The organism is Streptomyces sp. NPDC025273 (assembly GCF_040638585.1).
GTDB classification, from domain to species: Bacteria; Actinomycetota; Actinomycetes; order Streptomycetales; family Streptomycetaceae; genus Streptomyces; species Streptomyces cinereorectus.
The window spans coordinates 227,020-457,705 of record NZ_JBEZYP010000002.1 but is presented as its reverse complement, the minus strand read 5'-3'; the positions used below and the strand labels follow the sequence as shown (position 1 = coordinate 457,705).

Annotated in this window: 195 protein-coding genes, 1 tRNA gene, 5 pseudogenes and 1 riboswitch (1 of these 202 cut by a window edge); of the genes and pseudogenes, 68 read left to right on the top strand and 133 right to left on the bottom strand. The window is 71.4% G+C overall.

The features are described from left to right. Positions 1 to 171: 171 nt before the first annotated feature. The 6 genes from AB0F38_RS07010 to AB0F38_RS06985 all read right to left on the bottom strand — a co-directional run bounded on the left by AB0F38_RS07010 (position 172) and on the right by AB0F38_RS06985 (position 8,143). A complete protein-coding gene (locus AB0F38_RS07010) occupies positions 172 to 2,964 on the bottom strand; it encodes a hypothetical protein (protein WP_361887806.1) in 2,793 nt (930 codons plus the stop codon). Next, complete coding sequence (locus tag AB0F38_RS07005) at positions 2,961 to 4,073, bottom strand: AAA family ATPase (protein ID WP_361887803.1); 1,113 nt, start codon at positions 4,071 to 4,073, stop codon at positions 2,961 to 2,963. Before AB0F38_RS07005 ends, AB0F38_RS07010 begins: the two co-directional genes overlap by 4 nt. Positions 4,074 to 4,085: 12 nt before the next feature. Then, complete coding sequence (locus AB0F38_RS07000) at positions 4,086 to 5,549, bottom strand: VWA domain-containing protein (RefSeq protein WP_361887800.1); 1,464 nt, start codon at positions 5,547 to 5,549, stop codon at positions 4,086 to 4,088. Next, positions 5,546 to 6,967, bottom strand: a complete 1,422-nt coding sequence (locus tag AB0F38_RS06995) for a hypothetical protein (protein WP_361887798.1) — start codon at positions 6,965 to 6,967, stop codon at positions 5,546 to 5,548. Before AB0F38_RS06995 ends, AB0F38_RS07000 begins: the two co-directional genes overlap by 4 nt. Then, positions 6,937 to 7,440 carry a hypothetical protein gene (locus AB0F38_RS06990; RefSeq protein WP_361887795.1) on the bottom strand — a complete coding sequence of 168 codons (504 nt, stop codon included), beginning with the start codon at positions 7,438 to 7,440 and terminating at the stop codon, positions 6,937 to 6,939. The genes AB0F38_RS06995 and AB0F38_RS06990 overlap by 31 nt, the downstream gene beginning before the upstream one ends. A 103-nt stretch (positions 7,441 to 7,543) precedes the next feature. Then, the gene (locus tag AB0F38_RS06985) at positions 7,544 to 8,143 is read right to left on the bottom strand and encodes a TetR/AcrR family transcriptional regulator (RefSeq protein ID WP_361887792.1); all 600 of its coding nucleotides are present in this window, start codon (positions 8,141 to 8,143) and stop codon (positions 7,544 to 7,546) included. A gap of 144 nt (positions 8,144 to 8,287) precedes the next feature. Here AB0F38_RS06985 and AB0F38_RS06980 point away from each other — a divergent pair, with 144 nt between their 5' ends. Further along, complete coding sequence (locus tag AB0F38_RS06980) at positions 8,288 to 10,579, top strand: glycoside hydrolase family 3 N-terminal domain-containing protein (RefSeq protein ID WP_361887789.1); 2,292 nt, start codon at positions 8,288 to 8,290, stop codon at positions 10,577 to 10,579. Between the two features lie 149 nt (positions 10,580 to 10,728). Here AB0F38_RS06980 and pruA read toward each other — a convergent pair whose 3' ends face one another. Both pruA and AB0F38_RS06970 read right to left on the bottom strand, forming a co-directional pair. Continuing rightward, positions 10,729 to 12,360 (bottom strand): L-glutamate gamma-semialdehyde dehydrogenase, encoded by a 1,632-nt coding sequence (pruA, locus tag AB0F38_RS06975; RefSeq protein WP_361887786.1) that lies wholly within the window; start codon positions 12,358 to 12,360, stop codon positions 10,729 to 10,731. 69 nt (positions 12,361 to 12,429) lie between these two features. Next, positions 12,430 to 13,356, bottom strand: a complete 927-nt coding sequence (locus tag AB0F38_RS06970; RefSeq protein WP_361887783.1) for a proline dehydrogenase family protein — start codon at positions 13,354 to 13,356, stop codon at positions 12,430 to 12,432. 188 nt (positions 13,357 to 13,544) lie between these two features. Here AB0F38_RS06970 and AB0F38_RS06965 point away from each other — a divergent pair, with 188 nt between their 5' ends. Further along, a complete protein-coding gene (locus AB0F38_RS06965) occupies positions 13,545 to 14,690 on the top strand; it encodes a helix-turn-helix domain-containing protein (RefSeq protein WP_361887780.1) in 1,146 nt (381 codons plus the stop codon). Positions 14,691 to 14,815: 125 nt separating this feature from the next. On the opposite strand, the gene serA is transcribed toward AB0F38_RS06965, so the two are convergent. The 6 genes from serA to AB0F38_RS06935 form a co-directional block, all read right to left on the bottom strand. After that, a complete protein-coding gene (gene serA / locus AB0F38_RS06960; protein WP_361887777.1) occupies positions 14,816 to 16,408 on the bottom strand; it encodes a phosphoglycerate dehydrogenase in 1,593 nt (530 codons plus the stop codon). A 283-nt stretch (positions 16,409 to 16,691) separates the two neighbouring features. After that, positions 16,692 to 17,693, bottom strand: coding sequence for a ketol-acid reductoisomerase (gene ilvC, locus AB0F38_RS06955; protein WP_361887774.1), 1,002 nt, complete (start codon positions 17,691 to 17,693; stop codon positions 16,692 to 16,694). 131 nt (positions 17,694 to 17,824) lie between these two features. Beyond that, positions 17,825 to 18,352 (bottom strand): acetolactate synthase small subunit, encoded by a 528-nt coding sequence (gene ilvN / locus AB0F38_RS06950; protein ID WP_104789338.1) that lies wholly within the window; start codon positions 18,350 to 18,352, stop codon positions 17,825 to 17,827. A 21-nt stretch (positions 18,353 to 18,373) separates the two neighbouring features. Next, positions 18,374 to 20,230: an acetolactate synthase large subunit gene (locus AB0F38_RS06945; protein WP_361887771.1), complete on the bottom strand. Its 1,857-nt coding sequence runs from the start codon at positions 20,228 to 20,230 to the stop codon at positions 18,374 to 18,376. A 216-nt stretch (positions 20,231 to 20,446) separates the two neighbouring features. Continuing rightward, positions 20,447 to 23,269: an EAL domain-containing protein gene (locus AB0F38_RS06940; RefSeq protein ID WP_361887768.1), complete on the bottom strand. Its 2,823-nt coding sequence runs from the start codon at positions 23,267 to 23,269 to the stop codon at positions 20,447 to 20,449. Between the two features lie 251 nt (positions 23,270 to 23,520). Next, positions 23,521 to 24,483 (bottom strand): 2-hydroxyacid dehydrogenase, encoded by a 963-nt coding sequence (locus AB0F38_RS06935; protein ID WP_361887765.1) that lies wholly within the window; start codon positions 24,481 to 24,483, stop codon positions 23,521 to 23,523. Positions 24,484 to 24,614: 131 nt separating this feature from the next. On the opposite strand from AB0F38_RS06935, the gene AB0F38_RS06930 reads away from it, so the two are divergent. From AB0F38_RS06930 to AB0F38_RS06920, 3 genes are all read left to right on the top strand, one after another. After that, entirely contained in the window at positions 24,615 to 25,571 is a 957-nt protein-coding gene (locus AB0F38_RS06930; RefSeq protein ID WP_361887956.1) for an aldo/keto reductase, read from the top strand. A 120-nt stretch (positions 25,572 to 25,691) separates the two neighbouring features. Beyond that, the gene (locus tag AB0F38_RS06925) at positions 25,692 to 26,852 is read left to right on the top strand and encodes a PQQ-dependent sugar dehydrogenase (protein ID WP_361887953.1); all 1,161 of its coding nucleotides are present in this window, start codon (positions 25,692 to 25,694) and stop codon (positions 26,850 to 26,852) included. Between the two features lie 35 nt (positions 26,853 to 26,887). Beyond that, positions 26,888 to 27,184, top strand: a complete 297-nt coding sequence (locus tag AB0F38_RS06920) for a DUF6191 domain-containing protein (protein WP_361887763.1) — start codon at positions 26,888 to 26,890, stop codon at positions 27,182 to 27,184. Positions 27,185 to 27,397: 213 nt separating this feature from the next. Here AB0F38_RS06920 and AB0F38_RS06915 read toward each other — a convergent pair whose 3' ends face one another. The 13 genes from AB0F38_RS06915 to AB0F38_RS06855 all read right to left on the bottom strand — a co-directional run bounded on the left by AB0F38_RS06915 (position 27,398) and on the right by AB0F38_RS06855 (position 44,361). Further along, positions 27,398 to 28,006: a hypothetical protein gene (locus AB0F38_RS06915; protein WP_361887760.1), complete on the bottom strand. Its 609-nt coding sequence runs from the start codon at positions 28,004 to 28,006 to the stop codon at positions 27,398 to 27,400. A gap of 26 nt (positions 28,007 to 28,032) precedes the next feature. Beyond that, a complete protein-coding gene (locus tag AB0F38_RS06910) occupies positions 28,033 to 28,602 on the bottom strand; it encodes a GNAT family protein (RefSeq protein ID WP_361887757.1) in 570 nt (189 codons plus the stop codon). Between the two features lie 17 nt (positions 28,603 to 28,619). Beyond that, positions 28,620 to 30,839 (bottom strand): MMPL family transporter, encoded by a 2,220-nt coding sequence (locus AB0F38_RS06905; RefSeq protein ID WP_361887754.1) that lies wholly within the window; start codon positions 30,837 to 30,839, stop codon positions 28,620 to 28,622. A gap of 204 nt (positions 30,840 to 31,043) precedes the next feature. After that, a complete protein-coding gene (locus tag AB0F38_RS06900; protein WP_361887751.1) occupies positions 31,044 to 33,149 on the bottom strand; it encodes a phosphocholine-specific phospholipase C in 2,106 nt (701 codons plus the stop codon). Positions 33,150 to 33,611: 462 nt separating this feature from the next. Further along, the gene (gene gatB, locus AB0F38_RS06895; RefSeq protein ID WP_361887748.1) at positions 33,612 to 35,120 is read right to left on the bottom strand and encodes an Asp-tRNA(Asn)/Glu-tRNA(Gln) amidotransferase subunit GatB; all 1,509 of its coding nucleotides are present in this window, start codon (positions 35,118 to 35,120) and stop codon (positions 33,612 to 33,614) included. A gap of 16 nt (positions 35,121 to 35,136) precedes the next feature. Continuing rightward, complete coding sequence (locus AB0F38_RS06890) at positions 35,137 to 35,379, bottom strand: hypothetical protein (protein ID WP_361887745.1); 243 nt, start codon at positions 35,377 to 35,379, stop codon at positions 35,137 to 35,139. Continuing rightward, the gene (gatA, locus tag AB0F38_RS06885; protein ID WP_361887742.1) at positions 35,376 to 36,878 is read right to left on the bottom strand and encodes an Asp-tRNA(Asn)/Glu-tRNA(Gln) amidotransferase subunit GatA; all 1,503 of its coding nucleotides are present in this window, start codon (positions 36,876 to 36,878) and stop codon (positions 35,376 to 35,378) included. Before gatA ends, AB0F38_RS06890 begins: the two co-directional genes overlap by 4 nt. A gap of 5 nt (positions 36,879 to 36,883) precedes the next feature. Beyond that, positions 36,884 to 37,180 carry an Asp-tRNA(Asn)/Glu-tRNA(Gln) amidotransferase subunit GatC gene (gene gatC, locus AB0F38_RS06880; protein WP_014048481.1) on the bottom strand — a complete coding sequence of 99 codons (297 nt, stop codon included), beginning with the start codon at positions 37,178 to 37,180 and terminating at the stop codon, positions 36,884 to 36,886. Between the two features lie 202 nt (positions 37,181 to 37,382). Beyond that, entirely contained in the window at positions 37,383 to 39,527 is a 2,145-nt protein-coding gene (locus AB0F38_RS06875) for a bifunctional diguanylate cyclase/phosphodiesterase (protein ID WP_361887738.1), read from the bottom strand. A 308-nt stretch (positions 39,528 to 39,835) separates the two neighbouring features. Beyond that, positions 39,836 to 42,031 carry an NAD-dependent DNA ligase LigA gene (gene ligA, locus AB0F38_RS06870; RefSeq protein ID WP_361887735.1) on the bottom strand — a complete coding sequence of 732 codons (2,196 nt, stop codon included), beginning with the start codon at positions 42,029 to 42,031 and terminating at the stop codon, positions 39,836 to 39,838. 24 nt (positions 42,032 to 42,055) lie between these two features. Then, complete coding sequence (locus AB0F38_RS06865; RefSeq protein WP_361887732.1) at positions 42,056 to 43,081, bottom strand: methionine synthase; 1,026 nt, start codon at positions 43,079 to 43,081, stop codon at positions 42,056 to 42,058. Between the two features lie 35 nt (positions 43,082 to 43,116). After that, entirely contained in the window at positions 43,117 to 43,806 is a 690-nt protein-coding gene (locus AB0F38_RS06860) for an SDR family oxidoreductase (protein ID WP_361887729.1), read from the bottom strand. Between the two features lie 15 nt (positions 43,807 to 43,821). After that, a complete protein-coding gene (locus AB0F38_RS06855; protein ID WP_361887726.1) occupies positions 43,822 to 44,361 on the bottom strand; it encodes a TIGR00730 family Rossman fold protein in 540 nt (179 codons plus the stop codon). Between the two features lie 75 nt (positions 44,362 to 44,436). Between AB0F38_RS06855 and AB0F38_RS06850 the strand changes: the two genes are divergently transcribed. Beyond that, complete coding sequence (locus AB0F38_RS06850) at positions 44,437 to 44,772, top strand: DUF427 domain-containing protein (RefSeq protein WP_361887723.1); 336 nt, start codon at positions 44,437 to 44,439, stop codon at positions 44,770 to 44,772. Between the two features lie 405 nt (positions 44,773 to 45,177). Here AB0F38_RS06850 and mnmA read toward each other — a convergent pair whose 3' ends face one another. After that, entirely contained in the window at positions 45,178 to 46,311 is a 1,134-nt protein-coding gene (mnmA, locus tag AB0F38_RS06845; protein ID WP_361887720.1) for a tRNA 2-thiouridine(34) synthase MnmA, read from the bottom strand. A gap of 61 nt (positions 46,312 to 46,372) precedes the next feature. Between mnmA and AB0F38_RS06840 the strand changes: the two genes are divergently transcribed. Continuing rightward, positions 46,373 to 47,062: an N-acetylmuramoyl-L-alanine amidase gene (locus AB0F38_RS06840; protein ID WP_361887717.1), complete on the top strand. Its 690-nt coding sequence runs from the start codon at positions 46,373 to 46,375 to the stop codon at positions 47,060 to 47,062. Here AB0F38_RS06840 and AB0F38_RS06835 read toward each other — a convergent pair. Then, entirely contained in the window at positions 47,055 to 48,224 is a 1,170-nt protein-coding gene (locus AB0F38_RS06835; RefSeq protein WP_361887950.1) for a cysteine desulfurase family protein, read from the bottom strand. The two genes, AB0F38_RS06840 and AB0F38_RS06835, sit on opposite strands and share 8 nt — an antisense overlap. A 367-nt stretch (positions 48,225 to 48,591) precedes the next feature. Here AB0F38_RS06835 and AB0F38_RS06830 point away from each other — a divergent pair. Next, a pseudogene (locus AB0F38_RS06830) lies at positions 48,592 to 48,920 on the top strand (hypothetical protein). A gap of 158 nt (positions 48,921 to 49,078) precedes the next feature. On the opposite strand, the gene AB0F38_RS06825 reads toward AB0F38_RS06830, so the two are convergent. From AB0F38_RS06825 to AB0F38_RS06780, 10 genes are all read right to left on the bottom strand, one after another. After that, on the bottom strand, positions 49,079 to 49,945 hold the full coding sequence (locus AB0F38_RS06825; RefSeq protein WP_361887715.1) for a thioesterase family protein: 867 nt from the start codon (positions 49,943 to 49,945) through the stop codon (positions 49,079 to 49,081). Positions 49,946 to 49,996: 51 nt separating this feature from the next. Then, on the bottom strand, positions 49,997 to 50,668 hold the full coding sequence (locus AB0F38_RS06820; RefSeq protein ID WP_361887712.1) for a trimeric intracellular cation channel family protein: 672 nt from the start codon (positions 50,666 to 50,668) through the stop codon (positions 49,997 to 49,999). Between the two features lie 46 nt (positions 50,669 to 50,714). After that, the gene (locus AB0F38_RS06815; protein WP_361887710.1) at positions 50,715 to 52,028 is read right to left on the bottom strand and encodes an oligopeptide/dipeptide ABC transporter ATP-binding protein; all 1,314 of its coding nucleotides are present in this window, start codon (positions 52,026 to 52,028) and stop codon (positions 50,715 to 50,717) included. After that, a complete protein-coding gene (locus AB0F38_RS06810; RefSeq protein WP_361887707.1) occupies positions 52,025 to 53,017 on the bottom strand; it encodes an ABC transporter ATP-binding protein in 993 nt (330 codons plus the stop codon). The genes AB0F38_RS06815 and AB0F38_RS06810 overlap by 4 nt, the downstream gene beginning before the upstream one ends. Before the next feature lie 6 nt (positions 53,018 to 53,023). Beyond that, positions 53,024 to 53,986 carry an ABC transporter permease gene (locus AB0F38_RS06805; protein WP_361887704.1) on the bottom strand — a complete coding sequence of 321 codons (963 nt, stop codon included), beginning with the start codon at positions 53,984 to 53,986 and terminating at the stop codon, positions 53,024 to 53,026. Position 53,987: 1 nt separating this feature from the next. Continuing rightward, positions 53,988 to 54,992, bottom strand: coding sequence for an ABC transporter permease (locus AB0F38_RS06800; RefSeq protein ID WP_361887702.1), 1,005 nt, complete (start codon positions 54,990 to 54,992; stop codon positions 53,988 to 53,990). An 85-nt stretch (positions 54,993 to 55,077) separates the two neighbouring features. Continuing rightward, positions 55,078 to 56,745 (bottom strand): ABC transporter substrate-binding protein, encoded by a 1,668-nt coding sequence (locus tag AB0F38_RS06795; protein WP_361887699.1) that lies wholly within the window; start codon positions 56,743 to 56,745, stop codon positions 55,078 to 55,080. 185 nt (positions 56,746 to 56,930) lie between these two features. Continuing rightward, a complete protein-coding gene (locus AB0F38_RS06790; RefSeq protein ID WP_361887696.1) occupies positions 56,931 to 57,722 on the bottom strand; it encodes an enhanced serine sensitivity protein SseB C-terminal domain-containing protein in 792 nt (263 codons plus the stop codon). 143 nt (positions 57,723 to 57,865) lie between these two features. Continuing rightward, on the bottom strand, positions 57,866 to 58,633 hold the full coding sequence (locus tag AB0F38_RS06785) for an enhanced serine sensitivity protein SseB (RefSeq protein ID WP_361887694.1): 768 nt from the start codon (positions 58,631 to 58,633) through the stop codon (positions 57,866 to 57,868). 141 nt (positions 58,634 to 58,774) lie between these two features. Further along, positions 58,775 to 59,449 carry an AAA family ATPase gene (locus AB0F38_RS06780; RefSeq protein WP_361887691.1) on the bottom strand — a complete coding sequence of 225 codons (675 nt, stop codon included), beginning with the start codon at positions 59,447 to 59,449 and terminating at the stop codon, positions 58,775 to 58,777. Between the two features lie 210 nt (positions 59,450 to 59,659). Continuing rightward, a riboswitch (glycine riboswitch) is annotated at positions 59,660 to 59,757 on the top strand. Between the two features lie 176 nt (positions 59,758 to 59,933). On the opposite strand from AB0F38_RS06780, the gene gcvT reads away from it, so the two are divergent. The 7 genes and pseudogenes from gcvT (at position 59,934) to AB0F38_RS06745 (ending at position 65,742) form a co-directional block, all read left to right on the top strand. After that, positions 59,934 to 61,055, top strand: a complete 1,122-nt coding sequence (gene gcvT / locus AB0F38_RS06775; RefSeq protein ID WP_361887688.1) for a glycine cleavage system aminomethyltransferase GcvT — start codon at positions 59,934 to 59,936, stop codon at positions 61,053 to 61,055. Positions 61,056 to 61,145: 90 nt separating this feature from the next. Further along, positions 61,146 to 61,523, top strand: coding sequence for a glycine cleavage system protein GcvH (gcvH, locus tag AB0F38_RS06770; protein ID WP_361887685.1), 378 nt, complete (start codon positions 61,146 to 61,148; stop codon positions 61,521 to 61,523). Between the two features lie 18 nt (positions 61,524 to 61,541). After that, on the top strand, positions 61,542 to 62,801 hold the full coding sequence (gene glyA / locus AB0F38_RS06765) for a serine hydroxymethyltransferase (RefSeq protein WP_361887682.1): 1,260 nt from the start codon (positions 61,542 to 61,544) through the stop codon (positions 62,799 to 62,801). Positions 62,802 to 62,955: 154 nt separating this feature from the next. Beyond that, the gene (locus AB0F38_RS06760; RefSeq protein ID WP_361887677.1) at positions 62,956 to 64,341 is read left to right on the top strand and encodes an L-serine ammonia-lyase; all 1,386 of its coding nucleotides are present in this window, start codon (positions 62,956 to 62,958) and stop codon (positions 64,339 to 64,341) included. Between the two features lie 243 nt (positions 64,342 to 64,584). Further along, positions 64,585 to 64,857, top strand: a complete 273-nt coding sequence (locus tag AB0F38_RS06755; RefSeq protein WP_361887674.1) for a hypothetical protein — start codon at positions 64,585 to 64,587, stop codon at positions 64,855 to 64,857. After that, positions 64,854 to 65,246: a PIN domain-containing protein gene (locus AB0F38_RS06750; RefSeq protein ID WP_361887671.1), complete on the top strand. Its 393-nt coding sequence runs from the start codon at positions 64,854 to 64,856 to the stop codon at positions 65,244 to 65,246. The genes AB0F38_RS06755 and AB0F38_RS06750 overlap by 4 nt, the downstream gene beginning before the upstream one ends. A gap of 84 nt (positions 65,247 to 65,330) precedes the next feature. Further along, positions 65,331 to 65,742, top strand: a pseudogene (locus AB0F38_RS06745) (GntR family transcriptional regulator). Positions 65,743 to 65,948: 206 nt separating this feature from the next. On the opposite strand, the gene AB0F38_RS06740 reads toward AB0F38_RS06745, so the two are convergent. From AB0F38_RS06740 to AB0F38_RS06710, 7 genes and pseudogenes are all read right to left on the bottom strand, one after another. After that, a complete protein-coding gene (locus tag AB0F38_RS06740; RefSeq protein ID WP_361887948.1) occupies positions 65,949 to 66,164 on the bottom strand; it encodes an EF-hand domain-containing protein in 216 nt (71 codons plus the stop codon). A gap of 84 nt (positions 66,165 to 66,248) precedes the next feature. After that, positions 66,249 to 66,436 (bottom strand): annotated as a pseudogene (locus AB0F38_RS06735) (hypothetical protein); the annotation flags it as partial. A 146-nt stretch (positions 66,437 to 66,582) separates the two neighbouring features. After that, entirely contained in the window at positions 66,583 to 67,374 is a 792-nt protein-coding gene (locus tag AB0F38_RS06730) for a polysaccharide deacetylase family protein (protein WP_361887668.1), read from the bottom strand. A 428-nt stretch (positions 67,375 to 67,802) separates the two neighbouring features. Next, on the bottom strand, positions 67,803 to 68,318 hold the full coding sequence (locus AB0F38_RS06725; RefSeq protein WP_361887665.1) for an ATP-binding protein: 516 nt from the start codon (positions 68,316 to 68,318) through the stop codon (positions 67,803 to 67,805). 248 nt (positions 68,319 to 68,566) lie between these two features. Next, the gene (locus AB0F38_RS06720) at positions 68,567 to 69,334 is read right to left on the bottom strand and encodes an enoyl-CoA hydratase-related protein (RefSeq protein WP_361887663.1); all 768 of its coding nucleotides are present in this window, start codon (positions 69,332 to 69,334) and stop codon (positions 68,567 to 68,569) included. Positions 69,335 to 69,432: 98 nt separating this feature from the next. Continuing rightward, positions 69,433 to 70,686, bottom strand: a complete 1,254-nt coding sequence (locus tag AB0F38_RS06715) for an Ig-like domain-containing protein (RefSeq protein ID WP_361887661.1) — start codon at positions 70,684 to 70,686, stop codon at positions 69,433 to 69,435. 242 nt (positions 70,687 to 70,928) lie between these two features. Beyond that, on the bottom strand, positions 70,929 to 72,149 hold the full coding sequence (locus AB0F38_RS06710) for an Ig-like domain-containing protein (RefSeq protein ID WP_361887658.1): 1,221 nt from the start codon (positions 72,147 to 72,149) through the stop codon (positions 70,929 to 70,931). A gap of 263 nt (positions 72,150 to 72,412) precedes the next feature. Between AB0F38_RS06710 and glgX the strand changes: the two genes are divergently transcribed. Beyond that, entirely contained in the window at positions 72,413 to 74,533 is a 2,121-nt protein-coding gene (gene glgX / locus AB0F38_RS06705; protein WP_361887945.1) for a glycogen debranching protein GlgX, read from the top strand. A gap of 10 nt (positions 74,534 to 74,543) precedes the next feature. On the opposite strand, the gene AB0F38_RS06700 is transcribed toward glgX, so the two are convergent. The 4 genes from AB0F38_RS06700 to AB0F38_RS06685 are packed head-to-tail and all read right to left on the bottom strand — an operon-like array spanning position 74,544 to position 78,195. Further along, a complete protein-coding gene (locus AB0F38_RS06700) occupies positions 74,544 to 75,203 on the bottom strand; it encodes a response regulator transcription factor (RefSeq protein ID WP_361887655.1) in 660 nt (219 codons plus the stop codon). A 21-nt stretch (positions 75,204 to 75,224) separates the two neighbouring features. Beyond that, positions 75,225 to 76,472, bottom strand: coding sequence for a sensor histidine kinase (locus AB0F38_RS06695; protein ID WP_361887652.1), 1,248 nt, complete (start codon positions 76,470 to 76,472; stop codon positions 75,225 to 75,227). 53 nt (positions 76,473 to 76,525) lie between these two features. Then, positions 76,526 to 77,290 (bottom strand): ABC transporter permease, encoded by a 765-nt coding sequence (locus AB0F38_RS06690; RefSeq protein ID WP_361887649.1) that lies wholly within the window; start codon positions 77,288 to 77,290, stop codon positions 76,526 to 76,528. Then, the gene (locus AB0F38_RS06685; RefSeq protein ID WP_361887646.1) at positions 77,287 to 78,195 is read right to left on the bottom strand and encodes an ABC transporter ATP-binding protein; all 909 of its coding nucleotides are present in this window, start codon (positions 78,193 to 78,195) and stop codon (positions 77,287 to 77,289) included. The genes AB0F38_RS06690 and AB0F38_RS06685 overlap by 4 nt, the downstream gene beginning before the upstream one ends. 153 nt (positions 78,196 to 78,348) lie before the next feature. Here AB0F38_RS06685 and AB0F38_RS06680 point away from each other — a divergent pair, with 153 nt between their 5' ends. From AB0F38_RS06680 to AB0F38_RS06670, 3 genes are all read left to right on the top strand, one after another. Beyond that, entirely contained in the window at positions 78,349 to 80,151 is a 1,803-nt protein-coding gene (locus AB0F38_RS06680) for an ABC transporter ATP-binding protein (RefSeq protein ID WP_361887643.1), read from the top strand. Beyond that, positions 80,148 to 82,016 carry an ABC transporter ATP-binding protein gene (locus tag AB0F38_RS06675; protein ID WP_361887640.1) on the top strand — a complete coding sequence of 623 codons (1,869 nt, stop codon included), beginning with the start codon at positions 80,148 to 80,150 and terminating at the stop codon, positions 82,014 to 82,016. The genes AB0F38_RS06680 and AB0F38_RS06675 overlap by 4 nt, the downstream gene beginning before the upstream one ends. 384 nt (positions 82,017 to 82,400) lie before the next feature. Then, complete coding sequence (locus tag AB0F38_RS06670; protein WP_361887638.1) at positions 82,401 to 84,437, top strand: M4 family metallopeptidase; 2,037 nt, start codon at positions 82,401 to 82,403, stop codon at positions 84,435 to 84,437. 148 nt (positions 84,438 to 84,585) lie between these two features. Here AB0F38_RS06670 and AB0F38_RS06665 read toward each other — a convergent pair whose 3' ends face one another. Then, positions 84,586 to 86,376 (bottom strand): SpoIIE family protein phosphatase, encoded by a 1,791-nt coding sequence (locus tag AB0F38_RS06665; RefSeq protein ID WP_361887635.1) that lies wholly within the window; start codon positions 86,374 to 86,376, stop codon positions 84,586 to 84,588. Positions 86,377 to 86,612: 236 nt separating this feature from the next. Then, complete coding sequence (gene glgP / locus AB0F38_RS06660; protein ID WP_361887632.1) at positions 86,613 to 89,270, bottom strand: alpha-glucan family phosphorylase; 2,658 nt, start codon at positions 89,268 to 89,270, stop codon at positions 86,613 to 86,615. Between the two features lie 705 nt (positions 89,271 to 89,975). Here glgP and AB0F38_RS06655 point away from each other — a divergent pair. From AB0F38_RS06655 to glgB, 4 genes are all read left to right on the top strand, one after another. After that, positions 89,976 to 92,078: an alpha-1,4-glucan--maltose-1-phosphate maltosyltransferase gene (locus AB0F38_RS06655; protein WP_361887630.1), complete on the top strand. Its 2,103-nt coding sequence runs from the start codon at positions 89,976 to 89,978 to the stop codon at positions 92,076 to 92,078. Beyond that, positions 92,075 to 93,793 (top strand): maltose alpha-D-glucosyltransferase, encoded by a 1,719-nt coding sequence (gene treS, locus AB0F38_RS06650; protein WP_361887627.1) that lies wholly within the window; start codon positions 92,075 to 92,077, stop codon positions 93,791 to 93,793. Before AB0F38_RS06655 ends, treS begins: the two co-directional genes overlap by 4 nt. A gap of 295 nt (positions 93,794 to 94,088) precedes the next feature. Then, a complete protein-coding gene (locus tag AB0F38_RS06645) occupies positions 94,089 to 95,525 on the top strand; it encodes a maltokinase (RefSeq protein WP_361887624.1) in 1,437 nt (478 codons plus the stop codon). Positions 95,526 to 95,569: 44 nt separating this feature from the next. Then, positions 95,570 to 97,939: a 1,4-alpha-glucan branching enzyme gene (gene glgB, locus AB0F38_RS06640; protein ID WP_361887621.1), complete on the top strand. Its 2,370-nt coding sequence runs from the start codon at positions 95,570 to 95,572 to the stop codon at positions 97,937 to 97,939. 89 nt (positions 97,940 to 98,028) lie between these two features. Here glgB and AB0F38_RS06635 read toward each other — a convergent pair whose 3' ends face one another. The 4 genes from AB0F38_RS06635 to AB0F38_RS06620 form a co-directional block, all read right to left on the bottom strand. Then, on the bottom strand, positions 98,029 to 98,490 hold the full coding sequence (locus AB0F38_RS06635) for a hypothetical protein (protein ID WP_361887618.1): 462 nt from the start codon (positions 98,488 to 98,490) through the stop codon (positions 98,029 to 98,031). A gap of 283 nt (positions 98,491 to 98,773) precedes the next feature. After that, positions 98,774 to 99,115, bottom strand: a complete 342-nt coding sequence (gene trxA / locus AB0F38_RS06630; protein WP_361887615.1) for a thioredoxin — start codon at positions 99,113 to 99,115, stop codon at positions 98,774 to 98,776. A 3-nt stretch (positions 99,116 to 99,118) separates the two neighbouring features. Further along, a complete protein-coding gene (locus AB0F38_RS06625) occupies positions 99,119 to 99,523 on the bottom strand; it encodes a MerR family transcriptional regulator (RefSeq protein ID WP_361887612.1) in 405 nt (134 codons plus the stop codon). Between the two features lie 185 nt (positions 99,524 to 99,708). Next, a complete protein-coding gene (locus AB0F38_RS06620; protein ID WP_361887609.1) occupies positions 99,709 to 101,076 on the bottom strand; it encodes a cation:dicarboxylase symporter family transporter in 1,368 nt (455 codons plus the stop codon). A 155-nt stretch (positions 101,077 to 101,231) separates the two neighbouring features. On the opposite strand from AB0F38_RS06620, the gene AB0F38_RS06615 reads away from it, so the two are divergent. The 3 genes from AB0F38_RS06615 to AB0F38_RS06605 all read left to right on the top strand — a co-directional run bounded on the left by AB0F38_RS06615 (position 101,232) and on the right by AB0F38_RS06605 (position 104,376). Further along, positions 101,232 to 102,884, top strand: a complete 1,653-nt coding sequence (locus AB0F38_RS06615; protein WP_361887606.1) for a sensor histidine kinase — start codon at positions 101,232 to 101,234, stop codon at positions 102,882 to 102,884. A gap of 32 nt (positions 102,885 to 102,916) precedes the next feature. Further along, positions 102,917 to 103,594 carry a response regulator gene (locus AB0F38_RS06610; RefSeq protein ID WP_361887942.1) on the top strand — a complete coding sequence of 226 codons (678 nt, stop codon included), beginning with the start codon at positions 102,917 to 102,919 and terminating at the stop codon, positions 103,592 to 103,594. Positions 103,595 to 103,755: 161 nt separating this feature from the next. After that, positions 103,756 to 104,376, top strand: a complete 621-nt coding sequence (locus tag AB0F38_RS06605; protein ID WP_361887939.1) for a helix-turn-helix transcriptional regulator — start codon at positions 103,756 to 103,758, stop codon at positions 104,374 to 104,376. A gap of 124 nt (positions 104,377 to 104,500) precedes the next feature. Here the strand turns inward: AB0F38_RS06605 and AB0F38_RS06600 are convergent, their stop codons facing one another. Continuing rightward, positions 104,501 to 105,526 (bottom strand): ATP-dependent 6-phosphofructokinase, encoded by a 1,026-nt coding sequence (locus AB0F38_RS06600; protein ID WP_361887603.1) that lies wholly within the window; start codon positions 105,524 to 105,526, stop codon positions 104,501 to 104,503. Between the two features lie 219 nt (positions 105,527 to 105,745). Between AB0F38_RS06600 and pta the strand changes: the two genes are divergently transcribed. From pta to pyk, 3 genes are all read left to right on the top strand, one after another. Next, the gene (gene pta / locus AB0F38_RS06595; RefSeq protein ID WP_361887599.1) at positions 105,746 to 107,827 is read left to right on the top strand and encodes a phosphate acetyltransferase; all 2,082 of its coding nucleotides are present in this window, start codon (positions 105,746 to 105,748) and stop codon (positions 107,825 to 107,827) included. After that, on the top strand, positions 107,824 to 109,053 hold the full coding sequence (locus AB0F38_RS06590; RefSeq protein WP_361887596.1) for an acetate kinase: 1,230 nt from the start codon (positions 107,824 to 107,826) through the stop codon (positions 109,051 to 109,053). Before pta ends, AB0F38_RS06590 begins: the two co-directional genes overlap by 4 nt. A gap of 74 nt (positions 109,054 to 109,127) precedes the next feature. Then, a complete protein-coding gene (gene pyk, locus AB0F38_RS06585; protein WP_361887593.1) occupies positions 109,128 to 110,555 on the top strand; it encodes a pyruvate kinase in 1,428 nt (475 codons plus the stop codon). A gap of 96 nt (positions 110,556 to 110,651) precedes the next feature. On the opposite strand, the gene AB0F38_RS06580 is transcribed toward pyk, so the two are convergent. The 4 genes from AB0F38_RS06580 to AB0F38_RS06565 form a co-directional block, all read right to left on the bottom strand. Further along, positions 110,652 to 111,923: a hypothetical protein gene (locus AB0F38_RS06580; protein ID WP_361887590.1), complete on the bottom strand. Its 1,272-nt coding sequence runs from the start codon at positions 111,921 to 111,923 to the stop codon at positions 110,652 to 110,654. Then, on the bottom strand, positions 111,913 to 112,476 hold the full coding sequence (locus tag AB0F38_RS06575) for a DUF6114 domain-containing protein (protein WP_361887587.1): 564 nt from the start codon (positions 112,474 to 112,476) through the stop codon (positions 111,913 to 111,915). Before AB0F38_RS06575 ends, AB0F38_RS06580 begins: the two co-directional genes overlap by 11 nt. 94 nt (positions 112,477 to 112,570) lie before the next feature. After that, complete coding sequence (locus AB0F38_RS06570; RefSeq protein ID WP_361887584.1) at positions 112,571 to 113,224, bottom strand: DUF6230 family protein; 654 nt, start codon at positions 113,222 to 113,224, stop codon at positions 112,571 to 112,573. 598 nt (positions 113,225 to 113,822) lie between these two features. Beyond that, a complete protein-coding gene (locus AB0F38_RS06565; protein WP_361887581.1) occupies positions 113,823 to 114,794 on the bottom strand; it encodes a tetratricopeptide repeat protein in 972 nt (323 codons plus the stop codon). A 315-nt stretch (positions 114,795 to 115,109) separates the two neighbouring features. On the opposite strand from AB0F38_RS06565, the gene AB0F38_RS06560 reads away from it, so the two are divergent. Further along, on the top strand, positions 115,110 to 115,778 hold the full coding sequence (locus AB0F38_RS06560) for a TetR/AcrR family transcriptional regulator (protein ID WP_361887578.1): 669 nt from the start codon (positions 115,110 to 115,112) through the stop codon (positions 115,776 to 115,778). Here the strand turns inward: AB0F38_RS06560 and AB0F38_RS06555 are convergent. The 7 genes from AB0F38_RS06555 to AB0F38_RS06525 all read right to left on the bottom strand — a co-directional run bounded on the left by AB0F38_RS06555 (position 115,754) and on the right by AB0F38_RS06525 (position 123,097). After that, on the bottom strand, positions 115,754 to 117,454 hold the full coding sequence (locus AB0F38_RS06555) for a methylmalonyl-CoA mutase family protein (RefSeq protein ID WP_361887575.1): 1,701 nt from the start codon (positions 117,452 to 117,454) through the stop codon (positions 115,754 to 115,756). The two genes, AB0F38_RS06560 and AB0F38_RS06555, sit on opposite strands and share 25 nt — an antisense overlap. Positions 117,455 to 117,584: 130 nt before the next feature. Next, the gene (locus AB0F38_RS06550; protein WP_361887572.1) at positions 117,585 to 117,917 is read right to left on the bottom strand and encodes a DUF3817 domain-containing protein; all 333 of its coding nucleotides are present in this window, start codon (positions 117,915 to 117,917) and stop codon (positions 117,585 to 117,587) included. A 55-nt stretch (positions 117,918 to 117,972) separates the two neighbouring features. Next, complete coding sequence (locus tag AB0F38_RS06545) at positions 117,973 to 118,482, bottom strand: MarR family transcriptional regulator (RefSeq protein WP_361887569.1); 510 nt, start codon at positions 118,480 to 118,482, stop codon at positions 117,973 to 117,975. 77 nt (positions 118,483 to 118,559) lie between these two features. Then, positions 118,560 to 120,515: a galactose oxidase early set domain-containing protein gene (locus tag AB0F38_RS06540; protein ID WP_361887937.1), complete on the bottom strand. Its 1,956-nt coding sequence runs from the start codon at positions 120,513 to 120,515 to the stop codon at positions 118,560 to 118,562. 9 nt (positions 120,516 to 120,524) lie between these two features. Beyond that, positions 120,525 to 122,327 carry a cellulose synthase catalytic subunit gene (locus AB0F38_RS06535; RefSeq protein ID WP_361887566.1) on the bottom strand — a complete coding sequence of 601 codons (1,803 nt, stop codon included), beginning with the start codon at positions 122,325 to 122,327 and terminating at the stop codon, positions 120,525 to 120,527. A 129-nt stretch (positions 122,328 to 122,456) separates the two neighbouring features. Further along, positions 122,457 to 122,750, bottom strand: a complete 294-nt coding sequence (locus tag AB0F38_RS06530; RefSeq protein ID WP_361887563.1) for an MTH1187 family thiamine-binding protein — start codon at positions 122,748 to 122,750, stop codon at positions 122,457 to 122,459. Then, entirely contained in the window at positions 122,747 to 123,097 is a 351-nt protein-coding gene (locus AB0F38_RS06525) for a DUF3817 domain-containing protein (RefSeq protein WP_056794421.1), read from the bottom strand. Before AB0F38_RS06525 ends, AB0F38_RS06530 begins: the two co-directional genes overlap by 4 nt. A 222-nt stretch (positions 123,098 to 123,319) precedes the next feature. Between AB0F38_RS06525 and AB0F38_RS06520 the strand changes: the two genes are divergently transcribed. From AB0F38_RS06520 to AB0F38_RS06505, 4 genes are all read left to right on the top strand, one after another. Beyond that, positions 123,320 to 123,952: an AIM24 family protein gene (locus AB0F38_RS06520; protein WP_361887934.1), complete on the top strand. Its 633-nt coding sequence runs from the start codon at positions 123,320 to 123,322 to the stop codon at positions 123,950 to 123,952. Further along, positions 123,952 to 124,602 (top strand): AIM24 family protein, encoded by a 651-nt coding sequence (locus tag AB0F38_RS06515; RefSeq protein WP_361887559.1) that lies wholly within the window; start codon positions 123,952 to 123,954, stop codon positions 124,600 to 124,602. The genes AB0F38_RS06520 and AB0F38_RS06515 overlap by 1 nt, the downstream gene beginning before the upstream one ends. Beyond that, positions 124,599 to 125,372 (top strand): AIM24 family protein, encoded by a 774-nt coding sequence (locus AB0F38_RS06510; RefSeq protein WP_361887556.1) that lies wholly within the window; start codon positions 124,599 to 124,601, stop codon positions 125,370 to 125,372. The genes AB0F38_RS06515 and AB0F38_RS06510 overlap by 4 nt, the downstream gene beginning before the upstream one ends. A 93-nt stretch (positions 125,373 to 125,465) precedes the next feature. After that, a complete protein-coding gene (locus AB0F38_RS06505; protein WP_361887553.1) occupies positions 125,466 to 125,942 on the top strand; it encodes a MarR family transcriptional regulator in 477 nt (158 codons plus the stop codon). 44 nt (positions 125,943 to 125,986) lie between these two features. Here AB0F38_RS06505 and AB0F38_RS06500 read toward each other — a convergent pair whose 3' ends face one another. Both AB0F38_RS06500 and AB0F38_RS06495 read right to left on the bottom strand, forming a co-directional pair. Continuing rightward, on the bottom strand, positions 125,987 to 127,435 hold the full coding sequence (locus tag AB0F38_RS06500; protein ID WP_361887550.1) for a HAMP domain-containing sensor histidine kinase: 1,449 nt from the start codon (positions 127,433 to 127,435) through the stop codon (positions 125,987 to 125,989). Further along, entirely contained in the window at positions 127,432 to 128,094 is a 663-nt protein-coding gene (locus AB0F38_RS06495; RefSeq protein WP_361887547.1) for a response regulator transcription factor, read from the bottom strand. The genes AB0F38_RS06500 and AB0F38_RS06495 overlap by 4 nt, the downstream gene beginning before the upstream one ends. A gap of 115 nt (positions 128,095 to 128,209) precedes the next feature. Here AB0F38_RS06495 and AB0F38_RS06490 point away from each other — a divergent pair, with 115 nt between their 5' ends. Then, positions 128,210 to 128,866: a PepSY domain-containing protein gene (locus tag AB0F38_RS06490; RefSeq protein WP_361887544.1), complete on the top strand. Its 657-nt coding sequence runs from the start codon at positions 128,210 to 128,212 to the stop codon at positions 128,864 to 128,866. Positions 128,867 to 128,903: 37 nt separating this feature from the next. Here AB0F38_RS06490 and AB0F38_RS06485 read toward each other — a convergent pair whose 3' ends face one another. The 4 genes from AB0F38_RS06485 to AB0F38_RS06470 form a co-directional block, all read right to left on the bottom strand. Next, entirely contained in the window at positions 128,904 to 131,120 is a 2,217-nt protein-coding gene (locus AB0F38_RS06485; RefSeq protein WP_361887541.1) for a protein kinase, read from the bottom strand. Continuing rightward, complete coding sequence (locus AB0F38_RS06480; RefSeq protein WP_361887538.1) at positions 131,117 to 133,558, bottom strand: serine/threonine-protein kinase; 2,442 nt, start codon at positions 133,556 to 133,558, stop codon at positions 131,117 to 131,119. Before AB0F38_RS06480 ends, AB0F38_RS06485 begins: the two co-directional genes overlap by 4 nt. Positions 133,559 to 133,740: 182 nt before the next feature. After that, positions 133,741 to 134,673, bottom strand: coding sequence for a methylmalonyl Co-A mutase-associated GTPase MeaB (meaB, locus tag AB0F38_RS06475; protein WP_361887931.1), 933 nt, complete (start codon positions 134,671 to 134,673; stop codon positions 133,741 to 133,743). 74 nt (positions 134,674 to 134,747) lie between these two features. Beyond that, positions 134,748 to 135,950: an acetyl-CoA C-acetyltransferase gene (locus AB0F38_RS06470; RefSeq protein ID WP_361887535.1), complete on the bottom strand. Its 1,203-nt coding sequence runs from the start codon at positions 135,948 to 135,950 to the stop codon at positions 134,748 to 134,750. A 134-nt stretch (positions 135,951 to 136,084) separates the two neighbouring features. Between AB0F38_RS06470 and mce the strand changes: the two genes are divergently transcribed. From mce to AB0F38_RS06435, 7 genes are all read left to right on the top strand, one after another. Next, positions 136,085 to 136,513 (top strand): methylmalonyl-CoA epimerase, encoded by a 429-nt coding sequence (gene mce, locus AB0F38_RS06465; protein ID WP_361887532.1) that lies wholly within the window; start codon positions 136,085 to 136,087, stop codon positions 136,511 to 136,513. A 165-nt stretch (positions 136,514 to 136,678) separates the two neighbouring features. Further along, positions 136,679 to 140,470 (top strand): polarized growth protein Scy, encoded by a 3,792-nt coding sequence (scy, locus tag AB0F38_RS06460; protein ID WP_361887529.1) that lies wholly within the window; start codon positions 136,679 to 136,681, stop codon positions 140,468 to 140,470. 185 nt (positions 140,471 to 140,655) lie between these two features. Continuing rightward, positions 140,656 to 141,594 (top strand): cellulose-binding protein, encoded by a 939-nt coding sequence (locus tag AB0F38_RS06455; protein ID WP_361887527.1) that lies wholly within the window; start codon positions 140,656 to 140,658, stop codon positions 141,592 to 141,594. 86 nt (positions 141,595 to 141,680) lie between these two features. Further along, positions 141,681 to 142,688: an ATP-binding cassette domain-containing protein gene (locus tag AB0F38_RS06450; RefSeq protein ID WP_361887524.1), complete on the top strand. Its 1,008-nt coding sequence runs from the start codon at positions 141,681 to 141,683 to the stop codon at positions 142,686 to 142,688. 5 nt (positions 142,689 to 142,693) lie between these two features. Continuing rightward, positions 142,694 to 143,473, top strand: coding sequence for an ABC transporter permease subunit (locus tag AB0F38_RS06445; RefSeq protein WP_361887521.1), 780 nt, complete (start codon positions 142,694 to 142,696; stop codon positions 143,471 to 143,473). A 149-nt stretch (positions 143,474 to 143,622) separates the two neighbouring features. Beyond that, positions 143,623 to 144,795 (top strand): ABC transporter ATP-binding protein, encoded by a 1,173-nt coding sequence (locus AB0F38_RS06440; RefSeq protein WP_361887519.1) that lies wholly within the window; start codon positions 143,623 to 143,625, stop codon positions 144,793 to 144,795. After that, positions 144,792 to 145,673, top strand: coding sequence for an ABC transporter permease subunit (locus AB0F38_RS06435; RefSeq protein ID WP_361887516.1), 882 nt, complete (start codon positions 144,792 to 144,794; stop codon positions 145,671 to 145,673). The genes AB0F38_RS06440 and AB0F38_RS06435 overlap by 4 nt, the downstream gene beginning before the upstream one ends. Position 145,674: 1 nt before the next feature. On the opposite strand, the gene AB0F38_RS06430 is transcribed toward AB0F38_RS06435, so the two are convergent. Next, positions 145,675 to 146,001 carry an ATP/GTP-binding protein gene (locus AB0F38_RS06430; RefSeq protein ID WP_361887513.1) on the bottom strand — a complete coding sequence of 109 codons (327 nt, stop codon included), beginning with the start codon at positions 145,999 to 146,001 and terminating at the stop codon, positions 145,675 to 145,677. 206 nt (positions 146,002 to 146,207) lie between these two features. On the opposite strand from AB0F38_RS06430, the gene AB0F38_RS06425 reads away from it, so the two are divergent. Further along, complete coding sequence (locus AB0F38_RS06425) at positions 146,208 to 147,239, top strand: LLM class flavin-dependent oxidoreductase (protein WP_361887510.1); 1,032 nt, start codon at positions 146,208 to 146,210, stop codon at positions 147,237 to 147,239. A 94-nt stretch (positions 147,240 to 147,333) separates the two neighbouring features. Here AB0F38_RS06425 and AB0F38_RS06420 read toward each other — a convergent pair whose 3' ends face one another. Further along, positions 147,334 to 147,726, bottom strand: coding sequence for an SCO5389 family protein (locus AB0F38_RS06420; protein WP_073791902.1), 393 nt, complete (start codon positions 147,724 to 147,726; stop codon positions 147,334 to 147,336). Positions 147,727 to 147,986: 260 nt separating this feature from the next. Here AB0F38_RS06420 and nucS point away from each other — a divergent pair, with 260 nt between their 5' ends. Further along, on the top strand, positions 147,987 to 148,658 hold the full coding sequence (gene nucS, locus AB0F38_RS06415) for an endonuclease NucS (RefSeq protein ID WP_361887506.1): 672 nt from the start codon (positions 147,987 to 147,989) through the stop codon (positions 148,656 to 148,658). Positions 148,659 to 148,755: 97 nt separating this feature from the next. On the opposite strand, the gene AB0F38_RS06410 is transcribed toward nucS, so the two are convergent. The 3 genes from AB0F38_RS06410 to AB0F38_RS06400 all read right to left on the bottom strand — a co-directional run bounded on the left by AB0F38_RS06410 (position 148,756) and on the right by AB0F38_RS06400 (position 152,876). Next, on the bottom strand, positions 148,756 to 151,245 hold the full coding sequence (locus AB0F38_RS06410; protein ID WP_361887504.1) for an ATP-binding protein: 2,490 nt from the start codon (positions 151,243 to 151,245) through the stop codon (positions 148,756 to 148,758). A gap of 216 nt (positions 151,246 to 151,461) precedes the next feature. Beyond that, a complete protein-coding gene (locus tag AB0F38_RS06405) occupies positions 151,462 to 151,785 on the bottom strand; it encodes an STAS domain-containing protein (protein WP_145803121.1) in 324 nt (107 codons plus the stop codon). 242 nt (positions 151,786 to 152,027) lie between these two features. Next, a complete protein-coding gene (locus AB0F38_RS06400) occupies positions 152,028 to 152,876 on the bottom strand; it encodes a 3-hydroxyacyl-CoA dehydrogenase family protein (protein ID WP_361887501.1) in 849 nt (282 codons plus the stop codon). A gap of 341 nt (positions 152,877 to 153,217) precedes the next feature. Here AB0F38_RS06400 and AB0F38_RS06395 point away from each other — a divergent pair, with 341 nt between their 5' ends. Continuing rightward, entirely contained in the window at positions 153,218 to 153,790 is a 573-nt protein-coding gene (locus AB0F38_RS06395; RefSeq protein ID WP_361887499.1) for a cob(I)yrinic acid a,c-diamide adenosyltransferase, read from the top strand. Position 153,791: 1 nt separating this feature from the next. Here the strand turns inward: AB0F38_RS06395 and AB0F38_RS06390 are convergent, their stop codons facing one another. Beyond that, positions 153,792 to 154,349: a hypothetical protein gene (locus tag AB0F38_RS06390; protein ID WP_361887497.1), complete on the bottom strand. Its 558-nt coding sequence runs from the start codon at positions 154,347 to 154,349 to the stop codon at positions 153,792 to 153,794. A gap of 151 nt (positions 154,350 to 154,500) precedes the next feature. Here AB0F38_RS06390 and AB0F38_RS06385 point away from each other — a divergent pair, with 151 nt between their 5' ends. The 3 genes from AB0F38_RS06385 (at position 154,501) to AB0F38_RS06375 (ending at position 158,385) form a co-directional block, all read left to right on the top strand. After that, positions 154,501 to 155,694, top strand: coding sequence for a histidine kinase (locus AB0F38_RS06385; protein WP_361887495.1), 1,194 nt, complete (start codon positions 154,501 to 154,503; stop codon positions 155,692 to 155,694). Next, complete coding sequence (locus tag AB0F38_RS06380) at positions 155,691 to 156,341, top strand: response regulator transcription factor (protein WP_361887493.1); 651 nt, start codon at positions 155,691 to 155,693, stop codon at positions 156,339 to 156,341. The genes AB0F38_RS06385 and AB0F38_RS06380 overlap by 4 nt, the downstream gene beginning before the upstream one ends. 163 nt (positions 156,342 to 156,504) lie before the next feature. Continuing rightward, positions 156,505 to 158,385 carry a glycoside hydrolase family 18 chitinase gene (locus AB0F38_RS06375; RefSeq protein ID WP_361887490.1) on the top strand — a complete coding sequence of 627 codons (1,881 nt, stop codon included), beginning with the start codon at positions 156,505 to 156,507 and terminating at the stop codon, positions 158,383 to 158,385. Between the two features lie 86 nt (positions 158,386 to 158,471). Here the strand turns inward: AB0F38_RS06375 and AB0F38_RS06370 are convergent, their stop codons facing one another. The 25 genes from AB0F38_RS06370 to AB0F38_RS06250 all read right to left on the bottom strand — a co-directional run bounded on the left by AB0F38_RS06370 (position 158,472) and on the right by AB0F38_RS06250 (position 184,991). Then, the gene (locus tag AB0F38_RS06370) at positions 158,472 to 158,918 is read right to left on the bottom strand and encodes a DUF2550 domain-containing protein (protein WP_056794362.1); all 447 of its coding nucleotides are present in this window, start codon (positions 158,916 to 158,918) and stop codon (positions 158,472 to 158,474) included. Positions 158,919 to 159,056: 138 nt separating this feature from the next. After that, a complete protein-coding gene (locus AB0F38_RS06365) occupies positions 159,057 to 159,431 on the bottom strand; it encodes a F0F1 ATP synthase subunit epsilon (RefSeq protein WP_361887487.1) in 375 nt (124 codons plus the stop codon). 108 nt (positions 159,432 to 159,539) lie between these two features. Continuing rightward, a complete protein-coding gene (gene atpD / locus AB0F38_RS06360) occupies positions 159,540 to 160,982 on the bottom strand; it encodes a F0F1 ATP synthase subunit beta (RefSeq protein ID WP_361887485.1) in 1,443 nt (480 codons plus the stop codon). Further along, positions 160,982 to 161,899, bottom strand: coding sequence for a F0F1 ATP synthase subunit gamma (locus tag AB0F38_RS06355; RefSeq protein ID WP_361887482.1), 918 nt, complete (start codon positions 161,897 to 161,899; stop codon positions 160,982 to 160,984). Before AB0F38_RS06355 ends, atpD begins: the two co-directional genes overlap by 1 nt. Before the next feature lie 3 nt (positions 161,900 to 161,902). Next, entirely contained in the window at positions 161,903 to 163,474 is a 1,572-nt protein-coding gene (atpA, locus tag AB0F38_RS06350) for a F0F1 ATP synthase subunit alpha (RefSeq protein WP_361887480.1), read from the bottom strand. A gap of 143 nt (positions 163,475 to 163,617) precedes the next feature. Beyond that, positions 163,618 to 164,433: a F0F1 ATP synthase subunit delta gene (locus AB0F38_RS06345; RefSeq protein WP_361887477.1), complete on the bottom strand. Its 816-nt coding sequence runs from the start codon at positions 164,431 to 164,433 to the stop codon at positions 163,618 to 163,620. Then, positions 164,430 to 164,975, bottom strand: a complete 546-nt coding sequence (locus AB0F38_RS06340) for a F0F1 ATP synthase subunit B (RefSeq protein WP_361887475.1) — start codon at positions 164,973 to 164,975, stop codon at positions 164,430 to 164,432. Before AB0F38_RS06340 ends, AB0F38_RS06345 begins: the two co-directional genes overlap by 4 nt. Before the next feature lie 42 nt (positions 164,976 to 165,017). Then, a complete protein-coding gene (gene atpE, locus AB0F38_RS06335; RefSeq protein ID WP_030768902.1) occupies positions 165,018 to 165,248 on the bottom strand; it encodes an ATP synthase F0 subunit C in 231 nt (76 codons plus the stop codon). 75 nt (positions 165,249 to 165,323) lie between these two features. Further along, positions 165,324 to 166,145, bottom strand: coding sequence for a F0F1 ATP synthase subunit A (atpB, locus tag AB0F38_RS06330; RefSeq protein WP_361887471.1), 822 nt, complete (start codon positions 166,143 to 166,145; stop codon positions 165,324 to 165,326). Between the two features lie 226 nt (positions 166,146 to 166,371). Further along, positions 166,372 to 166,809 (bottom strand): hypothetical protein, encoded by a 438-nt coding sequence (locus AB0F38_RS06325; protein WP_361887468.1) that lies wholly within the window; start codon positions 166,807 to 166,809, stop codon positions 166,372 to 166,374. Between the two features lie 263 nt (positions 166,810 to 167,072). After that, complete coding sequence (locus AB0F38_RS06320) at positions 167,073 to 168,452, bottom strand: MraY family glycosyltransferase (protein WP_361887465.1); 1,380 nt, start codon at positions 168,450 to 168,452, stop codon at positions 167,073 to 167,075. Positions 168,453 to 168,536: 84 nt separating this feature from the next. Continuing rightward, a complete protein-coding gene (glyA, locus tag AB0F38_RS06315; protein ID WP_361887463.1) occupies positions 168,537 to 169,811 on the bottom strand; it encodes a serine hydroxymethyltransferase in 1,275 nt (424 codons plus the stop codon). Positions 169,812 to 169,947: 136 nt separating this feature from the next. Then, positions 169,948 to 170,589, bottom strand: coding sequence for a protein-tyrosine-phosphatase (locus AB0F38_RS06310; protein WP_361887460.1), 642 nt, complete (start codon positions 170,587 to 170,589; stop codon positions 169,948 to 169,950). Next, positions 170,586 to 171,233 carry an L-threonylcarbamoyladenylate synthase gene (locus tag AB0F38_RS06305; protein WP_361887457.1) on the bottom strand — a complete coding sequence of 216 codons (648 nt, stop codon included), beginning with the start codon at positions 171,231 to 171,233 and terminating at the stop codon, positions 170,586 to 170,588. The genes AB0F38_RS06310 and AB0F38_RS06305 overlap by 4 nt, the downstream gene beginning before the upstream one ends. Before the next feature lie 67 nt (positions 171,234 to 171,300). Further along, complete coding sequence (gene prmC / locus AB0F38_RS06300; protein WP_361887454.1) at positions 171,301 to 172,146, bottom strand: peptide chain release factor N(5)-glutamine methyltransferase; 846 nt, start codon at positions 172,144 to 172,146, stop codon at positions 171,301 to 171,303. A gap of 45 nt (positions 172,147 to 172,191) precedes the next feature. Next, positions 172,192 to 173,268, bottom strand: coding sequence for a peptide chain release factor 1 (prfA, locus tag AB0F38_RS06295; RefSeq protein WP_205022357.1), 1,077 nt, complete (start codon positions 173,266 to 173,268; stop codon positions 172,192 to 172,194). A 153-nt stretch (positions 173,269 to 173,421) separates the two neighbouring features. After that, entirely contained in the window at positions 173,422 to 173,646 is a 225-nt protein-coding gene (gene rpmE, locus AB0F38_RS06290; protein WP_056794327.1) for a 50S ribosomal protein L31, read from the bottom strand. Positions 173,647 to 173,971: 325 nt separating this feature from the next. Next, positions 173,972 to 175,645 carry a trypsin-like serine protease gene (locus AB0F38_RS06285; protein WP_361887451.1) on the bottom strand — a complete coding sequence of 558 codons (1,674 nt, stop codon included), beginning with the start codon at positions 175,643 to 175,645 and terminating at the stop codon, positions 173,972 to 173,974. Between the two features lie 204 nt (positions 175,646 to 175,849). After that, positions 175,850 to 177,910, bottom strand: coding sequence for a transcription termination factor Rho (gene rho, locus AB0F38_RS06280; protein WP_361887448.1), 2,061 nt, complete (start codon positions 177,908 to 177,910; stop codon positions 175,850 to 175,852). A gap of 386 nt (positions 177,911 to 178,296) precedes the next feature. Next, positions 178,297 to 179,214, bottom strand: coding sequence for a homoserine kinase (gene thrB / locus AB0F38_RS06275; RefSeq protein WP_361887445.1), 918 nt, complete (start codon positions 179,212 to 179,214; stop codon positions 178,297 to 178,299). Positions 179,215 to 179,513: 299 nt separating this feature from the next. Further along, complete coding sequence (thrC, locus tag AB0F38_RS06270) at positions 179,514 to 180,584, bottom strand: threonine synthase (protein ID WP_361887442.1); 1,071 nt, start codon at positions 180,582 to 180,584, stop codon at positions 179,514 to 179,516. 6 nt (positions 180,585 to 180,590) lie between these two features. Beyond that, positions 180,591 to 181,901, bottom strand: coding sequence for a homoserine dehydrogenase (locus AB0F38_RS06265; protein ID WP_361887438.1), 1,311 nt, complete (start codon positions 181,899 to 181,901; stop codon positions 180,591 to 180,593). A gap of 94 nt (positions 181,902 to 181,995) precedes the next feature. After that, positions 181,996 to 183,387: a diaminopimelate decarboxylase gene (lysA, locus tag AB0F38_RS06260; protein WP_361887435.1), complete on the bottom strand. Its 1,392-nt coding sequence runs from the start codon at positions 183,385 to 183,387 to the stop codon at positions 181,996 to 181,998. Between the two features lie 19 nt (positions 183,388 to 183,406). Beyond that, positions 183,407 to 184,468 carry an ArgS-related anticodon-binding protein NrtL gene (gene nrtL, locus AB0F38_RS06255; RefSeq protein ID WP_361887432.1) on the bottom strand — a complete coding sequence of 354 codons (1,062 nt, stop codon included), beginning with the start codon at positions 184,466 to 184,468 and terminating at the stop codon, positions 183,407 to 183,409. Between the two features lie 88 nt (positions 184,469 to 184,556). Continuing rightward, entirely contained in the window at positions 184,557 to 184,991 is a 435-nt protein-coding gene (locus AB0F38_RS06250) for a response regulator (RefSeq protein ID WP_361887429.1), read from the bottom strand. A gap of 230 nt (positions 184,992 to 185,221) precedes the next feature. Here AB0F38_RS06250 and AB0F38_RS06245 point away from each other — a divergent pair. The 3 genes from AB0F38_RS06245 (at position 185,222) to AB0F38_RS06235 (ending at position 187,873) form a co-directional block, all read left to right on the top strand. Further along, positions 185,222 to 185,293 (top strand) — tRNA-Arg (locus tag AB0F38_RS06245). A 301-nt stretch (positions 185,294 to 185,594) separates the two neighbouring features. Beyond that, complete coding sequence (locus AB0F38_RS06240; RefSeq protein WP_361887426.1) at positions 185,595 to 186,200, top strand: TetR family transcriptional regulator; 606 nt, start codon at positions 185,595 to 185,597, stop codon at positions 186,198 to 186,200. Between the two features lie 62 nt (positions 186,201 to 186,262). After that, positions 186,263 to 187,873, top strand: a complete 1,611-nt coding sequence (locus AB0F38_RS06235) for an MDR family MFS transporter (protein ID WP_361887423.1) — start codon at positions 186,263 to 186,265, stop codon at positions 187,871 to 187,873. A 246-nt stretch (positions 187,874 to 188,119) separates the two neighbouring features. Here AB0F38_RS06235 and AB0F38_RS06230 read toward each other — a convergent pair whose 3' ends face one another. Both AB0F38_RS06230 and AB0F38_RS06225 read right to left on the bottom strand, forming a co-directional pair. Further along, positions 188,120 to 188,494, bottom strand: a complete 375-nt coding sequence (locus AB0F38_RS06230) for a type II toxin-antitoxin system VapC family toxin (RefSeq protein WP_361887420.1) — start codon at positions 188,492 to 188,494, stop codon at positions 188,120 to 188,122. Positions 188,495 to 188,744: 250 nt separating this feature from the next. After that, complete coding sequence (locus AB0F38_RS06225) at positions 188,745 to 189,416, bottom strand: ATP-binding protein (RefSeq protein WP_361887417.1); 672 nt, start codon at positions 189,414 to 189,416, stop codon at positions 188,745 to 188,747. Positions 189,417 to 189,605: 189 nt separating this feature from the next. On the opposite strand from AB0F38_RS06225, the gene AB0F38_RS06220 reads away from it, so the two are divergent. The 4 genes from AB0F38_RS06220 (at position 189,606) to AB0F38_RS06205 (ending at position 191,388) form a co-directional block, all read left to right on the top strand. Beyond that, a complete protein-coding gene (locus AB0F38_RS06220; RefSeq protein ID WP_361887415.1) occupies positions 189,606 to 190,478 on the top strand; it encodes a helix-turn-helix transcriptional regulator in 873 nt (290 codons plus the stop codon). Beyond that, complete coding sequence (locus AB0F38_RS06215) at positions 190,475 to 190,678, top strand: DUF397 domain-containing protein (protein WP_361887412.1); 204 nt, start codon at positions 190,475 to 190,477, stop codon at positions 190,676 to 190,678. The genes AB0F38_RS06220 and AB0F38_RS06215 overlap by 4 nt, the downstream gene beginning before the upstream one ends. 151 nt (positions 190,679 to 190,829) lie before the next feature. After that, positions 190,830 to 191,165, top strand: a complete 336-nt coding sequence (locus AB0F38_RS06210) for a hypothetical protein (protein WP_361887409.1) — start codon at positions 190,830 to 190,832, stop codon at positions 191,163 to 191,165. 64 nt (positions 191,166 to 191,229) lie between these two features. Further along, entirely contained in the window at positions 191,230 to 191,388 is a 159-nt protein-coding gene (locus AB0F38_RS06205; protein WP_361887406.1) for a hypothetical protein, read from the top strand. Positions 191,389 to 191,484: 96 nt separating this feature from the next. On the opposite strand, the gene AB0F38_RS06200 is transcribed toward AB0F38_RS06205, so the two are convergent. The 3 genes and pseudogenes from AB0F38_RS06200 to AB0F38_RS06190 form a co-directional block, all read right to left on the bottom strand. Next, positions 191,485 to 191,802 (bottom strand): helix-turn-helix transcriptional regulator, encoded by a 318-nt coding sequence (locus AB0F38_RS06200; protein ID WP_361887403.1) that lies wholly within the window; start codon positions 191,800 to 191,802, stop codon positions 191,485 to 191,487. Next, positions 191,799 to 192,116 carry a type II toxin-antitoxin system RelE/ParE family toxin gene (locus tag AB0F38_RS06195; RefSeq protein ID WP_361887928.1) on the bottom strand — a complete coding sequence of 106 codons (318 nt, stop codon included), beginning with the start codon at positions 192,114 to 192,116 and terminating at the stop codon, positions 191,799 to 191,801. The genes AB0F38_RS06200 and AB0F38_RS06195 overlap by 4 nt, the downstream gene beginning before the upstream one ends. A 267-nt stretch (positions 192,117 to 192,383) precedes the next feature. Next, a pseudogene (locus AB0F38_RS06190) lies at positions 192,384 to 192,509 on the bottom strand (HNH endonuclease); the annotation flags it as partial. Between the two features lie 157 nt (positions 192,510 to 192,666). Here AB0F38_RS06190 and AB0F38_RS06185 point away from each other — a divergent pair. Then, on the top strand, positions 192,667 to 193,290 hold the full coding sequence (locus AB0F38_RS06185; RefSeq protein ID WP_361887400.1) for a hypothetical protein: 624 nt from the start codon (positions 192,667 to 192,669) through the stop codon (positions 193,288 to 193,290). A 46-nt stretch (positions 193,291 to 193,336) separates the two neighbouring features. Here AB0F38_RS06185 and AB0F38_RS06180 read toward each other — a convergent pair whose 3' ends face one another. Next, a complete protein-coding gene (locus AB0F38_RS06180) occupies positions 193,337 to 193,999 on the bottom strand; it encodes an SUMF1/EgtB/PvdO family nonheme iron enzyme (protein WP_361887926.1) in 663 nt (220 codons plus the stop codon). 300 nt (positions 194,000 to 194,299) lie between these two features. On the opposite strand from AB0F38_RS06180, the gene AB0F38_RS06175 reads away from it, so the two are divergent. Further along, the gene (locus AB0F38_RS06175; RefSeq protein ID WP_361887397.1) at positions 194,300 to 195,259 is read left to right on the top strand and encodes a chlorophyllase; all 960 of its coding nucleotides are present in this window, start codon (positions 194,300 to 194,302) and stop codon (positions 195,257 to 195,259) included. A gap of 76 nt (positions 195,260 to 195,335) precedes the next feature. On the opposite strand, the gene AB0F38_RS06170 is transcribed toward AB0F38_RS06175, so the two are convergent. The 7 genes from AB0F38_RS06170 to AB0F38_RS06140 form a co-directional block, all read right to left on the bottom strand. Then, on the bottom strand, positions 195,336 to 195,566 hold the full coding sequence (locus AB0F38_RS06170) for a DUF6059 family protein (RefSeq protein WP_361887394.1): 231 nt from the start codon (positions 195,564 to 195,566) through the stop codon (positions 195,336 to 195,338). After that, positions 195,563 to 197,338 (bottom strand): acyltransferase domain-containing protein, encoded by a 1,776-nt coding sequence (locus AB0F38_RS06165; RefSeq protein ID WP_361887391.1) that lies wholly within the window; start codon positions 197,336 to 197,338, stop codon positions 195,563 to 195,565. The genes AB0F38_RS06170 and AB0F38_RS06165 overlap by 4 nt, the downstream gene beginning before the upstream one ends. 118 nt (positions 197,339 to 197,456) lie before the next feature. Then, a complete protein-coding gene (locus AB0F38_RS06160; protein ID WP_361887388.1) occupies positions 197,457 to 197,726 on the bottom strand; it encodes an acyl carrier protein in 270 nt (89 codons plus the stop codon). Between the two features lie 100 nt (positions 197,727 to 197,826). After that, positions 197,827 to 199,038: a ketosynthase chain-length factor gene (locus tag AB0F38_RS06155; protein ID WP_361887385.1), complete on the bottom strand. Its 1,212-nt coding sequence runs from the start codon at positions 199,036 to 199,038 to the stop codon at positions 197,827 to 197,829. Further along, positions 199,035 to 200,300: a beta-ketoacyl-[acyl-carrier-protein] synthase family protein gene (locus AB0F38_RS06150; RefSeq protein WP_361887383.1), complete on the bottom strand. Its 1,266-nt coding sequence runs from the start codon at positions 200,298 to 200,300 to the stop codon at positions 199,035 to 199,037. Before AB0F38_RS06150 ends, AB0F38_RS06155 begins: the two co-directional genes overlap by 4 nt. A 267-nt stretch (positions 200,301 to 200,567) precedes the next feature. After that, on the bottom strand, positions 200,568 to 202,157 hold the full coding sequence (locus AB0F38_RS06145; protein ID WP_361887380.1) for an acyl-CoA carboxylase subunit beta: 1,590 nt from the start codon (positions 202,155 to 202,157) through the stop codon (positions 200,568 to 200,570). 99 nt (positions 202,158 to 202,256) lie between these two features. Then, positions 202,257 to 203,051 (bottom strand): AfsR/SARP family transcriptional regulator, encoded by a 795-nt coding sequence (locus AB0F38_RS06140; RefSeq protein ID WP_361887378.1) that lies wholly within the window; start codon positions 203,049 to 203,051, stop codon positions 202,257 to 202,259. Positions 203,052 to 203,300: 249 nt separating this feature from the next. On the opposite strand from AB0F38_RS06140, the gene AB0F38_RS06135 reads away from it, so the two are divergent. From AB0F38_RS06135 to AB0F38_RS06120, 4 genes are all read left to right on the top strand, one after another. Further along, positions 203,301 to 203,657, top strand: coding sequence for a hypothetical protein (locus tag AB0F38_RS06135; RefSeq protein ID WP_361887375.1), 357 nt, complete (start codon positions 203,301 to 203,303; stop codon positions 203,655 to 203,657). Continuing rightward, positions 203,654 to 205,924, top strand: a complete 2,271-nt coding sequence (locus AB0F38_RS06130) for a TOMM precursor leader peptide-binding protein (RefSeq protein ID WP_361887373.1) — start codon at positions 203,654 to 203,656, stop codon at positions 205,922 to 205,924. The genes AB0F38_RS06135 and AB0F38_RS06130 overlap by 4 nt, the downstream gene beginning before the upstream one ends. Positions 205,925 to 206,086: 162 nt before the next feature. Further along, entirely contained in the window at positions 206,087 to 207,322 is a 1,236-nt protein-coding gene (locus AB0F38_RS06125; RefSeq protein ID WP_361887370.1) for a histidine kinase, read from the top strand. Between the two features lie 41 nt (positions 207,323 to 207,363). After that, positions 207,364 to 207,978 (top strand): response regulator transcription factor, encoded by a 615-nt coding sequence (locus tag AB0F38_RS06120; RefSeq protein ID WP_057573620.1) that lies wholly within the window; start codon positions 207,364 to 207,366, stop codon positions 207,976 to 207,978. Between the two features lie 114 nt (positions 207,979 to 208,092). Here the strand turns inward: AB0F38_RS06120 and AB0F38_RS06115 are convergent. The 10 genes and pseudogenes from AB0F38_RS06115 to AB0F38_RS06070 form a co-directional block, all read right to left on the bottom strand. Continuing rightward, a pseudogene (locus tag AB0F38_RS06115) lies at positions 208,093 to 208,425 on the bottom strand (4'-phosphopantetheinyl transferase superfamily protein); the annotation flags it as partial. 370 nt (positions 208,426 to 208,795) lie between these two features. Beyond that, positions 208,796 to 210,076: an acyltransferase domain-containing protein gene (locus tag AB0F38_RS06110; RefSeq protein WP_361887367.1), complete on the bottom strand. Its 1,281-nt coding sequence runs from the start codon at positions 210,074 to 210,076 to the stop codon at positions 208,796 to 208,798. Positions 210,077 to 210,087: 11 nt separating this feature from the next. Next, positions 210,088 to 211,812, bottom strand: a complete 1,725-nt coding sequence (locus AB0F38_RS06105) for an acyl-CoA dehydrogenase family protein (protein WP_361887364.1) — start codon at positions 211,810 to 211,812, stop codon at positions 210,088 to 210,090. Beyond that, complete coding sequence (locus AB0F38_RS06100; protein ID WP_361887361.1) at positions 211,809 to 213,560, bottom strand: fatty acyl-AMP ligase; 1,752 nt, start codon at positions 213,558 to 213,560, stop codon at positions 211,809 to 211,811. Before AB0F38_RS06100 ends, AB0F38_RS06105 begins: the two co-directional genes overlap by 4 nt. Before the next feature lie 43 nt (positions 213,561 to 213,603). Continuing rightward, positions 213,604 to 213,795 carry an acyl-CoA carboxylase subunit epsilon gene (locus AB0F38_RS06095; RefSeq protein WP_056794263.1) on the bottom strand — a complete coding sequence of 64 codons (192 nt, stop codon included), beginning with the start codon at positions 213,793 to 213,795 and terminating at the stop codon, positions 213,604 to 213,606. Between the two features lie 115 nt (positions 213,796 to 213,910). Continuing rightward, positions 213,911 to 214,540 carry an antibiotic biosynthesis monooxygenase gene (locus tag AB0F38_RS06090; RefSeq protein WP_361887357.1) on the bottom strand — a complete coding sequence of 210 codons (630 nt, stop codon included), beginning with the start codon at positions 214,538 to 214,540 and terminating at the stop codon, positions 213,911 to 213,913. Next, positions 214,527 to 215,513 carry an aromatase/cyclase gene (locus AB0F38_RS06085; RefSeq protein WP_361887354.1) on the bottom strand — a complete coding sequence of 329 codons (987 nt, stop codon included), beginning with the start codon at positions 215,511 to 215,513 and terminating at the stop codon, positions 214,527 to 214,529. The genes AB0F38_RS06090 and AB0F38_RS06085 overlap by 14 nt, the downstream gene beginning before the upstream one ends. A gap of 89 nt (positions 215,514 to 215,602) precedes the next feature. Next, positions 215,603 to 216,637, bottom strand: a complete 1,035-nt coding sequence (locus AB0F38_RS06080) for a ketoacyl-ACP synthase III family protein (RefSeq protein WP_361887923.1) — start codon at positions 216,635 to 216,637, stop codon at positions 215,603 to 215,605. Between the two features lie 24 nt (positions 216,638 to 216,661). After that, positions 216,662 to 218,281 carry a citramalate synthase gene (gene cimA / locus AB0F38_RS06075; protein WP_361887352.1) on the bottom strand — a complete coding sequence of 540 codons (1,620 nt, stop codon included), beginning with the start codon at positions 218,279 to 218,281 and terminating at the stop codon, positions 216,662 to 216,664. Next, on the bottom strand, positions 218,274 to 219,470 hold the full coding sequence (locus tag AB0F38_RS06070; RefSeq protein ID WP_361887350.1) for a CaiB/BaiF CoA-transferase family protein: 1,197 nt from the start codon (positions 219,468 to 219,470) through the stop codon (positions 218,274 to 218,276). The genes cimA and AB0F38_RS06070 overlap by 8 nt, the downstream gene beginning before the upstream one ends. Before the next feature lie 205 nt (positions 219,471 to 219,675). Here AB0F38_RS06070 and AB0F38_RS06065 point away from each other — a divergent pair, with 205 nt between their 5' ends. The 3 genes from AB0F38_RS06065 (at position 219,676) to AB0F38_RS06055 (ending at position 222,665) form a co-directional block, all read left to right on the top strand. Next, entirely contained in the window at positions 219,676 to 220,905 is a 1,230-nt protein-coding gene (locus AB0F38_RS06065) for a cytochrome P450 (protein WP_361887348.1), read from the top strand. 156 nt (positions 220,906 to 221,061) lie between these two features. Beyond that, complete coding sequence (locus AB0F38_RS06060; RefSeq protein ID WP_361887346.1) at positions 221,062 to 221,385, top strand: 2Fe-2S iron-sulfur cluster-binding protein; 324 nt, start codon at positions 221,062 to 221,064, stop codon at positions 221,383 to 221,385. Further along, a complete protein-coding gene (locus AB0F38_RS06055) occupies positions 221,385 to 222,665 on the top strand; it encodes an FAD-dependent oxidoreductase (RefSeq protein ID WP_361887344.1) in 1,281 nt (426 codons plus the stop codon). Before AB0F38_RS06060 ends, AB0F38_RS06055 begins: the two co-directional genes overlap by 1 nt. 46 nt (positions 222,666 to 222,711) lie before the next feature. On the opposite strand, the gene AB0F38_RS06050 is transcribed toward AB0F38_RS06055, so the two are convergent. Beyond that, complete coding sequence (locus AB0F38_RS06050) at positions 222,712 to 222,996, bottom strand: hypothetical protein (protein ID WP_361887342.1); 285 nt, start codon at positions 222,994 to 222,996, stop codon at positions 222,712 to 222,714. Positions 222,997 to 223,218: 222 nt separating this feature from the next. Beyond that, complete coding sequence (locus tag AB0F38_RS06045; protein ID WP_361887339.1) at positions 223,219 to 223,710, bottom strand: SRPBCC family protein; 492 nt, start codon at positions 223,708 to 223,710, stop codon at positions 223,219 to 223,221. A 210-nt stretch (positions 223,711 to 223,920) separates the two neighbouring features. Between AB0F38_RS06045 and AB0F38_RS06040 the strand changes: the two genes are divergently transcribed. Genes AB0F38_RS06040 through AB0F38_RS06030 form a run of 3 tightly spaced genes read left to right on the top strand, consistent with a single transcriptional unit; the run spans position 223,921 to position 225,851 of the window. Then, a complete protein-coding gene (locus AB0F38_RS06040; RefSeq protein WP_361887336.1) occupies positions 223,921 to 224,706 on the top strand; it encodes an SDR family NAD(P)-dependent oxidoreductase in 786 nt (261 codons plus the stop codon). After that, positions 224,706 to 225,662, top strand: a complete 957-nt coding sequence (locus AB0F38_RS06035; protein ID WP_361887333.1) for an MBL fold metallo-hydrolase — start codon at positions 224,706 to 224,708, stop codon at positions 225,660 to 225,662. Before AB0F38_RS06040 ends, AB0F38_RS06035 begins: the two co-directional genes overlap by 1 nt. 36 nt (positions 225,663 to 225,698) lie before the next feature. After that, complete coding sequence (locus tag AB0F38_RS06030) at positions 225,699 to 225,851, top strand: hypothetical protein (RefSeq protein WP_361887330.1); 153 nt, start codon at positions 225,699 to 225,701, stop codon at positions 225,849 to 225,851. 68 nt (positions 225,852 to 225,919) lie between these two features. Here the strand turns inward: AB0F38_RS06030 and AB0F38_RS06025 are convergent, their stop codons facing one another. From AB0F38_RS06025 to AB0F38_RS06015, 3 genes are all read right to left on the bottom strand, one after another. After that, on the bottom strand, positions 225,920 to 226,378 hold the full coding sequence (locus tag AB0F38_RS06025; RefSeq protein WP_361887327.1) for a nuclear transport factor 2 family protein: 459 nt from the start codon (positions 226,376 to 226,378) through the stop codon (positions 225,920 to 225,922). A 114-nt stretch (positions 226,379 to 226,492) separates the two neighbouring features. Then, on the bottom strand, positions 226,493 to 227,452 hold the full coding sequence (locus tag AB0F38_RS06020) for a D-2-hydroxyacid dehydrogenase family protein (protein WP_361887325.1): 960 nt from the start codon (positions 227,450 to 227,452) through the stop codon (positions 226,493 to 226,495). 52 nt (positions 227,453 to 227,504) lie between these two features. Continuing rightward, positions 227,505 to 228,767 (bottom strand): NERD domain-containing protein, encoded by a 1,263-nt coding sequence (locus AB0F38_RS06015; RefSeq protein WP_361887322.1) that lies wholly within the window; start codon positions 228,765 to 228,767, stop codon positions 227,505 to 227,507. Positions 228,768 to 229,160: 393 nt separating this feature from the next. On the opposite strand from AB0F38_RS06015, the gene AB0F38_RS06010 reads away from it, so the two are divergent. Continuing rightward, positions 229,161 to 230,686: the 5' portion of a hypothetical protein gene (locus AB0F38_RS06010; protein ID WP_361887319.1), read on the top strand. It continues 133 nt past the right edge of the window; the window shows 1,526 of its 1,659 coding nt (coding positions 1-1,526); the start codon lies at positions 229,161 to 229,163; the stop codon falls past the right edge of the window.

Here is a 230,686-nt window from a genome sequence, read left to right as displayed (position 1 = left end):
GTCTCTACAGATACTCGGACTTCCTACTATCTGAGACGGCGACGCGAGCGCCCCGTGCTACGGAGCCGTGATGCTGACGCGCCCCGGTCCCGGAAAAAGGGGTACGGCGGACGCGTCCGCGCCCCCGGGGGAACGGTCCCCGGGGGGCGCGGACGCGGTGCGGCGGCGGTGTCAGGCGCCGGCCAGGAGCGCCTCCAGCGCCACCGCGGTATCCGGGTGGCGGCCTACGAGGGCCGCGCCCGACGGGCCGGGGGCTGCCGTCTGCCAGGCCCCGTCGCAGCCCAGCAGGTCCGCGACGGCGTCGCACGCGGCGGGATGGACGGCGAGCAGCGCGCAGCCGCCCTCCGCGGCCGGTGCCGCCGCGGCCGGCTCCGGCCGCGCCTGCCACGGCGGCACCCAGCCGTCCAGCGCGTCGAGCCGGCCGGGGAAGATCCGCCCGGCCTCGCGGATCAGCAGCGGAGCCAGCTCGGCGCCGTCCGCCCGCAGGGTGGTGATCAGGGTCGGCAGCCACGGCAGGAGCACCGGGTCCGGCAGCCGGGCGAACGCGTTCGACACGGCCTCCACGACGAGGTCGGTGAGCCCCGGCACCGGCTCCAGGGCGTGCACGAATCCGCTGAGGTAGCGCGGATACGCAGAGACCACCAAGGGGTTGCCGAGCAGCTCGTCGCACCTCGCCCGCAGGTCGGCGCGGCTCAGGTGTCCCAGGTGGACCTGAGCCGCCCACAGCAGCGCCGTCTTCGAGGGGTCCTTCGGGTGCGACTGTACGAGGGCCAGCTCCAGCTGGGTCCGGTCGCAGCCGAGCGACAGCGCCAGGCCCTCCATGCCGAACAGGAAGCCCAGCATCGCCGCCACCTGCCGGACGGTGGCGTCCTCGTCGGTGAACGCCGTGGGCAGCAGGGTGCAGTAGTGCGCGTACCCGGCCTTGGTGAAGGACTCGATCCACGGCGGCAGGACCGGCTCGCCGGTGCGGTAGTAGGCGAGCAGCCGCCGCACCCGGCGCAGCACCTCCGGTGCGCCGTCGACCGTGCGTTCGGCCGACAGCACCTCCAGGGCGCGGTTGCCCAGCTCGTCGGCGAGCCGGCGGCTGCGCAGGTACAGCGTCGCGTCCTCGACGGCTTCCAGGACGGTCGCCGCGGTCGCCCGCGGGCCGTACGCGGTGCGGCGCAGGCGCTGCTCCAGGACCTGCTCGATGCTGACGCCCTCGTAGCCGAGCTCGATGAGCGCACGCTGGTGGGTGCCCAGCGCGAGGTCCCACGACTCCTGGATGGGCCGCTCCCCCAGCTTCCGCTCGCCCATGACCGTGCGCGCCGCGCCCCCCGGCATCAGGTGGCGCAGCATCCACAGCACGTCGGAACACCGCTCCAGCTCCGGCCGGGAGGCGATGTCCAGCAGCGCCCGCTGCACCCCGCGCTGCTGGAGCTTGAGGTTCAGCGGGGCGAGCCGGTCGTGGACGTCGCGGGCCAGGGGCGGCAGCGCGTCGTAGCCGACCTGGCCGACCCGGTCGCCGCCCATCATGATCTCCACGAGGCGGCGCACGTCGCGCCGGCCGGGCACGGTGTCCTTCTCGATGCAGGTGACGGCCGCGTCCTGGAAGTCGTACGGCGTGGGCCTGGCCCGGTCGCGCATCCCGGCCAGCAGGATCGACGTCTCGAACACCGCGATGGCGTCGGCGGTGGAGGCGAGGTAGCCGTTACGGCGGGCGGCGCGCACGATCTCCACGGACCAGCCGAGCAGTTCGGCCTCGTCCAGCCGGTCCAGGACGGGCGGCCGCCGCAGGAAGCCGGTGAGCTTGTCCGAGGGCGGGAGGTCCGGCACGGGAGCCGCCGCGGCCGCGGTCTTCGTGGGCCTCGGCTTCTTCGCACCGGCCTGTCCCGCGAGGACGAACGGCTTCACGCGGGTGCGCCGGAGGTTCTTCGCCCAGAGGGTCGCGGCGATCGACACCGAACCGGAGGCGAGGCCGAACTGTGCCTCGATCGCCGCGTGGCTGGACGGGATCAGGCCGTGCAGCCACGTGGTGGCGCTGCGCGGGGTGATCTCGAAGGTGTCGCTGCCCCCGACGCCGAACTCCTCGACACGGCTGGCCGCGTGGAAGGCACCGCAGACGTAGAGACAGTCCTCGGGACCGGTGCCGGTCGCGGCCAGGTGGGCGCGCATCCTGGTCCACATGTAGCGCTCGCGGTCCTCGTCCACGCGCACCCGGTGGGAGTCGCCGGGGGCGAGGCGCCGGAAGAGGCTGCCGATCAGGAGCATGACCTGTCGGTAGGTGTCGTGGTCGCTGTCGCCGAGCGGCAGCTCCACGTACTGGTGCCACCATTCCGACCAGTGCCGGACCTTGCCGTGGCGCAGCAGGTGCTCCTCCAGCTCGGCGAAGCGCGGGCGCAGGTCGCCGATCTCCACGCCGACCGCGTCACCGTGGAGCGCGGCTTCCTCCTCGGGGGGCGGTGCGTCCGGGTCGGCGGCCGGTGGGTCACCGTGCCCCCCGCGCGCGTCCCACTGGAAGACGTGGTCCGAGGAGCGGTCGACGAGGACCAGCTCCACGCCCGGGGTGTCCAGGGCGTAGGCGATCGCCTGGTACTCGGCGGAGGCCTCGGTGATCGGTGCGACCACGGACAGCGGGGACCACTCGGCCGGGAAGCCGTCGACCTCGGAGGCGAACGACTGGACCGCCACCGGGAGCCGGCAGTTGCGCAGCTCGGTGAGCAGCGGGGCCATGTCCTCGCACAGCTCCAGGTAGACGACCTTCGGCTGCTTCTCCCGCAGCCGGCGCGCCATCGCGATCGCCGAGGCGGGCGAGTGGTGGCAGACGGGGAAGATCTCCAGCGGCTCGCGCACCGCGCGGTCGACGTCGTCGACGAGGCCGAGGAGGATGCCCTCCAGGGCGTCGGGCCCGTCGGCGAAGGTCGCGGCGGCCTCCTGGAGCTGCCCGCGCAGCTCTGTGAAGGTCCCCTCGGGTGCGCCGCTCATGACAGGGTGGCGATCGCGTCCCGGCCGCCCTCCAGGAACTCGGGCCAGGAGCCGCCCTCCTCCTTGCTGCGCGGCTCGACGACACCGTGCAGGTACTTGTTGAGGATGGCCAGGTCCTCGGGCTCGCGCCGGGCCAGCGACCCCACGAGCGAGGAGGCCAGCGTGCGGGCGGTCAGGGCGCGCTCCCCGAAGAAGTCGCTGTGCAGGATGGCGTCCTCCAGTACGCCGATCTGCTCGGCGGTGGACAGGGCGGACTCCAGCTTCTCGTCGTCACTGCCGGCCGAGGCCGCCGTGGCACGCAGGTCCGCGAAGCTCTGGAGCAGCACGTCGAGGAGGGTCGGCGGTACGTCCAGCTCGATCCGGTGGCGGCGCAGCAGCTCCTCGGTGCGGAAACGGACGATGTCCGTCTCGCTCCTCCTGTTCGTCACCACCGGGATGCGGACGAAGTTGAAGCGGCGTTTGAGCGCCGAGGACAGGTCGTTGACACCCCGGTCACGGCTGTTGGCGGTGGCGATGACCGAGAAGCCGGGCTTGGCGAAGACGATGCCGTCGCTGTCCAGTTCGGGGACCGAGATGTACTTCTCGGACAGGATCGAGATCAGCGCGTCCTGGACGTCACTGGTGGATCGGGTGAGCTCCTCGAACCGGCCGATCGCGCCCGTCTCCATCGCGGTCATGATCGGCGAGGGGATCATCGACTCCCGGGACTGCCCCTTGGCGATGACCATGGACACGTTCCACGAGTACTTGATGTGGTCCTCGGTGGTGCCGGCCGTGCCCTGTACCACCAGCGTGGAGTTGCGGCTGATCGCGGCGGACAGCAGCTCGGCCAGCCAGCTCTTCCCGGTGCCGGGGTCGCCGATGAGCAGCAGGCCGCGGTCGGAGGCCAGCGTGACGATGGAACGCTCGACGAAGCTGCGGTCGCCGTACCACTTCTGCGCTATCTCCCGGTCGAGGCCGTCCGAGCGCTCGGAGCCCAGGATGAACAGGCGGACCATCTTCGGGGAGAGGCGCCACGAGAAGGGCTTGGGGTTGTCGTCGACGGACTCCAGCCAGTCCAGCTCCTCGGCGTACTTGATCTCGGCGGGGGCGCGCAACAGGTCGGACATGTGAGGGCCTTTCTAGGCGAGGAACGTCTTGAGTTCGTGGACGAGCTTGCGGATGTGGCCGGAGAGCACCGGCGTGCCGAGATCCTTGAAACGCTCCCGGAACCACGGGTTGACGACACCGCGGCCGGAGCTGGTCACCGAGCCGACCGGGATGAACTTGGCGCCCGAGCGGTGGATGGCCGCCATGCTTTCGAACAGCGGCTCGGTCCGCCATTCGTAGAAGTCGGAGATCCACACGACGACGGTGCTGCGGGGCTCGGCGATCTTCGGCTGGGCCAGGGCCATGGCGACCGTGCCGTCGGTGCCGCCGCCGAGGTTGGTGCGCAACAGGGTCTCGAAGGGGTCGTGCACCCACGGGGTGAGGTCGAGCGCCTGGGTGTCGTACGCGATCAGGTGGACGTCCACCTTGGGGAGCCCGGCGAAGATCGAGGCCAGGATGGTGCAGTTGACCATCGAGTCGACCATCGAGCCCGACTGGTCCACGACGACGATCAGCCGCTGGGGTGTCGTCCTGCGGGCGGTGTGCCGGTAGTAGAGGCGGTCGACGTAGAGCCGCTCCTCCTCCGGGCTCCAGTTGGTGAGGTTCTTCCAGATCGTGCGGTCGATGTCGAGGTTGCGGAACACCCGCTTGGGCGGGACGGAGCGGTCCAGGGCTCCCACCGTGGACTTCTCCACCTGGGTGCGCAGCACTTCGGCGATCTCGTCGACGAAGCGGCGGATCAGCGCCTTGGCGTTGGCGAGGGCCACGCCGGAGAGGTTGTTCTTGTCGCGCAGCAGCTGTTCGATCAGCGACATGCTCGGGGTGAGCTGCGCGGCCAGGTCGGGGTCGGCCAGCACCTCCCGCAGGTGCATGCGCTTGACGAGGTCGGCCTCCAGCGCGCCCAGTTCGGGACCGATCGCCGGGATCAGCCGGCTGAGGCCGGGGGTCGTGCCGCGGCCTCCGGTGCCGGTCGGGCTGACCCCGGGGCCCGTGGCGCCCGGGCCGGTCCGGCCGCCGCGGAGCTGTCCGGGGGTGCAGCCGAGCGCGCGCTCCAGCCAGCCCGCGTCGGACTGCCAGCGCGCCAGCTGTCCGGCGGTGACCGTGCCGGAGCCGGAGGCGAAGACGTTGAGCAGCACCTTCGACGCCAGGGCCGCGCGCCGTACTTCGGCGGCCCGGTCACGGGAACCGCCCGCGGGGCCGGGACCGGAGGCGGGCACCATCAGACCGTCGAACTCGGTGGCCAGTTCAGGGTGGCGCTGCACGATGGAGTCGACGGAGGCCTGCGGGTCCAGCAGGGCGGAAGGCAGGCCGATGTCCTCGACGACGGCCAGGCTCGCGGATTCCAGGGTGGCCTGTTCCTCCGGGTCGAAGAGGCGGGCGAGGAGGCGCCAGTACAGGACCTGCCGGCGGTTGTCGTGAGTGCCGGGTCCGGGTCCCGGCGGTGCCGCGTTCCCGGGCGGGGGCACGGGCTGTGATCCGGTCGTGTGGTCCGTCATTTCCGCAGCAGCCTCCCGGCCCGCTCCCGTAGCACGGCCACGGCGTCGGTGGCGGCCTTCTCGGCCCTGACGCCCGCCTTGTCGGCCGTGCCTCCGGCCCATCCCCCGGCGTGGAGGGCGACCGCCTTCTTCCGTACGGTCCGCTCCACGGCCAGGGGCTGGAGGCGATACGTCCCGTCGTCCCAGCGGAGCAGTGCGATACACGCGCCCGAGGCCGCGACGGCCTCGGGGGTGAGCGGTCCCGCGGCCGGAATGCGGTCGGTGTCGACGGGGAGCGGATGACCGGCGACGGTGAACGTCAGCGCGCCGTTCTCGTCCGTCCCGGCGTCGTAGCCCTCCAGGAACACGGGGACGGCGATGCGCGCCGGGTGCCGGTCGAGGGGCACGGTCGCGGCGTCGGTGGCGGTGGGCAGGGCGACGCGGGCGGTGGCGAACGCGTCGGCGGGCTCGCCGCGGCGGGCGTGCCCGTCGCTCCAGACCAGGTCCCCGTCGGCGGTGACCGGCATGTCGGTGAGGTCCATCGAGCACCCGTCACCGGCGGCCGCCAGGAGCGACATGTGCGGGCGGAGCAGCTGCCAGAGCCCGGCTCCCACGACCGTGTCGGGCTTCGGCACGGACACGCCCGCTCGCACCAGGCGGGGCGCGGTCCCGTCCGCGGGCTCGAAGACCGCGTGGACCTGGGCCTGTACGGCGGTCGCGTGCTCCTGCAGGTCGGTGCCGAGGGGCAGGAGCCGGCCGGTGGCCGTACCCGACAGGGGTACGCCGGCCGCGCCGGGCAGGGTGAGCAGCATCCCGCGCGACCAGAGGTCCGCCCAGCGGCGCACCGGTACGCGTTCCAGCGAGGCGCCGGGGCAGGAGGCTGCCAGCTCCACGGCGAATCCGTCGAGGAGTGTCGCCAGGCGGCGCAGGGACGGGTCGGGGAGCAGGGCGGAGATGATCTGCGCCGAGCCGGAGACCACGTCGTGGTCGATGCCCTGCCATCCGGAGCGTGCCAGATCGGACAGCCAGGAGCGGGCGGCGAGGAGCAGGTTGGCCTCCGGCTGCCCGCCGGGCGGCGGGACGCTGTCCTCTCCGCGTGGCCGGCCGGTCGCCTCCCCGACACGGGTCGTCAGGGCGTCGTGGACGGAGCCGAGCAGTGCGGTCCGGGCGGCGGCGAGGGCGACGAAGTGGTCCTCGCCCGCCGCTCCGGCCTCGGCCTTCTCGGCCGCCTCGGCGACCCTGGCGGCCAGCGGGGTCCCCGCGACGGCGCGGGCGAGGCCGGCCGGACCGGCGGACCGGTCGGGCCGGGGACGCAACAGGCCCGCGACGAGGGCCTGGTCGAAGGCGTCGACGGCGGCCAGGGCCTCGTCCAGCCCGGTCACGGGTCCGGCCAGCAGATCGGCGCGCATCAGGCCACCGTCCTGCTCGGCGGGAACCACTGCATCTCGGGCAACGGTGCGGTGGTCGGGGCCAGTTCCAGATAGGCGAGGTGGCGCAGGAACCTGCTGAAGACGGGTGCGGCGGCCGTGGTGTCCCCCTGCGGTGGACGGGCGCTCGTCATGGCACCGGCGATGCCCTGCGCGCTCGGCTCCCCGTCCGCGCTCTCGACCCTCAGGTAGCGGGCGACGCGCTCGGCGCCGTACTGCAGCACCGCCTCGGTGATCAGGGCCCGGAGGTGATTGCAGAACGAACCCCTGGCGCCGCCGCAGGGCCGGTTGTTGTTGGTGCTGCACGCGAAGGCGTAGGTGCCGGTCACCACGGACGAGACGTAGACCCGCTCGATGTCGGAGCCGCTGGACACCACACCCTGCAACCGTCCGTCGGCCAGCTCGACGAACGGGACCTTGGCGAGCTTGCGCGGCCGTGCGGGCGACACCACCCGTACCGTGCTCGACCTCTCCCAATCTGACAACGCGTCATCTCCTGTACGCCGGGGGGGCGTCCTCACCACAGCGGCGGGACACCACTGAACCTAGTGGCGCCCACTGACAACGACGCGTGGCGGAGAGGGGCGTTCAGAGCCGCACGCTGAGCTGCGCCTGGATGTGGGCGCGCAGGAGGCCCGCCATGTCCGTGGCGCGGTCGGCGAGCAGCCACTGCACCTGGAGCCCGTCCATCAGGGCGATCAGCTGCCGGCCCGCCTCCTGCGGCTCGATGCCGTCCCGGAGCGCGCCCTCGTCGCGCGCCCGCAGGTAGGCGAGTTCGGCGCCCGAGACGGAATGGCGGTAGCGCCGCACGAAGTACGCGTGCGCCGGGTGATCCGCCGCGGTCGCTTCGGCGGAGACCACGGTGAACAGCTCGACGATGCCGCGCCGCGTGGCGTTCAGCGCGGCCAGCTCGGCGAACCTGCGCAGCCGGTCGACGCCCGACGTCCCGCCCGCCGCAAGCCATTCGCCGTCCACCTCGTCACGGTGTTCGAGCACCGCGAGCAGCAGGGACTCCTTGGTCGGGAAGTGGTGCAGCAGGCCGGGGTGCGACAGGCCGCACCGGGTCGCGATCACGCGCAGCGAGGCACCCCGGTAGCCGGCCTCGCCGAACAGGGACATGGCCTGGCCGAGGATCTCACGTCGCTTCGCACGGCCCTTCGCGTAGCCACGCTGCGCTTCGGCGGTCACGCGCCACTCCCCCGGTCCTGTCGGCTCTCGTCCGTCGTCGGTGACCAGATTCGCACAGGGGATCCGCTTCCCGCGAGAGATACTTACCAGGTGGTCGGTATCAACTCTAAGGTGGACCCGAACCGTGTCGCGAAAGGACCCGCCGTGGCCCCCTGCCTGCCCTATCTCGACCCCGCGCTGCCCGTCGCCGACCGAGTCGCGGACCTCCTCGGCCGTATGACCCTGGCCGAGAAGACCGGCCAGATGCTCCAGTTGAGCGCCACGGACGGGGTACGGCACCTCATCGAGGACCTGCACGTGGGTTCGATCCTGCACGCCTCTCCCGAGCGCGTCCTCGAGGCCGCGGCGCTCACCGGGCGGACACGCCTGCGCATCCCGCTGCTGGTCGCGGAGGACTGCATCCACGGGCACTCCTTCTGGGAGGGGGCGACGATCTACCCCACGCAGCTCGGCATGGCGGCCACCTGGGACCCGGGGCTCGTGGAGCGCGTCGCCAGGGCCACGGCCGTCGAGGTCGCCGCGACCGGTGTCCACTGGACGTTCTCGCCGGTCCTGTGCATCACCCGTGATCTGCGCTGGGGCCGGATCAGCGAGACGTTCGGCGAGGACCCCTTCCTGATCGGCGAGCTCGCCTCGGCGATGGTCCGCGGCTACCAGGGCGACGGTCTGTCCGACCCGACGGCGGTCCTGGCGTGCGCCAAGCACTTCGCGGGCTACTCCGAGACGCAGGGCGGCCGTGACGCGAGCGAGGCCGACATCTCGCGGCGCAAGCTGCGCTCCTGGTTCCTGCCCCCGTTCGAGCGGGTCGCCCGCGAGGGCTGCCGTACGTTCATGCTCGGATACCAGTCCATGGACGGTGTGCCCGTCACCGTGAACAACTGGCTGCTGAACGAGGTGCTGCGCGGCGAGTGGGGCTATACCGGCACCCTGGTCACGGACTGGGACAACGTCGGCCGGATGGTGTGGGAGCAGCGGATCTACGCCGACTACACACAGGCCGCCACCGCCGCGGTCCGCGCGGGCAACGACATGGTGATGACGACGCCGAAGTTCTTCGAGGGGGCGCAGCGGGCGGTCGAGTCGGGCACCCTCGACGAGGCGGAGATCGACGCGGCGGTCCGGCGCGTCCTGACGCTGAAGTTCGAGCTGGGCCTGTTCGAGAATCCGCGCCGTCCCGACGCCGCACGGCAGGCCGAGGTCATCGGCAGCGCCGAGCACGCCGTACTGAACCTGGAGGCCGCCCGCCGCTCGCTGGTCCTGCTCACCAACGACGGCACCCTGCCGCTGGCCGGTGGCTTCGAGGCGGGCGCGGACGGTCGCGCCCTCTCCGGCCCCGTCCCGACAGCCCGCACGGTCGCCGTCGTCGGGCCGAACGCCGACGACGCGCAGACCCAGCTCGGCGACTGGGCCGGTTCCTCGGGCCAGGCGGACTGGCTGCCGGACGGCCACCCGCGCGCCATGATCCGCACGGTGCTCGACGGCTTCCGCGCACATGCCCCGGCAGACTGGACCGTCTCGTACGCGCGGGGTGCCGGGATCCTCACCGTGGGGCCCGACCCGGAGGGGGAGTTCTTCCCCGACGGGCAGCCCCGCCCCGAGGTCGTCGTCCCGGCGGAGCCCGACGAGGCCCTGATCGCTGAGGCGGTCGCCGCGGCCGGGGCCGCGGACTACGTCGTCGCCGTCGTGGGCGACCGTATCGAGCTGGTCGGCGAGGGGCGCTCCACCGCGACCCTGGAACTCGTCGGTGACCAGGTCGCGTTGCTCGACGCGCTCGCCGCGACCGGCAAGCCGATGGTCGTCGTGGTCATCAGCTCCAAGCCGCTGGTCCTGCCGCCGTCCGCGCTCGGCGCCGCGGCGGTCGTGCACGCCTTCAACCCGGGCATGGAGGGCGGCCGTGCCGTGGCCGAGCTGCTGCTCGGGCTCGTCGAGCCGTCGGGCCGGCTGCCGGTCTCCTTCGCCCGGCACGCGGGGCAGCAGCCGACGTACTACAACCAGATCCGCGGCCAGCACGGCACCCGGTACGCCGACCTCACCCAGCGTCCGGCGTTCGTGTTCGGCGAGGGCCTGAGCTACACGACGGTCACGTACGGCGATCTGGAGGTGCTCACGGCGAGCGTCGGTGCGGCCGACACGGTGCGCGCACGCGTCACGGTCCACAACACCGGCGCCCGGCCCGTGCGGGAGACGGTGCAGGTGTACCTCAGCGACACGGTGACGTCCGTGACCTGGGCCGAGAAGGAGCTGAAGGCGTACCAGCAGGTGACGCTCGCCCCGGGGGAGGCACGCGAGGTCCTGGTGGAGCTGCCCGTCGAGGCGTGCACGCTCGTGGACGCCGAGGGCCGCCGTGTCGTCGAGCCGGGCGACTTCGAGCTGCTCGTCGGCCCGTCCTCGCGCGACGACGCCCTGCTGCGGGCGGGCTTCACCGTGAAGGGCTGAGACCGCGCGGGGCTCCGCCCGTGGCGTGCCGGACTCCCCGTCGCCCGCACCGCGTCACCCGGAGATGGAAACCGCCTCCCGGCCGGCAGGGGGGCCGGTCGGGAGGCGGAGTGCGGGGCGGGGCGCCGGTGTGCGGCGCCCCGGGGGCGTCAGCCCTGGTGGGGGTAGGTGTAGTCGGTCGGCGGGACCAGCGTCTCCTTGATGGCGCGGGTCAGCGTCCAGCGCTGCAGGTTCTGCGGGGCGCCGGCCTTGTCGTTGGTGCCCGAGGCACGGCCGCCGCCGAAGGGCTGCTGGCCGACGACGGCACCGGTCGACTTGTCGTTGATGTAGAAGTTGCCCGCGGCGTAGCGGAGCTTGTCCATCGTGTACGCCGCCGCCGCACGGTCGTTGGAGATGACCGCACCGGTCAGCGCGTAGTCGGAGACCGACTCCATCTGCTCCAGCATGGCGTCGTACTTCTCGTCCTCGTAGACGTGGACGGCGAGGATCGGGCCGAAGTACTCGGTGGTGAAGACCTCGTTGGCCGGGTCGTCGCACACGATGACGGTCGGGCGGACGAAGTAGCCGACGGAGTCGTCGTACGTACCGCCCGCGACGAGCGTGCAGGACGGGTCGGCCTGGGCGCGGTCGATCGCGGCCTTGTTCTTCGCGAACGAACGCGCGTCGATGACGGCGCCGATGAAGTGCGACAGCTCGGTGACGTCACCCATGGTGATGGAGTCGACCTCTGCCGCGAACTCCTCCTTGAAACCGGAGTTCCAGATGGAGGCGGGAACGTACGCCCGGGAGGAGGCGGAGCACTTCTGGCCCTGGTACTCAAACGAGCCACGGGTCAGCGCGGTCTTCAGGACGGCGCGGTCGGCACTCGGGTGCGCGACGACGAAGTCCTTGCCGCCGGTCTCACCGACGAGGCGCGGATAGGTGCGGTAGTTGGCGATGTTGTTGCCGACGGTCTTCCACAGGTGCTGGAAGGTGGGGGTCGAGCCGGTGAAGTGGATGCCGGCCAGGTCGCGGTGGTTCAGCGCCACCTCGGAGACGGCCTTGCCGTCGCCCGTGACCAGGTTGATGACGCCCTTGGGCAGACCGGCCTCTTCCAGGAGCCGCATCAGCAGCACGGCGGCGTGGGTCTGCGTCGGGGAGGGCTTCCACACGACGACGTTGCCCATGAGGGCGGGCGCGGTGGGCAGGTTGCCCGCGATGGCGGTGAAGTTGAAGGGCGTGATCGCGTAGACGAAGCCCTCGAGCGGGCGGTGGTCCATGCGGTTCCACACGCCGGGGGAGTTCGCCGGGGGCTGCTCGGCGAGGATCTGGCGCGCGTAGTGCACGTTGAAGCGCCAGAAGTCGACGAGCTCGCAGGGACAGTCGATCTCGGCCTGCTGGGCGGTCTTCGACTGGCCGAGCATCGTGGACGCGGCCAGCGTCTCGCGCCAGGGGCCGGACAGCAGCTCGGCGGCACGCAGGATGATCGCGGCGCGGTCGTCGAAGGACATCGCGCGCCAGGCCGGGGCGGCGGCGAGGGCGGCGTCGATCGCGTCCTGCGCGTCCTGCTCCGTGGCACCGGCGAACGTGCCGATGACGGCCTTGTGGTTGTGCGGCTGTACGACGTCGAAGCGCTCGCCGCCACCCATCCGCTTCTCGCCGCCGATGGTCATCGGCAGGTCGATCGGGTTCTCGGCGAGCTCCTTGAGCTTCACCTCCAGGCGGGCCCGCTCGGGGGAACCCGGGGCGTAGGAGTGGACCGGCTCGTTGACCGGCGCGGGGACCTGGGTCACAGCGTCCATGAGTGCCTTGTCTCCTTGGTTGGGGTGGGTGGTCGGCCGGGCAGGTCAGCCAATGGTTCAGCTCTTGGTTCAGCCCTTGGTGAGGATGGAGCGGGCGAAGAACAGCAGGTTGGCCGGCTTCTCCGCGAGGCGGCGCATGAAGTAGCCGTACCAGTCGGTGCCGTACGCCGTGTAGACGCGCATCCGGTGGCCCTCGGCCGCGAGCCGGATCTGCTCGTCGCTGCGGATGCCGTACAGCATCTGGAACTCGTACTCGTCCAGTTTGCGCCCGGCTTGACGGGCGAGCTCCTGGCCGATGGCGATGAGGCGCGGGTCGTGGGAGCCGATCATCGGGTAGCCCTCGCCCAGCATCAGGATCCTCAGGATCCGGACGAACGCCTTGTCGATCTCGGGCTTCCGCTGGTACGCGACGGAGGCGGGCTCCTTGTACGCGCCCTTCACCAGGCGGACCCGGCTCCCGGCGGCGGCGAGGCGGCGGGCGTCGTCCTCGGTACGGAACAGGTAGGCCTGGATCACGCAGCCCGTCTGCGGGAAGTCCTTCCGCAGCTCCTCGTGGATGGCGAACATCGAGTCGAGGGTGGTGTGGTCCTCGGCGTCCAGCGTGACCGTGGTGCCGATCGCGGCGGCGGCCTCGACGACCGGGCGGATGTTGGCGAGCGCCAGCTCGTGGCCGTCGTCGAGGGACTGGCCGAACATCGACAGCTTCACGGACATCTCGGCACCGGTGCCGAGGCCGAGGTCCTCCAGGCGGCCGATCAGCTCCAGGTAGGCGTCACGGGCGGCGGCGGCCTGCTCGCGGGTGGTGATGTCCTCGCCCACGACGTCCAGGGTGACCTCGAGGCCCTGGTCGGCCGCGTCCTGGACGACCTGGATGACCTGGTCGGCCGTCTCACCGGCGATGAACCGGTCGACGACCTGCTTGGTGCCCGGGGCGGCCGAGACGAAACGACGCATCGTGTCGCTGCGGGACGCGGCGAGAATCACGGGACCCAGCACGGGGCACCTCCACGGAAGGACGGAAAGTACGAACGACGGCCGTATCGGTACGCATATGAACAGACCGGGACGGCGCGGAGAACCACCGTGAAATCTAAGGATCCATCCGATCCTGTGCCATCGACACCTGTCACGCATCTGTGGCCGCCACCTCAGACATATGTCTGAAGGGGTGCGAGAATGGCCGGGTGAAGGGCGATTACCAGGAGCTGGTCGACGAGATCTCCGCGCTGCTCGGCGCCCCGGCCACCCTGGAGGACCGGGATTTCCGCCTGGTCGCCTTCGGGGCGCACGACAGCGACGACGACAGCGCCATGGACCCCGTGCGTACGCGCTCCATCCTCACCCGGCGCTCCACGCCGGCCGTCCGGGCCTGGTTCGAGGACTTCGGCATCACCCGCGCCACCGGCCCGGTCCGCATCCCGGCCGCCCCTGAGGCGGGGGTGTTCCGCGGCCGGATCTGCCTCCCGGTACGCCATCGGGGTGTCGTCCTGGGGTACGTGTGGCTGCTCGACGCCGACCCGGCACCCACCGACGGACAGCTGGCGGCTGCGATGGAGGTCGCGGCCCGGATCGGGGCGCTCCTCTCCGACGAGGCGCGGGCCGGTTCGGATCTGTCCCGGGAGTTCGGCGCGGTACTCGCCGCCGGGCGGGGCTGGCAGCACGACATGGCCGTGGCCGCCCTGAGCGAGGCCCTCGGCCCGGACGCGGGCGGGCTGCACACGGTGGTGTGCGTGACGCCGTGGCCGGAGGAGACCCCGACGGTGCGGACGGTGCCGTCGACGGCGGCCCTCGCCACGGTGACGGGGGCGGGTGCGGGGGGGCCGTCGCTGGCCGCCCTCGTCCGGCTGCGCTCCCCCGACGCCCTGGACCCGGCGACGACGGCCGCGGACCGGCTGCGCGCGGCCGCGGGGCCCGCCGCCACCGCCGGGATCGCGGTCGCCCGCCGGGGTCTGACGGAGCTGGCCGACTCCTGGCACGAGGCCCGGTCCGCGGCCCGCGCCGCCGCCGCCGAATCCCGTTTCGGCCCGGTCGCCGGCTGGCCCGCCATCGGCCCGTACCGGCTGCTGGCCTCGCTGCCCCGGCACCCCGGCACCGCCCCGGACGACGCCGTCCGCACCCTGCTGGCCCCGGCACACACGGAACTGGCGCGCACCGCCGAGGTGTTCCTCGACTGCGCGGGCCAGGCCGGCCGGGCGGCGGCCGAGCTGGGCATCCACCGCCAGACGCTCTACTACCGGCTGACCCGGGTCCAGCAGCTGACCGGACTCGACCTGAGCGACGGCAAGGACAGGCTGCTGCTGCACATGGCCCTCAAGTCGGCCCGGCTGTAAGGCTCCGCGCGCCCGGCCCGCCCGGCTGCGAGGCGGCCGGGGCCGCCGCCCGTCCCCGGACAGCGGAGCACCCGGCAGGCGGACGTGTGTCTGCCTGCCGGGTGCGGTTGCCGCGTGGCGCTGGATCAGTCGGTGAGATTGACCGAACGGGCCGAAGCGGCACCGATCTCCTCGGCGATCTCGGTCAGGACCGACTGCGGGATGGTGTCGTCGACGGTGAGGACGACGAGCGCCTCGCCGCCCGCGTCCTGCCGGGAGACCTGCATGCCCGCGATGTTCAGGCCGGCCTCGCCGAGGATCTTGCCGACGGCGCCGACGACGCCCGGACGGTCCTCGTACCGCAGGACGACCATGTGGTCGGCGAGCGCCAGGTCCACGTCGTGCTCGCCGATGCCGACGATCTTCTGGAGGTGCTTGGGGCCGGCCAGCGTGCCGGAGACCGCGACCTCCTCGCCGTTGGACAGCGTGCCGCGGACGGTCACCACGTTGCGGTGGTCCGGCGACTCGGAGCTGGTGGTGAGGCGGACCTCGACACCTCGCTCCTGTGCGAACAGCGGGGCGTTGACGTACGACACCGTCTCGTCGACGACGTCCTCGAAGACGCCCTTGAGCGCCGAGAGTTCGAGCACCTTCACGTCGTGCTGGGTGATCTCGCCGTAGACCTCGACGTCGAGGCGGGCCGCGACCTCACCCGCCAGCGCGGTGAAGATCCGGCCGAGCTTCTCGGCGAGCGGCAGCCCCGGACGTACGTCCTCGGCGATGACGCCGCCCTGGACGTTGACCGCGTCGGGCACGAGCTCACCGGCGAGGGCGAGGCGGACGGACCGGGCGACCGCGATGCCCGCCTTCTCCTGCGCCTCGTCGGTGGAGGCACCGAGGTGCGGGGTGCAGACGACCTGGTCGAACTCGAACAGCGGGGAGTCCGTGCAGGGCTCCTTCGTGTACACGTCCAGACCGGCTCCGGCGACGCGGCCCTCCTTGAGGGCGGAGGCGAGCGCCTCCTCGTCGACGATGCCGCCGCGCGCGGCGTTCACGATCCGCACCGAGGGCTTCACCTTGTGCAGCGCCTCGTCGCCGATCAGGCCCAGCGTCTCGGGGGTCTTGGGGAGGTGCACCGTGATGAAGTCGGAGACCTCGAGCAGCTCGTCCAGCGTGAGGAGCTTGACGCCCATCTGCGCGGCGCGCGCGGGCTGCACGTAGGGGTCGTACGCGACGATCTTCATGCCGAAGGCCGACATGCGCTGGGCGACCAGCACGCCGATGCGCCCGAGGCCGACGACGCCGAGGGTCTTCTCGCTGAGCTCCACACCCGTGTACTTGGAACGCTTCCACTCGCCGTTCTTCAGGGCGGTGTTGGCCTGCGGGATGTTGCGCGCGGTGGCGACGAGCAGGCCGCAGGCGAGCTCGGCGGCGGTGACGATGTTGGACGTCGGCGCGTTGACGACCATCACGCCGGCCTTGGTGGCCGAGGAGACGTCCACGTTGTCCAGACCGACGCCGGCCCGGGCGACGACCCTGAGCTTCTTCGCGGCGGCGATGGCCTCGGCGTCGACCTTGGTGGCGGAGCGCACCAGGATGGCGTCGACATCGACGATCGCGGGGAGGAGTTCGGCGCGGTCCGCGCCGTTGCAGTGCCGGATCTCGAAATCCGGACCCAGAGCGTCGACCGTGGCGGGCGACAGCTCTTCAGCGATGAGTACGACAGGTTTCGAGCTCACGTGTGTCCTCACAAGTCCAGTGCGGACGGCCGTCCCGACGGCCGCAGGCGGTGGAGGGGCTAGCCGCGTGGAGACGCACGACACTGTGGGCCCTGACGCGTATGTGTTGAGCAGTGTAGTCATGCGACCGGACGCATTCCGCGCTCCGGTGGAAGGATCACCCGCAAGGGGCGGACGGCGTGTACCGACGTACGGTGCCGTTCCTGCCACCGCCTCTCCCCGCAGTGACACGGGGTGAGGCCGGCCCGGAGGCGGGTCCGTGCGGACCCGCCCCCGGTGGGACTCAGGCGTCCTCGTTGTCGACCCAGCTCATGAGCTTGCGCAGCTCCTTGCCGGTGGTCTCCAGCAGGTGGTCGCTGTCGGCCTTCTTGTACTCGTTGTACTTGGGCAGACCGTTGTGGTACTCGGCCATCCAGTTCTTGGCGAAGGTGCCGTCCTGGATCTCGGCGAGGACCTTCTTCATCTCGGCCTTGGTGGCGTCCGTGATGATGCGCGGGCCGGTGACGTAGTCGCCCCACTCGGCGGTCTCCGAGATGGACCAGCGCATCTTCTCCAGGCCGCCCTCGTACATGAGGTCCACGATGAGCTTCAGCTCGTGGAGGCACTCGAAGTACGCGATCTCCGGCTGGTAGCCGGCCTCGGTCAGCGTCTCGAAACCGGCCTTGACCAGGGCGGCGGTGCCACCGCAGAGGACGGCCTGCTCGCCGAACAGGTCGGTCTCGGTCTCCTCGGTGAAGGTCGTCTTGATGACGCCGGCGCGGGTGCCGCCGATGCCCTTGGCGTAGCTGAGGGCGAGCTCCAGGCCCTTGCCGGTGGCGTCCTGCTCGACGGCCACGATGCACGGGACGCCGCGGCCCTCCTCGTACTGGCGGCGCACCAGGTGGCCAGGGCCCTTCGGGGCGACCATGCAGACGTCGACGTTGGCCGGCGGCTTGATGAAGCCGAAGCGGATGTTCAGACCGTGGCCGAAGAACAGCGCGTCGCCGTCCTTGAGGTTGTCCTTGACGGACTCCTCGTAGACCTGGGCCTGGATCGGGTCCGGGACGAGGATCATGATGACGTCGGCCTCGGCGGACGCCTCTGCGGGGGTCACCACGCGCAGGCCCTGCTCCTCGGCCTTGGCCTTGGACTTGGAGCCCTCGTGCAGACCGACTCGGACGTCGACACCCGAGTCACGCAGCGACAGCGCGTGGGCGTGGCCCTGGCTGCCGTAACCAAGGACCGCGACCTTGCGGCCCTGGATGATGGACAGGTCGGCATCGTCGTCGTAGAACAGCTCGGCCACTGGGTCTTCTCCTTGGTGTGCAGGTGTTGCGTCCCACCGTACGGCGGGGTGCGTCGATACGTTGTCGGGTCTCGCGATGCGAGCGGTCGGGGCCCGTCCGGTGGATCAGGCCCCGGTGCTGCCCGGAGTGATCAGGCCGTGCGGTCGAGCGCGCGCAGGGAACGGTCGGTGATCGAGCGCGCGCCGCGCCCTATGGCGATCGTGCCGGACTGGACGAGCTCCTTGATGCCGAACTGCTCCAGCATCTTGAGCATGGCCTCCAGCTTGTCGGCGCCTCCGGTGGCCTCGATCGTGACGGCCTCCGGGGAGACGTCCACGGTCTTGGCGCGGAAGAGCTGGACGATCTCGACGATCTGGGAGCGGGTCTCGTTGTCGGCGCGGACCTTCACCAGGACGAGCTCCCGCTGGATCGCAGCGGAGGGCTCGAGTTCGACGATCTTCAGGACGTTGACCAGCTTGTTGAGCTGCTTGGTCACCTGCTCCAGGGGCAGGCCCTCGACATTCACGACGATGGTGATGCGGGAGATGTCGGGGTGCTCGGTGGTACCGACCGCGAGCGAGTCGATGTTGAAGCCGCGCCGGGAGAACAGGGCCGTGATCCGGGCGAGGACACCTGGCTTGTTCTCGACCAGGACGGAGAGCGTGTGCTTGGTGGACATGAGTCGGTCTCTCTCTGTCTCTCAGTCGTCTTCGTTGTCGCCGAAGTCGGGGCGGACACCGCGGGCTGCCATGACCTCGTCGTTGGAGGTGCCGGCGGCGACCATCGGCCACACCATGGCGTCCTCGTGGACGATGAAGTCGATGACGACCGGGCGGTCGTTGACCGCGTTGGCCTCGGCGATGACCTTGTCCAGGTCGGCCGGGTCCTCGCAGCGGATCGCGTAGCAGCCCATGGCCTCGGACAGCTTGACGAAGTCCGGCACCCGGGTGCCCTTCGCCGGGGCGCCGTCCGTGTCCGCGCCGGAGTGCAGCACGGTGTTGGAGTACCGCTGGTTGTAGAACAGGGTCTGCCACTGGCGGACCATCCCGAGCGCCCCGTTGTTGATGATCGCGACCTTGATCGGGATGTTGTTGAGCGCGCAGGTGGTGAGTTCCTGATTGGTCATCTGGAAGCAGCCGTCGCCGTCGATCGCCCAGACCGTGCGGTCCGGCATGCCGGCCTTGGCCCCCATCGCGGCCGGGACCGCGTACCCCATCGTCCCGGCGCCGCCCGAGTTCAGCCAGGTGGAGGGCTGCTCGTAGCTGATGAAGTGCGAGGCCCACATCTGGTGCTGGCCGACACCCGCGGTGAAGATCGTTCCCGCGGGGGCGAGCTCACCGATGCGCTCGATGACCTGCTGCGGCGAGAGACTGCCGTCCTCGGGCAGGTCGTAGCCGACCGGGTAGGTCTCGCGCCAGCGGTTGAGGTCCTTCCACCAGGCTTCGTAGTCGCCGGTGTTGCCCTCGGTGTGCTCGGCCTGGACCGCCTGGACGAGGTCGGCGATGACCTCGCGGGCGTCACCGACGATCGGCACGTCGGCGGCGCGGTTCTTGCCGATCTCGGCCGGGTCGATGTCGGCGTGCACGATCTTCGCGTACGGGGCGAAGCTGTCCAGCTTGCCGGTGACGCGGTCGTCGAACCTGGCCCCGAGCGCGACGATCAGGTCGGCCTTCTGCAGCGCGGTGACGGCGGTGACCGAACCGTGCATGCCGGGCATTCCCACGTGCAGCGGGTGGCTGTCGGGGAAGGAGCCGAGCGCCATCAGGGTGGTGGTGACGGGCGCTCCGGTGAGCTCTGCCAGTACCTTCAGCTCCGCGGTGGCACCGGCCTTCATGACGCCGCCGCCGACGTACAGCACCGGGCGCTTGGCCTGGGTGACGAGCTTGGCGGCCTCGCGGATCTGCTTGGCGTGCGGCTTGGTGACCGGGCGGTAGCCGGGCAGGTCCATCGACGGCGGCCAGCTGAAGGTCGTCCTCGCCTGCAACGCGTCCTTGGCGATGTCGACGAGGACCGGTCCCGGGCGGCCGGTGGAGGCGATGTGGAAGGCCTCGGCGATCGTGTGCGCGATGTCCTCGGCGCGGGTGACCAGGAAGTTGTGCTTCGTGATCGGCATCGTGATGCCGCAGATGTCGGCTTCCTGGAAGGCGTCCGTGCCGATGGCGGCGGAGGCCACCTGGCCGGTGATCGCGACCAGGGGCACGGAGTCCATGGCCGCGTCGGCGATCGGGGTGACCAGGTTGGTGGCACCGGGCCCCGAGGTGACCATGCAGACGCCGACCTTGCCGGTGGCCTGTGCGTAGCCGGTGGCGGCGTGACCGGCACCCTGCTCGTGGCGGACCAGGATGTGGCGGACCCGGGTGGAGTCCATCAGCGGGTCGTACGCCGGAAGGATGCAACCGCCAGGGAGGCCGAATACGGTGTCGGCCCCGACTTCCTCGAGAGAACGGATGAGGGACTGCGCGCCCGTGAGGTGCTCAACGGAGGCGGAGGACGGTCCGCCGTTACGGGCCCGCGGCTGCGGGTGCTGGGCCCCGGTGGCCTGCTCGGTCATCGGCATTCTCTTCTCGAAGCTGAGGGTTTATGCGGGGTATTTGTGGGGTTTTGAGTGGTGTCGGTGCAACAAAAAACCCCTCGTGCCGTGAGGCAAGCGAGGGGAGCGCGCCGGTGCGGTCTGCAAGGTTTCCATGAGTGACCTGCTTCAGCCGACGCGCTTTCCAAGTACGAGAATTCGGGTGCGCATGGCATTGACCCTCTCTCCGGCACGCGTGCGGTGTCAAGTGGGTGGGACGGGAGTCTCATTATGTGAACGGCTCTGGAGCGGGATCGAGCCGCCCGCGAGCACGGGCCGAGTGGCCGGACCGCCTCCCGGGACGGAGAACTCCCCACGGACCAGGGTGCGCCGCAGCCGGTACTCCTCGAGCGGTCCCGCGAAGGCCGCCCCCTGACCGTGCGTGCACCCCATGGCGCGCAGCGTGCGCACCTGCTCGGGTACGTCGACCCCGTCGGCCACGGACTGCATGCCCAGGTCGCAGGCGATCCGCAGCAGCCCACTGGTGATCTTGTGCAGCCGCGCGGACTCGACGACACCCTCGACCAGTCCCCGGTCCAGCTTCAGTACGTCGATGGGCAGCCGGCGCAGGGCGTTGATCGCGGCGTACCCGCTGCCGAAGCCGTCGAGCGCGATCCGGACGCCGAGCCTGCGCAGCGCGACCAGCCGCTGTTCCAGCTCGTCGAAGGAGACCCTCGGGTCGCTGTCGGCCACCTCGATCATCAGGGCGCCGGAGGGCAGCCCGTGCCGGGTCAGGAGCGCCTCGACGGAGCCGGAGGGCGGCCGTCGGTCCAGGAGCCGGCCTGCCGGTACGCGGACGGTGACCGGGACCGGATGTCCCGCCCTGGCCCGTTCGGCGGCCTGCTCGACGGCCTCCTCCAGCAGCCGGCTGCCGAGCTCGGCGGCATGGTCGCCGTCGTCGGCGACCCGGAGGAATTCGGCGGGGGTGCACAGGATGCCCTGGGCGGAGCGCCAGCGCGCCTGGGCGGCGACGGCCGCGACGGTGCCGCTGGCCAGATGGACGACGGGCTGGTGCAACAGGACGAATTCACCGTCGCGCAGGGCGGTGCGCAGCCGCGCGGCGAGCTCGGAGCGGCGCACCACCTCGGCCTGCATCTGGGGGGCGTACAGCTCGACCCGGTCCTTGCCGCCCGCCTTCGCGCGGTACATCGCGAGGTCGGCGTTGCGCATGAGGTCCTTGGGCGTGCTGGAGGGCTCTGCGAAGGCGACGCCGATGGAGGCCGCCACGCGGACCTCTCCGGTGCCGATCCGGTACGGCTGGGAGAGCGTGAGGCGCAGCCGGTCGGCGATCTCGTGGACCTGGGACTCCCTGGCGGCCTGGTCGCGGGTGCCGTCGCCGACGATGAGGGCGGCGAATTCGTCGCCCCCGAGGCGTGCCGCGGTGTCCGAGGTGCGGACGGACTCCTGGAGGCGCCGGGCGGCCTGGGCGAGGAGCTCGTCGCCCGCCTGGTGGCCGATGGAGTCGTTGACTGCCTTGAAGCCGTCGAGGTCGATGAACAGGACGGCCGTGCCCGGGTCGCCGGTGCGGCGGCCACCGAGGGCCTGGCTGACCCTCGCGGTGAACAGGGCGCGGTTGGGCAGGCCGGTGAGCGGGTCGTGCTCGGCGTTGTGCCGCAGCTGCGCCTGCAGCCTGACCCGTTCGGTCACGTCGCGGCTGTTGAGCAGGAGACCGCCCTGGTGACGGTTGACGGTGGACTCCACGTGGAGCCAGTCGCCGGTGCCGGACCGGAAGCGGCACTCGATCCGGGTGGTGGGCTCCTCGCGGGACGGGGCGGCGAGGAACCGCCGCACCTCGTGGACGACTCCCCCGAGGTCCTCGGGGTGGATGATCGAGGCCAGCTCCGCACCGACGAGGTCCTCGGCCTCGCGCCCGTAGACACCGGCCGCCGCGGGGCTCACGTAGCGGAGCACGCCGGTGGGCGCGGCGATCATGATGACGTCGCTGGATCCCTGCACCAGGGAGCGGAAGTGGTTCTCCTTCTGAGCCAGTTCCTGGGTGAGGGCGATGTTGTCGAGGAGCATGATGGCCTGGCGCACGACCAGGGCGAGCACGACCGCGCAGCCGGTGAGGACGACGACCCGGTCGACCCTGCGGCCCTCGACCACGCTGTAGAGGATGCCGAGGGTGCAGACGGCGGCGGCCAGGTACGGCGTGAGCGCGGCCAGCCACCCGGCGGTCGGACGGCTGGAGGTGCGCGGCTCGCGGCCGGGCTCGACAGCGTTGTCCTGAATGCCGCGGGCGCCCCAGGGCGCGTAGGCCAGCAGCAGGGAACCGGCGAACCAGCCGGCGTCCAGCAGCTGTCCGGAGCTGTAGGCCGAGCGCAGCAGCGGCGAGGTGAAGAGGGCGTCGCAGAGCACGGTCAGGGCGAGCCCGGCGATTGCGGTGTTCACCGCGGAGCGGTTCACGTTGACGCGCCGGAAGTGCAGCGCGAGCACCATGGAGACCAGCACGATGTCGAGCAGCGGGTAGGCCAGCGACAGCGCCGCCCGGGCCACGCTCTCACCCTCGGCGTTGGCGGCATGGGCGGTGTGGGCGAGTGCGAGACTCCAGGAGAGCGTCAGCAGGGACCCGCCGATCAGCCAGGCGTCGAGCACCAGGCAGACCCAGCCGGCCCGGGTGACGGGCCGCTTGGCGAGGACGAGCAGCCCGACGACGGCGGGCGGCGCGAAGCAGAGGAAGAAGAGGTCGGCGACGGAGGGGGAGGGCACGGGGCGTCCCAGCACCACCTCGTACCACCCCCAGACCGCGTTGCCGCCGGCGGCCATGGCGGAGGAGAGCGAGAACATCAGCCAGGCGGGCCGGAACCGGACGCCGCTCGTGCGGGCGTGGAGGAAGCACGACACGGCGGCGATCAGGGCGGCGACACTGAGCCCGAAGTCGCCCATGAACAGGGCCATTCCGGGCGAGCCCCAGCCGGTGGCCGCCCCTACGGCGTACCCCGCGCAGATGGCGGCGAGAAGCAGGGGGGAGCGCAGGCCCGCACTCCGGCGGGCCTGCCGCGAGAGCAGGGCCCCGAGGGCGTTCACCGCAGAGCCCTCCGGGCCGGGCCCGGCGCCCCCGACCGCTCCTGGCCGCCGGGCCGCACCGGATCGTCTCTCCACTGGCCGCACATCGTCCGTCGCCCCCTCCTGTCCGCTTTCTCCCCGGCGCCGTCCTCGCCTCGACACCCTCCGGACGATACACCAGAGTCGTTACTCAGAGACATAGCTTCTCTACGCTCCGTGACCATAAGGGTGGTTGGGGGCCAGGTGGGCAGCCGAGTCGACGCGCCGCGCGGTCAACCGGTCGTGAGTACGAGATTGTCGACCGGCTGCCCCGCGGCGAACCGGGCGAGCTGTGCGGCCAGCAGACGCTTGGCGCGCGGCAGGAACGCCGAGGTGCTGCCGCCCACATGGGGCGTGATGAGGACGTGGGGAGCGTGCCAGAGGGGATGGCCCGGGGGCAGGGGTTCGGGGTCGGTGACGTCGAGTGCGGCCCGCAGACGTCCGGATCCGAGCTCGGAGAGCAGCGCCGCGGTGTCCACCACCGGCCCCCTCGCGACGTTCACGAGGAGGGCGCCGTCCGGCATCGCGGCGAGGAAGCCCGCGTCCACCAGCCCTTGCGTGGACGGGTTCAGAGGGGTGGACAGAATGACGATGTCCGCTCCGGGCAGCAGGGCGGGCAGTTCGTCGAGCGCGTGTACGGGACCGCGCCCGGTTGCCCGTGCGGAGCGTGCGACGCGCGCCACCCGCGCGCACTCGAACGGTTCGAGCCGGTCCTCGATGGCCGAACCGATCGACCCGTAGCCCACGATGAGGACGGACTTGTCGGCGAGCGCCGGGTAGAAGCCGGACCGCCACTCCTCCGTGTCCTGGCCCCGCACGAAGCCCGGGAACCCGCGCAACGAGGCGAGGATCAGGGCGAGCGTGAGCTCGGCGGTCGACGCCTCGTGCACCCCCTTGGCATTGCAGAGCCGCACCCCGGCGGGCAGCAGGCCGAGTCCGGGCTCCACGTGGTCGATGCCCGCGGAGAGCGTCTGCACGACCCGGACCGCGCTCATGGCCTTGAGCGGACGGACCGCGACCTCCGCGCCCTTCATGTAAGGAACCACGTAGAACGCGCAGTTCGCGGGGTCCGCGGGGTAGTCCCGGCCACCGTCCCAGAATTGGTGGTTGAGACCCTCGGGGAGTCCCTCCATCTCCTCGGCAGCGATCGGCAGCCATACGTCGGTCGCGGAAGTCGGAGTCCGTGTGGAAGTCATGGCCAGGAGGCTATGCGAAGGGCGTGGGGCGGCAGAGGTTACTTTGGGGTCGGTGTGGTCCCGTGACAGCGGGGACCGAGGGAGGGTTCGGGGAGTTGGAGCGCAGGACTATCGGCTCGGCGGCGCTCGCCGTGGGCGCGGTCGGGCTGGGCTGTATGCCGATGAGCTGGGCCTACAGCACGTCGCAGCAGCGTGGTGACCGTTCGCTGCGGACGGTGCACGCCGCACTGGACGCGGGCGTCCAACTGCTCGACACCGCCGACATGTACGGTCCGTTCACCAATGAGCTGCTGGTCGGACGGGCGCTCAAGGGGCGCCGGTCGCAGGCCTTCCTCTCCACCAAGTGCGGTCTGCTGGTGGGTGATCAGCACATCGTCGCCAACGGGCGGCCCGGATATGTACGCCGGGCCTGCGATGCCTCGCTGCGGCGGCTGCAGACCGATGTGATCGATCTGTACCAGTTGCACCGGGCCGACCCCGAGGTGCCGGTGGAGGAGACCTGGGGCGCGATGGCGGACCTGGTCACGGCGGGCAAGGTACGCGCGCTGGGCCTGAGCGCGGTGGGAGCGCGGGCCGGACGCCGGCCGGGGGCGCGGATGCATGACGGAACGATCCGCCAGCTGGAGCGGGTGCAGCAGGTCTTTCCCGTCAGCGCGGTCCAGGCGGAGCTGTCCGTGTGGTCCCCGGAGGCGCTGGAGGACCTGTTGCCCTGGTGCGCCGCGCGGGGCGTGGGTGTGCTGGCCGCGATGCCGCTCGGGAACGGCTATCTGACGGGGACGCTGAAGCCCGGCCAGGGCTTCGAACCGGACGATCCGCGGGCCCGGCACCCCCGCTTCACCGCGGAGATGATGGCGGCCAACCAGCCGGTGGTGGCGGGCCTGCGGCGGATCGCGGAGCGGCACGGCGCGACTCCGGCACAGGTGGCGCTGGCGTGGGTGCTGCGGCAGGGCCGGCATGTGGTGCCGGTGCCCGGTGCGAAGCAGGAGCGGTGGGCCGTGGAGAACGCGGGTGCGGCGGCCGTGGCGCTCACGGACCGGGACCTGGCGGAGATCGCCGGGCTGCCGCGGGCCCGCGGGTCGTGGTACTGATCGCGCGGCGGGAGAATGGGCGGAGATCGGGGTCCGCGGCGGAGCAGCGGTGTAAGAACGGTAGTCGGGCTCACCGTCGAAAGGATCGGTGCTGTGCAAACTCCTGCGGTGCGCAAGGGGATGGTGGCCGCGTTCGCGTCGGCCTCCCTGCTGCTGTCGTCCGCCTGTTCGTCGGACGCAGGCTCGGCGACAGGCGGGAAGGACGCGTCCTCTCCCCCGGCGAACGCCTCGTCCGCGCCTGATGCCTCGTCGAGTCCGTCTGCCGGCCTGCCGCCGGCCAAGGGGTCGGTGGACGTCGTGTCGACGCTCACGGAGGACCTGGCGTCCCCCTGGGGGCTGGCGGCTCTGCCCGGGGGCGATCTCCTGGTGGCCTCGCGTGACGGGGCGACGATCAGCCGGATCGACGGGCAGAGCGGCAGGAAGACGCTGCTGGGCTCCGTGCCCGGGGTCGCACCGGCCGGTGAGGGCGGTCTGCTCGGCCTCGCGGTCGCGCCGACGTACGGCGCGGACCATCTGGTGTACGCGTACTTCACCACGGCCTCGGACAACCGCGTCGCCCGCCTGCAGTACGACGAGGGAAGACCGGCCGGGCAGCAGCTGGGCGCCCCGGACACGATCCTGCGGGGCATCCCGAAGGGCTCCGTCCACAACGGCGGCCGGATCGCGTTCGGCCCCGACCGGATGCTGTACGCGGGCACCGGCGAGACGGGCGACACGGGGCTCGCCCAGGACAAGGCGTCGCTGGCCGGCAAGATCCTGCGGATGACGCCGGACGGCGAGCCGGTGCACGGCAACCCCGAGGCGGACTCGGTCGTGTACTCCTACGGGCACCGCAATGTGCAGGGACTGGCCTGGGACGGGGACAAGCGGCTCTGGGCAGCCGAGTTCGGCCAGGACACCTGGGACGAGCTGAACAGGATCGAGCCGGGGAAGAACTACGGCTGGCCGGACGTCGAGGGCAGGAAGGGCGAGTCCGGGTTCGTCGACCCGGTCGCGCAGTGGAGGACCTCGGAGGCGTCCCCGAGCGGCATCGCGTTCGCCAGGGGTTCGGTCTGGATGGCGGGGCTGCGCGGCGAGCGGCTGTGGCGGATCCCGCTGTCGGGCACGGCGGACAGGGAACCTCTGGCCCCGCCCCAGGCGTTCCTCGAGGGGACGTACGGCCGGCTGCGGACCGTGGTCGCCGCGGGCGGTGACAAGCTGTGGGTGGTCACGAGCAATACGGACGGACGCGCCACTCCGAAGCCGGGTGACGACCGGATCCTGTTGCTGAAGGTGCGGTAGCGGGCCGGGGCGGCCTGTCGGAGGGAGCGCGGCCGGTGTTCAACTTCTTCGAGGAACTGTTCGCGCCGGGCCGCAGACACATCGCCGAGGAGCAAAAGCGGCTGGAGCTGAGCCGGGTCGACCTGGGCATCGGCGACCCGGCGCGGGGCCCGATAGATCTCGCGTCCGGCACGGTGACACTCCGCCGCCCGCCTGCCGAACCCTCACCGGACGGCGCCAGGTCCGAGCCCGAGGCGCGCCCGCCCACCGCCGAGCAGACCCGGCACCGGCCGGATCGAGCCCGCCCGGCGATGGAGGACGCCCCGCCCGGGCCGGGCAGGCCGGCCGACTGACCGCGCCTGGCCCGCAGGACTGCGGCCCGTGCCCGCACACGGGGCCGCCGAGGGATACGAAGCGGCCGGGCTCGTGATCCCCGCTCCCCGTTCCTTCCCGGGACGCCCCGCGCACCGCCGGGTCCCGGCAGCCGAGGAGGGCGTACCCACCGGCTCACCCCACCGTGTAAGACCGGAACCGACGCTCGTGCCCCTCTCGGGAGAACGGCCGCGTCACCCGGCGGCGGTGGGCAGGCCGACAATGAGGTCGAAGTACATCCCTACGGAGATGAGGACGCCGAGCACACCGAGTGCGATGCCCGCCAGGGCGACGGAGCGGATCCAGCCGGGCTGCGGGCTTCCGGCGGGGGGCCCGAAGGCGGGCCGGACCAGGACGAGGACGCCGGCCAGCAGCGCCAGGAGTGCGAACAGCCCGTTGACGAGGGCCGTGGTGTGCCAGGCGTCGGCGTAGATCTCGGAGATCTGCCGGGCGGCGCTGCCGCCGCCGGAGGTCTTGATCTGTCCGATCAGGGTCTCGCGCTCGGCGGCGACCCGGCCGGTCCAGGCGCCCGAGAGGGAGATGACGCCGAGCGCGGCGGCGACGACCGCGGCGGCTCCCGTGCCGGCCGAGCCGGAGGCTGCCGCCTCCGCCTCGGCGTACGGGTCGGGCTCCGGGTCGTCGTCCTCCGCGTCCGCGGGCCCGACGGCGTCGTCGGGCGCGTCATCGGTGGGCTCCGTCTTCGTCAGGTCCGCGACGGCGCTCTCGTCCGCTGCCGGCTCGTGCTCGCGGTCGTCGTCGACGGCGGAGGTGGTCTGGGAGGGGGTGGTCTTCATGCGCCGCACGCTAGGTGGCCCGGATGAGAACGTTCTTAACGCGCTGCGCCCTCGTCCCGTCCGGCACGCCATTCGGCGGCGAGCACGGACCAGATCTCCTGGTCGTGGCGCTCGCCCCGGTACGGGTAGGCCTCCCGCAGGACCCCGTCACGCGTCATACCGAGCCGCTTCGCCACCGCGACGCTGCGGGTGTTGGCGGCGGAGGCGATCCACTCCACCCGGTGCATCCCGCGCACGTCGACCGCCCAGTCGATGAGCTTCCGCGACGCCCGGGTGACCAGGCCCCGGCCCGCCCCGGCCGGCTCCAGCCAGCAGCCGATCTCGCAGTTCCCGGACTCCGCCTCGAATATCCGGAACATGACGCCGCCGACGAGTGTGCCGTCCAGCCAGATCCCGTAGATCCGTCCGGTGTCGGCCGCCTGCTTGTCCGCGTACCGCTGGAGCAGGGCCCGCGCGGAATCGAGGTCCGTCGCAGCCGCCGCGAACGGGATCCAGGGGTCGACATGGCCGCGCGCCCGGTCCATGTGCGCCAGGAACTCCGCCGCCTGCCAGATCTCCAGCGGGCGCAGCTGCGCCCCGTCGTCGCCCAGGGACACCGCGAACATGAGGCTTCTCCTCGGTCTCAGTGGACGCGCTGCGCGACGAGCCGGTCGTGGTCGTCGGCGCGCTCCCCCGGGATCTTCGCATGCGGCGCCGAACGGTCCGGCGGCTCGACGCTGATGCGCGGGAGCAGACGGTCCAGCGGGGCGGGAAGCCACCAGTTCGCGCCGCCGAGCAGGTGCATCAGGGCGGGCACGAGCAGAGTGCGCAGGACGAAGGCGTCGAGTGCGACGGCGGCGGCCAGGGCGATGCCGAACATCGCGATGACGCGGTCTCCGCTGAGCACGAAGGCGAGGAAGACCGAGATCATGATGACGGCGGCGGAGTTGATCACCCTGCCGGTCTCGGCGAGGCCGACCCGGACGGATCTGTGGTTGTCTCCGGTCTCCAGCCACTCCTCGTACATCCGGCCGACCAGGAAGACCTGGTAGTCCATCGAGAGTCCGAAGAGCACGGACACCATGATCACCGGGAGGAAGGGCTCGATCGGGCCCGCGCTGCCGAGCCCGAGCAGTTCACTGCCCCAGCCCCACTGGAAGACCGCGACGACGACCCCGAACGAGGCGGCGACGGCGGCCACGTTCATCACGGCGGCCTTCAGCGGGATGGCGAGGGACCGGAAGGCCAGCAGCAGGAGCAGGCAGCCGAGACCGATGACCACCCCGACGAAGAGCGGGAGCTTGCCGATGATGATCTCGGCGAAGTCGTCGTAGCCGGCGGTCACACCGCCCACGTGGACCTGGAGGGACGTGTGGTCCTGGACCGGCGGCAGTACGTGGTCGCGCAGCCGGTCGACGAGTTCACTGGTCCGTTGCGACTGCGGCGCGGTCTCCGGGACAACGGTGACGAACGCCGTGTCGCCGCTGCTGTTGTACGTCACGGGACTCACGGAGGAGACACCGTCGGTGCCCCGCAGTACCCGGGGCAGACCGTCCAGCGCGAGACGGTCGTCGGCTCCGTCGAGGTGGGCGGCGATGGTCAGCGGCCCGTTGACACCGGGGCCGAACCCGTCCGCCAGCAGGTCGTACGCCTGCCGGGTGGTCGCCGTGGCGGGGTTGCTTCCCTGGTCGGAGGTGCCCAGGTGCAGGCCCAGGGCCGGCAGGGCGAGGACCGCCATGACGGCGGTGGCGACGGCTCCGAGCAGCTTGGGACGCCGTTCGACGAACGCGGACCAGCGGACGGCGAAACCGGTGGTCCGTTCGGGCAGCGGGCCGTGCTCGGCGAGCTCCCGGCGCTCGCGCCGGCTCAGCGCCCGCATGCCGATGAAGGAGAGCAGGGCGGGCAGCAGGGTCACGGACGCGACGACGGTCAGCACCACGGTGAGGGAGGCGGCGATCGCGACACCGTTGAGGAAGCCGAGCCGCAGGACCAGCATGCCCAGCAGGGCGACGCAGACCGTGGCTCCGGCGAAGACGACGGCGCGCCCGGTCGTCACGACGGCGTTCTGCGCGGCCTCGGTGACGGACAGGCCGCGGCGCAGCCCTGTGCGGTGCCGGGTGACGATGAACAGCGCGTAGTCGATGCCGACGCCGAGCCCGATCAGCATGCCCAGCATCGGTGCGAAGTCGGCGACGGTCATGAGGTGGCCGAGCAGCACGATGCCCGCGTACGCCGTCCCGACGGAGACGAGTGCGGTGGCGACGGGGAGCAGGCCGGCGGCGAACGAGCCGAAGGCGAGGAAGAGGACCAGGGTGGCGACGACGACCCCTATGGCCTCGCTGAGGTGGAGGGCCGGTGCTTCGGTCAGGGCGACGGCGGTGCCGCCGAGCTCGACCTGGAGTCCGTCGCTCCCGGCCGCCTTCGCGGTGTCGACGACGGCCTGCGCCTGTTCCTTCGGGATCTCGTCGGCCCGGTGGTCGAAGGTGATCGTGGCGTAGGCGGTGCGGCTGTCCGCGCTGATCCGGCCGCTGCCGGCCGCGCCGTAGGGGCTGGTGACGTCCCCGACGCCGGGCAGGGCCTCGATGGCCTCCAGTGTCCGGGTCATCGTCCGCTCGACGTCGGTGGCCCGGACGGTGGGGCCCTCGGTGTGCCAGACCACGCTGTCGGTCTCGCCACCGAGGTCCGTGAACCCTTCCTGGAGGAGCTCACCCGCACGGCCCGACTCGGTGCCGGGCACCTCGTAGTCGTTGGAGTAGGCGGAGCCCGCGAAGCCCGCCGCGGTGGCCGCGCCACCGAGGGCGATCAGCCAGATGAGGACGGCGGCGAGGCGGTGCCTGAGACACCAGCGTGCGATGGCGGCCAACGGAGGCGCTCCTGAGGGCTCGTGGAACCGTGCGGGGATATGAGGGAAAGATCCCGCAGAAGTCTCATGACCTGAGATGCCTCAGCCTGTCAGCCAATCGTGATCATTTGTCCCTTTCGTGGCCATGGTCACACGCCCCCGTTCCTCACCTCGCGCCCCGCCCGCGCTCCCCCGACGACACCCGCCCCCGTCTCCCCGGCCGGGTCAGCCGGAGACGCTCGCCCTGCCGTTCTCGATGTGCCCCATCAGCCGGCGCCGGAACGAGCTCTCCCCTTCGGCCGTCACCACGAGGTCGTACCAGCCGTGCGCGTCGGCCGCCGAGTGCACGACCCTGCGACTGCGCCCCGGCTTCACCTTGATGGTCCGGCTCCAGTCCCCCAGGTCGTCCTGGTCGACGTACCCCAGCGGCCGCACGGTGAAGGTGAGCGTCCGCCGGCCGGTGTTGCTCAGCGTGAGGTGCAGGTCCCGCTCGTGGGCGTCGATGCGGGAGGAGACTTCGGCCCCGCCGTCGGCGGCTCCCTCGAACTCCCGCCGGAAGCCGTTCGGCCCGGTGACCGTGAAGCGGTACCCCTCGCCGGTCAGCGGCACCGTCCACTGCGCGGCGCCCCGGACGTCCCGGTGCTGCGGAGCGGGGAACTCGTTCGCGTAGGGGTAGAGCGCGAAGTGCGCGGAGGACCGCCCGGTGTTGCTGAGGGCCACGCGCAGTCCCCCGTCCACGCGCCTCACCTGTGCGTCCGGCTGGTACGGCAGGGGCCTGGCCGGGCGGGCCCCCGGCTCCTGGACGGGCATGTGCTGGACGGCCGGCGGCCGGGGCTGCCAGCGGCCGCCGAACGGCGGGATCGCGGCGGGGTGCCCCGTCTCCGGCTGCCGCCGCGCGCGGGTGAAGTCGAAGGCCGAGGTGAGGTCGCCGGCGACCTGGCGCCGCCAGGCACCGATGTTGGGCTCCTTCACCCCCGTCCAGCGCTCCAGGAAGCGGATCACGGAGGTGTGGTCGAAGACCTCCGAGCAGACGTACCCGCCGACCGTCCACGGGGAGACCACCAGCAGGGGAACCCGCACTCCGAGTCCCGTGGGCCTGCCCTCCCACTGCTCCTCGGTCACCTCGGCGGGGGCGACCGGCGGGGGCACGTGGTCGAAGAAGCCGTCGTTCTCGTCGTAGTTGATGAGGACGACGGTGCGCCGCCACACGTCGGGGTGCTTGCCGAGGGCGTCCAGGACCTTGTAGACGACCGTCGCGCTGTGCACCGGCGAGGAGACGCTCGGGTGCTCGGAGTCGACCGCCGACGGGACGAGGTAGGAGACCTCGGGCAGCGTCCCCGCCGCCACGTCCTTGGCGAACTCGTCGGCGAGCGTCCCCGTACCGACCCGGCGCAGCCCCCGTTCGAACAGGCTGCGCTCGGCCGTCGTCAGCGTGGCGACGCCCTCCTCCAGCAGGCCGAGCAGCCGCTCCCGCTCGCCCGCGTCCGCGTCGCGCACGGTGGCGTAGAACGACTCCATGTACGTGTGCCCGCCGGTCCTCACCAGCGCCTTGCGGGCGATGGCCTTGAAGGTGGCGAAGAACTCGATCTGGTTGTCGGTGAAGTTCTCCCACTCGGTGTACGTCTTCCAGCTCCGCCCGGCCTCCTCCAGCCGCTCCGCGTAGGTGCCCCAGTCGTAGCCCGGATGGGTGCCCTCGTCGTAGGCGTCGTTGCCCACGGCCCGCTTGCCGTTCGGCTCGTAGCCCGTCCTGCCGCTCCACAGGTGGTTGCGGTTCGGGCTGGTGGAGGTGTGGATCGAGGAGTGGTAGGCGTCGCAGACGGTGAACGTGTCGGCGAGTTCGTAGTGCATCGGGATGTCACGGCGGTCGTAGTACGCCATGGTCGCGGCCGTCTTCGCGGAGACCCAGCCGTTCATCCAGCCCCCGGCCCATGCCTTCGCACCACCGCTCCAGGAGTGGTCGAGGGCGCCGATGTACTGCAGGTCCTGCTTCTGGGTCTCGGCGGCCTCGCGCACCGGGAACGGCAGCACGGTGCCGCCCAGCGGTCCCGGCTGCGCGAAGACGGGCTTGCCGGAGGGCAGTTCGATCGCGTTGCGGTCACCGAAGCCGCGCACCCCGCGCAGGCTCCCGAAGTAATGGTCGAAGGAACGGTTCTCCTGCATGAGGATCACCACGTGCTCGATGGCGTCCAGTCCCGCGCCCCCGGACCCGGCGGCGGGCTGAGCGGCGATCGCGGCCTGGAGCGATGGGGGCAGGAACGATCCCGCCGCCGCGGCGCCGAGCGCGCCGCCACCGAGCGCGAACAGTCGCCGGCGTGTCATGTCCGTGGTCAAGTGAGCCTCCCGAATCCGTTCCTACGGCGGGAAACTAATCTTCCGGGGTGGCGGCGGGAAGACCGCCGTACGGCCTGCCGGTGAACGTCCGACAGGCCTTCGCCGGATGTTCTGGCGGGCCGGCGACCCACCCGCGCGTCATGCCCCGACGAGGCGCGGCCCCCCGGCCCGGTCGTCGGCACCGCCGGCGCCACCGGTACGGTCAGCCGCCCGAGCCGGGGCCCGGTCCGGCCGCCGCAGGCCGGTGCGACCAGGTCCCGCCGCCGCGAACAGTCCCTCGTCGGCGCACAGCTGGACCAGGACCGGTATCGCGGCGAGGAGACCGGCCACCGGCAGCAGGCCCCCGACCCGTGCCCTGGCCTCGCCGAGGAGGCGGTGCGGGGCGGCGGAGGTGACGGACGCGGTGAAAAAAGGGGCGGCGCACCCGGATCACGGATGCGCCGCCCTCGGAATGCCGCGGGATCAGCCCTCGACGCCGAGCTTCTCCAGGATCAGCTCGCGCACCCGCGCCGCGTCCGCCTGACCGCGGGTGGCCTTCATGACCGCACCGACCAGCGCGCCCGCCGCGGCGACCTTGCCGCCGCGGATCTTGTCGGCGACGGCCGCGTTGGCGGCGATCGCCTCGTCGACGGCCGTGCCCAGCGCGCCCTCGTCCGAGACGACCTTCAGGCCGCGCTTCTCGACCACGGTGTCCGGGTCGCCCTCGCCCGCGAGGACACCCTCCAGGACCTGGCGCGCCAGCTTGTCGTTGAGATCACCGGAGGCGACGAGCTCGGCCACCCGGGCGACCTGCGCCGGGGTGACGGGCAGCTCGTCCAGGCTGCGGCCGGTCTCGTTGGCGTTACGGGCGAGCTCGCCCATCCACCACTTGCGGGCCTGGTCGGAGGGGGCGCCGGCGTCCGTCGTGGCGACGATCAGGTCGACCGCCCCCGCGTTCAGGATGGACTGCATGTCGTGCTCGTTGACACCCCACTCCTCCTTGAGCCGCTTGCGGCGCAGCCGCGGCAGCTCGGGAAGCCCCTTGCGGAGCTCCTCGACCCAGGCGCGGGCAGGCGCGACCGGCACCAGGTCGGGCTCGGGGAAGTAGCGGTAGTCCTCGGCGTTGTCCTTGATGCGGCCGGCCGTGGTGGAGCCGTCCTCCTCGTGGAAGTGCCGGGTCTCCTGCACGATCGTCCCGCCGGAGTTCAGCACGGCGGCGTGGCGCTGGATCTCGAAGCGGGCGGCGCGCTCGACGGAACGCAGCGAGTTGACGTTCTTCGTCTCGGAACGCGTGCCGAACTTCTCGGTGCCGTGGGGGCGCAGCGACAGGTTCACGTCGCAGCGCATCTGGCCCATCTCCATCCGGGCTTCCGAGACACCGAGCGCCTTGATGAGCTCGCGCAGCTCGGCGACGTACGCCTTGGCGACCTCGGGGGCGCGTGCGCCCGCTCCCTCGATCGGCTTGGTGACGATCTCGATGAGCGGGATGCCCGCACGGTTGTAGTCGAGCAGCGAGTGCGAGGCGCCGTGGATGCGTCCGGTGGCACCGCCGACGTGCGTCGACTTGCCGGTGTCCTCCTCCATGTGGGCGCGCTCGATCTGCACGCGGAAGATCTCCCCGTCCTCCAGCTGGACGTCCAGATAGCCGTCGAAGGCGATCGGCTCGTCGTACTGGGAGGTCTGGAAGTTCTTCGGCATGTCCGGATAGAAGTAGTTCTTCCGGGCGAAACGGCACCACTCGGCGATCTCGCAGTTCAGCGCGAGCCCGATCTTGATGGCGGACTCGACGCCGATCTCGTTGACGACCGGAAGCGCGCCCGGCAGCCCGAGGCAGACCGGGCAGGTCTGCGAGTTGGCGTCCTGCTTGAGCTCGGTGGAGCACCCGCAGAACATCTTGGTCTTGGTGCCGAGCTCGACATGGACCTCGAGGCCCATGACGGGGTCGTACGTCGCGAGGGCGTCCTCGTACGACTCCAGGTCAATGACAGTCACGGTGAAACTTTCCCTCTCAGCCCAGCAGGACGTCGTCGTCGCCGAGACGCTTGAGTTCGCGGTAGAGGATCGCGAGTCCGGTCACGATCGCGGCGGCGGACACCGCGGCGTCGATCAGCCGCAGCGTGTCGTTGTCCTGGCGGGCCAGCTTCGCCTGCTTGACGACGCTGAGGGCGCCGAAGGCGGTGGTGCCCAGGGACAGGTACACGCCGGACTTGGACTTCTTGAAGTTCTTGGCCTTCTTAGCCATTGCGCTCATAGTGACGGAGCCTCCTCAAGCAGCGGGTGCCCCCACTTTTCCACGAAAGCGGCCTCGACGGCGGCTCCGACCTTGTACAGCCGGTCGTCCTTCATGGCAGGGGCGATGATCTGCAGCCCGACCGGCAGGCCGTCCTCCGGCGCGAGGCCGCAGGGCAGCGACATGGCGGAGTTGCCGGCGAGGTTGGTCGGAATGGTGCAGAGGTCCGCGAGGTACATCGCCATCGGGTCGTCGGCGCGCTCGCCGATCGGGAAGGCGGTGGTGGGCGTCGTCGGCGAGACGATGACGTCCACCTGCTCGAACGCCTTCTCGAAGTCCTGGGTGATGAGGGTGCGGACCTTCTGCGCCGAGCCGTAGTACGCGTCGTAGTAGCCGGAGCTCAGCGCGTACGTACCGAGGATGATGCGGCGCTTGACCTCGTCGCCGAAGCCGGCCTCACGGGTGAGGGCGGTGACGTCCTCGGCGGACCGCGTGCCGTCGTCGCCGACCCGCAGGCCGTAACGCATGGCGTCGAAGCGGGCCAGGTTCGAGGAACACTCGGACGGTGCGATCAGGTAGTACGCCGACAGCGCGAGGTCGAAGGACGGGCAGTCCAGCTCGACGACCGTGGCCCCGAGGGACTTCAGCAGCTCGACCGACTCGTTGAAGCGCTGGACGACGCCGGCCTGGTAACCCTCGCCGGCGAACTGCTTGACGACACCGACGCGCATGCCCTGGACGGAGCCGTTGCGCGCGGCCTCGACGACCGGCGGGACCGGGGCGTCGATGGACGTCGAGTCGAGCGGATCGTGTCCGGCGATGGCCTCGTGCAGCAGCGCCGCGTCCAGGACCGTACGGGCGCAGGGGCCGCCCTGGTCGAGGGACGAGGAGAAGGCGACCATGCCGTAGCGGGAGACGCCGCCGTAGGTGGGCTTGACGCCGACGGTGCCGGTGACGGCCGCGGGCTGGCGGATGGAGCCGCCGGTGTCCGTGCCGATGGCCAGCGGCGCCTCGAACGAGGCCAGCGCGGCGGCGGAGCCGCCGCCGGAACCGCCGGGGATCCGGGTGAGGTCCCAGGGGTTGCCGGTCGGGCCGTAGGCGCTGTTCTCGGTGGAGGACCCCATGGCGAACTCGTCCATGTTGGTCTTGCCGAGGATGACGACGTCGGCGGCCTTCAGCTTCCTGGTGAGGGTCGCGTCGTACGGCGGGACCCAGCCCTCCAGGATCTTCGAACCGACGGTGGTCGGCATGTCCTGGGTGGTGAAGATGTCCTTGAGGGCGAGCGGGACCCCGGCCAGCGGGCCGAGCTCCTCGCCCGCCTCCCGCTTGGCGTCGACGGCGCGGGCCTGCGCGAGCGCGCCCTCACGGTCGATGTGCAGGAAGGCGTGGACCTTCTCGTCGACGGCGTCGATCCGGGCCAGGTGGGCCTCGGTGACCTCGACGGCCGTCAGCTCGCCGGTGGCGACCTTCGCGGCGATCTGGGCCGCGGTGAGCTTGATGATGGTGCTGATGTCCGTCATGACTGTTAGTCCTCCCCCAGGATCTGCGGCACCTTGAAACGCTGCTGCTCCTGGGCCGGGGCGCCGGAGAGCGCCTGCGCGGGGGTGAGCGACGGACGGACCTCGTCCGCCCGCATGACGTTCGTCAGCGGCAGCGGGTGAGAGGTCGGCGGTACGTCTTGGTCGGCGACCTCGGAGACGCGGGCGACCGCGCCGATGATGTCGTCGAGCTGACCGGCGAAGTGCTCGAGCTCTTCGCCCTTCAGCTCCAGACGCGCCAGCCGGGCGAGGTGGGCGACCTCCTCGCGCGTGATGCCAGGCATGCAGCGATCCTCAGGGGTTGGTGTGTGGTTTTGGCCCAATCCTATGGGGTCGCCGCCCGCTGCCCCGCCTGCTTCCCCGCCCGCTGCCTCACAATCCCGGTCCGGTCTCCGCGGACCCGTCCGACGATTGAGGACAAAACACCCGCCGGTGTCACCGGTACGTGTCCCCGCCCGTCTCTGCCGCCCGCCGGACCGGCACCGCTCAGGCCGTCGCCGGCCCCGGCTGGACCGCGTGTCCGGCCGCCCGTTGCTCCGGCTCGCGGGCGATGAGCGCCGCCGCGGCGGCCTCCAGTTCCGCCGGCCGCCGCCAGCCGTGCTCGCCGCGCGCCCGCAGCCAGGCCGTCGTCTCCTGCGGCGGCATCGCGGCGGCGACGAGCCACCCCTGCACCGCGTCGCAGCGCAGATCCCGCAGCCGCTCCCAGGTCTCGTCGTCCTCGACGCCCTCGGCGACGACCAGCAGGCCGAGCGAGTGGGCCAGGTCGATGGTGCAGCGGACGATCTCCGCGTCCTCGTTGTCGACGGCCAGCCGGGCCACGAACGAACGGTCGATCTTGAGTTCACTGACCGGCAGCTTGCGCAGGTGGACCAGCGAGGAGTAGCCGGTGCCGAAGTCGTCGAGGGACATCTTCACACCGTGACCGGTCAGTGCGGCCAGGGTGTCGGCGGCCCGTTGCGGGTCCTCCAGCAGGACGTGCTCGGTGATCTCCAGCTGCAGCGCGCCCGCCGGGACACCGTGCCGGGCCAGCCGGGCCGCGACGCTGCCCGCGAAGCCGGGGATGTGGACATCGCGCGGCGACACGTTGACCGCGACGGGGACGAACAGGCCCTGCGCGCGCCACCGGGCCACCTGGGCCAGCGCCGTCTCCAGCACGTACTCGGTGAGGTGGGGCATCAGGCCGGAGGATTCCGCGATCGCGATGAACTCGTCCGGGGGAACCCGCCCCCGCTCGGGGTGCACCCAGCGTACGAGTGCCTCGAGACCGGCGACCTGTCCGTCGAAGCGGACCTTCGGCTGGTAGTGCAGCTCCACCTCCCGGGCGTCCAGGGCACGCCGGAGGTCGCCCAGCAGACCGAGCCGGTCCGGGGTGTTGCTGTCCCGCTTCGACTCGTACACCTCGACGCCCGTACGGTCCCGCTTGGCCTGGTACATGGCCACGTCGGCGCGTCTGAGGAGCCCTTCGGCGTCCAGCGCGTGGTCGGGGTGGACCGCGACCCCCGCGCTCGCCTCCAGCACCAGCGTGAGGCCGTCGAGGTCGAGGGGCGAGGACAGCTCGGCGACCAGATGGCGGGCGACGCGCTGGGCGCTGGTGATGGAGTCCGCGGCCGGCAGCAGTACGGCGAACTCGTCGCCGCCCAGCCGTGCGGCCTCCGCCCCGCGTGGCAGGGCGAGCCGCAGCCGGTCCGCGATCTGGAGCAGCAGGCGGTCCCCCGCCAGGTGGCCGAGGGTGTCGTTCACGGCACGGAACCGGTCGAGGTCGATGAGGACGAGGGCCGATCTGGTACCGGTGCTCCCGGCCTCCTCCAGCGCCGTCCAGGTCCTCTCCAGCAGCCACTGCCGGTTGGGCAGACCGGTCAGCGGATCCCTCAGCTGCTCCTCGGCCCGTGCACGGGCGATCCAGAGCGTGGAGTCGACGGCGATCAGCGGGATCGCGAAGAGCGGCAGCAGCACGGGCATGACCGACGCCACGACACAGATCAGCGGGGCGATGCCGAGCAGGGCGACCGCGACGAGCCCTTGGCGCAGGAGCGCGGTACGGACGACCGTCGGCAGCCCGCCGCTCTGGGACGCCCGTGCGCACCGCAGCAGGACCCGGGTGACGAGGAGGTACGTGGACGCCGCGAGCAGGACGTCCGCTGCGGCGTCGATGCCCCAGTGGAGTGGCCGCCAGGGTGTCTCGACGGTCGGTACGTTCCCTAAGGCGGACAGGACGAGCGCGGCGGCCCCGATGCCGAGTATGTCCACGGCGCCGTGCAGCAGCCCCTGCCGCCAGCGGTGCCGTCTGGCCGTGCCGACGAGCACCACCACGACGAGGCTGACCAGACCGGCGGGCACCCAGCCGTAGAGCAGCAGCACGGCAAGGGTCAGGGCGGCTCCGGAACCGGTGCCGCCCCACCAGCGGTCGCGCCCGAGGGCCACCAGATGGCCGACGATGATGCCGGTGAGCAGGGCGAGCGACCAGCCCGCCGTGCCGTCCGGGAAGAGTGCGTGCCCGTCGCGGACCGTCCGGTAGAAGCCGGTGGCGAGCTGGACGGCCGCGACCGCCACGACGACGGCCCCCACTGTCGGCGTGAGGCCCGCGAAACCTTGCAGCCGCGACACCGGTACGGCGCTCTCGGTCGGTTTCATTCCGTCCCTCTCACAGCCGGCGGTGCCGATGTCCCACGGTGGCCCCCGCTCCCATGCCACCACGACCCGAATCCCACCACGCGGCCGGGCACGGCAGGTGCAGCACGTTCAACAGTAGGCCGCCGAGGGCCCGAACGGGCAGCGCTCTGCAGCTCTTGCCCGAATGCGGACCTGGCACCCCTCACCCTCTGATATGCGCCGAACGGGTGGTACCGGCCGGCCGGGCCGGACCTCTCGCTCCCCTCACGTCCGCCTTCTTCCCCTCACGCCCACGGCAACTCCCCGGCAGCGTCTCGATCGCGCCTCGATCACGCATCGGAGGGCACGGCGGCCTCACGAGCCGCCTCCGGCCCCTCGGTGAGGAGCACGGCGAAGCCCTCCTCGTCCAGAACGGGCACCTTCAGCTGCATCGCCTTGTCGTACTTCGAGCCGGGGTTCTCGCCGACCACCACGAAGGAGGTCTTCTTCGAGACGGAGCCGGTCACCTTCGCGCCCAGATGCTGGAGCGCGTCCTTCGCGCCGTCCCTGGTGTGGGTCGCCAGCGTGCCGGTGACCACGACGGTGAGGCCTTCGAGCGGCCGGGGCCCCTCGTCCTCGCCGGCGCCCTCGTCCTCCGTCCGGACCCCGGCCTCCCGCCACTTGCGCAGGATCTCACGGTGCCAGTCCTCGGCGAACCACTGCTTCACCGATGCCGCGATGATCGGTCCGACCCCGTCCGCGGCGGCCAGCTCCTCCTCGGACGCCTCGTCGATCCGGTCGATGGACCGGAACTGCCGGGCCAGCTCCTCGGCGGCCACGGGACCCACATGGCGGATGGAGAGCCCCGTGAGGATCCGGGCCAGCGGGGCCTGCCGGGCCGCCGCGATGCCCTCCAGCATGCCCAGGGCGTTCTTCCTCGGTTCACCCTGCTGGTTGGCGAAGACCGTCGCGATCTTCTCCTCACCGGTCTTCGGGTCACGCTTGGGGAGCCCGCTGTCCGGATCCAGGACATAGGCCCGGATCGGCAGCAACTGCTCCACCGTCAGGCCGAAGAGGTCGCCCTCGTCCCGCAGGGGCGGCTCGGCGGGCTCCAGAGGCTTGGTCAGGGCGGCGGCCGCGACATAGCCGAAGTGGTCGATGTCCAGGCACTTGCGGCCCGCGAGATAGGCCAGCCGTTCGCGCAACTGGGCCGGGCAGGAACGCGCGTTGGGGCAGCGGAGGTCGATGTCGCCCTCCTTCATGGGGCGCAGCTCCGTGCCGCACTCGGGGCACTCGGACGGCATGACGAAGGCCCGCTCGGTGCCGTCGCGCAGATCGACGACCGGCCCGAGGATCTCCGGGATGACGTCGCCCGCCTTGCGGAGCACCACCGTGTCGCCGATGAGGACGCCCTTGGCCTTCACCACGTTCTGGTTGTGCAGGGTGGCGAACTCGACCTCGGATCCCGCCACCTCGACGGGCTCCACCTGGGCGTACGGCGTGACCCTGCCGGTGCGCCCGACGCCGACCCTGATGTTGACCAGCCTGGTGTTGACCTCTTCCGGCGCGTACTTCCAGGCGATCGCCCAGCGCGGCGCACGCGAGGTGGAGCCGAGCCGGCCCTGGAGCGGGATCTCGTCGAGCTTGACGACGACCCCGTCGATCTCGTGCTCCACCGAGTGGCGGTTCTCGCCGAAGTACGCGATGAACTCCCGTACGCCGTCGAGCGAGTCGACCACCCTGTTGTGCCGGGCGGTCGGCAGTCCCCACTCGCGCAGCAGTTCGTAGGCCTGCGACAGACGGTCGATGTCGAAGCCCTCGCGGGCACCGATGCCGTGCACGACCATGTGGAGCGGGCGGGTGGCGGTGACCTTGGGGTCCTTCTGGCGCAGCGAACCCGCCGCCGCGTTGCGGGGGTTGGCGAAGGGCTTGTCGTCGGCCTCCACCAGCCGGGCGTTGAGCTCCTCGAAGGCCTCCATCGGGAAGAAGACCTCGCCGCGGATCTCGACGAGCGCGGGGATCCGGTCGCCCGTGAGCCGGTGCGGAATCTCCGCGATCGTGCGGACGTTGGGGGTGATGTCCTCGCCGGTGCGCCCGTCACCGCGGGTGGCGGCACGGGTCAGCCTGCCGTGCTCGTACGTGAGGTTGACCGCGAGGCCGTCCACCTTGAGCTCGCACAGGAAGTGGTGGCCGGGCCCGCCCACGTCCCTGGCGACACGCTCGCCCCAGGCGGCCAGCTCCTCGTCGTCGAAGGCGTTGTCCAGGGAGAGCATGCGCTCGCGGTGCTCGACGGAGGTGAACTCCGTGGTGTAGGGCCCCGCGACCTTCTGGGTCGGCGAGTCCGGCGTGCGCAGCTGGGGGTACGCGTCCTCGACGGCCTCCAGCGCACGCATCAGCCGGTCGAACTCGGCGTCGCTGACGACGGGCTGGTCCTTCACGTAGTACCGGAAGCGGTGTTCCTCGATCTGTTCGGCGAGGAGCGCGTGCCGCTCCCGCGCCTCCGCCGGCGCACCGGTCAGCTGCTGTGCCTGCTGTTCGCCGGCCATCGTCCCGTTCCTCCCGTTGCCCCGTTACTCAGGGTTGTCTGCGAGCGACCTCGCGGCCCGGGCGCAGTGGGCGAGCGCGGCGCGCGCGTACGCGGGCGACGCCCCCGCCAGCCCGCAGGACGGGGTGATCACGACGGACTCGGTGAGAGTCCCCGGACCGAACCCAAGCCTGCTCCACAACGTCCTGACATCCATGACGCTACCGCCAGGGTCCGACAATGCGGTCGAGGCCGCGTCGACTCCGGGAACCACGCCGAGGAACAGCTGGGTGCCGGCTTCGACGGCTTCCCCGATCGCCTCCTCCTCACGCTCGGTGAGGAGGGAGAAGTCGAAGGAAATGGCGTCGGCACCGGCGCGGCCCAGCAGGGCGAAGGGCACCTCGGGGGCGCACGAGTGGACCACCGTCGGTCCCTCGCCGTTCACCGCGAGCAGCTCGCGGAGGGTTCCCTCGACGGTCTGGCGGTCCACGGCACGGTAGGTGCGGTATCCGCTCGCCGACCTGACCCGGCCCAGCAGCACGGCCGTCAGGGAGGGCTCGTCGAGCTGGAGGACGACCTCGGCGCCGGGCACCCGGCGCCGGACCTCCGCGAGGTGGCCCCGCAGCCCCTCCGCCAGCGAGCCGGCCAGGTCACGGCAGGCTCCCGGGTCCCCGAGCATCGCCTCGCCGCCCCGCAGCTCCAGGCCTGCGGCCAGGGTCCAGGGGCCTACGGCCTGGACCTTGAGCAGCCCTTCGTAACCCTGGGTGTACTCCTCCAGGGCGTCGAGGTCCTCGCCGAGCCACGAGCGGGCGCGCCGGGTGTCGCGGCCGGGGCGGTCACTGATCCGCCAGCCGCTGGGCTCCACGTGGCCGTACATCTCGACGAGCAGTCCGATGGTCCGCCCGGTCATGTCCGCGCCGGGGCCGCGCGCGGGCAGCTCCGCCAGGTACGGCATGCCCTGTCCGTCGGCGAAGGACCCCGCGACGGTTCTGGCCGCTTCCCGTGCGTCGCCGCCCGGCATGGACCCGACCCCGGTGGCGGCACACCCGCTGAACTTGCTCTTCTCGCTCACGTGGAGAGCCTACGGGCCGCACGGTCCCGCAGTTCTCAGCGGCCGGGGCGGACCGTCAGGTTGTTGATCTCGGCGTCGCGCGGCAGGTCGATCGCCAGCAGGATCGTGGTGGCCACCGACTCCGGGTCGATCCAGCGGGAGGCGTCGTACTCCTTGCCCTCCTGCTGGTGGACCTTGATCTGCATGGGGCCGGCGGTGCGCCCGGGGAACACGGACGTGACCCGCACCCCGTTCCCGTGCTCCTCGTGGCGCAGCGAGTCGGCGAGCGCCTTCAGACCGTGTTTGCTCGCGGCGTACGCGCCCCACTCGGCGTGCGCGTCGAGTCCGGCGCCCGAGTTCACGAAGACGACGTGGCCGTGCGAGACGCGCAGCTGCGGGAGCATGAGGCGGGTCAGCTCGGCGGGCGCGATCAGGTTGGTGTTCAGCTGGAAGTGCCAGGCCTTGGGGGTGAGGTCGCCGATCTCGCCGAGCTCGACGACGCCCGCGATGTGCAGCAGCGAGTCGAGACGTTCGGGCATGGGCTGCTGCCCGAGGGCCCAGGAGAGCCGGTCGGGGTTGCCGAGGTCGCCGACGAGTGTGCGGGCCCCTGGGTGGAGCGCGGCCAGCTCCTTGGCGCGTCCCGCGTCCCGGGCGAGCAGCACGAGCTCGTCGCCGCGCTCCAGGAGCCGGCGGGCGACGGCCGCTCCGATACCGGAGCCGGCGCCGGTGATGAGGTGAGTAGGCATGGGCTCATGCTCGCATCACCGCAGGCCGGCCGACTCCTCGAGGTAGGCGAGCGCCCCCACCCCGTCCTTCGCGAAGAAGACCAGGCCGGTGAGGGGGACGGGCAGGAATCCCTCGTCCTCCATGCGCTGGAACTGCAGGCGCAGACCGTCGTAGAACCCGGCGGTGTTCAGCACGACCACGGGCTTGGCGTGCTTGCCGTGCTTCTTCAGCTCCAGGATGTCGGTGGCCTCGTCGAGTGTCCCCGCGCCGCCCACCATGATCACGAACGCGTCGGCCTTCGCCAGGAGCAGCGCCTTGCGCTCGGCCAGGTCCGCGGCTATCACCATCTCGTCGGCGTTCGCCCGCGCCTTCGCCGCCAGGAACTCCACCGACACCCCGACGAGCCGCCCGCCGGCCTCCTGCACCCCGTCGGCGACGACCTTCATCAGCCCGCTCTCCGATCCGCCCCAGACCAGGGTGTGCCCGCCACGGCCCAGCAGCTCGGCGAACTCGCGGGCGGGCACGGTGTAACGGTCGTCGAGGTCGGCGGCGGAGAGGAGGACGCAGATGTTCATGCGCCCACCGTACGGGCCGCCTCGGAAATCGGGCCGGGCGGGAAGAATCCGGCTCCCGGCGCGGCTGAAGCGGGTATGACTCCCACTCCTGGACACCGCATCACCGTCGAGCCCGTCGCCGCGCACGTGCGTGCGGTGCACGACGGGCAGGTGCTCGCCGAGAGCCGCCGCCCGCTCCTGCTGCGCGAGACGGGCTGTCCCGACCGCTACTACCTGCCGCCCGAGGACGTCCGTACGGAACTGCTGATCCCTTCGGACACGCGTACGCACTGCCCGTTCAAGGGGGACGCGTCCTACTGGTCGCTGCCGGACGCGGCGGACCTCGTCTGGGCGTATCCGGAGCCCAGGGAACAGGTCGCCGCGATCAAGAACCACTTCTGCTTCTACGACGCGCATCTCATCGCCCACTGACCGTCAGACATATCTCCCCGCACGGGCGATGAGTTCTGGGCGGCGGCGCGGTCCACCCTCACATGGACACGACTCCCTCCCGTGACGGCACGCCGATTCCCTGCCGCCGGCGGGGCGACGGCGCGGTCCCGGCCGAGGGGTTCGCGTCCGTCACGGCGAGGGAGCGGGTGGTGAGCGGCGGTCCCGGTGCCGCCCCGATGCGCCGGATGCCCCATGCCCCCGCGGTGGCGCTCCCCCGGGCGCGCCACCGCACCCTGACCGGCCGGACCCGGGAGCCCGCGCGGGCGGTCGCCCCGGTCCTGGCGGACTTCTTCGCCCGGGACGTGTGCGCGCACCGGGCGTCGTGGGCCGCGTGGCTCCGGGCCGGGTCGTCGCAGGGGAGCGACCCGGCCCGGGGCCCGTGGATCAGCCGGCCGCGGCCGCCCTCTCGCGCCGCACCGTCGTCGCGATGGTGGCCGAGCCGACGACGCGGGTGCCGTCGTAGAGGACGACCGCCTGGCCGGGGGCGACGCCCCGGACCGGCTCGGTGAAGGTGACGTGCAGGACGCCGTCCACCAGCTCCGCCGTCACCTCGGTCTCGCCGCCGTGGGCGCGGAGCTGGGCGGTGTACGTGCCGGGACCGGACGGTGCGGTGCCGCACCAGCGGGGCTTGATCGCGGTGAGGGCGGTGACGTCGAGGGCCTCCACCGGGCCGACCGTCACCGTGTTGTTCACCGGGGAGATGTCCAGGACGTAGCGCGGCTTGCCGTCGGGGGCGGGGTGCCCGATGCGCAGGCCCTTGCGCTGGCCGATGGTGAAGCCGAAGGCGCCCTCGTGGGTGCCCACCTTCGTACCGGACTCGTCGACGATGTCACCCTCCGCGGGGCCGCCGAGACGGTCCGCGAGGAAGCCCTGGGTGTCGCCGTCGGCGATGAAGCAGATGTCGTGGCTGTCGGGCTTCTTGGCGACGGCGAGTCCGCGGCGCTCGGCCTCGGCCCGGATCTCGTCCTTGGTGGTGAGGGTGTCGCCGAGCGGGAACATGGCGTGGGCGAGCTGCTTGGCGTCCAGGACGCCCAGGACGTAGCTCTGGTCCTTGGCCATGTCCGAGGCGCGGTGCATCTCCCGGGTGCCGTCCTCGTTCTGCACGACGGTGGCGTAGTGGCCCGTGCACACGGCGTCGAAGCCGAGCGCCAGCGCCTTGTCGAGCAGCGCGGCGAACTTGATCTTCTCGTTGCAGCGCAGGCAGGGGTTGGGCGTGCGGCCCGCCTCGTACTCCGCGACGAAGTCGTCGACGACGTCCTCGCGGAAGCGTTCCGCCAGGTCCCAGACGTAGAACGGGATGCCGATGACGTCCGCCGCGCGGCGGGCGTCCCGGGAGTCCTCGATGGTGCAACAGCCGCGTGCTCCGGTACGGAAGGACTGCGGGTTCGCGGAGAGGGCGAGGTGCACACCGGTCACGTCGTGGCCTGCCTCGGCGGCGCGGGCCGCCGCGACGGCGGAGTCGACTCCGCCCGACATGGCGGCGAGCACACGGAGGGGGCGCTGGAAGGTCTGAGTCATAGCCCGTCCAGAGTACGGGGCCCCGGGAACCGAATGCGCGCGGACGATCGTTGACGATCACATGGGGACCAGAGGGAAGGCCCAGGGATCCGGAAGCGGATCGCGCGGCATCAGCAGACGCACGCTGCTGATCGGCGGCGGTGCGGCGGCCGTGGGCACGGCCGCGCTGGCCACGGAGGAGATCCGGCGGGTCTGGTGGCGGGTGCCGGGCGTGGAGAAGCCCCGCAAGCCGGGTGAGCTGGACTTCGCGGGTGCCCGCTGGGTGGCCGCCTCGGAGGCGAACTGGCGGCGGGCCGACCGCCCCGACGACTACGGCGTGGACCGGGTGATCGTCCACGTCACCCAGGGCAGCTTCGCCAGCGCGGTCAAGGTCTTCCAGGATCCGGCGCACCAGGCGGCGACGCACTACATCGTCGGACAGAACGGCCGGGTGACGCAGATGATCCGGGAGCTCGACGTGGCGTACCACGCCGGTAACCGCTCCTACAACGAGCGCAGTATCGGCATCGAGCACGAGGGCTTCGTGGACCGCCCGCAGGACTTCACGCCGGAGATGTACGCGTCGTCGGCGCGGCTGACGGCCGCGATATGCGCGCGGTACGGGATCCCGGTGGACCGCGAGCACATCATCGGGCACGTCGAGGTGCCGGGCACGGACCACACCGATCCCGGCCCGCACTGGGACTGGGACCGCTACATGAAGCTGGTCCGGGCGGCGTCGAGGACGGCGAAGGCGCCGAAGGTCAGCTGAGCCCGGCCGTCCTGGCCCGTGCGACGGCGGGGCCGATCGCCCGGGCGACTTCCGCCACGTCGCTCGTGGTGGAGGTGTGCCCGAGCGAGAAGCGCAGGGTGCCGCGCGCCAGGCCGGGGTCGGTGCCGGTGGCCAGGAGCACGTGGCTGGGCTGGGCGATACCGGCCGTGCACGCGGAGCCGGTGGAGCATTCGATGCCCTGGGCGTCGAGCAGCAGCAGGAGGGAGTCGCCCTCGCAGCCGGGGAAGGTGAAGTGGGCGTTGGCGGGCAGCCGGCCGCCGGGGGCCGGGTCGCCGCCGAGGATCGCGTCGGGGACGGCCCGCAGCACGGCTCCGGCCAGCTCGTCGCGGAGCGCGCCGACCTCGCGGGCGAAGTCCTCGCGCCCGTCGGCGGCGAGCCTGCCGGCGACGGCGAACGCGGCGACGGCGGGCACGTCCAGGGTGCCGGAGCGCACATGCCGTTCCTGCCCGCCGCCGTGCAGCACGGGCACGGGCGTGCAGTCGCGGCCGAGCAGCAGCGCGCCGACGCCGAACGGGCCGCCGATCTTGTGCGCGCTGACGGTCATCGCGGACAGACCCGACCGGGCGAAGTCGACCTCCAGCTGACCGAAGGCCTGGACCGCGTCGGCATGCATCGGAATGTCGAACTCGCGTGCCACTTCGGCCAGTTCACGTATCGGCATGATCGTGCCGATCTCGTTGTTGGCCCACATCACCGTGATCATCGCGACGTCGTCTGGGTCGCGGAGGACCGCCTCGCGCAGCGCCTCGGGGTGCACCCGTCCGTACCGGTCGACGGGGAGGTATTCGACGGTCGCGCCCTCGTGCGTGGCGAGCCAGTCGAGGGCGTCGAGCACGGCGTGGTGTTCCACGGGGCTGGCGAGGAGCCGGGTGCGCCGCGGGTCGGCGTCGCGGCGGGCCCAGTAGAGACCCTTCACGGCGAGGTTGTCGGCCTCGGTGCCGCCGGAGGTGAGGACCACCTCGCTCGGGCGAGCGCCGAGGGCGTCCGCGAGGGTCTCTCTGGACTCCTCGACGGTACGGCGGGCACGGCGCCCGGCGGCGTGCAGTGAGGACGCGTTGCCGGTGAGGGCGAGCTGCGCGGTCATCGCCGCGATCGCCTCCGGAAGCATCGGCGTGGTCGCGGCGTGGTCGAGGTAGGCCATGGTGGACCCGATTCTACGAGCCCCGGGCGGGGAGCATCGCGGGCGCATCGCGCCGAGGCTCCCTCGGCGGCCCCGGGACGGCCTGTCGCCCGCCCGCACGAACGAGGCGACGGCCGGCCCGTCGGCCTCGCGGGAGACCCTCCCGGCCTCACCGTGGGCGCCACGGGCACCGCGGGAGCGGCGGGTGAGTCCGGCGGCGAGAGTCATGGTGCGGGCTCCTTCGGTTCCGGTGGGGTACGCAGCGGGGTCCCACCGTCAGCGGGCGCGGCGGGCGAGTCCGGGTGGCGCGGAGCCGGCTGCGCCTGGTCGCACGGGCCGGGCCGGCCCCGAGGAGCCCCGCCTCACCGATCGCAGGGAGGGCCGTCCGATGAGCCCCAAGCAGCATCGCGGCGAGGTCACCTCCGGCCTGCTCCTGGACGCCGCGCTGAGCGTGTACGTCGCGTCGGGCGAGCAGGGCCTCACCGTCAGTGCCGTCACCAGGCCAGCGGGGTCAGTGTGTCGGGGCTGACCCTCTGGATCCTGGCCCGCATCGAGTCCGGCGAGCTCGCCCCCCTCCCCCCGCCGCTGATCGAGTCCCTGGTCCTGGGCCCGGTCGTCGGTGTCGCCCGGCGCCGGCTGTCCGGCATCGAGGACGTCGACCTCGACGAGGCCGCGCGCGTCCTGCCGGAGCGGACCTGGCGGTCCGTCAGCGCGTAGGGCGCGCCGCACACCTCGGTGTCACCCGTCGCCGGCGTACGGCCCGGTGACCGCCGCCGGTGCGGTGAGCGGGCGCCGCGCCCCCGGGCACTTCCGGCTCCGGGCCGCGGGACCGCCTCGTCGGCCCCGGTGACGGGCGGGGAGCGGGCCCGCCCGTCTCAGCCGCGCGGTGCGCGGGCGAGCTGGCGGGACTGGGCCACCAGACGGCCGGCACTGTCCCAGACGTCCGCGTCCTCCTCCAGGAAACCGCCCGCGAGGTTGCGGGTGGTGATGGAGACGCGCAGCGGTCCGGGGGCGGGGCGGCAGCGGATGTGGGTGGTGAGCTCGATCGTGGGCGTCCAGCCCTTCAGCCCCAGCTCGAACGAGGTGGGCGGCAGTGCGTCGACGGTGAGGAGCAGCGAGAGCGGGTCCGCGTCGCGACCGTCCGCGAGTCCGAACCAGCCGCGCATCTCCCCCTTGCCGGACGGTGCGCCGACGGCCCAGCCGATCGTCGCCGGGTCGAGCCTGATGTCGAGCCGCTCGGTGATGGCGGAGCTGCCGGGGATGGGCGCCGGACCGTCGGCCGGGCCGAGGCAGTGCTCCCGCGGCGGGATGGCGGGCGGCTCGGCGGACGTACGGACGTCGTCGGTCAGGCCGTCCAGTTCGCCGTAGGTGGCGAGCACCCGGATGCGCTCGACCTCGGAGCCGTCCTGCGCGTACTGGAAGAGCGAGGCCTCTCCGGTCGAGAGCGTGCGCCCGGTGCGGACGACCTGGGTACGGATCACCGCGGGCCCCGGAACGGAGGCGGTCAGGTAGTGCGCGGAGACCGAGAAGGGGTCGGAGTGCGGCAGCGCCTCACCGAGCGCCCGGCCGAGCATGGCCAGGAGATAGCCGCCGTTGACGGCGTGGATGATCGTCCAGCCCGCGGAGAGCTCTGCGTCGTAGACGCCCTCTTCGCGAAGGGTGACGGCGGTGTCCCGGTCGAACTCGCTGTCGCCGATGGTCGCCTGCGTGGTGCGCTGCGCCTGCGCTGCTGCCTGTGCCATGGGATGCACCGTACACCGATCGTATTACTAAGCGGTAGCTTTATGTTGCGGTCAGATGACGGCCGGGGTTTCCTCGGCCGTGGCCGAGCGCCGGTTGTAGGCGCGCGGGGCCCGCCAGTGGAATCGCATCGCCAGCAGCCGCAGCACGAACGCGGTGATCACCGCCGCGCCGCTGGTATAGGCGTTGAGGGCGTCGAAACGGATGCAGAGCACCACCATGGCCGCACCCACGATCGCGGGAACCGCGTACAGGTCGCGGTCCCAGCGCAGCAGCGAGGGCACCTCGTTGGCCAGTACGTCGCGGAGCACACCGCCCCCGACCGCGGTGGCCAGCCCCAGAGCGGCGGAGGCGGTGAGACCGAGCCCGTAGTCGTACGCCTTGACCGTGCCGGAGACGCAGAAGAGCCCCAGCCCGGCCGCGTCGAACACGTTGACGCCGACCTGGATCCGTTCGACGTGCGGATGCAGGAAGAACACCAGACCGGCGGCGAGCAGCGGGGTCAGGAAGTAGCCGAGGTCCGTGAAGGCCGCCGGGGGCAGGGCGCCGATGATCACGTCACGGAAGATCCCTCCGCCCAGCGCTGTCACCTCGGCGAGCACCGCGATGCCGAAGACATCGAAGTTCTTGCGTACGGCGAGCAGGGCGCCCGAGATCGCGAAGACGAAGATCCCGATGATGTCGAGCGCATGCTGGACGGAGGGAGTGAAGAGTTCGTTGAGCACCGGACAGTTCTACAACGTCCGGTGCCCACGATGTCGCCATGAACCGTCAGGCGGAACCGGTCTTCCCTTCGGCACCGGTCCCGGCCGCGTCCGCCGCCCCGGCCGGAGCGTCGGCCGTGCCGGCCGCCTCACCGTCGGGCCCTGCCGTTTCCACGGACTTGTCCGCGACCGGCTCCTCGGCGGCCGGCCCGGCAGCGACCGGCTCACCGGCGGAGGCCTTCTGTGCGGGCAACTCCGCCGCGGGCACCTTCTCGCCGACCGGCTCCTCGACGGGTGCGTCCGCCGGCCTGTCCGCAGCCTTGTCCACGGTGTCCGGCGTCCTGTCCGTCCCCACGACCGCCTCGATCCCCGTGGCGCGGGTCAGGCCGATCGTCCCGTCCTCGATCTCGGCCGCGAAGTGGCAGGCCACCTTGTGACCGTCACCCAGGTCCGTCAGGACCGGGCGTTCGAGTGCGCACCTGTCCTGCACCCACGGGCAGCGGGTGTGGAACCGGCAGCCGGCCGGCGGATTGGCCGGCGAGGGCAGGTCGCCCTGGAGCAGGATCCGCTCCCGCCGGTCCTCGACCTCCGGATCGGGCACCGGCACCGCGGACATGAGTGCCCGGGTGTAGGGGTGCTTCGGCCCGGCGTACAGCGCGTCGCTGGGCGCCTCCTCCACCAGCGAGCCCAGGTACATGACCCCGATGACGTCGGAGATGTGCCGGACGACGGCGAGGTCGTGGGCGATGACGAGATACGTGAGCCCGAGGGACTCCTGCAGCTCCTCCAGCAGGTTGATGACCTGCGCCTGGATCGACACGTCGAGGGCCGACACCGGCTCGTCGCAGATGATCACGTCCGGTTCGAGCACCAGGGCACGGGCGATGCCGATGCGCTGGCGCTGGCCGCCGGAGAACTCGTGCGGGTAGCGGGACAGCGAGTTCGCGGGCAGGCCGACCTTGGCGAGGATCGACTTGATCTTCTCCCGGCGGTCCGCCCGGTCGGTGCCGATCCCGTGGGCCGCCATGCCCTCGGAGAGGATCGACTCGATGTTCTGCCGCGGGTTGAGGCTGCCGAGCGGGTCCTGGAAGACCATCTGGAGCCGGCGGCGGAACTTGCGCATCTCCTCGTCCGGCAGCTTGGCCAGGTCGGTGCCGTCGAAGACGACCTCACCGGAGGTGATGTCCACGAGCCGCAGCACGGCCCGGCCCAGCGTCGTCTTGCCGCAGCCCGACTCGCCCACCAGCCCGTACGTCTGTCCGGCCTCGACGCTCAGCGAGATGCCGTCCACGGCGTACACGTGGCCGACCGTACGGTCGAAGAAGACACCCTTCTTGACGGGGAAGTGGACCTTCACATCGTCGAGTTCGAGCAGGCTCATGCCGAAACCTCCGCCTTGGGCAGGACCGGGTTGACACAGCGCACCTGGTGTCCGGCCGTGCGTGGTTCGGTCAGTTCGGGAGTGCCCGTGAGGCACTCCATCGTGTAGAAATCGCAGCGGGGCGCGAAGGCGCAGCCGTCGGCCCAGGCGATCTTGTCGTTGATCGACCCGCGGATCGGGCGGAGCGGTTCCCCGCGCGGTGCGTCCAGCCGCGGGATGGACCCGAGCAGTCCGTGCGCGTACGGGTGCGTGGGCGCGGCGAACAGCTCACGCCGGTCCGCGGACTCCACCGCCCGTCCCGCGTACAGCACGTTGACCTCGTCGCAGATGCCGGCGACGACCCCGAGGTCGTGGGTGATCATCAGCAGGGCGGTGCCCTCCTGGTCGACCAGTTCCTTGAGGAGTTCCAGGATCTGGGCCTGGATGGTCACGTCGAGCGCGGTGGTCGGCTCGTCGGCGATGAGCAGCCGGGGTGCGCAGGCCACCGCCATGGCGATGAGCGCACGCTGCCGCATACCGCCGGACAGCTGGTGCGGGTACTCCTTCAGCCGCCGGCGCGGGTCCGGGATGCCGACCCGGTCCAGCAGGTCGGCGGCCTCCTTGCGGGCGGCCTCCCCCTTCAGGCCGCGGTGGCGCTGAAGGATCTCCGTCACCTGGATGCCGATGGGGATCACCGGGTTCAGCGAGGACAGCGGATCCTGGAAGATCATCGCGAGCTGGCTGCCGCGCATGTCGCGGAGCTTGCGCCGGCTGATCGTGAGCAGGTCCTGGCCGTCGAACTCCACACGTCCGCCGACCTTCACCCCCTTGTCGGGCAGCAGGCCCATCAGGGCGAGCGAGGTCACGGACTTGCCGCAGCCCGACTCGCCCACCAGGCCGACGACCTGGCCCTGGTCCACGGTGAAGGAGACGCCGTCCACCGCGACGGAGTCCTTGCGGCCGCGTCCGCCGAAGGTGACGCTGAGTTGGTCAACATTGAGCAGTGCCATGGGAGATCAGCCTCGCAGCTTCGGGTCGAGGGCTTCGCGCATGGCCTCGCCGAGCAGGGTGAAGCCCAGTGCGGTGATGATGATCCCGACGGCCGGGTAGGCGGCCATCATCGGCTCGTTGTCGAAGAACCGCTGCGCCTGGGAGAGCATGACGCCCCATTCCGGGATCGCCGGGTCCGGGTTTCCGAGACCGAGGTAGGACAGGGCCGCGGCTTCGATGATCGCGGTGGCGAGGCTGAGCGTCGCCTGGACGATCACCGGGCTGAGCGAGTTGGGCAGGATCTGTGTGAGGACGATCCGCTTCTTCCGGATGCCGAGTGCCTTGGCCGCCAGTACGTAGTCCGCGCCGCCCTGGGCGAGCATCGAGCCACGCAGCAGACGGGCGAAGACGGGGATCTGGACGACACCGACGGCGATCATCACGGTGGTCAGGGACTGGCCCATGACCGCCGCGACGGAGACCGCGAGCAGCAGCGAGGGCAGCGACAGCATGAGGTCGGTGATGCGCATGATCACGGTGTCGATCCGCTGACCGACCTTGCCACCGAGGGTCGCGGCGGCTCCGGAGAGGACACCGACGACGGCGCCGACGACCAGGCCGATGAGCATCGAGACCACACCCACGAGCAGGGTCTGGCGTGCCCCGACGAGCATGCGGGAGAAGAGGTCGCGGCCCAGGTGGTCGAGGCCGAACCAGTTCTCGCCGCGCATGCCGACGAACTTGCCCTGGTTGGTGAAGACTTCGCCGCGCCAGGTCTGGGCGGTGGGGCTGTACGGGGCGACCCACGGCCCTACGATCGCCATCACCACGAACGCGCCGATGACGACGGCGCCGATGATGGCCATCTTGCTGCTGCGGAGCCGCCGCAGTGCCTCGCGCCACAGGCTCGCACCGGAGGTCGACTCGGTCTGCTGGGTCAGCTCGGCGAGCCGGTCGATCTTGTCGGCCCTCTTGGTCAATGTCGTCACGTCAGTGCACCCGCACTCTCGGGTCGATGATGCTGTATGCGAGGTCGACCAGCAGGTTGATGAGGACGTACACCATCGCGATGAAGAGGATGAACCCGACCAGCACCGGGTAGTCGCGGGCATCGATCGAGGTACGGATGAAGGAGCCGATGCCGCCGAACGAGAAGACCGACTCGGTGAGCACCGCGCCCGAGAGCAGGCTGCCGGTCAGCAGACCGACCGCGGTGACCACGGGAAGCAGCGCGTTGCGCAGCACGTGACGGCCGCGTACGACCCGCTTCTCCAGGCCCTTGGACTCGGCGGTGCGGATGTAGTCCTCGCCGAGGACCTCCAGGACGCTGGCCCTGGTCATCCGCACGATCACGGCGAGCGGGATGGACGCGAGGGCGATCGCGGGCAGCACCAGGTGCATGATCGCGTCCCACGTCGCGTCGAGCTCGCCGGTCAACAGGCCGTCCAGGGTGGCGAATCCGGTGACGTCGGTCGCGTCGAGACCGGTGGAGAGCCTGCCGTAGCTCGGGAAGATGCCCAGTTCGACCGCGAAGATGCCCTTGAGCATCAGCGCGAGGAAGAACACGGGGATACAGATGCCGATCAGCGATCCCGACACCGAGGCCACGTCGAGCCAGCCGCCGCGGTGGCGGGCGGCGAGGTAGCCGAGCGGGATACCGACCAGGATCGCGATGATGATCGCGGCGACGCTGAGTTCCACGGTGGCCGGGAAGCGCAGGACGAATTCGTCCCACACCGGCTGACCGGTCTGGGTGGAGGTGCCGAGGTCCAGTTCGAAGATGCGCTTGAGGAAGCGCCAGTACTGGACGTAGACGGGCTCGTCGAGTCCCAGCGCCCGGTTGATGCGCGCCACTTCGGCTTCGGTCGCCCGCTCGCCCAGGATCGCTGAGGCGGGTCCGCCGGGCAGTCGGTTCAGCCACAGGAAGAGCAGAACCGACAGGCCGAGCAGGGTGGGTATGAGCTGTAGCAGTCTTCGTACGACGAGTCGCAGCACCCCGCGTGCCCCTTTCTTACGTGTCGAAAAGTGGGCCCGCCCGGCCACCGGGAAGCTGTGGCCGGGCGAACCCACTGATGTGCGGTTACTTGAAGGAGACCTCGGCGAAGTTCTCCTGCGTCAGCGGGGAGACCTTCGGCGGGTTGACGTTCTTGGCGAACGCGATGGCGGGCGGCGACGACGAGATCGGGAGACCCGGCAGGTACTCCATGATGGTCTCGTTGGCCTTCTTGTAGGCCTCGACGCGGGCGGCCGGGTCGGTCTCCTTCGACGCGGCGTTCACCGAGTCGAAGACCTTGGCGTCCTTGAAGCCCCACTGCTTGTCGGCGCCGGCGAACCAGGTGCCGATGAAGTTGTAGCCGTCGTTGAAGTCACCGGTCCAGCCCAGCATGTGCAGGGCGCAGGAGCCGGCCTCGGTGGCGTCCAGGTAGTCCGGGGCCCACTTCATGGCCTTCGGGACGACCGTGATGCCGGCCTTCTCGAGGTCGGCCTTCATCAGCTCGAACATGTCCTGCGGGGCAGGCATGTAGGGGCGGGTGACCTCGGTCGGGTAGCAGAACTCGACCGAGAGCTTGCTCTCGCCGGCGTCCTTGAGGAGCTGCTTCGCCTTGGCGGTGTCGAAGGCGTACTGCTTCACCTGGTCCGAGTAACCGGCGACCGTGTCGGGCATGAACTGCGTGGCGACCTTGCCGCCCTCGGGCAGCTGGGTCTTGACGATGTTCTCGCGGTCGATGGCGTGCGCGATGGCCTGGCGGACCTCGGGCTTCTTCAGCGCCTTGTTCTTCGACTGGGTCATGCCCACGTAGAACAGGTTGAAGACGTCACGGGTCGGGACCTCGTAGCCCTCGCCCTCGAGCGTCTTGATGTCGGCGGGTGCGACCAGGTCGTATCCGTCGATGTCACCGGCCTGCAGCGCCTGACGGCGGCCCTCTTCGGTGTCGATCGTGCGGAAGACCAGGTTCTTCACCTTGGCCTTGGCGCCCCAGTAGTCGTCGAAGCGCTCGAGGCTGACTTCCTTGTTGCTCTTGTTCCACTTGGTGATCTTGTACGGGCCGGTACCGGCGACCGTGCCGGCTTCCTGGCTGTACTTGGGGTACGTGATCGCGTCGCCCTTGGCGGTCGCGTCCTGCTTCTCGTACTCCTTGAGGGCCTTCGGCGAGTGGATCGCCAGGGCCTGCAGGGAGAAGCCGCCGGGCAGGTTCGCCGAGGGCTCCTTGACCTCGATGACCGCCGTCTCGGCGTCCTTCGCGGTGCAGGACTTGTAGTTCGCCTTGGGCGCCTCGGCGTCCTCGTTCTTCGCGAAGCCGCCCATGATGGACTGCCAGTAGTACGAGACCGCGCTGGACTGGTACGTGCCCGCCCAGTTGAACCAGTGGTCGTAGTTCGCGCAGACCGCTTCGGCGTTGAACGCCTCACCGTCGTGGAACTTCACGTTCTTGCGGAGGTTGAACGTCCACACCGTGCCGGCGTCGTTGCTCTCCCAGGTCTCGGCCAGTCCGCCGACGAGCTTGCTGCCGCCGGACTCGTGCTCGAGGAGGGCTTCGAACGCCTGACGCGTGACCCGGAAGGTCTCACCGTCGCTGGCGAGCGCCGGGTCGAGGGACCCGGGGTCGCCCGCACCGGCGAAGACGAAGGTGTCCTTCGCCCCGTCCTTGGCATCGTTGTCCCGCTCACTGGAGCAGCCCGTGGCGATCAGACCGACAGCCACAGCCGCCGTGATCGCCCGAACGGTTCGGGACTTGTTTATTCGCATGGTGGGTCCACCCCAGGTCAGCAGTGTGTGGAGAGGTATTGATTCGCCCGAACACTACATTCGCGAAGCAGTACGGAGAACAGTCCGCATAGCGGTGATACCTACCTGAGACCCGGACACTCAACAAACCGGACAGATACGGGACATCCTGCCCGCAGGTGTTAACCGGTTCGACATCAGGCGGTTCAGAGGAGCGGTGACGGCGGGTAGCCGTACCCGGGAGCGGCGGCGGGCGGCGGGCCCGCCTGGGCGTGCGCCTCCCGGTCGTAGAACGGACGGGAGTTGACGCGCAGCCACATCGCGACCGGGTCGTACTCGTCGGACATCGAGACGGTGGAGACCGGCAGCCCGTCGGGGACCACGCCGATCGACTGCCGCATCATCGCGCGGACCGAGTCGACGGACGGCCGGCCCGTGTCGTAGAGGTCCAGTCCGATCGCGAGGTACGGGGCGCCGAGCGCGGGCTGCACCCAGGCGCGGCGCAGCGCGCGGACGGCGGGGGTGCGGTGGGCGTTGTGCGACAGCAGGGCGTAGAACTGCGGGAGCTCGATGGCGGGTTCGGTCAGGCGCAGCGGGCCGGCCGGCATCCGGTCGAGGCCCGTCGCGATGCGGCGCAGGTCCAGCCAGGGGATGCCGACGCCGCCGCCGGGGGCGTGCGGGTTGAGCCAGATGCCCCAGCGGTCGGGGAAGAGGGCGCGGGCGACGTCGCGGCCGGTGATCAGCTCGTGGGCCCTGTTCCAGCCGCTGGCCGAGAGCTCCTGGGCGGAGGTCACACACGGGGCGTAGCCGAGGCCGCCCACCTCCATGTTGCCGTACTGGGCATCGGGTGAGCCCGCCGTGCCGTGCCAGAGCAGCATCCAGATCCGACCGTCGGACAGTGCCTGCAACAGCGCCTCGTACGTGTCGAGACGCCCGGGGGCCACCTGCCGCAGCATGTGCTCGACCTGCCCGGCCGCCGCGGTGCCTGACGCACTCACCCTGGGTCCCGCCCCTCATCGATCCGCTGTCCGCTGCCTCGCGGTGCCGTTCCGCCGCTCCCGGGCACAACGGGGCGGCCCCGCCATCAAACCAGCTTATGTGCCGCCCCTGACACCGGCTCGACGCCAGGGGCGGCCTGTGCTCAGTACCCCTCGCGCCGGTAGAACGGCCTCACCTTGTCCAGCATCCAGTCGCCCACGGGGTCCTGCGTCACGTCGAGCAGGACGAGACTGACCGGCCAGGGCGCCTGGACCCGGCCCAGGGCACGGCCCAGCGCGTCCATCGGGGCACCCTGTCCGGCGCCGTCCCAGGCGGTGCATTCGACGCCGACGAAGAGGACCGGGTCGCCGCCCTCGATGCTGGCCAGCGCCCGGCGGGCGGTGCTCACCACGCCGGCGTCCTGGAATTCGGCGGCCACCGCGGAAAGGAAGTCGACGGGGTCCTGCTTCCAGTCCGGCTCGTACAGCCGCACCCGGCCGCCGCCGGGCCCGTCCAGCGGGGTGCGTCCGGCCCTGCAGAGCTCGGCCACCGCCGGCGGCGGGACGGGCACGCCGACCGCCCCGCCCGGGTTGACCGCGATGCCCAGTTGGGGCGGGAGTCCGCGGGCGAACTCCCGGGCGGGCGCGACGGCGAAGGACATATGGGATCCGACGCAGTGCAGGAACTGCGCCTCGGAGCTGAACACGGGGACGTACGCGCCGCCGTCGATGTCGACCGTCGGCAGGTCCAGGTCGGGGCTGTCGGGTCCGCCGCCGTTCGGAAGGGGAACCCAGACCTGACTGCGGCCGAGCACCTCGACCAGCCTGCTGCCGGCCCCTGGCACGCCGAGCGAGGCGCTGAGCACTTCTTCGAGCTCGTTGGCCGGCCATCCGTGCTGCGGATGGACGTGGGCCTGGGCCGGAATGTCCACGGTGTCTGTGTCCCCTTCTCGCCATGCTGTGCGGCAGAAACCATAGACGAGCCGCGCGCGGACGGCGGCGGCACGGACGACGGCGCGGGCCGGCGCCGCCGTACCGTCCAGATTCCGGACAGCCGGACGGCGATTCCCGGCCTATGCGTCCGCAAACGAGATGCGGGTGATCGCCGAGGCGGCTTCACGGTCGAGGAGCACCGCGGAGGCGCAGCCGGGCGGCAGCAGACCGTTCTCGGTGTCGCGCAGCAGGCGCCCGACCGCGCGCCTGTGCCGGGCGAACGCGTAGCCCGACACCCCGCGGCCGCGCTCCCGCTGGCCCGCCCTGGCCACCTGCGGGGTGACGTCGAGCAGGACGAGGTGCAGGGTGGCGGCACGGCGCAGCGCCTCCCGCGCCAGCCACCGCCGCACCCAGGCCTGCGTACCGCAGTCGTGCACGACGACGGATCCGCCCGAGCGCAGCGCCCGCCACAGCCCGATGTAGTGCGCGGCGCGCACCAGCGGCCGGTACAGGGCGTACGGGAGTAAGCCGGGCAGCGAGCCCGCCCAGCGGTCCCTGGTGTCCTGGGAGTCGATCGCGTGCTCCCGGACCGCACGCCGGATCAGCGTCGACTTCCCGCTGCCGGGCAGTCCGGAAACCACCACCACATCGCCCGCCCCGAAGTCCAGGCTGCGCGGGCCGCGCCCGCCCCGGCCCCGTAGATCACGCACCACCGGCGCGTGCGCGCCCGGAAGCTCCCCGGCGGGTGCCCCCTGCTGTGCGGGCATCGCACCGCGCGCTGCTCCCGTGGTCGTCGCGTAGCGCTGCAACGTCATCGCCCTCCCCCTGCCGAGTGACCCACACCTGACCTGTCCACGAAGTGTAAAGAAAAGGTAATACGGCACAACCCGTTCCTGACGTACGGGTCGCGCCGGGCGTGCCGCCGTGCCGGTGCCTTCCGGCCGCGGGACGGCCGTACGGATCCGGACACCCCACTCTCCCGCAATGCGTGCGATGATGACCCCGCCAACTCCATACCGGCCGTTTGAATCCGCGCGGGAGAGTCCCGGTCACTGTGTGCGCCGGGCGCCGAAGGAGCAAGTTCCTCCCTTGAATCTCTCAGGCCCCGTACCGCGCGGATGAGGCAGATCTGAAAAGCGGGCCGCTCTGCGGCTCCACCCAAGGTGCAAGCCGACCCGGAGGGGCTGACCCGTTCAGACCCCCTCCAGGACCCTTTCGGGGGGTCCCGGCGAACCTCTCAGGTTCCGATGACAGATGGGGAGGGATCGTCCCCTGTCGTCATGCCCTGGAGCCGTATCCATGAGCACTGCCCCCGCCTCCCGTCTCACCGCCCTCGACGCGCTGCATCGCTCGCTGGGCGCGACCATGACCGATTTCGCCGGCTGGGACATGCCCCTGCGCTACGCCAGCGAGCGCGACGAGCACAACGCCGTCCGCACCCGGGCCGGTCTCTTCGACCTGTCGCACATGGGCGAGATCACCGTGACCGGACCGCAGGCCGCGGCCTTCCTGAACCACGCGCTGGTCGGCAACATCGCCACCGTCGGCCCGGGACGGGCCCGCTACACGATGATCGTCGCCGAGGACGGCGGGATCCTGGACGACCTGATCGTCTACCGCCTGGGTGACGCCGAGTACATGGTCGTCGCCAACGCGGGCAACGCGCAGCTCGTCCTGGACACACTGACCGAGCGCGCCGGCGCCTTCGAGGCCGAGGTGCGCGACGACCGCGACGCCTACGCGCTGCTCGCCGTCCAGGGCCCCGAGTCCCCCGCCATCCTGAAGTCCGTCACGGACGCCGACCTGGACGGGCTGAAGTACTACGCGGGCCTGCCGGGCACGGTCGCGGGCGTCCCGGCGCTCATCGCCCGTACCGGCTACACCGGGGAGGACGGCTTCGAGCTCTTCGTCGCCCCCGAGCACGCCGAGCGGCTGTGGAAGGCGCTCACCGAGGCGGGCGCCCCGCACGGCCTGATCCCGTGCGGCCTCTCCTGCCGCGACACGCTGCGCCTGGAGGCGGGCATGCCGCTGTACGGGCACGAGCTGACCACGGCGCTGACCCCGTTCGACGCCGGGCTCGGCCGGGTCGTGAAGTTCGAGAAGGAGGGCGACTTCGTCGGCCGCGAGGCACTGGCGGCGGCTGCCGCGCGTGCCGAGACCGCTCCCCCGCGCAAGCTGGTCGGTCTGGTCGCCGAGGGCCGCAGGGTCCCGCGCGCCGGGTTCTCGGTCGTCGCCGGGGGGCGGGTCGTCGGCGAGGTCACCTCCGGCGCCCCCTCGCCCACCCTGGGCAGGCCGATCGCCATGGCGTACGTGGACGCGGCGTACGCCGCGCCCGGCACCGGAGGCGTCGCCGTCGACATCCGGGGCGCGCACGAGCCGTACGAGGTCGTCGCGCTGCCCTTCTACAGGCGCGAGAAGTAGTCCCGCTCGCCCGGGACGTGACGTAGTCCCGTCTCACCACGCAAGACCACCGTTCATCAGCACTCCCCCGCGTACAGGAGAATTCAGACCATGAGCAACCCCCAGCAGCTGCGGTACAGCAAGGAGCACGAGTGGCTGTCGGCCCTCGAGGACGGCGTGGCCACGGTCGGTATCACCGAGTTCGCGGCCAACGCGCTCGGTGACGTCGTCTACGCACAGCTCCCGGAGGCCGGTGACACGGTGACCGCGGGCGAGACCTGCGGCGAGCTGGAGTCGACCAAGTCGGTCAGCGACCTGTACTCGCCGGTGACCGGCGAGGTGACCGCGGCGAACCAGGACGTCGTGGACGACCCGTCGCTGGTGAACTCCGCTCCCTTCGAGGGCGGCTGGCTGTTCAAGGTGCGCGTCGCGGAGGAGCCGAAGGACCTTCTCTCCGCGGACGAGTACACCGAGTTCTCCGGTAACTGAGACCCAAGGGACCACCTGATGTCGCTTCTCAACTCCTCCCTCCACGAGCTGGACCCGGACGTCGCCGCCGCCGTCGACGCCGAGCTCCACCGTCAGCAGTCCACCCTCGAGATGATCGCCTCGGAGAACTTCGCTCCGGTCGCGGTCATGGAGGCGCAGGGCTCCGTCCTCACCAACAAGTACGCCGAGGGCTACCCTGGCCGCCGCTACTACGGCGGCTGTGAGCACGTCGACGTGGTCGAGCAGATCGCCATCGACCGCATCAAGGCGCTCTTCGGCGCCGAGGCCGCGAACGTCCAGCCGCACTCCGGTGCGCAGGCGAACGCCGCCGCGATGTTCGCGCTGCTGAAGCCGGGCGACACGATCATGGGCCTGAGCCTCGCCCACGGCGGTCACCTGACCCATGGCATGAAGATCAACTTCTCCGGCAAGCTCTACAACGTGGTCCCGTACCACGTCGACGACACCGGTGTCGTGGACATGGCCGAGGTCGAGCGCCTCGCCAAGGAGTCCAAGCCGAAGCTGATCGTGGCCGGCTGGTCCGCGTACCCGCGTCAGCTCGACTTCGCCGCGTTCCGCCGCATCGCGGACGAGGTCGGCGCGTACCTGATGGTCGACATGGCGCACTTCGCCGGCCTGGTCGCCGCTGGTCTGCACCCCAACCCGGTGCCGCACGCCCATGTCGTCACGACCACCACGCACAAGACCCTCGGCGGTCCGCGCGGCGGCGTCATCCTGTCGACGCAGGAGCTCGCCAAGAAGATCAACTCCGCCGTCTTCCCCGGTCAGCAGGGTGGCCCGCTGGAGCACGTGATCGCCGCCAAGGCGGTCTCCTTCAAGGTGGCGGCGACCGAGGAGTTCAAGGAGCGCCAGCAGCGCACCCTGGACGGCGCCCGCATCCTCGCCGAGCGGCTGGTCCAGCCGGACGTGACCGAGGTGGGCGTCTCCGTCCTGTCCGGCGGTACGGACGTCCACCTGGTCCTCGTCGACCTGCGCGACTCCGAGCTGGACGGCCAGCAGGCCGAGGACCGGCTCCACGAGCTGGGCATCACGGTCAACCGGAACGCCGTCCCGAACGACCCGCGGCCCCCGATGGTCACCTCCGGTCTGCGGATCGGTACGCCGGCCCTGGCCACCCGTGGCTTCCAGGCCGAGGACTTCACCGAGGTCGCGGAGATCATTGCCTCCGCGCTCAAGCCGGCCTACGACGCCGACGGCCTCAAGGCCCGCGTGACCGCGCTCGCCGGGAAGTTCCCGCTGTACCCCGGCCTCACGTAGGTCACCCGCAGTTTGCACGCCGGGTGGGGGCACCGCGCACACTGAAGAGTGAGCACGGTGCCCCCACCCTTGTCCCCGCGCTCTTCGAGCCCACCGGCCCGTCCCGCACCACATGGCAGACAACGGCGTCTACCAACCCCTTAGGAGTACTCCCGTGGCCATCTCGGTCTTCGACCTCTTCTCGGTCGGCATCGGCCCGTCCAGCTCCCACACCGTCGGCCCGATGCGCGCGGCCCGCATGTTCGCCCGCCGCCTCAAGAACGAGGGCCTGCTGGCCCACACCGCGTCGATACGGGCCGAGTTGTACGGCTCGCTCGGCGCGACCGGCCACGGCCACGGAACCCCCAAGGCCGTCCTGCTCGGCCTGGAGGGCGAGTCGCCCCGCACCGTCGACGTCGAGGGCGCCGATGCCCGGGCCGAGGAGATCCGCTCCACGGGGCGCATCAACCTCCTCGGCATGCACGAGATCCCGTTCGACGCCGACGAACAGCTGGTCCTGCACCGCCGCAAGGCGCTGCCGTACCACGCCAACGGGATGACGGTCCTCGCGTACGACCACGAGGGCGCCCCGCTCCTGGAGAAGACGTACTACTCGGTCGGCGGCGGCTTCGTCGTCGACGAGGACGCGGTGGCCGGCGAGAACCCCATCGTCCCGGACGACACCGTCCTCAGGCACCCCTTCCGCACCGGCGACGAGCTGCTCCGGCTCGCCCGGGAGACGGGCCTGTCCATCTCCTCCCTGATGCTGGAGAACGAGAAGGCCTGGCGCACCGAGGACGAGATCCGCGCCGGCCTCCTGGAGATCTGGCGCGTCATGCAGGCCTGCGTCTCGCGCGGCATGTCCCGCGAGGGCATCCTGCCCGGCGGTCTGAAGGTCCGTCGCCGCGCCGCGAACTCGGCCCGTCAGCTGCGCGCCGAGGGCGACCCGCAGGCGCACGCGATGGAGTGGATCACCCTCTACGCGATGGCCGTCAACGAGGAGAACGCGGCGGGCGGCCGCGTCGTGACCGCCCCGACCAACGGCGCGGCGGGCATCATCCCCGCCGTCCTGCACTACTACGTGAACTTCGCGGCCGGCGGCTGCACCGAGGCGGAGAAGGACGACAACGTCGTCCGATTCCTGCTGGCGGCCGGAGCGATCGGCATGCTCTTCAAGGAGAACGCCTCGATCTCCGGCGCCGAGGTCGGCTGCCAGGGCGAGGTCGGCTCCGCCTGTTCCATGGCGGCGGGCGCCCTCGCCGAGGTCCTGGGCGGCTCCGCAGAGCAGGTGGAGAACGCCGCCGAGATCGGCATGGAGCACAACCTCGGCCTGACCTGCGACCCGGTGGGCGGTCTGGTCCAGATCCCGTGCATCGAGCGCAACGGCATGGCGGCCGTGAAGGCGGTCACGGCGGCCCGGATGGCGCTGCGCGGCGACGGCAGCCACAAGGTCTCCCTCGACAAGGTCATCAAGACCATGAAGGAGACGGGCGCGGACATGAGCGTCAAGTACAAGGAGACGGCGCGGGGCGGGCTCGCGGTGAACATCATCGAGTGCTGAGGCCGTAGCCCCTGACCAGCGCGTTCGTGTCTTTCGGCGCTGGTCAGGGCCTTCCCCGCTCACACAATGGAAAGTCCCTGAGATCTCCCTCGGACAGACGTGAAAGTCCCTGACGGATCCCCCGCTGATGGGCGTCTGAGCTGGGAGTTCGCAGCGTCCGCGCGGTGATGGATGACTCTCGGACACGGCAGATCGAACCCATCACCCCCATCCAATAACAAGAGTTTTGTTAAACTCTGCTCCATGGCTATCTCCCCGGCGCCCGGCGAAGGACCCGTCCGGCCTGTATCGGTCTCGCTTCACGAAGGCACCATCGCCGCCCTCAAAGCACGTACGGGCAAAAGAGGCATGTCCGCCTACGTCGAGTCCCTGGTCCAGCGTCAACTGGAACGGGACCGACTGCGCGAACTCATCGAGGACGCGGAAGCCGAGCATGGCCCGGTCGACCAGTCGGCCGTCGACGCCAAACGTGCGATTCTCCGCGGCGAGACGGCCGGCTCGGCGGACGCCGCGTGAGCGGCACGCTCGTCCTGGACTGCGAAGGCCTGTCCGAACTGGTACGACGCACAACTGAGATCACCGAGTGGCTGAGGGCAGCCGAAGCCGAAGACATCCGCGTCGTCACCAGCTCCGTCACCCTCGTCGAAGCACGCGACCCCAAAATCAACCAGGCCCGCTTCGACTACGCCGTCTCCCGGGTGAACATCATCCCGCCCAACGAGGCCATCGCCCGCCATGCGAGCAAGCTCCTGGCCACGGCCGGACTGCACGGCCACAAGTACGCCCTCGACGCCATCGTGGCCGCCACCGCGCTCACCTCACCAGCCCCAGTGACCGTCCTGACATCGGATCCCGAAGACCTCCTGATGCTCTGCGGCCCCAGCGTCCGCATCATCAAGGTCTGACCGTGAGGCCGCGCCTCGACCCACCCCTTGCGCGGATCAGTGCGCTGCGCGGAACGCCAAGTACCGGCATCCGAGCGGAAGGTGATGTACGTGGTCGTGTTCCGCATCGACCGGCGCAGCGGTGTGGCGAGGTATCTCCAGATCGTGCGCCAGGTCGAACAGGCCCTGCGGATGGGCGCGCTGGAGGAGGGTGACAGGCTGCCCACGGCCGCACAGGTCACCGCCACCACCAAGGTCAACCCGAACACGACGCTCAAGGCCTACCGCGAGCTCGAACGGGCGGGGCTCGCGGAGGTACGCCCGGGAGCGGGGCACCTTCATCGCCCGCTCCCTCACCGAACCCGGGTCGGGCCCCGACCGGCCACTGCGCACCGTGCTGAACGAGTGGATGCACCAGGCGCGCGACGAAGGGCTCGGCGGCGAGGAGGTCGAGGCCCTCTTCCGGACGGCCTTCGAGGCCGCCTCCCCGCCGGGCACGGACGGCGGGAACAGCTGATCCCGCCACCGCACGTGGCTTCCCCGGGGACCGGGCCGGCTGTGTCGGGGCCGGGTCCGGATACCGAGGGCGATCCGGACGGAGTGTTCGTCGGCCGCCGGACGCAGGGCCAGGATCGTGGTGGACCGCACGAGAGGCCGGCCCGCCCTCTCCACCGGCGGCCTGGTCCACCGAGGCAGCCGGACCGTCCGTCGCGCCGGCGCCGGTCAGGCCTTGTTCTGCGAGGCCCAGAACTCGTCGAACGTGAGCTCGCCGTCACCGTTTCCGTCGTGGGTGTTGATGATCGCCTGAGCCACCGTCTCGGTGACGAACGGGTCGCCGAGCCGCGCCATCGCGCTCTTGTACTCGGACGCCGTTATCCGGCCGTCGCCGTTCTGGTCGAAGTGCTCGAATGCCTTGCGCGCCGACTCGATGTCCGCCACTGTTCCGCCCCTTCGTAAAGCGTTGCTGACGGAGGTCAGATTAACGGGAACGGCCGGCGGCGGATCCGGCGGGCGTCCGGGCAGGCGGAAGACGCCGGTGTGGCCGGGCGAGTGGCGGCCGGGCTGCGGGCAGACCGCCGGTGCGTGTCGATCGCGTACACCTCGGCGTCGTAACGGCCGGACAGCCGGAGCACCTTGCCGTCCGCCGAGACGCCGCCCGTGTCCGGGCTGCCGCCGTCGGGCAGGTGCCACTTCTTCGTCAGTCCGTTCTTCGCGCGGGCGGGGCCGCGGCCCGTGCAGGTTCGGCGGGGGCGGTCCGGGAGGGCGCGGGCCGCGTGTGGTCCGCGGGCGGCGAGCGCGGCGACGAGTACGCCCCCGGGCAGGGCCGAGACGGTGGTGGTGCGCGTGGAGGGAAGCATCAGGTCAGGAGCTCCGTGGTGGTCACCGCGCGCAGTTGGCGCCGGCCGATTTCGGTCAGAAGGACGGGCAGTGCGGCGACGGAGTCCCGGTAGCCGAAGTGCAGACTCACCACGGATCCGTTGCGGAGCTCGCCGGCGACCTTGCGGGTGACGGCCGCGACGCCGGGCGAGGTGAAGTCCAGGGAGTCCACGTCGTAGGACAGGACGTGCGGGTAGCCGGCCCGGCGGGCGAGGTCCTGGACGAGCGGGGTGGCGTAGCGGGTGCGTGAGGGCCGGAACCAGGTGCCGATGGAGCCGGTGAGCCGCCGCAGACGCTGGGCGCAGCCGGTGATCTCGGCGTAGGCCCGGGCCTCGTCCATCGCGTTGATGTCGAGGTGGTTCTGGGTGTGGTTGCCGAGGTCGTGGCCGCCGTCGAGGATCCGGCGGGCCATGCCGGGGTGCTCGTCCAGCCAGCTGCCGACGGCCAGGACGGTGAGGCGGGCTCCGACCCTTTCGGCTTCGGCGAGGACGGCGCGGGCGAGGACCGGGTCGCCCTGGCCGTGGAAGGTGAGGGCCACGCGGGCCCGGTCCCGGGGGCCGCACTCGATCTGGACCGGCCGCCCCGGGAAGCGCCGCGGGGCGGGGGCGGGTCGCGGAGCCGAGGGGGCCTCCGGCGTGTTCCGGGACTTCTGCGGGGCGTGGGTGACCCCGCCGCTCTCCACGCAGCCCGGGGTGGCGGCGCCCGCCAGGAGCACCCCGGCCGCGGCGCGCAGGGCGCCGCGGCGGGGCACCGGTGTCCTGCGACCGTTCATGGACCGTCCGCCTCGTGGGTCGGTTCGGGGTGCTGATCCCCCGAGACGCGAGACACAGTAGGACGCAAGGGACGGAACGGATGGCATGCGATGCGCGGCGCCTCTCGGTGGCGCTCGATGAATCACCCGGCAAACCCCATGGGCATGCAAAGAATGCCAGGTACGTGACCGATCACACCTGCGATTGCGAAGTGACATCTCCGCATTTTTGCAATACTGACCGATTTATGGCCTTGGCACCGTGGTCGCCCGTCTGCCATAGTCGGTGACACGACCTCCTCCGACCCGAGCCAGGTCCCACGAGCGGCCGTGGACACACCCCCCATTCCACGGCCCCCCACAGAAGCCCCCGAAGCGCCCCACCCAGGCCGGCCGGGGGCTTCTGTGCGTCGCGGGCTCCGGCCTTCCGCCGGGTGCGGCGTTCCGGCTCAGCGGTCCGAGGTCCGCATCTCGAACCAGGTGGTCTTACCGAGCGGCAAGAGGTCCACACCCCACCGGTCGGAGAGCTTGTCGACGAGGAAGAGCCCGCGCCCGCTGACATCCATCTCCCGGACCGGCATCAGACACGGCAGCCCGCGCGAGGGATCACGCACCTCGACCCGGATCCAGCCGCGGCGGCGCAGCATCCGCAGCCCGAAGACCCGCGCACCGGTGTGCCGCACCGCGTTTCCGACGAGTTCGGAGACGAGGAGTACACCGTGCTCGGCGGTCTGCGGGGAAAGCGCCCACTGACGCAGCATCACACAGGAGGTGATCCGCCGGGCGGTGGCCGCGGACTCCGGACGCGAGGGCAGGCGGACTTCCGCCTCCGTCGGATTCCCGAACAACTCCAGTGCTCTGAACGCCTGTTCGTCCTCAACGGCCGACGTCCAGCGCGCCGCGGTCGCACCGGTGCGCGGTCGCGGCTGTTCCACACCCTCCAGGCCCGCCATGTCCACCATCATGGCCGCACGGAAGGGCCCCTGTGACCGTTCCTGAGGAATCACTCCCCGGAACCAGTCATTCCGTGCCGGTCCTCCGGCATGTGCCACTGGCGGAATGCCGGCTTCCGCAGCCACTCCCGTCTGCGGCGAAGCCGGCCGGCCAGGTCATCGCACGCGTGCCGGCGGGCCGGACCCCGAGGTTCTCCTGGGGTCCGGCTCACCGCCCACACGGATGAACGCGTGTCACTCCATACCCGACTGGCGTTCGGTCAGAGGAATGTGGCCTTGCCCGGGCCCTCCTCCACGAAGCTGCGCATGCCGCGTTCCCGGTCCTCCGTGGCGAACAGACCCGCGAACCAGTTCCGCTCGACCGTGAGCCCCGTGTCGATGTCCGTCTCCAGTCCCGCGTCCACGGACTCCTTCGCGGCACGCAGAGCCAGGGCGGGCCCCCGGGCCAGCCGGGCGGCCCAGGCGTGCGCCTGCTCGTACACCTCGGCGGCGGGTACCACGCGGTCCACCAGACCGATCGTCAGGGCCTCCTCGGCCTTCACATGACGGCCCGTGAAGATCAGGTCCTTGGCCTTGGACGGGCCGACCAGCCGGGCCAGGCGCTGGGTGCCGCCGGCTCCCGGGATCAGCCCGAGCAGGATCTCCGGCTGGCCGAGCTTCGCGTTGTCGGCGGCGATCCGGAAGTCGGCGCAGAGTGCCAGTTCGCAGCCGCCGCCCAGGGCGTAGCCGGTGACGGCGGCGACCACGGGCTTGGGAATGCGCGCCACGGCGGTGAACGCGTCCTGCAGGGCCTTGGAGCGCACGATCATCGCCGTGTGGTCCATCGCCTGCATCTCCTTGATGTCCGCGCCCGCCGCGAACACCTTCTCGCCGCCGTAGAGGATCACGGCCCGCACGTCGTCGCGCCGGGTCGCCTCCTCGGCGAGCTCGCGCAGCCGGTCCTGGGTGGCGACGTCCAGGGCGTTCATCGGCGGGCGGTCCAGCCGGATCGTGCCGACGTTGTCGCTTACTTCGAGGGATACGGTCATGGGAGGCAGGTTAACCATGACTAACGGCGGCGGGCCCGGTGCCGTTGGTCACAGCACCGGGCCCGCCGCGGGAACGGACCGCAGGGTCCGTTTCGGACCTACGCGGTCCACTCCGACCAGTCCATGTTCCAGCCGTTGAGGCCGTTGTCCGGCTGGATGACCTTGTCCTTGGAGTTCTTCACGACCACCACGTCACCGATCAGGGAGTTGTCGAAGAACCAGGCGGCCGGGGTCTTGCCGTCCCAGGCACCGCGCACGTCCCGCAGACCGACACAGCCGTGGCTGGTGTTGGTGGTGCCGAAGATGCTCGACGCCCCCCAGTAGTTGCCGTGGATGAAGGTGCCCGACGTGGACAGGCGCATGGCGTGCGGAACGTCCTTGATGTCGTACTCGCCGCCGAAGCCGACCGTGTCACCGTTCATCCGGGTCACCTTGAGCTTCTCGCTGATGACCATCTGACCGTTGTACGTGGTCGTCGACGGGGCGCCCGCGGAGATCGGGATGTCCTTGATCTGCTCGCCGTCACGGACCACCTTCATCCGGTGGGAGCTCGCGTCCACGGTGGAGACCTGGCTGCGGCCGATGGTGAACTTCACGGTCTTGGACTGCTTGCCGTAGACCCCCGGACGCCCCTCGACACCGTCGAGGTCCAGGCGCAGGCTGACCTTCGTGCCCGCGGCCCAGTACTTCTCGGGGCGGAAGTCGAGCCGGTCGTTGCCGAACCAGTGGGGCTCGATCGGGACGGCGGGGACCGCCGTCACCTTGATGGCCTTCTCCACGGCCTCGGGGTCGGTGATGCCCCGGGTGAAGTGGATCGACACCGGCATGCCGACGCCGACGGTCGAACCGTCCTCCGGCGTGTACTGCCCGATGAAGGTGTTCTGCGGGACCAGCGTCGTGAAGGTGGTGTCCTTCGCCGACTGGCGGCCCTTCCCGTCCTTGGCGACCGCGTGCACCGTGTACTTGGTCGCGGCTGCCAGATGCCGGTCGGGCACCCAGCTCAGGCCGTCGGCGGCGATCTCGCCCTCGACCTCGTCGCCCTTGGGGTCGGCGACCTTGACCGTGCTCAGCTTGCCGTGGGTGGCCGTGACCTTCAGCGCCCCGCTCGTCGCCACGTCATCTGCGCCGTCCTTGGGCGCGATGGTCACCACCGCCTGCGACGCGCTGGTGTCGTCGACCTTCGCGCCCGCCCCCTCGCCGTTCTTCGCCCCGCCGGCACTGCCGTTCCCGCCGCATGCCGTCACCAGCAACAGCAGCGCCCCCAGTACCAGTGCGAGAGGTCCGGGGGCTCCGCGCCCGCGCCGTCCCCTGCTCGCCCCGGCCGATGCCCCCGATATCGGCTGCCCGTTCAATGTGGTCGTCTCCCCTCGCACGGCCTGGCCCCGCCATGGCCCGCACCCCCGCGCGCTGTACATGCACGCTCGGCGCAAGATAATCACACCGCACGTGGGGAGAACTCCCCCGGAATGTCACCGTTGCGTCCCAAGTCGTCCCGCACCGCCGTCCGAGGGCCCCGGAGGCCTGTCTCCGGGACCCTCGCAGGTCGGACCGGGGCTCGGCGTCGATGCCCCGACGCCCGCTGGGCCACGGCCTCTCAGCGCAGAGCGGAGCCCGCCTTCCACTGGGGCCATCCCAGGTTCCAGCCGCCGAGGCCGTTGTCCGGCGCGACCGTCCTGTCGGCGGAGTTGACGACCTCGACCACATCGCCCACGAGCGTCCGTTCGAAGAACCAGCCGGCCGGGCTGTCGGAACTGCCGCCCTTCACGTCGCGCAGGCCGATGCAGCCGTGGCTGGTGTTCTCGGACCCGAAGATGTCGGGAGACTCCCAGTAGTTGCCGTGCAGGAAGGTGCCCGACGTGGTCAGCCGGATGGCGTGCGGGACGTCCTTGATGTCGTACTCGCCGCCGAAACCGACCGTACGGCCGTCCATCCGCGTCACCTCGTGCAGTTCCGAGACCACCATCTTCCCGTTGTACGTGGTCGTCTTCGCGGCCCCCGCCGTGATGGGCACCGTGCTGACGAGCTCACCGTCACGGCGTACCTCCATGGTGTGCGCCCGGGCGTCCACCACGGACGTCTGGGAACGGCCCACCCGGAAGGTGACCTTCTTCCGCTGGCTCCCGTACACCCCGGGGGCACCCTCGACATCGCGCAGTCCCACGTCGACGGTGACCTCGGTGCCCGGCTCCCAGTACCTGGCGGGGCGGAAGTCGAGGCGGTCCTCGCCGAACCAGTGTCCGGCCACCTCCACCGCGGGCCTGGTGGTGATCCTGATGGCCTTCTCCACCGCCGCGCGGTTCCTGACGGGCCGGTTGAAGTCGAAGGAGACGATCATGCCGGTGCCCACGGTGGACCGGTTCTCCGGCTTGAAGTAGCCGATGAACCGGTCCTTGGGGACCAGGGTGGTGAAGGTCGTGTTCCGGGCCGAGCGGCGGCCGTCCCCGTCGACGGCGACCGCCTCGACGCTGTACTTCCCGGCGAGCCCCAGCCGCCTGGCGCCCTTCTCCGGGGCCCACGAACGGCCGTCCTCGGCGATCCGGCCCGGCACCTCCTCGTGCTCCGCGTTCTCCATCCGTGTCACCTTCACCCGTTCGAGCCGTCCGTAGGAGACGCTGACCTCGATCCGGCTGTCGGCGCCGACGTTCTCGGCGCCGTCCTTGGGGACGATCCGGATGGCGTCCCCGGGTGAGCGGTCGTCCCCGAAGAACGGCGCCGGTCCGGTGCAGCCCGTCAGTACGGCCAGCACGGTGAACAGTCCTGCCCATGTCAGCACGGCGGCCGAACCCGCCCGTGCTCTCTTCGCTACGTGGTTCACGCTCCCCCAACGACGGGGGCCGCCCGGGGAAACGTGAGTGCGGGCCGCCCGGTGGGCAGAACAAGGGGGAGAACACCGCCAGGAAGGCCGCGGCCGGGACGCCGCGCACTCCTTCTGCCGGGTGACCGCTCCCACGAGCCGCAGGAGGCCGAGAGGTGTCGAGCACAGCCGAGCAGGAGGAAGCGCCGCGTACGACGGGGAGGGGGGCGGCCACCGGCCCGGGAACCGGGGTGGACGAACCACCCGTATGGCCGGGTGCCCCGATGCCGCTGGGGGCCCGCTTCCGGGTCGGACCGGACGGTGCGGCGGGCACCAACTTCGCTCTCTGGGCGGGCGGGGCCGAGGCCGTCGAGCTCTGCCTCTTCGACGAGCGCGGCACCGAGACCCGTCTCCCGCTGACCGAGCTCACCCATGAGATCTGGCACGGCTTCGTCCCCGGCGTCCGCCCCGGACAGCGGTACGGCTACCGGGTGCACGGCCGCTGGGACCCCTGGACGGGCGCCCGCTGGAACGCGGCGAAACTGCTCCTCGACCCGTACGCCCGCGCGGTGGACGGTTCGTTCACCCTGCCGCCCGAGGTGTACGGCCATGTGAGGGACTGGCCGCAGCAGCACGTCGCCGACACGGTGCGCGACGACCGGGACTCGGCGCCGTACGTACCCAAGGGCGTCGTGGTCCATGACGACGACGACTGGGTGGAGGACCGCAGGCCCAAGACCCCCTGGGCGGACTCGGTCATCTACGAACTGCACGTACGCGGCTTCACCAAGCTCCACCCGGACATCCCGCCGGAGCTGCGGGGCACCTACGCCGGCCTCGCCCATCCCGCCGCGACCGGTCACCTCCAGCGGCTCGGCGTGACGGCCGTCGAGCTGCTCCCCGTCCATCAGTTCGCCCACGAGGACCATCTGCTGCGGCGCGGGCTGCACAACTACTGGGGCTACAACTCGATCGGCTACTTCGCCCCGCACGCCGGCTACGCGGCCGGCGGCACGGTGGGCGGTCAGGTCGGCGAGTTCAAGAAGATGGTGCACGCCCTGCACGACGCCGGGATCGAGGTGATCCTCGACGTCGTCTACAACCACACCGCGGAGGCCGGCGAGCTCGGCCCGATGCTGTCCCTGCGCGGCATCGACAACCGCGGCTACTACCGCCTCCAGGCGGACGCCCGGCGCTACGCGGACTACACGGGCTGCGGCAACACCCTGCACGTGGTGCAGCCGCAGGTCCTGCGGCTGATCACGGACTCGCTGCGCTACTGGGTGACGGAGATGGGCGTCGACGGCTTCCGCTTCGACCTGGCGGCGGCGCTGGCCCGTTCGACGCACGACGTCGACATGCTCTCGCCGTTCCTCGCGGTGATCGCCCAGGACCCGGTGCTGCGCCGCGTCAAGCTGATCGCCGAGCCGTGGGACGTCGGCGACGGCGGCTACCGGGTGGGCGCCTTCCCGCCCCTGTGGACGGAGTGGAACGACCGCTACCGGGACGCCGTACGGGACTTCTGGCGCGGCGCGCTGCCCGACGTACGGGACCTCGGCTACCGGCTCACCGGATCGAGCGATCTGTACGCCTGGGGCGGCAGACGGCCGTACGCCTCGGTCAACTTCGTCACCGCGCACGACGGTTTCACCCTGCGCGACCTGGTCAGCTACGAGCGCAAGCACAACGAGGCCAACGGCGAGGGAAACCGCGACGGCACGAACGACAACCGCGCGTGGAACTGCGGCGCCGAGGGCGAGAGCGACGACCCGGCCGTCAACACCCTGCGCCGCCGCCAGCTGCGCAACCTGCTCACCACCCTGCTCCTGTCCACGGGTGTGCCCATGCTGGTGGCGGGCGACGAGCTGGGCCGTACGCAGGGCGGCAACAACAACGCCTACTGTCAGGACAACGAGGTGAGCTGGCTGGACTGGTCGCTCCTGGAGCAGCCCGAGTGGCGGGAGCTCACGGAGCTGACCGCGCGGGTGCTGGCCCTGCGGCACCGTCACCCGGTGCTGCGCCGGCGCGCGTTCTTCTCCGGGACGCCGCAGGCCCCGGACGGGCTGCGGGACCTGGCGTGGTTCACGCCGGGGGGCGCGGAGATGACGGAGGGCGACTGGTACGCACCGGCCGCGACGCTCGGCCTCTACCTCTCCGGGCGCGACATCCCGGGCCGGGACGCGCGGGGCGGCCAGATCACCGACGACAGCTTCCTGGCGGTCCTGCACGCCGGACACCTGCCGTGCGGCTTCCGTCTGCCGGGCCCGCCCTGGGCCGCGTCGTACGAACTGGTGCTGGACACCTCGCGGGAGGACCAGTCCGCGGCACCCGGCACGGTCCACCGGGGCGGCACGGCACTGGCGGTGCCGGGAAGGTCGGTGCTGCTGCTGCGGGTGGCGGGGTGAGGGGGCGGCGTCAGCCGAGGACGCCCCGCTCGTAGCCGACGGCGACGGCCGCGGCGCGGTCCTTGGCGCCCAGCTTGGCGAACACGTGGGTGAGGTGGGTCTTCACGGTCGCCTCGCTGATGAACAGCTCGGCGGCGATCCCGCGGTTCGAGGTCCCCCTGGCGACCAGGGCGAGCACCTCCCGCTCGCGCGCGGACAACGAGTCGTTGCCGGGCGCGGCGACCGGGGTGCGCACGCGCGAGACGAGCCGTGAAGCCACCGCGGGCGAGAGCACGGTACGGCCGTCGGCGGCGGCGCGAACGGCGGTGAAGAGTTCGTCGCGGGGCGCGTCCTTGAGCAGGTAGCCGGTGGCGCCCGCCTCGATGGCGGGAAGGGTGTCGGAGTCGGTGTCGTACGTGGTGAGGACGAGCACCTTGGACCGGGCGCCGAGCCGGGCCAGCTCGGCGATGGCCGCCACTCCCCCGCCGCCCGGCATCCGCAGGTCCATCAGCACGACATCGGGGTCCAGCCGGGTGGCCAGCGCGACGGCGGCCACCCCGTCGGCGGCCTCGCCGAGCACGTCGAAGCCGGGGGACGAGGCGAACATGCCACGCAGGCCGTCGCGTACGACGGGGTGGTCGTCGACGACGAGAAGGGTGATGACGCGTGCGGTGTCCGTTGCCTCAGTCATGTCGGCCCACCGTACTGTCCGTCAGTCACGGTGGACCAGGGGCACCCTGGCGCACACGGCGGTGCCCAGGCCGGGGCCGGACTCCACCGTGACCGTGCCCGCGATCCGTTCGGCGCGGAACCGCATCCCGCCGAGGCCGAATCCGCTCGAGCCGCTGTGCGCGGCCGGGGCGGCGGGGTCGAAGCCGCAGCCGTCGTCGCGTACGTCCAGGGTGATCTCGTCGCCCATGTAGGAGAGGGTCACGCCGGCCCGGGTGGCCCCGGCGTGCCGGGCGGCGTTGGCGAGGGCCTCACCGGCGATGCGGAGGAGCGTGGCGGCGACCTCGTCGTGGAGCGGCTCGACGGTACCGGTGACGGTGAAGTCCGCGCGCGCTCCCGTGCGTTGCGCCCAGCCCGTGACCGTCTTCTTCAGCGCTCCCGGCAGGTCGTCGTCCTCCAGCGCGGCGGGCACCAGGTTGTGCACCGAGCGGCGTGCCTCGCCGAGGCTGTGCCGGGCGAGCCCTGCGGCGCGGTCCAGGTGCTCCCGGGCCAGGGACGGATCGGCGTCCGCCGTGGAGGTGGCGGCCTGGAGCTGGGCGATGATCCCTGTCAGGCCCTGCGCGAGGGTGTCGTGGATCTCGGCGGCGAGCCGGCGCCGTTCGTCGGCAACCCCTGCCTCCCGTGCCTGGAGCAGGAGTTGGGTGTGCAGGGCCGCGTTCTCGGCCAGGGCCTGTTCCAGCCGGGTGTTGGCGCGTTCCAGGTCGGTGATGGTCTCCTTCTGCCGCCGGGCCTTCGCCTCCTCCCGGGCACCGACGTTGCCGAAGAAGACGGCGAGGGCGGAGTGCAGCCCGAAGAGCGCGCCGAAGGCCAGCCAGTTGGTGAGGGAGGCCGGCGGCATTCCGCTGCCGGACTGCGCTCCGGCCATGGTGACGGCGGTGCACATCAGCCCTAGGCGTACGAAGCGGCGCGGCAGCAGTGCGGCGACGTCGAAGTAGCCGGCGACGGCGTAGACGGAGAAGAAGGGGTTGCACCAGCAGAGCGCGAAGCCCAGCACGGTCCGCAGCACGTAGTAGACCTGTGCGGGCCTGTCGTGCAACGGCAGCTGCCGGATCCGGCTCCACCACACCTGGAGGGCGGCTGCAGCCGAGACCAGGGCCGTAGCCGCGTACATGTCCGTTCCGGACATTCCGACGAGCTCGGAGGAGAGGGCGGCCATCAGGACGGCGACACCCAGGAGGGCGTACGGGCCGTGCCGGTGGAACAGCTCCGTCGTCGTACCGTCGCCGTTCATCGGCGCCTCCCCCGGCTCGTCCGGCACCAGTGTCCCTTGCGTGGCGCCCCTGGTCACTCCCAGCGGAAGAGCCTGGTCGCCGCCCTGCCCAGCACCGCGGTCCACACCGCCACGGCCCCGAGGTGCACCCAGCCCGGCCAGCTCCCCGAGGCCGCCCGGTCCAGGGCCTGGGAGGCGGCGCCGAACGGGGTGAACTCGACGATCGTGCGCAGCAGGTCCGGCATGGTCTGCACGGGCACCCAGACCCCGGCGGTGAACATCATCAGGAGGTAGGCCATCGAACCGAGGGCGCTCGCGGCCTTGGACGTCCGGGACAGTGCGCAGATGGTCGCGCCGAGGGAGAGGACGCAGGCGACGGCGAGGAGAAGCGCCAGCAGGTAGCCGACAGCCTGCCCGGGCAGCCGCACGCCGAAGGCGACCCTCCCGACGGCGATGACGAGCGCCGCGGAGCCCAGCGAGGCCGCACCGTGCAGCACGATCTGTGCGGCGAGCAGGGTCGACGGGCGCACGGGGGTGGCCGACATGCGCCGCAGGATGCCGCGTTCGCGGTAGCCGGTGAGGACCGGCGGCATGGCCTGCAGCCCGGCCATGATCATGGCCAGGAGCACGGCCACCGGTACGTACAGGTCGATGACGCTGCGGCCGCCGAGGGCGTCGTCCGCCTCCCGGAAGGACGGGATCAGACCGAGGATCGTCATCAGGGCTGCCGGGAAGACCAGGATCCAGAACAGGCTGCCGGGTTCGCGCAGGAAGAGCCGGGTCTCGGTCCTGAGGACGGCGGCGAGCGGGGCCGGGCGGGACCGTGCGGTCGTGGTCATGGGGCCTGCTCCGTGAGGTCGAGGAAGATGTCGTCCAGGCCGGCCCCGACGACGCGCAGCTGACGGGCGGTGATGTGGTGGCGGGCCAGGAGCGTGATCACGGCGTTCGCGGTGTCGTCCGTACCGTGGATGACCACCCGGCCGCCGGGGTCGGTCACGTCGACACAGGCGGCGCCCGGCAGCGTCCTGAGTTCGGCGTACGCGACCGGCTCCGAGGGGGTGAAGGAGATGGCGGTCGATCCCGCCGCCCCGCCGATCAGCCCGGCCGGCGTGCCGAGCGCCACGACGCGGCCCTTGTCGATCACCGCGACCCGGTCGCAGAGCCGCTGGGCCTCCTCCATGAAGTGGGTGACCAGCAGGACGGTCACCCCGCCGGCCCGGATCTCCTCGATGAGCCGCCAGGTGTCCCTGCGGGCCCGGGGGTCGAGGCCGGTGGTCAGTTCGTCGAGCACGACGACCCGCGGGTTCCCGATGAGGGCGAGGGCGATGAACAGCCGCTGCTTCTGGCCGCCGGACAGCTTGCCGAAACGGCGGTCGAGGTGGCTGTCCAGCCCCAGCCGTTCGGCGAGCGACCGCCAGTCGGCGGGGTGCGGGTACAAGGCGCTGTAGAGCCGGAGCGCCTCTCCCACGGTGAGTTTGGGCTGCAGTTCACTCTCCTGGAGCTGCGCGCCGAGGATGAGGGTCACGCCGTCGCGGTCGGCGGCGGGGTCGAGTCCCGCGACCCGGACGGTGCCGGCGTCGGGGATCCGCAGCCCTTCGACGCATTCGACCGTGGTGGTCTTTCCCGCTCCGTTGGGTCCGAGGATCCCGAAGATCTCCCCCTCGTCCACGGAGAAACTGACCCCGTCGACCACACGTCGCCCCGCATACGCCTTGCGCACTCCGTTCACTTCGATGATGGACATGCCGCCCAGCATTCCGGCGGGCGGGGCACCGCGGTATCCGCCGTCCCGCTCGGACCGGCATCGGCCGAACGGCGGATGCGGCGGAACGGCGCGGCAGGAACGACCGGAAAACCAGATGAGCGATGTCAGTGGTGAACCATAGGCTCGCTCCTGATGCCCGAAAACCCTGCAGAGCCCACGGACCGGTCCGCCGTGCGCTCCCTCATGCGTCTGTGGCCCTACGTCCGACCTGTGCGGATGCGCTGGTTCAGCGCCGCCTTCGTGGCGGTCCTGGCGTCCTGTCTCGGCCTGGTGATCCCCCTCGTCCTGAAGTGGATGGTGGACGGCCCCGTCGCGGACCGGGATCCGGCCGGGGTGTGGCTGGGTGCGCTGTACCTCCTGCTGCTGGGCATCGCGGAGGCCGGGCTCTTCGGGCTCCGGCGGTGGCTCGTGGCACGGCCGCTGGCAGGGGTGGAGGCGTCGATGCGCGCCGATCTCTACCGGCATCTGCAACGGCTGCCGGTGGCCTTCCACGACCGGTGGCCCTCGGGTCAGCTGCTCTCGCGCGGGACCACCGACCTGATGCTGATGCGGATGTTCCTGGCCTTCCCACTGACGTTCCTGCTGGTCAACGGCACGACGATCCTGGTCGGCTTCGTGATCCTGTTCGCGCAGGACTGGTCGCTCGGGCTGGTGCTCCTGGCCCCCGCGGTGCCCCTGATGGTCCTGTGCTCGGTCTTCGAGACGAAGTACTCGGTGGTGGCGCGCACGGCGCAGGACCAGGTCGGCGATCTGACGACGGTCGTCGAGGAGAGCGTGCTGGGCATCCGCATCGTCAAGGGCTTCGGCCGGCACCGCAGCCAGGCGCGGGCCTTCGGCGCGCTCGCGCGGCGGCTGCGCGGGACGGAGCTCGACAAGGCCCGCCTCCTCGCCGGGATCTGGGCCCTCATCACGGCCATCCCCGAACTGGCGATCGGTGCCGCGCTGGTGCTCGGCACGATCCAGGTCGCGGACGGCAACCTGTCGGCGGGGACGCTCGTCGCGTTCCTCTCCACGGCGCTCGCGCTGCGCTGGCCGGTCGAGTCGATCGGTTTCCTGCTGGCCATGAGCCAGGAGTCGGCGACGGCAGCCGACCGGTACTTCGAGGTCATGGACGTGGCCGAGGAGCTGGACGCGGACATCCCCGGCGCGGTGGCCGTGGACGCGCCGGGCATCGTCTTCGACGGCGTCGAGTTCCGCTATCCCGACGCCGAGCCCGGCTCCGCACCCGTGCTGGCCCGGATCGATCTGCGGATCCGTCCCGGCGAGACGATGGCGCTGGTGGGGGCCACCGGATCAGGGAAGACGACGCTGACGGCGCTCGTCCCCCGGCTGCACGAGGTCACCGGGGGCCGGATCCTGCTGGACGGCGAGGACATCGCGGCCATGGAGCGGCCCCGGCTGCGCGAGCTGGTGTCGGTGGCCTTCGAGGAGCCGACGCTCTTCTCGGCGACCGTCGGGGAGAACGTCCTGATGGGCGCGGAAGGCGCGGGCGAGGAGCAGATGCGCCGGGCGTTGTCCGTCGCGCAGGCCGGCTTCGTCCACGACCTGCCCCACGGCGTGGGGACCCAGGTCGGGGAGCAGGGCCTGAGCCTCTCCGGCGGCCAGCGCCAGCGTCTCGCGCTGGCGCGTGCCGTCGTGGGCGAGCCCCGCTTCCTGGTCCTCGACGACCCGCTCTCCGCTCTGGACGTGCACACGGAGGCCCTGGTGGAGGCGGCGCTGCGGCGGGTGCTGGAGAGGACGACGGCCCTGGTCGTGGCGCACCGGCCGTCCACGGTGATGCTGGCCGACCGGGTGGCGCTGCTGTCCGGGGGCCGGATCAGCGCGGTGGGCACCCACCAGGAACTGCTGCGCACCCATGCCGAGTACGCCTGGCTGATGTCCGGGGCCGAAGAGGGCGCCCGGGTGCTCACCGCCGAGGAGGACAGCTCCCGATGACGACGACCACCACCGACGGCCCCGCTCTCGCCGACGAGGACCCCAAGGGGAGGAAGCCGGAACAGCCGGGCCGCGGGGATCCGTTCGACCAGGACGACCTGCCCGCACCGCGTGGTGCGACCTGGGCGCTGCTCATCTCGCTGCTCGGCCCGCTGCGGGCCAGGGTGGTCGTGGCCTCCCTCGTGCTGCTGGTCCAGCAGGCCGCCGTGCAGGCGGGGCCGCTGCTGGTCGCGTACGCCATCGACAGCGGCGTGCCCGCCTTCCGGGACCACGACTACGGGCCGCTGGTCGCCGTCGGCGTCGGGTACGCGGTGTGTTCGGTCGGCGCGGGGCTGCTGCAGTACGTGTTCATCCGGGCCGCGGCGCGGATCAACCAGGACGTGCTGCTCGATCTGCGCGGCCGGATCTTCCGTCACGCGCAGGCGCTCAGCGTGGACTTCCACGAGCGCTACACCTCCGGCCGGCTGATCTCGCGCTCGACCACGGACGTGGAGTCGCTGCGCGAACTGCTCAGCGAGGGACTGCAGGAGCTCATCGGTGTGGTCCTGTCGTTCGTGTCGATCTCCCTCATGCTGCTGTGGCTGGACCTCGGCATCGGTGTGATCGCGGTGGCCTCCTTCGCCCCCCTGCTTCTGCTGGTGCGGCTGTACCGGCGCCGGGCGGCCCAGGCCTACTCGGCCCGCTCCTCGGCCATCGCCGGGGTCGTCGTGAAGTTCGCGGAGACGATGAACGGGATCCGCCCCGTGCAGGCCTTCCGCAGGGAACGGGCCAACGACGCGGACTTCGCGGTGCTCAACCGCCGTCACGAGCGGCGGAACGGGGACGCGCTGCTGGAGATGGCCCGCTACGTCGTCGGCTCCCGGCTGGTCGCCAACACGGCGGTGGCCGCGATGGTGCTGTGGGGCGCGTACCGGGTGGCGTCGGGGACTCTGGCGCTCGGCGTGCTGGCCGCCGCCGTGCTGTACCTGCGCCGGCTGTACGACCCGATCGACCGGCTCGCGATGTTCCTCAACTCCTACCAGTCGGCGGCCGCCTCGCTGGAGAAGATCGCGGGTCTGCTGGCGCAGACACCCGCCGTTCCGGAGCCCGCGGCGCCGAAGGAGCTGCCCGCCCCGGCCGGCGACCACCCGGGCCGCGAGGTGACCTTCGACGGGGTGCGGTTCGCCTACCGGACGGGTGGCGAGGTCCTGCCGCGCTTCGACCTGACGATCCCGGCGGGCCGGACCGTGGCCGTGGTCGGCTCGACGGGTGCGGGGAAGTCGACGCTGGCGAAGCTGCTGGCGCGCTTCTACGATCCGACCGAGGGCAGGGTCCTGCTGGACGGCACCGACCTGCGCGATCTGGCGACCGCCGAGCTGCGGCGGGGTGTGGTGATGGTGACCCAGGAGGCGTTCCTGTTCTCCGGGACGATCGCCGAGAACATCGCGATCGGCCGCCCGGACGCGACGCCCAAGGAGATCGAGCAGGCGGCCAGGGCCATCGGGGCGCACGACTTCATCAGCGCCCTGCCCGACGGGTACGCCACGGACGTACGCAAGCGGGGCGGCAGGATCTCCGCGGGGCAGCGCCAACTGGTCGCGTTCGCACGTGCGTTGCTCGCGGATCCCGCGGTGCTGATCCTGGACGAGGCGACCAGCTCGCTCGACGTCCCCGGCGAGCGTGCGGTGCAACGGGCCATGGACACCGTGCTGCACGGGCGCACGGCGGTGGTGATCGCGCACCGCCTGTCGACGGTGGAGATCGCGGACCGGGTGCTCGTGATGGAGCACGGCAGGATCGTCGAGGACGGAACCCCGGCCGAACTCATCGGCGGCAGCGGCCGGTTCGCCGGACTGCACCGTGCGTGGCAGGAGAGTCTGGCCTGAGGCGTACCGGCGGGTAGCGGAGCGGAAACCGGGAGACGGCGCAGAACTGGCCACAGTTCGGCGCCGTCTCAGCACGTGGTCATCGTCCGTTTCCCGATTCGTTGTTCGAACGTGCCGAATTCGAACGAAATCTCAACCCACCCTGCGAATTCTGGCCTCGGGCCACCCCGGAACCCCCTCTACGACACAGGGATGACACACGGGGAAACGTCCGCTTAACGAACATGACCATTCCGCCAACGGACGAATTCCGGCCAATATGTTGACGCGGTCCTGACATACCTACGCCTGGGCTGGCACTCTTCCCCCGTTCTGCGCACCGCCTGCTCTGCCCGGACGGCTCACCCAGGCCGGCCCGTCACCCCCCTCGCAGAAGGAGTCCGCGTGAGATCCACGCCCAGCCGTCGCGCCACCGCGACCGGCGCTCTGATAGCCACCGCAGCCCTACTCGCCGTAGGCGTACAGACCGGCGCGACCGCCGCCCCCGCCGACGGCACGAGCGCGGCCCCGGCCGCCGTCGTCAAGGGCGCCGACCCCGGCTCCCTCCCCGCGAAACTCTCCCCCGCCCAGCGCGCGGAGCTGATCCGCGAGGCCGACTCCACCAAGGCGGCCACCGCCGAGGAGCTCGGTCTGGGCGCCACGGAGAAGCTCGTCGTCCGCGACGTCGTCAAGGACGTCGACGGCACCACGCACACCCGCTACGAGCGCACGCTCGGCGGCCTCCCCGTCCTCGGCGGCGACTTGGTCGTGGCCCGGACCGAGGCCGGGAAGACCGAGAGCGTGACCAAGGCGTCCAGGGCGACCGGCGCGCAGCTGAAGGCGGTCGGCACCACCGCGGACATCGCGGCCGCCACCGCCGAGAAGCAGGCCCTGGGCGCGGCGAAGGCCGAGGGGTCGAAGGAGACCGAGGCCAGCAAGGCCCCGCGCAAGGTCGTGTGGACGGCGAGCGGCACGCCGCAGCTGGCGTACGAGACCGTGGTCGGCGGCCTCCAGCACGACGGCACCCCGAACGAGCTGCACGTCATCACCGACGCCTCGTCGGGCGCCAAGCTCTACGAGTGGCAGGCCATCGAGACGGGCACCGGGAACACCCAGTACAGCGGCCAGGTCACGCTCGGCACCTCGGGCTCGTACAACCTGACCGACACGGCGCGCGGCAATCACAAGACGTACAACCTGAACCGCGGCACGTCGGGCACCGGGACGCTGTTCTCCGGCCCGGACGACATCTGGGGGAACGGCAGCCCGTCGAACCTGGAGACGGCCGGCGCCGATGCCCACTACGGCGCGGCCGAGACCTGGGACTTCTACAAGAACGTGATGGGCCGCAACGGAATCCGCGGCGACGGCGTCGGCGCGTACTCGCGGGTCCACTACGGCAACAACTACGTCAACGCCTTCTGGTCCGACAGCTGCTTCTGCATGACCTACGGGGACGGAGACGGCAACGCCAAGCCTCTGACCTCGCTGGACGTGGCGGCACACGAGATGACGCACGGCGTCACCTCCAACACCGCCGGCCTGGTCTACAGCGGTGAGTCCGGCGGCCTCAACGAGGCGACCAGCGACATCTTCGCCGCCGCCGTCGAGTTCTACGCGGCCAACGCGCAGGACGTCGGCGACTACCTGGTCGGCGAGAAGATCGACATCCGCGGCAACGGCACCCCGCTGCGCTACATGGACAAGCCCAGCAAGGACGGCTCGTCCAAGGACGCCTGGTACTCCGGCATCGGCTCGATCGACGTGCACTACTCGTCGGGCCCGGCGAACCACTGGTTCTACCTGCTCTCCGAGGGCAGCGGCGCCAAGACCATCAACGGCGTCTCGTACGACTCCCCGACCTCGGACGGTCTGCCGGTGACCGGCATCGGCCGCGACAAGGCCGCGCAGATCTGGTTCAAGGCGCTCACCACCAAGTTCACCTCGACGACGAACTACGCCGCGGCCCGCACCGGCACCCTCGCCGTGGCCGGTGAGCTGTACGGCACCACGAGCACCGAGTACGCCGCGGTGGCCCATGCCTGGGCCGGCATCAACGTGGGCGCGCGCCCCGGTGGCACCGACCCCGACCCGGGCGGCACGGTCTTCCAGAACACGACCGCCAAGGCACTCGCCGACCGGAGCACCACCAGCATCCCGGTCGCCGTCACCGGCCTCACCGGCAACGCGCCGAGCGACCTGTCGGTCGCGGTCGACATCACCCACACCTACCGCGGCGACCTCGTGATCGACCTGGTCGCCCCGGACGGAACGGCCTACCGGCTGAAGAACTCCTCGTCGAGCGACTCCGCGGACAACGTGGTGGCGACCTACACGGTCAACGCCTCGTCCGAGGTGGCCAACGGCACGTGGAACCTGAAGATCCAGGACGCCTACTCGGGCGACACCGGCACCTTCAACAGCGTCAAGCTGACCTTCTGAGCGCCCGAGGGCACTGAGCAGGCAGTGCCGCGGAACAGGCACTGACGCACGCAGCGGAACGGCCCGGGATCGCTCCCGGGCCGTTCCCGTGCGTCCGGGGACCGACGGCGGGAGCGGGCTCGGCCGAGGGCGGTCCCACCGCCGGCCGTCAGCCCGGAATGTTCTGCTCGGCCCAGACGACCTTGCCGTTCGCCGTGCGGCACGAACCCCACCTGCGGCACAGCAGGTTGATGAGCTGAAGGCCGCGGCCGCCCTCGTCGCTCACGTCCGCGTGCTGGATCTGCGGCAGGTCGGGCCCGGTGTCCGCGACCTCCACCCGGAGCCGCTCGTCGCACACGAGCCGGAGCCGGCCCGGTCCACCGCCGTACCGCAGGGCGTTGCCGACCAGTTCGCTGACGACCAGCTCGGTGACATCGGCGAGTTCGGCCAGGCTCCACCGGCCGAGCTGCTCGGTGACCAGCTTGCGGGCGATGGAGGCCGGGTTGCCGTCCGTCGGCAGGTCCCAGACCTGCAGCCTGACCTCCGGGGCCAGCTGACGGCCCCCGGCGACCAGCAGCACCGCCTCGTCGAAGCGGCCGTCGTCCGCCTTCGGCGAGGTGAGCAGACCGCCGTCGTCGAGCTGCTCGGGCGTCATCGCGGCGACCGCCGAGCGCAGCCCCTCCAGCTGGACGTCCACGTCCTCGACGCGTGTCTTGATCAGGCCGTCGGTGTAGAGCACCAGCCGGCTGCCCACCGGACCGCGCAGCCTCAGCGGGTCGTAGGGGATGACCCCGGCACCCAGCGGCGCCCCGACCGGCACGTCGAGGAACCGGGCCTTCCCGCCGCCGTCCACCAGCAACGGCGGCGGGTGGCCGGCGCTCGCGATGGTGTAGCTGGAGTCGGCCGGGTCGTAGACCGCGCACAGACAGGTGGCGACCTGGTCGTCCTCCAGGTCGCGGGTGGCCAGATCCAGCCGGGCGAGCACCCGGTCGGGCGCGATGTCCAGGGTCATGAGCGTGCGGGCGACGGTACGCAGCCGGCCCATCGTGGCGGCGGCGGGCAGACCGTGCCCGGTGACGTCGCCGACGACCAGGGCCGTGCGCCCACCGGGCAGCGCCACGACGTCGTACCAGTCGCCGCCCACCCCGTGGGCGTCGAAGGCCGGCACGTAGTGGGCGTGCACCTGGAGGCCGGGGGTGTGCGGCGTGGCCCGCGGCAGCAGGCTGCGCTGCAGCGAGACGACGTGCTCGCGCTCGCGCCCGTAGAGCCGGGCGTTGTCCATGAAGACCGCGGCCATGGAACCGAGCTGGACCGCGAGCTCCACGTCGGACCGGTTGAAGGGCGGGCTGTCGCCCGCGCGCACGAAGTCGGCGGAGCCGAGCAGGACCCCGCGGGCGATCAGCGGCACGGCCATGTAGCTGTGGACGCCCTGGCGGCGCATCGCCGCGGCGGCGCTGTCCGTCGGCGCGACGCGTGTGTAGTCCTCGTCCGTCATCCGGCTGACCAGAACCGGCAGGCCGTTGCGCAGGCACTGGGTGATGAGCAGGGTCTCGCGGCGCGTCCTGCGGTCCACCACTTCGCCGACCGGGGAGGGTTCGAGGTCGACCAGCGCGTCGATGGCGGTGACGGCCATGGCCCGGATGGCGGGCACCGCCGCGCCGGTGACGCGCTCCCCCTCCTCGCCGAGCAAGACGGACTCCAGCAGGTCGACGGCCGCGGCGTCCGCCAGCCGCGGGACGCTGTAGTCCGCCAGCTCCTGCGCCGTGCGTTCCAGGTCGAGGGTCGTGCCGATCCGGGTGCTTGCCGCATGGAGCCAGCGCAGCCGGGCGGCTGTCGTGAAGCGGTCGGCCCGTCGTGCGCCGACGGTCTCCGCACGGCGGGGCTGCAACTGCCGGGAGATGCCTCCCTGCGCGGCCAGCCGACGGGTCAGGCGTCTCGCAGGGCCTCCGCCGCCGTTCACCGTGCCGACCTCCACTCGCGCCCGGGGACGCCTCGCTGTCACCTGGGTGGCTTCCGAGCCACACCGGCACCAGTTGTCATGTTAGCCAGATCACGGTGAAATCACCCCTGCCGGTCCCCGAGGGGGAACAACCGGGCCCGCGCGGCCGGGGCCGGGCGCCGCGCCGGACACCCGCCCCGGCCAAGGGTCTTCCTCCGGATCGGGCCGGATCCGCGGGCGGGGTCCGGTGCGGGGCCTCAGCGCATCAGCAGGCCTCCGCCGTCGCCCGTCGACTCGTTCGGCACCGCGAGCAGGCCGAGCTCCGCTCCCGAGGCGAGCAACGGATGCGAGGGCAGGACGCGCACGGTGTAGCCGTACGGGCCCGTCCGGTCGAGGGCGAGCGTGCCCTCGTACAGCCAGCGGCCCTCCAGGTCGTGGCCGCCGGCCGGCTTCAGCGGGGAGGTCCGGGCCTCGGCGATCGCGTCGCCGGAGTCGACCCGCCCGGCGATCACCTGCACCTCCACGTCGTCCGGATCGAGACCGCCCAGCGCGATCCTGACCCGGAGCGCCAGGGTGGACCCCAGCTCCGCGGAGCCGCCGACGACCGTGTCGGCCGCGGTCTCCACATGGTCGACGGCCACATCCGGCCACGCGGCGTGGACCCGGGCCTTCCACGCGGCGAGTTCCCGGGCGGCGGCCGGCTGCAGGGCCCTGCGGGCCAGCGCCGCAGGTGCGTAGAGCCGCTCCACGTACTCGCGCACCATGCGGCTCGCCAGGACCTTGGGCCCCAGGGTGACCAGGGTGCGGCGCACCATCTCGATCCATCGCTCGGGCAGGCCCTCGGCGTTGCGGTCGTAGAAGCGGGGGGCGACCCGGTCCTCGATCAGCGAGTAGAGGGCGTTGGCCTCCAGTTCGTCGCGCCGCTCCTCGTCCGTGGCCGAGCCGTCGGCGGTGGGGATCGCCCATCCGAAGTCCGGCGCGAACCACTCGTCCCACCAGCCGTCGCGCACGGAGAGGTTGAGGCAACCGTTGAGCGCCGCCTTCATCCCGCTCGTGCCGCAGGCCTCCAGCGGGCGCAGCGGGTTGTTCAGCCAGACGTCACAGCCCGGGTAGAGCTTCTGCGCCATGCCCATGCCGTAGTCCGGGAGGAAGACGATGCGATGACGCACCCGCGGATCGTCCGCGAACCGCACCAGCTCCCGGACGAGCCGCTTCCCGCCGTCGTCGGCGGGGTGGGCCTTGCCGGCGACGACGATCTGGATCGGGTGCGTGGGATGGAGCAGCAGCGCCCGCAGCCGGTCGCGGTCGTGCAGCATCAGCGTCAGGCGTTTGTACGAGGGGACCCGGCGGGCGAAACCGATGGTCAGGACGTCCGGATCGAGTGCGCTGTCGATCCAGCCCAGCTCGGCGGTGCCCGCGCCGCGCCTGCGCCAGGAGGCGTGGAGCCGTCTGCGGACCTCGGTCACGAGCTGTTCGCGCAGCCCCCGGCGGAGGTCCCAGATCTCCCGGTCGGGGACGGCGGCCACGCCGTCCCCGCGACGGGGGGTGCCGGACGTCTCGCCGGACCCGGAGCCCGCGAGCGCGCTCGTGGACCGCTCGGTGCCGATTGTCCTGGCTCCGAGCCGGAGGACCTCGGGCGCGACCCAGGTCGGCGCGTGCACGCCGTTGGTCACGGAGGTGATCGGCACCTCCGAGGGATCGAATCCCGGCCACAGCCCGGAGAACATCTCCCGGCTGACGGCCCCGTGCAGGGTGGAGACGCCGTTGGCGCGCTGGGCGAGTCGCAGCCCCATCACCGCCATGTTGAAGAGTCCCGGCTCACCGCCCGGGTAGGTCTCCGTGCCGAGGCGGAGGATCCGCTCCACGCCGACGCCGGGCAGCTCGCCGTCGTCACCGAGATGACGGGCGATCAGCTGGCGCTCGAACCGGTCCGTCCCGGCGGGGACCGGGGTGTGCGTGGTGAAGACGGTCCCGGCCCGTACCACTTCGAGGGCGGCGTCGAAGTCCAGACCCGTCTCGGAGAGTTCCCGGATCCGTTCGAGGCCGAGGAAACCGGCGTGTCCCTCGTTGGTGTGGAACACCTCGGGGACCGGGTGCCCGGTGAGCCGGCAGTAGGTCCGCACGGCGCGCACCCCGCCGATACCGAGCAGCATCTCCTGCAGCAGCCGGTGGTCGCTGCCGCCGCCGTACAGCCGGTCGGTGACGTCGCGCTCGCCGGGGGTGTTCTCCTCGACGTCGGAGTCGAGCAGCAGCAGCGGGACGCGGCCCACCTGGGCCAGCCAGACCGAGGCGTGCAGGGAGCGTCCGCCGGGCAGCGCCAGCACCACCCGGCCGGGGGTGCCGTCCGGCTCCCGGACGAGGGTGAGCGGCAGCTCGTCGGGGTCGAGGACGGGGTAGTGCTCCTGCTGCCAGCCGTCCCGGGACAGGCTCTGCCGGAAGTAGCCGTGCCGGTAGAGCAGGCCGACCCCGATGAGCGGCACGCCCAGGTCGCTGGCGGCCTTCAGATGGTCCCCGGCCAGGATGCCGAGCCCGCCGGAGTACTGGGGCAGGGCCGCGGTGACCCCGAACTCGGGTGAGAAGTAGGCCACGGCCGCGGGGAGCTCCGCGCCCTGGGAGAGCTGGTTCTGATACCACCTCGGGCCGCGGAGGTAGTCCTGGAGGTCCTCGGACACCTCGGTGAGCCGGCGCAGGAAGTGCTGGTCCCCGGCCAGCTCGGCGAGGCGTCCGGCGGACATCGCGCCGAGCAGGCGTACGGGGTCGGCGTCCGCCGGCCGCCGGCCCTCCGGGTCGGCCGCCCGGAAGAGCTGCTGGGTCTCGGTGTGCCAGGACCAGCGCAGGTTGCGGGCGAGGTCGCTGAGCGGTCGCAGGGGTTCGGGGAGGACGGGACGCACGGTGAATCGACGAATGGCCTTCACGTGTCCCACCTTTACAGGGGAGGTACGGATCCGAGGGGACGCACCACGGTGTACGCCCTCTCCGTCACCCTCGGCGGCAGCGGCGTGCCACCGTACGCGACCACGGCGCGCGACCGGCTCGGTGGACCCCGCCCGGTCCGGCCCGCCCGCCCCCGGCCCCGGTGCGCACCGGGCACGAACTCGTCTCCCGCCTCTCCCACCACTCCGGTCCCCGAGGCCCCTCATGCCTCGTGGACCCCGGCCACCGCATGGGCCAGATGCGCCGGTTGCACCCCATCCGCCACGGGCGAAATGGCTGATTTCCCCTCCTCTCCCGCACTTGTGACACCCCCCACCACGGGGAAGGCTGCGGAGGTGCCCACGTGCCGGCCGGGGGAACGGCGCGCGGCCCACAGCGCGTGCGCCGTCGTACCCCGGAGTCGGCACGCCGCCGGGTCGGCCGCCCGGAAGCGGTGCGGAGGCCTTCCCGGTGCCCGCCCGCGCTGCACACCTCAGGTGCCTCCGGCCGGAGCCCGGATCCCCCGCGCACCTGCCATTCGAGTGCCATTCGAGTGAACGCGGACAGGAGCGGCCATGCACACAGCCCGCCAGCCGACAGCCGAGCAGCTACAAAGGACGCAACCCCACCATCGCGGCGCGCGCGGTCAGCCCTTCACGCCCACGCCGCGCCCCGTGCATGCCGAGCTACTGCCCCCAGGTGATTTCGTGATCGGTCGTATTCCCGTCCTGGACGTCCACCCCCTCGTCGACTGCGGAAGGCGGCCGGCCAAAGCCGTCGCGGGCGAGACCTTCCAGGTCAGTGCCACCGTCTTCCGTGAAGGCCATGACGCGGTGGCCGCCGGCGTCGTCCTGTGCGATCCGAGCGGACGGCCGGGCCCCCGGACGCCGATGCGCGAGCTCGCCCCGGGGACGGACCGCTGGGGCGCGGAGGTGACCCCGGACGCCGAGGGCCACTGGACGTACACCGTCGAGGCGTGGAGTGATCCGGTCACCACCTGGCGCGGGCACGCGAAGATCAAGATCCCCGCCGGCCTCGACACCGCGCTGGTCCTCGAAGAGGGCGCGGAGCTGTACGAACGCGCCGCGGGCGGCGTGCCGAAGCGGTGCGGGCGCGAGGCGGTGCTGGCCGCCGTGGACGCGCTGCGCGACACCGGCCGCCCCGCGGCCTCCCGGCTCGCCGCCGCGCTCACCCCCGAGGTGGACGAGGCGCTCGGCCGTCATCCCCTGCGCGAACTGGTCACCGCGTCCCGTCCGCTGCCGCTGGTCGTGGAGCGCCGGCGTGCCCTGTACGGCTCCTGGTACGAGCTGTTCCCGCGCTCCGAGGGCGCGCGGGCGGAGCCGGCCGCCCCCGCGAAGCCGGCCCGCGCACCCCGCGCGACGAAGGCCGCCAGGACCGCGAAGACCGCTGCGGCCGCGAGGAGGAGCGCGGCGGTGGAGGCGGAGCTGCCCCCCGCGTCACCCGGGCTGGTCAGCGGCACCTTCCGTACCGCCGCGGAGCGCCTTCCGGCCGTCGCCGCGATGGGGTTCGACGTCGTCTACCTCCCCCCGATCCACCCCATCGGCACCACTCATCGCAAGGGCCCCAACAACAGCCTCTCCCCCGGCGCCGGCGACCCGGGGGTACCGTGGGCGATCGGTTCGGCGGAGGGCGGCCACGACGCCGTCCACCCGGACCTCGGCACGCTCGAGGACTTCGACCACTTCGTGGAGACGGCCCGCACGCTGCGGATGGAGATCGCGCTGGACTTCGCGCTCCAGTGCTCCCCGGACCATCCCTGGGTGACGGAGCACCCCGAGTGGTTCCACCACCGCGCCGACGGGTCCATCGCCTACGCGGAGAACCCTCCGAAGAAGTACCAGGACATCTATCCGATCGCCTTCGACCGGGATCTGCGCGGGATCGTCGCGGAGACCGTCCGCGTCCTGCGGTTCTGGATGGAACACGGCGTACGGATCTTCCGGGTCGACAATCCGCACACCAAGCCGGTGGTCTTCTGGGAGAAGGTGATCGCCGACATCAACCGCACCGACCCGGACGTGATCTTCCTGGCGGAGGCCTTCACCCGCCCCGCGATGATGCGCGCGCTGGCCACGGTCGGATTCCAGCAGTCGTACACGTACTTCACCTGGCGTAACACGAAGCAGGAACTCACCGAGTACGTCACCGAGCTCTCGGGCGACAGCTCCTCGTACATGCGGCCCAACTTCTTCGTGAACACGCCCGACATTCTTCCCGGTTACCTCCAGGACGGCGGCCGTCCGGCCTTCGAGGCGAGGGCCGTGCTCGCCGCGACCCTGTCCCCCTCCTGGGGTGTGTACGCGGGCTTCGAGCTGTGCGAGAACACCCCGGTGCATCCCGGGAGCGAGGAGTACCTGGACTCGGAGAAGTACCAACTCAGGCCCAGGGACTGGGAGTCGGCGGAACGTGAGGGCCGCTCACTGGCACCCCTGATCACCTCCCTGAACCGGATCAGGCGACGCCACCCGGCGCTCCAGCAGCTGCGCGACGTCCACTTCCACTCCGTCGACGACGAGGCGCTGATCGCCTACAGCAAGCGCTCGGGTTCGAACACCGTTCTGGTGGTCGTCAACCTCGACCCTCACCACACCCACGAGGCCACGGTCTCGTTGGACATGCCGCGCCTCGGCCTCGACCGGCACGAGAGCGTGCCGGTGCGCGACGAGCTCACCGGCGCCATCTACCACTGGGGCAGAACCTTCTATGTGCGCCTGGAACCGGGTGTGACACCCGCGCACATCGTCGTCCTGCGACCGTCCCCGCCGACCGGAGGGTCACCCACACCATGATCGTCAACGAGCCCGTCCACGACCTGTTCGAGGACACTCCCGCCAAGGACCGCGATCCCGACTGGTTCAAGCGCGCCGTCTTCTACGAGGTACTCGTCCGGTCCTTCCAGGACTCCAACGGCGACGGCGTCGGCGACCTCAAGGGTCTCACCGCCAGACTGGACTACCTGCAGTGGCTCGGCGTCGACTGCCTCTGGCTGCCGCCGTTCTTCACGTCGCCCCTGCGTGACGGTGGTTACGACGTCTCCGACTACACCGCCGTGCTGCCCGAGTTCGGCGACCTCGCCGACTTCGTGGAGTTCGTCGACGCCGCGCACCAGCGCGGCATGCGCGTGATCATCGACTTCGTCATGAACCACACGAGCGACCAGCACGACTGGTTCCAGCAGTCGCGCACCGACCCGGAAGGGCCGTACGGCGACTACTACGTCTGGGCCGACGACGACAAGCAGTTCCCGGACGCGCGCATCATCTTCGTCGACACGGAGACGTCGAACTGGACGTTCGACCCGGTGCGCAAGCAGTACTACTGGCACCGCTTCTTCTCGCACCAGCCCGATCTCAACTACGAGAACCCGGCCGTGCAGGAGGAGATCGTCTCGGCCCTCCGCTTCTGGCTGGACCTCGGCATCGACGGCTTTCGGGTGGACGCCGTGCCGTACCTCTACCAGCGCGAGGGCACCAACTGCGAGAACCTCCCGGAGACCCACCACTTCCTCAAGCGGGTCCGCAAGGAGATCGACGCCAACTACCCCGACACCGTGCTGCTGGCCGAGGCCAACCAGTGGCCGGAGGACGTCGTCGACTACTTCGGCGACTTCCCGGCCGGCGGCGACGAGTGCCACATGGCGTTCCACTTCCCCGTGATGCCGCGGATCTTCATGGCCGTGCGGCGCGAGAGCCGCTACCCGGTCTCGGAAGTCCTGGCGAAGACGCCCCAGATCCCTTCCGGCTGCCAGTGGGGCATCTTCCTGCGCAACCACGACGAGCTCACGCTCGAGATGGTCACGGACGAAGAGCGCGACTACATGTACGCGGAGTACGCCAAGGATCCGCGGATGCGGGCCAACATCGGCATCCGCCGCCGCCTGGCACCGCTGCTGGACAACGACCGCAACCAGATCGAGCTGTTCACGGCGCTGCTGCTGTCCCTGCCCGGCTCCCCGATCCTCTACTACGGGGACGAGATCGGGATGGGCGACAACATCTGGCTGGGCGACCGCGACGCCGTACGCACCCCGATGCAGTGGACGCCGGACCGCAACGCCGGTTTCTCCTCCAGCGATCCGGGGCGGCTCTACCTCCCCACGATCATGGACCCGGTCTACGGCTACCAGGTCACCAACGTGGAGGCGTCGATGGCTTCACCGGCGTCGCTGCTGCACTGGACACGACGGATGATCGAGATCCGCAAGCAGAATCCGGCCTTCGGCCTGGGCACGTACGACGAACTGCCCTCGTCGAACCCGGCGGTGCTCGCGTTCGCCCGCGAGTACAAGGACGACCTCGTGATGTGCGTCCACAACTTCTCGCGGTTCGCACAGCCGACGGAGCTCGACCTGCGGGCGTTCAACGGGCGTCATCCGGTGGAGCTCATCGGCGGGGTGCGTTTCCCGGCCGTCGGCCAGTGGCCCTATCTGCTGACTCTCGCGGGCCACGGCTTCTACTGGTTCCGGATGCGGAAGGACGCCCCGGCCGCCGGCGAGATCCGGTGACCGGCGGCTGACGGGGCGTCGTGCCGTCAGCCGGCGGTCTGTGCGCGCCGGGGCAGGGCCTGCCGGGAGGGCACCGGGCTCCGGCACCACCCGCGGGGCGGTTTCCACCGCCCCGCACGGGGCACTCTCCCCCCATATCGAGCGCTTCCGGGCCCTTCCTGGCTCTTCGGGCCCTTTGATCGAATCCGTACGGACTTTTCCTCACCCGACACGTCCCGCACAGCCGGACAGCCATTGCCGCAATCCGGGACACTCTTCGCATCCTGTGGTGTGCCCGGGGAAAGGACGCGATGCCATGTCGGAGGCTGCATCCACTCGAGTCGCCCTGGCGAAGAGCACAACAGAACGAAAGACGACAAGAAGAGGTACGGCGAGCACCACGGGCACGACGGCCCTGCTGCCGTCGCTCGCCCCGCTGCTGCGTGAATGGCTGCCCCGGCAGCGGTGGTTCGCCGGGAAGGGACAGCCGGTCACCGGCTTCTCCCTCGTCTCGGCGACGGAGATACTGCCCCTGGACCCCGCCGCCGCGGGCCCCGGGGTGCTCCATCTGCTCGTCCGGGCCCACCAGCCCGGCAGCGCCGCGCGGTCGCACGGCGACTGCTACCAACTGCTGCTCGGCGTGCGCACCGCGCTGCCCCCGATCCTGGCCCGGGCCAGGATCGGCCAGGTGGCGGACGGGCCGCTGGCCGGCCGCATCCTGTACGAGGGGCTGCACGACCCACGCGTCGCCGGGCTCCTGCTGGAACGATTCCGTAACCCCGGGTCCCTCGGCATCCTCCGCTTCGACCGCACGTCGCCGATCTCCCCGGGGCTCGCCCCGCGCCTCCTGGACACCGAGCAGTCCAACTCCTCGCTCGTCTACGGGGACGCGTACATCCTGAAGATCTTCCGCCGGGTGTTCCCGGGCACCAACCCCGATCTGGAGCTGCCGCTCGCGCTGAGCCGCGAGGGCTGCGGCCGGGTGCCGTCCCCGGTCGCCTGGTTCGAGGCGACGGGCCAGGAGCCGCTCACGCTCGGTGTGCTGCAGCCCTTCCTGCGCGGTGCGCAGGACGGCTGGCAGCTCGCCCTCGCCGAGCTCGGAGCGGGGCGCGACTTCGTCCCCGAGGCGCGGGCACTCGGCCGGGCCACGGCCGAGGTGCACACGGCGCTCGCCGCCGCGCTGCCGACGACCCTCCTCGCCCACGACCGGACCAGGAGCCTGGTGGCCGGGATGGTCGAGCGGCTGGAGGCCGCGGCTCGGGCCGTCCCGGCACTCGTCCCCTACGTACCGGGGCTGCGCACCGCCTTCGACGCCGTCACCGCGCTGGGGCACACGGGCCGCGGATGGGCCGCGCAGCGGGTCCACGGTGATCTGCACCTGGGCCAGACCCTGCGCGGGGACGACGGCTTCTGGTCACTGATCGACTTCGAGGGCGAGCCCGCCAGGCCCCTGCACGAGCGCCGCAGCCCGCAGCCACCGGTGCGCGACGTCGCGGGGATGCTGCGCTCCTTCGACTACGCGGCCCGCTCGCACCGCCCGTGGAGCCCCCAGTGGGCGGCCCGCTGCCGCACCGCGTTCTGCGAGGGCTACGCCGGGGCGTCGGGCGTCGACCCGCGCGGCGAACCGGAGCTGCTGCGCGCCCATGAGACCGACAAGGCGGTGTACGAGGTGCTGTACGAGGCCCGGCACCGCCCCGACTGGCTGCCCGTCCCGATGGCGGCCATCCACCGCCTGGCCACGACGACCGAGTGACCTCCCGCCCCTCCCACCTCTCCCCCTCCGAGGAGGCCGTCCCTGTGACCGCCCGCAAGCCGTCCCGCAAGTCGCCCGATCCCATCGAGGTCCCGCCCGCCCCTCAGCCGGTGGCCGCCGAGGTCAGCACACCGGCCGCCGGCCCCGTCCCCCCTCCTCCCGTCAAACGCGCCAGGGCCAGGAAGACGACCACCACCCCGCCCCGGCCCCGGCGCGGCGGTGGCGGCAAGGGGGTCCTGCCGGCCACGGCCCTGGACGACGGGGACCGGGGCCGGCTGCTCGCCGGTGAGCACCACGCCCCGCACGACGTCCTGGGCGCCCATCCGGCCGGGGGCGGCGTACAGTTCCGGGTGCTGCGCCCGTTCGCGCGCTCGGTGACCGTGCTGCTGGCCGAGGAGCTGCAGGCGGAGCTGCAGAGCGACGGTGACGGCTTCTTCTCGGGTGTCCTGCCGCTGCCCGCCGTGCCCGCCGGATACCGGCTGCGGATCGCCTACGACGACGACACGATCGAGGTGGAGGACCCGTACCGCTTCCTCCCCGCGCTCGGCGAACTCGATCTGCACCTGATCGGCGAGGGCCGGCACGAGGAGCTCTGGAAGGCACTCGGCGCGCAGCCGATGGAGCACCAGGGCGTGACCGGCACCCGCTTCACCCTGTGGGCACCGAACGCCCGGGGGGTCCGCGTCGCGGGCGACTTCACCTACTGGGACGGCACGGCGTTCCCCATGCGCTCCCTCGGCTCCACCGGTGTGTGGGAGCTGTTCCTCCCCGGCGTGGGCGAGGGCGCCGTCTACAAGTTCGACATCTGCCGCCCGGACGGTTCGCACACGCAGCGGGCCGACCCGATGGCCCGCCGGGCGGAGGTGCCACCCGCCACCGCCTCGGTGGTGGCCGCCTCGCACCACGTGTGGCAGGACGAGGACTGGATGACGCACCGGGGGGACCGCCCGGTGCACGAGGCCCCGTTCTCCGTGTACGAGGTCCACCTCCCTTCCTGGCGACCCGGCCTCACCTACCGTCAGCTCGCCGCGCAGCTCCCCTCCTACGTGCGGGAGCTCGGCTTCACGCACGTGGAGCTGATGCCCGTCTCGGAACACCCCTTCGGCGGCTCCTGGGGCTACCAGGTCACCGGTTTCTACGCGCCGACGTCCCGGATGGGCACCCCGGACGACTTCCGCTTCCTGGTCGACGCGCTGCACGCGGCGGGCATCGGGGTCCTCATGGACTGGGTGCCGGCGCACTTCCCGCGCGACGACTGGGCGCTCGCGGAGTTCGACGGGCGCCCCCTCTACGAGCACTCCGACCCGTCCCGGGCCGCGCACCCGGACTGGGGCACCCTGGAGTTCGACTACGGCCGCAAGGAGGTCCGCAACTTCCTGGTGGCCAACGCCACGTACTGGTGCGAGGAGTTCCACATCGACGGCCTGCGGGTCGACGCGGTGGCCTCGATGCTCTACCTCGACTACTCCCGCGAGGACGGGCAGTGGTCGCCGAACGAGCACGGAGGCCGGGAGAACCTGGACGCGGTGGCGTTCCTCCAGGAGATGAACGCGACGGTCTACCGGCGCAACCCAGGAGTCGTCACCATCGCCGAGGAGTCCACCGCCTGGGACGGCGTCACGCGCGCCACGGACCAGGGGGGCCTCGGCTTCGGCCTGAAGTGGAACATGGGCTGGATGCACGACTCGCTGGTGTACGTCGGCAAGGAGCCGGTGCACCGCAAGTACCACCACGACGAGATGACGTTCTCGATGGTGTACGCCTACAGCGAGAACTACGTCCTGCCGATCTCGCACGACGAGGTGGTGCACGGCAAGCAGGCGCTGGTCAGCAAGATGCCCGGCGACTGGTGGCAGCGGCGCGCGAACCACCGGGCGTACCTCGGCTTCATGTGGGCCCACCCCGGCAAGCAACTCCTCTTCATGGGGCAGGAGTTCGCCCAGGGAGCCGAGTGGTCCGAGGGCCACGGCCCCGACTGGTGGCTGCTCGACCCGGCGTACGAGGCCTCCGGCGACCACCGGGGCGTACGCACCCTGGTCACGGACCTGAACGCCGTGTACGGGGCGCTGCCCGCACTCTGGCAGCGCGACACGGTTCCGGAGGGCTTCGCCTGGATCGACGGCGGCGCGGCGGAGGACAACGCGTTCGCGTTCGTCCGCTACGACGCGGACGGCTCGCCGCTGCTGGCGGTCTCCCACTTCTCCCCGGTGGTGCGGCACGACTACCGCATCGGCGTGCCGGACGGACCGGAGGCGTGGGTGGAGATCATCAACACGGACGCCGCGCGGTACGGCGGCGGCGACGTGCGCAACGAGGGGCCGCTGAAGCCGGAGGCGGTGCCTGCCCACGGCCGGGGGACGAGCGTGACGCTGACGCTGCCGCCGCTGGCGACGGTGTGGTTCCGGCCCGCCTGACGGGCGCGGCGACGCGGGGCCGGGGGCGGGTACGCACCCGGCCCCGGCCCCGCGTGGGTGGCGGAGGGCATCCGGTGCCGGTGCGCGTACTACTTGATCTCGTACGAGCAGGGCTTGCCCGGAGCCTTGCTCTCGGCGACCGTCTTGCCGTCCACGGAGATCGAGCACCGCGCGGCGACGATCTTGCCGTCCGCCGCAGTCATGTTGCCGGGCGTGACGATCACCAGCCGGCCGACCTTCTGCTCGGCGCCACGGGCCGCGATGGTGGCCGTCCTGGACCAGGGCAGGGTCACCTGCGCGAAGTCCGAGTCGTCGAGGGTGTACATGACGTTGCTCGGCCCCTCCCCCTCGACCTTGATCGTCACCTCGTGCGGTGAGCCCTGCGACACGGCGTCCCCACCGGACTCCTCCTGCTTCACGGGCTCCTGGGCGGCGGGCGTCTTCTCCTTGCCGTCCGCGGAAGTCCCGTCGCCACCGCCACATCCCGTCAGCAGAGCCGCGGCCAGTACGAAGGCCGTCGCGGTGAGTGTCCTGCGCAATTGCGCTCCCAAGATCGATTCTCCTGACGTGCTGGGCACGCCCCGGTTCCCGGAGGAGCCTAGCCAGGTGCACCGACAGGCCCGGCCACGCCCCGACCGGCGGCCGGCAGGGCAACGGCCGTCCGAGCACGGTGGGTCCGCGACGGGAGAGGCAGATCGTCGGCCGGGCCGTGTGCGGTCATGTGCCGGCGCCGGTGGGTACTCCGGAAACGCGATGCCGCGCTCCGGTTTGCCGGCCGTCCGGTGTCGAGCACGTCGTCCGTCGGGGAGCCCGGGACGGTCCGGGCCAGAAGCCCTACACCGCCGCGAACACGTCCTCGAGCTCCTGCAGCAGCAGCCGCTTCGGCCGCGCGCCCACCATGGACTTGACCGGTTCGCCGTCCCGGAACACCATCAGCGTCGGCATGGACAGCACCGCGTAGCGGCCGGCGGTGCCGGGGTTGTGGTCCACGTCGATCTGCACGACCTTGAGGCGGCCGGCCTCCTGCGCGGCGACCGCGCTGAGCACCGGGGCGAGCTGGCGGCAGGGGCCGCACCAGTCCGCGGTGAATTCGACCAGGACGGGGAGACCCGCTCCCAGGACCTCCGCGTCGAACGTCGTGTCGGTGACCTCGGCGACACCTTCCGCGTGGATCATCTGTCATCCTCCCAGTTCACATCGTGGCTCGGGGCCGCCCGGCAGCTCGGCCGACGCCTCCAGCTCGGCGCGGGCCAGCTGGGCTCCCACCTCCGTACGGACCGCCCGCAGCTGCTCGATGAGCACGTCCAGCTCGCCGAGCTTGCGCCGGTAGACGGCGAGCGAGGCCGGGCAGGCGTCGCCCGCCGGGTGCCCGGCGCGCAGGCAGTCGACGAAGGGGCGGGTCTCCTCCAGGTCGAACCCGAAGTCCTGCAGGGTCCGGATCTGCTGGACGAGCCGCAGGTCGCCCTCGTCGTACGTGCGGTAGCCGTTCTCCGCGCGGCGTGCGTGCAGCAGGCCGCGCGACTCGTAGTAGCGCAACGTCCGTGTGGTCGTCCCGGCGCGTTCGGCCAGTTCCCCGATTCGCATACCGCGACGGTATTCCCTGACGTCGGCGTCAAGGCAAGGACGGACCTCGTCCTGTGCCCCCGCGGACGCGGACCGCCCGCACCGTGACGGTGCGGGCGGTCCGGGGCGAGGCGGCCGGGATCCGGGGGGAGTGTCCCGGCGGGGGCCTCGCGGGCGGTTGGTTCGTGGGGGCCCGTTCCAGGGCCTCAGACCTTCGCCAGTGACGGCTTCTCCTCGTCGCCGTCCCTGGCCTCCGGCACGGCGGCCTCGGTGGGGTGGTGGTCGTCCGTCATCGTCTTCTCGTCGAACGGCAGGGCGCCGGAGAGGACCTGGTCCACGCGCGCCCGGTCGATCTCCTTGGTCCAGGTGCCGACCAGCACCGTGGCGACGGCGTTGCCCGCGAAGTTCGTCAGGGCGCGGGCCTCGCTCATGAAGCGGTCGATGCCGACGATCAGGCCGACACCGTCGACCAGTTCGGGGCGGTGCGACTGCAGGCCGCCCGCGAGGGTGGCCAGTCCGGCGCCGGTGACACCCGCGGCACCCTTCGAGGCGATCACCATGAAGATCAGCAGCGAGATCTGCTCGCCGATGCTCAGCGGGTCGCCCGTCGCGTTGGCGATGAAGAGCGAGGCCATCGTGAGGTAGATGGCGGTGCCGTCGAGGTTGAAGGAGTAGCCGGTCGGCACGGTGATGCCGACGACGGGCTTGCTGACGCCCAGGTGCTCCATCTTCGCGATCAGCCGCGGCAGGGCCGACTCGGAGGAGGAGGTGGAGAGGATCAGCAGGAACTCACGGCCCAGGTACTTCAGCAGGGTGAGGATGTTGAGCCCGGCCACCAGCCGCAGGATCACGCCCAGGATCACGAACACGAAGAGCGCACAGGTGACGTAGAAGCCGATCATGATGATCGCGAGTGACTTCAGCGCGTCCACGCCGGTCTCGCCGACCACCGCCGCGATCGCTCCGAACGCGCCGACCGGGGCCACCCACATGATCATGGCGAGGATGCGGAAGACGAGTCGCTGGATGTGGCCGATGCCGCGCAGCACCGGCTCGCCCGCCGAGCCCATGGCCTGCAGGGCGAAGCCCGCGAGCAGGGCGATGAGCAGGGTCTGCAGGACCTCGCCCTCGGTGAAGGCCGAGACCATGGTGGTCGGGATGATGCCGAGCAGGAAGTCCACGGTGGACTCGCTGGCCCCTGACGCCTGCTTCTCACCGGCGGCGCGTGCGGCCTCGGTGAGGTGGAGGCTGGAGCCGGGCTCCAGGAGGTTGCCGACGACCAGGCCGATGGCCAGGGCCACGGTCGACATCACCAGGAAGTAGCCGAGGGCGAGACCGCCGACGGCGCCGACCTTGGCGGCCTTGCGCACCGAGCCGACGCCCAGCACGATCGTGCAGAAGATGATCGGCGAGATCATCATCTTGATGAGGTTGACGAAGCCGGAGCCGATGGGCTTCAGCTCCACGGCCACGCCCGGAGCGACGAAGCCCACCATGATGCCCAGCACCACGGCGGCGATCACGGCCAGGTAGAGATAGTGCGTGCGGTCCCGTCGAGCGGCTTTCTCTGCCACGGGGGCCTCCTCGGGTATGCGGTAGCTCCCCCGTCCCTGGGGGCCCCGGCGACTATCCACCTCCCTGTGACGGTGGTCACCCTTGCGTTCATATCGTTCACGGACGCTTTCGAGCCATCTTGGGCCGGTCGGCCCCGCCAGGCAGACTGGATGCCATGCGCCTGTCCCGTACGCTCCCCCGCAGTCTGGCCGGCCAGCTCTTCGCGATGCAGGCCCTGCTCGTGGCCGCGGTCGTGGCCGGCTGCGCCTTCTTCGCGTACGCCTCCGGCAGGGCACAGGCGGAGGAGACCGCGGACCGGCAGGTGCGGGCCGCCGCCCTCGCCATGGCCGGATCCCCGTCCGTGCGGGAGGCGATCCGTACCCCGGATCCGTCCGCCGTACTCCAGCCGTACGCGGAGCGGGTGCGTGCGGACACCGGCATCACCTTCGTCACGATCATGGATCCGGACCGGGTGCGCTGGACGCATCCGCACCCCTCGGAGATCGGCCGGACCTTCATCGGGAACACCGCCCCGGCCCTGCGCGGCGAGACCTTCACGGAGACGTACACGGGCACCCTGGGTCCGTCGATACGGGTCGTCACCCCGATCCGCGACGGGGACCGGATCGTCGGCCTGGTCAGCGCCGGCATCACCGTCGACCGGGTCTCCACCCAGGTACGCGAACAGCTGGGCGCCCTGGGCATGGCGGCGGGCGCGGCGCTGGCGCTCGGCGGGCTCGGGACGTACGTGATCAACGCCAGGCTGCGGCGGCACACGCACGGGATGAACGCCCGCGAGCTGGGCCGGATGCACGACTACCACGAGGCCACCCTGCACGCGGTGCGCGAGGGGCTGCTGATGCTGGACGGACAGCGCCGGATCGCGCTGATCAACGACGCGGGCCGGGAGCTGCTCGGCCTGACGCACGGGTCGGTCGGGCGGAAGATCGCCGAGCTCGCCCTGCCGGCACCGCTCACCGGGGCACTGCTGGCGTCCGAGCCGAGGGTCGACGAGGTGCATCTGACGGCGGACCGGGTGATCGTCGTCAACACCAGCCCCGTGGTCGGGGGCGAGAAGCGCGGCACGGTGGTGACCCTGCGGGACCACACGGAGCTGCAGGCGCTGTCGGGTGAGCTCGACTCCGAGCGGGGTTTCACGCTGGCGCTGCGTTCGCAGGCCCACGAGGCGGCGAACCGCCTGCACACCGTGGTGTCGCTGATCGAGCTGAACCGGGTCGGGGAGGCGGTGGAGTTCGCGACGGCGGAGCTGGAGCTCGCGCAGGTCCTCACCGACCGGGTCGTCGGGGCCGTGGCCGAGCCGGTGCTGGCCGCACTGCTGCTCGGCAAGGCGGCCCAGGCGAACGAGCGCGGTGTGGAGCTGGTGCTCGCGCAGGACAGCCTGATCGACGACGGGGCGCTGCCGTGTTCACTGCCGCCGCGCGACCTGGTGACCATCCTCGGCAACCTGATCGACAACGCGGTGGACGCCGCGTCGGAGGCGGTGACGGGCGGCGCCGGGTCATCCGTGCCCGCGCGGCGCGACGCGACACGGGCCCTGGTGACCGTGACCGCGCTCGCCGAGGGGGGCGAGCTGCTGCTGCGGGTCGCGGACACCGGCGGGGGCATCGGCCCGGACGACGCGGAAGAGGTGTTCCGGCGCGGCTGGACGACGCACGGCACGGGGCGCGGGCAGGGGCTCGCCCTCGTACGGCAGGCGGTCCACCGCAACGGGGGGACGGTCACGCTGGGCCGGGGGCCGGCCGGAGGGGCCGAGTTCACGGTGCGGCTGCCGCTCGCGGGCCGTACGGCAAAGGCGGCAACGGCATGAGCGGCGTGAGCGGCAAGGGCGGTCCGGCCGGTGTGATCCGGGTGCTGGTCGTGGAGGACGACCCGGTGGCCGCCGACGCCCATCAGCTGTACGTGGGCCGGGTGCCGGGTTTCGAGGTGGCCGCCGTCGCCCATACCCGGGCGGCGGCCGTGCGGGCCCTGGACCGGATGCCCGTGGACCTGCTGCTGCTCGACCTGTACCTGCCCGACGGGCACGGCCTCCAGCTGCTGCGCTCGCTGCGGGCCGCCGGACACGGTGCCGACGTCATCGCGGTGACGTCGGCGCGCGATCTGGCGGTGGTGCGGGAAGGCGTGTCGCTCGGTGTCGTCCAGTACGTACTGAAGCCGTTCACCTACCCCACCCTGCGCGACCGGCTCATGCGCTACGCGGCGTTCCGGGCGGCGGCCGGTGAGGCGAGCGGCCAGGAGGAGGTGGACCGGGCCCTGGGCGCGCTGCGGGTGGCGGACCCGGCCAGCCTGCCGAAGGGGCTGAGCGGTCCGACGCTGGAGGCGGTGACGCGGACACTGCGGGAGTCCCCGGACGGGGTCACGGCGTCGGCCGCCGGCGAGGAGCTGGGGATCTCCCGGATCACCGCGCGCCGTTATCTCGAGCACCTGGTGACGGCGGGCCGTGCCGTGCGGCGGCCGAGCTACGGTCAGGTCGGCCGGCCGGAGCTGCACTACACGTGGGTGGCTGAAACGCACCCCTAGGAAAAAGCCCCCCGCGACATACTCCTAGGAGGATCGTACGAAGGGTGAACCGTTAGGAACAGCCTGTAGCCAGGCCGTTCTTGTGCTCATACGGTGAAAGCGTGCACACGACTCCGCCCTTCAATGCTCCCGCCGCGCGCCGACTGCGCGAGGCGCTGGGAATGGCTCCCGGACATGTTGCGTACGGCCTCGGCGCCCAGTACGGACTTCGGACGACCGCCGAGACCGTCATGGCCTGGGAGCGTGGTGTGGCCCTGCCGGACGAACGCGAACTGACGGCCCTGTCCGGTGTGCTGTGGTGCGCGCCGGAGGAACTCCTGGCCGCCGCGAGCACCTTGCGCGAGCACCGGCTGTCCCGGGAGGTCGAGGTGGAGGACCTGGCGCGGACGCTCGGGATGACGGCTGCCGCGTACCGGCGGATCGAGGATTCGGGCCGCTGGCGCGGCAACGAGCGTCAGGCCGTGGCACTCTGCCGGACGCTGGAGATGTCGGCCGCGCAGTTCCTCACTGCGACCGGCCGCAACGAGGAACTGGCCGAGCTGCTGAACAAGGCGGTGGCGACGCGCTGGCAGGCGTACGTCAAACCGGTGGCCAAGATCGTGCCGCTGGACCGGGTCCTGGTCCAGAACGTGCTGGAGCAGATGCACACCGACTACCAGGCCCTGATCGTGTCGACGCAGGCCTGGAACAGCGCCGGCCGGGAGCGCACGGAGGCGGAGAGCGAGGCGCGGGAGTTCCTGCTGCGGGTGGTCGAGCGGTTCTGGCGGACCGCGGGGATCTGAGCCGGCCACTCACGGGGGAGCGCCCCCGGCCACCTCGGGGGAACAGCGGGTGGGCCCGGTCGCCCACGGGGTCCACCGGCCCTCTTCCCCCGGAGGCGCGGGAAGGCTGCGGGCACCACCCCGGTCAGTAGACCGACTCGGCCTCGTACATGCGGTCACTGGGCACGGTCTTCAGCCGGGTCACCGCGTCGGCCAGCGGGACCATGACGATCTCGGTGCCGCGCAGGGCCGTCATGCGGCCGAAGTCGCCCCGGTGCACGGCCTCCACCGCGTTCCAGCCGAAGCGGGTCGCGAGCACCCGGTCGTACGCGGTCGGCGTGCCGCCGCGCTGCACATGCCCGAGGATGACGGGGCGGGCCTCCTTGCCGAGCCGCCGTTCCAGCTCGGTGGCCAGCCGGTTGCCGATGCCCGGGAAGCGCTCGTGACCGAACTGGTCGATCTCGCCCTTGGCGTAGGTCATGGTGCCCTCGGCCGGGTGCGCGCCCTCGGCGACGCAGACGACGGCGAACTTCTTGCCGCGCGCGAAGCGTTCCTCGACCATCTTGACCAGGTCGTCGACCTGGAAGGGCCGCTCCGGGAGACAGATGCCGTGGGCGCCGCCGGCCATGCCGGACTCCAGCGCGATCCAGCCCGCGTGGCGGCCCATGACCTCGACGACCATGACCCGCTGGTGCGATTCGGCGGTGGTCTTGAGACGGTCTATGGCCTCGGTCGCGACGCCCACCGCGGTGTCGAAGCCGAAGGTCCGGTCGGTGGCGGAGATATCGTTGTCGATCGTCTTCGGAACGCCGACGACGGGCATGCCCGCGTCCGAGAGCATCCGGGCCGCCGTGAGCGTGCCCTCGCCGCCGATCGGGATGAGGGCGTCGATGCCGTAACGGCGGGTCAGCTCCTGGCAGTTCTCCGCGGCCTCGCGCAGCCGGTCGCGCTCCAGCCGGGCGGAGCCGAGGATCGTGCCGCCGCGGGCCAGGATGCCGCTGACCGCGTTGAGGTCGAGCGGCCGGAAGTGGCCGTCGAGCAGCCCCTTGAAGCCGTCCTCGAACCCGATGACTTCATCGCCGTGCCCCACCACGGCACGGTGGACGACCGACCGGATCACGGCGTTCAGGCCGGGGCAGTCGCCGCCTGCGGTGAGAATTCCGATGCGCATCGTGGTCTGTCTCCTGCTCGCTAGGACCGGTCCGGTCCGGGAGCCACTCGTGAACCCCCGTACCGTGAGCCACCACGATTGTCCCACGCCGGGTCCGGCCACCGCGCTCCCGGCTGCTCCGGCCCCCGTCGGAGCGGCCCCCTCCCGGCGGGCGGCATACCTGCCCCCGTAGGTATCGTCAAGAGGGCATGGCCAGCCGAACAGGACGGGAGAGCACGCGTGGCGCGCAGCGTGTACGTGACCGGAATCGACCGGGGAGACGGCCGCCAGGTCGTCGATCTGGGAGTCATGGAGCTACTGACGCGTCAGGTGGACCGGGTCGGTGTCTTCCGGCCGCTGGTCCATGACGGACCCGACCGGCTGTTCGAGCTGCTGCGGGCCCGGTACCGGCTCTCGCAGAGCCCCGAGACCGTCTTCGGCATGGACTACCACGAGGCCTCGGCGATCCAGGCGGAACAGGGTACCGACGAGCTGGTCTCCCGGCTCGTCGAGCGTTTCCACCGGGTGGCCCGCGACTACGAGGTGGTCCTGGTCCTCGGCAGCGACTTCGCCGCCACCCAGCTCCCGGACGAGCTGGCGCTGAACGCCCGGCTCGCCAACGAGTTCGGCGCCTCGGTGATCGCGGTGGTCGGCGGCAAGGGCCAGGACGCGGAGTCCGTCCGGGCCGAGACGCGCAACGCCTACCGGGCGTACGCGGGTCTGGGCTGCGACGTCCTGGCGATGATCGTGAACCGGGTGGCCTCCGAGGACCGCGCGGAGATCGCCGAGCGGCTGGCGGCCCGGCTGCCGGTCCCCTGCTCGGTGCTGCCGGACGATCCGGCGCTCTCCGCGCCGACCGTCGCCCAGATCACCACGGCACTGGGCGGAACGGTTCTCCTGGGCGACGACTCGGGCCTGGCCCGGGACGCGCTGAACTTCGTCTTCGGCGGTGCGATGCTGCCGAACCTCCTCAAGGCGCTGACCCCGGGCTGCATGGTCGTCACCCCCGGCGACCGTGCGGACCTGGTCATCGGTTCGCTCGCCGCGCACAGTGCGGGCACTCCGCCCATCGCCGGCCTCCTGCTGACCCTGGACGAGCGTCCGGGCGAGGAGATACTCAGGCTGGCCGCCCGCCTCGCCCCGGGCACCCCGGTGGTCGCGGTGGCCGGCGGGTCCTTCCCCACGGCGGGAGAACTCTTCGCGCTGGAAGGCAAGTTGAACGCGGCCACACCCCGTAAGGCGGAGACCGCGCTCGGCCTGTTCGAGCGCCATGTGGACACCGGTGCCCTGCTGGAGCGGATCTCGGTGGCCCGCAGCGGGCGGGTCACCCCCATGATGTTCGAGCACGAGCTGCTGGAACAGGCCCGCTCGAACCGCCGCCGGGTCGTCCTGCCCGAGGGCGCGGAGGAGCGCGTGCTGCGCGCCGCCGATGTGCTGCTGCGCCGTGACGTCTGCGATCTGACGCTCCTCGGCGACGTGGACGTCATCCGCAAGAAGGCCGCCGACCTCGGCATCGACCTCGCCGACACACAGCTGATCGACCCGCAGACCTCCGAGCTGCGCCAGAGCTTCGCCGAGCAGTACGCCCTGCTGCGCGCGCACCGCGGCGTGACGGTCGAGCTCGCCTACGACGTCGTGTCGGACGTCAACTACTTCGGCACGCTCATGGTCCAGGAGGGCCTCGCCGACGGCATGGTCTCCGGGTCGGTCCACTCCACCGCGGCGACCATCCGCCCCGCCTTCGAGATCATCAAGACGAGGCAGGACGCCTCGATCGTCTCCTCCGTCTTCTTCATGTGCCTCGCCGACAAGGTCCTGGTGTACGGCGACTGCGCGGTCAACCCCGATCCGGACGCGGAGCAGCTCGCGGACATCGCGGTGCAGTCGGCCGTCACCGCGGCACGCTTCGGTGTGGACCCCCGGATCGCGATGCTGTCGTACTCGACGGGCACCTCGGGCACGGGCGCGGACGTCGACAAGGTGCGGAAGGCCACGGAGCGGGTACGCGCCTCCCGGCCGGACCTGAGGATCGAGGGCCCCATCCAGTACGACGCGGCGGTCGAACCGTCCGTCGCCGCGACCAAGCTGCCGACGTCGGAGGTGGCGGGCCGGGCGACCGTGCTGATCTTCCCGGACCTCAACACCGGCAACAACACCTACAAGGCCGTCCAGCGGTCGGCGGGCGCCGTCGCGGTCGGCCCGGTCCTGCAGGGGCTGCGCAAGCCGGTCAACGACCTCTCGCGCGGCGCCCTCGTACAGGACATCGTGAACACCGTGGCCATCACGGCGATCCAGGCACAGGACGAGGAGCGGACCGGATGACCCCCACGCACACCACCGGCGACCGGGCGAGCCGGGTGCTGGTCCTCAACTCGGGGTCCTCCTCGGTGAAGTACCAGCTCCTGGACATGAACGACCGCACGCGGCTGGCGACGGGCCTGGTCGAGCGGATCGGCGAGGCCACCTCCCGGCTGGTGCACACGCCCTCGGCCGGCGGCGGCGCGCCCCGTGAGCGCACCGGCCGGATCGCCGACCACGAGCAGGCGCTGAAGGCGGCGGCCGAGGAGCTGGCGGCCGACGGACTCGGCCTGGACTCCCCCGCGCTGGCGGCGATCGGTCACCGGGTGGTGCACGGCGGGCTGAGGTTCAGCGAGCCCACCGTGATCACCGACGAGGTGCTCCAGGAGATCGAACGCCTGGTCCCGGTGGCCCCGCTGCACAACCCGGCGAACATCACCGGGATCCGCACGGCGCAGGCGCTGCGCCCGGACCTTCCGCAGGTCGCGGTCTTCGACACGGCGTTCCACACGACGATGCCGGAGCACGCGGCCAGGTACGCGATCGACGTGGAGACCGCCGACGCGCACCGCATCCGCCGCTACGGCTTCCACGGCACCTCGCACGCGTACGTCTCGCGCCGGGCGGCCGAGCTGCTGGGCCGGCCGGTGGCGGACGTGAACGTGATCGTGCTGCACCTGGGCAACGGCGCCTCGGCCTCCGCGGTGGCGGGCGGCCGGTGCGTGGAGACGTCCATGGGACTGACCCCCTTGGAGGGGCTGGTCATGGGTACGCGTTCCGGAGACATCGACCCGGCCGTCACGTTCCACCTCACGCGCGTGGCGGGCATGTCGGTGGACGAGATCGACGCCCTGCTGAACAAGCGGAGCGGCCTGGTCGGCCTCTGCGGTGACAACGACATGCGCGAGATCCGGCGCCGGGTGGAGGAGGGCGACGAGCGTGCCGCGCTGGCCTTCGACATCTACGTGCACCGGCTGAAGAAGTACATCGGCGCCTATACGGCGGTCCTCGGCCGGGTGGACGCCGTGGTGTTCACGGCGGGGGTCGGGGAGAACTCGGCTCCGGTACGGGAGGCTGCGATCGCGGGGCTGGAGGGATTCGGCCTGGCGGTGGACCCGGACCGCAACGCCGTGCGGTCCGCCGAACCGCGGCTGGTCTCCCCCGACGACGCACGGGTGGCCGTTGCCGTGGTGCCCACGGACGAGGAACTGGAGATCGCCGGCCAGACCTTCGCCCTGGTCCACAACTGAGCGGGGCCCCGCCCCTTTGTATCTTCCGCCAGACGGAATATTCCGTAGCGAAACAAACCGATAGGATCCGCCTCATGCGCCGTTCCAAAATCGTCTGCACCCTCGGTCCCGCCGTCGACTCCCACGAGCAGCTCGTCGCTCTGATCGAGGCCGGCATGAGCGTGGCCCGTTTCAACTTCAGTCACGGCACCCACGAGGAGCACCAGGGCCGATACGACCGGGTCCGCAAGGCCGCCGCCGAGACCGGCCGCGCGGTCGGCGTACTCGCCGACCTCCAGGGCCCGAAGATCCGCCTGGCGAAGTTCGCCGAGGGCCCCGTCGAGCTGGTCCGCGGGGACGAGTTCGTCATCACCTCCGAGGACGTCCCGGGCGACAGGTCGATCTGCGGTACGACCTACAAGGGGCTGCCGGGGGACGTCACCAAGGGTGACCCGATCCTGATCAACGACGGCAACGTCGAGCTGAAGGTCGTCTCCGTCGACGGCCCCCGGGTCACGACCATCGTCATCGAGGGCGGTGTCATCTCCGACCACAAGGGCATCAACCTTCCCGGTGCGGCGGTGAACGTGCCCGCGCTGTCCGAGAAGGACGTCGAGGACCTGCGGTTCGCCCTGCGGATGGGCTGCGACCTGGTCGCGCTGTCCTTCGTGCGGGACGCCGAGGACGTCAAGGACGTGCACAAGGTGATGGACGAGGAGGGCCGCCGGGTCCCCGTCATCGCCAAGGTCGAGAAGCCCCAGGCCGTCGAGCACATGGAGGGCGTCGTCGCCGCCTTCGACGGTGTGATGGTGGCCCGCGGCGACCTCGCCGTCGAGTACCCGCTCGAGAAGGTCCCGATGGTGCAGAAGCGCCTCATCGAGCTGTGCCGCCGCAACGCCAAGCCGGTGATCGTGGCGACCCAGATGATGGAGTCGATGATCACCAACTCGCGGCCGACCCGCGCCGAGGCCTCCGACGTCGCCAACGCGATCCTGGACGGTGCGGACGCGGTCATGCTCTCCGCGGAGTCGTCCGTGGGCGCGTACCCGATCGAGACGGTCAAGACGATGTCGAAGATCGTCGTCGCCGCCGAGGAGGAGCTCCTCTCCAAGGGCCTCCAGCCTCTCGTCCCTGGCAAGAAGCCCCGTACACAGGGCGGTTCGGTGGCCCGCGCGGCCTGCGAGATCGCGGACTTCCTGGACGGCAAGGCGCTGGTGGCCTTCACCAAGTCGGGCGACACCGCCCGCCGCCTCTCCCGCTACCGCACGGCGCAGCCCATCCTCGCCTTCACCACCGAGGAGTCCACCCGCAGCCAGCTCGCGCTGAGCTGGGGCGTCGAGTCCCACGTCGTGCCGCACGTGGACAACACGGACGCCATGGTCGACCTCGTGGACGCGGAACTGCTGAAGCTGAACCGCTACAACGACGGCGACACCATGATCATCACGGCCGGCTCGCCCCCCGGCGTCCCCGGCACGACCAACATGGTCCGGGTGCACCACCTGAGCGGCGAGCGCGCCTGACACGAAGGCGTCGCGCGGACGCACGGCTGTGGCCCGCACCCCCGGACAGCGGGGGTGCGGGCCACAGTCGCTGTGCGGCTCCCGGAAGCTCTCCGGCTAACTCCTGCCACCGGTGAAGTAGTTCTGCAGGCCGGGCACGGTGAGCGTGCCGCCGAACTGGCCGGCCTGGGTCACCTTCACGTCGGTGAAGAAGGCGAACGGTACGTTCAGCGGCGGCGGGGTCTGCGGGCTGAAGGTGATCGGGACGATGCCGAAGAGGTTGCCCTTCAGCTCCTCCGTGTACATCGTCACCTCGCCGTCCCGGATCGTCGACGTGGAGCCGCCGCGCGCCTTGACGTGGCCGGTCGTGCCGAGCGACCCCGTCGTCAGCTGGTGCAGGTCCTTGATGTCGATGGAGCTGGCGGTGAACTTCAGCACCTTCTTGATGCTGCCGTTGTACGTCTTCACCTCGACGATGCCCGCGTAGTCGAGCCCGTTGAGCGTGAGCCGCGAGGACTCCAGGATCCACGGGTCGTCCGGGAGCAGCGGCAGGCCCTGCTCCAGATCGGCAGCGGCGAGCGCCTCGGGGTCCGCGGTCGGGCACGGGAAGCGCTCCTTGGCGCCGTCCGGCACGTCCTCGTCCTTGACCGGGTCGAGGCCCTTGACGTCCTCGTCGAGCTCCTCGACGTCCTTGCCCGCCTTGTCGGCGGCGTCCCGGATGGCGTCGGCGGTCCCGTCGGCCTCGTCCTTCGCCTCCTCGGTGGCTTCCTCGACCGGACCGGTGACCGCGGTCTCCGTCGGCTTCGGCTCCGGGGCCTCGGTGGTGGCGCTCGGGGACGGACTCGCCGTCTCCTTGTCGCCGTCGAGGAGGTCCTTGAGGGCGTCACCGACACCCAGCGGGTCGAGCGGGTTCGTCGGCTCGGTGGGCGTGGGCGTGGGCGTCGCGGTGGGCGTCGCCTCGGCCTTGTTCCCGGTCGGGGCGGCCTCCTCCGCGGGCGCACTCGCGCTCGCCGACGGCTTCGGAGCCTCGGTCCCGCCCGTGTCCGGCTTCTCGTCCGTGCCCGTGTCGCCCTCGGCCTCACCGGTGGACGTGGCGCTCGGCGTCGGCGTCGCCTTCGGTTCCTCGGACTCGCTCGGTTCGTCGGAGCGCGTCACACAGGGACCGGGGGCGAAGGGGATGTCGTTGTCGTCGGCCAGCGCGAGCCTGGGGGTGAGCCCCATCCCGACGAAGACCGCCGTGGGCATCGCGGCGAGCGCGAACGCCTTCTTGCCCGCGGGCATGTGAAGCTTCGTCAGCAGCGACTTCTTCGGCGCCGCGTGGCGGGGTCCTCTTCGCTCGCGGAGGTCCTCCGGACCGAAGTCACCCGTCTGCGTCTCGTCACCCCGCACGATGCCCCCCGCTGTCGACCTCGACCGACTTCTCGTACGGCGACGGCTGCTGCGGGACCGCGGTCGGGTCGTAGTACTGCGGCGCGGTCTCCTCCGTCCCGGGTGCACGCTCGTCGGACGGCGCCTTCGGCTCGGGAGCCGGGGCGGCTGCCTCCGGATCACCCGGGACCCAGGAGATGGAGAGAGCTCCGCCGAGGAGGGAGAAGACGAAGCCGATCAGGAATCCGCCGATGTTGGCGACGGGTATCGAGATCAGCGCCAGCAGGATCGCCGCCACACCGGCGAAGACCCTCACGATGTGGTGGAACCACATGGTCAGGCCCAGCGTGACCAGCAGGACCCCGATGATCAGGGATCCGGCGCCGGCCGTGGTGGACATGGCCAGCGTCATGTTGCCGAGATGCAGATCGGCGTACGGGAAGTAGGCGATGGGTACACCGCCGATGATCGTGAACAGGCCCGCCCAGAACGGCCGGTTACCCCGCCAGGTGCGGAATCCCCGCCGGAGGACGGTGAGGTGGTGCTCGTTCTGCCCTGTGGACTCGGGGCTCATGGAAAACAGCTCCCTGGAACCGGTACTGCGGTGAGAAGAGAAGGGGTGGGTGGCCGGAACCCCTCAGGGAGCGGTCCGGCCACCCGGGCGAGTGCTAGAAGCACTCCTTGACGCCCTTGTGCAGCTTCAGGCTCAGGTTGCTGAGCTTGAAGGTGCCGGCGGTGGTCGCCCACGCCGTCTGCTTCACGTCGGTCAGAACGGCCTTGTCGGCCCTCTGCGCGAAGCCGTTCGGGTTGGCCGCGGTGCCAGGCTGGATGCCTATGCTCCCCGGCCGGTCGGCCTTCTTGAGGGAACCCGCCGCGACACCGATGTCGATGTTGGTGAAGGTCGCGTCGGCGTCGAGCTGGGCGACGTCCAGGTAGAGGTTGGTCGCCTGGACCGGCTTCTTCGGGTCCGTGCCGGCGTTCAGCTCGAGGCTGACGCTGCCGAGACCGAACGGCAGGTTGGGCGTGACCACCGACTGGCACATGTTGGTGATCGTGGCCTTGTTGAAGCCCGACACGGCCACCGGGTGCGCCGCGTCGTTACCCTTCAGGTCCTTGCCGACAGCAACGCTGCCGTACTGGACGAAGTCCTCACCGACGAGCCTGTCCGTGCTGACCTTGAAGCTCTGACCCGACACGCTGAACGACGCGGCGAGCGCACCCTGCGCCAGCCCGACGCCGACTGCGGCGGTCGCGACGACGCTCGGCACCATGACCAGAGCGAAACGCTTCCATCTGGTACCACCGCGAACCTGGGAACTCATAAATTTCCTCCTTCTCGGACGTACATCTCCGGTACGGGCATCGTGCCCGTCCTGGGATGGGAGAAGTGCTACGTCCTCGGGAAGGAGAGCGCCCGGACCGGAGGCGCGTACCGCATCCGAATCACCGGCGATCACCCCCGAGCGACAACCACTGGCCGCGCGTCTGCGCGACCGGTCCGGACAGGCCCTGCCGAGGGCAGGAACCCCCCTGTCCGCGATCGGCACAACTGCCGCCGACCACCCGGTGGGGACCCAACAGGCCGCCGGAGCCGACTGGCTGCCGGGCCGGCGGGCATTGGACCGAGCGTGGCCGATCGTGGTGCATTCCCGTCCGCGACACAAGGGGGGTCGTTACTCGCTAGTAACGGGCCGATAACCGGGGTGCGACAGGGCGATACCACCCGGCCACACAGGGTGGCACCAAAGGGTCGTTCGAATGGGGAGATTGGCGCCCGTAAGTGGACAGACCCCAGGAGGCGATTTACTGCCAGTAACAGCGCGTACTTCTGTCAAGATTTGGTAAAGCGAAGGCGTCCGTTGTCGTTCGCCCGCGAAAACGGCCGTGGCGCCCCGAGGGCACCACGGCCGTGTTGTCACATCAGAACAAGACCCGCGCGAGGGCCGTCCGCGCGGCGGTGACCCTGGGGTCCTCGGGGCCGATCACCTCGAAGAGCTCCAGGAGCCGCACCCGCACCGCGTCCCGGTCGTCACCGAAATTGCGGCGCACCGTCTCGACGAGCCGCCCGAAGGCGTCCTCCACGTGACCGCCCACGAGATCCAGGTCCGCGGCGGCCATCTGCGCGGCCGGGTCGGCCGGATTCTCCGCGGCGTCCTTGCGGACCTGCTGCGGGTCCAGGCCCGCGACCCTGCCGAGCAGTTCGGCCTGGGCGAGGCCCAGCTTGGCCTCGGTGTTGACCGGGTCGTCGGCGAGGACGCTCCTGTACGCCTGGACGGCACCGTCGAAGTCGTTGGCGTCCAGCGCCGCCGCGGCGGTCTCCAGGAGTGCGTCGTACGGCCCCGCGGGCACTTCGGCCGGGGCCGCGTCGCCGGCTCCGGCGTCCTGGTCGACCACGATCCCGGTGAGGCCGAAACGCTCCTCACCGACCTGGATGAGCTGGTCCAGCGTCTGGCGGATCTGGCTCTCGGGGGCGGCGCCCTGGAAGAGCGGGAGTGCCTGCCCGGCCACCACGGCGAAGACCGCGGGGATGCCCTGGATCCCGAACTGCTGCATCAGCATCTGGTTGGCGTCGACATCGACCTTGGCCAGCACGAAGCGGCCGTTGTACTCGGCGGCGAGGCGCTCCAGGAGCGGGCCGAGCTGCTTGCACGGCTCGCACCACTCGGCCCAGAAGTCGATGACGACGGGGACTTCGGTGGAGCGTTGGAGGACGTCGTTCTCGAAGCCGGCCTCATCGACGTCGATCACCAGGGAGGCCGGGGCCACGGCACCGCCGCCACCCTGCCGGGCGGATTCCGCGCGCGCCTGCTCCGCCTTCACCTTGGCCTCGCCGGCCGCCTTGACGGCGGCGAGGTCGACGACGCCGCTCATGGACATGTTCCTAGGCTGCATACGTACATCCTCCCCCCTGGGCGCACCGTTCCGGAAAGCGATCCGCGAACCGTCCCCCTCCACAGCCACGCCGGTGTGCGGGGCGGACGGACGGACACGGTCACAGGGCCCTGAAAAATCCCGTACTCGGCACCGGGTCCCCACCCGGCACATGGCTGTCGATCGGTCGTGGCGCGGCGACGGGGGAACCGTCGTCCTTACGCTACGACCCGTAGCGTAACTGTCCGGACCCCCTCCCGGGCAAGAGCATCCGGTGATCTGTCTCACGGGCCCAGGGGCCGGTCAGCGGTACTTACCGGCCGGTATGGTCGCCGCATGCCGAGCCGCCCCCCTGCCGAACCCACCCGATCCGGACGTCCCCGCAGCGCCGCGGCCGACGCCGCGATCCTGGAGGCGACCCGCGCGTCGCTGGTCGACCTCGGCTGGTCGAAGCTGACGATGGGCGACGTCGCGGCACGGGCGGGGGTCGCCAAGACGACCCTCTACCGACGCTGGGCCGGCAAGAACGAGCTGGTCGTGGACGCGGTCGCGGTCCTCTTCGACGAGCTGGAGCTGCCCGACCTCGGCAGCCTGGCGGCCGACGTGGAGGCCGTGGTCCTGCAGTTCGCGGCACTGCTCGAACGGCCGGAGACCAAGACGTCGCTGATGGCGGTGGTCTCGGAGTCGACCCGCGACGAGGCGCTGCGGAACCGGATCAGGGATTCGATCGTGGCCCGGCAGAAGCGGCTGGTCCTGCGGGGGCGCGAGCGCGCGCGGGACCGCGGCGAGCTGCCCGCGGAGCCGGATGCGGCGATGGCGGCCCGCACGGCCGATCTGGTCTTCGACGTGATCGCCGGCGCCGTGGTGCACCGGGCCCTGGTGAGCGCCGAACCCGTCGACACCGACTGGGCCCGGCGCTTCACGCTGCTGCTGCTCTCGGGGCTGGCGGCCGCCGCGGCCCAGCCGGCGCGGACGGCATGTCAGAAGCCGGGCGGCTCCGTGTAGACGCCCCACTCCTCGCGCAGGACGCCGCAGATCTCACCGAGGGTCGCCTCGGCGCGTACGGCCTCCAGCATCGGCCCGATCATGTTCGAGCCGTCGCGGGCGGAGGCGAGCATCGCGTCGAGCGCGGCGCGCACCCGCGCGTCGTCGCGGCTCTCCTTGCGTCCGGCGAGCTCGCGCACCTGCTCGCGCTCGACCTCGTGGCTGACCCGGAGGATCTCCAGGTCGCCCGTGACGGAACCGTGGTGGACGTTGACGCCGACGACCCGCTTGTCGCCCTTCTCCAGCGACTGCTGGTACCGGAAGGCCGATTCGGCGATCTCACCGGTGAACCAGCCGTCCTCGATGCCGCGCAGGATGCCGGAGGTCATCGGGCCGATCGGGTGCTTGCCGTCCGGGTGGGCCCGGGTGCCGCGCTCCTTGATCTGATCGAAGATCTTCTCCGCCTCGGCCTCGATGCGGTCGGTGAGCTGCTCGACGTACCAGGAACCGCCCAGCGGGTCGGCGACGTTGGCGACGCCCGTCTCCTCCATGAGCACCTGCTGGGTGCGCAGGGCGATCTCGGCCGCCTGCTCGGAGGGGAGGGCGAGGGTCTCGTCCAGGGCGTTGGTGTGCAGCGAGTTGGTGCCGCCGAGGACGGCGGAGAGCGCCTCCACCGCGGTGCGCACGACGTTGTTGTACGGCTGCTGGGCGGTCAGCGAGACACCCGCGGTCTGGGTGTGGAAGCGGAGCCACTGCGCCTTGTCGGTCCGTGCGCCGTACGTCTCCTTCATCCAGCGGGCCCAGATGCGGCGGGCCGCGCGGAACTTGGCGATCTCCTCGAAGAAGTCGAGGTGCGCGTCGAAGAAGAAGGAGAGCCCGGGCGCGAAGGTGTCGACGTCGAGGCCGCGGGAGAGGCCGAGCTCCACGTAGCCGAAGCCGTCGGCCAGGGTGTACGCGAGCTCCTGCGCGGCCGTGGCTCCGGCCTCGCGGATGTGGTAGCCGGAGACCGAGAGCGGCTTGTAGGCGGGGATGTCCCGCGCGCAGTGCTCCATCAGGTCACCGATGAGGCGCAGGTGGGGCTCGGGCTGGAAGAGCCACTCCTTCTGTGCGATGTACTCCTTGAAGATGTCGGTCTGCAGGGTGCCGTTGAGCACGCCCGGGTCGACGCCCTGACGCTCGGCGGCGACCAGGTACATGCAGAAGACGGGGACGGCGGGCCCGCTGATCGTCATCGAGGTGGTGACGTCGCCGAGCGGGATGTCCTTGAAGAGGACCTCCATGTCGGCGGCGGAGTCGATGGCGACCCCGCAGTGCCCGACCTCGCCGAGCGCGCGGGGGTCGTCGGAGTCGCGGCCCATCAGGGTCGGCATGTCGAAGGCCACACTGAGTCCGCCGCCTCCCGCGGCCAGGATCATCTTGTAGCGCTCGTTGGTCTGCTCCGCGTTGCCGAAGCCGGCGAACTGGCGGATCGTCCAGGTCCGGCCGCGGTAGCCGGTCGGGTAGAGCCCCCGGGTGAAGGGGTACTCACCGGGCCAGCCGATCCGCTCGAAGCCCTCGTAGGTGTCACCGGGGCGGGGCCCGTACGCGGGCTCCACCGGATCCCCGGAGAGCGTGGTGAAGTCCGCGTCGCGCTTGCGGGCCTTGTCGTAACGGGCCTGCCAGCGGCGGCGGCCTTCCTCGATCGCGTGAGCGTCCATGGTTCGAATTTACTAGGACGTCCTAGTAAATGTCGATGGCAAACCGCCCGGCGCTTTCACGCGGGGCGGTCCGGGGGTGGTGCGGACGCGCCGTGCGGCCGGAGCGTGACGGCGCGGTCACACCGGGCGGTCAGGCCTTGACGGCCTGCGCGGCACCGTCCGTGATCAGCGGCTCGACCTCGCGGGCGACCTTGCGCTCGACGAAGAAGGCGGCCGTCGGGATGGTGCCGGAGATCAGCACCCACAGCAGCTTGCCGACCGGCCACTTCGCCTTGGAGCCGAGGTCGAAGGCGAACACCAGGTAGATGATGAACAGGACACCGTGGAGCTGCGAGACCGCGAAGGTCAGGCTCTCGCCGGTGTCGAATCCGTACTTGAAGACCATGCACACGCACAGGATCATCAACATGACGGCGGTGACGTAGGCCATCACCCGATAGCGGGTCAGCACGCTGCGTTTCATGGCATCGAGCGTAGCCGGACGCTCCGGGCGATCTTGCAGCACCCTGCCGTCGCCGTCACTCGTCCTCGAAGTCCTGGGCGGCCACCCGCAGCGGGCGCAGCATCGCGAAGATCTCGGCGCACTCCTCGGCGTCGTACACCCCGAGCCCGAAGTCCATCGCCATCAGGTCCCGGGTGGCCGCCTCGACGACCTCGCGGCCCTTGCCGGTGATGGAGGCGAGCGTTCCGCGGCCGTCGTTGGGGTTGGGCCGCTTGTCGACCAGCCCCGACCGCACCAGCCGGTCGACGGTGTTGGTGACGGAGGTGGGGTGCACCATGAGGCGCTCGCCGATCTTGGACATCGGCAGCTCACCGGCCTGGGAGAAGGTGAGCAGGACCAGTGCCTCGTACCGGGCGAAGGTCAGCCCGTACGGTTTGACCACCGCGTCCACCTCGGCGAGCAGGATCTGCTGCGCCCGCATGATCGAGGTGATCGCGCCCATGGAGGGCACCGGGCCCCAGCGCCGGTGCCAGAGTTCCTCGGCGCGGGCGATGGGATCGAAGGGAAGGCTGAGCGGCTTCGGCACGGGACGACCTTACCCACTGGTCACATGCTGGTCCGCCCTGTCTCGCACTTCGGTACCGGACGTCTGTTCTACGGACCTCAGCCCACCCTGACCCACTTCGCCACGGACGGCGTCCCCCGCGTGTCCGTGAGGAAGAGCATGTACCAGCCGGGCGGCACCAGTGCCGGGTCCTCGGGCACCGTGACCGTCACCCTGCCCGGCTTCCTCTTCAGGCCCAGCTCGACGGACCGCTGCTCGACGTCGGTGGTGTGCGTGACCGCGCTCGGCCGCATCAGCCGCGCCGTCGCGATCCGCTCGGAGCCCTCGACGGCGTACGACGCCGAGCCGCCGCGGGCGACCGACTCCGGCCCCTTCCCGATCACCGGCCGCACGCCGTTGCCGCGGTGCAGCGCGGGCGGGGTGTAGACCTCCATCCGCTGCTCGAAGGTGCCGAGCCTGGTGTTGGCCCTGTCGCCGTAGAGCGAGTCGGAGCCGAAGGTCGCCACCCGCCCGTCCGGCAGCAGCAGGGCCTCCGAGTGGTAGTTGCGGCCGACGGTCGGATCGGCCGCCGCGGTGAGCCTGCCGGTGGCCGGGTCGTAGAACTGCGCCTTGAGGATGTTGCTGGCCCCGCGCCCCCGGTAGTCCCTGGAGCCCCCGGTGGTGAAGACCGTGTCGTCCGGCATGAGCACGCTGTTCAGATAGCGCGTGCCCTGCGGGAGGTCGGGTCCCCGCTCGAAGACGGGACGCGCCTTCGTGAGATCGGCGACGGCGGTCCGGGCGGTGGACCTCCCGGACTCGCCCACGCCGCCGCCGCCGAGGACCATCACCTTCTGGTCCTGCGCGGGCGGCAGCATCAGGGCGGCCGCGGTCTCCAGCTCGTCGGCGTCGGTCAGCCCGCCGACCTCGGTGAAGGTGTTCTTCTCCGGGTCCCACAGTCCGGGGACCCGCCCCTTGTCCGCCGGCCCGTAGCCGGCGTTCGCCCCCGGGTAGAAGAGCTTGCCCCCCTTGGTCAGGAACAGCGCCGGGTAGGTCGGGAAGTAGCGGAAGGGGCCCTTGGACCACTTCTTCGTCCTCGGGTCGTAGATCTCGTTGCCGCCGGCCAGGATCTCGCCGACGTCGTCGAGACCGGACACGGCGAGCACCCTGCCGTCGTCGAGCCCGACGAGCGTCGGGTACCAGCGGGCTTCCTTCATGGGGGCGACGGGGACGTACTTCTCGGCCACCGGGTCGAATTCGTACGCCGCCCTGATCCCCTGGAAGTCCTGCTTGTCCATGCTGATCCTCTCGGCCAGGCCGTAGGCGTTGTCCGCGGCCTTTCCCGTGAGTCCCCTGATCCGGTACTGGGCCGCCTTCCCGGTCACCGCCTGCGGCCCCTCCTCGACCGCCTCCACGAAGACGCGCCGCTCGGAGGCGGTCACCCGCGTCTTCCAGGGCTTCATCGCGCCGCTCCTGTCGTAGTCCACCTCGAACGCGCGCTTCGCCTTCGGCACGGTCACATCGAACTTCGACACGTACTCCGCGCCGGCGGGTGACGTGAAGACGGTGCCCTTCCTGAGGGTGAGCGGCTTGTCCGGGTTCTCGTTCTTCACCCGCATCCCGCCGCCCGCGTGCCGCACCTCGTCGCCGAGCACCTCGTAGCGCGCGGTGCCTCCCGCGACCAGGAGACGGCCGTCGGGAAGGGCCGCGTGGCCGCCGCAGAAGAAGTCCTCGGGGGTGCCGATCTTCTTGAAGGTGCCCGCGTCCGGGTCCCACAGCACCGTGTCGAACGTACCCGCGTCGAAGTGCTCCTCGTCGTTGCCGGAGCCCGCGACGATCAGCACCTTCCCGGTGCGCAGGAGGGCTGCGTGGATGGCGTTCGTACGGAATCGCTCGGGGATGCTCACCCGGTCCCAGGAGCCGTACCGTGCCTTGTACGCGGGCCGGCCGATCGTGTACGCGTGGTACCTGTCCTGCGCGAACGACAGGGCGGCGGGGGCGTTGAGCGCGGCGAGCACCACCATCGCGCCGCCGCCGAGCAGGGTCTTCTTCACGCGTTGCGTGGGCCGGTAGGACAGGGGCATGGATCAGTTCCCTCCTGCGGGGGTGCCCGCGGTGGTGGTGACGACGGTCAGCGCCTCCGTCCCGTGGGCGGCGCGCACGGTGCGGCCCGCGCGGATCCGCCGCTCACGGAGCCGTGTGAAGGACCACACGGCGACCGGCGAGAGGGCGATGGCCAGGGCCAGCACGGCCCAGGTGCGCATCGCCGCGTGGGTGTGGCCGAGCACCACCGACGCGGCCAGCGAGGCCAGCAGGAGGGCCGCCCAGAAGAGGTGCACACGGAAGGTGAGCAGCCGGTCGGGGCTCGCCGCACCGCCCTTGGGGGTGACGACGAACCGGCCGTCGGTGCGCAGCAGGGCGGCGCCCAGCGACTTGAGGTAGATCGGCGCGCAGAGCGCCGACATCCCCATGCCGGCCAGCCCGCCCGAACCCTCGGGCTCGTGCGGGGAGACGTTGTGCCGGCGGTTCCACAGGTAGAGCCCGATCTGGAGGGCCGCGGCATCGCTGTAGAGCATCATCCAGAGGGAGGCGGCGACCTGGGTACCGGAGGCGCCGAGCCACAGGAACAGCAGGCAGCTCAGCACGCCGAGCAGCCAGTTGACGGCGGTCATGGGGTAGTAGACGAGCATCAGCGTGTAGCTCAGGAACCGGCCGGGCGGTACCCGCAGCAGCGCCTTCCCGTACTGCCGCAGCAGCGTCTCGTACGTCCCCCGCGACCAGCGGAGCTGCTGGGTGAAGAAGTCGGTCCAGGAGACGGGGCCCTCGCCGACGGCCAGTACGTCCGGGGTGTAGACGGAGCGCCAGTACCGCCCGGTCAGCGGGTTGCGGCGGCGGTGGATCTCGAAACCGGTGGCCATGTCCTCGGTGATCGAGTCGTAGAGCCCGCCGGCCTGGCGCAGGGCCGCGACGCGCACGACGTTGTTGGTGCCGACGAACATGGGCGCGCCGTAGCGGTTGCCGGCGCGCTGGATCAGGGCGTGGAAGAGGAACTGCTGGGACTCGGCCGCCTTGGTGACGGCCGAGTCGTAGTTCCCGTAGACCTGCGGTCCGACGACGAAGGCGGTGTCCGGGTCGCGGAAGTAGCCCATCATCCGTTCCAGGAAGGCGGGGTGCGGTACGTGGTCGGTGTCGACGGAGGCGAAGAAGCCGTAGGCGTCCCCGTGCCCGGCGATCCAGGCGTTGTAGTTGCCGTGTTTCGTCCGGGCCTTGTGCCGGCCCTCGGCCCGGTTCCACTCGGGCACCCCGCTGCGGGTGAAGTGGTGCACGCCCAGTTCGGCGCAGAGCATCCTGACCTCCGGGTCGTCGCCCTCGTCGAGCAGCCAGACGTCCATCGGCCCCGGGTGGCGCACCCGTACGGCGCCCTCCAGGGTGGCCCGCACCATGGCCAGCGGTTCCTTGCCCGGTACGTACGTGGTGAGGAAGGCGACCCTGGTGCCGGGCTCGGGCGTCACCGGGACGGGGTCCCTGGCCACCATCGTGGCGTGCGCGATGGACACCACGTTGACCAGCATGAACAGCTCGACGAGCCCGATGGACAGGAGCATCACGGTGTCCGCGGCGACGAGCCAGGGCTCGCCGTTCTCGCGCGAGGTCCAGTGCGTGGGCCAGACCAGGTAGAGCAGGAGCAGACCGGTCAGGACGGGGGCGAGCGTCATCAGGAGGACTGCTCTTATTCGGTGCTTCTCGGTGGACAGGAGGCTGCGGTAGCCGACCCGGTACCCCGTCGCGGCCGGCTCCGTGAGCGGCCCCGCGAGCCGGCTGTAGCGGTCGTAGTCGTAGCCCTCCGACGGCAACGCGCCTCCAACGGTCGAACGGGTGGATATCGCCACACAAGGTGATATCCGGCAGCGTGTCGACCCGACAGGCCCGAAGAGCGCCGCCCCTCCCCCGAACGCACCGCGCCCCCGGGCCGATTGGCTCCGGGGGCACGGTGCGTACGAACGGGGGCGGACGGCGCGTCAGCCCGCCAGGTGGCGCTCCACCGTCTCGACCTTGGAGGTCAGGCCGTCGGTGACGCCCGGCCTGATGTCGGCCTTCAGCACCAGGGAGACGCGGCCCGCACGGGCCTCGACGGCCGCCACGGCGCGCTTGACGACGTCCATCACTTGATCCCACTCACCTTCGACGGAGGTGAACATCGCGTCGGTGCGGTTGGGGAGCCCGGACTCGCGGACGACCCGTACGGCGTCGGCGACGTACTCGCCGACGTCCTCACCGACACCCAGCGGACTGACGGAGAAGGCGACGATCATGCGCTGACCGTGCCTTCGGCGCGGGCGCGGGCGGCGATGACGCCGTCGGCCTCGTACTTCTTGAGCAGCTTGTCGCCGTAGAAGCCGCCGAAGGGCACGACCGCGAGGAGGAAGAACAGCGCGACGCGCTTGAGCGGCCACTTGGCCTTGACCCACACGTCCAGCAGGAACACCACGTAGATCGTGAAGAGCAGGCCGTGCAGGGCGCCGAGCGGCGGCATCAGGAAGTCGATGTCCGAGACGCGCATCAGGAGCGAGCCGAAAATGAGCAGCGCCGGGAAGGAGAGTGCCTCAGGAACCGAGATGAGGCGCAGCCGGTGCAGGGCGGAAGCGGTCTTGATGTCCACGAGGGCACCTTCGGTGGGAGGGGGCGGTACGGCTTGTGAACGCAGGCACAAGCACAGCCATTGTGGCATCGCCCCCGGCCGGCTCCGGTGGCGGGGCCCAGTAGCCGCCGACCGGACCCACGGGGGCACGTATCGGCGCATATCAGGATCCTCTCGGGGGCCGGAATAGGCCCCAGGGCCCTGTCCGCAGGGCACCGCTGCGACTACCGTCGCACCGTGGCAATGTTCCGGCTCCAAGGCAGCAAGACGCTCGCCGTCGACCTGACGGGCGACGCCGTCAAGGCGAAGAACGGCTCGATGGTCGCGTACGACGGCCAGATGTCCTTCAAGAAGATGTCCGGCGGCGGTGAGGGCATCCGCGGCATGGTGACCCGCCGGCTGACCGGCGAGCAGATGACGGTGATGGAGGTGAAGGGGCAGGGCACCTGCTACTTCGCCGACCGCGCGAGCGAGATCAGCCTCGTCTCGCTGCACGGCGACAAGCTGTACGTCGAGGCGAGCAATCTGCTGGCCACCGACGCCGGGCTGCGCACCGGCACCACCTTCACCGGGCTCCGCGGCGGTACGAGCGGCAACGGCCTGTTCACCACGACCGTCGAGGGCACCGGCCAGGCGGCGATCATGTCGGACGGCTCGGCCGTGGTGCTGCGGGTGTCGCGCCAGTACCCGCTCACCGTCGATCCGGGCGCCTACATCGCCCACCAGGGCAGCCTGCAGCAGCACTTCCAGTCCGGGGTGAACTTCCGGACGCTCATCGGGGAGGGCTCCGGCGAGTCGTTCCAGATCCGCTTCGAGGGCGACGGTCTCGTCTACGTCCAGCCGAGCGAGCGGAACACCGTCGGAGGCGATGTCTGATGCCGTTCCGTGAGATCAACTCCAAGATGGTCGAGGCCACGGTGCTGCCCGGCCAGAAGATGTACAGCCAGCGGGGCGCCATGCTGGCGTACCGCGGCGACGTGTCGTTCACACCGAACATCCAGGGCGGACAGGGCGGCCTGGCGTCGATGATCGGCCGGCGGGTGGCCGGCGAGGCGACCCCGCTGATGACCGTCGAGGGCAGTGGCACGGTGATGTTCGGCCACGGCGGCCACCACGTCCAGGTGATCGGCCTGTCGGGCGACACCCTCCACGTGGAGGCCGACCGGCTGCTCGCCTTCGACGGGACGCTCCGGCAGGGCACGATGTTCATGGGCTCGCAGGGCGGTGTGATGGGCATGGTGCGCGGTCAGGTGACCGGGCAGGGCCTGTTCACCACGACGCTCGAGGGCCACGGCGCGGCGGCCGTGATGGCGCACGGCGGCGTGGTCGAACTGCCGATCACGCCGGGCCGCCCGGTGCATGTGGACCCGCAGGCCTATGTCGCCCACCACGGCGACGTACGCAACAAGCTGTCCACCGCGCTCGGCTGGCGCGACATGGTGGGGCGCGGCTCCGGCGAGGCGTTCCAGCTGGAGCTCAGCGGCAGTGGCGTGGTGTACGTCCAGGCGTCGGAGGAGAAACTGTGAGCGCGCCCGTGATCCACGATCCGATGACGCTGCCGTCGGACGACAACGTCAACGCGTACACCTTCTGCGTGGAGCTCAAGGGGAGCCAGTGGTTCCTGCAGAAGGGCAAGATGATCGCCTACTACGGGCAGATCGACTTCAACGGCATAGGGCACGGCCGTTTCGACCGGCTGATCCGTGCGAGCTTCCACTCCCCGCTGCACGCGAGCGACTGGGTGGTGGCCGAGGGCAGCGGGAAGATGCTGCTGGCGGACCGGGCCTTCGACGTGAACTCCTTCGACCTGGAGAACGGCAACCTGACGATCCGGTCCGGGAACCTGCTGGCGTACCAGCCGACACTGGCGTTGAAGCAGTCGATCGTGCCGGGCTTCCTGACCCTGATCGGCACGGGGAAGTTCGTGGCGGCGTCCAACGGCCCGGTCGTCTTCATGGAGCCGCCGCTGCGTGTCGACCCGCAGGCACTGGTGGGCTGGGCGGACTGCCCCTCGCCCTGCCACCACTACGACCACGGCTACATGACGGGCGTACTGGGCGGACTGCGGTCGCTGACGGGGATCGGCGGTACGTCCGGCGAGGAGCACCAGTTCGAGTTCGTCGGGGCGGGCACGGTGCTGCTCCAGTCGACCGAGGTACTGATGCCCGAACAGGCGACGGGAGCGACCCCCCACGAGCCCGGCGTACCGGGCGGCTCCGCCGGTGCGGGTCAACCCGGCTCCGCACCCCGCATGCCCGGTCAGCTGGGGGACCTCCAGCGTCGCTTCGGATTGTGAACGGTACTCTGCGGAGTGTGACGCCGGCCGGCGCGTGCGCGGCGCCACGTCCTACTTTCGTCCGTCTTTCAACTTCTTAGGTAGAATCCATACATGGAGACCGAGACGGCCACCCGCTGGCTGACCGATGCGGAGCAGTGCGCCTGGCGCACCCACCTGGACGTCAGCAGGCTGCTGACCCACCAGCTGGAGAAGGACCTGCAGCCGTTCGGGCTGACCATGAACGACTACGAGATCCTGGTCAATCTCTCGGAGTCGGACGACCAGCGCATGCGGATGAGCGATCTCGCCGCGGCGACCCTCCAGTCCAAGAGCAGGCTCTCGCACCAGATCACCCGCATGGAGAACGCGGGTCTCGTGCGGCGCGAGCACTGCGAGTCGGACCGGCGCGGACTGTACGCGGTCCTCACCGGCCCCGGTGCGGAGACCATGCGGAAGGTCGCGCCGCACCATGTCGAGTCGGTGCGCAGGCACTTCATGGACCTGCTGTCGCCCGAGGCGCTCGCGGACCTGCATGCGGCGCTGACCCCGATCGCCGGCCATCTGCGCGGGCGACGCGGCAAGCCATAGGCGTGCGGGCCGGGTTCGGCCCGCACACCCTCGGCCTCCGGCTCTCACACGCCGGTCGTGCCCGTCGCAGCCGGTGCGGGCAACCGCAGCGTGAAGCGTGCACCGCCCTGCGGTGCCGCACCCACGTCGAGCGTGCCATCGTGGCGACCCGCCACATCGCGGGCGATGGCAAGACCCAGCCCCGCCCCGCCGTCGTCCCGGCTGCGGGCGTCGTCGAGGCGTACGAAGCGCTCGAAGATCCGTGCCCGTTCGTCCTCGGGCACGCCCGCGCCGTCGTCGGTGACCTCCACCAGGACCTCCCCCCGGTCCCTCGTCACGGCGACGGCGACCGAGCTCTCCGCGTGCCGCTCGGCATTGTCCAGGAGGTTGCCGACCACCCGGGCCAGCTGCCCGCGTGAACCGGTGACTTCGAGGGCACCGTCCGCCACGGACACCGCGACCGGAATCCGGTCGCCGGCGCGCTGGGACACCTCCTCACGGACCAGGGCGCCCAGGTCGACCGCCGTCCGCCCCGGCCGCTCCCCCGCGTCCAGCCGGGCCAGCAGCAGCAGGTCGGCGGCCAGCCCCTGCAGCCGTACGGTGTCGGCGACGGCGCCGGGCACGTCCAGCAGTTCGGGATGGGCGGCGCCCACCTCCAGCTGGGTGCGCAACGAGGCGATCGGGCTGCGCAGTTCGTGCGAGGCGTCCGCGACGAAGCGCCGCTGCCGCTCCACGGAGGCCTCCAGCACGGTCAGGGTCTCGTTGGTCGTCCTGGCCAGCCGGGCGATCTCGTCGCGCGAGTCCGGCTCGGGCACCCGGCGCCGGAGGTCCTCGGACGCGGTGATCGCGGACAGCTCCCGGCGGATGCCCTCCACGGGCCGCAGGGCCCTGCGGGTCACCAGCCAGGTCACCCCGGCCACGACGGCCAGCAGGACGGGCAGACCGGTCAGCATGGCGCCGCGCACCGTGCCCACGGCCTCCTGCTCCGTGGCGAGCGGCGCGCCCGCGTGGACGGTCAGGGTGACGCCGTCCGACGTGGTCCCCTCGACACGGGCGAAGCGGTAGTCGGCCGTGTCGCCGTCGATCGTGGCCGTTCCGTTGGTGAAGTCCGGGTCGTCGGAGGAGACTTCGCCGCGCGCCGGGTCGTCGCTCCTGTCGTCGTCGTCCTCGTCGTCGTCACCGGGAGTCGCGGCCGGCGCCGACGGCACGGGGGTGACCCGTGGTGTGGCGGTCCCCGAGATCGCCTCCAGGTCCTTCGAGACGGCCACCACCCGCCCGTCCCCGTCGGTCACCTGGACCGGGTGGAGGTCCTCGTCGCCCAGCTCCAGGTCCGCGTACGGCACGTCCAGGGCGAGCCGGCCCGCCACCTCGCGCGCGGCCACCTCCGCCTCCAGACCCGCCTGGTCGGTGAGATTGGCCCGCAGGACCATGAGGACGGCGAGCCCCGCCCCGACGAGGGCGAGGGCGACGACGAGCGTCGCGCCGATCGCGGCCCTGGCCCGTACGGACCTCACAGCGCCTCCAGCCGGTAGCCGGCGCCGCGCACCGTACGGATGGACGCGGCACCGAGCTTGCGCCGCAGGGTGCTGACGTAGACCTCGACGATGTTGGGGTCGCCGTCGTACGCGAAGTCCCAGACGTGCTCCAGGATCTCCGCCTTGCTCACCACCTCACCGGCCCGCAGGGCGAGCTGTTCCAGTACGGCGAACTCCTTGGTCGTCAGGGCGAACTCCTCCTCGCCCCGGTGCACCCGCCGGGCGGCGGTGTCCATCCGCAGACTGCCGGCGGTGAGCACGGGCGAGCCCGATCCGGTGGTGCGGCGGCGCAGCAGGGCCCGGACCCGGGCGACGAGCACGACGTAGCTGAACGGCTTGGTCAGGTAGTCGTCGGCGCCGGTGTCGAGCCCCTCGGCCTCGTCGTACTCCCCGTCCTTCGCCGTCAGCATGAGGATGGGGAGGTCATGGCCCGCGGCACGCAGCGCGGCGCACACGCGGTAGCCGTTCATCCCGGGCAGCATGATGTCGAGGACGAGGAGGTCGTACCGCCCCTCCCCGGCCCGGTGCAGCCCTTCCAGGCCGTCGTGCACGACATCGACGGCGAAGCCCTCGGCGGTGAGTCCCCTGGCCAGGGACACCGCGAGGCGCTTCTCGTCCTCCACGATCAGCAGACGCATACGCACAGCCTCGCAAACCGAACCTGAAGACGTCTTCAGCCGCCTTCAGGCTGGGTTCAGCATCGCCTCGGCATGGTGGTTCCTGTCGCACCGCACAACCACTCGGAGGAATCCCATGAAGCGCAACATCGCCATCGCAGCCGTCGCCGCGGCCGTCCTCGTCGGCGGGGGCGCCGCGGCCACGGTCGCCTTCGCGGACGACGACAGCAGCCGCCGTGCCACGGGCACGACGGCGAAGACGCACGGGGGCGAGGAGTCCGCCCCGGGCACCGGCGGCGCGATCTCCCTCGACCAGGCCGTCGCCGCGGCGCTGAAGGCGGTGCCCGGCACCGTCACCGAGGCCGAGCTGGACGACGACGATGACGATGACGACCGTGCGCTCTGGGAGCTGGACGTGTACGGCTCCGACCGGACGTGGCACGACGTGAAGGTGGACGCCCGCACGGCGAAGGTCGTGTCCGACCGCGAGGACGACGACAACGACGACCGCGACCGGCACGCGCTCCGGTCCGCCTCCGTCACGCCGGCCGCGGCTGCCCGTGCGGCCCTGCAGAGCGTGCCCGGCAGCGTGACGTCCATCGACCTGGACGACGACCGCGACGACGACGATGACGACCGCCGGGGCGGAGTCCTGCGCTGGGACGTCGAGGTGGCCGGCAAGGACGGCACGCGGCACGAACTGCACGTCGACGCGAAGAACGGCCAGGTGACGGTGGACGACGACCGGAGCGACGACCGCGACGACCGGGGCGACGACGACGCCCCCAACTGACCGTCGGCGCCACCCGTCACGGTCCTGTCCGGCTGCCTCAGGGCGCGAAGCCGGACAGGACCGTGCCGTCGTCGAAGGAGAGGTAGAGCACGTCCCCCGCGGCGATCAGCCGGGACCGGCTGTCGGTGTACGTGCCGAACGACTTGCCGTCCACCGGGACGCTCTCACCGCTGCCGCCGAGGTCGTAGGCCGTCACCCCGCCGTGCTCGGCGACGAACGCCTGGGAGCCCGCGATCGACACCTGGCCGCCGTCGTCCTCGCCGTACGCGTCGGCGCCGTACCAGATCTCCTCGCCGTCGCCGAGCCGGAACGCCCGGACCTGGCCGGGCGCGGAGACCACCACCGTGCCGTCCTCGGACACGGCCGGCTTCGACGCCCGCCTCATACCCTCCACGAGGGTGCGGCGGCTGCCGGGGTCCGACGTGTCCGTCACCGTGATGCCGTCATCGGTGACACAGAGCAGCTCGCGGCCCTCCAGCACCGGATGGCCGCAGTCGGCGTCCCGCGCGGCGACCCCCGGCAGTCGCTTGCCCGAACCCGCGTCGAAGATCTGGACGTCGCCGCCGACCGCCACCAGCCGGCCGTGCGCGGCCAGCAGGGTGAACGAGGGCTCGTCGTACGCCACGCTCCACTTCTCGCGCCGGTCCTTCCCCGTCACCTGCTGGGCGACGAGGCGCCCCCCGGAACGGTCCCTGGTCCGCGAGACGTAGTGGACGACCCCGTCGGCGTACACCGCACCCGTGCCGAGGCGGCCGCCGGGCAAGGTCCGCCGCCACACCTCCGCGCCGTCGGTGAGACGCAGGCCGACGAGCCGGCCGGGCAGGAAGGCGTACACCGTGCCCTCCGCCACGGCGGCGATCGATCTGCCGTCCGTGCCCTTCGAGGAGTTGCCCTCCGGTACGTTCCAGCGCTCCACACCCGTCGCGGCGTCCAGGGCGGTGACACCCCCGGCGCCGGAACAGACCAGGGTCGCCCCCGTCAGCGCGCAGCCGTGGTCCGCGGTCTTCCCGCCCCCCGCGGTCCACGGTTTCCACCCGGCGGGACGTGCCGCGGCGTCGGCCCCGCGCGCACCGAAGTCGTCGGTGCGCCCGGCATCGGCCCCCGGTACCAGCACCGGGCCGTCCGCCGAGGAACCTGGCCCGGCGGAGGGGGCGTCGGCGTCCCGGTCGTCGCGGTCGAGCATCCCGGGCACCAGTACGGCACCGAGCACCCCGCAGGCCAGGGTCAGCACGATGGCGGCGATCAGCGCACCACGTCGCCGGCGGCGTCCGTGCGGCGTGGCCGCCGCAACGGCCGGCCGGGGCGGGGACGCCGGCGCTCGTACGGGCGCCGGCGCCGGACCGATGCACAGCACGGTCCGCTCCACGTGGGCCGCGAGCTGTTCCCGGACGGCCCCGTGCCACGGGAAGGGCGCCGGGAGATCGCCCGGCCACAGGAGCCGGGCCAGCTCGTACGGTGCCGGCCGGTCCTCCGGGCGGGGCGCCAGGCAGCGTTCGACCACCGGACGCAGTCCGGGTGGCACGCCGTCGAGACGGGCCTCGGCGTGCGCGATCCGGAAGACGACAGCCGCCATGTCCGGGTCGTCGAACGGTCCCCGCCCACAGGCCGCGAACGCCAGCACCGCACCCAGGCAGAACACGTCGGAGGCCGGGACCAGCGCGCGTGAGCCGTTGACGTGCTCGGGCGAGATGTAGCCGGGACTGCCGACCACCACCCCGGTCCGGGTGAGCCGGGTGGCCTCGAAGGCCTGGGAGATCCCGAAGTCGATCACCTTGGGCCCGTCGGTACCGAGCAGGACGTTGCCCGGCTTGAGGTCGCGGTGCAGCACCCGGACGGCGTGCATGTCCGCCAGCGCCAGGGCCAGCCGCGCGCCCACCGCGCGGACCACGGCCTCGGGCAGGGGGCCACTGCGGGAGACGGCCTCGGCGAGCGAGGGGCCCGGAACGTACTCCGTCGCGAGCCAGGGAGTCGCGCCCGTCGTGTCGCCGCCGACGAGGGCTGTCGTGTGCGGGCTGCGCACGGCACCGGCCGCGGCGATCTCCCGCCGGAACCGGATCCGGAAACCGTCGTCGAGGTCGAGTCCGGGGAGGACGGTCTTGAGAGCGACCAGCCCGGCGAGCGGATCACCCGGAACGACGGGTGCGGAGTCCGCCCGCGCCAGGTAGACCTCGCCCATGCCGCCTGTGCCCAGGAGGCCCAGGAGCCGGTACGGTCCGATGCGGGTGCGGCTGCCCGGAGGGAGCGGGCCGATCACGGGCCCTCCGCGCCGGGCAGGGGTACGGACAGGACGATGCCCTGGTGGTAGACGATGTGGACCGCGCCCCCGGTCGGGAGGACCTCGGGCGAGAGGATCTCCTTGTCCATCAGCACCCCCCATTCGAGCGGGTCGTACGGCTCCTCGGCGACCGGGCCGGGCGCGCCGTCGAGCTCCGTCCGGCGGACAGGACCCGGTGTGCCGCCGCCGTTGAGGGCGACGCTGTACATCGCCGAGGTGTCCGCCCATATGAGGGTGTCCTCGGTGATCACCGGCACGGACGACGGGTTGTTGTCGGGACCCGAGGCGATCCTGCTGCCCAGGGGGTACCGGCCCAGCACCTTGTCGCTGTCCCGCGCCATCAGGACGATCTCGGGTTCGCCGGGGTCGTTCTCCCACGGCAACGTGCCACGGACGATCACGGACACGTGGTCGTCGACCGCGACGAGCGCGGTGTCGTTGACGTCGTCCGACGGTACGGAGACCTGCTTCACGGGGGTGAGGGACTCCGGATCGAGCCGGTGGAGAACGGCGCCGCCTCCGGGGTGGGCGGCGCAGTAGACGGCCCCGGGCACGGCGAGCGCGCCCCGGCAGTGGGTGTTCTCGCCGGACGTACGGCCCAGCTCCGATCCGTCCTTCGTCCGGAGGGCCCGCAGCCCTTCCTCGTTCCTGATGTAGACCGTCCCGTCCCGGGTGGCCAGCGGCCAGAAGTCGTCCTCCTGGGCCTTCGCAAGCTCCTCGGCGACGAGCGGCTTGCGCCACCGTTCCTTGCCGGTGCGGAGGTCGAAGGCGGCCACCGCCGAGCCTTCGGGCCGGTCACCTATGTTGGCGAGGACCGACCCGCCCGCGACGAGCGGAGCGCTGTCGAACATGTACGCGCCGCCGGACCGGGTGTCCCAGTGGGGCTGTCCGGTCCGGGCGTCCACCGCGACCAGCCGGTTGCCACTGGCGAAGACCACGACGCCGTCCTGCACCGCCGGCCGGGTGGAACCCCCTGGCATGAAGAACTGCCCGGTCGGGCTGATCCGCGCGCCTGCGGCCTGTTCCTCGGCCGTCGCGTACTCCCACAGACGCCCGCCGTCCGCCGCCGACAGCGCCTCGTACGAGCCGTCCGTCCGTCGGCACACGAGCACGTCCCGGCCGGCGGCACACCCCAGCGGGGTGTGGGCGAACGTGCCGCTCCACGGCTTCCAGCCGGTGGGGAGGACCTCACGGCCGTAGGGTGCGGTGCCGGAACCGTCCGGCCCTCCCCCGGTGTCCACCCCCGCCGTGATCCGTCCCGGCCCCGGCCCGCCGCCCGCACCTCCACCGTCCCGCAGGGCCAGCAGCCCGCCCGTGAGCGCCCCGGCCAGCACGACGGCGGCCAGCACGGCCCCGAGGGCGTGCCGGCGACGGGCCGTCGGGGCAGCGGCGGGCGGCAGGCCGGGCCCCCGGGTGGGCAACCGGTCCGGCGGGGGGAGCCCCGGCCCCTGGGTGGGCAGCCGGTCCGCCGGGGTCCTGCTGCCCGTCGCCGCCTCGGTCGGGGTGTAGCCCGGCAGCAGCGGCCCGCCCAGGGCCCGTACGGATGCCAGCTCCCGCTCGTACTCCGCGATATGGGCGGCGACCGGATCCGGCCACCGTACGGTGCCGTCCGGGGCCAGCCGGGCCGCGAGCTCGGCAGGGGACGGACGGGCCGCGGGATCGGCCACCAGGCAGTCCCGCAGCACCGCGCCCAGGGCCTCGGGCACCCCTTCCAGGTCGGTCTCGACGTATTTGACGCGGTACAGCACCGCCGCCACCGGGCCGTCACCGAAGGGATCGCGACCGGTGGCGGCGAAGCACAGCAGGGACGCCAGGCAGAAGACGTCGGAGGCGGGGACCACCCGCCCGCTGCCCGCGACATGCTCGGGCGACGCGAAGGCGGGGCTGCCGACCATGCGGCTGGTGGAGGTGAGCGGGGCGGCGCCCGCGTGCCGGGCGATCCCGAAGTCGATCAGGCGCGGCCCGTCCGGGGCGAGCAGCACGTTTCCGGGCTTCACGTCCCGGTGCACGACCCCCGTGGCGTGGACGGCCTCCAGGGCGCGGGCGAGCCCGGCCCCGAGCCTGCGGACCTCCTCCTCGCCCAGCGCGCCCGACCTGCGTACCGCGGCGGTCAGGGTAGGGCCCGGGACGTACACCGTGGCCAGCCACGGCACGTCCGCGTCCGCGTCGCCGTCCAGCACCCGGGCCAGCGCGGGGCCCGTCACCGAGCGGGCGACCTCGACCTCGCGGCGGAAGCGCTGCCGGAAGCCGGGGTCCTGGGCCAGGTCGCGCCGCACCGTCTTCACGGCGACGGGGACCTCGTCCGAGCCGTTCCGTGCGCCCAGGAAGACCTCGCCCATGCCACCCGCGCCGAGCCGGGCCAGGACCGTGTACGGCCCGATGTCCCTCGGCGAGTCCTCGCGTACCGGCCCCAGCATGCGATCCCCCAGTGCACGACATGGGACGCGCCCCCGCGCGCCCGCCACACTTTCTCACGCCCCGTCAGGCCCGGCCAGAAGTCCCCCCACGCACGGACGGTGTGCCGCGTCCCTCCACGCCGGAAGGAACGGGGCACACCGTCGCGCGGCTCCCGGGCGGCCCGCACGCCGCCCGGGAGCCGTCAGCTGCCGTCCGGGGGCCCGGTGAGTCCCGCCACCAGCTCGTCCGCCGCGGCGTACGGGTCGAGGCGGCCGGCCACGATCCGCTCGGCGAGCGCGTCCAGCCGGCGGTCGCCGTGCAGATCGGCGATCCGCTCACGGAGCGCGGTGACGGCGATCGTCTCGACCTCGCGGGCCGCACGTGCCGTGCGGCGCTCGGCCAGGACGCCGTGCTCCTCCATCCACGCCCGGTGCTTCTCCAGCGCCTCGACGACTTCGTCGATGCCCTCGCCGCGGGCGGCGACCGTCTTCACGATCGGCGGCCGCCAGTCGCCGGGCTCCCGGGACTCCCCGAGGCCCAGCATGTGGTTGAGCTCGCGGGCGGTGGCGTCCGCCCCGTCCCGGTCGGCCTTGTTGACGACGTACACATCGCCGATCTCCAGGATGCCGGCCTTCGCCGCCTGGATGCCGTCACCCATACCGGGGGCGAGGAGGACGACGGAGGTGTCGGCCTGGGAGGCGATCTCCACCTCCGACTGACCGACACCGACCGTCTCCACGAGGATCACGTCGAAGCCCGCCGCGTCCAGCACCCGGATCGCCTGCGGTGCCGACCAGGCGAGACCGCCCAGATGACCGCGGGTGGCCATCGACCGGATGTAGACCCCGGGGTCGGACGCGTGCTCCGACATCCGGATCCGGTCGCCGAGGAGCGCGCCCCCGGAGAACGGCGAGGACGGGTCGACGGCCAGGACCGCGACCCGCTTGCCGGCCTTCCGGTAGGCGGAGACCAGCGCCGAGGTCGAGGTGGACTTGCCGACGCCCGGCGAGCCGGTGAGCCCGACGACGTACGCATGGCCGGCGAGCGGCGCCAGTGCCGCCATCACCTCGCGCAGCCGGGGCGAGGCACCCTCCACCAGGGAGATGAGCCGGGCCACCGCACGTGGCCCGCCCATGCGTGCCTGCTCGACCAGGGTGGGGACGTCCACCTTCACGCTCGGTCTCCTCGCTCGCTGGTTCGTACGGTGGACTACTTGCCCGGAACGCGGATGATCAGCGCGTCGCCCTGACCGCCGCCGCCGCACAGCGCCGCCGCGCCGGTGCCGCCGCCGCGTCGCTTCAGCTCCAGCGCCAGGTGCAGCACCACACGGGCACCGGACATGCCGATCGGGTGGCCGAGCGCGATGGCGCCGCCGTTCACGTTGACCTTGTCCGAGGTGACGCCGAGGTCCTTCATCGACTGGACCGCGACGGCCGCGAAGGCCTCGTTGATCTCGATGAGGTCGAGGTCCTCGACGCCGATGCCCTCCTTCTTCAGGGCGTGGCGGATGGCGTTGGACGGCTGCGACTGGAGCGAGTTGTCCGGGCCGGCCACGTTGCCGTGGGCGCCGATCTCGGCGATCCAGTCCAGGCCGAGCTCCTCGGCCTTGGCCTTGCTCATGACGACGACCGCGGCGGCGCCGTCGGAGATCTGCGAGGAGGTACCCGCGGTGATCGTGCCGTCCTTGGCGAACGCGGGACGCAGCTTGCCGAGCGACTCGGCGGTCGTCTCGGGGCGGATGCCCTCGTCCTTGGAGAAGAGGATCGGGTCGCCCTTGCGCTGCGGGATCTCGACCGGGGTGATCTCGGCCTCGAAGACACCGTTCTTCTGGGCCGCGGCGGCGCGCTGGTGCGACAGCGCGCCGATCTCGTCCTGGGCGCCGCGGTCCAGACCGAGGCGGGTGTTGTGCTTCTCGGTGGACTCGCCCATCGGAATGTTCTCGTAGGCGTCCGTCAGGCCGTCGTGCGCCATCGAGTCGAGCATCTCGATCGCGCCGTACTTGTAGCCCTCGCGGGACTTCGGGAGCAGATGCGGGGCGTTGGTCATCGACTCCTGGCCACCGGCCACGACGACGTCGAACTCGCCGGCGCGGATCAGCTGGTCGGCGAGGGCGATCGCGTCGAGCCCGGACAGGCACACCTTGTTGACGGTGAGCGCGGGAACGTTCATCGGGATTCCGGCCTTGACCGCCGCCTGGCGTGCCGGGATCTGCCCCGCCCCGGCCTGGAGCACCTGGCCCATGATCACATACTCGACCTGGTCGCCGCCGATCCCGGCCCGGTCCAGCGCGGCCTTGATGGCGACGCCTCCGAGGTCGGCTCCGGAGAAGGTCTTCAGCGAGCCGAGGAGCCGGCCCATGGGCGTCCGCGCGCCCGCGACGATCACTGAGGTGGTACCGGTCGTTCCTGACATGAGGCGCAGCCCCTTGGATTGGTTGTGAACGAGGGTTTACCTGAATGTACTGAGCGGTCCCGCGCCCGTCATCCGGCAGCGGGTGTGATCGCGCGCACGTTGCGTAACCACCCCCGGAGCGCTGCACTGGTTCCATGCTGACGCGAATCGACCACATCGGAATCGCCTGTTTCGACCTCGACACGACGGTGGAGTTCTACCGCGCGACCTACGGGTTCGAGGTCCACCACTCCGAGATCAACGAGGAGCAGGGCGTCCGGGAGGCCATGCTCAAGATCAACGACACCTCGGACGGCGGTGCCTCGTACCTCCAGCTGCTGGAGCCGACCCGTGAGGACTCGGCCGTGGGCAAGTGGCTGGCGAAGAACGGTGAGGGTGTCCACCACATCGCGTTCGGGACCGCAAACGTGGACGGGGACGCCGCGGACATCCGTGAGAAGGGTGTCCGGGTGCTGTACGAGGAGCCCAGGACCGGGTCCATGGGGTCCCGGATCACCTTCCTGCACCCCAAGGACTGCCACGGTGTGCTGACGGAACTGGTCACGTCCGCAAGTGAGCACTGAACCGACGGATACCCGGCCCGGTAGAGTGGGCGGTTCCGGGCCGGGGCCGGGCCGGGGGCGCGCCGCGTCCCCGCCGTTGATCTGTCACCATTCCCCGGGGGACCGTTCGCCGGCGAGCGGTACTCGTTCGGAGAGTTGCGACCACGGGACGGATGGGACCGCGCAGTGCGGGGCTACGAAAGCCAGCAGAGCCACCGAGCTGACGACGACCATCTCTCGCGGTTCGAAGCCGAGATGGACCGGCTGAAGACCGACCGGGAGAAGGCCGTCCAGCACGCCGAGGACCTCGGCTACCAGGTCGAGGTCTTGCGCGCCAAGCTGCACGAGGCCCGGCGCAATCTCGCGACCCGTCCCGCACACGACGGCGCGGACATCGGCTACCAGGCCGAGCAGATGCTCCGCAACGCCCAGATCCAGGCCGACCAGCTGCGTACGGACGCCGAGCGTGAGCTCCGCGAGGCCAGGGCTCAGACCCAGCGGATCCTGCAGGAGCACGCGGAGCACCAGGCCCGTCTGCAGGCCGAGTTGCACGCCGAGGCCGTGCAGCGCCGCCAGCGGCTCGACCAGGAGCTGGCGGAACGCCGCCAGACCGTCGAGTCCCACGTCAACGAGAACGTCGCCTGGGCCGAGCAGTTGCGGGCCCGGACCGAGGCGCAGGCCCGCCGGCTGCTGGACGAGTCGCGTGCCGAGGCGGAGCAGTCGCTGGCCGCCGCCCGCGCCGAGGCGGCCAGGCTCGCCGACGAGACCCGCCAGCGCGTCAGCTCCGAGGTGGAAGCGGCCCGTTCGGAGGCCGAGAGCACGCTGCTGAGGGCCCGTCGGGACGCCGAGCGACTGCTCGACGCGGCCTCCACCCAGGCCCAGGAGGCCACCGGCCACGCCGAGCGGCTGCGCTCCACGGCCACGGCCGAGACCGAGCAGACCCGGCAGCGGACCGCGGAGCTCAACCGCACGGCCGAGCAGCGCGTGCAGGAGGCCGAGACCCGGCTGCGCGAGGCCCGGCTGGAAGCGGAGAAGGTCGTCTCCGAGGCGAAGGAGGCAGCGGTCAAGCGGCTGGCCGGCGCCGAGTCGCAGAACGAGCAGCGCACCCGTACCGCGAAGTCCGAGATCGCCCGGCTGGTCGGCGAGGCCACGAAGCAGGCCGAGACGCTCAGGGAAGAGGCCGAGCAGGCGCTCGCCGACGCCCGGGCGAAGGCCGAGCGGCTGGTCGCGGAGGCCGCCGAGAACGCCCGTACCCTGGCCGCCGAGGACGCCGCGGCCCAGCTCGCCAAGGCCGCCCGCAGCGCCGAGGAGGTCCTGACCAAGGCCTCCGAGGACGCCAGGTCGACCACCAGGGCGGCCGGCGAGGAGGCCGACCGGATCCGCCGTGAGGCCGAGGCCGAGGCGGACCGGCTGCGCGGCGAGGCCGCCGAGCAGGCCGACCAGCTCAAGGGTGCGGCCAAGGACGACACCAAGGAGTACCGGGCCAAGACCGTCGAGCTGCAGGAGGAGGCGCGCCGGCTGCGCGGCGAGGCCGAGCAGCTGCGCTCCGAGGCCGTCGCCGAGGGCGAGCGCATCCGCGGCGAGGCCCGCCGCGAGGCCGTCCAGCAGCTCGAGGAGGGTGCCCGCACCGCCGAGGAGCTGCTGACCAAGGCGAAGGCGGACGCCGAGGAGCTGCGGACCTCCGCGGGCACGGAGAGCGAACGTGTCAGGGCCGAGGCCGCCGAGCGCGCCGCCACGCTGCGCAAGCAGGCCGAGGAGGCTCTGGAGCGCAGCCGCGTCGAGGCGGAGAAGCTGCGCTCCGAGGCCGAGGAGCAGGCTGCCGCGCTGACGGCCGCGGCCGAGCGGGCCGCCGCGGGCCTGCGCGAGGAGACCGAGCGGGCCCTGGCGGCCCGCCAGGCCGAGGCCGCCGACGAGCTGACCCGGCTGCAGGCCGAGGCTGAATCCCGGGTCTCGGCCGCCGAGACGACGCTCGGCGAGGCCCGCGCCGAGGCGGAGCGGATCCGCCGCGAGACGAGCGAGGAGTCCGAGCGGCTGCGCACCGAGGCCGCCGAGCGCCTGCGCACGCTCCAGGAGCAGGCCGCGACGGAGTCCGAGCGGCTGCGTACCGAGGCCGCCGCCGACGCCGCGCAGTCCCGCGCCGAGGGCGAGTCCGTGGCCGTACGGCTGCGTACCGAGGCCGCCACCGAGGCGGAGCGGCTCAGGACCGAGGCCAAGGAGGGCGCCGACCGGGTGCGCTCCGAGGCCGCCGCAGCCGCCGAGCGGGTCGGTACGGAGGCCGCCGAGGCCCTCGCCGCCGCCCAGGAGGAGGCGAACCGGCGCCGCCGCGAGGCCGAGGAGACGCTCGGCGCCGCGCGCGCCGAGGCGGAGCAGGAGCGCGAGCGCGCCCGCGAGCAGAGCGAGGAGCTCCTCGCCTCCGCCCGCAAGCGGGTCGAGGACGCGCAGGCGGAGGCCCAGCGCCTGGTCGAGGAGGCGGACAGCCGGGCGACCGAGCTGGTCTCCGCGGCGGAGCAGACCGCCCAGCAGGTGAGGGATTCCGTCGCCGGCCTCCAGGAGCAGGCCGAGGAGGAGATCAGCGGGCTGCGGTCGGCCGCCGAGCACTCCGCGGAGCGGACGAGGACGGAGGCCCAGGAGGAGGCGGACCGGGTACGCGCCGACGCCTACGCCGAGCGCGAGCGGGCCGCCGAGGACGCCACCAGGATCCGTCAGGTCGCGCACGAGGAGACGGAGGCCGCGAAGGCCCTGGCCGAGCGGACCGTGTCCGAGGCGATCGCCGAGTCGGAGAAGCTGCGCTCGGACACCTCGGAGTACAGCCAGCGGGTCCGTACGGAGGCGTCCGACGCCCTCGCGTCGGCGGAGCACGACGCGGCGCGCGCCCGGGGCGAGGCCCGCGAGGACGCCAACCGGATCCGTTCCGAAGCGGCGGCCCAGGCCGACCGGCTCGTCGGCGAGGCGACGAGCGAGAGCGAGCGGATCCGTTCCGAGGCCACCGAGCAGGCGGAGCGGTTCCTCGGCGAGGCGACCGACGAGGCGGAGCGGCTGCGCGCGGAGGCCGCGCAGACGGTCGGCTCGGCGCAGGAGCACGCGGCCCGCGCCCGCGAGGAGTCGGAGCGGCTGCGCGCCGACGCGGAGACCGCGGCCGAGCGGATGCGCACGGAGGCCCGCCAGGAGGCGGACCGGATGCTGGACGAGGCGCGGGAGGCCGCGGCGAAGCGCCGGGCCGACGCCGCCGAACAGGCCGACCAGCTCGTCGACAAGGCCCGGGAGGAGGCGCTGCGTGCCGCCACCGAGGCCGAGGAACAGGCCGACAGAATGGTCGGTGCCGCGCGCAACGAGGCCGTACGGATCACCTCGGACGCGACCGTGGAGGGCAACTCCCTGGTGGAGCGGGCCCGTAGCGACGCGGACGAGCTGCTCGTCGGGGCCCGCCGTGACGCCACCGCGACGCGGGAGCGGGCGGAGGAGCTCAGGGCACGGCTGGAGAGCGAGATCGAGGAGCTGCACCAGCGCGCCCGCCGGGAGACGTCCGAGCAGATGAAGACCGCGGGCGAGCGGGTGGACAAGCTGATGAAGGCGGCGACGGAGCAGCGCGCGGAGGCCGAGGCGAAGGCCAAGGAGTTGCTGGCGAACGCCAATTCGGAGGCCGGCAAGGTGCGTATCGCCGCCGTGCGACGCGCCGAGTCGCTCCTCAAGGAGGCCGAGACCAAGAAGGCCGAACTGACGCGCGTCGCCGAGAAGCTCCGCGCCGACGCGGAGGCCGAGGCCAAGCAGATCGTGGACGAGGGCCGGCGCGAGCTGGATCTGCTGGTCCGCCGGCGCGAGGACATCAACACGGAGATCTCGCGTGTGCAGGACGTGCTGGAGGCGTTGGAGTCGTTCGAGGCTCCGGCCGGCGGCAAGGCGGCCGGCGCCGGCACGGGGGGCGTCAAGGCCGGCGCGACAGCGGGCACCCGATCGGGCGGCAAGGCGTCGGATGGGTAACGGATCCGGCCCTGCCGCGCACGTCGGCATGAACATGCAACCCTTCGGGTGGCAAGGGCTCCGGGGGCCGGCCACCCAAAAGGGGGGTCATTCTCCATACCAAAGCGGCATCTTCACATGGACACGCCGCGCAGGCCCCTAGGATTCCCTCTAACACCTCACCGGTCTCATTCGACAGGAACCCCATGAGCGACCCTTCCTCCCCCTTCGGCTTCGAGCTCGTGCGACGTGGATACGACCGCGGTCAGGTGGACGACCGCATCAACAAGATCGTCGCCGACCGTGACAGTGCCCTCGCCCGCATCACCTCTCTGGAGAAGCGGATCGAGGAACTCCACCTCGAGACGCAGAACGCCCAGGCCCAGGTCAACGAGGCCGAGCCGTCGTACGCCGGGCTCGGCGCCCGCGTCGAGAAGATCCTCCGCCTCGCCGAGGAGGAGGCGAAGGACCTGCGTGAGGAGGCCCGCCGCGCGGCCGAGCAGCACCGCGAGCTGGCCGAGTCGGCCGCCCAGCAGGTGCGCAACGACGCCGAGTCGTTCGCTGCCGAGCGCAAGGCGAAGGCCGAGGACGAGGGCGTCCGCATCGTCGAGAAGGCCAAGAGCGAAGCGGGCACGCTGCGCACCGAGGCCCAGAAGGACGCCCAGCAGAAGCGCGAGGAGGCAGACGCCCTCTTCGAGGAGACCCGCGCCAAGGCCGCCCAGGCCGCCGCGGACTTCGAGACGAACCTCGCCAAGCGCCGCGAGCAGTCGGAGCGCGACCTCGCGTCCCGTCAGGCGAAGGCCGAGAAGCGTCTGGCCGAGATCGAGCACCGGGCCGAGCAGCTCCGCCTGGAGGCCGAGAAGCTCCGTACGGACGCCGAGCGCCGGGCCCGTCAGACGGTGGAGACCGCGCAGCGCCAGGCCGAGGACATCGTGGCCGACGCGAACGCCAAGGCCGACCGGATCCGCAGCGAGTCGGAGCGCGAGCTGGCGGCGCTCACCAACCGCCGCGACTCGATCAACGCCCAGCTGACCAACGTCCGCGAGATGCTGGCGACGCTGACGGGTGCCGCGGTGGCCGCCGCCGGCTCCCCGGTGGACGACGAGCCCGCCACCCGCGGGGTCCCGGCTCAGCAGACCCGCTGACCCGTCCGTACATCAGCTGTACTCCTTGCGCGCCCGGTTCCGCCCTTGTGGTGGCGCCGGGCGCGCGGCCGTTCTAGCGTGAACGCATGATCGAGCTGGACGGCCTCACCAAGCGCTTCGGCAACACGGTTGCCGTCGACCGTCTGTCGTGCCGGATCAGACCGGGAATGGTGACGGGTTTCCTGGGCCCGAACGGGGCCGGCAAGTCCACCACCATGCGGATGATGCTCGATCTGGACAACCCGACCAGCGGTTCGGTGCGCATCGACGGCAAGCACTACCGCGAGTTGCAGGAGCCGCTCAAGCACATCGGGGCGCTGCTGGACGCCAAGTCGATGCACGGCGGGCGCAGCGCGTACAACAACCTCCTCTGTCTCGCGCAGAGCAACCGCATTCCGGCGAGCCGGGTCTCCCAGGTGCTCGACACCGTCGGTCTCGGCGCGGTCGCCGGGAAGAAGTCCAAGGGGTTCTCCCTGGGGATGGGCCAGCGGCTGGGCATCGCGGCGGCACTGCTCGGTGATCCCGAGATCCTGATGTTCGACGAGCCCGTCAACGGTCTGGACCCCGAGGGAATCCACTGGGTCCGGAATCTGATGAAGGCCTTCGCCTCCGAAGGCCGGACGATCTTCGTCTCCTCGCATCTGATGAGCGAAATGGCCCTGACGGCGGATCATTTGATCGTGATCGGTCAGGGCAGACTGCTCGCCGACACCTCGATGGCCGATTTCATCCAGGAGAACTCACGCAGTTATGTGCGGATGCGCTCCCCGGAACAGGAGCGGCTGCGCGACGCGCTGCACTCCGCGGGCATCGTCGCGGTCGAGGCGGGCAACGGCACGCTGGAGATCGACGCGGCGACCACGGAGCAGCTCGGTGAATTCGCGGCCGGGCACGGGATCGTGCTGCACGAGCTCAGTTCCCAGCGGGCCTCGCTGGAGGAGGCCTTCATGCAGATGACCGCGGGCTCCGTGGAGTACCACGCGCACTCCGACAGCGACGGGCCGCCGCCGGCGCCGGTGGGCCCGCACTGGGGCAAGCAGCGGAACCAGCAGGCCGGCGGTACGGCGCCCGCCCACGACGCGAAGGGGGCGTGACGGCGATGGCATCGGTACCCGCGGTCCTGACTTCGGAGTGGACCAAGATCCGTACGGTCTCGTCCACCACCTGGACCCTGATCTCCGCCTTCGTCGTCACCGTCGCGATGGGCGCGGCGCTCAGCGCCCTGCTGAACGCCCAGTTCGACGACCTCTCCGACGCGGAGCGGGCCACCTTCGACCCCACGTTCGTGGGCTTCTCCGGGATGATCCTGGGCCAGCTGGCCATGGTCGTCTTCGGTGTCCTGGTGGTGGGGACGGAGTACAGCTCCGGCATGATCCGCACCTCGCTCGCGGCCGTGCCGCAGCGCGGTTCGTTCCTCTTCGGCAAGATCGCGGTGGCGGGCGTCCTGGCCCTGCTGGTGGGCCTGGCCACCAGCTTCGTGACCTTCTTCCTCAGCCAGGCCCTGCTGGGCGGCCACCGTACCGACATCGGTGCGGACAACGTGCTGCGCGCGGTCTTCGGGGGCGGCGTCTACATGGGCCTGATCGCCGTCTTCTCCATGGGCGTGGCCTCGATGCTGCGCAGCTCCATGCTGTCGCTCGGGATCCTGATGCCGTTCTTCTTCCTGGTCTCGCAGATCCTCTCGGCGGTCCCGGGTGCCAAGAACGTCGCCCGCTACTTCCCCGACCAGGCCGGGGCCAAGATCATGCAGGTGGTCCCGGACGCCATGAACAGCGATCCGGCGCCGTACGGGCCGTGGGGCGGCCTCGGCATCATGGCCCTGTGGGTGGTGGCGGCCCTGGCCGGCGGCTACCTCGTCCTGAAGAAGCGGGACGCCTGACCCGGGGACGCCCCCGGGCCGTCACACCGGTGCTCCGCGCAGCGGCTTGGCCGGAACCGTCACGGGCTGGTTATCCTCCTAACTCTTAGGGGGGCGTGCGGCCGGGTGGCCCGGCCCCGACGGCAGATAAGTCGATGGGGCTCTGGAGAATGATCGAGGCAGTCGGCCTGACGAAGCGCTACGGCGCGAAAACGGCCGTGTACAACCTTTCCTTCCAGGTGCGGCCGGGGGCCGTCACAGGGTTCCTCGGCCCCAACGGGTCGGGCAAGTCCACCACCATGCGCATGATGCTCGGCCTGGACCGGCCGACGGCCGGGCACGTGACGATCGGCGGCCACGCCTTCCGCAGCCTTCCCAACGCACCGCGCCAGGTGGGCGCGCTGCTGGACGCCAAAGCGGTGCACGGCGGGCGCAGCGCCCGTAACCACCTGCTGAGCCTGGCCCAGCTGGCCGGCATCCCGGCGGCCCGGGTGGACGAGGTGCTCGGGGTCGTCGGCCTCCAGGACGTCGCGAAGAAGCGGTCCAGGGGCTTCTCGCTCGGTATGGGGCAGCGGCTCGGCATCGCGGCCGCACTGCTCGGCGACCCGCAGGTGCTGCTCTTCGACGAGCCGGTCAACGGGCTCGACCCCGAGGGCATCCTCTGGGTCCGCAACCTGATGAAGCGGCTGGCGTCCGAGGGCCGCACGGTCTTCGTCTCCAGCCACTTGATGAGCGAGATGGCACTCACCGCCGATCATCTGATCGTGATCGGGCGCGGGCAGCTGCTGTCCGACATGAGCATCAAGGACTTCATCTCCGCCAACTCCGCGGACTTCGCCCGGGTGCGGGTCGCGGCCGACCGGCCGGAGCAGCGGGAGAAGCTGACGGCCTCCCTGACGGAGGCGGGCGGCGGGGTCATGCCGGAGCCGGACGGTGCGCTGCGCGTCACCGGCCTGCCGCTCCCCCTGATCAGCGATCTGGCCCATGCGTCGGACGTCCGGCTGTGGGAGCTCTCGCCGCACCAGGCGTCGCTGGAGGAGGCGTACATGCGGATGACGCAGGGCGCAGTGGACTACCGCTCGACGGCGGACGCCAAGGCCGGGCTCCAGCTCCCACCGCCCGGTCACGGGCCCCGGCCCGGCTACGCGGAGTACGCGCAGCAGCCCCCGCCCGAGGTACCGCAGCAGGGCTGGTACGCCCCGCCGCCGCCCGGACAGAACCCGTACGCCGCCGCACCCGCACCGGTGGCTCCCGCCCCTGCCCCTGCCCCTGCCGCACCGGTGGCCCCCGCGGCCGCCCCCGCGGACCCGACCGCGCGCGAGACCAGCGAGGACCCCCGATGACGACGCCGGCCACCCCGCCGCCTCTCCCGCAGGCCCCCCGGGCGCCCTACCAGCAGCCTCCGCAGGGCTGGGAGGGCGGGAGCGGCGGGCTGTACGCCTCGCCGATCCCGGTGCGCAGCCCCGGTCTCGGCGACGCGATCGCCTCCGAGTGGACGAAGATCCGCTCGGTGCGCTCCACCCTGTGGACGCTCGGCGTGATGATCGTGCTGCTGCTCGCCGTCGGCCTGCTCGCCGCGTTCGCCGTGAGCGCGTCGGACGCCGACCTGGACGGCACCCCGGTGCTCAGCCTCGGCTTCTTCGGCGTGCTGCTCGGTTCGATCTGTGTGATCACCCTCGGCGTGCTGACCATCGCGTCGGAGTACGGCACCGGAATGATCCGGACGACGCTGACCGCCTGCCCGAGCAGGGTGCGGATGCTGGTCGCGAAGTCGATCGTCTTCTTCCTGCTCTCCTTCACGATCACCACGGTGACGACCGGGATCGTCGGCCTTCTGCAGACGGCCATGGTGGACGGCGGGACACCCACCGCCGACGACTGGCTGCGCTCCACGGTGGGTGTGGGGCTGTACGTCGCCACGCTCGGGCTGCTCTCGCTCGCGCTCGGGGCGCTCATCCGGCACTCGGCGGGGGCGATCACGATCATGATCGCGGTGGTGCTGCTGCCGCTCGTCCTGGCGATGTTCATGTTCTCGCCGTCGCTGGCCGACCTCCAGCAGGCGCTCTTCGAGTACTCCATCCCCAACCAGCTCGGCACGCTGTACGACGCGTCGATGACCACGTCGGGGCCATCCGGCTGGGAGCCGCTGTGGATCATTCTCGGCGTGACCGCCGTGGCGATGGCGGGTGCCTTCGTCTCGCTGGACCGGCGCGACGTCTGACTCAGTAGCGCGGCGCGTTCCTGGACCGCTGCACCCGTGTGGTGCGGCGGTCCTTCGCGTTCCAGCAGGCCTTGTGCCAGTGCCTGCGGTCGTCGATCCCGCCGAACTCCGGCCAGGCGACCAGATGCGGAACACCGGAGATCTCCTGGTCGCAGCCGGGGCAGCGGTAGCGCTTGCCCATCGAGCTCGCGCCGCTCACCGGGCGCACCGACCACTCCTCGCCCTGCCAGCTCTCCGTGGCACCGCCCCCGCCGTACCGCTCCGCGGCCTCTCGTGCGTTGCCGGCGGGGCTCTCGCCGCCTCGGGGGCGGTTGCGGCGCGGGGACACGTGACACCTCACGGGGCGGTACGGGCAGGGTCCTTCCAGCCTAGAGCCATCGGCGGCGGGCCGGTGTCGCGCAGTCACGACGGGGACCCGGGGACGGGGGGTTACCGGAAAATCGCAACAACATCGCCGGGGACCGTGCCTATGGCACGTGTCAGACGTTGTTGCCGGTAGGGAGAGCCGCGTCGGCCGCAAGGAGGCAACAGGCGATGCGCGTAGGAACGTTCGTGCTGGGAGCGCAGTTTCCCGGCCAGGGGCAGGGCGAGGCCCTGCACCGGGCCGTCCGGTCCGTGGAGGTCGCGGAAGGGTCCGGGCTCGATTCCGTCTGGCTGGCAGAACATCATTTCGTGCCGTACGGGGTGTGCCCGTCGGCCGTGACACTGGCCGCGCTGCTGCTCGGCCGCACCCGCAGGATCCGGGTGGGCACGGCGGTGAGCGTGCTGCCCAACCAGCATCCGGTCGCGCTCGGCGAGCAGGCGGCGCTGCTGCACCTGACCAGTGGAGGCCGCTTCTCCCTGGGCGTGGGGCGCGGTGGTCCGTGGGTGGATCTGGAGGTGTTCGGAGGAGGTCTCCCGGCGTACGAGAACAGCTTCCCGGAGTCGCTGGAGCTGCTGCTCGACTGGCTGGGCAAGCCCCGGGTGGCGGGCCGCGGTGAGCGTTACCGCTTCCGCGAAGTGGCGGTGGTGCCCCGCGCGGACGAGCTGCTCGGCGACGGCCCCGCGGGGCCCGAGGTGATCGTCGCGTGCACCTCGCCGAAAAGCGTGAAACTCGCCGCTGGAAAGGGTTTGCCGATGCTTCTCGGGATGCATTGCGACGACGGGGAGAAGGCCGACATGGTCGCCCTGTGGCGATCGGCCGCCCGGGAGGCTGGTCTGCCGGCGGAAGTCGTGGGACGAAACGAACACGTGTCCGCAGGAGTGGCCCAGATCTCGGACCGTCCCGCGCACGCCGTGGAGACGCTCGTGAAGGCGATGCCGGGCTGGCTGCGGCAGGGACTCGGCGCCCATGTGACGGTCGACGGCAGGCACCGGGTGATGCGCGACCCCGTCGCGTACACGGAGTTCCTGTGCGGTCTGCATCCGGTGGGCCCGCCCGGCCTGGCGGCCGACCGGCTCGCGGCCACGGCGGAGCGCACGGGCATCACCCGCTTCGCCCTCCTGGTGGAGGGATCGGGCGATCTCGCGGCGACGGAGGAGAATGTGCAGCGGCTGGGCACGGAGGTCCTGCCGTTGCTGAAGTGACCCGTTCATGCGGGGAGTCCTGGTGGTGCGGTACGGGAGCTGCCGCCCCGGAGCCAGTTGCACCTCCCGCGGCCCGAAGCGGCAGCAGAAGCGCTCAGCAGTCCCGTAGTCCGGGCGACTGGTTGAGCAGCTGGCCTCTCACCGAGGTGAAGCGGGCCAGTCGCTCGTCGACCGAGGCGTCCAGCGGGAACACCGCGACGCGGTGGCAGTTCTGGAATGCGAGGCGCACCCCGAAGTGCCGCTGCAGCGCGCCGCGTATCGCATCACTCGCGAGCGCGCGCAGCAGCTGACCACGTGCCTGCTCGTCCGGCGGCGGCGTCTGGTTGTCGGCGAACTCTCCGCCGTCGACCTTCAGCTGAGCCACCAGAGAGCTGATCATCTCCCATGCGTAGGGCAGGGAGGTCCGGACGCAGTCGACGAAGTCGGCTTCGTCGACCTCGCCTCGCTCGGCCTGTTCCAACAGGGCCGGTGAGACGTCGAGCGACATGGGTTCTCCTCTCGCGACCCCGACAGGTGGCCGGGGCCTTACGGGCAGGGAAGGAGGACGGCGACGCTGCGTACACAGACGGCGACCTCCTGCTTCCACGGTAAGGGTGCAGTCCGGGCCGCACCAGGAGATTGGGAACACAACCGGCCAACAACGAACGGTCGCAAAGAGGGGCAAGCCAGAAGGAGGCCCGTCACGGGCCCGGGACGCCGGGTCCGGGAATCGCGTGGAGCACGGGTCGTCGAGTAGCGTTGCCGACCATGCGTCTCGTCATCGCCCGTTGCTCCGTCGACTACGCGGGCCGGCTCACCGCCCACCTGCCCTCCGCCCCCCGTCTGATCCTGGTGAAGGCGGACGGCAGCGTCTCGATCCACGCCGACGACCGGGCGTACAAACCTCTCAACTGGATGTCCCCGCCGTGCACCCTGAAGGAGGGCGCCGACGACAGCGAGGGCGTCTGGACCGTGGTGAACAAAGCGGGCGAGAAACTGATCATCACCATGGAGGAGATCCTCCATGACTCGTCCCATGAGCTGGGTGTCGATCCGGGGCTGGTCAAGGACGGTGTGGAAGCGCACCTCCAGGAGCTGCTCGCCGACCGGATCGGGCTGATCGGCGAGGGTTACACCCTGATCCGCCGCGAGTACCCCACCGCGATCGGGCCGGTCGACATCCTGTGCCGGGACGCGGACGGGAAGACCGTGGCCGTGGAGCTGAAGCGCCGGGGTGACATCGACGGTGTGGAGCAGTTGACCCGCTACCTGGAGCTGCTCAACCGGGATCCGCATCTGGCGCCGGTCAGGGGTGTGTTCGCCGCCCAGGAGATCAAGCCGCAGGCCCGTGTGCTGGCGACGGACCGCGGGATCGGTTGCCTGGTCCTCGACTACGACGCGATGCGGGGCATCGAGGACGACAAGCTGCGGCTGTTCTGACCCGGGGCGGGTCCGGAGGAACTCCCCCGGGGCGCGTCGGACATGAAAGAACCCCTCGACGGACCCGCATCTGGGTCCGCAGAGGGGTTCTCGGGGTTCAGGCCACCGGCGTGGTGCCGGAGGTCTCCGGGCCGGACCCGGTGGTCGTCGCCGAGGCGGTCGCCGACTCGGCCGGGCCGCTCGCCGAGTTGGAGGTCTCCGGATCCGTCGTGGGCTGCGTGGGCGTGGGCTGCGAAGGGGTCGGTTCCGAGGGCGTCGGGTCGGTGGGAGTCGGTTCCGAGGGCGTCGGGTCCGTGGGGGCCGGCTTCGTCGGCCTGCCCGTCGGCGACGGGGTCCCTGAGGTCGGGCGGTCGCTGGGGCTGCCGCTGGACGGCGAGCCCGATGTCGGGCTCGCACCGGGGTCCGAGGCGCCCGGGGACGGGCTCGCGCTGCCGGAAGGGGTGGCACGGCCCGAGGTGCCCGGGGACGGGGACCCGCCGGGCGTGCCGCCACCGGTGGCCGGGGCGTCGGTCGGCTCGTCCGCGGAGAGGCCGGTCTCGCTGTCGTCCTCGCTCGCCGACTGTTCCGTCGTGACGTGCCGGCCCTCCGGGTCCTCGCTGCCGGAGGTCGCGCCCAGCGTCACCACGGTGCCGAGCACGGCGGCCAGCAGCGCGCCCGCGCCCACGGCGACCAGGTTGCGCCTGGCCCCCCGGAGCACGGCCGTACGGCCGCCCAGGGCGCCTGCGCCCTTCCCGGCGGCCGGCGGGCTCCGGCGGGAGACCAGTGTGGCCGGCTCCTCGGTCTGCCGAGGGAACAGCGGCATGGCCGCCGGTACGCCGGCGGGCGGCGAGGCGGAGCCGTCGGGACGGGCCGCCGGCACCTCCTCGCCGGACGGGGTACGGCCGCTCGTGGACGGTCCGCCGGAGCGGTCCGCGACGAGGGCGAGCGCCCTGCGGCCGGCGACGGCCCCGGCCTTGTCGGCGAGCGCGCCGCGCATGCCGACGGAGGTCTCCAGCTCGGCCCTGGCCCGGTCCAGATTGCCGGTGCACAGCGCGAGGACGCCCAACTCGTGGTGGAAGTAGGCCTCTTCCGCCACCTCACCGGCGATCCTGGCGGCCTCCTGGCCGATCCTGAGGACCTTCTCCCAGGCTCCCCACTGCATCCCCGCCGCGAAGGCGGGAGCGGCGCTGCGGGCCAGCAGGACGGCCGCACTGGTCCGGCCCGCCTGGTCGCCCGGGACGAGGGGCGCCATCGAGGCGAGGACGGCGTCCGCCTCGGCCACCGCCCGCTCGGGGGTGACCGAGGGGTGGCCGGCCCACCAGGCGTAGTGCTGGGCGGCTGTACGGGCCCGCGCTTCGGCGTCCGCGCCGTATCCGCTCGCCTCCAGCTGGGCCAGGACACCGGCGGCCAGCCGGTAGCGGGGTCCCGCGGGGGAGAGCAGGCCGCACAGGAACAGCTCGCCCAGTGCGGCATCGGCGTGGGTGTCCCCCACGAGCGCCGGCAGGTGCGCCTGGTGCGGCAGCTCGCCACCGAGGGCGACGGCGAAGTGCAGGGTTTCGCGGGCGGCCTCGCTGAGCCGGGAGGCGAGCAGCGCGGCGGGCGCCGCTCCCTCTCCGAGGCTGGGCAGGGGTACGCCGGCCGGCTCGGGCCGGCCGAAGGGGGCGTCGGCCGGCTCCTCGTCGTAGCCGTCGAAGGCCTCCGGGCCCGTGCGCAGCCGGTCGCGCTGACGCAGCAGCGCGCCCGCCTGCACGAACCGCAGGGGCAGCCCCTGGGACTCGAACCAGAGGTCACCCGCCCAGTTCGCCTCCTCGTCGGTGAGCGTGCGCTCCACGACGCGTTCCAGCAACTCGATCGAGGCGCTGCGGCCGAGGCCGGAGAGGAAGACCTCTTCGAGGCTCGAGTCGGCGGTGGGCGCCGGCACATCGGGGGTCGCGCCGAACAGGAAGGCGCACTCGGGCGTCGCGTCGAGCAGTTCCTGGAGCGCGGCGCCGCCGAGCTCCAGGTCGTCCAGGACGACGACCGCGCCGATGCCGTGGACGAGGGCCAGGAGCCCCTCGCGGTCGGGACGGTGCAGCGGGGAGCGGTACACGGCCTCGAAGAGCCCGTACAGCAGGTCCATGGCCGTCCGCTTGTGTCCGGAGAGCCGTACGACACCGTCGGGCGCCAGGTCCGCGCAGTCGTCGCCGACGGCGTTCAGCAGGGCCGTGCGGCCGGAGCCCGCCGCGCCGGTGAGCCGCACCGAGCGGCCCCGCGCCAGCAGCCTCACCAGCCGCTCGCGCTCCTCCTGGCGTTCCAGGAGGGGCAGTCGCGGTCCGGGCGGCCCCGGTGGTACGGGCGGGGCGGTGGCACGCTCGCGCTCGGTGCGCTCGGCGGCCGTGTGCCGCACCGGAGCGGCGGGCCGCTCCCCGGGGCGGCAGGGTTCGATCTCGCTGCCGTCGACCGGGTTCACGGTGAGCAGGAAGTCGCCCGATAGCAGCTGCACCGTGCGGGACTGGTGGGGTGCCTGGTGCCCGAATTCGGGCGTCAGGGGATCGCGGGGCTGCCGTCTCCGCCCGGTGTCCTCACCGGAGCGGTCGTACTCTTCCGGTCCCCGGTTGGTCGGGTCCATCGTCAAAGTCCCCCAGACGCGTAGCGCACGGTTGTCCCTCCCGGCCTCGCACGCCCCGCTGTCGTTTCCGGTCCGGTGTCCGCCCGGTGGGCCGTCATTCGGCAGACGGCCGAACCCTAGACCTTCGCCCAGTATCTACGAACCGGCGGGGGGCCGTGCCGCCCCGGACGTCATGGTCTCGTGAGGATTGTGCGGTGAACGGCCGGTCGGTCGTCCTTATACGCGCGGCAGCGAGTCTGCGGCGATTCCACCCTCGATGGCCAGAATGCGGTGCAGCCGCGTGGCCACCAGCAGGCGCTGCATCTGCGGCGGCACACCACGCAGCACGAGCCGCCGGCCGGCCCGGCCGGCTCTGCGGTGCGCGCCCATGATGACGCCGAGTCCGGTGGCGTCCCAGGAATCCAGCTCGGTCAGGTTCAGCACGAGGTCACCGGATCCGTCGTCGACGGCCGAATGCAGAACCGTACGGGCGTCCGCCGCGCTTCGGACGTCGAGGCGGCCCCCGACGACCAGCTCGGCGTGGTCGCCCCTGATGTGCATATGCGCTCCCCGGAAGTACTCCGTAGCAAGGTCGGACTGTCTGGATCTCTGCTGCCTCTGCCCCAACTGACTGCAGCAGCGACAGAGAGGTTGCCGTCTGTGAGCGAACCGATACCGAATTCACCCTGAGGGGTGATAGAGGTCCGCCGGAACCGCTGGTCCGGAACGCCTGACGGCGCCGGACCACCGGTCCCCGGGGCCCTGGCCGACGGCCGACCAGGCACCCGGGGACCGGGAAACGATCAGTAGGTGTAGAAGCCCTGCCCGCTCTTGCGTCCGATGTCACCTGCGTCGACCATCCGGCGCATCAGCTCGGGTGCGGCGAACTTCTCGTCCTGCGACTCGGTGTAGATGTTGCCCGTGGCGTGCAGCAGGATGTCGACGCCGGTCAGGTCCGCCGTGGCGAGGGGGCCCATGGCGTGGCCGAAGCCCAGCTTGCAGGCGGTGTCGATGTCCTCGGCCGAGGCGACGCCCGACTCGTACAGCTTGGCGGCCTCGACGACGAGCGCCGAGATCAGCCGGGTGGTGACGAAGCCCGCGACGTCGCGGTTGACGACGATGCAGGTCTTGCCGACGGACTCGGCGAACTCCCGTGCGGTGGCGAGGGTTTCGTCGCTGGTCTTGTAGCCGCGCACCAGCTCGCAGAGCTGCATCATCGGGACCGGCGAGAAGAAGTGCACACCGACGACGCGCTCCGGGCGCTCCGTCACGGCAGCGATCTTGGTGATCGGGATGGCGGAGGTGTTGGAGGCGAGGACGGTGTCCTCCCGTACGACCTTGTCGAGCGTACGGAAGATCTCGTGCTTGACCTCGAGCTTCTCGAAGACGGCCTCGACGACGACGTCGGCGTCGGCCACGGCGTCGAGGTCGGTGGTCGTGGTGATGCGGGCGAGCGCGGCCTCGGCGTCGGACGCCTCCAGCCTGCCCTTGGAGACGAACTTGTCGTAGCTGGCCCTGATGCCGTCGCGGCCCCGGGTCAGGGCCTCGTCGGTGACGTCACGCAGCACGACGTCCCAGCCCGCCTGGGCGGAGACCTGCGCGATACCGGACCCCATGAGTCCGGCGCCGATGACGGCGAGCTTCCTGGCCACGTTGGCACCCCTATGCATTCTCAACGGTTGTTCCACATGCTCTCCGGCGGAGATTAGTCCCCGTGAGGGGTGCTCGGGCAGTGAAGAGATGCGCGTCACGTCTCACATGACGGACATCACACCGGAGGGCGTCACGCGGCGGCGCTCCGCGCGTAGTTGCGGACCGTGTCGCCGAACACGCCCTCGACGGCGGCGGGCAGAGCGAGCGCTTCGCGGGGCACCTCGGCGGCCCTGCGGCCCGCGGCCGTCCCCCTTCCTGGTGCCGGTGGGCGCGACCCGCGTCGCCGTGACGGTGGGCACACGCGCCTTCCGCCGGGCCGGTGCCTCACTAGGCTGACCCCATGGTCAATCTGACGCGCATCTACACCCGTACCGGCGACCGGGGCACCACCGCTCTCGGTGACATGAGCCGGACCGCCAAGACCGATCTGCGGATCTCGGCCTATGCCGACGCCAACGAGGCCAATGCCGTCATCGGTACGGCCGTCGCGCTCGGGAACCTCTCCGAGGACGTCGTGAAGGTCCTGGTCCGTGTGCAGAACGACCTGTTCGACGTGGGCGCGGACCTGTGCACGCCGGTGGTGGAGGACCCGGAGTACCCTCCGCTGCGGGTGGAGCAGTCCTACATCGACAAGCTGGAGGCGGACTGCGACGCCTTCCTGGAGGAGTTGGAGAAGCTGCGCAGCTTCATCCTTCCGGGCGGTACGCCGGGGGCGGCGCTGCTGCACCAGGCCTGCACGGTGGTGCGGCGGGCGGAGCGGTCCACCTGGGCGGCGCTGGAGGTGCACGGGGACGTGATGAACGCGCTGACGGCGACCTACCTCAACCGCCTCTCCGACCTCCTGTTCATCCTCGCCAGGACGGCGAACAAGGAGATCGGGGACGTGCTGTGGGTGCCGGGCGGCGAGCGCTGAGTCAGCGGCCCGCCTTCACCGGGTTCTTCGGCTCCTCCTTGGGGAACAGCGTGTAGGAGGCGGCGATGATCAGGTTGATCCCGATCACCCAGAGCAGCTTCTGCTGCCACATGCGCAGCGAGCCGACGTCGCCGTCCCCGCCGACGTACCAGACCGCGGCCTGCAGCAGTGCCATGGCGGTCACCGCGGCCAGCACCCAGCGGCCGGCGGTGCGCCACTCGTGGACGGCCCGGGCCGTCCCGTACTTCGGGGGCTTCACCGGGGCGGGTCCGCCCGCGAAGCGGTGCGCGACCCTGGCGTCCACCCACCTGATGGTGGAGTGCCCGAGCCCCACGGTGAATCCGATGTAGACGGCGGCCAGGCCGTGCTTCCAGTCCGGCTCGGCCCCGCTCTTCAGGTCGATGGCCGTCACCACCAGCAGGACGACCTCCAGCAGCGGCTCGCACAGCAGCACGGCGGCACCGAGCCGGGGCTTCTTCGCCACGTACCGGAGTCCGAGTCCGGCGGCCAGCAGGACCCAGAAGCCGACCTCGCAGAGCACGATCAGTCTGACGATCACGGTAGTTCTCCTTCCGGTCCCTTCCAGGCTCCCGTCCGCGGGGCACCGGATCGTCGTCGGCAGTGACGAAACGTGACTGCACCCTTCGATGTAGCCGCGCCTCACCCCTCGCGCGGACGTCCGCGGGGACCCCGCCGTGTTGGATGGGAGGGTGTTCACCTCCGTGCGCCCGCACCGCCATGACGTACTGATCGCCGCCGTCGGGCTGACCGGCGGCCTGATCCTCTGGCTGGCCGGTCTGCACACCCAGGGAGGCCGGCTCCTCTCCGCGCACTGGATGGCCCTCGTGCCGCTCGCGGTGACGGCCGGGCTGGAACTGCTGCGGCGGAGCGCCCCGCAGACCGCACTGGTCCTCGGCACGCTCACGCTGGTCGCCGATCAGTTCACGACGGGCAGTCTGGCCACCGCGCTGATGTACACCGACCTCGTGTACGCCGCCGTGGTGTACGGGACCCCGGCAGCCGCCCGCCGCATCCCGGTGACGGCGTTCCTGGTCACGGTCGCGGTCACGATCGGGTTCCTGGCCTGGTACCGCACGGCCGAGGCCTTGCTGATCGGCGTGGTCACCGGGCTGGTCTCCTTCGCCCCCGCCATCACCGGTGTCAGCGTGCGCAACCATCGCGACGCTGCCGGGACGGCCCGGCTGCGCGCCGACCAGACCGCGCTGCTGGCCGAGATGGACCGGGTCCAGGCGGTGACCGCCGAGCGTTCCCGGATGGCGCGGGAGCTGCACGACATGGTCGCCAACCACCTCTCCGCGATCGCCATCCACTCCACCGCGGCACTCTCCATCGACGACCCCGGCACCTCCCGGGAGGCGCTCGGGGTGATCCGGCGGAACAGCGTCGACGGGCTGGCCGAGATGCGCCGGCTGATCGGGCTGCTGCGGGACAGCGGCGGGGACACGCCGAGCGCGGCACCGACCCTCGCGTCGCTGGACGCGCTGGTCGGGCAGGCGGGCGCGAACTCCGCGTCCAGCGGGCTGACCGTCACGCTGACGGACGGCCGTGAGGGGACGGGGGCGCTGCCGGCGCCGGTGGAGCTGGCGGCGTACCGCATCGTCCAGGAGTCTCTGACGAACGCGCTGAAGCATGCCGCGCCGGGACCGGTGACGGCCCGTCTGGGGCGCTCGGGGAACGTGCTGACCGTGGAGGTGAGCAGCATGCTCGGCGACCGGCCGGGCCCGCGCGCACCCGGTTCGGGGGCGGGCCTGGTGGGGATGCGGGAACGGGTGGCGCTGCTCGGCGGGACGATCGGGGCGGGCCCGGTGTCCGGGCGCGACGGCACGAAGAGCTGGCTGGTACGGGCGGAACTGCCCGTCGAGGAAGGGACCTTGAGGACATGACGATCCGGGTGCTGGTCGCGGAGGACCAGTCGGCCGTGCGCGCGGGCCTGGTGCTGATCCTGCTCAGCGCACCTGACATCGAGGTCGCGGGCGAGGCGGAGGACGGCGAGGCCGCCGTGCGCCTGGCCCGCGAACTGCGCCCGGACCTGGTGCTGATGGACGTGCAGATGCCCCGTCTCGACGGGGTGTCGGCGACGCGGCAGGTCGTGGCGGAAGGGCTGGCGGACGTGCTGGTGCTGACGACGTTCGACCTGGACGAGTACGTCTTCGGGGCGCTGCGCGCTGGTGCGGCGGGCTTCCTGCTGAAGCACACCGACGCGCACGATCTGCTGGAGGCGGTACGCACGGTGGCACGCGGCGAGGGCATGATCGCCCCTGCCGTGACGCGCCGGCTGATCGCGGAGTTCGCCGGGGCCGCAGCCGCCCGCACGGCCGATCCCGCGGTGCTGGACGCGCTGACCCGGCGGGAGCGCGAAGTGCTGGGCTGTCTCGGTGAAGGGCTGTCGAACGCGGAGATCGCGGGGCGGCTGTCGATGGCGGAGGCGACGGTGAAGACGCACGTCAGCAGGCTGCTGGGGAAGCTGGAGCTGCGCAGCCGGGTCCAAGCGGCGGTACTCGCTCAGGAGTTGGGTCTCCGAGAACGGTGACGGAACTTTGGTCTGGACCTCTTGACGATTGGTCCAGACCTTCCTAATCTCACCGAGCACGCACGCTGCGGTGAGTACGCCATGACAAGGCGCGCTCAGGGCGACGCAGGGTTCGCAGTCCACGGACCACCCCCGTTTGCCGGACCTCACCCGAGGAGCACCGTTGAGCACAGAAACCCCCCTACGCCGATCCCGTCCCGGATGGAGACTCGGAGCCGGCGGAGCCATCGGATCCAAGGCGGTCGCGGGCCTCACCGCGCTGCTTCTGCCACTCGCCGCGATGGTCGGCCTGGCCTCCCCCGCCGAGGCCGCCACATCGGCGACCGCCACCTACGTCAAGAAGTCCGACTGGGGCAGCGGCTTCGAGGGGCAGTGGACGGTCAAGAACACCGGCACCACCGCCCTGTCCTCCTGGACCATCGAGTGGGACTTCCCCTCCGGCACCGCGGTCGGCTCCGCCTGGGACGCCACCGTCACCAGCTCCGGAACCCACTGGACCGCCAAGAACCTCGGCTGGAACGGCACGGTCGCCCCGGGAGCCAGCGTCAGCTTCGGCTTCAACGGCACCGGCACGGGCTCCCCCACCGGCTGCAAGCTGAACGGCGCCTCCTGTGACGGTGGCGGCGTCCCGGGCGACAACGCCCCGTCCAAGCCCGGCACCCCCACCGCGAGCGCCGTCACCGACACGTCGGCGACGCTCACCTGGAGCGCCGCCACCGACGACAACGGCATCAAGAACTACGACGTCCTGCGGGACGGCGCCAAGGTCGCCACGGTCACCACGACGACGTACACCGACACCGGTCTCAGCAAGGGCACGGACTACTCCTACACGGTGCAGGCCCGCGACACCGCCGACCAGACCGGTCCGGTCAGCTCCTCGGTGGCCGTCCGCACCACCGGCACCACCGACCCGGGCCCCGGCCCCGGTGAGAAGGTCAACCTCGGCTACTTCACCGAGTGGGGCGTCTACGGGCGCAACTACCACGTCAAGAACCTGGTGACGTCCGGTTCCGCGGCCAAGATCACGCACATCAACTACGCGTTCGGCAACGTCCAGGGCGGCAAGTGCACCATCGGTGACGCCTACGCCGACTACGACAAGGCCTACACCGCCGACCAGTCGGTCGACGGGGTCGCCGACACCTGGGACCAGCCGCTGCGCGGCAACTTCAACCAGCTGCGCAAGCTCAAGGCGAAGTACCCGAACATCAAGGTCATCTGGTCGTTCGGCGGCTGGACCTGGTCCGGCGGCTTCGGTGCCGCGGCACAGAACCCGGCCGCGTTCGCCCAGTCCTGCTACGACCTGGTCGAGGACCCCCGCTGGGCCGATGTCTTCGACGGCATCGACATCGACTGGGAGTACCCGAACGCCTGCGGTCTCACCTGTGACACCAGCGGCCCCGCCGCGCTGAAGAACCTCTCCTCGGCGCTGCGCACGAAGTTCGGGACGAACAACCTGGTCACCGCCGCGATCACCGCGGACGGCTCGGAGGGCGGCAAGATCGACGCAGCGGACTACGCGGGCGCCGCAGCATACTTCGACTGGTACAACGTCATGACGTACGACTTCTTCGGCGCGTGGGTGGCCAAGGGCCCGACGGCCCCGCACTCCCCGCTGACCTCGTACAGCGGCGTCCCGCAGGAGGGCTTCAACTCCGCCGCGGCCATCGCCAAGCTGAAGGCCAAGGGCGTCCCCGCCTCGAAGCTGCTGCTCGGCATCGGCTTCTACGGCCGCGGCTGGACCGGCGTCACCCAGGCTGCACCGGGCGGCACGGCGACCGGAGCGGCCCAGGGCACGTACGAGGCGGGCATCGAGGACTACAAGGTCCTGAAGAACAGCTGCCCGGCCACCGGCACGATCGCCGGCACCGCGTACGCCCACTGCGGCACCAACTGGTGGAGCTACGACACCCCGGCGACGATCACGTCCAAGATGGCCTGGGCGAACAGCCAGGGCCTGGGCGGGGCATTCTTCTGGGAGTTCAGTGGCGACACCGCGAACGGTGAGCTCGTGAGCGCGATGGACAGCGGCCTCAACTAACCCCGACGAGGCACGCACACCCCCGAAAAAACGCCGGGGAGACAGGTCCGCCCCCTGTCTCCCCGGTTTCGTGTGTCCTCGGGCCGTCAGGCCACGTTCACCCTCTGGCCGGGCGGAGCCGCCTCCAGCCAGGCGAGGAAGCCCGTCAGCGCGTCCTCGCTCATCGCTAGCTCCAGACGAATCCCCTGATGGAGACAGCCGAGCACGACGGAATCGGACAGGAGTGCCAGCTCCTCCTCGCCCTCCGGCAGCCGGCGCGCGACCACCTCGATGGCGGAGCGCTCCAGGCCGCGGCGCGGACGGGGCGCGTAGGAGAAGACCCGGAACCAGTCCACGCGGTCGCCGCTGTAGCGGGCGACCCCGTACACCCAGCCCTTGCCGGACGGATCCGGCTCCTGCGACACGTCCCAGCGCAGGCTGCAGTCGAAGGTGCCGCCGGAGCGCTGGATCAGCCGCCTGCGCAGACCGAAGACGAACAGACCCACCGCGACCAGTACGACGACCAGACCGCCCACCCACAAAGCGAGGACCATCTCCACCGACCTCCTCGCATCGTCGAGTAACGGATACCGAACCGAGCCGAACCGCACCTGCATCGCCTCAGCCGCGACACGGTCTGGATAATTCCAGCTCGGGCCGCGGCTGAGTCAAACAACACTTCGTGGGGTGCGCTAGCGCACCGCCACCGCACGCAGTCGCACGTCCGCACGCCGCTCGGCGGCGGCGTCCGCGGCCGACTTCGCACGCTCCAGCGCACGCTCGGCGCGCTGGACGTCGATCTCGTCCGCGAGCTCGACAATCTCCGCGAGCAGCGAGAGCTTGTCGTCCGCGAAGGAGATGAAACCGCCGTGCACGGCGGCGATGACAGTCCCGCCGTCGCTCGTGCGGATCGTCACCGGGCCCGATTCCAGCACACCCAGAAGCGGCTGGTGACCGGGCATGACGCCGATGTCGCCGGACGTGGTACGTGCGACAACGAGGGTGGCCTCGCCGGACCAGACACTGCGGTCCGCGGCGACCAGCTCGACATGCAGCTCAGCAGCCAAGGTGGCTCCTCGGGTCACCACCCGGCGGTCATGCCGGGTGTTGGGTCAATTCTACGGGGCGTGGTGAGGGGGGCGGGACACACCCACCCCCCTCGGTGAGCCGGAGGCTCAGGAGACGCCGAGCTCCTTGGCGTTCGCCTTGAGGTCCTCGATGCCACCGCACATGAAGAACGCCTGCTCGGGGAAGTGGTCGTACTCACCGTCGCAGATCGAGTTGAACGCGGCGATCGACTCGTCGAGCGGGACGTCCGAACCGTCCAGGCCGGTGAACTGCTTGGCGGCGTGGGTGTTCTGCGACAGGAAGCGCTCGACGCGACGGGCACGGTGGACGACGAGCTTGTCCTCCTCGCCCAGCTCGTCGATACCGAGGATCGCGATGATGTCCTGGAGGTCCTTGTACTTCTGCAGGATCCCCTTGACGCGGCTGGCCGTGTCGTAGTGGTCCTGCGCGATGTAGCGCGGGTCCAGGATGCGGGACGTGGAGTCCAGCGGGTCCACGGCCGGGTAGATGCCCTTCTCGGAGATCGGACGGGAGAGAACCGTCGTCGCGTCGAGGTGGGCGAACGTGGTGGCCGGGGCCGGGTCGGTCAGGTCGTCCGCGGGGACGTAGATCGCCTGCATCGAGGTGATCGAGTGACCACGCGTCGAGGTGATGCGCTCCTGGAGCACACCCATCTCGTCGGCCAGGGTCGGCTGGTAACCCACTGCGGACGGCATGCGGCCGAGCAGCGTGGAGACCTCGGAACCGGCCTGCGTGAAGCGGAAGATGTTGTCGATGAAGAGCAGCACGTCCTGCTTCTGCACATCGCGGAAGTACTCCGCCATGGTCAGGGCGGACAGCGCGACCCGCAGACGGGTGCCCGGCGGCTCGTCCATCTGGCCGAAGACCAGCGCGGTCTTGTCCAGGACGCCCGAGTCGGTCATCTCGTCGATGAGGTCGTTGCCCTCACGGGTGCGCTCGCCGACACCGGCGAACACCGACACACCGTCGTGCAGCTTCGCCACACGCATGATCATTTCCTGGATGAGGACCGTCTTGCCGACGCCCGCACCACCGAACAGACCGATCTTGCCGCCCTTGACGTACGGGGTCAGCAGGTCGACGACCTTCAGGCCGGTCTCGAACATCTCGGTCTTGGACTCGAGCTGGTCGAAGGCCGGGGCCTTGCGGTGGATCGGCCAGCGCTCGGTGATCTGCGACTCGGCCTCGGGCTCGTTCAGGATCTGACCGAGGGTGTTGAACACCTTGCCCTTGGTGACGTCACCGACCGGGACCGTGATGCCCTCGCCCGTGTCGGTCACCGGGGCCTGGCGGACCAGACCGTCGGTGGGCTGCATCGAGATCGCGCGGACCACGCCGTCGCCCAGGTGCTGGGCGACCTCGAGGGTCAGCGTCTTACGAGCGCCGGCCTCGGCCGGGTCGTCGACCTCGACGTGCAGGGCGTTGTAGATCTCCGGCATCGCGTCGACGGGGAACTCCACGTCGACGACCGGGCCGATGACCCGGGCGACGCGGCCCGTGGCAGCGGCCGTCTCAACTGTCGTCGTCATTACTTGTCACTCCCCGCGGACGCGTCGGCCAGCGCACCTGCACCGCCGACGATCTCGCTGATTTCCTGGGTGATTTCGGCCTGGCGGGCCGCGTTGGCAAGCCGGGAGAGGCTCTTGATCAGATCCCCGGCGTTGTCGGTCGCCGACTTCATCGCGCGGCGGCGGGCGGCGTGCTCGGAAGCGGCCGCCTGCAGCAGTGCGTTGTAGATGCGGCTCTCGACGTAGCGCGGCAGAAGGGCGTCGAGGACGTCCTCAGCCGACGGCTCGAAGTCGAACAGCGGAAGGATCTCGTCCTTCGCACCGGTCTCCTCCGCGGCCTGGTCGAGCGAGAGCGGCAGCATCCGGCCGTCGACCGCGTTCTGCGTCATCATCGACACGAACTCGGTGAAGACGATGTGCAGCTCGTCGACGCCACCCTCGGCCGTGTCCTTCTGGATGGACTCGATCAGGGGCGCGGCGATCTTCTTGGCGTCCGCGTACTCCGGGCTGTCGGTGAAGCCGGTCCACGACTCCGCGACCTTGCGCTCGCGGAACCCGTAGTAGGCGACACCCTTGCGGCCGACGATGTACGTGTCGACCTCCTTGCCCTCGGCCGCCAGCCGCTCCCGCAGCCGCTCCGCCGCCTTGATGGCGTTGGAGGAATAGCCGCCGGCCAGACCGCGGTCGCTCGTGAGGAGCAGGACCGCGGCCCGCACCGGGGCGTCGGCCTCGGTGGTGAGCGGGTGCTTGGTGTTGGAGCCGGTCGCCACCGCGGTCACCGCGCGGGTGAGCTCGGTCGCGTACGGCATCGACGCCGTCACCTTGCGCTGCGCCTTGACGATGCGCGAGGCGGCGATCATCTCCATCGCCTTGGTGATCTTCTTGGTCGCGGTGACGGCTTGGATGCGGCGCTTGTAAACGCGAAGCTGAGCGCCCATCGATCAGCCCTCGCCCAGGAGCTTGCCGTCCGAGGTCTCGAACTGCTGCTTGAAGGCGGCGATCGCGTCGGCGATCGACTGCAGCGTGTCGTCGGACATCTTGCCGCCCTCGGCGATGCTGGTCAGGAGGTCCTTGCGCTCACGGCGCAGGAACTCCAGCAGCTCACCCTCGAAGCGACGGATGTCCTCGACCGGGACGTCGTCCATCTTGCCCGTGGTGCCGGCCCAGACGGAGACGACCTGCTCCTCCATCGGGAACGGGGCGTACTGCGGCTGCTTCAGCAGCTCGACCATGCGCTTGCCGCGCTCCAGCGACGCCTTGGAGGCCGCGTCCAGGTCGGAACCGAAGGCGGCGAACGCCTCCAGCTCGCGGTACTGGGCGAGGTCCACGCGCAGACGGCCGGAGACCTGCTTCATGGCCTTGTGCTGGGCGGAGCCACCGACTCGGGAGACCGAGATACCGACGTTGAGCGCCGGACGCTGACCCGCGTTGAACAGGTCGGACTCCAGGAAGCACTGGCCGTCGGTGATGGAGATGACGTTGGTCGGGATGAACGCCGACACGTCGTTCGCCTTGGTCTCGACGATCGGGAGGCCCGTCATCGAACCGGCGCCCATGTCGTCGGAGAGCTTGGCGCAGCGCTCCAGCAGACGCGAGTGCAGGTAGAAGACGTCGCCCGGGTAGGCCTCACGGCCCGGCGGACGGCGCAGCAGAAGCGACACGGCGCGGTAGGCGTCGGCCTGCTTCGAGAGGTCGTCGAAGATGATCAGAACGTGCTTGCCGTCGTACATCCAGTGCTGGCCGATGGCCGAGCCGGTGTACGGCGCCAGGTACTTGAAGCCGGCCGGGTCGGACGCCGGGGCGGCGACGATGGTCGTGTACTCGAGCGCGCCGGCCTCTTCCAGGGCACCTCGCACGGAGGCGATGGTGGAGCCCTTCTGACCGATGGCGACGTAGATGCAGCGCACCTGCTTGTTCACGTCGCCCGAGCGCCAGTTGTCGCGCTGGTTGATGATCGTGTCGACGGCCAGAGCGGTCTTACCCGTCTGACGGTCGCCGATGATCAGCTGACGCTGGCCCCGGCCGATCGGCACCATGGCGTCGACGGCCTTGTAGCCGGTCTGCATCGGCTCGTGCACCGACTTACGGACCATGACGCCAGGAGCCTGCAGCTCCAGGGCGCGACGGCCTTCGGTCGCGATCTCGCCGAGACCGTCGATCGGGTTGCCGAGCGGGTCGACGACGCGGCCGAGGTAACCCTCGCCGACGCCGACGGAGAGCACCTCACCGGTGCGCTGCACCGGCTGGCCCTCCTCGATTCCGCTGAACTCGCCGAGGACGATCGCACCGATCTCGCGCTCTTCGAGGTTGAGGGCGAGACCGAGGGTTCCGTCCTCGAACTTCAGCAGTTCGTTCGCCATGGCGGAGGGCAGGCCCTCCACCTTCGCGATGCCGTCGCCGGCAACGCTGACCGTACCGACCTCCTCGCGCGAGGCCGCGTCCGGCTGGTACGACTGGACAAAGTTCTCCAGTGCGTCCCGGATCTCCTCCGGCCGGATCGTGAGCTCCGCCATCTGGGTTCCCTGCTCTCCTTGTTGGGCCCGAAGTTTCTTAAGGGGGTCTGGGGGCGACCCCCAGGAATCTTCTGCAATTTCTGCACGGCCCAACCGGGCCGCTGTTCTTGCTCGTTCAGGTGGTGCGGTTGCGCTGCTCGCTGTCAGCCGGCCATCCGGCGGGTGGCCTCTTCGAGGCGCTCCGCGATCGTGCCGTTGATGACCTCGTCACCGACGCGCACCGAGATCCCGCCGAGGACCGCGGGGTCCACGTCCAGGTTCAGGTGCATCTGCCGGCCGTAGATCTTCGCCAGGGCGGCGCCGAGGCGCTGCTTCTGCCGATCGGACAGCGGCACCGCCGAGGTGACGACGGCGACCATGCGGTCCCGGCGCTCCGCGGCGAGCTTGGACAGGGACTCGAGTCCCGCCTCCAGGCTACGTCCACGGGGCTGGGTCACGAGGCGTGTGACGACTCGCTCGGTGACGGGCCGCGCCTTGCCGCCGAGCAGGCTGCGCAGCAGCTCGCCCTTGGCGGCGGTGGACGCCGTCCGGCTGGTCAGCGCGGAGCGCAGTCCCTTGTCGGAACCGACGATCCGGCCGAACCGGAACAGCTCGTCCTCGACGTCGTCGAGCACGCCGTCCCGCTGGGCCGCGGTGAGGTCTGCGGTGTTCGCCAGCTCCTCGACCGAGTCCACCAGGTCGCGGGACTGCGACCAGCGGGAGCGGACCATGCCGGAGACCAGGTCCACGGCTTCGCCGCCCACCTGACCGCTCAGCAGTCGTCCGGCCAGCTGGGCCTTGGCCTCTCCGCCCTGCGACGGGTCGGTGAGGACCCGGCGCAGCGATACCTCGCGGTGGAGCAGCGCGGTGACGGCTGCCAGCTCCTCGGCGAGCTTCGCCACGTCGACCGATGTGGAATCGGTCAGCGCGTCGAGACGCTCACGTGCGGCAGCCAGTGCCTCGCGGCTCGCTCCGTTCATCGGACGGCCTCGGCCTTCGCCTCGAGCTCGTCGAGGAAACGGTCGACGGTGCCGCTCTGCCGGGCGTGGTCCTCCAGGGACTCGCCGACGAGCTTGCCGGCCAGGGCGGTGGCGAGCGTGCCCACGTCCTGACGCAGCGCCGAAGCGGCGGCCTTGCGGTCGGCCTCGATCTGGGCGTGGCCGGCGGCGATGATCTCTTCGCGCTGCCGCTGACCTTCCGCCCTCATCTCCTGGATGATGACGGCACCCTGCTCCTGCGCCTCCTGGCGCAGACGGGCGGCTTCGTGGCGGGCCTCGGCGAGCTGAGCCTTGTACTGCTCAAGAACGCTCTGGGCCTCGGTCTGGGCCGCATCGGCCTTCTCGATACCGCCTTCGATGGCCTCACGGCGCTCTTCCAGAACCTTGTTGATGTTCGGGAGGAGCTTCTTGGCGAGGAAGCCGAAGACGATGACGAAGGCGAGGAGACCGATGACGAGCTCGGGGATCGGCGGGATGAGGGGATTCTCCATCTCCTCGGCCGCGATCGTGAGCAGCTGACTCATATCAGTGCCTTTCGTCTAGTGGGCTGTTCGCTGATCCGCAGATCACGGGCCGTAGACGAACGGCATGACCAGACCGATGAGGGCGAGCGCCTCACAGAAGGCGAAGCCGAGGATCTGGTTGGCGCGGATGAGACCGGCAGCCTCGGGCTGACGGGCGAGAGCCTGGGTGCCGTTACCGAAGATGATGCCGACGCCGACGCCGGGACCGATGGCGGCGAGGCCGTAACCGATGGAGCCGAGGGAGCCGGTGACGGCAGCAAGGGTCTGGGACATGCCAGTTCTTCCTTCTCTTTCACGGACCGGTGGGGGTTGGCCACCGGACGACTTAAGGGTCGGAGCGCGGGATGCTCAGTGGTGCTTGGCGAGCGCGCCCTGAATGTAGGTGCAGGTCAGGAGCACGAAGACATAGGCCTGCAGTGCCTGGATGAAGAGCTCGAAGGCGGTCATCACGATGACCATCACGAACGAGACGCCCGCGTAGGCGAATCCGATGCCGTTGAGCAGGTACCAGCTGGCGATCGTGAACAGCAGCAGCAGCGTGTGGCCGGCGAACATGTTCGCGAAGAGTCGTACCGCGTGGGTGAACGGCCGCACCAGCAGGTTCGAGAAGAACTCGATGAGCATGGCGAGCGGAAGCACCGGGCCGAGCGACTTGTCGTAGCCGGTGATGTTCTTGAACGCCCCGACGAAGCCGTGTCGCTTGAAGGTCAGGCTGACCCACAGGACGTAGACGATGATCGCCAGTACCGCGGGGTACGCGATGATCGACGTCACGGGGAACTGGGCGACCGGGATGATCGACCAGAGGTTCATCATCCAGACGAAGAAGAACAGCGACACGACCAGCGGGACGTACTTCTCGCCCTCGCGCTTGCCGATGGTCTCGTAGACGATGCCGCGACGGATGAAGTCGTAGCCCATCTCCGCGACCGACTGCAGCTTGCCGGGGACCATCTTGGGCTTCCGGAACGCCGCCCAGAAGAAACCGACGATGATGATCGAACCGAGGAGCGCCAGCAGCATCGGCTTGTTGAAGTACAAGTTGCTGTCCGGGTCACCCCACAGCGGCTCGAACAGGAACGAATGCAAGCCGGGTGCCGGGAAACCACAACCGTCGAAGATGTGGCAATCGGTCTCGAAGGCGAGCACCTGTGTCGGGTCAGCACTCACCGCGGGCTCCTTCAGCGTGGCGCATAGGTACGGCAACCTCGATGTGTCGGCGCGGCACGCGGCCGCGGTTCGGCACTGGACTGGTGTTACGGATGTGTGAGCGGCAGTCAGGCATGTGAGCCTCGCGATCGAGCAGGCGTCAGCTCACATGCCCGCGCCCGCAGTGCCGCAGTTGAAACCGGACGATAGCAGGGTCCGGCGAGCGCCCTTATTCCGCCCCTACCCATCACGCCGACGGGCCCGTCTTCTTGGGCTTGTCACCCTGGCTGGACTCGGGCTCGACGTAAAGGATCTTGGCCTTCATGTGCGCACGCGCCTGTGCGCCGATCCACACGAGAGTCGTCGCGACCAGCGTGATCGCGAAGGCCTTCGGGTTGAACAGCGAAGTGTCCTTGAACACGGCGACGAAGATGAACAGCAGCAGGAGCTGTGCCGTGTACAGCATCAGCCCCATCGCCTGGAACAGGTGCGGGAGGGACTTGGCGGTCCGTTCCAGGACCACCAGCCCGATCCCCATGAAGAGAATCACGACCAGCGTCGCAACAACCGCACCCAGGGCTCCCTTGCCACCGGCGACACCAGCACTGACCGCGGTGGCGACAGCGCCGGCGGCAGCGGTGGGTACGGCGGTCTGGAGGAGAGTCCGGACGTCGTTGGACGGCATGGCGGCAACTCCGCTTTACAGGGGTGGGCAGTGGTGTCGTCATGGACGAGCGTAGGCCCGGACCGAGTCGATGCCTCGGGCCGGAGGACCGTCCTACTCAGGTCCTTCGGCTCTGTCACCGGGCTTAGTGAACGGTATCACAAACTATTTGATGAGGTCTTTACCCGAAAGGTGTGCGCGCTGTCACACATGAGAGTGACCGTGCACGTGTGCGCGGGATTTTTGGGCACCTTGTGTGGTATTGGAATCCGGTGTCCGAATCGTCAACGCGACGAGTCGGCACGGTCCCGATCGGTGAGGCGCGAACGGGGGCCGATCGCGGTCGCTCCGTTGACGCCGGAGACGCCCACGGCCACGGGGGCCCGTTCCGGGGTCTGGGAGGCCATCTGCGAGCCTGCGGGCCCCTGTTGACCCTCCGGGGCCTCCGGGGCGGACGGATCTGCCTCCGCCGCGGTGTCACGCCGCCGGCGCCGGTAGCGCGGCGGCACGAAGGCCTCGGCCCAGCGCGGGGCGCGCGGGGTGAAGCGCGGCATGAGCAGCAGGACCAGGCCGACGGCGCTGAGCCCCACGATCACCAGGACGATCCACAGCGAGGCCGAGTGCACGGAGTAGCCGACGGCGCCGAAGGCGATCAGTGCGGACCAGAAGTACATGATCAGCACGGACCTGCTGTGCGAGTGCCCGATCTCCAGCAACCGGTGGTGCAGGTGCCCGCGGTCGGCGGCGAACGGCGACTGTCCGTTCCAGGTGCGGCGCACGATCGCGAGGATCAGGTCGGCGGCCGGGATCGCGATGATCGTGAACGGCAGCAGCAGCGGGATGAAGACCGGCAGCATCGCGTGGGTGGCCTCGCGCTCGCCGCCGTAGAAGATCTGCATCAGGTCCGGGTCGACCTGCCCGGTGACGGAGATCGCGCCCGCGGCCAGCACCAGGCCGATCAGCATCGACCCGGAGTCGCCCATGAAGATCCGGGCGGGGTGCATGTTGTGCGGCAGGAAGCCCAGGCACATGCCCATCAGGATCGCGGCGAACAGCGTCGCGGGGGCCGCGGCCTCGATCCCGTACCCGTACCAGAGCCGGTAGGCGTACAGGAAGAACGCCGCGGAGGCGATGCAGACCATGCCGGACGCCAGGCCGTCCAGGCCGTCGACGAAGTTGACCGCGTTGATCGTGATCACGACCAGTGCCACCGTGAGCAGCGTGCCCTGCCACTGGGTCAGTGCGACCGTGCCGATGCCGGGGATGGGCAGCCACAGGATCGTCAGACCCTGGATGACCATGACGGCGGCGGCGATCATCTGGCCGCCGAGCTTGATCAGGGCGTCGAGCTCGAACTTGTCGTCCAGGACGCCGATCAGCCAGATCAGGGCCGCACCGGAGAGCAGCGCCCTCGGTTCGTTGGACAGTTCGAAGACACTGTTCAGGTTGAACAGGTGGTCCGCGACGAGCAGCCCCGCGCACAGTCCGCCGAACATGGCGATGCCACCGAGCCGCGGTGTCGGTTCCCGGTGTACGTCACGCGCACGGATCGCGGGCATGGCCCCGATCGCGATGGCGAACTTCCGCACCGGTCCGGTCAGCAGATAGGTCACCGCTGCCGTGACACAGAGCGTCAGCAGGTAATCACGCACGGGCTGCCCCACAGAATTCGCCGGCCATCTCAGCCCCACACCCTAGTCTCATGAGCAAGGACACAAAGGTACGGGTGATGGTTGCACACCCTTCGCCTACCCCGGGTACGGCGGATTCCGCTCGGCCAGTTCGCGCACTTCGGTCCGCAGCCGCCCGGTATCGCCCTCGTCCCTGACCGCCGCGCCGAACAGTTCGGCGATCCGTGCCATGTCCGCGTCGTCCATGCCCTGGGTGGTGACGGCCGCCGTGCCGAGCCGGATGCCGCGGCCGTCCCCGTACGGCAGTGCGCAGGTGTCGAGCACCATGCCGGCGGCCACCAGCCGCTCCCGGGCGGTGCGGCCGTCGACACCCAGCGGGCCGGGGTCGGCGACGACGATGTGGGTGTCGGTGCCGTCCGTGGTGACGTCGAAGCCCTCGGCCTCCAGCCCGGCCGCGAGGACGCGCGCGTGGGCGACCACCTGGTGGGCGTACAGCGCGAAGGCAGGGGTGGCCGCCTCGCCGAACGCGACGGCCTTCGCCGCGACCGAGTGCATCTGGGCCCCGCCCTGGGTGAATGGGAACACCGCGCGGTCGATCCGCTCCGCCAGCTCCACGCCGCACAGGATCATGCCGCCGCGCGGCCCGCGCAGCACCTTGTGCGTCGTCGCGCACACCACGTCCGCGTACGGGACGGGGCTGGGCGCCGCTCCCCCGGCGATCAGGCCCATCGGGTGGGCCGCGTCGGCGATCAGATAGGCGCCCACCTCGTCGGCGATGGCGCGGAAGGTCTCGTAGTCGGGGTGCCGGGGGTACGAGATGGAGCCGCAGACGATCGCCTTGGGCCGGCGGGCACGGGCCAGTGCGCGCACCTGGGTGTAGTCGATGAGCCCGCTGTCGGGGTCGACGCCGTAGCCGACGAATTCGAACCAGCGCCCGGAGAAGTTCCCGGGGGCGCCGTGGGTGAGGTGACCGCCGTACGGGAGTCCCATGGCGAGCACCGTGTCGCCGGGGCGCAGCAGCGCCGCGTAGGCGGCGAGGACGGCGGAGGAGCCGGAGTGCGGCTGGACGTTGGCGTGCTCGGCACCGAACAGGGCCGTGGCCCGGCGGATGGCGACGCGTTCGGCCGCGTCGGCCTGCTCGCAGCCGCCGTGGTGGCGGGCGCCGGGGTACCCCTCGGCGTACTTGTTCGCGAGGGGCGAGCCGAGGGCGGCGAGGACCGCCGGCGAGGTGAAGTTCTCGGCGGCGATGAGCTGCAGCGTGCTCGACTGGCGGCCGGCCTCGGCCAGCAGGATGCCGGCGATCTCCGGGTCCTGCCGGAGCAGGGCGCCGAAGTCCTGTGGCATGGCGGTCTCGGAAGAGGACACGGGTGCGGCTGGAGTGGTGACCGGCATCTGACGGCTCCGGGCCTGGGGAGGGATGCGTGCGCTGGCGTCAGCTCCAATGTAGGCCCGCACCGCGCCCGCTGCCCGCTGCCGTGCGGCCCCGTGCGCCGGTCGGCGTACGGGGCCGCACGGCGCGGACGGCGTGTCAGTGCGGGTCGCGTACGCCCGTCAGCGCCGTGACGACCGGGTCGAGTGCCTGGTTGATCTCGTCGCCGATGGAGCGGAAGAACGTGATCGGCGCGCCGTACGGGTCGTAGACCTCGTCCGCCTCGGCGGTGGGGGCCAGCAGCCAGCCGCGCAGGGCCGCCGCGGCGCGCACCAGTGCGCGGGCACGTTCGACGACGCCCTCCTCGCGGGCGTCGGGCAGCGTGGCGGGGTCGATCGCCCGGACGAGCCGGGTGAACTCCTTGAGCGTGAAGGTCCGCAGGCCCGCCGAGTGGCCCATCGAGATCACCTGGGCGCGGTGGTCCCGGGTGGCGGTGAGGACGAGGTCGGCGCGGATGACGTGCTCGTCCAGCAGTTCGCGGCCGACGAAGCCGGTGGCGTCGGCGCCGAAGTCGGCGAGGACGACCTCGGCGTTGGCTTCCATGGGGGCGCCCTCGTGGCCCCAGGTGCCCGCGCTCTCCACGATCAGGCCGCGGCTGAGCGGGTCGCCCAGGCGGTCCACCAGGGCATGGCGGGTCAGCCGCTCGGTGATGGGCGAGCGGCAGACGTTGCCGGTGCTGACGTGGAGGATGCGGAAAGTGTCGTGCCGCCCCGCTATGCCACGCCCCTCAGGGGCGGTCAATTGGCCACCTCGAGGTCGGGTACTACCTTGCGGAGGTCCTCGACGGAGAGGGCACCGGCCCGCAGCAGCACCGGGACCTTGCCGGTGACGTCGACGATGGAGGACGGGACGATGCCGGGCGTGGGTCCGCCGTCGAGGTAGACGGAGACGGAGTCGCCGAGCATCTCCTGGGCCGCGTCGCAGTCCTCGGGCGAGGGGTGTCCGGAGAGGTTGGCACTGGAGACGGCCATCGGGCCGACCTCCGTGAGGAGCTCGATGGCGACCGGGTGCAGGGGCATCCGGATGGCGACGGTGCCGCGGGTGTCGCCGAGGTCCCACTGCAGCGAGGGCTGGTGCTTGGCGACGAGCGTGAGGGCACCGGGCCAGAACGCGTCGACGAGCTCCCAGGCCTGCTCGGAGAAGTCGGTGACCAGGCCGTGCAGGGTGTTCGGGGAGCCGATCAGGACGGGGGTCGGCATGTTCCGGCCGCGGCCCTTGGCGTCGAGCAGGTCGGTGACGGCCTCGGAACTGAAGGCGTCCGCACCGATCCCGTACACGGTGTCGGTGGGCAGCACGACCAGTTCGCCGCGGCGGACGGCGGACGCGGCCTCACGCAGGCCGGTCGTACGGTCGGTCGCGTCGTTGCAGTCGTATCGCCGTGCCATCAGCCGGCCTCCTGGGACATGTACGGGTATGACGGGCAGGGGTCGTGCGGTTCCGGTGTCCCGGTGGTCACGGCATGGCCTTGCGGGCCGTCGCGAACCGGGGCCGGTTGTTCAGGTCGGGGTGATCGGCCGCGTCGGCCCAGCCCCGCTCCTCGGTGAAGATCCACGGCACCTGGCCGCCCTGGGTCTCGGCGTGCTCGATGACGACGAGCCCGCCGGGCCGCAGCAGGCGGTGCGCGGTGCGTTCGATGCCCCGGATGGTGTCGAGGCCGTCCTCGCCGGAGAACAGCGCCATCTGCGGGTCGTGGTCGCGGGCCTCGGGCGCGACGTACTCCCATTCGGTGAGCGGGATGTACGGCGGGTTGGAGATCACCAGGTCCACCTGGCCGTCGAGCTCGGGAAGGGCGCTCAGGGCGTCTCCCCGGTGGACGGTGACCCTGGAGCCCTCGGCGTTCTTCCGGGTCCACCTCAGGGCGTCCTCGGACAGTTCCACGCCGTGCACGCGCGAGCGCGGCACCTCCTGGGCCATGGCGAGGGCGATCGCGCCGGAGCCCGTGCAGAGGTCGACGATCAGCGGTTCGACGACGTCCATCGCGCGGACGGCGTCTATCGCCCAGCCGACGACCGACTCGGTCTCCGGTCGGGGCACGAAGACGCCGGGGCCGACCTGGAGCTCCAGGTAGCGGAAGAACGCACGGCCGGTGATGTGCTGGAGCGGCTCACGGGCCTCGCGGCGGGCGATCGTCTCCCAGTAGCGGGCGTCGAAGTCGACGTCCGGCACACGGTGCAGTTCGCCCCGCTTGACGCCGTGCACGAACGCGGCGAGTTCCTCGGCGTCGAATCGCGGTGAGGGGACACCGGCGTCGGCCAGCCGCTGGGTGGCCTGGGCCACCTCGGCGAGCAGCAGGTTCATCGCGGTTCTCCGTACGGGTTCACGAGCGGGGCGGGGCGGATCGGCTTATGCGGCGGCGAGCTTGGCGGCGGAGTCGGCGTCCACGCAGGCCTGGATGACGGCGTCGAGGTCGCCGTCGAGCACCTGGTCCAAGTTGTACGCCTTGAAGCCGACGCGGTGGTCCGAGATCCGGTTCTCCGGGAAGTTGTACGTGCGGATCTTCTCGGAGCGGTCGACGGTGCGGACCTGGCTGCGGCGGACGTCGGATGCCTCCTGCTCGGCGGCCTCCTGGGCGGCGGCCAGCAGCCGGGACCGCAGGATGCGCATGGCCTGCTCCTTGTTCTGGAGCTGGCTCTTCTCGTTCTGGCAGGAGGCGACGACACCGGTCGGCAGGTGCGTGATGCGGACCGCGGAGTCGGTGGTGTTGACGGACTGGCCGCCGGGCCCCGAGGAGCGGTACACGTCGATGCGCAGGTCGTTGGCGTGGATCTCGACGTCGACCTCCTCCGCCTCGGGCGTGACGAGCACACCGGCGGCGGAGGTGTGGATGCGGCCCTGGGACTCGGTGGAGGGCACGCGCTGCACGCGGTGCACGCCGCCCTCGTACTTCATCCGCGCCCAGACGCCCTGGCCGGGCTCGGTGGCGCCGTTGCCGCCCTTGGTCTTCACGGCGACCTGGACGTCCTTGTAGCCGCCGAGCTCGGACTCGGTGGAGTCGATGATCTCGGTCTTCCAGCCGACGCGCTCGGCGTAACGCAGGTACATGCGCAGCAGGTCGCCGGCGAACAGGGCCGACTCGTCGCCGCCCGCGCCCGCCTTGATCTCCAGGAGCACGTCCTTGTCGTCACTGGGGTCGCGCGGGACCAGGAGGAGCCGGAGCTTCTCGGTGATCTCCTCGCGCTGCTTCTCCAGGACCTTGACCTCGGCGGCGAAGTCCGGGTCGTCCGCGGCGAATTCACGGGCGGTCCCGATGTCGTCACCGGTGCGCTTCCAGGACCGGTACGTGGAGACGATCGGGGTCAGCTCCGCGTAGCGCTTGTTGAGCTTGCGCGCGTTGGCCTGGTCGGCGTGGACCGACGGGTCGGCGAGCTTCTTCTCGAGATCGGCGTGTTCGCCGATCAGTTCCTCGACCGCCTCGAACATCTTCGGGCTCCTGGTTCCGTGCGTGATACGTCTGCGGGCCTGCTGGAGGACGTGCTGCCGGTTCGCGCCCGGGGGCGCCCGGCCGCACAGCCGGAAAAAACGCCGGCCCCGGCGCCCCCGCTAGAGGGCGCCGGGAACCGGCGCAGTGGCTCGCTACTTGCTGGCGGAGCCGGCAGCCTTGCCGAAGCGGGCCTCGAAGCGGGCCACACGGCCACCGGTGTCGAGGATCTTCTGCTTGCCCGTGTAGAACGGGTGGCACTCGGAGCAGACGTCGGCGCGGATCGCGCCGCCCTCAAGGGTGCTCCGGGTGGTGAACGACGCACCGCAGGTGCAGCTGACCTGCGTCTCGACGTACTGGGGGTGAATCTCGCGCTTCAAGGTGTCTCCTAGTTTCTGGAGGGCGCCGGGTCGCACGCGCGGATTGCGCGTCCGTGAACCGGGGCCGACGTACCAGTCTGCCAGGACCGGCCGTATCTCCCAAAACGAGAGGGGCGCCGGGTGTATTCCCGCGCGTACGGGGAACGTTCCGCGACCTTCCGGTGACGGAAGGTTCCGTCACCCGACCTCGCCCGCCTCCGCCGGCCACTCGGAGGGTCGCCGGAGCAGCGAGAAGCGTCGCACGACGCGCTGTGGCCCCCGTCCGGGGACGGGGGCCACAGCAGAGGTGGGTGGCTCTCCGGTCACCCGGCGCTCACCTGGGGTTTCAGGCGACGGTGTAGTAGCTGTTCCAGCCGGTTCCGAGCTTCACCGGTGTGGCGAAGATCTCCGAGGTGCCCTTGCCGGTGCCCTTGTAGAGGTAAAGGCTTCCGGTGGCGGAACGCGCCAGCAGGTCAGCCTTGCCATCACCGTTCACATCGCCCGGCGTGATCAGCAGGTTGTACGCGGACCAATTGCTACGGACCAGGACTGGCGTCCCGAACGGGGCGGCGGCCTTGCCGGTTCCCTTGGCGAGGTAGATGTCACCCGTGCTGCCGCGGCGGACGATCAGGTCGCTCTTGCCGTCGTTGGTGTAGTCACCGTGGCTGCGCACCTGGTTGTACAGCTGGTAGCCGGAGGCGGCCTTGACCGGGGCGCTGAACTTTCCGTTGCCGGAGCTCGGGTACAGCATCAGGTCACCGGTGGAGGTCACGGCCAGGATGTCGCCCTTGCCGCCGCCGTTCACGTCGCCGGGGGCGACGATCGCCCGCACGGTCTTCCAGCCACTGAAGATCTTCGTCTTCGCGTACGTCGAGCTGGTCGCGGACCGGTGCAGCCAGTACACGTCGCCGGTCGAGGCCTGACGTGCGATCAGGTCCTCGTACCCGTCACGGTTGAGGTCGGTCTGGATGACGAGGTTGTACGCGCTGTACGAACCCGCGAGGACCGCGCGCGAGGCCAGCGTCTCGCCCTTCGAAGTGAAGGTGTAACCGGTGGAGCCGGTCGTGCGGGCGAAGAGGTCGGCGCGGTGGTCCCGGCTGAAGTTGGCGTCGTCGATCCGCGGCTGGAGCGCGGGGTGGTATGTAGCCACCTTGGTGTAGACGTCGTACGTGCCTGCGATGTTGCAGGCCTGCTGATCGCTGCCGACACCCCATGACGTGATGCCCACGACGCGCCCGGACACGAGAATGGGACCGCCCGAGTCACCGGGGCAGGTGGCCTTGCCGGTGCTGTCGTTGCTGGTGCCGCCCTCGCCCGCGCAGATCATGTGGCCGGCCTTGTAGGCGCCGGGGAGCCCGATGGCCGTGTCGATGGCCTGCGAGCACTCGGCGTCGGCCCGCAGCGGCTGGTCGACCCGCATGAGCGTGTCCGCCAGCGTGGCCGTGTCCGGGTCCGAGCCAGTCATGCCCCAGCCATACGTGGTCGCCACGCCCCCCGGGGTGTAACGGGCGGTGTCGCCGTACGTGGCCGGCTGGGCCGGCGTGTAGGACAGCGGCTTGGAAAGCGTCAGCAGCGCATAGTCATTGTCTATCGTGTCGGCATTGTACGAACCCGGGAAGTAGGACCGGGTGATGCCGACCGCGGTGCCTTCGTCATTCGGGCCACCGGCGAGCTTGGCCGTACCGGCGAGCACCATGCCCTGCCCGACCATGTTCAGCGCGTTGCCGTTGTCGTCGGTCACACAATGCGCGGCGGTCATGACCTTGTTGGGCGCGACCAGCGTGCCGCCACAAGTGAAGTAGTACAGACCGTCGTTGTCGAACTCGAAGAGGAGCTGGACCATCCAGGGCGCACTGCTGAAGGCGGTGCTGGTACCACCGATGATGCGCGGGGACGCCGTCTGCGGGCTGACCACGTCGGCGCCCCGCGGCGGCAGGAACCTTTCGCCGCCGTCGTCGGCCTGGGCACTGGCCACCAGGCCACCACCGAGCAGCGCCAGCGTCGCTGCGCCGGTGGCCATGAGTCTGCGAAGCTTCCGAACCGATCCGGCATGACGCGATATGCGCACGCAAGTCTCCCGTTGTCCAAGGGCATTCAGAGAATTTGTGCCGTATGTGGGGGGAGAGTGACGGCCCGTTGATATCACACGCAGAAATCCGCCCCGTCACCGAAGTAACGAGGCGGATTCCAGGGGTGGTTGGACTGTCCTGATTCAGGCGCTCAGTCAGTCATTCCCATTGCCGCTGCCGGGCGTCGTCTTCTGGATCTGCAGCAGGAACTCCGCATTGGACTGCGTCTTCTTCATGCGGTCCAGCAGCAGTTCGATGGCCTGCTGCTGGTCGAGTGCGTGAAGCACCCGGCGCAGCTTCCAGACGACGGCCAATTCATCGGTGCCGAGAAGGATTTCTTCCTTACGGGTGCTGGACGCGTCGACGTCCACCGCCGGGAAGATGCGCTTGTCCGAGAGCTTCCGGTCGAGCTTGAGCTCCATGTTGCCGGTGCCCTTGAACTCCTCGAAGATCACCTCGTCCATGCGCGAGCCGGTCTCGACGAGCGCGGTGGCCAGGATGGTCAGGGAGCCGCCGTCCTCGATGTTGCGCGCGGCGCCGAAGAAGCGCTTCGGCGGGTACAGCGCGGTCGAGTCGACACCACCGGACAGGATGCGGCCGGAGGCCGGTGCCGCCAGGTTGTACGCACGGCCCAGACGGGTGATCGAGTCCAGCAGGACCACCACGTCGTGGCCCAGCTCCACGAGGCGCTTCGCGCGCTCGATGGCGAGCTCGGCGACCGTGGTGTGGTCCTCGGCGGGACGGTCGAAGGTCGAGGAGATGACCTCGCCCTTCACCGACCGCTGCATGTCGGTGACCTCTTCCGGACGCTCGTCGACCAGGACGACCATCAGGTGGCACTCGGGGCTGTTGACCGTGATCGCGTTGGCGATGGCCTGCAGGATCATGGTCTTACCGGTCTTCGGCGGGGCCACGATCAGGCCTCGCTGGCCCTTGCCGATCGGGGCGACCAGGTCGATGATCCGGGTGGTCAGGATGTTGGAGTCGGTCTCCAGGCGGAGCCGGTCCTGCGGGTACAGCGGGGTCAGCTTCTGGAACTCGGGACGGCCGCGTCCGGACTCCGGCGCCATGCCGTTCACCGAGTCGAGGCGGACCAGCGCGTTGAACTTCTCGCGGCGCTCGCCGTCCTTGGGCTGGCGCACCGCACCGGTGACGTGGTCACCCTTGCGCAGGCCGTTCTTGCGGACCTGGGCGAGCGAGACGTACACGTCGTTCGGTCCCGGCAGGTAGCCGGAGGTCCGGATGAACGCGTAGTTGTCGAGGATGTCGAGGATGCCCGCGACGGGGATCAGGACGTCGTCGTCGGCCACCTGGACGTCGGTCGCGAAGTCCTCGCGGCCACGACGTCCACGGCGGTCGCGGTAGCGGCCCCGACGGCCGCGCCGGCCGCCCTCGTCGTCGTAACCGTCGTCGTGCTGACCGCCCTGCTGGCCCTGGCCCTGGCCGCCGCCCTGCTGGCCCTGGCCCTGGCTCTGGCCCTGGCCGCCGCCCTGCTGGCCCTGACGGCGTCCGCCGCCCTGCTGGCCCTGGTCGTCGCCCTTGCCACGCCGGTCACGCTGGCGCTCGCGACGGTCACCGCGGTCCTGGCGGTCACCGCGCTGACGGTCCTGGCGGTCCCCGCGACGGCCCTCGGCGGTGTCGGCGCCGGACTCCGCCTTCGCGTCGCCCTTCTCACCGCGCTCGTCGGCACGGTCCTGGCGGGCCTCGGCCTGCGGCTCGGACTTCGGCTCGGCCTTGGTGTCGGGGCTGCCCGCCTGCGCGGTCGCACGGCGGCGGCGGCGCTCGGCCGGAGGCTGGTCGTCACTGGCGGGCTGGCCGGGAATGTCGATCTGCTGCTGGGCCGCGGCCTTCTCGGCGGGCTCGGCGGCGGACTCGTCCCCGGTGCGCGTCTTGGACGTGGCACGCCTCTTGGGCTTGCTCTCGGCGTCCGTGGCGGCGGGGGCCGCGGCGGCCTTGGAGGAGGCCTTGGGCGCGGAGGATCCTCCGGCCTGCGCCTCCTTGATGACCTCGATCAGCTGGCTCTTGCGCATCCGCGCAGTCCCCCTGATGCCGAGGCCGGACGCGACCTGCTGCAGCTCGGCCAGGACCATGCCCTCGAGGCCGGTGCCGGAGCGGCGGCGCCGTGCGGTGGTGCCAGTGGCAGCACCTTCGGCGGACGCGGAGCTGTCGACGCTCTTGTCGGCAGTCACGCCCATCAGATCGGTGGTGTCGCTCACGAAGGGTCCTTCCCTGGAGCGGACGTCGGCCTTCTGGCTCGGCGACCGGTTGTGCTGTCCGACTGGGTCTGTTGATCGTGTCGATCGCGGACCTTGCCGGGGCGGTGGTCCGCCGGGTACGGCGGAAGACGAATGTGCGGGGTTCCGGCGCGAGATCCCTCTGCTCGGCCCACTCCTGGACGAGCAAGAGGGTGTCGTGCCGGTTCCGGAGCGTGCTCGAAAGCTCAGGCAGGCTGCTCAGGCAGTCGGGGAGGCTCCCGGAAGAGTGGTGGTCCCGAAGGGGGACACGAAGCAACGCGCCACAAAGACGTCGATTGCTGACTTGAGGTTAACACTACCGGCTCCAACAAACATTCCCCCTCTCAAGCACCGGCAATCACGTGCGACTACGCAGCGAGCGGCAGCACGCTCGCACCCGCGGCGTCGAGTGCGAGCCGGTTCGCGGCCCATCCCTCGCCCGCCAGCCGGGCGACCTTGTCGGCCGAACCCTCCTCCGTCAGCGCGAGCACGGTGGGCCCCGCGCCGGAGATGACAGCAGGGACGCCGTCGGCGCGCAGCCGGTTCACCAGCTCCACGCTCTGCGGCATCGCGGGCGCCCGGTATTCCTGGTGGATCCGGTCCTCGGTGGCGGCGAGCAGCAGCTCGGGACGGCTGGTCAGCGCCTCGACGAGAAGGGCCGCCCGGCCGGCGTTCGCCGCGGCGTCCACGTGCGGGACGGTGCGCGGCAGCAGACCGCGGGCGGTCTCGGTGAGCACCGGCGTGGCCGGGACGAACACCACGGGAACGACGGAGGCGGCGGCATCCATCCTGATCGCCCGTGCGGCTCCGCCGTCCATCCAGGCGAGCGTGAAACCGCCGAGGAGACAGGCCGCGACGTTGTCCGGGTGTCCTTCGATCTCGGTGGCCAGCTCCAGCAGGGCGGCGTCGTCGAGGCGGGCCTCGCCCCCCGTCGTCACGGCGCGGGCGGCGACGATGCCGGCGCAGATGGCCGCGGACGAGGACCCGAGGCCGCGGCCGTGCGGGATCCGGTTGGCGCAGACGATCTCCAGGCCGCGGGGCTGTCCGCCGAGCAGGTCGAAGGCCGTGCGCAGCGAGCGCACGAGCAGGTGACTCTCGTCGCGGGGCAGCGTCTCGGCGCCCTCACCTGCGATGTCGATGTGCAGACCGGAGTCGGCGACCCGGACGACGATGTCGTCGTAGAGCCCGAGGGACAGGCCGAGGGCATCGAAACCCGGGCCCAGATTGGCGCTGGTTGCGGGGACGCGCACCCGGACGGCGGCGGCTCGGAACGCGGGACCGGCCATCGGTTGGACGACTCTTCCTGTACGGCGGCGGGGATGTTGTGCGAGGTGGTTCGACATGCGTGGGGGTGCCGTTGTGCCGGGGACGGAGTACCCGGCAGTCACTACGGCGACTGCTCCGCGGCCTGTGCGGCGGGGCGGGTTGAGTACAGCTTATCGAAGGAAGGAACTGTGGCGACATAGGGCGCACAGGAGGCGCACGATGCGTGTCGCACCCCACCTATGCGCTCTCCGCCCCGGAAAGGGGTGGTTGGACCGCTTTGCCGCCCGGCGGCGCCGGGCGGCAGAGCGGTACGCCCCTGCTAGGCGAGGCCCAGCTTCTCCGCGGCGATGGCGGCGTCGACGGGGACCGTGACCGGCTGCGGCGCACCCGCGACGGCCCAGTCGGGGTCCTTGAGACCGTTGCCGGTGACGGTGCAGACGATCTTCTGGCCGCGGTCGACCCTGCCCTCCGCGGCGGCCTTGAGCAGACCGGCCACGGAGGCGGCCGACGCGGGCTCGACGAAGACACCTTCCTGGGAGGCCAGCAGCCGGTACGCGGACAGGATCTGGCGGTCCGTCACCTCGTCGATGAGACCGCCCGACTCGTCCCGGGCGTCCAGCGCGAACTGCCAGGACGCCGGGTTGCCGATACGGATCGCGGTGGCGATGGTCGCCGGATCCTTGACGATCTCACCGCGCACGATGGGTGCGGAGCCGGAGGCCTGGAAGCCCCACATGCGCGGGGTGCGGGTGGACAGCCCGTCGCCCGCGTACTCCTTGTAGCCCCTCCAGTAGGCCGTGATGTTGCCCGCGTTGCCGACCGGCAGTACGTGGATGTCGGGGGCGTCGCCGAGCGCGTCGACGATCTCGAACGCGGCGGTCTTCTGACCCTCGATCCGGACCGGGTTGACCGAATTCACCAGCGCCACCGGGTAGTTGTCCGAGAGGCTGCGGGCCAGGGTCAGGCAGTCGTCGAAGTTGCCGTCGACCTGGAGGATCTTCGCGCCGTGGACGAGTGCCTGACCCATCTTGCCGAGCGCGATCTTGCCCTGCGGTACGAGGACGGCGCAGACCATGCCGGCCCGCACCGCGTACGCGGCGGCGGAGGCGGAGGTGTTGCCGGTGGAGGCGCAGATGACGGCCTGCGCGCCCTCCTCCTTGGCCCGGGTGATCGCCATCGTCATGCCGCGGTCCTTGAACGAACCGGTGGGGTTGGCGCCCTCGACCTTGAGGTGCACCTCGCAGCCCGTGCGCTCGGAGAGAACCTGCGCCGGAACGAGCGGCGTACCGCCCTCACGGAGCGTGACGACCGGCGTGGTGCTCGTGACCGGAAGACGGTCCCGGTACTCCTCGATGATGCCGCGCCACTGGTGGGTGCCCTTGCTGGTCATGGGTCCTTACTCCCCTTCAACACGCATGATGCTGGCGACACCGCGCACGGTGTCCAGCCTGCGCAGCGCTTCGACGGTCCCGGAGAGGGCGGCGTCGGGCGCGCGGTGGGTGACGACGACGAGGGATGCCTCGCCGCCGGTTTCCTGACTGTCCGGCCGACTCTGCTGGCGGACCGTATCGATGGATACGCCCTGTTCGGCGAAGACCGTCGCGACCTGGGCGAGCACACCAGGCTTGTCGGCCACGTCGAGACTGATGTGGTACCGCGTGACGACCTCGCCCATGGGGCTGACCGGCAGACGCGTGTACGCGGACTCACCTGGTCCGGTGGTCTCGCCGATCTTGTTGCGGCAGACGGCGACCAGGTCGCCGAGGACGGCGGACGCGGTCGGGGCACCGCCGGCGCCCGGGCCGTAGAACATCAGCTGCCCGGCCGCCTCGGCCTCGATGAAGACCGCGTTGTACGCCTCGCGGACGGAGGCCAGCGGGTGGCTGAGCGGGATCATCGCGGGGTGCACGCGGGCGGTCACGGAATTGCCGTCGGCGGCCCGCTCGCAGATGGCGAGGAGCTTGACGGTGCAGCCCATGCGGCGGGCGGAGGCGATGTCGGCCGCGGTGACCTCGGTGATGCCCTCGCGGTGCACCTCACCGATCCTCACCCGGGTGTGGAAGGCGATCCCCGCGAGGATGGCGGCCTTGGCGGCGGCATCGAAGCCCTCGACGTCGGCGGTCGGGTCGGCCTCGGCGTATCCGAGGGCGGTGGCCTCGTCGAGCGCCTCGGAGTACCCGGCTCCGCTCGAGTCCATCTTGTCGAGGATGAAGTTGGTCGTGCCGTTGACGATGCCGAGCACCCGGTTGACCTTGTCCCCGGCGAGGGACTCGCGCAGCGGGCGTACGAGCGGGATGGCACCGGCCACGGCCGCCTCGTAGTAGAGGTCCCGGCCGTACTTCTCGGCGGCGGCGTGGAGGGCGGAGCCGTCCTCGGCGAGGAGCGCCTTATTGGCCGAGACGACGCTCGCGCCGTGCTCGAAGGCGGTCGTGATGAGCGTGCGGGCGGGCTCGATCCCCCCGATCACCTCGACGACGACGTCGATGTCACCCCGTTTGACCAGGGCGGTCGCGTCGGTGGTGATCAGTGCGGGGTCGATGCCTTCCCGCACCTTGGAGGGCCGGCGGACGGCGACGCCCGCGAGCTCGACCGGCGCACCGATACGCGCGGCGAGGTCGTCGGCGTGCGTCGTCATGATGCGCGCCACCTCTGAGCCGACCACTCCACAGCCCAGCAGCGCCACCTTCAGCGGACGCGTACGCATCATCCGACCTCGTTTCTCATACTCTGGTGTGTGGACCAGTCTCACTCACCGGACGGGAGTTTCTGCCACCCGTCCGGATCCTGAGACCCCTATTTCATCAACCGACATCGAGACGCAGGAGATCTTCCTCCGTCTCGCGCCGGACGATCACCCCGGCCTGTCCGTCACGCACAGCGACGACGGGCGGGCGCAGGGCGTGGTTGTAGTTGCTCGCCATGGAGCGGCAGTACGCGCCGGTGGCGGGCACGGCGATCAGGTCGCCGGGGGCCAGGTCGGACGGCAGGAACGCGTCCTTGACCACGATGTCGCCGCTCTCGCAGTGCTTGCCGACGACGCGTACGAGCATGGGCTCGGCGTCGGAGCTGCGGGAGACGAGGGCGACGCTGTACTCGGCGTCGTACAGGGCGGTGCGGATGTTGTCCGACATGCCGCCGTCGACGCTGACGTACGTACGCAGGCCCTCCAGGGGCTTGATGGTGCCGACCTCGTACAGCGTGAACGCGGTGGGGCCGACGATGGCCCGGCCCGGCTCGACGGAGATGCGCGGGGTGCGCAGGCCGGCCGACTCGCACTCGCGGGTCACGATGTCGCCGAGCGCCTTGGCGATCTCGTGCGGTTCGCGGGGGTCGTCCTCGGAGGTGTACGCGATCCCGAGGCCGCCGCCGAGGTCGATCTCGGGGAGCTCGATGCCGTGCTCGTCGCGGATCTCGGCCAGCAGCTGCACCACGCGCCGGGCGGAGACCTCGAAGCCGGCCATGTCGAAGATCTGCGAACCGATGTGGGAGTGGATGCCGATGAGTTCGAGACCGTCCAGGGTGAGCGCCCTGCGGACCGCCTCGGCGGCCTGACCGTCGGCGAGCCCGATGCCGAACTTCTGGTCCTCGTGCGCGGTCGCGATGAACTCGTGGGTGTGCGCCTCGACGCCCACGGTGACGCGGATCTGCACCCGCTGGCGCTTGCCGCGCTGCTGGGCGATGTGCGAGACGCGGACGATCTCCTGGAAGGAGTCGAGCACGATCCGCCCTACGCCGGCGTCGATGGCCCGCTCGATCTCGGAGACCGTCTTGTTGTTGCCGTGGAAGGCGATGCGCTCCGCGGGCATCCCGGCGTCCAGTGCGGTGGTGAGCTCGCCGCCGGAGCACACGTCGAGGTTGAGCCCTTCCTCCTTGAGCCAGCGCACGACGGCGCGCGACAGGAAGGCCTTCCCCGCGTAGAACACGTCGGCGTCCTGCCCGAAGGCGTCGGCCCAGGCGCGGCAGCGCGCCCGGAAGTCGCTCTCGTCGAGGAAGTAGGCAGGGGTGCCGAACTCCTCGGCCAGCCGGGCGACTCCGATCCCGCCGACGGTGAGCGCACCGTCCGCGTCGCGGGAGACGGTACGGGACCACACCTTCTCGTCCAGCACGTTCAGGTCGGTCGCCGGGGCGCTGTAGTGGCCCTCGGGATAGACATCGGCGTGACGGGGCCCGGCGGGGTGTGCGGATCGGCTCATCGTTCTGTTCTCTCAGGTCTCAGAGGTGGTGGGGCGCGCTGACGCCGAGCACGAACAGGCCGCCTGCCAGCACCGTCCCGGCGGCTTCGGCGAGGGCCAGCCGGGAGCGGTGGGCGGCCGAGGGTTTCTCGTCGCCGACGGGGAGCGGCGGAGCGGCTTCGAGGAGGTCGAAGAAGGCGTGCGCGACGGTTTCGAGGTGGCGGGCGAGCCGGTCGGGGGCGTGGTGACGGGCCGCCGCGGCGAGGACGCCGGGGTGGTCGGCGAGCGCGGTGTGCAGCGCGGGCGCCTCCACGTCCTGTTCGTAGGCGCCGGTGAGGCCGAGCTGCTCCGCGCCCCGGGTGAGCGCGCGGGCGCGGGCGCGGGCGTAGCGGACGAGGAAGAGCGCATTGGCCTCCCCCTGTACGAGCAGGTCGTCACCCAGCGGCGCGCGGTCGTGGCCGGCCGGCCGCAGCAGTCCCCACAGGGCGGCGTCGGGCCCGAGCCGGCCGAGCAGCTCTCCGGCGGTGGCTCCTGCGGGGACGGGCCGCAGCTCCTGGCTCTCCTCGTCCCCGTGCCGAGGACCGACGACGACGCGCAGCCGCTCCCAGTCGGGGTCCGGGGTCCCGGTGCAGCCGGTGAGCACCTGGGCGCCCTGGGTGCGCAGGAGGCGCGCCACGGTGTGGGTGACGACGGCGGCCCGGACCTCGGGCCGGTGGTGGAGCCGGTGGAGCCGCCCCGCCTCCGTGGTGACCCGTCCGTACCGGAGCCCCTGCTCCCGCACCTCGCGTACGAGCGCGGCGCGGGCGGCGGTGCCGGCGGAGGCGTCGAGCGTGAAGTTCAGGAATCCGGGCCCGGTGATCTCGACCCGCTCGATCCCGGGGGCGGCCGTCACCCGGTCGCGCAGGATGCGCGCGACCTCGCGGGCCGGCAGCGCGGCGGGCCCCGCCAGTTGCAGTGCCACGGCGCAGGCGTAGTCGCCGCTGCCGCCGGGCCGTGTCCGCTCCACTCGCACGCGCGCGGGGACGGGCGCGCGCAGAGCGTCCTCGTCGACCGCGCGGCGCACAGCGTGCAGCACGGTCCGGGAGAGGTCTGCGGGGGTCACGGGATCAGCGTATGGGACGAAGGGGGGCACTTCGCGACCCTGTTTCGCCATCCGGTCACCGCGCCGGTCGTGCGGTGGGTGGCATCGGTCACCCCGCCGCGCTCCCGGCCCTCCCGGCGCCGTGTCTGCCGTCGAGCGGCGGCGGGCCCTCCCTGCGCATCAGCCGGTGGACGATCCGCACCAGCTCGCTCGGCTCGAAGGGCTTCGCCAGGAACGCGTCGACCCCTGCGGCCACCCCGGAGTCGGCCTCGTACGGCGTGCAGGCGCTGACGACGGCGACGGGCAGATGGCGGGTGCGCGGATCGGCACGGAGCCGGATCGCGGTCTGGATCCCGTCGAGCCGGGGCATCACCACGTCGAGCGTGATGACGTCCGGGCGGACCTGATGCACGAGATCCAGGCACTCGGCACCGTCGGCCGCGGTCACGACCTCGAAGCCCTCCAGCTCGAGATTGACCTTGATCAGCTGCCGGATGACCTTGTTGTCGTCCACAACAAGCACACGGCCGTACGCCCCTGGCACCCTTCGAGGGTAGGTGGGCCCCGGGCGCCGCGTCCGGCTGTTGCCCACTTCCGTCCTCGGAGCACCGGCCGGGGACCACCAAAACCGGCTCGGCGCCCGGTTTCCCGCTGGTGCGGCGGAGGCCGCGCGAGCGCCCCCGGACCGGGGGCGCCGACGCGTGAATACCCGTTCCCGGACACCCCGTCGGAGCTGGTAGGGTTTCACTCGTCGCCGCCAAGCGCGGTGACAACGCCCCCGTAGCTCAGGGGATAGAGCATCGGCCTCCGGAGCCGGGTGCGCAGGTTCGAATCCTGCCGGGGGCACTTCAGTCCGGACAGCGTGATCAATCCGCTGACCAGTCGAAGCGCCAAGCACGAAGGGCCGGACCCAGTCTCACTGGGTCCGGCCCTTCGTCGTTGTGTGCCGCTGCGCGGGAGTGCGCGGCAGGCCCGTGCTTCATCACCGATCACGCGGTGATCTGCTCAGCCGTCGTCGGGCCCGCACGGACGACGGGGTGGTGCCGCCCTCACGGACGCGCGGGTGCCGCGCCGTGACCGGAGGAGCCGCCGCCGGATCCCATCAGACATTTTGCGTGCTGTGCAAAATTGCATAGCATGCATCTCCATGAGCGCCGACGACGTGCCCCTCGGGCTGCGTGAACGCAAGAAGCGTGCGACCCGTGACGCCCTCGCGGACGTCACGCTGCGCATCGCCGCGGAGCACGGGATGGAGAGCGTGACCGTGGAAGCGGTCACGGAGGAGGTCGGCGTCTCCGTGCGCACCTTCTTCAACTACTTCTCGTGTCTGGAGGACGCGATCACCCGGCCCGACCAGGGCAGTGCCGAGCGGGCGCGACAGGCGGTGCTGAACGCGCCGCAGGAGCTCTCGGCGCTGATCGCCCTGCGTGAGGCGATCGGGCAGGAGCTCGCCGGCATCGAGCAGGACCACGAACGCTGGGAGCTGCAGACGGCCGCGCTCCGCAAGAGCCCGTCGCTGTTGAGCGGATTCGTGGCCGCCCGGTGCGCGGACGAACGCGCGCTGGTGGCCGTCCTGGCCGAGCGCCTGGGCAAGGATCCCGATTCCGACCTCTCCCCCCGGCTCCTCGCCCACGTGTCGAACGCCGCCGTCCGCGCCGCCGTGGAGCTCTGGGTGGCCTCCGGCCGTACCCGCACCTTCCAGAGCATCTACCGCGAGGCGTTCGCCTCGCTGGCCGCGGGCCTGAGCGACTGACGCACGTCCGAGGCCCCGTCGGGGCTCCTTCACCTTCACCAGAGAATGAGGAACGTCAGCCGATGTCCGCCGCCGTCACACCCGAAGCCGGTCCCCCCGGCGCGTTCGAAGCGGCCCCACCCATGACGCGCCGCCAGATACTCCAGGCCATGTCGGGCCTCATGGCCGGCATGTTCGTGGCCATCCTGGCCTCCACCGTCGTCGCCAACGCCCTTCCCCGGATCATCGCCGACCTGAACGGCAGCCAGTCGGCCTACACCTGGGTCGTCACCTCCGAGCTGCTGGCGATGACGGCGACCGTCCCGATCTGGGGCAAGCTGTCCGACCTCTACGACAAGAAGCTGCTGATCCAGCTCTCGCTCGCGATGTTCGTCGTGGGCTCGCTCGTCGCCGGCTTCTCCGACGACGTCGGCGTACTCATCGTGAGCCGGGTGGTCCAGGGCATCGGCGCGGGCGGTCTCACCGCCCTGGCCCAGGTCGTGATGGCGGCGATCATCCCGCCGCGTGAACTCGGCCGCTACTCCGGCATCTTCGGCGCCGTATTCGCCGTCGGCACCGTCGCCGGGCCCCTCATCGGCGGTGTCCTCGTGGACACCTCCTGGCTGGGCTGGCGCTGGTGCTTCTTCATCGGCGTACCGTTCGCCCTGCTGGCGATCGTGCTGCTCCAGCTGACGCTGAGGCTGCCCACGGTCCGCAGGGAAGTGAAGATCGACTACGTGGGTGCCGTCCTCATCATGACCGGGGTCAGCGCACTGCTGCTGTGGGTGACCCTCGCGGGCAACCAGTTCGACTGGCTGTCGTGGCAGACCGCCGCCCTGGTCGGCGCCGGTGTGGTCCTCCTGGTCGCCGCGGTCCTGGTCGAGGCCAGGGTCGACGAGCCGATGATCCCGCTGGACATCTTCCGCAACCGCACGGTGGCCCTGACGACGGTGGCGAGTCTGCTGGTCGGCGTGGCCATGTTCGGCGGCACCGTCTTCCTCTCCCAGTACTTCCAGACCTCGCTGGGCAAGTCGCCGACCGTCGCCGGCCTGATGAGCCTGCCGATGATTCTCGGCCTGATGCTCTCCACCACCATCGCCGGGCAGATCATCTCCGCCCGGGGCAGGTGGAAGGGCTTCCTGATCGCGGGCGGCATCACCATGACGGCGGGCATGTGCCTGCTGTCCACGATCAGCGCGGACTCCTCGTTCGGGGTCCTCAGCGTCTACATGCTGGTGTTCGGGGTCGGCGTCGGCATGCTGATGCAGAACCTGGTGCTGGCCGCGCAGAACGACGTGCCCGCGTCGGAACTGGGGGCGGCGACGTCGGTCCTGTCGTTCTTCCGCAGTCTCGGCGGCGCGATCGGGACCAGCGCCCTGGGCGCCGTGCTCGGCCACCGGGTGGCGAGCGAGATGGAGAAGGGTCTTCCCGGATCGACGGGCGGCGGGGGCGCCGGTCACAGCGTGCCGGACCTCACCACTCTTCCCGAGCCGGTCCGGGAGGTGGTCGAGCAGGCTTACGGCGTCGCGACGGCCGACGTCTTCCTGATCGGGGCCCCGTTCGCGTTCCTGGCCCTGATCGCGGTGCTGTTCATCAAGGAGAAGCCGCTCAGGACGCAGAGCGGCATGGAACGGCTCGCGGAGGAGAACGCCGCGGCAGCGGCGGCCAAGACCCCGGCCGCTTCCACGCACTGACCTTGAACCGCCCGTCCGGGCAGGCCTGTTCACCGCGCGCGCGGTGAACAGGCCTGCCCGGTGGACCTGGCGGGTATCCATGACCGGCCACCTCCCCTCCCCCGGACCCGAGGGTCCGGTACGGCTACCGCATCGCGGGACGGCGTGCGGCCCGGGCTTCCCCGCCCCGCCGGGTCCGGACGTGGCGGAGCCCGGGGCCCGCCCTGCTGCAGGTGCTTCCCTGCCGGCCGGTCGGACCGCTTCGGGTCAGACCCGCACGACCGGTACGTCGTACCGGGGGATCCAGGTGTTCCGGGTGACCAGGACCAGCTGCTCGGCCTGCGCCTGCGCGACGAGTATCCGGTCGAAGGGATCGGTGTGCAGCATCGGCAGCCGGCCCGCCCGTACTCCATGGGCGGCAGTGACCGGCACGCTGGTGAAGGGCAGGTCACGCACCTGTTCGGCCAGGTCGCCCGGACCCTCGAACTCACCGAGGAACTGCTTGACCGTGATCTCCCACGGAGACACCGCGCTGATGTGTACGGCGTCTTCGGTGTCGATCAGGTCCTTGATCCGGTCGGACAGGTGCGGAGCGTCGGCCATCCACCACAGCACGACGCGGGTATCGAGCAGGTACGCCATCACCGCACCCCGAACGCTTCGGCGATGCTTGCGCGCGGGTCGTCGAAGGTGGCGGGGATGCGAATGTGTCCTCGGAGCGAGCCACGGCCCTGACGGCACACCGGCCTCCTCCGGGCGGGCACCTCCGGTACCGACTCTCCGGACGTGCTGATCACGAACGGTCGGCCGCCGGCCATCTGCTTCGACGTGCCGGAGAACCTGGGCCCGGCAGCTTCCACACGGCGCGGGCGAAGCCTCTTCCACAGCCACCTCACGACGAGCTCACCGGACCCGCCCCCTCCATGGCGCGGGACGCACCCGCTCCCCCGGTCCGTACCGTCACCGCTTCTCCTGCTTGCAGCCGCAGGGCGGGGCCCTCGTCCAGGCCGATGACGACGAAGAGTCCCCCTGAGGCGTACCGCTCGCTCCGCATGCTGCGGACCGTTCGCCAGGCCCCTCCCACCCGTACGCTCTGGCCGGCCCGGACGGTCACCGCCGCGACCTCGGCCTCCCTGGACGCAGGGACGATGCCGGGGGCCAACAGCTCCGCCCACACCGTCTTCCCGATATCGGCCTGCCGCTCGTCCACACCCCAGCGGTGGGCCAGGGCCTCCACGAGCAGCAACCCACGCCCGGCCGTGTCCAGCGCACCGGGCATTCGCACCACCGGGCGCCCCTCCCCCGCGTCTCTCACCTCCAGCCGCAGCAGCCCGCCTCGCTCCTGGCACTCGATGCGTACGCCCACCATCCGGTCGCCGGGCGCGGGGGCCCGAAGCGCGTTGGTCACGAGCTCGGACAGCACCAACTCGCCTGTCTCGGCGACCGCCTGCCCCACCCGCCACTCACCGAGTCTGGCCCGAAGCACGGCTCGCGCTCTGGGGGCGCTGCTGCGACTACGGACCAGCCGAAAGTTGATTTCGTGGACATCGGAAGGCTCTGCCATGACGCTCCTTGAAGGTCTGCGGTTGTGGCGTCGCGAGCACCAGAACGCGGGTGACGTTCGGTAGATCAGCCATCACAGAGTGCATGGACACTTGATACTGGCGCAACGTTGAATGGATTGCTGTCGCGCAATTCACCCCTTAGTGCGTTCCGAGGACACGAAGCCCCGCCGACTGGTAGGGAATGGCGCATGCCATCCGTAAAGCCATCCACCGTGCTCGGGCGTCAACTCGGCGACGAACTACGTCGCTTCCGCGAGCAAGCGAGGTTGTCCACAGCAGAGGCGGCCGAGGTCCTCGACTGCACGAAGGGCAAGATCAGCCGTATCGAGAATGGGCACGTACCTGTTCGCACACCCGATCTGATCGCCTTGATACACGCCTACAAGGTTGCCGATCCGGACGCACGCGAGCGCCTCGCGTCACTTGCTCGCACTGCCAACAGGCGTCGACGTGAGGGCTGGTGGCATCAGTACGGTTCGGTGCTCGCAGACACCTACCGCGACTACATCGAGATGGAGACGATCTGCGACAGCATCAAGACGTTCCAGGTTCAGCTGATCCCTGGACTGCTCCAGACTCCCGAGTACGGGAGGGCGGTAACGGTCGCTTCTCGGGCATGGCAGACGGCCGAGGAGATCGACCAGTTCGTACAAGTTCGGCTGGCCAGACAGGAGCGTCTGACGGGTGACGATCCGCCGGAACTCTGGGCGGTCCTCGCAGAAGGCGTCCTGCACCAGCAGGTCGGCGGTCGGACCGTGATGCATGACCAGCTGAATCACCTGGCCACTCTTGCCGAACGATCCAACGTCACCGTCCAGGTCCTGCCGTTCTCCCGCGGCGCGCATCCGGGTATGTTCGGTCCGTACCTACTGTTGAGCTTTCCGCGGGTGTCAGCGCTCGATCTCGTACTGACTGAGACTCCAACTGGCAACATCTGGATGGAGCGGGAATCCGAAGTCTCGCGATACCGCGACCTCTTCGACGACGCCCGCACCTCAGCGTTGCCGCCGACGGACTCACTCAGCCTGATCCGACGCATCGCCAAGGAGTACGGACCATGAGTCAGGAACGCCGCACACTGCCCGACCTCGCCAACACCACTTGGCACAGCAGCAGTTACAGCGGGGGGCAGGGCGAGTGCGTCGAGGTGGCCCACAACCTCCCCCACCTCGTCCCCGTACGCGACAGCAAGCGTCCCACCGGCCCCGTCCTCGCCTTCGGCCACGACGCCTGGCGCGCGTTCGTCAGCGAGTTGGTCTGATCCCGGACCCGTCACCTATGGGTGATCCCGGACGCTTCCGGGACCACCCATAGGTACCTCTGCTCGAACGGAACAGCGGCGATATCCGGGTGATCGGGTCACGACCTCGTTGTCAGGGTGACGCGTTGGCATCGATCAGAGCCGGGGACTCATGACGTTCGACGACGACTGGGCAGCACTCAAGGCTGATGCCCAGGAGCGGCACTCCACGCAGATGAGGCTCAACACGACCGGGGCCGGGCGGATCCGCCCCGAACCAGGAACCCCTGCCCGCGCCGGACGAATCCGGGCGCTGGGCATCCGCATTCCGGCCACGGCATCGGACCGTCGGGCGGGATACAAGGTCGGGGAGCGCTACGACACCGGTCTGCTGTCCTTCGTCCTCCCGGCCGACGATGCGGAGACGTATACCGGCCGGCTCATCGAGGACGGCACCGAGATGATCAGAATTTTTATCCTGAGGAGAAGGACTACCGTCCTGCGGTAGCGTTCGGCCACCTCGGACTGCCCGAACCGGAGACGTTCGTCCAGGGCTTGCGAACGATCAGCCTGTGCCCGGACGCCTCGCGACCTCGGAGGGCAAGTACCTCCAACGCTGCGTCGACCTCTTCGCCCACGAGTTCACACCCGGCACCACGCGGATCTACGTCCGGTCGACCATCGAACCGTCCGTGACGCCCCCACCAGCACCCGCGAGCAAGGCCCCGTAGTAGCCGTGAGGGGCATGTCACGACCGTCGCCTACGGCCAGTCGCGGCTCCTCACCCGGGGAATCCCTAGGATGGGCGGGGTGGAGGTTTACCGTTGTCAGGCGATGGCTGAGATGTCTCCGTCATCAAAGTAGATCGCCTGATGCAGACGCCCGCCCAGAGCGGCCGCGAAACGGGCAAGAACATCCTGCCCGGAGACATTGCCGCGCTCGATCTGCGACACCCGTCCCTTGGTGATGCCCATCCGGTCGGCCACCTGCTGCTGCGTGAGACCTCTTGCCCGCCGCAGCTCCGCCAGGCGACGCCCGGTGACTTCGGCAAGAAGCTCCTCCTTGCCCGCGCGCACGGCCTCCTCGCCGCCGGCGCGCGCAACATGCTCGGCGCGGATGTCATGCCAGCGCGTGTACCCGCTCACGGTTGTCCTCCTTCTTCTTCCTGAGCTCGTTCCTTCACGTACGTCTCGTAACGCCGCTCGGCCAAGGGAATCGCTTCCCGGTACCACTCATTCCATCGGCCCGCCTTGTCTCCCGCAACCAGCAGAATGCTGCAGCGCCACGGGTCGAAGGCGAACAGGATCCGCACGGTGCCAGGACGTAACTCCTTCAGGTTCGCCATCGACGAGCCATGGATGGTATCCACCAGCGGGCGTCCCAGTCCCGGGCCTCCCTCTGCCAACGCATCCAGCGCCTGTACCACCCGGGCATGCGTCTGACCGTCGAGACCGCCGATGGGTGAGAGAGGTAATCGGTGCGGAGACGGGTCCCTAGGTCCGTAGCTCCGGGTGACGGAATTCGGGGCGTGCGCGATCACTGGCCATGACGCCTCTGCCTCGTTGAGCAGCCGCAGCGACTTCCGCTGCGGCTGGAGGCGTCCGCACAGCCCGCGGTGATACCGAAGACGCTCCTGCTCAATGACGTGGTCGGCGTGCAGATTCAGCTGGTAGTCGACAGCACCGGTCGAGTTTCGCCTGTCCGCCCAGTCCTCGTTGATGTAGATGGCGAGCCTGTCGAATTCGACATGGTGGTTGGGGCAGAGGCACAGAAGGTTAGACAACACACCAGGCCGGTCGTGAGGCGTACCAACACTGTGCCCATGGCAGGAGCTGGCAGGCTGCTGGACCACGGGTGGGGACCTATCAGGGTCTCTCCGAGGCCATGCACGTCACCAGTCTCTCTCCGGGCCCGACTACCGCCCCGTACGTCTTCGCCGGACCCTCTGTCGCCAGGTGCGGATCGGCGTCATGATGGCGCGGTCGGTCGGGCGGTCCGAGGGGGATGTCATGGCGGGAGCAAGCGCGCGCGTGGTCGTGCGGCCGGACAACGCGATCTACCGCAAGCGGCTGGCGCTCTACGGGGTGGTCGGTGTTCCGGCTCTCTGCTCGCTGGGGGTCCTGATGATCGGCGAGTTCGGCATCGAATGGCTGGTCCCGAGCCTCGTGCTGATCGTGCTGCCCGTGGTGGTGGTCCTCGTCATGACGGCGTTGCGTTCCTCCCTGGCCCGGATCGCGGTGGTCGAGGACGAACTCCGCGTCGACAACGCGTTCGGGGTCTCCGTCTACCGCGTACCGGTGGAGTTCCTGACCGGCCTGCACCCCGTCACCTTCGGTGCCGGTCCCCTCACCCCGACGCCGGGGCGCATGGTCATCACCTCGGAGGTGGCCCGGCCCTTCGTGCTCGACATGCGGCCCTGGCAGCGGGCCGACACGGAGCGGCTCGCGCGACGGCTGCGGGGCATACCGGTCACCGACTCCGCGGCCTCGTCGCCCAAGGAGCTGCGGAGGGCGTTCCCCGGTGTCCGGCTGCCGTGGTGGCACGCGCATCCGTGGGCTGTCGTGGTCCTGCACACGGCCCTCGTCGTCGGCTACTTCCTGGCGGCGTCCGCGCTGATGGGGCCTTCCGACTGACGTGACGGCGGAGGGCGGGCCCGGCCGGTCGTCTCAGTCCGCCGTCTCAGCCCGCCGCCGGCCCGAGCGGGCCCCGGGCCAGCCGGAGGCCCAGGTCGTCGATGGCGAACGTGGGGTGGCTCCGGCGGCGTACGGTGGCGCCGCAGCCTCGCTCCGACTCGGCCCACCCGCCGCCTCGGAAGATGCGGTAGGAGCCGTACACCTCCTCGTCGTAGACGTCCCAGCACCACTCCCAGACGTTGCCCAGCATGTCGTGCAGCCCCCAGGCGTTGGGCGCCTTGGCGCCGACGTCGTGGGCCCGGCCTCCGGAGTTGCCGTCGTACCAGGCGATGGCGTCGATCTCCCCGTACCGGTATCCGGTGGTCCCCGCCTTGCAGGCGTACTGCCATTCGGCCTCGGTCGGCAGGCGGTAGCCGTCGGCCGTCCGGTCCCAGACCACCTCGCCGGTCCGTCCGTCGCGGGAGTAGGCGGGCCCCAGGCCGGCCGAGGCCGAGATGCGGTTGCACAGGTCGACGGCGTCGAGCCAGCTGATGTTCGTGAGGGGGGAGGCGCCGCTCGCGGTGGGGGCGGGGTCCAACCCCGTGACCGTGCGGTGGAGTCCGACCGTGACGGGGTGCCGGCCGAGCAGGAAGGGCTCGATCTCCGTCTGCCAGCGGGTGCCGCGGCGGTCGTCGCGCAGGTTCACCATGCCGCCCGGGATCCGGACCATCGAGGCGGCGATCTGGTCATCGGTGAGCGGGTGCACGCGGGGGCCTCTCCGTCCGGGGCGGCCATCCGGCCGCCCGTGCGCCCACGATACGGCCGAGGCCATGGGCCACTGGCGGAATCCGGCCGATGCGGCGGCGCGGCACAGGGGCGCCGTGACCCCCCTCGGGCACCCGTTGACAAAACGGAACGTCGCTCCGTATGTTTACCGGAACAAGGTTCCACTTCTCTCGGGAAGCGGTCCACTGTCGGCCGCCGACCAGACGGGCGCGGCAGCAAAGGTCGTTGAAGGGACATACGCACCATGAACGAATCCATCGACACGGCCGGGCTCCTCTGTTCGCCCGCTCCGGTCCTCTCGGTCGCTCCGGTCGTCCTGCCGGCTCCCGGCCGGGCCGTGGACCTGGAGATGCGGGTGTCCGCGCCCGTGACCGGGAGGGACCTGCCGGTCATCCTCCTGTCGCACGGCCAGGGCTACTCGAACCACCTCTCCTCGCTGAACGGCTACGCACCCCTCGCCCACTTCTGGGCGGCGCACGGCTTCGTCGTCATCCAGCCCACCCACCTGAGCTCCCGGACACTGAGCCTGGATCCCGCCACTCCCGGCGCACCTCTGTTCTGGCGGTCACGGGCCGAGGACATGACCCGCGTTCTCGACGGGCTCGACCTCGTCGAGGCCGCCGTCCCGCAGCTCCTCGGGCGCCTGGACCGGAGCAGGGTCGCCGTGGCGGGGCACTCGATGGGCGGGCACACCGCGAGCCTGCTGCTGGGCGCCCGGCTCACCGATCCGGAGGACGGAACGGAAGTGGACCTGGCCGAGCCCCGGATCAAGGCGGGTGTGCTGCTCACGGCCCCCGGCCGGGGCGGCGACGCCCTCAGCGAGTCCGCGGCGAAGAACTTCCCCTTCTTCCTGACCACGGACTTCTCCAGGATGACGACGCCCGCGCTGGTGGTCGCGGGCGACAGGGACGCGTCCGCACACCTGACGGTCGTGGGCCCGGGCTGGCACACCGATCCGTACGTCCTCTCCCCCGGCCGCAAGTCCCTGCTCACCCTGTTCGGCGCGGAGCACGGGCTCGGCGGGGTCTCCGGCTACGACGTGGCCGAGACCACGGACGAGAGCCCGGCACGTGTGGCCGCGGTCCAGCGGCTCACCTGGGCCTACCTCCGTACCGAGCTCTGTCCCGGGGACCCCGCCTGGCAGGAGGCACAGGACGCGCTGGCGGCCGGCCCCCAGCCGCTCGGACGTGTCGAGTCCAAGTAGACGGGCCGGCGCGTGAGGGTCTTTCGTCCGCATCGGTCCGGACCCCGCGAGCCCGGCGTGATCCACACGAGAGCCCCTAATCCCCCCGTGCGCCGGACCGTGCCGTGAGCTGCCGCTGGAGCGCCCTCTCCCCGGGCGTCAGGGGTACGTCCGGGCGGAGCCGTTCCGGATGTCCCTCCGGCGGACCGGTCAGGGGCGGAGCCGCCGTCGGCGGGGGCGGGCCGGTGACGGAGAGGCCGAGCCAGATCCAGCCCGCCGCGCTCAGGGACATGCGTATCTCGTGCAGGGCCCGCCTCACGTGTCTCATGCGAGCTGCGCCTGGGCGGGGACGCGGGGGTCCGCTCCGGCCTGCTCCTCCTCGCTCCAGGTCCACAGCCGGGCCACCGCGTTCAGGTCCAGGTCATGGCCCTCGGTCCAGATACGGGCCGCGGCCGTGAGCACCGACCGGCGGTCGGCCTCGGGGGTCCCTGCCCGTGCGGGCAGGAGCGGGGTGACCGCACCGGCGCCCAGGCGGACCGAGCGGTGCCGGCGGGCGAACGCGGTGAGCGTCTGGCGGGGGCCCACTTCCACCAGCAGGACGTCGTCGGCGGCCAGGAGTTCGTCCAGGGCGTTGCGGAAGTAGACGGTGTCGGTGATCTGGCGGGCCCAGAAGCGGGGGCTGCGGGCTTCCTCGGGGCTCATCAGGGCGCCGGTGTAGCCGGAGTAGAGGGGCGTCTTCGGCTCGCGCAGGGGGATCTCGCGGTAGGCGACCTCCACCGCGTCGGAGGCGGGGGCCATGGCCGGCGAGTGGAAGGGGCTGGTGGCGGGGACCGTCACCACCGTGTGTCCGTCCGCCTTGAGCCGGGCGGCGACCCCGGTGAGCGGGCCCTTCGAACCGGCCAGCATCACCTGCTGGTTGGCGTTGACGGCCGCGACGGCGACGTCGTCGGTCAGGTACGGGAGCACCTGCTCCTCGCTCGCGGCGACGGCGAGCATGCCGCCCGCCGGGATCTTCACGGCCTCCCTGACCCGGGCCCGCACCATCGCGACCGCGTCGCGCAGTGACACGACCCCGGCGAAGGTGGCGGCGACGAGTTCGCCGGCGCTGTGGCCGAGCAGGGCGGTCGGGCGGACGCCCCAGCTCAGGACGAGGCAGCCGAGTGCGTAGTCGATGGCGAACAGGAGGGGCTGGGCGCGCCGTACGTCGTCGATGCCGATGGCGGCCCGCGCCGGGTCGAGCCAGTCGGCGCGGATGCGGGGACCCTCCTCGCCCATGTGGGAGAGGGCCGCGTCGACTGCGGCGGTGAAGACGGGTTCGCGGCGGTAGAGACCGGCCGCCATCCCCGCGTGCTGGGAGCCCTGCCCCGGGAAGAGCAGGGCCACGGAGCGGGGGCGTGAGGCGTCGGTGGTGCGGGCCTTGTGCACGGCCGGGGCCGCGAGCGCGGAGACGGTGACGGCCGCGCCGCGGATCGGGCCGGGGGCCGTGCCGCAGGGAACGGTGGCCGGCAGGGCGGGGAAGACCTCCCGGTGTACGCCGCTGAGCATCGGCAGGAGTTCGTCGCGTACGCGCATCTCGTCGTCCGCGTCCTGCCCCGACCAGCAGATCAGCCGGTGCCGGTCGGGATCGGTGCCGCGCGGTGCTCCGCGCAGGGGGCGCAGCGGGGGTGCGGTGTCCTCGCCCGAGGGGGTGGTGACGTCGAGTACGCCGAGGACCGCGTCGCCGTCCGCCACGGCTTCGGCGGCCCGCTTGACGGCGTACACGGTGATGGTCCAGGGGTCGGGTTCGCCGAAGCCCGCGACCAGGGCGAGGTCGGCGGTTCCTTCGTGGAGTTCGCGGTGGGCCCGGCGCAGGGCGCGGCCCGGCGTGGCCGCGGTGCGGACGGTGAAGCCTTCGTGCTCGGGCCCGATACCGTCGATGGCTGCCGCACCGAGGAGCACGACGGTCCGGGCGGGCAGGTCCTCGGGAGGGCGGCCGAAGGCGCGCAGTACGGCCGATACGGCGGCGGCCGAGGCCGCGGCCGGTGCGGTGCGGTGCTGCGGCGCGGAGCCGGGGCTGACGATCAGCCGGCGGACCACCGCACTCCGTTGCGTGAGCGACATGGTTCCTCCTCGTGGGCCGCGGCTCGGGCCCTCATCGGTGTCGGTCGGTGTGCTGAGGGTCGGTGACGGCCGCCCCGCCCCCGGGGGCGGGGAGCGGGGCGGCCGTGCGGGGCCCGGTTCAGGCCGCTGTGGCCCGGCCGGAGTTGATGAGGGTGAGGAGGGCACCCGGGGTCTCCGCGTCGACGACGGCGTCGTCGGGGATCTGGATGCCGTACTCACGCTGGATCTGCCCGATGACCTGGAGCAGGGCGAGGGAGTCGTAGCCGAGCTCCATGAACGGGGTGTCGATGACGTCGCCGTCGAGGTCGACGCCCTCCTCCTCGCCGGCGCTCTCGCGCAGCATGCGGGTCAGGTCGGCCAGGGTCACTGTGGCGGTCGTGGTGCTCATGTCGGTGCCGTCCTCTCGGTTGGGCGTATATGGGGTGTGGCGGTGGTGCGGGTGCCGCTCGTGGTGCCGGTGGTACGTGGGGGCTGTGGGATGCGTGGGGTCAGCCGCGGCGTACGACGAGTGCCGCGTTGAAGCCGCCGTGGCCCCGGGCGAGGACGAGCGCGTGGCGCAGGTTCGCCTCGCGTGCCTCGGTGACCAGGTCGATGGTGTGACGGGGAGCCGCCGCGCCGACGTTGGCGGTGGGCGGGATGACGCCGTCGCGCAGGGCGAGCAGCGCGGTGGCCACGTCGAGGGCGGCGCCGCCGGCCAGCAGGCGGCCCGTCATCGTCTTGGGCGCGGTGACGGGGACCCCGTGCGCGCCGAACAGGGCGGTGAGCGTCTGTGCCTCCGCCCTGTCCAGGTCGGGTACGCCGGCGGCGTCGGCGAAGACGACGTCGATGTCCCCGGCGGTGATCCCGGCGTCGGCGAGGGCGTTCTCGGCGGCCCTGCGCAGGCCGGGCGGGCGGCCGGTGCCGGGGGCCGGGTCGAGGGTGGCCGCGTATCCGGCGATCTCGCCGTAGACCGTGGCGGCCGAGCGGGTGCGGGCCGACTCGGCGTCCTCGACGAGCAGGATCGCGCCTCCCTCGCCCGGTACGTACCCGCCCGCGTCCTCGGAGAAGGGCAGGTAGGCGCGGGCCGGGTCGTCGACGGTGCTCATCAGTCCGGAGGCGATCTGCGGGACCCAGCCCCAGGGGCAGATGGCCGCGTCGACGCCGCCGGAGATGACGGCCGGGAAGCCCTTGCGGATGTGGCGGCGGGCGTGGCCGAGGGAGTCGATGCCGCCGGCCTGTTCGGTGAGCAGGACGCCGCTGGGGCCGCGCAGCTTGTGCCGGATGGAGATCTGGCCGGTGTTGACGGCGTAGAACCAGGCGAAGGACTGGTAGGCGCTGACGTACTCCTTGCCCTTGCTCCAGAGGTTCTGCAGTTCCCGCTGGCCGAACTCGACGGCGCCGCCGGACGCCGCGGTGACCACGCCGATGCCGTACTCGGGCATGTCGGTGGTGTCGATCCCCGCGTCGGCCAGTGCCCAGTCGGCCGCGGTCAGCGCGAGGCGCGTCATGTGGTCGGTCTGCGGCATCAGCCGGCTGGGGATGTGGTCCTCGGCGACGTAGTCGGCGACCTCCCCGGCGATCCGGGAGGGGTACTGGCCGGCGTCGAAGCGGGTGACGGGCCCGAGACCGGACTCGCCGGCCAGCGTGGCCTTCCAGTAGTCCTCGGTTCCCAGGCCGTTGGGGGCGGTGATGCCCAGGCCGGTCACCACTGCGGTGGTCATGAGGTGCTCCTCTCCGGGCGGGCCAGCACCATGGCGCTCTGGAATCCGCCGAAACCGCTGCCCACGCTGAGGACCACGTCGGTCTTCTTCTCGCGGGCGACCAGCGGGATGTAGTCGAGGTCGAGCTCGGGGTCGGGCTCGTGGAGGTTCGCGGTGGGCGGCAGGAGGCCGTGCTCCATCGCGAGGGCGCAGGCGGCGATCTCCAGGGAGCCGATGGCGCCCAAGGAGTGCCCGATCATCGACTTGATGGAGCTGATCGGCGTGCGGTACGCGTGGTCCCCGAGGCTGCGCTTGAAGGCGCCGGTCTCGTGGCGGTCGTTCATCTTGGTGCCGGAGCCGTGGGCGTTGATGTAGTCGACGGTGTCCGGTGCGAGGCGGGCCTCGGCCAGGGCGACGTCGATGGCCTCCGCCATTTCGAGGCCCTCCGGCTTGAGACCGGTCATGTGGTACGCGTTGCAGCGGGAGGCGAAGCCGGCGATCTCGGCGTAGATGTGGGCGCCGCGCCGCCGGGCGCTCTCCAGCTCCTCCAGGACCAGGATGGCCGCGCCCTCGCCGAGGACGAGTCCGCTGCGGGTCCGGTCGAAGGGCCGGCAGGCGCTCTCCGGGGTGTCGTTGCGGGGGGTGGTGGCGTGGATGGCGTCGAAGCAGGCCGAGGTGATGGGCGAGATGGGGGCCTCGGTCGCACCGGCGATCATGATGTCGGTGGTGCCTTCGCGGATGAGCTCCACGGCGTGGCCCAGCGAGTCGAGACCGGAGGTGCATCCGGTGGAGACGACCGCCGCGGGTCCTTCCGCGCCTGCCGCCAGGCCGACTTCGGCGGCGATGGAGCTGGGTACGAAGTGCCGGTACAGCTCGGGTACGGCGTATTCGTGGTCCACGTTCCACTTGCGGCCGCCGTCGCTGACGACCGCGTACTCGCGCTCCAGGCTGGTGGTGCAGCCGACCGCGCTGCCCACGGCCGTGCCGATCCTGCCGGGATCGAGGGCGGAGAGGTCGAGGCCGCTGTCGGCCAGGGCCTCCCGGGTGGAGACCACCGCGAACTGGGCGGCCCGGTCGAGGCGGCGGATCTCCTGGTGGGAGAGGCCGGCGGCCAGGGCGTCGAAGTCGCACTCGGCGGCGACCTGCGAACGGAACGGTGAGGGGTCGTAGAAGGAGATCCTGCGGGTGGCGGTGCGTCCCGCCGTGAGCAGGTTCCAGTACTCCTTGACACCGACCCCACCGGGGGCCACGACGCCCAGGCCGGTGATGGCGACTCTGCGCATGGTCTACCTGGCCTTCGACGGGGCCGGGTGCGGCTGGGCGCACCTGCCGGCCGGCATAGTGGGGGTCACTGTCGATCCCTTCGTCCGTGTCACTGCTGGGTCGTGAGTCGGTATCGGCGGCCGGAGGGTGTCCGGGGTGTGAACCCCTCCGGCCGGCCGGACCGGTCGGCCGCACGCTCGTAACGAGCCGCCGCTTCCGGTGCAGCTATGGAACGTCCGCGCCCTAGACCCGGACTCGTGTACGCGTGGACCTGCCTTTTCGCCCCGTTACGTAGGGACATTTCCGTGCTTACGCGACGGCACTTCGGCACGTTTGGCACGCAGCATGGCCAGGGAGCGGATCAGGATGCGGCGGGTCTCGGCGGGCTCGACGACGTCGTCGACGAGCCCGCGTTCGGCCGCGTAGTAGGGGTGCATCAGCTCGGTCCGGTACTCGTCGATGCGCCGGGCACGCACCGCTTCCGGGTCGTCGGAGGCGGCGATCTCGCGGCGGAAGATGACGTTGGCGGCGCCCTCGGCCCCCATCACGGCGATCTCGTTGGTGGGCCAGGCGAACGCCAGGTCGGCCCCGATGGAGCGGGAGTCCATGACGATGTAGGCACCGCCGTACGCCTTGCGCAGGACGAGGGAGATCCGGGGCACGGTCGCGTTGCAGTACGCGTACAGGAGTTTGGCCCCGTGCCTGATGATGCCGTTGTGCTCCTGGTCGACGCCGGGCAGGAAGCCGGGGACGTCGACGAGGGTGACGAGCGGGATGTTGAAGGAGTCGCACGTGGAGACGAAGCGCGCGGCCTTCTCGCTGGCGTGGATGTCCAGCACGCCGGCGAGGGCGGCCGGCTGGTTGGCCACGATGCCCACCGGGTGGCCGTCGAGACGGGCCAGCGCGCACACGATGTTGGGCGCCCACGCCTCGTGGACCTCGAAGGTCTCCCCGTCGTCGACGATCTCCTCGATCACCGAGCGGATGTCGTAGCTGCGCCCCGGGTCGGCCGGCACCAGGTCCGCGAGGCCGTCGGTGAGCCGGTCCGCCGGGTCGTCGCAGGGCACCGAGGGCGGCATCTCCCGGTTGTTGGAGGGCAGCAGCGCGATGAGGAACCGCACGTCCTCCAGGCACTCCGCCTCGTCGTCGTAGGCGAAGTGGCAGACGCCGGAGGTGGTGGCGTGGACGTCGGCGCCGCCCAGGCCGTTGTGGGTGATCTTCTCGCCGGTCACCGCCTGCACGACGTCGGGCCCGGTGATGAACATCTGCGCCGTGTCCCGGACCATGAAGACGTAGTCCGTGAGGGCCGGGGAGTACGCGGCGCCGCCCGCGCACGGGCCCAGCATCACGCTGATCTGCGGGATGACTCCCGAGGCAGCGACGTTGCGGCGGAAGATCCCGCCGTACCCCGCGAGCGCGGTGACGCCTTCCTGGATGCGGGCGCCCGCCCCGTCGTTGAGGCTGACCAGCGGGGCGCCGGCGTCCGCCGCCAGGTCCATCACCTTGTGCACCTTCTCGGCGTGCGCCTCGCCGAGCGCTCCGGCGAAGACCCGGAAGTCGTGCGCGTAGGCAAACACCGTCCGGCCGTGGACCAGACCCCAGCCGATCACGACACCGTCGCCGTGCGGCTTGCGTTCCTCCAGGCCGAAGCCGGACGCCCGGTGTCTGCGCAGCGGCTCGATCTCCGTGAACGTCCCCTCGTCGAAGAGGAGTTCCAGCCGCTCGTGCGCGGTGAGCTTGTTCTTGTCGTGCTGGCGCCGGGTGGCCGCCGGATCGGGTCCGCGGCTCACCTCCTCCTTGAGCCGTCGCAGTTCCGCGGCAGCGCGTCGGAGGTCGGGGGCGGCCTGGGTGACCGTGAGGTCGTCGAGGATCGTCATCGGCCGAACGTAGGAACGGCGGCTAGAGACGTACTGGAGAACGTGCCGCGGCACGTACCCCGGCGGGCGCCCGAGGACGGTGCCGACGGTGCGCCGGGGTCAGCCGGAGGCCGGGACCTGCAGGTCCAGTGCCGGGTCGGCGGAGAGTACGGCCTGGTGGAGCCGCTGGAGCCGGGCCGAGGGTTCCAGACCCAGCTCGTCGACGAGCGTCCCCCGCAGACGCTGGTACGCCTCCAGGGCCCGCCAGGCGCCGCCCGAGCGGTGCAGTGCGGTCATCAGCTGGGCGCAGAAGTTCTCGTGCATGGGGTGCCTGGCGACCAGGACCCGCAGTTCCGGCACGATCCCGGTGTGCCGGCCGAGGATGAGGTCGGCGTCGATACGCCGCTCCAGGGCCGCCATCCGGTCCTCCTCCATGCGGAGCACCTCGAGCTCCAGCACGGTGCCGATGCGTACGTCGACGAGTGCGGAGCCCTGCCACATCTTCAGGGAGCGGCCCAGCAGATCGGAGGCCGCGAGGTAGTCGCCCGCCTCGTGCGCGGCCCTGCCCGAAGCGGTGAGCTGGGTGAACTCATGGGCGTCGACCTGGCCCGGCTGCACCTGGAGCAGGTAGCCGCCGTGCTGGGTGATGAGGACGTCCTTGGCCTGACGGGTCGGGTCGCCGTCGAGGGCCGCCGCGATCTTGCGGCGGAGCTGCAGGATGTAGGTCTGTAGCGTGGTGGCCGCGCTGCGCGGAATGTCCTCGCCCCAGATCTCCTCCATCAGGGTCGCCACGGTCACGACCCGGTCGGAGTGCAGGGCGAGCAGGGACAGGATCTGGCGCGGCTTGGCCGCGGTGGGCACGACGGACACCCCGTTCTCACGGGCCGTCAGTGGTCCCAGGACTTTGATCTCCATAATGGCGCCCTCCCCTTCATGCGCTGTGAGGCCGGCCCGACACCGGGTCGGCACAGGCTCTGGAGTCTTGGGCGAGCCTCGCACCGGCGGCGTTCGAGTCCCAGTGAGGTGCTCATGAGCGCGCACGTGAAAATGTCATGCCCCAGTGGTGAGCCCGGCACTGGGCTCGGCGCCGCGGCACGTCGCAGAATCCTGGCACTCGGTGCAACGAACTCGAACTCGTACCTACCGACCCGGGAGGGAAACCCCATGACCGTCTCCACGCACACAGCCGCCCGCACACCGCTCGCCCACCTGGCAACCGGCGCCGTCGCCGCCCCGGTGTCCCGCGACCACCGGTTCGCCCTGCTGACCGCCCGGGCCGGTCTGGAGCCCGAGCTGGCCCAGCGCTACACGAGCGACCCGGTCTCGGTGCTCGCCGAATTCGGCCTCGCGGCGACCGAACCGGTGTACGGGGACCTGTTCGCGGGCGCCCACGGTGACAACGGTGCCGCCGGCGGCCTCGTGATCGACGAGCTGGACCGTCCCGGTACCACCACGCTCTACGGCTGCTACAGCGGCATGACGCCGCTGCCCGGGGAAGAGGTACGGGCGGTCCGTGCGTGATCGCTGCCAGGGGGACGGGCAGCGAGCTGCCGGTGGGATTCAAGAGACATCTGCGGGTCGAGGCGATCGAAGGCGATGCCGTCTACCTGCTGTCCGAGCGGGGGACGACCGCGCTGCAGGGCCGTGAGGTCCAGGAGCTGGCGGCCCTGCTGGACGGCACACGGACCCTGACCGGTGTGCTGGAGGAGGCGGCACGGTCGCTGTCCCCTTCCACGGCGGCCCGGATGATCGCCGAACTGGCCAGGGCCGACCTGATCGGCTATCACGACCCGGCGGCGGACGCCCCGACGGAGGCCTACTGGGAGGGCGCCGGCCTCAACGGCCAGGACGCCACGGCGTCGTTGCTGACGACGGAGGTGGAGCTGGTCGTGCTGGGGCGGGTCGACGCCGCCGCCGCCCGCGCGGAGTGCGAGGCCGCCGGTCTGCGGCTGACGGCGGGTCCCGGGGACCCGGCGGCGCTCTCCCTCGTCCTGTGCGACGACTATCTCGATCCGGGCCTGGCGGAGACCGGCGCCCGCCACCGTGCGGCGGGCAGGCCCTGGCTGCTGGCCAAGCCGTGGGGCGCGGAGACCTGGGTGGGGCCGGTGTTCGGGGACGCCGGGGGCGCCTGCTGGGAGTGTCTGGCGCACCGGCTGCGCGGACACCGGGCCTCCCTGGCCCCGGTCATGCACGCCCTCGGCCTGGCGGGCACGGTACCGGTCCCCGAGGCCTCGCTCACGACCGTACGGGCCATGGGGCTGCACACCGCGGTGCTGGAGACGTCGAAGTGGGTGGCGGGCCTGCGGTACGAGGGGCAGCGGGCCGTGTGCACGCTGGACTCCCGTACCCTTCGCACCCGTCAGCATCCGGTGCAGTGGCGCCCGCAGTGCACGACGTGCGGGGATCCCGGTCTCGTCGCGGAGCGGGTGCGCCGCCCCTTCGTCCCGCGCTCCAGCCCCAAGACGCACACGGTGGGCGGCAACCACCGGACCGGCAGCGCCGCCACGGTCCTGGAGCGCTACCGGCACCTGGCCGATCCGGTCACCGGGATCGTCTCGGAGCTGCGTCCCGCGCCCGGCTCCCCCGAGGGCCTGAACCGGTACGTGGCCGGGCGCAACATGGCTCTGGGCGACAGCCGTTCGCTGGCCGCGCTGCGCGGCGGGCTGCGGGGCCAGAGCGGGGGCAAGGGAACCACACCGCAGGAGGCCGAGGTGGGCGCGCTGTGCGAGGCGCTCGAACGCTACTGCGGAACGCGCCAGGGGGACGAGCCCACCGTCCGTGACACGCTCGCGGGCCTGGGCCCGGCCGCCCTGCACCCCAACGCCTGCCAGCTGTTCGCCGACCGGCAGTTCCGTGAGCGGGACGGGTGGAACGCCCGGAACTCCCTCTTCCAGCAGGTTCCCCCGCCGTTCGACCCGCAGGCGCCGGCCGACTGGACCCCCGTGTGGTCCCTCACCGCGGGCGAGCACCGGCTGCTCCCCACCTCCATGCTGTACTTCGGCGCCGGGCCGGGCGGCGTGCCCGCCGCGCCCTGGGCCGACTCCAACGGCAACGCGGCGGGCAGCAGCCCGGAGGACGCCGTCGTCCAGGGCTTCCTGGAGGTGGTGGAACGGGACGCCGTCGCCCTGTGGTGGTACAACCGCACCCGCCAGCCCGCGGTCGACCTGGACGCGTTCGACGAACCGTGGCTGGCGCGGACCCGGGAGGCCTACACCCGGCTGCACCGCGACCTGTGGGTGCTCGATCTCACCGCGGACTTCGGCATTCCCGTCATGGCCGCGCTGTCCCGGCGCACCGGCGGGGGCGCCCAGGGCATCTCCTTCGGATTCGGTGCGCACTTCGACCCGCGGCTGGCGCTGCGCCGGGCGGTGACGGAAATGGCTCAACTGTTGCCCCCCGAGGAGGACTCGCCCGAACTCCGATCCGCGGATCCCGGCCTCGCGCATTGGTGGCGCGCCGGGACGGTGGATAACCAGCCATACCTGTGTCCAGATCCAGCCGAAAGCTCGCGTACCCCGGGGAGCTATTCGTATACGGCCCGGGGCGATCTGCGCGAGGACGTCGAATCGGCCGACTCGCTGGTACGTGCGCATGGAATGGAGTTGCTCGTCCTCGACCAGACCCGCCCCGACGTGGGACTTCCCGTAGTGAAAGTGATCGTTCCGGGAATGCGGCACTTCTGGGCCAGATTCGCCCCCGGCCGGCTCTTCGACGTGCCGGTGCGGCTGGGACGTCACGCACACCCTATCCGGTACGAAGAAATCAACCCGGTGCCACTCTTCGTCTGAATCCAGTCGGCGTCCGCAACCAGTGGCTGACCGCTGACCGAACGGCATAGCATGCGGTCCGCCACTACTGGTCCTGGCAAGGAGGCGGCAGTGCCGACGAGTCGTGATGGCGTGAAAGCACCCTTGGATCAAGGGTCGACGACCGGGGGGTCCGTCACGGTAATGCCGTCCGCGCACAACGGAACGCCGGACGCGCCGTCCTCCGGCGTCTCGTTCTCGCCACGTTCACAACCGCCCGCACCGCTGCTCGCCCGGGCGGTGATCCTCGTCGCCCTCGCCTGCTACGGCACCATGACCGTCCTGAACGTCGTCAGGACCCGGCCCGAAACCGGCCAGCTCGTCGTGTGCGTCGCTCTGGTGGTCGCGCTGTTCGGCGTCCAGGTGGCGGTGTCCTCGGGCGGTGCCCGCCGCTGGCCGACCCGCTGGAAGGCCGGGGCACTGGGCGTCCAGGCGGTGCTCACCTTCGCACCGCTCGTGTGGTTCGGCACCAACTGGGGGAGCATGGAGGGCCCGTTGGCCGCGACGCTGCTGCTCACGCTGCCGGCGCGGTACGCGTGGCCGGCCTACGGGCTGCTCATCGCGTTCATCCCGGTCTACAACGTGCTCGCCGGGGCGTCGGTCGACCTGGTCCTGTACTTCACCATCGCGGGCACCCTGACCGGTCTGGTGATCTACGGGCTGACCCGCCTGACGGACCTGGTGCACGAGGTGCACGCGACCCGGGAGGAACTGGCGAGGATGGCCGTGACGCAGGAACGGCTGCGCTTCGCCCGCGATCTTCACGACCTGCTCGGATACAGCCTCTCCGCGATCGCGCTCAAGGGTGAGCTGATCCAACGGCTCATCAGCGTCCGCCCGGACAAGGCCCGTGAGGAGACGGCCTCGCTGCTCCAGGTGGCGCGCCAGGCGCTGACCGATGTGCGCCTGGTCTCCAGCGGATACCGCGACATGTCACTGTCCGAGGAGGCGGAGTCGGCGGGAACCGTGCTCGCGGCCGCCGACGTCCGTGCCGATGTGGACGTGGCGTGTGGACGGCTTCACCCGGTCGTCGACACCGTCCTCGCCACCGCGCTCCGGGAGGGAGTCACCAACATTCTCCGCCACAGCGGTGTACGGGTGTGCTCCATCAAGGCCGAGACGGACGGGGAGACGGTCCGGCTCGGACTGACCAACGATCACCCGTACGAGCTGGCCGACGTCTTCTCCGCACGGAGCGGCGGCAGCGGACTGGACAACCTGCGCATCCGGTTCGCCGCCATAGGCGGCGGGCTCAGCGCGGGGCTGGGCGGGGACGGCAGGTTCCACCTGGAGGTCTGGGCGCCGACCCGGCCCCGGAACAGTGACGACGAGTCACCGGTATCAGGGCCCGCGCGTCCGAAGAGAACTGCCGTGGCCTAGGTCCGGCCGTACAGAGCCACATCATCTGACCGGGGGTAACGATGCTGTCCGTGAGAATCCTCCTCGCCGAGGACGTCCACATGATCCGTGGCGCGCTGGTGGCACTGCTCCAACTGGAACCGGATCTGCACGTGGTGGCCGCGGTGGACCGCGGCGACACGATCGTGCCGACCGCGCTGACGTCCAGACCCGACGTGGCGGTGATAGACATCGATCTGCCCGGGATCGACGGTCTCACCGCCGCGGCCGAACTCCACGAGCAGCTGCCCAGCTGCCGCACCCTGATCCTCACCAGCCTCGGGCGTCCCGGCACTCTGCGGCGCGCCCTGTCCGCGCACGTCTCGGGCTTCCTGCTCAAGGACTCACCGCCGGACCAGCTCGCCCTCGCCGTACGGTCGGTGGCCACCGGGCGCCGGGTCGTCGACCCCCAGCTCGCGCTGACCGCCTGGGACTCGCCCGAGAATCCGCTGTCGCCGCGCGAGCTCGAGGTACTACGTCTCGCCGCCCGCGGCGCCGACGCCGCCGAGATCGCCGGTTGCCTCTACCTGTCGAAGGGCACCGTGCGCAACTACCTCACCGCCATCGTCGGCAAGCTCGGGGCGCGCAACCGCATCGACGCCATCCGGATCGCCGAGGACGCGGGCTGGCTCCCCTGACCCGGTCGGTGCGCCCAGCAGGGTGTCGAGCATCCCGGCGTCCAGCGTCGTCGCGACCGACAGGTCGGACAGCTCCCCGAATCCGGTGTCGCACACCGCGACGCTCACGACGTAGCCGTCACCGGCCGGGAACGTCGCGAACTGCCACTCACCGCCCGGCACGGGCGAGCCGTCCGGCCTGACCAGCCGGGTGACCCCGCCCTCCGTCGAGAAGCCGAACCCGGTGAAACGGAACCTCAGTCCTTGCCCCAGCGCCTTGCTGTACGCCTCCTTGAGGGTCCACAGCCGCACCATCGCGTCGTTGCGCGCGCCGTCGGCGCCCGCGTCCAGCAGCGCCTTCTCGTACGGGGTGCAGGCCTGAATCTCCGAACCGGTGTGCGCGAGCCGGCGGTCGGCACGCTCCACGTCCACCCCGATGCGGCCCCGGCGGGTGATGCCGACGACCATCATCTCCTCGGTGTGACTGAGACTGACGTCGATCTGGTCGCAGCCACGTACGTAGGGTCTGCCGCCCGGCTGGTAGGCCAGGTCGACCAGGTCGGGGGCCGTGTGCAGGACGGCCGCCGCCGTGTGCCGCAGCAGCAGCCGGGACGCCACGAACCGTTCGCGCATCCGGGGTTGGGTGAGCTTCTCGTAGCGCTGCCAGTCCCGGCCCAGCCGGCGGCGCAGCTCGGCGTCGGTGCCGCCGGACGGCAGCCAGGCGGGCATCGAGCCGTGGATCAGCGCGGTGCCGGTGCGGAGCAGCTGCGCGTGGACGGCGTCCCAGGGGCCGCCGGGTCCGTCGGCGCGCAGCGGCGGTCCGATCCGGGTCCGCACGTCAGACTCCGCCGTCGGGTGCGCCGCTGTCCCGCACTCCGGGGAAGGCGGCGGTCAGCGGTCCCGCGTCCAGCGCGGAGATCACCCCGGCCAGATCGACGGCGTCGCTCCCCGGGCCCTGGCAGACCGGCAGGCAGGCGGGACCCCGCGAGCCGCCGCCCATCCGCCGCAGGTACGGGGTGAGCACGGCCCGCGGTCCGATCTCGACGACGTGGGTGGGGGCCTGCTGTGCCAGCATGCTGCGCGCGGCGTCGGCGAACCGGACGGGTGCGGTGATCTGTTCGGCCCAGTACGGGGCGTAGAGCGGCTCGGTGGTGAGCCTGCCGTACACGGTGGAGTAGAACGGCAGTCGGGCGGCCCCGCCGGGCAGCCGGCGCAGGACCGCCTCGAACTTGGGCACCATGGGCCGCATCAGCGGCGAGTGGAAGGCGTGGTCCACGCTCAGGTACCGGCAGCGCACGTTCCGTTCCGCGAGTACGGCCTCGATGCGCTCCAGCGCCGCCCGGTCGCCGGAGAGCACGATCGACTTGGCGGCGTTGATGGCGCTGATGCCCACGTCCGGTTCGGCGGCGACGAGTTCGGCCGCCTCGTACGGCGTGGTGCAGATGGCCATCATCGCGCCGCCCGCCGGCAGGCACTGCATGAAGGCGCCGCGCATCGAGACCAGTCCGGCGGCGTCGTCGAGGGTGAGCGCACCGGCGACGGTCGCGGCGGCGAACTCCCCGATGCCGTGGCCGAGCACCGCCACGGGCCGGACGCCTGCCTCCTGGAGGGTGCGTGCCAGGGCGTACCCGACCGCGAACAGGGCGGGCTGGGCGAGCGCGGTGCGGTGGACGCGCGGGTCGTCGCCGAGGATCAGCTCGGCCACGGACTGCCGGGTGAAGGGCAGCAGCGCCGCGTCGGCCTCCTCCAGGAAGGTGCGGTAGCCGGTGGAGTGCAGGTAGAGGCCCGCGGTCATGCCGGGGTGCTGGGAGCCCTGGCCGGTGAAGACGAAGGCGGCCCGGATCCGGCCGGCGCCCCGCCGGGAGTCCCGCATGGCCAGGAAGCCGGCGAGCTCGCGCACGGTGGGGTACGTCCAGATGTCCTCGGGTTCGATGAGCGTGCCGAACTCCTCCTCCATGTCCCCGTAGAGGCTGAGCGCGGCCACCGAGTCGAGCCCTTCCTGGACCAGCGGTGCCGTGTCCGGTACCGGCCGGCCGAGGTAGTGGGCGACCCGTTCGCTCAGCCATTCCCGGTGGGCCGCGGCGAAGTCGTCCTCGGCGGAGCTCGGGTGTTCCTGCATGATGCGGCTCCTCAGGCGAGCGGCGAACTGTAGAGGTCGTAGCTGCGGCGGTTGTGCAGTCGGGCGACGGCCTCGTCCAGGACCTGCCGCTCGCACGCTCCCGGCCGGTCGGGCAGGGGCAGGCCGAGCCGTCTCGCGAGCCGGTAGAGGACCGCGGTGGCCCAGGCCGGGTCCGCGAGGAACGGATCGGTGGCGCCCGCGGGTGCGGTCTGCTGCTCGCGCCACACCCCGAGGCAGGCGGCCGCGGCGAGCACCAGGGTGTAGCGGTCCGCGAGGGAGAAGCTGCGCGGACTCGACAGTGCCTCCCGGTCACCCTGCGGTATCGCTTCGAACTCCTTCTTGAGTTCGGCGAGTTCACCGGTGAGCGACCTGGCCAGGAAGCGCAGCGCGTGTCCGGCCGGTCCCGGTGGCCCGCCCGATTCCAGCTGGTCGGTGCAGGCGACGAGGGTCGCGGCCAGCGGGTCGCCGTCGCCGAGCAGGGCGGGCAGGGTCAGGTCCAGCGGGGGCAGCGGCTCGTGCGGCCGGAACAGTCCGGGCGGCGGCTCCGGGTCGGCGAACCAGGCGTGCCGGGCGAAGTAGGGAAGCTGCGGCAGAATGCTCACCTGGCGGCCCGCGCTGCCCGCGTGCCCCAGGGAGGTGACCGGCAGGTCGCGCCGCTGCTTCTGGAACATGCCGTACGCCCCGTCCTGGGCGAAGGTCTCCTCGCCCAGGACCGCCGACATCTCGTCCATGCTCTCGGTGACGAGCCTGGGCGCCAGGTAGGCGGCGGCCGCCGCGTAGGCACTCATCTGGCGGGGAAGCAGGTGCAGCGCCCGTGTCGCGACGAGTGCGAGGCAGTCGATGAGCAGCAGGTCCAGGAAGCCGCCGGTCAGCACGTCCCGTACGTGCTGCACGTCCATCGAGGAGCGGCCGTCGGCGCGGGTGCGGCCGGCGAACCGGGCCACGGTGCGCAGGGCGGTGTCGGCTCCGGCGAGCACGATGGACGGGATGAGTCCGCGGATGAGCAGCGAGGAGCGCAGCGACAGCTCGTAGCCGTCCCCGGCCGTGCCGAGCACGGCGCTGTCGGGCACGTGGCACCCGGTGATCCGCAGGCCGCCGAATTCGGTGCTGCGCATGCCGTTGGTGGTGCGCCGGGCCAGGTCCTCGACGCGGTCCGCGGGCAGTTCGTCGCGGTCGAGCAGCAGCACGGTGTGGCTGCGGCCGCCGGCGGCGGCCGCGGTGCGGGCGAAGACCACCAGGCCGGTGGCGCGGGAGGCGTTGGCGATCACGGACTTGCTGCCGTCGAGCAGCAGCCCGCCGGGGACGGGGACGGCGGTGAACTCGTCGCGGACGAAGTCGTTGCCGTGGGCGACCTCGTGCCGGGCGACGGCGATCCGGCGGCCGTTCAGGAGCAGCCGGGCGGCCTGCCGCCGCTGGGCGGTGTCGCCCGCGGTCCACACCGGGGTGACGGCGAAGAAGCAGTTGAGGCCGTAGCCGAAGCCGAGGGAGGCGTCCCGGCGGAAGACGGGGCGCAGGATCCGCCCGAGCAGGTCCATCCTCTCCAGCCGGCCGCCGAGGCTCGCGGGGACGAACTCCGCGTTGAGGCCGTACTCGTCCAGGACCTTCTCGGCGCCGGGCAGCACCTCTCCGGCCGCGTCGGCGGCGAGCAGGGCCTCGGCGCCGAGCGGGTTGGCGGGGTCGTCGAAGGAGCCGAACGCCCGCTCCAGGGCGTCGATGCGCTCCTCGGCCGGTGTCATCGTGCTCTGCCGGCCGCGAGCAGCCGCTCGACGCCGGCATCGAGTCGCTGGTGCAGGGGGGTGAGCTCGCCACGCAGGAAGAGCCGGCGCATCGCCGCCCGTTCCACCTTGCCGCTGGTCGTCCTGCGGACCGTGCCCGGGCGTACGAGCAGCACTCCGGCGTTCACCTCGTACTCCTGGCCGAGCCGTTGCTGGACGGCGGCGGCGAGTGCGGCCAGGTCGATGTCGTAGCGGCTCCTGGCTCGCAGCTCCTGGACGATGACGATGCGTTCGCGGGAGTCGGGCACGGCGAAGGCGGTGGCGGCACCGAACAGCCCGCTGACCTGCTGGACGGTGCGTTCCAGGTCCTGCGGGTAGAGATTGCGCCCGGCGAAGATGATCATGTCCTTGATCCGGCCGGTCACGTAGAGCAGGCCGTCGTCGAGGGCGCCCAGGTCACCGGTGCGCAGATATCCGGAGCCGCCGCCCTCGATCCGGCAGCCGAAGGACGCGGCGGTCTCCGCCGGGCGGCCCCGGTAGCCGGGGCCGATGCTCTCGCCGCGGACCCAGATCTCGCCGATCCGGCCGTCCGGCAGCTCCCGGCAGGTCTCGGGGTCCACGATGCGCACGTCGGCCGACGCGGGCGGGCCGCAGTGGGTGAGGACCCGGCCGGTACCGGCGGGTGCGGGCACCAGCAGGCCCGCCTCCAGGGCGGCGGCGTCCACGGTGCGCGACGCGGCCGCCGGGGCCGTGCGGGTGCCGGAGACGAGCAGGGTCGCCTCGGCCAGGCCGTAGCAGGGTGCCAGTGCCCCGGGGCGCAGCCCGGCGGGCGCGAACCGCTCGGCGAAGGCCGCGAGGGTGGCGGCGTCCACGGGTTCGCCACCGCTGACGGCGACCTCCCAGCGGGACAGGTCGAGGGCCGCGATCTGGGAGTCGTTGATCCGGCGCACGCACAGCTCGTACGCGAAGTCCGGTGCCCCGCTGACGGTCAGCCCGTAGCGCGAGACGGTCTCCAGCCAGTTCGCCGGCCGTTTGACGAACGCGGCCGGGGACAGCAGGACGGCGGTGCCGCCGAGCCACAGGGCGTGCAGCAGCTGGCCGGCCAGGCCCATGTCGTGGTGGAGGGGCAGCCAGCCGCCCATCCGGATTCCGGGGCGGGTGCCGAGCGCGTCGCGGATGGCGCGCTGGTTGGCGAGCAGGCTGCGGTGGGTGACGACGACGCCGCGGGGGTCGCGGGTGGAGCCGGAGGTGTACTGGAGGTACACGGGCTCGTCCGGCTCCGCCGCGTACGGCTGCGCATCCTCCTCGGGTGCGGCACCTGCCGGGGCGGGCCCGTCGGCGAGCAGGCAGACGACGTCGCCGTGGCCGGTGCGGGCGAGCAGCTGCGAGGCCTCGGCCGCCTCGGCGACGGAGGTGATCAGGCACGCTGCGGCGGCGTCCTTGACGATCCCGGCGATGCGGTCGTCGTGGTGGCCGCGGCCGCCGGGCGGTGCCACGGGTACGGCGACGGCACCGGCGTACAGGCAGGCGAGGAAGCCGGTGACGAACAGGGCCCGGGATCCCGGCGCGATCAGCACCCGGTCCCCCGGCCGCACGTGCCGGCGCAGCAGCCCGGCCAGGGTGCGCGCGGCCCGGTCGAGTTCGGCGTACGTGATCGTCTCCGGCCGCAGCAGGCCGTCCCGCTCGGCGAGGAGGATCAGCGCTTCCCGGTCCGGTGTCTCGGCGGCCTGGGCCTGGATGTGTGCGGTGAGCGTCCGGTGTCCTGTCATGCCTCCCCCTCGCGTGGCGTGCGGCCGTCGTGTGTACGCCCGCTCATCGTCCGGACCAGGCCACCGGGGTCCGGTGGCCGCCGTTCTTCACGGTCCAGCCGGCGTAGGCCGCTGCGACGTCGCCGTCCGGTTCGCCGGTACGGCGGACGAGGGCCAGCAGGACGGCGGTGACGGCCGCCAGCTCGGCCTCGTCGGGCCGGCCGCGGACCACGGTGATGCGCATCGGATTCGCCATGGGACCAGCGTGGCCCACGGCGCTCGAAGCGGACTCGTGCCCGGGACGCACGGGAGCCGAGGACCCGTGGTCCTCGGCTCCCGTGCGGGTGGAGCGGACGGCGGCCCCCGGCCTGTCAGCTCAGGACGCGCTCGTACGCCACGTGCCGGGTGCGCTCGACGGAGATGTCGGCGGTCCGTGCCATCGCCCGCGCCGCGGCGCGGTGGCCGCTGTCGTCGAGGGCCCGTTCGCAGGCGTCGGTGTCGCGCCACCACTGGATGGCCGTGTAGACGTCGGGGCGGAGCGTGGAGCGCAGCAGGTCGCTCCCGCCGAATCCGCCCAGCCGCGCCAGGTACTCGTTCGCCTCGGCGAACTGTCGTTCGAACACATGCGGGTCTCCGAACACCGTCGCCCGGGTCAGCACGACGTTCGACGCCCCGACCTCGGCGTCCTCCGTGACCGCCCGGGCCACGCTCACCGCCTGGTCGGCCTCGGTGTCGACCATGGGTCCGAGCTTGCGGACCTGGGCCTGGAAGGTGTCGTCGTGAACGGTGTCGAGGAAGCCGCGCATGGTCCGCCAGTGCCCGAGGTGCACGTACACCTGCGGGTGTTCGACGAGCTGCATGGTCACCAGGAAGTCGAAGCCCTCGCGTGTGCGCAGGTACTGCGAGTGGTCCCGGAACTCACGCTCGAAGCGCCCGGTGTCTCCCTTGACGTCGAACCGGTTGACCACCGTGATCGGGGCGTCGTGACTACGCTTCGGCACGTACTTCCTCCGCGAACTTCTTGGCATGGCGCAATGTGGTGGAGCTGTTGGTGCCGAGTGCCCTGCGCACCAGGGCACGGGCCTCGGCGAGGGTGGCGTCGGGGCCGAGCGCGGTGCGTACACCGTCCGGGTCCAGGGTCACGGTGTGCCAGGAGGTGGCCCTGACCGTCCCGTCCCCGAGCGACTCGATGACCCAGCGCCCGGTGTGGCCGCTCATCGCGACCGGCACCCGGAGCTGCTTGTAGACGATGACCTTGCGGTCCTCGAAGCAGACGCGGACCGAGGTGGTGTTGTGCGTGGAGCCGTCCGGGCTGCGGGTGTCCATGTCCATCCGCTGGATGCCCTGTTCGTCCTCGCTGAGGTCCAGCCGGGCCACGTGCGGCAGCCGCTGCGGCCACAGGTCGGCCCGGTCCAGGAAGGCGAACACGTCGCCGGCCGCGCCGAAGACGGTCTCCGAGTCACTGAAGGTGAAGTGGAGCTCCTCGCGGGCCTCGCCCTGTTCGGCGGTGTTCTTCAGCGCGAGGAGCTCGGCGCGGCTGTTGCGGTCGACGGCCTGCTCGATCAGCGCCTCGGCGTCCGGGGCGTCGTCGACGGCACGGTAGTCGTGCAGCAGCGTGACCCGGGTGGTGCCGTCCTCCAGCTCCTCGACGCGCCACTCGCCGCCCATCGACTCGACGGGCGGCGCCGTGACGACCTGGCGGAAGGTGACGGTGCGGGCGGCCGGGTCCAGGACGCGGCGCGAGGTCCAGGTACGGACCTTGTCGCCGGCGATCGCCCAGATACGCAGGAGCTGCTCACCACCGTCTTCGGGGGCCTCCTCGAGCACCTCGACGTGCACGGTGGGGCCGAACACCTGCGGCCACTCGGCGACGTCGGCCACCAGTGCGTAGACGGTGGCGGGTGATGCGGCCACGGTGACGGAGTGCTCCGTGACGTGGAGTGCTCGGGTCTCGGACGTAGCGGTGGGCGCCACGGCAAACCTTCCCTTCGGACAGTCCGCAGCAGGGCGGATCACGAGGCTGACATGAAGTGCTCAAGCGGAACTCGAGAAACGGTGGACCGTTACGGGGTCGCCCAGTCCGGGCGTTCCAGGATGTCCAGGACGGCGCAGCCCCAGCTGTATCCGGCGCCGACGCTGACCAGGACGCACCGGTCGCCGGGCGAGGCGCGGCCCGAGACCAGCAGGTGGTCGAGTCCGGCGAACTGGTCGCCGGCCCCGAGGTGGCCGACCGTCCGGCTGAAGTCCCAGGTGGTGCGGTCGGGATCGATGCCGAACGGCTTGTAGTAGATGGACTGCAGACGCCGGCGGCCGAAGTGCGGCAGCACGACCCAGTCCGCCCCGCCCAGCTCGGACCCGGCGTCGGCCAGCGCCTGCTTGATCACCGTCTGCTGGCCGTTGTGGGCCCGGGTGATCGCGTACGAGATGCCGGTGCGGCCGACGAAAGCGCGCTTGGCCTCGTCGAAGTCGACGGGCATCCGGTGGGAGAAGGGGGCGGGGGTGAACGGATCGTTCCCCCGGTGCAGCGGCTCCAGCTCGGGGTCCGCGTACAGGGCGAGCGAGACCAGGCGGGCGAATCCGCCCCGCCTGGAGAGCACGAGCGAGGTGGCGCCGTCGGCGTACGGGGTGCCCGGGTCGGTGTTCCAGCGGTCGATGCCCGGGGGGCAGAACCGGTCGGCGGTGGTGATCAGGGCGTCGCCGTGGCCGTGTCCCGCGGTGAGGTAGGCGGTGGCGAGGTCGAGCGCGGCGAGTCCGCCGTTGGACATCTGCCGTATCTCCACGGCCTGGCAGGTGTTGCCGAGCGCCTCGCGCTGGATGTACGAGGCGACCGGCCACAGGTCCTGGCCCTGGTGGTAGGTGTCGGCGTGCAGCAGCAGACCGACGTCCCCGCCGTGGCTGTCCGCCCGCCGCAGCGCGGTCCTGGCCGCGGCCGCGGCCATCTCGGCGGCTGACTCGTCGGGCGAGTACGCCACCGACTCCATGCCGGTGGACGCCGCCACCCGGGGCGGGCAGGCCCCCGAGGCGACGGCGTCGGCGACGGCGAGGCGGGCGGGAAGCCGTGTGGAGGTCCCCCGTATGTAGACGTCTTCCAGACGCACTGTCACTCCAAGGAATGTCGGGGCTCAGCCCGGTACGGCGGCGGCCAGGGGCGGGGCTTCGTCGACCCGGCCGGGCGGCCCGTCGAGCAGGACGTAGTGCACGGCGTCGAGGAGCGCCTGCCAGCTGGCGGCCGTCGTGTTGCCGTCCACGCCGACGGTGCCCCAGCTGCGCTCCCCGTCCCGGTAGGAGATGAGCACCCGGGCGGCGGCACCGCTGCCGGTCTCGCCGCTGAGCACCCGCACCCGGTAGTCGGTCAGTTCGAGGCGGGACAGGGCGGGGAAGCAGGGGTCCAGCGCCGTGTGCAGGGCCGTGTCCATGGCGTTGACGGGGCCGTTGCCGTGCCCGGTCGCGGTGACGGACCGGCCCTGGACGGTGAGCCGTACGGTGGCCTCGGTACGCACCTCGTCGCCCGCCCCGGACACTCCGACGGACCAGGACTCGACGTCGAACGGGCGGGGCCCGGGCCCGCCGTCGAGCTCCTCGCGCAGGAGCAGTTCGAAGGAGGCGTCGGCGGACTCGAAGCTGTAGCCGGACCTCTCCAGCTCCTTGACCCGGGTCGCGGCGCGGGCCACTTCGTCGGAGCCCGCTTCGACGACGTATCCCAGCTCGCGTGCCTTGAGCTCGATCGAGGAGCGGCCGCCCATGTCGGAGACGAGGGTGCGCATCGTGTTGCCGACCAGCTCGGGGGTGGTGTGCTGGTAGAGGTCGGGGTCGACCCGCAGCGCGGAGGCGTGCAGTCCGGCCTTGTGGGTGAAGGCCGAGCGGCCGATGTACGGTGCGGCGGCGCTGCCGGGGACCTGGGTCAGCTCGGTGACGGCCCGGCCGGTCCCGGCCAGTTCCCGCAGCTTCTCCAGCGGGATCACCTCGCGGCCGCGCTTGAGCACCAGGTTGGCGATGACGGTGAACAGGTCGGCGTTGCCGCACCGTTCGCCGTAGCCGTGGGCGGTGCCCTGGGCCTGGACCGCTCCGGCGTCGACGGCCGCCATGGTGTTGGCGACGGCGCAGCCGCTGTCGTTGTGGGCGTGGATGCCGAGCGGTACGCCGGTCAGGGCGAGCGTCTCGGTGACGACGGTCCGCACCTCGTCGGGCAGGGAGCCGCCGTTGGTGTCGCACAGGACGACGGTCTCGGCACCCGCCTCCGCGGCGGCACGGACCACGGCCAGGGCGTACTCGCGGTTGAGCTGGTAGCCGTCGAAGTAGTGCTCGGCGTCGACGAAGACCCGCCGGCCGGCGTGCACCAGGTGGCGCACCGTGCCGCTGATCATGGCGAGGTTCTCGGCGAGCGTGGTGCGCAGGGCGTTGCGCACATGACCGGTGTGGCTCTTGGCGACCAGGGTCACCACCGGGGTCTCGGCCTCCAGCAGGGCGCGCACCTGCGGGTCCAGGGAGGCGGGTACCCCTGGCCTGCGGGTGGCGCCGAAGGCGGCGAGCACGGCGTTCCTCAGGTCGAGTTCGGTGCGGGCCCGGCGGAAGAACTCGGTGTCCTTCGGTACGGCTCCGGGCCAGCCCCCCTCGATGTATCCCACCCCGAGGCCGTCGAGCCGGCGGGCGACGGCGAGTTTGTCCTCGACCGTCAGCACCATGCCCTCCTGCTGGGTGCCGTCGCGCAGGGTCGTGTCGTAGAGCTGGAACTGCTCAGCCATCGCCGCTCCCTTGGTCTGGTGTCGGCCGGCCGGCGGGTGTTCCGACGGCCCCGGCCGACAGGTCCGGCTGTTCGCCCCAGGTTCGGGCGGGTGCACGGAGGACCGCTGGAGCCCAGGTGGACCTCCGTCGCGGCGCCGGAGTGCGGCTGAAGCGGGGTGCGGGAGCGGCCGGCGCGCTGCCCCGGGCCCGCTGGTGCGGGTGCGCCGGGGCTTCGTCGATGCGCAGTACGGGGGTGACGCAGGCTTCCGTTCCGTCGAACAGCCGGGCCCAGGTGTCCCGGTCGTGCAGCAGGAAGCGTCCGCCGAACTCACGGCGCAGGGCGGGCCAGTTGGCGGGGTCGGTGCGGTCGGGGAGCCGGCCGGGGTCGAGACCGAGGCCGGTCAGCAGGGCGCCGTAGAACCGCTCCTCCAGGGCGCCCACCGCGACATGGCCGCCGTCGGCGCAGACGTAGCACGTGTAGTAGGGGGCGCCCCCGTCGAGCAGGTTCGCCCCGCGCTCGTGCCGCCAGTGGCCGGCGTCGGCCATGCCGGCGGCCATGGCCAGCAGGGTGTTCACCCCGTCGACGATGGCGGCGTCGACGATCTGTCCGCGGCCGGAGGAGCGGCGTTCGTGGAGCGCGGCGAGTACGCCGGTGACCAGGAACATCGCTCCGCCGCCGAAGTCTCCGAGCAGGTTCACGGGCGGCACCGGGGGGCCGCCCGCCTCGCCGATCGCGTACAGCGCGCCGGTCAGGGCGAGGTAGTTGATGTCGTGGCCGGGGGCGGTGGCCAGCGGGCCGTCCTGTCCCCAGCCGGTCATCCGGGCGTACACGAGGCGGGGGTTGCGCTCCAGGCACACCCCGGGACCGATGCCCAGCCGCTCCGCGACGCCGGGCCGGAACCCCTCGACGAGTACGTCGGCGCCGTCCATCAGGCGCAGGAGCTCCGCGACGCCGGACGGGTCCTTCAGGTCGAGGGCCACCGTGCTCCGGCCCCGGTCCAGCTCCCGGTGCCAGTCGGCGAAGGAGCGCAGGCCGTCGGCCCGGTCCACCCGCAGCACGTCGGCCCCCAGGTCGGCGAACATCATGCAGGCGAACGGGGCGGGACCGATCGCGGCGAGCTCGAGGACCCTGAGGCCGTGCAGGGGTCCGCTCCCGGGTCCGTGCCCGGTCCTCCCGTCGGGCGGTGGTCCTGCGGGGGATGTGGTCATCGCTGGTCCTCCAGGTCCTCCTGCGTGGCGGCTCCGGCCAGCCTGCGCGCCCCGGCTCGCGCCGGGCATGAGGGGGGCCGGATCACACCTCCCCGGGGCCCGGGGCCGCTCCGCGTCCGCTCGACCGGGGCCCCAGCCACGTTGGGTGTACTGCTGCCCGGCCGCTCCCGCTGCCCCGACGTACCCCGGAGAGGATCGATCCGCTGTGACCATCAGTGATCTGGAGTCAGCTGCCCCTGCCGAGGCGGAGGCGGCGACGTTTCCGTACAAGCGCACGTGCCCGTTCACCCCGCCGGCCCAGTACGCCGGCATGATCGAGAAGGATGTCTCGGAGGTCACGCTCGACGGATCCGGCCTGCGCATCTGGACGGTCACGGGCTACGAGACGATTCGTACGCTGCTCACCGACCCCCGGCTGAGCGCGTCGCGCCGGCACGACAACTTCCCGTTCTACTTCGTCGCACCGCCGGAGTACCGGACCGAGACCTCGTTCATCGGCTACGACGGCGCCGCGCACAGCAGCACCCGGCGCAAGGCCGCGCTGACCTTCACCCACCGGCAGGTCCAGCGGCTGCGTCCGCGCATCGAGGAGATCGTCGACGAGCACCTGGACAAGCTGCTGGCGACGGAGGCCCCGGCCGACTTCCACCGGGTCTTCTCGCTGGCCGTGCCGATGACCGTGATCTGTGAGCTGCTGGGCATCCCGCAGGACCAGCACGAGTTCTTCATCAAGCACGGCACCGCGCTGCTGGGCGGCCACAGCTCCACCCAGGAGCGGCAGGCCGCGATCGTCGAGGTGAACGCGTACATCAGCGAGCTGATCCAGCAGAAGAAGAAGGAGCCGGGCGAGGACCTGCTCAGCCGGGCGATGGCCGACTACGAGGCCTCCGGCGAGGAGTACACCGACCGCGACCTGTTCAACATGGTCCGGCTGCTGATGAACGGCGGGCACGAGACGACCGCCAGCCAGATCTCGCTGGGCACGGCCTGCCTGCTGGAGAACCCCGACCAGCTGGAACTCCTGCTGAACGACCCCTCCCTGGTCAGGCCGGCCGTGGAGGAGCTGGTGCGCTTCGCGACCATCGGCGACACCGCCGTGCCGCGGGTCGCGCTGGAGGACATCGAGGTGGCGGGCCAGGTCATCCGCAAGGGCGACGGCATCCTCTGCCTCGGCCTGGCGGCCAACCGTGACCCGGAGGTCTTCCCGGAGCCGGAGAAGCTCGACATCCGGCGCGGCAGCCGCAAGCACCTGGGGTTCGGACACGGGGTGCACCACTGCATCGGCGCGGACCTGGCCCGCCTCGAACTGGAGATCGTGTGGAGCAAGCTCTTCCAGCGGATCCCGACGCTCCGGCTCGCCAAGCCGTTCCTGGAGATCCCGCGCAAGGAGGGTGCCGTCATCTACGGCCTGTGGGAGCTGCCGGTCACCTGGTGACCCCCGTCCGGTGACCCCCGTCCGCCGACCGGCCCGCACGAGGCGGCCGGCGGGGCGGGGCCACCGGGAACCCATGGAGGCACCGCCCCCCGCCGGGCGCGCGCACGAGCAGTACCCGCCCCACGGCCGACCGACATTCCACGAGGAGAGCACGCCATGGCCAAGATCACCTACAAGCATCCGAACGGTACCGTCACCGTCGTCGACGTCCGGGCGCCCGGCACGGTCATGCGCGGTGCGAAGCTGAACAACGTCGACGGCATCGAGGCGCAGTGCGGCGGCTCCGCCCAGTGCGGCACCTGCCACGTGTACATCGACGAGGCGAACACGCTGCCGCTGCCCGCGATGGACTCCGTCGAGGACGACGTGCTGTACGGCACCGCCTGCGAGCGCAACGAGTTCAGCCGGCTGAGCTGCCAGCTGCCCATCTCCGATGAGCTCGACGGCCTGCTGGTCCACCTTCCCGAGGCGCAGAGCTGATGGCCGCGCACTCGGTGGTCGTCGCCGGAGCGGGCCAGGCGGGATTCGACACCGCGTGCGCCCTGCGCAGCCGCGGTTTCCAGGGGCGGATCACCCTCGTCGGCGACGAACCTCCGGGCCCCTGCCACCGTCCCCCGCTGTCGAAGGGCTACCTCACGGGCTCGGTGACGGCCGACGAGGTCCTGCTGCGGCCCGCGTCGTTCTTCGCCGAGCAGGACATCGAGCTGATCACGGGTGACCGGGTCGCCTCGGTGGACCGGGACCGGCACACCGTGCTGCTGGACTCCGGTCTCCGCCTGCCGTACGGCTCGCTGGTCCTGGCGACCGGATGCCGGCCGCGCACCCTGCCGGTGCCCGGGGCCTCGCTGACCGGGGTGCTCACCCTGCGCGGGCTGGCCGACGCGGAGGACCTGCGGCTCCGCCTCGCGGGGCCGCCGCGGCAGCTCGTCGTGGTCGGCGCCGGGTTCATCGGCCTCGAAGTCGCGGCCACCGCGCGCGGGCTCGGCCACGACGTGACGGTGGTCGAGGCGCAGCCCCGGGCCCTGGCCCGCGCGCTGACGCCCGTCATGTCGGACCGGCTCGTCGCGGAGCACCGCGCCCACGGGGTCCGGCTGCTGCTGGGCCGCGAGGTGGCGGCGCTGCACGGCCACGGCGGGGGCAGGGTGCACGTCGTAGAGCTGGACGGCGGCGAGCGGATCGCCGCGGACCTGGTCGTGGTCGGGGTCGGGGTGCTGCCCAACACCGCGCCGGCGCTCTCCGCGGGACTGCTCGTCGGTGACGGCGTCGTCGTGGACGAGCGGCTGCGGACCGAGGACCCGGACATCTACGCCCTCGGCGACTGCGCCCGCTTCCCCAGCCGGCAGGCCGGCCGGCACATCCGGCTGGAGTCCGTACAGAACGCCTCCGACCAGGCGCGGTGCGTCGCCGCGGCGATCTGCGGCGAGCCGTACGCGTACACGGCGGTTCCATGGTTCTGGTCGGAGCAGTACGCACTGCGGCTGCAGATCGCCGGGCTGACGGCGGGCCACGACACGACGGTGACCGTAGGCGACACGGAGGGCGGGCGCTTCTCCGTCTTCTGCTTCCGGGACGGGCGGCTGACGGGCGTCGAGTCGGTGAACCGGCCCGCGGACCACGGCATCGCCCGGCGGCTGCTGACGGCCGGCACGGACCTGACGCCCGCGACGGTGCGGCAGCCGGGGTTCGACCTCAAGAAGCTGCCCCGCGCCTCGCCGCGGTCGGCCATGTCCACGGGCACGCGGCAGTCCGTACCCGCCTGAGGCGCACATGAGGGGGCGTCCGGGACTCCTCGTCCCGGACGCCCCCTCACCCGTTCCTCCGGCCTCCCCGCGCCTCTCGGGCCCCGGGGCCGGGCAGGACGGCCGCGTGGTGCTCGCGCGCGGCCGTGTCGTACCGGAGCGCCACCTGGCCGGTGGCGGTGGTGATGTCCCGCCGGAACCGCTGCGGGGCGTGTCCGTCACCGGGGCCGGGGGTGCCGGCCGCGCCGACGAGCAGGGTGACGGCCTCCCGCAGGGTCTCGGCGGCGTACGCGGCGTCGCGCTCGCAGCGTGCCGGCCCGTGCGGGGCGAACGACCGTGAGCGCGCGGCCACGAAGTGCCGGGCGAAGCCGTCCTCCCGGATCGCGTCGGTGACCTCCCCGGCCGGTCCGCGCCGGGTGTCCGCGCCGGCGGCGTGCGGCGCGGCGGGCGTGCGCGGCCGGCCGCGGGGGCCGGCCCGGTGGCGGGGGCCTTTCCGCCTCCCCGGCCGGCCCGGTCCCCGCGGCCGGTCCCGTCTCCGTGGCGGCCGGAGCGTCCAGGACGCTGCGGCCGCCGCTCACGCCCCGGACCCGTCGGCGACCGCCCGCGCGAAGCGCTCCAGCGTCTCGCCCGGGCTGGGACCGTCCAGCGCCTTGAAGATCCGCTCGGCGCCGGGGCCGTGCCGGTCCAGTTCGACATGGGCCAGCGACACCCGGGTGTGCCCCTCGTCGACGGCCTCGAAGTCGACCTCGATCCGGCTGGCCCGGTCGTCCGTGGGGATCGACTGCCAGTTGGGGTCGACGCGCCAGGTCATGGCGACCCGGCGGCCGGGCGCCCACTCCAGCACGCGGCCCCAGGCGATCTGGGTGCCTTCCACGTCCCACTCGTAGTAGCGCCCGCCCACACCCGGCTCGAAGGCCAGGCCGGCCCGCTCCTTGCGCACCAGGACGTGGCTCGGCGGCCACCAGTCCGCGGGGCGCTCGGTGAAGACCTTGAAACACTCATCGGGCGTCGCCGCCACGGTGACCGACTTCCTGACATCGGGCAGGGTCTGCGTCTGCTCGGGCACGGGGTCTCCTCGCTCCAGCCGGGCGTCCGCCCGGTCGCCGCATCGAATACGCCCACGCTGACCGGCCGCCCTAGGCCCCGTATCGAGTACCGCTCGACACCCCGGGTCCGGGCCCGGCTCCACCGCCGTACGAGATCCCCGCAAGGCGGCGGGCCCACCGTCGAGCCGATGGGTCCGGGATCCGCCGGCACGAACGATGGGGAGAGCACGATGACAGACGCAGGACGGCGAGTGGCCTTCGTCACCGGGGCGACCAGCGGGATCGGCCTGGCCGTGACCGAGCTGCTCGCGCGGCAGGGTGCCGCGGTGTTCGGTGTGGCACGCGGCGCGGAGAGCGTGCGTACGGTGGTCAAGGAACTGCGCGAACAGGGCCTCGAAGTGGCCGGCACGGTGTGCGACGTGACGTCCCCGGAGCAGATCCGGGAGGCCGTACGGGCCGCGGTGGCCGAGTACGGGCGCATCGACATCCTCGTGAACAACGCGGGCCGGGGCGGCGGCGGGGTGACCGCCGAGCTGGAGGACTCCCTCTGGGACGACGTCATCGAGACCAATCTGAACGGCACGTTCCGGGTGACCCGGGAGGTGCTGAGCACCGGCCTGATGCGGGAGGGCGGCTGGGGGCGGATCATCAACATCGCTTCCACCGGCGGCAAGCAGGGCGTCGAGCTGGCCGCGCCCTACTCGGCCTCCAAGCACGGTGTCATCGGCTTCACCAAGGCCGTGGGCAAGGAGCTCGCGCCCACCGGGATCACCGTGAACGCCGTCTGCCCGGGCTATGTCGAGACGCCGATGGCCCAGCGGGTACGGCAGGGTTACGCGGGCCACTACGGAGTGACCGAGCAGGAGATCCAGGACAAGTTCAACGCGAAGATCCCGCTGGGCCGTTACTCGACCCCGGAAGAGGTCGCCGGCCTGGTCGGCTACCTCGCCTCCGACACCGCCGGATCGATCACGGCGCAGGCGCTGAACGTCTGCGGCGGGCTGGGGAACTACTGATGACGACCGGCACGCACGAGGTGCGCACGGCGGGTCCGGTGCCCGCGCGGACGGCCGGGCCCGGGTCCCTGGTGCCGGTCGCCGACGGGGTGTACGCCTTCGTCCAGCCGGAGGGCGGCTGGTGCCTGAACAACGCGGGCCTGGTCGCCGGCGGGGGCCGGTCCGTCCTGGTGGACACGGCGGCGACCGAGTCCCGTACCCGGCGGCTGCGGGAGGAAGTGGCCCGGATCGTGCCCGGCGGCCCGGACTACGTCGTCAACACGCACTTCCACGGCGACCACACCTTCGGCAACGGCCAGTTCGCCCCGCGCGCGGTGATCGTGGCCCACGCGGGGACCCGGGCGGACACGCAGGAGGCGGGCCTGGGGCTGCGCGGGCTGTGGCCGGACGTGGACTGGGGCGAGACCCCGCTGACGCTGCCCACCCTGACGTTCCGGGACGAACTCACGCTGTACGGCGACCGGTTGCGCACCGAGCTGCTCCACGTGGGTCCCGCCCACACGGCGAACGACGTGGTGGCCTGGGTGCCGGAGCGCGCGGTCCTGTTCACCGGCGACGTGGTCTGGTCGGGGGTGACCCCGTACATCCTGATGGGGTCGGTCACCGGTTCGCTGCGCGCCCTGGAGCGGATGCGGGCGCTGCGGCCGGACGTGGTGGTCCCCGGGCACGGCCCGGTCGGCGGCCCCGAGCTGATCGACGCCACGGAGGCGTACCTGCACCTGCTCCAGGCGCTGGCGCAAAGCGGCCTGAGCCGCGGTCTGAGTCCGCTGCGGGCGGCGCGGGAGGCGGACCTCGGGGCGTTCGGTTCCCTGCTGGACTCCGAGCGGCTCGTCGGCAACCTGCACCGCGCCTACGCGGAACTCGAGGGCCTAGCCCCGGGCGCCCGCATCGATGTGGCGGCCTCCTTCAAGGAGATGGTCGCCTTCCACGGCGGGCTGCCGGCCTGTCATGCCTGACCGCGCACACCGCACATCCCCGAGGAGGATTCGTCGATGGAGACGATGCTGCTGGACCGCGAGACGGTGGACCCGGAACCTCTGCCACCCGCACCGCTGAACGCCGTTCCACGCTGGGTGCCGCTGCTGCTGGCCGGGGACCCCGACGACGACGGGAGCGAACCGCACATCTGCCGGGGCATCGACTGACCGCCATCCGGTACGTGGACGAGGGGCCCTGCGCGCAGGGCCCCTCGTCCACGTACCGGATCCGACGCTCAGGAAGCGGGCGGAGCGACCGGGGTGTCGCGGTGGATCACCCGGGACAGGGTCAGCAGCCGGCCGTCGCGGCGCACGAGCACGTCGTCCACGGTGAAGGTCGGCTGGAAGGCGACCTTCCCCTCGCGGTCGGTCTGCGTGACCAGGGTGTAGTACGAGACACGCAGGGTGTCCTCGTCGGCCGCGTCGGGCTCGATGATCAGATGCCCGAACCAGTGCCGTACGGCGATGTCCCGGTAGCGGGGCAGGTTGGCCCGCATCCCGGCGATCATCTCCTCCCGTCCGCTCTGCCGCTGGCCGCCCGCGTGCACGACCTCCCCGTCGTCCGTGAACGTGTCGGCGAATCCCTCGATGTCGAGGGCGTCGACCCGTCGCATCTGCTGGGCGTAGAAGGTCTGCACCTCGGCATACAGGTCACCCGTGACCTGCTGACGGAGGGTCCCGACCGGCTGAGACATGGCAACTCCCTTCGCGACGGCTGCCCTCATGGCCGTGCCATCACCACCAGCCTGCCGGGCGGGACTGCAGCCCCACTGGAGAGGCGCTCGCTTCGGGCGCTGCCCGCCGGGGCGTCAGCCGAGCAGGCGGACGGGCTTCCCGTCGAGGAACGCCCGGATGTCCTCGACGGCGTGTCCGTAGTACGTCGCGTAGTTGGCCCGCGACACGTAGCCCAGGTGCGGGGTGGCCAGCAGACGCGGCGCGGTGCGCATCGGGTGGTCCGCCGGAAGGGGCTCGACGTCGAACACGTCGACCGCGGCGCCCGCGATGGCCCCCCTGCGGAGCACGTCGAGCAGGGCGTCCTGGTCGACGATCGCCGCCCGCGACGTGTTGATCAGATAGCTGCCGGCCCGCATCAGGCCGAGCTCCCCGGCCCCCAGCAGTCCCCGGGTCCGGTCGCTCAGCACCAGGTGGACGGAGACGAAGTCGCTGGTCGCCAGCAGCTCCTCCTTCGACGCGGCGAGACCCACGCCCGCCTCCTGGGCCCGCTCCGGGGTCAGGTTCCGGCTCCAGGCCACCACGTCCATGCCGAAGGCGAGCCCGACCCGGGCGACCTTGCTGCCGATCTTCCCGAGCCCGAGGAGTCCGAGCCGCCGCCCGTCCAGATCTGCCCCGACCGTGGACTGCCAGGGACCACCGTCCCGCAGGGCGTTGGCCTCGGGCACGATCCCGCGCGCCAGCCCGAGCAGCAGGGCCCAGGTGAGCTCGACGGGCGGGGTGGACGTGCTGGCGGTACCGCAGACGGTGACCCCGTGCCGCTCGGCGGCGGCGTGGTCGATGACGGAATTGCGCATGCCCGAGGCGATGAGCAGCCGCAGCCGGGGCAGCCGCTCGATCAGCCGCGCGGGGAAGGGCACGCGTTCGCGGAGGGTCACGACGATGTCGAAGCCGGCCAGGGCGTCGGCCAGTTCGTCCTCGGTGGCGAAGTGCCCGGCGAAACTCACCACGTCGACCTCGTCGGTGACCGGCGACCAGTCGGCGGCGGTCGTCGCGACGGACTGGTAGTCGTCGAGCACGGCGCAGCGAAGCGTCATCCGTCTTCTCCCTGGGTGGCGGCACCGGGAATCTACCGGTGCCGCCCCTGGCTCACGCATCCAGCCAGGCCTCCCGGTTGCGCGCGACGTCGTAGACGCGCTCCACCTGGGTGGCGGTGAGCACGCCGGTCAGCGGGGCGAGGGCGGACACCTGGCGTTCCCGGCAGACGCGGACCCCGGGCGGGGTGGCGAGTACGTCGAGGGTGGTGACGCCGACGAACACCAGCACGGTCTGCACGGGCACCGCGAAGGCGCAGTGCGCCTCCAGCACGGCCTGGGCGCGCCGGGACTCGGGGCGGTCGTCGAGAACGTACGGATCCGGGGCGCCGTCCCCGATCTGCAGGGTGCCGTCCCCGAGCCGTACGGCCGTCTGCGGGTGGTGCTCGGTCCGCACGGCGAACACACCGCCGGCCCCGATGAGCAGATGGCCGATCTCCGCACCGTCCGGGAGCGGCACGGAGTGCAGCACCCGCCAGCCGTGCCGGGTCAGACGCTTCAGCTCGGCTCCCACCCGCCGCTCCCCGGTCAGCGCGGTCCGGCGGGGATCCGCGTCCTTGTGCCGCCGCAGCGCCCCGGTGGCGGCGCGCACGAGCGCTCCGGGGCCGGTCGTGTCGAGCCGCTCCCGGAGCGCGGCACCGGGCCGTCGCGTGGCGAGGTCGCTCGCGGGAGTCAGCGCCGGCAGCCCGGCCCGCCGGTCCCGTCGGGCCACCGGAGCCGGCCCCTCCTCGGGCACCCGCGTCCGTTGCGGTGCCTGTTCCTGCTCCGGCACCCGCCCCTGCTTCGGCACTCCCGCCAGGTACGGATCCGCGACCGGGGCCCGCCCCTCCACCCGGCCGCGCTCGGGCGCTCGCGGGCTCATGTGCGGATCCCGCGCCGGGCCGGGGCGGGGCTCCGGTTCCACCGGCACACGGCGCTGTCTCGGCGCCTGCGCCCCGGCCCGGTCACGCGCCGGGGCCGCGGCAGGCGACAGGTCCGGCACCGCGGGCACGTCCGGCACCGGGAGCGCCTCCGGCTCCTGGGCCGCGGCGCCCCGGTCCGCGCCCCGCTTCCGCATCCGGCGCAGCGGCGGGATCCGCGGTACCGGCGCGGGCACGGCCTGAGCCGGTGGTCCCGGCGGGGCGACCTCACCGAGGGCGGGGATGTCCGGGACCTGGCGCGCGAGTGCGTCGGTGACGGCGTCGCGGTAGCGCGGGTGCAGGACCGTTATCGTGCCGCTGGCCAGGTCCGCCCATCCGATCGCGGTGCCGTCCGGCAGGTTCACATAGAGCCGGTCGTGCCCGAAGAGCTGCCATGACGTGACCTTCAGATCCTGCATCGTGTCCCCTCGTGTTCACCCTTCCGACGTCCTGCTCCCCCAGCCTGTACGGCGGTCCGAGCACCGGACAGGGCGCAGAGCGGGCGCGCGGAGTCGAGGGCACGGCGTTCCGGGGCGGCCCGGGGCCGGTGTGCCCCGGACTGCTCCGGCATCCCCGGTCGGACCAGGGGGAGGCCGGGTGCCGGACAGGCGTCCATCATCGTCCGTACCTCCTCCCGGACCCTGGAAACGGTGTTCCCGTCACCTGTACGAGCGGCATCGGCCACGAGACCGGCCCCCCGCGCGACCGTGCGCGGATCCGGCGCTCCGCGAATATTCGGGAGGCAGGCGTGAACGGGAAGCGGACGGGGCAGCCTCCGGGGACCTGACAGGGTTCGACGGTGGGGGGACCGTATGGATTCGCGCGATCGGTGGAGTGTGCCCGAGCCCGGACCCGGGACCGGGCCGCAGCCCGGACCCGGGCACGACGGGGAGACCCCGCCGCCACCCGCCCGGCCGCCGACGGTCGGTCCGCCCCCGCCGGGGGCCGCGCTGCGTGCCGTCGCCGCCGGCCTGCTCAGTTTCTCCGGGCTGGGGCTCGGCCACCTCCTGGTGCGCCGGTGGCGCAGAGCTGCGGTGAGCTGGGCCGCGACCGTGGTGCTGCTGCTCGTCGCGCTGCCCGCCGATCCGGACGGGGTGCCCGCCCTCCTCGTCGCCGGCTATCTCCTCCTGCTCCTCCTCGCCGCAGCGGACGCGGCCCGGATCGCGCTGCGTGCGGACTTCGGCCTGGGGCCCCGGCCGGTCCTCGCCGCCGTGCTCGGCGTGGTGCTGCTGGCCGTGCCGGTGACCGGCACCGCGGTCCACGCCTCGGCACGGGAGGAGGCGGTCGAGCAGGAGCTGCTCGACCGGCTGGAGGAAGGCGACGACCGGGTCGCGAAGGCGTCGAAGAGCCCGTTCGCCCTCTCGGCGCCGGACTACCGGTACGCGCTCACCCTCTACCGGGAGCTGGGCGAGGACCACCCCGGATCGCGCGCCGCCGCGCTCGTACCCGCCCGCCTCAAGGCCTATTACGACGCCGTCTCCTTGCCGTACGGCGAGAAGAGGTACTGCGCCGCCGTCGACCCCCTGACCCATCTGCGGACCGTGCCCGGGACCGTGGACAGGAAGCTGCTGGGCGACCTCGTCGGCCGGCCCGACACCCCGCTCGCGGAGTCGCTGTACGCCTGCGGGGTCTCCCGGCTGAAGGGTGCGGGCACGGGGTCCGGCGGCGAGGAGCTGGGCACGCTGCTGCGTACGTTCCCCGAGTCCTCACAGGCGGGGCAGGTGGGCCCGGCCGTCAGCGCGGAGATCCGGCAGCGGGTGGCCGCCCTGAAGGGCGCGGACCCCTGCACCGTCACCGGAGGGCTGCGCAGGATGAGTTCCCTGGTCACGGATCTCCCTGCGACCTCCGTTCCCTCGCTGGGCGCACAGGCCGAGGCGGGGGTGCGTGACGGGGTGTACGCCTGCGGTGTGGACGAGTTCGAGGAGAAGCGTTTCCCGGAGGCGCGGCAGACGCTGACGGACTTCGCGGACACCTACAAGGACGACCGGCGCAGGCAACGGGCCCGCGACATCGTCATAGCCGCCGAGATAGCCGAGGAGAGGCCCTCGGCCGGCAAGCGCCTGCCCGGGAGCGGCGAGCCGGGCGGCGCCCGCATGGAGCTCGTCATCAGCAACGACGCACCGAACGACGTCGAGGTGCTCTACACCGGGCCGGTCACCGGCACCGTGAAGCTGAAGGCCTGCGGCAGTTGCGAGCGGTACAGCGGCGAGGCCGCCGGCGCGTCCCGCGCCTGCAGGGCGAGCGGCACGTCGTACCCGAAGGCGCGGCTGCGGCTCCCGGCGGGCGAGTACCACTTCCTCTACAAGCACGGCACGGGAGCCACGTCGGACGTGGACAG

Coding starts and splice junctions, on each gene's coding strand:
- AB0F38_RS07010 (WP_361887806.1), bottom strand. CDS start 2,964: ATGAGCGGCGCACCCGAGGGGACCTTCACAGAGCTGCGCGGGCAGCTC.
- AB0F38_RS07005 (WP_361887803.1), bottom strand. CDS start 4,073: ATGTCCGACCTGTTGCGCGCCCCCGCCGAGATCAAGTACGCCGAGGAG.
- AB0F38_RS07000 (WP_361887800.1), bottom strand. CDS start 5,549: ATGACGGACCACACGACCGGATCACAGCCCGTGCCCCCGCCCGGGAAC.
- pruA (WP_361887786.1), bottom strand. CDS start 12,360: ATGGACGCTGTGACCCAGGTCCCCGCGCCGGTCAACGAGCCGGTCCAC.
- ilvN (WP_104789338.1), bottom strand. CDS start 18,352: ATGTCCACCAAGCACACGCTCTCCGTCCTGGTCGAGAACAAGCCAGGT.
- AB0F38_RS06945 (WP_361887771.1), bottom strand. CDS start 20,230: ATGCCGATGACCGAGCAGGCCACCGGGGCCCAGCACCCGCAGCCGCGG.
- AB0F38_RS06935 (WP_361887765.1), bottom strand. CDS start 24,483: ATGACTTCCACACGGACTCCGACTTCCGCGACCGACGTATGGCTGCCG.
- AB0F38_RS06925 (WP_361887953.1), top strand. CDS start 25,692: ATGGTGGCCGCGTTCGCGTCGGCCTCCCTGCTGCTGTCGTCCGCCTGT.
- AB0F38_RS06910 (WP_361887757.1), bottom strand. CDS start 28,602: ATGTTCGCGGTGTCCCTGGGCGACGACGGGGCGCAGCTGCGCCCGCTG.
- AB0F38_RS06890 (WP_361887745.1), bottom strand. CDS start 35,379: ATGAGCGCAATGGCTAAGAAGGCCAAGAACTTCAAGAAGTCCAAGTCC.
- gatA (WP_361887742.1), bottom strand. CDS start 36,878: ATGACGGACATCAGCACCATCATCAAGCTCACCGCGGCCCAGATCGCC.
- gatC (WP_014048481.1), bottom strand. CDS start 37,180: ATGCCTGGCATCACGCGCGAGGAGGTCGCCCACCTCGCCCGGCTGGCG.
- AB0F38_RS06875 (WP_361887738.1), bottom strand. CDS start 39,527: ATGAAACCGACCGAGAGCGCCGTACCGGTGTCGCGGCTGCAAGGTTTC.
- ligA (WP_361887735.1), bottom strand. CDS start 42,031: ATGGCCGGCGAACAGCAGGCACAGCAGCTGACCGGTGCGCCGGCGGAG.
- AB0F38_RS06860 (WP_361887729.1), bottom strand. CDS start 43,806: ATGCCTACTCACCTCATCACCGGCGCCGGCTCCGGTATCGGAGCGGCC.
- AB0F38_RS06855 (WP_361887726.1), bottom strand. CDS start 44,361: ATGAACATCTGCGTCCTCCTCTCCGCCGCCGACCTCGACGACCGTTAC.
- AB0F38_RS06850 (WP_361887723.1), top strand. CDS start 44,437: ATGACTCCCACTCCTGGACACCGCATCACCGTCGAGCCCGTCGCCGCG.
- mnmA (WP_361887720.1), bottom strand. CDS start 46,311: ATGACTCAGACCTTCCAGCGCCCCCTCCGTGTGCTCGCCGCCATGTCG.
- AB0F38_RS06840 (WP_361887717.1), top strand. CDS start 46,373: ATGGGGACCAGAGGGAAGGCCCAGGGATCCGGAAGCGGATCGCGCGGC.
- AB0F38_RS06835 (WP_361887950.1), bottom strand. CDS start 48,224: ATGGCCTACCTCGACCACGCCGCGACCACGCCGATGCTTCCGGAGGCG.
- AB0F38_RS06825 (WP_361887715.1), bottom strand. CDS start 49,945: ATGGCACAGGCAGCAGCGCAGGCGCAGCGCACCACGCAGGCGACCATC.
- AB0F38_RS06815 (WP_361887710.1), bottom strand. CDS start 52,028: ATGAGCCTGCTCGAACTCGACGATGTGAAGGTCCACTTCCCCGTCAAG.
- AB0F38_RS06810 (WP_361887707.1), bottom strand. CDS start 53,017: ATGGCACTGCTCAATGTTGACCAACTCAGCGTCACCTTCGGCGGACGC.
- AB0F38_RS06795 (WP_361887699.1), bottom strand. CDS start 56,745: ATGCGAATAAACAAGTCCCGAACCGTTCGGGCGATCACGGCGGCTGTG.
- AB0F38_RS06780 (WP_361887691.1), bottom strand. CDS start 59,449: ATGACGTTGCAGCGCTACGCGACGACCACGGGAGCAGCGCGCGGTGCG.
- gcvT (WP_361887688.1), top strand. CDS start 59,934: ATGAGCACTGCCCCCGCCTCCCGTCTCACCGCCCTCGACGCGCTGCAT.
- gcvH (WP_361887685.1), top strand. CDS start 61,146: ATGAGCAACCCCCAGCAGCTGCGGTACAGCAAGGAGCACGAGTGGCTG.
- glyA (WP_361887682.1), top strand. CDS start 61,542: ATGTCGCTTCTCAACTCCTCCCTCCACGAGCTGGACCCGGACGTCGCC.
- AB0F38_RS06755 (WP_361887674.1), top strand. CDS start 64,585: ATGGCTATCTCCCCGGCGCCCGGCGAAGGACCCGTCCGGCCTGTATCG.
- AB0F38_RS06730 (WP_361887668.1), bottom strand. CDS start 67,374: ATGAACGGTCGCAGGACACCGGTGCCCCGCCGCGGCGCCCTGCGCGCC.
- AB0F38_RS06725 (WP_361887665.1), bottom strand. CDS start 68,318: ATGATGGTGGACATGGCGGGCCTGGAGGGTGTGGAACAGCCGCGACCG.
- AB0F38_RS06720 (WP_361887663.1), bottom strand. CDS start 69,334: ATGACCGTATCCCTCGAAGTAAGCGACAACGTCGGCACGATCCGGCTG.
- glgX (WP_361887945.1), top strand. CDS start 72,413: ATGCCGCTGGGGGCCCGCTTCCGGGTCGGACCGGACGGTGCGGCGGGC.
- AB0F38_RS06700 (WP_361887655.1), bottom strand. CDS start 75,203: ATGACTGAGGCAACGGACACCGCACGCGTCATCACCCTTCTCGTCGTC.
- AB0F38_RS06695 (WP_361887652.1), bottom strand. CDS start 76,472: ATGAACGGCGACGGTACGACGACGGAGCTGTTCCACCGGCACGGCCCG.
- AB0F38_RS06690 (WP_361887649.1), bottom strand. CDS start 77,290: ATGACCACGACCGCACGGTCCCGCCCGGCCCCGCTCGCCGCCGTCCTC.
- AB0F38_RS06685 (WP_361887646.1), bottom strand. CDS start 78,195: ATGTCCATCATCGAAGTGAACGGAGTGCGCAAGGCGTATGCGGGGCGA.
- AB0F38_RS06680 (WP_361887643.1), top strand. CDS start 78,349: ATGCCCGAAAACCCTGCAGAGCCCACGGACCGGTCCGCCGTGCGCTCC.
- AB0F38_RS06675 (WP_361887640.1), top strand. CDS start 80,148: ATGACGACGACCACCACCGACGGCCCCGCTCTCGCCGACGAGGACCCC.
- treS (WP_361887627.1), top strand. CDS start 92,075: ATGATCGTCAACGAGCCCGTCCACGACCTGTTCGAGGACACTCCCGCC.
- AB0F38_RS06645 (WP_361887624.1), top strand. CDS start 94,089: ATGTCGGAGGCTGCATCCACTCGAGTCGCCCTGGCGAAGAGCACAACA.
- trxA (WP_361887615.1), bottom strand. CDS start 99,115: ATGATCCACGCGGAAGGTGTCGCCGAGGTCACCGACACGACGTTCGAC.
- AB0F38_RS06625 (WP_361887612.1), bottom strand. CDS start 99,523: ATGCGAATCGGGGAACTGGCCGAACGCGCCGGGACGACCACACGGACG.
- AB0F38_RS06615 (WP_361887606.1), top strand. CDS start 101,232: ATGCGCCTGTCCCGTACGCTCCCCCGCAGTCTGGCCGGCCAGCTCTTC.
- AB0F38_RS06605 (WP_361887939.1), top strand. CDS start 103,756: ATGGCTCCCGGACATGTTGCGTACGGCCTCGGCGCCCAGTACGGACTT.
- AB0F38_RS06600 (WP_361887603.1), bottom strand. CDS start 105,526: ATGCGCATCGGAATTCTCACCGCAGGCGGCGACTGCCCCGGCCTGAAC.
- AB0F38_RS06590 (WP_361887596.1), top strand. CDS start 107,824: ATGACCCCCACGCACACCACCGGCGACCGGGCGAGCCGGGTGCTGGTC.
- pyk (WP_361887593.1), top strand. CDS start 109,128: ATGCGCCGTTCCAAAATCGTCTGCACCCTCGGTCCCGCCGTCGACTCC.
- AB0F38_RS06575 (WP_361887587.1), bottom strand. CDS start 112,476: ATGAGCCCCGAGTCCACAGGGCAGAACGAGCACCACCTCACCGTCCTC.
- AB0F38_RS06570 (WP_361887584.1), bottom strand. CDS start 113,224: ATGAGTTCCCAGGTTCGCGGTGGTACCAGATGGAAGCGTTTCGCTCTG.
- AB0F38_RS06565 (WP_361887581.1), bottom strand. CDS start 114,794: ATGCAGCCTAGGAACATGTCCATGAGCGGCGTCGTCGACCTCGCCGCC.
- AB0F38_RS06560 (WP_361887578.1), top strand. CDS start 115,110: ATGCCGAGCCGCCCCCCTGCCGAACCCACCCGATCCGGACGTCCCCGC.
- AB0F38_RS06555 (WP_361887575.1), bottom strand. CDS start 117,454: ATGGACGCTCACGCGATCGAGGAAGGCCGCCGCCGCTGGCAGGCCCGT.
- AB0F38_RS06550 (WP_361887572.1), bottom strand. CDS start 117,917: ATGAAACGCAGCGTGCTGACCCGCTATCGGGTGATGGCCTACGTCACC.
- AB0F38_RS06530 (WP_361887563.1), bottom strand. CDS start 122,750: ATGATCGTCGCCTTCTCCGTCAGTCCGCTGGGTGTCGGTGAGGACGTC.
- AB0F38_RS06520 (WP_361887934.1), top strand. CDS start 123,320: ATGTTCCGGCTCCAAGGCAGCAAGACGCTCGCCGTCGACCTGACGGGC.
- AB0F38_RS06515 (WP_361887559.1), top strand. CDS start 123,952: ATGCCGTTCCGTGAGATCAACTCCAAGATGGTCGAGGCCACGGTGCTG.
- AB0F38_RS06505 (WP_361887553.1), top strand. CDS start 125,466: ATGGAGACCGAGACGGCCACCCGCTGGCTGACCGATGCGGAGCAGTGC.
- AB0F38_RS06495 (WP_361887547.1), bottom strand. CDS start 128,094: ATGCGTCTGCTGATCGTGGAGGACGAGAAGCGCCTCGCGGTGTCCCTG.
- AB0F38_RS06490 (WP_361887544.1), top strand. CDS start 128,210: ATGAAGCGCAACATCGCCATCGCAGCCGTCGCCGCGGCCGTCCTCGTC.
- AB0F38_RS06480 (WP_361887538.1), bottom strand. CDS start 133,558: ATGCTGGGGCCGGTACGCGAGGACTCGCCGAGGGACATCGGGCCGTAC.
- meaB (WP_361887931.1), bottom strand. CDS start 134,673: ATGGGCGGGCCACGTGCGGTGGCCCGGCTCATCTCCCTGGTGGAGGGT.
- AB0F38_RS06470 (WP_361887535.1), bottom strand. CDS start 135,950: ATGTCAGGAACGACCGGTACCACCTCAGTGATCGTCGCGGGCGCGCGG.
- mce (WP_361887532.1), top strand. CDS start 136,085: ATGCTGACGCGAATCGACCACATCGGAATCGCCTGTTTCGACCTCGAC.
- AB0F38_RS06455 (WP_361887527.1), top strand. CDS start 140,656: ATGAGCGACCCTTCCTCCCCCTTCGGCTTCGAGCTCGTGCGACGTGGA.
- AB0F38_RS06450 (WP_361887524.1), top strand. CDS start 141,681: ATGATCGAGCTGGACGGCCTCACCAAGCGCTTCGGCAACACGGTTGCC.
- AB0F38_RS06445 (WP_361887521.1), top strand. CDS start 142,694: ATGGCATCGGTACCCGCGGTCCTGACTTCGGAGTGGACCAAGATCCGT.
- AB0F38_RS06440 (WP_361887519.1), top strand. CDS start 143,623: ATGATCGAGGCAGTCGGCCTGACGAAGCGCTACGGCGCGAAAACGGCC.
- AB0F38_RS06435 (WP_361887516.1), top strand. CDS start 144,792: ATGACGACGCCGGCCACCCCGCCGCCTCTCCCGCAGGCCCCCCGGGCG.
- AB0F38_RS06425 (WP_361887510.1), top strand. CDS start 146,208: ATGCGCGTAGGAACGTTCGTGCTGGGAGCGCAGTTTCCCGGCCAGGGG.
- AB0F38_RS06420 (WP_073791902.1), bottom strand. CDS start 147,726: ATGTCGCTCGACGTCTCACCGGCCCTGTTGGAACAGGCCGAGCGAGGC.
- nucS (WP_361887506.1), top strand. CDS start 147,987: ATGCGTCTCGTCATCGCCCGTTGCTCCGTCGACTACGCGGGCCGGCTC.
- AB0F38_RS06410 (WP_361887504.1), bottom strand. CDS start 151,245: ATGGACCCGACCAACCGGGGACCGGAAGAGTACGACCGCTCCGGTGAG.
- AB0F38_RS06405 (WP_145803121.1), bottom strand. CDS start 151,785: ATGCACATCAGGGGCGACCACGCCGAGCTGGTCGTCGGGGGCCGCCTC.
- AB0F38_RS06395 (WP_361887499.1), top strand. CDS start 153,218: ATGGTCAATCTGACGCGCATCTACACCCGTACCGGCGACCGGGGCACC.
- AB0F38_RS06380 (WP_361887493.1), top strand. CDS start 155,691: ATGACGATCCGGGTGCTGGTCGCGGAGGACCAGTCGGCCGTGCGCGCG.
- AB0F38_RS06370 (WP_056794362.1), bottom strand. CDS start 158,918: ATGGTCCTCGCTTTGTGGGTGGGCGGTCTGGTCGTCGTACTGGTCGCG.
- atpD (WP_361887485.1), bottom strand. CDS start 160,982: ATGACGACGACAGTTGAGACGGCCGCTGCCACGGGCCGCGTCGCCCGG.
- AB0F38_RS06355 (WP_361887482.1), bottom strand. CDS start 161,899: ATGGGCGCTCAGCTTCGCGTTTACAAGCGCCGCATCCAAGCCGTCACC.
- atpA (WP_361887480.1), bottom strand. CDS start 163,474: ATGGCGGAGCTCACGATCCGGCCGGAGGAGATCCGGGACGCACTGGAG.
- AB0F38_RS06345 (WP_361887477.1), bottom strand. CDS start 164,433: ATGAACGGAGCGAGCCGCGAGGCACTGGCTGCCGCACGTGAGCGTCTC.
- AB0F38_RS06340 (WP_361887475.1), bottom strand. CDS start 164,975: ATGAGTCAGCTGCTCACGATCGCGGCCGAGGAGATGGAGAATCCCCTC.
- atpE (WP_030768902.1), bottom strand. CDS start 165,248: ATGTCCCAGACCCTTGCTGCCGTCACCGGCTCCCTCGGCTCCATCGGT.
- AB0F38_RS06325 (WP_361887468.1), bottom strand. CDS start 166,809: ATGCCGTCCAACGACGTCCGGACTCTCCTCCAGACCGCCGTACCCACC.
- glyA (WP_361887463.1), bottom strand. CDS start 169,811: ATGCCGGTCACCACTCCAGCCGCACCCGTGTCCTCTTCCGAGACCGCC.
- AB0F38_RS06305 (WP_361887457.1), bottom strand. CDS start 171,233: ATGGCACGGCGATACGACTGCAACGACGCGACCGACCGTACGACCGGC.
- prmC (WP_361887454.1), bottom strand. CDS start 172,146: ATGAACCTGCTGCTCGCCGAGGTGGCCCAGGCCACCCAGCGGCTGGCC.
- prfA (WP_205022357.1), bottom strand. CDS start 173,268: ATGTTCGAGGCGGTCGAGGAACTGATCGGCGAACACGCCGATCTCGAG.
- AB0F38_RS06285 (WP_361887451.1), bottom strand. CDS start 175,645: ATGGCCACCGGCGCAGCGACGCTGGCGCTGCTCGGTGGTGGCCTGGTG.
- thrB (WP_361887445.1), bottom strand. CDS start 179,214: ATGGCCGGTCCCGCGTTCCGAGCCGCCGCCGTCCGGGTGCGCGTCCCC.
- thrC (WP_361887442.1), bottom strand. CDS start 180,584: ATGACCAGCAAGGGCACCCACCAGTGGCGCGGCATCATCGAGGAGTAC.
- AB0F38_RS06265 (WP_361887438.1), bottom strand. CDS start 181,901: ATGATGCGTACGCGTCCGCTGAAGGTGGCGCTGCTGGGCTGTGGAGTG.
- lysA (WP_361887435.1), bottom strand. CDS start 183,387: ATGAGCCGATCCGCACACCCCGCCGGGCCCCGTCACGCCGATGTCTAT.
- AB0F38_RS06240 (WP_361887426.1), top strand. CDS start 185,595: ATGAGCGCCGACGACGTGCCCCTCGGGCTGCGTGAACGCAAGAAGCGT.
- AB0F38_RS06235 (WP_361887423.1), top strand. CDS start 186,263: ATGTCCGCCGCCGTCACACCCGAAGCCGGTCCCCCCGGCGCGTTCGAA.
- AB0F38_RS06230 (WP_361887420.1), bottom strand. CDS start 188,494: ATGGCGTACCTGCTCGATACCCGCGTCGTGCTGTGGTGGATGGCCGAC.
- AB0F38_RS06225 (WP_361887417.1), bottom strand. CDS start 189,416: ATGGCAGAGCCTTCCGATGTCCACGAAATCAACTTTCGGCTGGTCCGT.
- AB0F38_RS06220 (WP_361887415.1), top strand. CDS start 189,606: ATGCCATCCGTAAAGCCATCCACCGTGCTCGGGCGTCAACTCGGCGAC.
- AB0F38_RS06215 (WP_361887412.1), top strand. CDS start 190,475: ATGAGTCAGGAACGCCGCACACTGCCCGACCTCGCCAACACCACTTGG.
- AB0F38_RS06210 (WP_361887409.1), top strand. CDS start 190,830: ATGACGTTCGACGACGACTGGGCAGCACTCAAGGCTGATGCCCAGGAG.
- AB0F38_RS06185 (WP_361887400.1), top strand. CDS start 192,667: ATGGCGGGAGCAAGCGCGCGCGTGGTCGTGCGGCCGGACAACGCGATC.
- AB0F38_RS06180 (WP_361887926.1), bottom strand. CDS start 193,999: ATGGTCCGGATCCCGGGCGGCATGGTGAACCTGCGCGACGACCGCCGC.
- AB0F38_RS06175 (WP_361887397.1), top strand. CDS start 194,300: ATGAACGAATCCATCGACACGGCCGGGCTCCTCTGTTCGCCCGCTCCG.
- AB0F38_RS06170 (WP_361887394.1), bottom strand. CDS start 195,566: ATGAGACACGTGAGGCGGGCCCTGCACGAGATACGCATGTCCCTGAGC.
- AB0F38_RS06165 (WP_361887391.1), bottom strand. CDS start 197,338: ATGTCGCTCACGCAACGGAGTGCGGTGGTCCGCCGGCTGATCGTCAGC.
- AB0F38_RS06160 (WP_361887388.1), bottom strand. CDS start 197,726: ATGAGCACCACGACCGCCACAGTGACCCTGGCCGACCTGACCCGCATG.
- AB0F38_RS06155 (WP_361887385.1), bottom strand. CDS start 199,038: ATGACCACCGCAGTGGTGACCGGCCTGGGCATCACCGCCCCCAACGGC.
- AB0F38_RS06150 (WP_361887383.1), bottom strand. CDS start 200,300: ATGCGCAGAGTCGCCATCACCGGCCTGGGCGTCGTGGCCCCCGGTGGG.
- AB0F38_RS06145 (WP_361887380.1), bottom strand. CDS start 202,157: ATGACGATCCTCGACGACCTCACGGTCACCCAGGCCGCCCCCGACCTC.
- AB0F38_RS06140 (WP_361887378.1), bottom strand. CDS start 203,051: ATGGAGATCAAAGTCCTGGGACCACTGACGGCCCGTGAGAACGGGGTG.
- AB0F38_RS06135 (WP_361887375.1), top strand. CDS start 203,301: ATGACCGTCTCCACGCACACAGCCGCCCGCACACCGCTCGCCCACCTG.
- AB0F38_RS06125 (WP_361887370.1), top strand. CDS start 206,087: ATGCCGTCCGCGCACAACGGAACGCCGGACGCGCCGTCCTCCGGCGTC.
- AB0F38_RS06120 (WP_057573620.1), top strand. CDS start 207,364: ATGCTGTCCGTGAGAATCCTCCTCGCCGAGGACGTCCACATGATCCGT.
- AB0F38_RS06110 (WP_361887367.1), bottom strand. CDS start 210,076: ATGCAGGAACACCCGAGCTCCGCCGAGGACGACTTCGCCGCGGCCCAC.
- AB0F38_RS06105 (WP_361887364.1), bottom strand. CDS start 211,812: ATGACACCGGCCGAGGAGCGCATCGACGCCCTGGAGCGGGCGTTCGGC.
- AB0F38_RS06100 (WP_361887361.1), bottom strand. CDS start 213,560: ATGACAGGACACCGGACGCTCACCGCACACATCCAGGCCCAGGCCGCC.
- AB0F38_RS06095 (WP_056794263.1), bottom strand. CDS start 213,795: ATGGCGAATCCGATGCGCATCACCGTGGTCCGCGGCCGGCCCGACGAG.
- cimA (WP_361887352.1), bottom strand. CDS start 218,281: ATGGCTGAGCAGTTCCAGCTCTACGACACGACCCTGCGCGACGGCACC.
- AB0F38_RS06070 (WP_361887350.1), bottom strand. CDS start 219,470: ATGACCACATCCCCCGCAGGACCACCGCCCGACGGGAGGACCGGGCAC.
- AB0F38_RS06060 (WP_361887346.1), top strand. CDS start 221,062: ATGGCCAAGATCACCTACAAGCATCCGAACGGTACCGTCACCGTCGTC.
- AB0F38_RS06055 (WP_361887344.1), top strand. CDS start 221,385: ATGGCCGCGCACTCGGTGGTCGTCGCCGGAGCGGGCCAGGCGGGATTC.
- AB0F38_RS06040 (WP_361887336.1), top strand. CDS start 223,921: ATGACAGACGCAGGACGGCGAGTGGCCTTCGTCACCGGGGCGACCAGC.
- AB0F38_RS06035 (WP_361887333.1), top strand. CDS start 224,706: ATGACGACCGGCACGCACGAGGTGCGCACGGCGGGTCCGGTGCCCGCG.
- AB0F38_RS06030 (WP_361887330.1), top strand. CDS start 225,699: ATGGAGACGATGCTGCTGGACCGCGAGACGGTGGACCCGGAACCTCTG.
- AB0F38_RS06025 (WP_361887327.1), bottom strand. CDS start 226,378: ATGTCTCAGCCGGTCGGGACCCTCCGTCAGCAGGTCACGGGTGACCTG.
- AB0F38_RS06020 (WP_361887325.1), bottom strand. CDS start 227,452: ATGACGCTTCGCTGCGCCGTGCTCGACGACTACCAGTCCGTCGCGACG.
- AB0F38_RS06015 (WP_361887322.1), bottom strand. CDS start 228,767: ATGCAGGATCTGAAGGTCACGTCATGGCAGCTCTTCGGGCACGACCGG.